At 63.0% G+C, this 224,868-nt stretch carries 179 protein-coding genes, 1 rRNA gene, 1 other RNA gene and 2 pseudogenes; 132 read left to right on the forward strand and 51 right to left on the reverse strand.

Annotation, left to right across the window (positions count from 1 at the left end; translation table 11 throughout):
• Positions 1-24: 24 nt before the first annotated feature.
• On the reverse strand, positions 25-636 hold the full coding sequence (locus Tam10B_RS10890; RefSeq protein ID WP_093961266.1) for a restriction endonuclease subunit S: 612 nt from the start codon (positions 634-636) through the stop codon (positions 25-27).
• A 2-nt stretch (positions 637-638) separates the two neighbouring features.
• Here Tam10B_RS10890 and Tam10B_RS10895 point away from each other — a divergent pair, with 2 nt between their 5' ends.
• From Tam10B_RS10895 to Tam10B_RS10940, 10 genes are all read left to right on the forward strand, one after another.
• Positions 639-3,200 (forward strand): type I restriction-modification system subunit M, encoded by a 2,562-nt coding sequence (locus Tam10B_RS10895; RefSeq protein ID WP_093961267.1) that lies wholly within the window; start codon positions 639-641, stop codon positions 3,198-3,200.
• A complete protein-coding gene (locus Tam10B_RS10900; RefSeq protein WP_093961268.1) occupies positions 3,200-4,435 on the forward strand; it encodes a restriction endonuclease subunit S in 1,236 nt (411 codons plus the stop codon). Before Tam10B_RS10895 ends, Tam10B_RS10900 begins: the two co-directional genes overlap by 1 nt.
• Before the next feature lie 14 nt (positions 4,436-4,449).
• Entirely contained in the window at positions 4,450-4,638 is a 189-nt protein-coding gene (locus Tam10B_RS10905; protein ID WP_093961269.1) for an antitoxin VbhA family protein, read from the forward strand.
• A complete protein-coding gene (locus tag Tam10B_RS10910; protein WP_093961270.1) occupies positions 4,631-5,293 on the forward strand; it encodes a Fic/DOC family protein in 663 nt (220 codons plus the stop codon). The genes Tam10B_RS10905 and Tam10B_RS10910 overlap by 8 nt, the downstream gene beginning before the upstream one ends.
• A 23-nt stretch (positions 5,294-5,316) precedes the next feature.
• Positions 5,317-8,526 carry a type I restriction endonuclease subunit R gene (locus tag Tam10B_RS10915; RefSeq protein ID WP_093961271.1) on the forward strand — a complete coding sequence of 1,070 codons (3,210 nt, stop codon included), beginning with the start codon at positions 5,317-5,319 and terminating at the stop codon, positions 8,524-8,526.
• 118 nt (positions 8,527-8,644) lie between these two features.
• Positions 8,645-10,123, forward strand: a complete 1,479-nt coding sequence (gene argH, locus Tam10B_RS10920) for an argininosuccinate lyase (RefSeq protein ID WP_093961272.1) — start codon at positions 8,645-8,647, stop codon at positions 10,121-10,123.
• A gap of 162 nt (positions 10,124-10,285) precedes the next feature.
• Positions 10,286-10,852 (forward strand): alkyl hydroperoxide reductase subunit C, encoded by a 567-nt coding sequence (gene ahpC / locus Tam10B_RS10925; RefSeq protein ID WP_093961273.1) that lies wholly within the window; start codon positions 10,286-10,288, stop codon positions 10,850-10,852.
• Between the two features lie 105 nt (positions 10,853-10,957).
• Positions 10,958-12,718 (forward strand): FAD-dependent oxidoreductase, encoded by a 1,761-nt coding sequence (locus Tam10B_RS10930; protein WP_093961274.1) that lies wholly within the window; start codon positions 10,958-10,960, stop codon positions 12,716-12,718.
• A gap of 170 nt (positions 12,719-12,888) precedes the next feature.
• Positions 12,889-13,437, forward strand: a complete 549-nt coding sequence (locus Tam10B_RS10935) for an HD domain-containing protein (protein ID WP_143248643.1) — start codon at positions 12,889-12,891, stop codon at positions 13,435-13,437.
• Positions 13,434-14,384, forward strand: coding sequence for a putative ABC transporter permease (locus Tam10B_RS10940; protein WP_332881270.1), 951 nt, complete (start codon positions 13,434-13,436; stop codon positions 14,382-14,384). Before Tam10B_RS10935 ends, Tam10B_RS10940 begins: the two co-directional genes overlap by 4 nt.
• Before the next feature lie 274 nt (positions 14,385-14,658).
• Here the strand turns inward: Tam10B_RS10940 and Tam10B_RS10945 are convergent, their stop codons facing one another.
• Positions 14,659-15,525, reverse strand: coding sequence for a thiazole synthase (locus Tam10B_RS10945; RefSeq protein ID WP_126030156.1), 867 nt, complete (start codon positions 15,523-15,525; stop codon positions 14,659-14,661).
• A gap of 79 nt (positions 15,526-15,604) precedes the next feature.
• Positions 15,605-15,799: a sulfur carrier protein ThiS gene (thiS, locus tag Tam10B_RS10950; protein WP_093961276.1), complete on the reverse strand. Its 195-nt coding sequence runs from the start codon at positions 15,797-15,799 to the stop codon at positions 15,605-15,607.
• 414 nt (positions 15,800-16,213) lie between these two features.
• On the opposite strand from thiS, the gene Tam10B_RS10955 reads away from it, so the two are divergent.
• The 13 genes from Tam10B_RS10955 (at position 16,214) to Tam10B_RS11010 (ending at position 30,342) form a co-directional block, all read left to right on the forward strand.
• A complete protein-coding gene (locus Tam10B_RS10955; protein WP_093961277.1) occupies positions 16,214-16,543 on the forward strand; it encodes a putative heavy metal-binding protein in 330 nt (109 codons plus the stop codon).
• A gap of 95 nt (positions 16,544-16,638) precedes the next feature.
• Positions 16,639-17,448 (forward strand): HesA/MoeB/ThiF family protein, encoded by an 810-nt coding sequence (locus Tam10B_RS10960; RefSeq protein ID WP_093961428.1) that lies wholly within the window; start codon positions 16,639-16,641, stop codon positions 17,446-17,448.
• Between the two features lie 80 nt (positions 17,449-17,528).
• Complete coding sequence (locus Tam10B_RS10965; protein ID WP_093961278.1) at positions 17,529-17,858, forward strand: rhodanese-like domain-containing protein; 330 nt, start codon at positions 17,529-17,531, stop codon at positions 17,856-17,858.
• Between the two features lie 90 nt (positions 17,859-17,948).
• Positions 17,949-19,259 (forward strand): tyrosine--tRNA ligase, encoded by a 1,311-nt coding sequence (gene tyrS / locus Tam10B_RS10970; protein ID WP_093961279.1) that lies wholly within the window; start codon positions 17,949-17,951, stop codon positions 19,257-19,259.
• Positions 19,256-21,166 (forward strand): tetratricopeptide repeat protein, encoded by a 1,911-nt coding sequence (locus Tam10B_RS10975; RefSeq protein WP_233133705.1) that lies wholly within the window; start codon positions 19,256-19,258, stop codon positions 21,164-21,166. The genes tyrS and Tam10B_RS10975 overlap by 4 nt, the downstream gene beginning before the upstream one ends.
• 35 nt (positions 21,167-21,201) lie before the next feature.
• Positions 21,202-22,278 carry an HAD-IIA family hydrolase gene (locus Tam10B_RS10980; protein WP_093961280.1) on the forward strand — a complete coding sequence of 359 codons (1,077 nt, stop codon included), beginning with the start codon at positions 21,202-21,204 and terminating at the stop codon, positions 22,276-22,278.
• Between the two features lie 44 nt (positions 22,279-22,322).
• Entirely contained in the window at positions 22,323-22,511 is a 189-nt protein-coding gene (locus tag Tam10B_RS13065) for a hypothetical protein (RefSeq protein WP_143248644.1), read from the forward strand.
• Complete coding sequence (locus Tam10B_RS10985; protein WP_093961281.1) at positions 22,508-23,242, forward strand: TlyA family RNA methyltransferase; 735 nt, start codon at positions 22,508-22,510, stop codon at positions 23,240-23,242. Before Tam10B_RS13065 ends, Tam10B_RS10985 begins: the two co-directional genes overlap by 4 nt.
• Positions 23,243-23,395: 153 nt before the next feature.
• Entirely contained in the window at positions 23,396-24,280 is an 885-nt protein-coding gene (locus Tam10B_RS10990) for a YihY/virulence factor BrkB family protein (RefSeq protein WP_093961429.1), read from the forward strand.
• A 261-nt stretch (positions 24,281-24,541) separates the two neighbouring features.
• Entirely contained in the window at positions 24,542-26,170 is a 1,629-nt protein-coding gene (locus tag Tam10B_RS10995; RefSeq protein ID WP_093961282.1) for an ABC transporter substrate-binding protein, read from the forward strand.
• Between the two features lie 269 nt (positions 26,171-26,439).
• On the forward strand, positions 26,440-27,465 hold the full coding sequence (locus Tam10B_RS11000) for an ABC transporter permease (protein ID WP_233133711.1): 1,026 nt from the start codon (positions 26,440-26,442) through the stop codon (positions 27,463-27,465).
• A 1-nt stretch (position 27,466) separates the two neighbouring features.
• The gene (locus Tam10B_RS11005) at positions 27,467-28,600 is read left to right on the forward strand and encodes an ABC transporter permease (protein ID WP_093961284.1); all 1,134 of its coding nucleotides are present in this window, start codon (positions 27,467-27,469) and stop codon (positions 28,598-28,600) included.
• 2 nt (positions 28,601-28,602) lie between these two features.
• The gene (locus Tam10B_RS11010; protein ID WP_093961430.1) at positions 28,603-30,342 is read left to right on the forward strand and encodes a dipeptide ABC transporter ATP-binding protein; all 1,740 of its coding nucleotides are present in this window, start codon (positions 28,603-28,605) and stop codon (positions 30,340-30,342) included.
• Between the two features lie 117 nt (positions 30,343-30,459).
• Here the strand turns inward: Tam10B_RS11010 and Tam10B_RS11015 are convergent, their stop codons facing one another.
• Positions 30,460-31,710 carry an ROK family transcriptional regulator gene (locus Tam10B_RS11015; protein ID WP_158214209.1) on the reverse strand — a complete coding sequence of 417 codons (1,251 nt, stop codon included), beginning with the start codon at positions 31,708-31,710 and terminating at the stop codon, positions 30,460-30,462.
• Positions 31,711-31,944: 234 nt separating this feature from the next.
• Between Tam10B_RS11015 and Tam10B_RS11020 the strand changes: the two genes are divergently transcribed.
• The 5 genes from Tam10B_RS11020 (at position 31,945) to xylA (ending at position 39,123) form a co-directional block, all read left to right on the forward strand.
• On the forward strand, positions 31,945-32,619 hold the full coding sequence (locus Tam10B_RS11020) for a nucleoside/nucleotide kinase family protein (RefSeq protein ID WP_093961286.1): 675 nt from the start codon (positions 31,945-31,947) through the stop codon (positions 32,617-32,619).
• Between the two features lie 36 nt (positions 32,620-32,655).
• Positions 32,656-33,888, forward strand: a complete 1,233-nt coding sequence (locus tag Tam10B_RS11025) for an MFS transporter (protein WP_093961287.1) — start codon at positions 32,656-32,658, stop codon at positions 33,886-33,888.
• 187 nt (positions 33,889-34,075) lie between these two features.
• Complete coding sequence (locus tag Tam10B_RS11030; protein ID WP_093961288.1) at positions 34,076-35,707, forward strand: ABC transporter substrate-binding protein; 1,632 nt, start codon at positions 34,076-34,078, stop codon at positions 35,705-35,707.
• 266 nt (positions 35,708-35,973) lie between these two features.
• A complete protein-coding gene (locus Tam10B_RS11035) occupies positions 35,974-37,593 on the forward strand; it encodes an ABC transporter substrate-binding protein (RefSeq protein ID WP_093961289.1) in 1,620 nt (539 codons plus the stop codon).
• A gap of 180 nt (positions 37,594-37,773) precedes the next feature.
• Positions 37,774-39,123 carry a xylose isomerase gene (xylA, locus tag Tam10B_RS11040; RefSeq protein WP_093961290.1) on the forward strand — a complete coding sequence of 450 codons (1,350 nt, stop codon included), beginning with the start codon at positions 37,774-37,776 and terminating at the stop codon, positions 39,121-39,123.
• A gap of 259 nt (positions 39,124-39,382) precedes the next feature.
• Here xylA and Tam10B_RS11045 read toward each other — a convergent pair whose 3' ends face one another.
• Entirely contained in the window at positions 39,383-40,909 is a 1,527-nt protein-coding gene (locus Tam10B_RS11045) for a xylulokinase (RefSeq protein ID WP_093961291.1), read from the reverse strand.
• A gap of 254 nt (positions 40,910-41,163) precedes the next feature.
• Between Tam10B_RS11045 and Tam10B_RS11050 the strand changes: the two genes are divergently transcribed.
• Positions 41,164-42,462, forward strand: a complete 1,299-nt coding sequence (locus tag Tam10B_RS11050; RefSeq protein ID WP_093961292.1) for an ROK family protein — start codon at positions 41,164-41,166, stop codon at positions 42,460-42,462.
• Between the two features lie 104 nt (positions 42,463-42,566).
• Here Tam10B_RS11050 and Tam10B_RS11055 read toward each other — a convergent pair whose 3' ends face one another.
• From Tam10B_RS11055 to Tam10B_RS11065, 3 genes are all read right to left on the reverse strand, one after another.
• The gene (locus tag Tam10B_RS11055; RefSeq protein WP_093961293.1) at positions 42,567-42,848 is read right to left on the reverse strand and encodes a hypothetical protein; all 282 of its coding nucleotides are present in this window, start codon (positions 42,846-42,848) and stop codon (positions 42,567-42,569) included.
• A gap of 270 nt (positions 42,849-43,118) precedes the next feature.
• A complete protein-coding gene (locus Tam10B_RS11060; RefSeq protein WP_093961294.1) occupies positions 43,119-43,619 on the reverse strand; it encodes an NUDIX hydrolase in 501 nt (166 codons plus the stop codon).
• 2 nt (positions 43,620-43,621) lie between these two features.
• The gene (locus tag Tam10B_RS11065; RefSeq protein ID WP_093961295.1) at positions 43,622-45,241 is read right to left on the reverse strand and encodes an aminopeptidase P family protein; all 1,620 of its coding nucleotides are present in this window, start codon (positions 45,239-45,241) and stop codon (positions 43,622-43,624) included.
• 255 nt (positions 45,242-45,496) lie between these two features.
• Here Tam10B_RS11065 and Tam10B_RS11070 point away from each other — a divergent pair, with 255 nt between their 5' ends.
• A complete protein-coding gene (locus tag Tam10B_RS11070; RefSeq protein WP_093961296.1) occupies positions 45,497-46,912 on the forward strand; it encodes a bifunctional folylpolyglutamate synthase/dihydrofolate synthase in 1,416 nt (471 codons plus the stop codon).
• Positions 46,912-50,505, forward strand: coding sequence for a chromosome segregation protein SMC (gene smc, locus Tam10B_RS11075; protein WP_093961297.1), 3,594 nt, complete (start codon positions 46,912-46,914; stop codon positions 50,503-50,505). The genes Tam10B_RS11070 and smc overlap by 1 nt, the downstream gene beginning before the upstream one ends.
• A 102-nt stretch (positions 50,506-50,607) precedes the next feature.
• Here smc and Tam10B_RS11080 read toward each other — a convergent pair whose 3' ends face one another.
• The 5 genes from Tam10B_RS11080 to Tam10B_RS11100 form a co-directional block, all read right to left on the reverse strand.
• Positions 50,608-51,324, reverse strand: coding sequence for an aspartate/glutamate racemase family protein (locus Tam10B_RS11080; protein WP_093961298.1), 717 nt, complete (start codon positions 51,322-51,324; stop codon positions 50,608-50,610).
• A gap of 141 nt (positions 51,325-51,465) precedes the next feature.
• A complete protein-coding gene (locus Tam10B_RS11085) occupies positions 51,466-52,701 on the reverse strand; it encodes a carboxylate--amine ligase (protein ID WP_093961299.1) in 1,236 nt (411 codons plus the stop codon).
• A gap of 36 nt (positions 52,702-52,737) precedes the next feature.
• A complete protein-coding gene (gene murE / locus Tam10B_RS11090; protein ID WP_093961431.1) occupies positions 52,738-54,318 on the reverse strand; it encodes a UDP-N-acetylmuramyl-tripeptide synthetase in 1,581 nt (526 codons plus the stop codon).
• A gap of 92 nt (positions 54,319-54,410) precedes the next feature.
• A complete protein-coding gene (locus Tam10B_RS11095) occupies positions 54,411-55,877 on the reverse strand; it encodes a UDP-N-acetylmuramoyl-L-alanyl-D-glutamate--2,6-diaminopimelate ligase (RefSeq protein WP_093961300.1) in 1,467 nt (488 codons plus the stop codon).
• Positions 55,878-56,078: 201 nt separating this feature from the next.
• Positions 56,079-56,825 carry an exonuclease domain-containing protein gene (locus Tam10B_RS11100; protein ID WP_093961301.1) on the reverse strand — a complete coding sequence of 249 codons (747 nt, stop codon included), beginning with the start codon at positions 56,823-56,825 and terminating at the stop codon, positions 56,079-56,081.
• Positions 56,826-56,938: 113 nt separating this feature from the next.
• Here Tam10B_RS11100 and Tam10B_RS11105 point away from each other — a divergent pair, with 113 nt between their 5' ends.
• Positions 56,939-57,631: a sigma-70 family RNA polymerase sigma factor gene (locus tag Tam10B_RS11105; RefSeq protein ID WP_198947601.1), complete on the forward strand. Its 693-nt coding sequence runs from the start codon at positions 56,939-56,941 to the stop codon at positions 57,629-57,631.
• Positions 57,628-57,927, forward strand: a complete 300-nt coding sequence (locus Tam10B_RS11110) for a hypothetical protein (RefSeq protein WP_093961302.1) — start codon at positions 57,628-57,630, stop codon at positions 57,925-57,927. Before Tam10B_RS11105 ends, Tam10B_RS11110 begins: the two co-directional genes overlap by 4 nt.
• Positions 57,928-58,129: 202 nt before the next feature.
• Here Tam10B_RS11110 and Tam10B_RS13860 read toward each other — a convergent pair whose 3' ends face one another.
• Complete coding sequence (locus Tam10B_RS13860; protein ID WP_369299097.1) at positions 58,130-58,204, reverse strand: 50S ribosomal protein bL37; 75 nt, start codon at positions 58,202-58,204, stop codon at positions 58,130-58,132.
• Between the two features lie 148 nt (positions 58,205-58,352).
• Positions 58,353-59,303: an aldose 1-epimerase family protein gene (locus tag Tam10B_RS11115; RefSeq protein WP_093961433.1), complete on the reverse strand. Its 951-nt coding sequence runs from the start codon at positions 59,301-59,303 to the stop codon at positions 58,353-58,355.
• Between the two features lie 219 nt (positions 59,304-59,522).
• On the opposite strand from Tam10B_RS11115, the gene Tam10B_RS11120 reads away from it, so the two are divergent.
• Together Tam10B_RS11120 and Tam10B_RS11125 are read left to right on the forward strand one after the other, a co-directional pair.
• Positions 59,523-60,512 carry a 4-hydroxy-3-methylbut-2-enyl diphosphate reductase gene (locus Tam10B_RS11120; protein WP_093961303.1) on the forward strand — a complete coding sequence of 330 codons (990 nt, stop codon included), beginning with the start codon at positions 59,523-59,525 and terminating at the stop codon, positions 60,510-60,512.
• A 74-nt stretch (positions 60,513-60,586) separates the two neighbouring features.
• Positions 60,587-61,882 carry a double zinc ribbon domain-containing protein gene (locus Tam10B_RS11125; protein WP_093961304.1) on the forward strand — a complete coding sequence of 432 codons (1,296 nt, stop codon included), beginning with the start codon at positions 60,587-60,589 and terminating at the stop codon, positions 61,880-61,882.
• Between the two features lie 30 nt (positions 61,883-61,912).
• Here the strand turns inward: Tam10B_RS11125 and ybaK are convergent, their stop codons facing one another.
• Positions 61,913-62,422 carry a Cys-tRNA(Pro) deacylase gene (gene ybaK, locus Tam10B_RS11130; RefSeq protein WP_093961305.1) on the reverse strand — a complete coding sequence of 170 codons (510 nt, stop codon included), beginning with the start codon at positions 62,420-62,422 and terminating at the stop codon, positions 61,913-61,915.
• A 181-nt stretch (positions 62,423-62,603) separates the two neighbouring features.
• On the opposite strand from ybaK, the gene Tam10B_RS11135 reads away from it, so the two are divergent.
• The 4 genes from Tam10B_RS11135 to Tam10B_RS11150 all read left to right on the forward strand — a co-directional run bounded on the left by Tam10B_RS11135 (position 62,604) and on the right by Tam10B_RS11150 (position 68,566).
• Positions 62,604-64,094 (forward strand): alpha/beta hydrolase, encoded by a 1,491-nt coding sequence (locus Tam10B_RS11135; RefSeq protein WP_093961306.1) that lies wholly within the window; start codon positions 62,604-62,606, stop codon positions 64,092-64,094.
• On the forward strand, positions 64,091-66,718 hold the full coding sequence (locus Tam10B_RS11140; RefSeq protein ID WP_233133706.1) for a phosphatidylglycerol lysyltransferase domain-containing protein: 2,628 nt from the start codon (positions 64,091-64,093) through the stop codon (positions 66,716-66,718). The genes Tam10B_RS11135 and Tam10B_RS11140 overlap by 4 nt, the downstream gene beginning before the upstream one ends.
• A 225-nt stretch (positions 66,719-66,943) precedes the next feature.
• On the forward strand, positions 66,944-68,002 hold the full coding sequence (gene gap, locus Tam10B_RS11145) for a type I glyceraldehyde-3-phosphate dehydrogenase (RefSeq protein WP_093961308.1): 1,059 nt from the start codon (positions 66,944-66,946) through the stop codon (positions 68,000-68,002).
• A gap of 186 nt (positions 68,003-68,188) precedes the next feature.
• Positions 68,189-68,566 carry an arsenate reductase family protein gene (locus Tam10B_RS11150; RefSeq protein ID WP_093961309.1) on the forward strand — a complete coding sequence of 126 codons (378 nt, stop codon included), beginning with the start codon at positions 68,189-68,191 and terminating at the stop codon, positions 68,564-68,566.
• A gap of 32 nt (positions 68,567-68,598) precedes the next feature.
• On the opposite strand, the gene Tam10B_RS11155 is transcribed toward Tam10B_RS11150, so the two are convergent.
• Both Tam10B_RS11155 and Tam10B_RS11160 read right to left on the reverse strand, forming a co-directional pair.
• Positions 68,599-69,351, reverse strand: a complete 753-nt coding sequence (locus tag Tam10B_RS11155) for a thiamine diphosphokinase (RefSeq protein WP_093961434.1) — start codon at positions 69,349-69,351, stop codon at positions 68,599-68,601.
• Between the two features lie 56 nt (positions 69,352-69,407).
• On the reverse strand, positions 69,408-69,977 hold the full coding sequence (locus Tam10B_RS11160; protein ID WP_093961310.1) for a TetR/AcrR family transcriptional regulator: 570 nt from the start codon (positions 69,975-69,977) through the stop codon (positions 69,408-69,410).
• A 244-nt stretch (positions 69,978-70,221) separates the two neighbouring features.
• Between Tam10B_RS11160 and Tam10B_RS11165 the strand changes: the two genes are divergently transcribed.
• The 3 genes from Tam10B_RS11165 to Tam10B_RS11175 all read left to right on the forward strand — a co-directional run bounded on the left by Tam10B_RS11165 (position 70,222) and on the right by Tam10B_RS11175 (position 74,469).
• Positions 70,222-70,923, forward strand: coding sequence for an ABC transporter ATP-binding protein (locus Tam10B_RS11165; protein WP_093961311.1), 702 nt, complete (start codon positions 70,222-70,224; stop codon positions 70,921-70,923).
• 10 nt (positions 70,924-70,933) lie between these two features.
• Positions 70,934-73,957 (forward strand): FtsX-like permease family protein, encoded by a 3,024-nt coding sequence (locus Tam10B_RS11170; RefSeq protein ID WP_093961312.1) that lies wholly within the window; start codon positions 70,934-70,936, stop codon positions 73,955-73,957.
• Between the two features lie 107 nt (positions 73,958-74,064).
• Positions 74,065-74,469 carry a pyridoxamine 5'-phosphate oxidase family protein gene (locus Tam10B_RS11175; RefSeq protein ID WP_093961313.1) on the forward strand — a complete coding sequence of 135 codons (405 nt, stop codon included), beginning with the start codon at positions 74,065-74,067 and terminating at the stop codon, positions 74,467-74,469.
• 37 nt (positions 74,470-74,506) lie between these two features.
• Here the strand turns inward: Tam10B_RS11175 and Tam10B_RS11180 are convergent, their stop codons facing one another.
• Positions 74,507-76,276, reverse strand: a complete 1,770-nt coding sequence (locus Tam10B_RS11180) for a PH domain-containing protein (RefSeq protein ID WP_093961314.1) — start codon at positions 76,274-76,276, stop codon at positions 74,507-74,509.
• On the reverse strand, positions 76,276-76,776 hold the full coding sequence (locus Tam10B_RS11185; RefSeq protein WP_093961315.1) for a PH domain-containing protein: 501 nt from the start codon (positions 76,774-76,776) through the stop codon (positions 76,276-76,278). The genes Tam10B_RS11180 and Tam10B_RS11185 overlap by 1 nt, the downstream gene beginning before the upstream one ends.
• A gap of 120 nt (positions 76,777-76,896) precedes the next feature.
• Here Tam10B_RS11185 and Tam10B_RS11190 point away from each other — a divergent pair, with 120 nt between their 5' ends.
• Positions 76,897-77,694: a Cof-type HAD-IIB family hydrolase gene (locus Tam10B_RS11190; protein ID WP_093961316.1), complete on the forward strand. Its 798-nt coding sequence runs from the start codon at positions 76,897-76,899 to the stop codon at positions 77,692-77,694.
• A gap of 60 nt (positions 77,695-77,754) precedes the next feature.
• Here the strand turns inward: Tam10B_RS11190 and Tam10B_RS11195 are convergent, their stop codons facing one another.
• Complete coding sequence (locus Tam10B_RS11195) at positions 77,755-78,108, reverse strand: VOC family protein (protein ID WP_093961317.1); 354 nt, start codon at positions 78,106-78,108, stop codon at positions 77,755-77,757.
• A gap of 148 nt (positions 78,109-78,256) precedes the next feature.
• Here Tam10B_RS11195 and Tam10B_RS11200 point away from each other — a divergent pair, with 148 nt between their 5' ends.
• From Tam10B_RS11200 to Tam10B_RS11270, 15 genes are all read left to right on the forward strand, one after another.
• Positions 78,257-79,927: a spermidine synthase gene (locus Tam10B_RS11200; RefSeq protein WP_233133707.1), complete on the forward strand. Its 1,671-nt coding sequence runs from the start codon at positions 78,257-78,259 to the stop codon at positions 79,925-79,927.
• 363 nt (positions 79,928-80,290) lie between these two features.
• The gene (gene infC / locus Tam10B_RS11205; protein ID WP_093961318.1) at positions 80,291-81,034 is read left to right on the forward strand and encodes a translation initiation factor IF-3; all 744 of its coding nucleotides are present in this window, start codon (positions 80,291-80,293) and stop codon (positions 81,032-81,034) included.
• Positions 81,015-81,209, forward strand: coding sequence for a 50S ribosomal protein L35 (gene rpmI, locus Tam10B_RS11210; protein ID WP_093961319.1), 195 nt, complete (start codon positions 81,015-81,017; stop codon positions 81,207-81,209). The genes infC and rpmI overlap by 20 nt, the downstream gene beginning before the upstream one ends.
• Before the next feature lie 48 nt (positions 81,210-81,257).
• Positions 81,258-81,641 (forward strand): 50S ribosomal protein L20, encoded by a 384-nt coding sequence (rplT, locus tag Tam10B_RS11215; protein WP_093961320.1) that lies wholly within the window; start codon positions 81,258-81,260, stop codon positions 81,639-81,641.
• A 114-nt stretch (positions 81,642-81,755) separates the two neighbouring features.
• Positions 81,756-82,337: an IS607 family transposase gene (locus Tam10B_RS11220; RefSeq protein WP_093961321.1), complete on the forward strand. Its 582-nt coding sequence runs from the start codon at positions 81,756-81,758 to the stop codon at positions 82,335-82,337.
• The gene (gene tnpB / locus Tam10B_RS11225) at positions 82,330-83,631 is read left to right on the forward strand and encodes an IS607 family element RNA-guided endonuclease TnpB (protein WP_093961322.1); all 1,302 of its coding nucleotides are present in this window, start codon (positions 82,330-82,332) and stop codon (positions 83,629-83,631) included. The genes Tam10B_RS11220 and tnpB overlap by 8 nt, the downstream gene beginning before the upstream one ends.
• 96 nt (positions 83,632-83,727) lie before the next feature.
• Positions 83,728-84,675: a site-specific tyrosine recombinase XerD gene (gene xerD / locus Tam10B_RS11230; protein ID WP_093961323.1), complete on the forward strand. Its 948-nt coding sequence runs from the start codon at positions 83,728-83,730 to the stop codon at positions 84,673-84,675.
• 121 nt (positions 84,676-84,796) lie between these two features.
• Positions 84,797-85,636 carry a ParA family protein gene (locus Tam10B_RS11235; RefSeq protein ID WP_093961324.1) on the forward strand — a complete coding sequence of 280 codons (840 nt, stop codon included), beginning with the start codon at positions 84,797-84,799 and terminating at the stop codon, positions 85,634-85,636.
• Positions 85,633-86,550, forward strand: coding sequence for a segregation and condensation protein A (locus Tam10B_RS11240; protein WP_093961325.1), 918 nt, complete (start codon positions 85,633-85,635; stop codon positions 86,548-86,550). Before Tam10B_RS11235 ends, Tam10B_RS11240 begins: the two co-directional genes overlap by 4 nt.
• Positions 86,551-87,126 carry an SMC-Scp complex subunit ScpB gene (gene scpB / locus Tam10B_RS11245; protein ID WP_093961326.1) on the forward strand — a complete coding sequence of 192 codons (576 nt, stop codon included), beginning with the start codon at positions 86,551-86,553 and terminating at the stop codon, positions 87,124-87,126.
• Positions 87,127-87,265: 139 nt separating this feature from the next.
• Complete coding sequence (gene bglB / locus Tam10B_RS11250; protein WP_093961327.1) at positions 87,266-88,369, forward strand: beta-galactosidase BglB; 1,104 nt, start codon at positions 87,266-87,268, stop codon at positions 88,367-88,369.
• A 214-nt stretch (positions 88,370-88,583) separates the two neighbouring features.
• Positions 88,584-90,506 carry a translational GTPase TypA gene (typA, locus tag Tam10B_RS11255; protein ID WP_093961328.1) on the forward strand — a complete coding sequence of 641 codons (1,923 nt, stop codon included), beginning with the start codon at positions 88,584-88,586 and terminating at the stop codon, positions 90,504-90,506.
• Positions 90,507-90,683: 177 nt separating this feature from the next.
• Positions 90,684-91,082: a hypothetical protein gene (locus Tam10B_RS11260; protein ID WP_093961329.1), complete on the forward strand. Its 399-nt coding sequence runs from the start codon at positions 90,684-90,686 to the stop codon at positions 91,080-91,082.
• Between the two features lie 2 nt (positions 91,083-91,084).
• On the forward strand, positions 91,085-92,047 hold the full coding sequence (locus Tam10B_RS11265) for a prephenate dehydratase (RefSeq protein WP_093961330.1): 963 nt from the start codon (positions 91,085-91,087) through the stop codon (positions 92,045-92,047).
• Positions 92,038-93,087, forward strand: coding sequence for a prephenate dehydrogenase (locus Tam10B_RS11270; protein WP_093961331.1), 1,050 nt, complete (start codon positions 92,038-92,040; stop codon positions 93,085-93,087). The genes Tam10B_RS11265 and Tam10B_RS11270 overlap by 10 nt, the downstream gene beginning before the upstream one ends.
• Before the next feature lie 131 nt (positions 93,088-93,218).
• Here Tam10B_RS11270 and Tam10B_RS11275 read toward each other — a convergent pair whose 3' ends face one another.
• The 3 genes from Tam10B_RS11275 to Tam10B_RS11285 form a co-directional block, all read right to left on the reverse strand.
• Positions 93,219-93,818, reverse strand: coding sequence for a TetR/AcrR family transcriptional regulator (locus Tam10B_RS11275; protein ID WP_093961332.1), 600 nt, complete (start codon positions 93,816-93,818; stop codon positions 93,219-93,221).
• A gap of 122 nt (positions 93,819-93,940) precedes the next feature.
• The gene (locus tag Tam10B_RS11280; protein WP_093961436.1) at positions 93,941-94,201 is read right to left on the reverse strand and encodes a DUF6725 family protein; all 261 of its coding nucleotides are present in this window, start codon (positions 94,199-94,201) and stop codon (positions 93,941-93,943) included.
• Between the two features lie 263 nt (positions 94,202-94,464).
• Complete coding sequence (locus tag Tam10B_RS11285) at positions 94,465-95,940, reverse strand: DASS family sodium-coupled anion symporter (protein WP_093961333.1); 1,476 nt, start codon at positions 95,938-95,940, stop codon at positions 94,465-94,467.
• A 266-nt stretch (positions 95,941-96,206) separates the two neighbouring features.
• Here Tam10B_RS11285 and Tam10B_RS11290 point away from each other — a divergent pair, with 266 nt between their 5' ends.
• Positions 96,207-97,838, forward strand: a complete 1,632-nt coding sequence (locus Tam10B_RS11290) for an NAD-dependent malic enzyme (protein WP_093961334.1) — start codon at positions 96,207-96,209, stop codon at positions 97,836-97,838.
• A gap of 97 nt (positions 97,839-97,935) precedes the next feature.
• Positions 97,936-98,907: a LysR family transcriptional regulator gene (locus Tam10B_RS11295; RefSeq protein ID WP_093961335.1), complete on the forward strand. Its 972-nt coding sequence runs from the start codon at positions 97,936-97,938 to the stop codon at positions 98,905-98,907.
• Positions 98,908-99,375: 468 nt separating this feature from the next.
• On the opposite strand, the pseudogene Tam10B_RS11300 reads toward Tam10B_RS11295, so the two are convergent.
• Positions 99,376-101,160, reverse strand: a pseudogene (locus tag Tam10B_RS11300) (bifunctional ADP-dependent NAD(P)H-hydrate dehydratase/NAD(P)H-hydrate epimerase); the annotation flags it as partial.
• Between the two features lie 219 nt (positions 101,161-101,379).
• On the opposite strand from Tam10B_RS11300, the gene Tam10B_RS11305 reads away from it, so the two are divergent.
• Positions 101,380-102,033, forward strand: a complete 654-nt coding sequence (locus tag Tam10B_RS11305; protein WP_158214211.1) for a GNAT family N-acetyltransferase — start codon at positions 101,380-101,382, stop codon at positions 102,031-102,033.
• 164 nt (positions 102,034-102,197) lie between these two features.
• Positions 102,198-102,917: an SGNH/GDSL hydrolase family protein gene (locus Tam10B_RS11310; RefSeq protein WP_093961337.1), complete on the forward strand. Its 720-nt coding sequence runs from the start codon at positions 102,198-102,200 to the stop codon at positions 102,915-102,917.
• Here Tam10B_RS11310 and Tam10B_RS11315 read toward each other — a convergent pair whose 3' ends face one another.
• A complete protein-coding gene (locus tag Tam10B_RS11315) occupies positions 102,918-103,988 on the reverse strand; it encodes a glycosyltransferase family 2 protein (protein WP_233133708.1) in 1,071 nt (356 codons plus the stop codon).
• Between the two features lie 101 nt (positions 103,989-104,089).
• On the opposite strand from Tam10B_RS11315, the gene Tam10B_RS11320 reads away from it, so the two are divergent.
• The 8 genes from Tam10B_RS11320 to acnA all read left to right on the forward strand — a co-directional run bounded on the left by Tam10B_RS11320 (position 104,090) and on the right by acnA (position 115,394).
• Positions 104,090-105,115 (forward strand): tyrosine recombinase XerC, encoded by a 1,026-nt coding sequence (locus Tam10B_RS11320; protein ID WP_093961339.1) that lies wholly within the window; start codon positions 104,090-104,092, stop codon positions 105,113-105,115.
• A 58-nt stretch (positions 105,116-105,173) separates the two neighbouring features.
• On the forward strand, positions 105,174-106,034 hold the full coding sequence (locus tag Tam10B_RS11325; RefSeq protein WP_093961340.1) for an exodeoxyribonuclease III: 861 nt from the start codon (positions 105,174-105,176) through the stop codon (positions 106,032-106,034).
• Between the two features lie 58 nt (positions 106,035-106,092).
• Positions 106,093-106,965, forward strand: coding sequence for a DUF3710 domain-containing protein (locus Tam10B_RS11330; RefSeq protein ID WP_093961341.1), 873 nt, complete (start codon positions 106,093-106,095; stop codon positions 106,963-106,965).
• Between the two features lie 96 nt (positions 106,966-107,061).
• Positions 107,062-107,724 carry a DUF3159 domain-containing protein gene (locus Tam10B_RS11335; protein WP_093961438.1) on the forward strand — a complete coding sequence of 221 codons (663 nt, stop codon included), beginning with the start codon at positions 107,062-107,064 and terminating at the stop codon, positions 107,722-107,724.
• A 165-nt stretch (positions 107,725-107,889) separates the two neighbouring features.
• Complete coding sequence (locus Tam10B_RS11340) at positions 107,890-109,149, forward strand: class I SAM-dependent RNA methyltransferase (protein ID WP_093961342.1); 1,260 nt, start codon at positions 107,890-107,892, stop codon at positions 109,147-109,149.
• A 32-nt stretch (positions 109,150-109,181) separates the two neighbouring features.
• Positions 109,182-109,772: a substrate-binding domain-containing protein gene (locus tag Tam10B_RS11345; protein WP_158214212.1), complete on the forward strand. Its 591-nt coding sequence runs from the start codon at positions 109,182-109,184 to the stop codon at positions 109,770-109,772.
• Positions 109,773-110,157: 385 nt separating this feature from the next.
• Entirely contained in the window at positions 110,158-112,653 is a 2,496-nt protein-coding gene (locus tag Tam10B_RS11350) for an HAD-IC family P-type ATPase (RefSeq protein ID WP_093961439.1), read from the forward strand.
• 41 nt (positions 112,654-112,694) lie between these two features.
• Positions 112,695-115,394 carry an aconitate hydratase AcnA gene (gene acnA, locus Tam10B_RS11355; RefSeq protein ID WP_093961344.1) on the forward strand — a complete coding sequence of 900 codons (2,700 nt, stop codon included), beginning with the start codon at positions 112,695-112,697 and terminating at the stop codon, positions 115,392-115,394.
• Positions 115,395-115,528: 134 nt separating this feature from the next.
• On the opposite strand, the gene Tam10B_RS11360 is transcribed toward acnA, so the two are convergent.
• Both Tam10B_RS11360 and Tam10B_RS11365 read right to left on the reverse strand, forming a co-directional pair.
• Complete coding sequence (locus Tam10B_RS11360; protein WP_408606676.1) at positions 115,529-116,212, reverse strand: response regulator transcription factor; 684 nt, start codon at positions 116,210-116,212, stop codon at positions 115,529-115,531.
• Positions 116,213-116,286: 74 nt separating this feature from the next.
• Complete coding sequence (locus Tam10B_RS11365; RefSeq protein ID WP_093961346.1) at positions 116,287-117,750, reverse strand: sensor histidine kinase; 1,464 nt, start codon at positions 117,748-117,750, stop codon at positions 116,287-116,289.
• Positions 117,751-117,946: 196 nt separating this feature from the next.
• On the opposite strand from Tam10B_RS11365, the gene Tam10B_RS11370 reads away from it, so the two are divergent.
• Positions 117,947-118,555 (forward strand): Ltp family lipoprotein, encoded by a 609-nt coding sequence (locus Tam10B_RS11370; protein WP_198947597.1) that lies wholly within the window; start codon positions 117,947-117,949, stop codon positions 118,553-118,555.
• A 336-nt stretch (positions 118,556-118,891) separates the two neighbouring features.
• Here the strand turns inward: Tam10B_RS11370 and Tam10B_RS11375 are convergent, their stop codons facing one another.
• The gene (locus Tam10B_RS11375; RefSeq protein WP_143248646.1) at positions 118,892-119,146 is read right to left on the reverse strand and encodes a hypothetical protein; all 255 of its coding nucleotides are present in this window, start codon (positions 119,144-119,146) and stop codon (positions 118,892-118,894) included.
• A gap of 178 nt (positions 119,147-119,324) precedes the next feature.
• Between Tam10B_RS11375 and Tam10B_RS11380 the strand changes: the two genes are divergently transcribed.
• From Tam10B_RS11380 to Tam10B_RS11390, 3 genes are all read left to right on the forward strand, one after another.
• Positions 119,325-120,044, forward strand: coding sequence for a response regulator transcription factor (locus Tam10B_RS11380; protein ID WP_093961349.1), 720 nt, complete (start codon positions 119,325-119,327; stop codon positions 120,042-120,044).
• A complete protein-coding gene (locus tag Tam10B_RS11385) occupies positions 120,041-121,363 on the forward strand; it encodes a sensor histidine kinase (RefSeq protein WP_093961350.1) in 1,323 nt (440 codons plus the stop codon). Before Tam10B_RS11380 ends, Tam10B_RS11385 begins: the two co-directional genes overlap by 4 nt.
• 102 nt (positions 121,364-121,465) lie before the next feature.
• Positions 121,466-122,080, forward strand: a complete 615-nt coding sequence (locus tag Tam10B_RS11390; protein WP_093961351.1) for an isochorismatase family protein — start codon at positions 121,466-121,468, stop codon at positions 122,078-122,080.
• A gap of 697 nt (positions 122,081-122,777) precedes the next feature.
• On the opposite strand, the gene Tam10B_RS11400 is transcribed toward Tam10B_RS11390, so the two are convergent.
• Together Tam10B_RS11400 and Tam10B_RS11405 are read right to left on the reverse strand one after the other, a co-directional pair.
• Positions 122,778-123,722: a DMT family transporter gene (locus tag Tam10B_RS11400; RefSeq protein ID WP_198947603.1), complete on the reverse strand. Its 945-nt coding sequence runs from the start codon at positions 123,720-123,722 to the stop codon at positions 122,778-122,780.
• A gap of 152 nt (positions 123,723-123,874) precedes the next feature.
• Positions 123,875-124,792, reverse strand: a complete 918-nt coding sequence (locus Tam10B_RS11405; RefSeq protein ID WP_093961354.1) for a Bax inhibitor-1/YccA family protein — start codon at positions 124,790-124,792, stop codon at positions 123,875-123,877.
• Between the two features lie 225 nt (positions 124,793-125,017).
• Here Tam10B_RS11405 and Tam10B_RS11410 point away from each other — a divergent pair, with 225 nt between their 5' ends.
• A complete protein-coding gene (locus Tam10B_RS11410; RefSeq protein ID WP_093961355.1) occupies positions 125,018-125,836 on the forward strand; it encodes an aldo/keto reductase in 819 nt (272 codons plus the stop codon).
• Between the two features lie 156 nt (positions 125,837-125,992).
• Here the strand turns inward: Tam10B_RS11410 and Tam10B_RS11415 are convergent, their stop codons facing one another.
• From Tam10B_RS11415 to deoC, 9 genes are all read right to left on the reverse strand, one after another.
• On the reverse strand, positions 125,993-126,691 hold the full coding sequence (locus tag Tam10B_RS11415; RefSeq protein WP_093961356.1) for a GTP pyrophosphokinase: 699 nt from the start codon (positions 126,689-126,691) through the stop codon (positions 125,993-125,995).
• 161 nt (positions 126,692-126,852) lie between these two features.
• A complete protein-coding gene (locus Tam10B_RS11420) occupies positions 126,853-128,232 on the reverse strand; it encodes an MFS transporter (RefSeq protein ID WP_093961357.1) in 1,380 nt (459 codons plus the stop codon).
• 162 nt (positions 128,233-128,394) lie between these two features.
• Positions 128,395-129,348, reverse strand: a complete 954-nt coding sequence (locus Tam10B_RS11425) for a nucleoside hydrolase (protein WP_093961358.1) — start codon at positions 129,346-129,348, stop codon at positions 128,395-128,397.
• A 60-nt stretch (positions 129,349-129,408) separates the two neighbouring features.
• On the reverse strand, positions 129,409-130,740 hold the full coding sequence (locus tag Tam10B_RS11430) for a NupC/NupG family nucleoside CNT transporter (RefSeq protein ID WP_093961359.1): 1,332 nt from the start codon (positions 130,738-130,740) through the stop codon (positions 129,409-129,411).
• A gap of 169 nt (positions 130,741-130,909) precedes the next feature.
• Complete coding sequence (locus Tam10B_RS11435; protein WP_093961360.1) at positions 130,910-132,208, reverse strand: pyrimidine-nucleoside phosphorylase; 1,299 nt, start codon at positions 132,206-132,208, stop codon at positions 130,910-130,912.
• Between the two features lie 55 nt (positions 132,209-132,263).
• Positions 132,264-133,223: a sugar-binding transcriptional regulator gene (locus Tam10B_RS11440; RefSeq protein ID WP_093961361.1), complete on the reverse strand. Its 960-nt coding sequence runs from the start codon at positions 133,221-133,223 to the stop codon at positions 132,264-132,266.
• Positions 133,224-133,281: 58 nt separating this feature from the next.
• On the reverse strand, positions 133,282-133,995 hold the full coding sequence (gene deoD / locus Tam10B_RS11445) for a purine-nucleoside phosphorylase (protein ID WP_093961362.1): 714 nt from the start codon (positions 133,993-133,995) through the stop codon (positions 133,282-133,284).
• Between the two features lie 57 nt (positions 133,996-134,052).
• Positions 134,053-135,252 carry a phosphopentomutase gene (locus tag Tam10B_RS11450; RefSeq protein ID WP_093961363.1) on the reverse strand — a complete coding sequence of 400 codons (1,200 nt, stop codon included), beginning with the start codon at positions 135,250-135,252 and terminating at the stop codon, positions 134,053-134,055.
• 58 nt (positions 135,253-135,310) lie between these two features.
• Complete coding sequence (gene deoC / locus Tam10B_RS11455; protein WP_093961364.1) at positions 135,311-135,982, reverse strand: deoxyribose-phosphate aldolase; 672 nt, start codon at positions 135,980-135,982, stop codon at positions 135,311-135,313.
• Between the two features lie 214 nt (positions 135,983-136,196).
• Here deoC and miaB point away from each other — a divergent pair, with 214 nt between their 5' ends.
• The 9 genes from miaB to Tam10B_RS11500 all read left to right on the forward strand — a co-directional run bounded on the left by miaB (position 136,197) and on the right by Tam10B_RS11500 (position 146,086).
• Complete coding sequence (miaB, locus tag Tam10B_RS11460) at positions 136,197-137,666, forward strand: tRNA (N6-isopentenyl adenosine(37)-C2)-methylthiotransferase MiaB (protein WP_093961365.1); 1,470 nt, start codon at positions 136,197-136,199, stop codon at positions 137,664-137,666.
• Positions 137,650-138,675, forward strand: coding sequence for a tRNA (adenosine(37)-N6)-dimethylallyltransferase MiaA (gene miaA, locus Tam10B_RS11465; protein WP_093961366.1), 1,026 nt, complete (start codon positions 137,650-137,652; stop codon positions 138,673-138,675). The genes miaB and miaA overlap by 17 nt, the downstream gene beginning before the upstream one ends.
• 103 nt (positions 138,676-138,778) lie before the next feature.
• Positions 138,779-141,613: an FtsK/SpoIIIE family DNA translocase gene (locus Tam10B_RS11470; protein WP_093961367.1), complete on the forward strand. Its 2,835-nt coding sequence runs from the start codon at positions 138,779-138,781 to the stop codon at positions 141,611-141,613.
• Positions 141,614-141,808: 195 nt separating this feature from the next.
• Complete coding sequence (gene pgsA / locus Tam10B_RS11475; RefSeq protein ID WP_093961368.1) at positions 141,809-142,495, forward strand: CDP-diacylglycerol--glycerol-3-phosphate 3-phosphatidyltransferase; 687 nt, start codon at positions 141,809-141,811, stop codon at positions 142,493-142,495.
• Positions 142,492-143,037, forward strand: coding sequence for a CinA family protein (locus Tam10B_RS11480; protein ID WP_093961369.1), 546 nt, complete (start codon positions 142,492-142,494; stop codon positions 143,035-143,037). The genes pgsA and Tam10B_RS11480 overlap by 4 nt, the downstream gene beginning before the upstream one ends.
• A 196-nt stretch (positions 143,038-143,233) precedes the next feature.
• Positions 143,234-143,731: a helix-turn-helix domain-containing protein gene (locus tag Tam10B_RS11485; protein WP_093961440.1), complete on the forward strand. Its 498-nt coding sequence runs from the start codon at positions 143,234-143,236 to the stop codon at positions 143,729-143,731.
• Between the two features lie 11 nt (positions 143,732-143,742).
• Positions 143,743-143,985: a DUF3046 domain-containing protein gene (locus Tam10B_RS11490; RefSeq protein ID WP_093961370.1), complete on the forward strand. Its 243-nt coding sequence runs from the start codon at positions 143,743-143,745 to the stop codon at positions 143,983-143,985.
• Between the two features lie 257 nt (positions 143,986-144,242).
• Positions 144,243-145,397: a recombinase RecA gene (gene recA, locus Tam10B_RS11495; protein WP_093961371.1), complete on the forward strand. Its 1,155-nt coding sequence runs from the start codon at positions 144,243-144,245 to the stop codon at positions 145,395-145,397.
• A 2-nt stretch (positions 145,398-145,399) separates the two neighbouring features.
• Entirely contained in the window at positions 145,400-146,086 is a 687-nt protein-coding gene (locus Tam10B_RS11500) for a regulatory protein RecX (protein WP_198947599.1), read from the forward strand.
• A gap of 1 nt (position 146,087) precedes the next feature.
• Here Tam10B_RS11500 and rnpB read toward each other — a convergent pair.
• Positions 146,088-146,444, reverse strand: an RNA gene (rnpB, locus tag Tam10B_RS11505) — RNase P RNA component class A.
• Between the two features lie 203 nt (positions 146,445-146,647).
• Between rnpB and hpf the strand changes: the two genes are divergently transcribed.
• The 4 genes from hpf (at position 146,648) to Tam10B_RS11525 (ending at position 152,906) form a co-directional block, all read left to right on the forward strand.
• Positions 146,648-147,313, forward strand: coding sequence for a ribosome hibernation-promoting factor, HPF/YfiA family (hpf, locus tag Tam10B_RS11510; protein WP_093961372.1), 666 nt, complete (start codon positions 146,648-146,650; stop codon positions 147,311-147,313).
• Between the two features lie 190 nt (positions 147,314-147,503).
• Entirely contained in the window at positions 147,504-150,416 is a 2,913-nt protein-coding gene (gene secA, locus Tam10B_RS11515; protein ID WP_093961373.1) for a preprotein translocase subunit SecA, read from the forward strand.
• 194 nt (positions 150,417-150,610) lie between these two features.
• The gene (gene trpD, locus Tam10B_RS11520; protein ID WP_093961374.1) at positions 150,611-151,669 is read left to right on the forward strand and encodes an anthranilate phosphoribosyltransferase; all 1,059 of its coding nucleotides are present in this window, start codon (positions 150,611-150,613) and stop codon (positions 151,667-151,669) included.
• 277 nt (positions 151,670-151,946) lie between these two features.
• Positions 151,947-152,906, forward strand: coding sequence for an ROK family glucokinase (locus tag Tam10B_RS11525; protein WP_093961375.1), 960 nt, complete (start codon positions 151,947-151,949; stop codon positions 152,904-152,906).
• Positions 152,907-152,930: 24 nt separating this feature from the next.
• On the opposite strand, the gene Tam10B_RS11530 is transcribed toward Tam10B_RS11525, so the two are convergent.
• Complete coding sequence (locus Tam10B_RS11530; RefSeq protein ID WP_093961376.1) at positions 152,931-153,467, reverse strand: hypothetical protein; 537 nt, start codon at positions 153,465-153,467, stop codon at positions 152,931-152,933.
• Between the two features lie 50 nt (positions 153,468-153,517).
• On the opposite strand from Tam10B_RS11530, the gene Tam10B_RS11535 reads away from it, so the two are divergent.
• On the forward strand, positions 153,518-154,201 hold the full coding sequence (locus tag Tam10B_RS11535; RefSeq protein WP_093961377.1) for a lysophospholipid acyltransferase family protein: 684 nt from the start codon (positions 153,518-153,520) through the stop codon (positions 154,199-154,201).
• 158 nt (positions 154,202-154,359) lie between these two features.
• Here the strand turns inward: Tam10B_RS11535 and Tam10B_RS11540 are convergent, their stop codons facing one another.
• Together Tam10B_RS11540 and Tam10B_RS11545 are read right to left on the reverse strand one after the other, a co-directional pair.
• Complete coding sequence (locus Tam10B_RS11540; RefSeq protein ID WP_093961378.1) at positions 154,360-156,408, reverse strand: protein kinase domain-containing protein; 2,049 nt, start codon at positions 156,406-156,408, stop codon at positions 154,360-154,362.
• Positions 156,409-156,471: 63 nt separating this feature from the next.
• Entirely contained in the window at positions 156,472-157,611 is a 1,140-nt protein-coding gene (locus tag Tam10B_RS11545; protein ID WP_093961379.1) for a polyprenyl synthetase family protein, read from the reverse strand.
• A gap of 181 nt (positions 157,612-157,792) precedes the next feature.
• On the opposite strand from Tam10B_RS11545, the gene Tam10B_RS11550 reads away from it, so the two are divergent.
• The 7 genes from Tam10B_RS11550 (at position 157,793) to Tam10B_RS11580 (ending at position 170,628) form a co-directional block, all read left to right on the forward strand.
• Positions 157,793-158,458, forward strand: a complete 666-nt coding sequence (locus Tam10B_RS11550) for a DUF4192 family protein (RefSeq protein ID WP_093961380.1) — start codon at positions 157,793-157,795, stop codon at positions 158,456-158,458.
• A 115-nt stretch (positions 158,459-158,573) separates the two neighbouring features.
• Positions 158,574-159,887, forward strand: a complete 1,314-nt coding sequence (locus tag Tam10B_RS11555) for an RNA polymerase sigma factor (RefSeq protein ID WP_093961381.1) — start codon at positions 158,574-158,576, stop codon at positions 159,885-159,887.
• Between the two features lie 116 nt (positions 159,888-160,003).
• The gene (locus Tam10B_RS11560; protein WP_093961382.1) at positions 160,004-162,286 is read left to right on the forward strand and encodes a DNA gyrase/topoisomerase IV subunit B; all 2,283 of its coding nucleotides are present in this window, start codon (positions 160,004-160,006) and stop codon (positions 162,284-162,286) included.
• A gap of 187 nt (positions 162,287-162,473) precedes the next feature.
• Complete coding sequence (locus Tam10B_RS11565) at positions 162,474-163,787, forward strand: hypothetical protein (protein ID WP_093961383.1); 1,314 nt, start codon at positions 162,474-162,476, stop codon at positions 163,785-163,787.
• A 114-nt stretch (positions 163,788-163,901) separates the two neighbouring features.
• The gene (locus Tam10B_RS11570; RefSeq protein WP_093961384.1) at positions 163,902-164,891 is read left to right on the forward strand and encodes a ribokinase; all 990 of its coding nucleotides are present in this window, start codon (positions 163,902-163,904) and stop codon (positions 164,889-164,891) included.
• A 3-nt stretch (positions 164,892-164,894) separates the two neighbouring features.
• A complete protein-coding gene (locus tag Tam10B_RS11575) occupies positions 164,895-165,911 on the forward strand; it encodes a LacI family DNA-binding transcriptional regulator (protein WP_093961385.1) in 1,017 nt (338 codons plus the stop codon).
• A gap of 58 nt (positions 165,912-165,969) precedes the next feature.
• Positions 165,970-170,628: an ATP-dependent helicase gene (locus Tam10B_RS11580; RefSeq protein ID WP_093961386.1), complete on the forward strand. Its 4,659-nt coding sequence runs from the start codon at positions 165,970-165,972 to the stop codon at positions 170,626-170,628.
• Positions 170,629-170,662: 34 nt separating this feature from the next.
• Here Tam10B_RS11580 and Tam10B_RS11585 read toward each other — a convergent pair whose 3' ends face one another.
• Complete coding sequence (locus tag Tam10B_RS11585; RefSeq protein WP_233133709.1) at positions 170,663-173,308, reverse strand: DNA gyrase/topoisomerase IV subunit A; 2,646 nt, start codon at positions 173,306-173,308, stop codon at positions 170,663-170,665.
• A gap of 79 nt (positions 173,309-173,387) precedes the next feature.
• On the opposite strand from Tam10B_RS11585, the gene Tam10B_RS11590 reads away from it, so the two are divergent.
• Positions 173,388-174,608 carry an alkaline phosphatase family protein gene (locus tag Tam10B_RS11590; protein WP_093961387.1) on the forward strand — a complete coding sequence of 407 codons (1,221 nt, stop codon included), beginning with the start codon at positions 173,388-173,390 and terminating at the stop codon, positions 174,606-174,608.
• A gap of 29 nt (positions 174,609-174,637) precedes the next feature.
• Here Tam10B_RS11590 and sepH read toward each other — a convergent pair whose 3' ends face one another.
• The gene (gene sepH, locus Tam10B_RS11595; RefSeq protein ID WP_093961388.1) at positions 174,638-175,681 is read right to left on the reverse strand and encodes a septation protein SepH; all 1,044 of its coding nucleotides are present in this window, start codon (positions 175,679-175,681) and stop codon (positions 174,638-174,640) included.
• Between the two features lie 139 nt (positions 175,682-175,820).
• Here sepH and Tam10B_RS11600 point away from each other — a divergent pair, with 139 nt between their 5' ends.
• The 3 genes from Tam10B_RS11600 to Tam10B_RS11610 all read left to right on the forward strand — a co-directional run bounded on the left by Tam10B_RS11600 (position 175,821) and on the right by Tam10B_RS11610 (position 179,022).
• Entirely contained in the window at positions 175,821-176,117 is a 297-nt protein-coding gene (locus Tam10B_RS11600; RefSeq protein WP_093961389.1) for a DUF4193 domain-containing protein, read from the forward strand.
• Position 176,118: 1 nt separating this feature from the next.
• On the forward strand, positions 176,119-176,592 hold the full coding sequence (dut, locus tag Tam10B_RS11605) for a dUTP diphosphatase (protein WP_093961390.1): 474 nt from the start codon (positions 176,119-176,121) through the stop codon (positions 176,590-176,592).
• Positions 176,593-176,691: 99 nt separating this feature from the next.
• Complete coding sequence (locus tag Tam10B_RS11610; protein WP_093961391.1) at positions 176,692-179,022, forward strand: RelA/SpoT family protein; 2,331 nt, start codon at positions 176,692-176,694, stop codon at positions 179,020-179,022.
• A gap of 260 nt (positions 179,023-179,282) precedes the next feature.
• On the opposite strand, the gene Tam10B_RS11615 is transcribed toward Tam10B_RS11610, so the two are convergent.
• Positions 179,283-180,701, reverse strand: coding sequence for a DUF349 domain-containing protein (locus Tam10B_RS11615; protein WP_093961392.1), 1,419 nt, complete (start codon positions 180,699-180,701; stop codon positions 179,283-179,285).
• A gap of 87 nt (positions 180,702-180,788) precedes the next feature.
• Here Tam10B_RS11615 and hisS point away from each other — a divergent pair, with 87 nt between their 5' ends.
• The 21 genes and pseudogenes from hisS to Tam10B_RS11720 all read left to right on the forward strand — a co-directional run bounded on the left by hisS (position 180,789) and on the right by Tam10B_RS11720 (position 208,674).
• Complete coding sequence (gene hisS / locus Tam10B_RS11620; protein WP_093961393.1) at positions 180,789-182,171, forward strand: histidine--tRNA ligase; 1,383 nt, start codon at positions 180,789-180,791, stop codon at positions 182,169-182,171.
• Between the two features lie 68 nt (positions 182,172-182,239).
• Complete coding sequence (gene aspS, locus Tam10B_RS11625) at positions 182,240-184,039, forward strand: aspartate--tRNA ligase (RefSeq protein WP_093961394.1); 1,800 nt, start codon at positions 182,240-182,242, stop codon at positions 184,037-184,039.
• Positions 184,040-184,166: 127 nt separating this feature from the next.
• Positions 184,167-184,727: a YbaK/EbsC family protein gene (locus tag Tam10B_RS11630; RefSeq protein ID WP_198947600.1), complete on the forward strand. Its 561-nt coding sequence runs from the start codon at positions 184,167-184,169 to the stop codon at positions 184,725-184,727.
• A gap of 97 nt (positions 184,728-184,824) precedes the next feature.
• Entirely contained in the window at positions 184,825-185,601 is a 777-nt protein-coding gene (locus Tam10B_RS11635) for an amino acid ABC transporter ATP-binding protein (RefSeq protein ID WP_093961395.1), read from the forward strand.
• Between the two features lie 80 nt (positions 185,602-185,681).
• Positions 185,682-186,512 carry a glutamate ABC transporter substrate-binding protein gene (locus tag Tam10B_RS11640; RefSeq protein WP_093961396.1) on the forward strand — a complete coding sequence of 277 codons (831 nt, stop codon included), beginning with the start codon at positions 185,682-185,684 and terminating at the stop codon, positions 186,510-186,512.
• A gap of 1 nt (position 186,513) precedes the next feature.
• Positions 186,514-187,191 carry an amino acid ABC transporter permease gene (locus tag Tam10B_RS11645; RefSeq protein WP_093961397.1) on the forward strand — a complete coding sequence of 226 codons (678 nt, stop codon included), beginning with the start codon at positions 186,514-186,516 and terminating at the stop codon, positions 187,189-187,191.
• Positions 187,192-187,195: 4 nt separating this feature from the next.
• A complete protein-coding gene (locus Tam10B_RS11650; RefSeq protein WP_093961398.1) occupies positions 187,196-188,407 on the forward strand; it encodes an amino acid ABC transporter permease in 1,212 nt (403 codons plus the stop codon).
• Positions 188,408-188,882: 475 nt separating this feature from the next.
• Positions 188,883-190,559, forward strand: coding sequence for a potassium-transporting ATPase subunit KdpA (gene kdpA, locus Tam10B_RS11655; protein WP_093961399.1), 1,677 nt, complete (start codon positions 188,883-188,885; stop codon positions 190,557-190,559).
• A 3-nt stretch (positions 190,560-190,562) separates the two neighbouring features.
• Positions 190,563-192,731 carry a potassium-transporting ATPase subunit KdpB gene (kdpB, locus tag Tam10B_RS11660; RefSeq protein WP_093961400.1) on the forward strand — a complete coding sequence of 723 codons (2,169 nt, stop codon included), beginning with the start codon at positions 190,563-190,565 and terminating at the stop codon, positions 192,729-192,731.
• 24 nt (positions 192,732-192,755) lie between these two features.
• Positions 192,756-193,382 carry a K(+)-transporting ATPase subunit C gene (gene kdpC, locus Tam10B_RS11665; protein ID WP_093961401.1) on the forward strand — a complete coding sequence of 209 codons (627 nt, stop codon included), beginning with the start codon at positions 192,756-192,758 and terminating at the stop codon, positions 193,380-193,382.
• Between the two features lie 132 nt (positions 193,383-193,514).
• Entirely contained in the window at positions 193,515-196,331 is a 2,817-nt protein-coding gene (locus tag Tam10B_RS11670; RefSeq protein WP_093961402.1) for an ATP-binding protein, read from the forward strand.
• Positions 196,309-197,016 (forward strand): response regulator, encoded by a 708-nt coding sequence (locus Tam10B_RS11675; RefSeq protein WP_093961403.1) that lies wholly within the window; start codon positions 196,309-196,311, stop codon positions 197,014-197,016. The genes Tam10B_RS11670 and Tam10B_RS11675 overlap by 23 nt, the downstream gene beginning before the upstream one ends.
• Positions 197,017-197,063: 47 nt before the next feature.
• Complete coding sequence (locus Tam10B_RS11680; RefSeq protein WP_158214213.1) at positions 197,064-197,792, forward strand: ubiquinone/menaquinone biosynthesis methyltransferase; 729 nt, start codon at positions 197,064-197,066, stop codon at positions 197,790-197,792.
• A gap of 125 nt (positions 197,793-197,917) precedes the next feature.
• Complete coding sequence (locus tag Tam10B_RS11685) at positions 197,918-199,081, forward strand: metallophosphoesterase (RefSeq protein ID WP_143248649.1); 1,164 nt, start codon at positions 197,918-197,920, stop codon at positions 199,079-199,081.
• The gene (locus tag Tam10B_RS11690) at positions 199,057-199,500 is read left to right on the forward strand and encodes a 5'-nucleotidase C-terminal domain-containing protein (RefSeq protein WP_093961406.1); all 444 of its coding nucleotides are present in this window, start codon (positions 199,057-199,059) and stop codon (positions 199,498-199,500) included. Before Tam10B_RS11685 ends, Tam10B_RS11690 begins: the two co-directional genes overlap by 25 nt.
• A gap of 72 nt (positions 199,501-199,572) precedes the next feature.
• Positions 199,573-200,553, forward strand: a complete 981-nt coding sequence (locus tag Tam10B_RS11695; protein ID WP_408606677.1) for a PPK2 family polyphosphate kinase — start codon at positions 199,573-199,575, stop codon at positions 200,551-200,553.
• Positions 200,554-200,640: 87 nt separating this feature from the next.
• Positions 200,641-203,190, forward strand: coding sequence for a DEAD/DEAH box helicase (locus Tam10B_RS11700; protein ID WP_093961408.1), 2,550 nt, complete (start codon positions 200,641-200,643; stop codon positions 203,188-203,190).
• A gap of 114 nt (positions 203,191-203,304) precedes the next feature.
• Positions 203,305-204,699 (forward strand): replication-associated recombination protein A, encoded by a 1,395-nt coding sequence (locus Tam10B_RS11705; protein WP_093961409.1) that lies wholly within the window; start codon positions 203,305-203,307, stop codon positions 204,697-204,699.
• A gap of 213 nt (positions 204,700-204,912) precedes the next feature.
• Positions 204,913-206,132: pseudogene (locus Tam10B_RS11710) on the forward strand (MFS transporter).
• 238 nt (positions 206,133-206,370) lie between these two features.
• Entirely contained in the window at positions 206,371-207,564 is a 1,194-nt protein-coding gene (locus Tam10B_RS11715) for a pyridoxal phosphate-dependent aminotransferase (RefSeq protein WP_093961410.1), read from the forward strand.
• A gap of 126 nt (positions 207,565-207,690) precedes the next feature.
• A complete protein-coding gene (locus Tam10B_RS11720; RefSeq protein WP_093961411.1) occupies positions 207,691-208,674 on the forward strand; it encodes a D-2-hydroxyacid dehydrogenase in 984 nt (327 codons plus the stop codon).
• A gap of 115 nt (positions 208,675-208,789) precedes the next feature.
• Here Tam10B_RS11720 and Tam10B_RS11725 read toward each other — a convergent pair whose 3' ends face one another.
• From Tam10B_RS11725 to Tam10B_RS11740, 4 genes are all read right to left on the reverse strand, one after another.
• Positions 208,790-209,470, reverse strand: coding sequence for a methionine ABC transporter permease (locus Tam10B_RS11725; RefSeq protein WP_093961412.1), 681 nt, complete (start codon positions 209,468-209,470; stop codon positions 208,790-208,792).
• Position 209,471: 1 nt separating this feature from the next.
• Positions 209,472-210,266: a methionine ABC transporter ATP-binding protein gene (locus tag Tam10B_RS11730; RefSeq protein ID WP_093961413.1), complete on the reverse strand. Its 795-nt coding sequence runs from the start codon at positions 210,264-210,266 to the stop codon at positions 209,472-209,474.
• 79 nt (positions 210,267-210,345) lie between these two features.
• Positions 210,346-211,191, reverse strand: a complete 846-nt coding sequence (locus Tam10B_RS11735) for a MetQ/NlpA family ABC transporter substrate-binding protein (protein WP_093961414.1) — start codon at positions 211,189-211,191, stop codon at positions 210,346-210,348.
• A 249-nt stretch (positions 211,192-211,440) separates the two neighbouring features.
• Positions 211,441-211,977, reverse strand: a complete 537-nt coding sequence (locus tag Tam10B_RS11740; protein WP_093961415.1) for a peptidylprolyl isomerase — start codon at positions 211,975-211,977, stop codon at positions 211,441-211,443.
• A gap of 87 nt (positions 211,978-212,064) precedes the next feature.
• Here Tam10B_RS11740 and Tam10B_RS11745 point away from each other — a divergent pair, with 87 nt between their 5' ends.
• From Tam10B_RS11745 to Tam10B_RS11795, 11 genes are all read left to right on the forward strand, one after another.
• Positions 212,065-213,759, forward strand: coding sequence for an NAD+ synthase (locus Tam10B_RS11745; RefSeq protein WP_093961416.1), 1,695 nt, complete (start codon positions 212,065-212,067; stop codon positions 213,757-213,759).
• Between the two features lie 66 nt (positions 213,760-213,825).
• Positions 213,826-214,011, forward strand: a complete 186-nt coding sequence (locus tag Tam10B_RS11750) for a hypothetical protein (protein WP_093961417.1) — start codon at positions 213,826-213,828, stop codon at positions 214,009-214,011.
• 239 nt (positions 214,012-214,250) lie between these two features.
• Positions 214,251-216,626, forward strand: coding sequence for a formate C-acetyltransferase (gene pflB / locus Tam10B_RS11755; protein WP_093961418.1), 2,376 nt, complete (start codon positions 214,251-214,253; stop codon positions 216,624-216,626).
• 95 nt (positions 216,627-216,721) lie between these two features.
• Positions 216,722-217,603: a pyruvate formate-lyase-activating protein gene (gene pflA, locus Tam10B_RS11760; RefSeq protein ID WP_093961419.1), complete on the forward strand. Its 882-nt coding sequence runs from the start codon at positions 216,722-216,724 to the stop codon at positions 217,601-217,603.
• A gap of 298 nt (positions 217,604-217,901) precedes the next feature.
• Positions 217,902-218,462, forward strand: a complete 561-nt coding sequence (locus tag Tam10B_RS11765; RefSeq protein WP_269843605.1) for a DUF3000 family protein — start codon at positions 217,902-217,904, stop codon at positions 218,460-218,462.
• Positions 218,428-219,735 carry an HRDC domain-containing protein gene (locus tag Tam10B_RS11770; RefSeq protein WP_093961421.1) on the forward strand — a complete coding sequence of 436 codons (1,308 nt, stop codon included), beginning with the start codon at positions 218,428-218,430 and terminating at the stop codon, positions 219,733-219,735. The genes Tam10B_RS11765 and Tam10B_RS11770 overlap by 35 nt, the downstream gene beginning before the upstream one ends.
• A 51-nt stretch (positions 219,736-219,786) precedes the next feature.
• The gene (gene tig, locus Tam10B_RS11775; protein ID WP_093961422.1) at positions 219,787-221,172 is read left to right on the forward strand and encodes a trigger factor; all 1,386 of its coding nucleotides are present in this window, start codon (positions 219,787-219,789) and stop codon (positions 221,170-221,172) included.
• Between the two features lie 197 nt (positions 221,173-221,369).
• Positions 221,370-221,990: an ATP-dependent Clp protease proteolytic subunit gene (locus Tam10B_RS11780; protein WP_093961423.1), complete on the forward strand. Its 621-nt coding sequence runs from the start codon at positions 221,370-221,372 to the stop codon at positions 221,988-221,990.
• Between the two features lies 1 nt (position 221,991).
• Positions 221,992-222,645, forward strand: coding sequence for an ATP-dependent Clp protease proteolytic subunit (locus tag Tam10B_RS11785; RefSeq protein ID WP_093961424.1), 654 nt, complete (start codon positions 221,992-221,994; stop codon positions 222,643-222,645).
• 86 nt (positions 222,646-222,731) lie between these two features.
• On the forward strand, positions 222,732-224,036 hold the full coding sequence (gene clpX, locus Tam10B_RS11790) for an ATP-dependent Clp protease ATP-binding subunit ClpX (RefSeq protein WP_093961425.1): 1,305 nt from the start codon (positions 222,732-222,734) through the stop codon (positions 224,034-224,036).
• A 494-nt stretch (positions 224,037-224,530) separates the two neighbouring features.
• Positions 224,531-224,868 (forward strand): 16S ribosomal RNA (locus Tam10B_RS11795); the annotation flags it as partial.

Below are 224,868 nucleotides of genomic sequence, written 5' to 3' on the forward strand. Positions count from 1 at the left end.
GATGCGCGCCCTTTCGACGCTCATCTAACACAATACCAATCGTGATTGCTTACGCTGATGAAGGGTGATGAGGGAATCCAAGCGAGAGAAGAACCGGCCGATATCCTGTTGCTCAGGCAACGATGGACAATCAACGGTCACGCGAATAAATGAATCCCAATAGAGACGTTTGCGAAAATCAGTAACGCCATAAGACAAATCATTCATCTGATTTACTGTGGCAAAACGTCTCAACAGCACGTTAAAGAAGCTTCGATCCTGCTCAACAAGAGGCTTAGCAACAATATAAGCAGGACTGACCATACCTTGTGCCGACGAAGTCCCAACGGCTCCCTGCCATGCTCGCATCATATTGAGTACTGCATCGCCAATTTCTACTCTCTTATAGAGAGATTTATCCTCACTTCTTCTGACATTCTTGCCGAGTTCATCGGAGTTCAGTGAACCGTCGGAAACGCCACCGTAGATCGAGACTGACAAGATTTGCAGATCATCGCTGCCTCGCTCGTCCCTATTCTCATACAGGTCCCCCAACTTACGCTGTTCCCAAGCGGACGTATAATGGCACGAATGTAACGTGGCCGCGTACGTTCCGTCCGGACTGTCATTAGGGGTAACAGCAGCAAAGGAGCACATGAATGAACAAGCAGCAGCTCGCTTCCAAGATCTGGGAGTCCGCGAACCGGATGCGATCGAAGATCGAGGCCAATGAATACAAGGATTACATTCTTGGCTTTATCTTCTACAAGTTCCTCTCGGAGACGCTGGTGAATCGTCTGTATGCAGATGATTGGACCGAAGAAGATCTGCCGTCTCTCATTGAGGAAGATACGGATACCGTGCAGGATGTGCGTGGGCTGTGTGGCTATTTCATCGCCTATGACAACCTGTTCTCTACTTGGATTGCCAAGGGTGCAGATTTTCAAATCGCCGACGTACGCACTGCGCTTTCCGCGTTCGAGCGGAACATCAATCCGGCGCACAAGCGTGTGTTTGCAGGTATTTTCGATACGCTTCAAACCGGTCTGTCCAAGCTGGGCACCGATGAGCGTAGTCGTTCCAAGGCCGCTCGTGATCTGATCTATCTCATCAAGGACATTCCGATGAGCAACCGGCAGGATTATGACACGCTCGGCTTTATCTATGAGTACCTGATTAGCAACTTTGCCTCCAACGCGGGCAAGAAGGCCGGCGAGTTCTATACTCCAGGCGAGGTCTCGCAGCTTATGAGCGAGATCGTGGCGTGGCATCTGCGGGACCGTAAGGAGATCACCATTTACGATCCCACTTCCGGCTCGGGCTCGTTGCTCATACATATTGGTCAGGCGGTGTCTCGTCGCAACGGCAATCCGAATGACATCAAATACTATGCGCAGGAGCTTAAGGAGAACACGTACAATCTCACGCGCATGAATTTGGTGATGCGAGGTATTCTGCCGGATAACATCGTGGCCCGCAACGGCGATACGCTCAAAGATGACTGGCCGTGGTTCGACACCGACGAGAACAAGGATGAGACCTATGATCCGCTGTTCGTGGATTCCGTGGTCTCGAATCCGCCGTATTCGCAGAACTGGGAGCCACCAGAGCAGGGGAGTGATCTGCGCTTCGAGTATGGCATCGCTCCCAAATCCAAGGCCGACTATGCTTTCCTGCTGCATGACCTGTACCATTTGCGCGACGATGGCATCATGACCATTGTTCTGCCTCATGGCGTACTGTTCCGTGGCGGTGAGGAAGGTGCGATCCGTAGAAATCTGGTGGAACATCACCATATTCAGGCCATCATCGGCTTGCCGGCGAACATATTCTTTGGTACCGGCATTCCTACCATCGTGATGGTATTGCGCAAGCATCGCGATGATGATCATGTGCTCATCGTTGATGCCTCCAAGCATTTCATCAAAGACGGTAAGAACAACAAGCTGCGAGCATGCGATATCCGTCGTATCGTCGATGCGGTGACAGGCACTAAGGACGTTGACAAGTTCAGTCGATTGGTGAGTATTGATGAGATTCGTGCCAACGACTACAATCTCAACATTCCACGGTACGTGGATTCGTCCGAGCCGACTGAGAACTGGGATATCTATGCCACTATGTTCGGTGGCGTGCCAGTGCATGAGATCGAGACGTTGCAACGATTCTGGGATGTGTTCCCGAGCCTGAAGACACAGTTGTTCACCATGCAGAATGGTCATAATGCCCGAGTCATCGATGGTTCAGTGAAGGACATCATATTCAATAACGTTGAGGTCCAGAGGTATTTGGCGGATTACCGTCAGTCGTTTGCCGATTATCGGAAACTCCTGAGCACTGAACTGGTAGGGGAGTGTGAGCACATCAATGCCGATACTAAGGCTGAAGAGCTCGCTGATGATCTGTTCCGTCGGTTGCATAACGTGCCTCTGGTGGATGCGTATGCTGCCTATCAGGTGCTTGATGACAGTTGGAAGATCATCTCCGGCGACCTTGAAATCCTTCAGAGTGAGGGAGTCGAGGCTGTGCGCAAGGTGGATGCCAATATAGTGATCAAGAAGAAGGCCGGCAAGGATGTTGAAGTGCAAGATGGCTTGAAAGGCCATATCCTGCCGTTCGACTTGGTCCAGAACCATTTGCTATCCGCCGATCTGGCAGATATCGCTGCTCAGGAGCAGCGTCTAGGGGAGATTGGTCAGGAGCTGACCGAACTGCTCGAAGGCATTGGCGAGGACGATAAGAGTTCCGACGCGATCAACGAGGACGGTGATGCGTTCGTTGCGGCCGAACTCAAGAAGGCGGTGAAGACGATCGGCAAGCATGCTGAAACCGATTTTGACCGTACGCTGGTAACGGCGAATCGTCTGATTGATGAAGAGAAGAAGGTCAAGAAGACCATTAAGGAATTGCGTTCCTCACTTGAAGACAAAACCGCTGCGGTGATTGAAAGTTTGAGCGACGATGAAACCTCTGATTTGCTGGCTGCCAAGTGGATTGACCCGCTGCAGCGCAAACTTGAGGAATTGCCAGCCGCGGTTCTTGATGAGCTAGTAGCCAAAGTCACGGCGTTGGACGAGAAATACGCCACCACGTACGCCGACGTGTGCGGTCAGATCAAGAGCGCGGAAACCGAACTGGGAGCAATGCTCGACCAGCTGGTCGGTGACGAATTCGACATGACTGGCATCGCCGAGCTCAAGACCCTGCTGGGAGGCGAATAATGACCGAACATTCGAACGTTCCTGCGATTCGTTTTGCTGGTTTTACTGACCCTTGGGAACAGCGTAAGTTAGGGAAATACCTGACTTTGAGCCGTATCGTTGGTCATACTGGCGTGGATGCGAACAAACTAACCGTTAAATTGTGGGGCAAAGGAGTTGTTGCCAAAACGGATTCCTATGGCGGGAGTGAAAACACGCAGTACTACATTCGTCGTGCTGGCCAATTCATGTATGGCAAGCTTGATTTTTTGCATGCAGCGTTCGGAATCGTGCCAGAGGAATTAGATAGGTATGAGTCAACGCTTGATTCTCCGGCTTTCGACATGTCTGGCGTTGACGGATCTTTCCTATTGAACAGAGTCACTCAGGAAGATTTTTATCTTGGAAACGGATTGATCGCTAACGGCAGTCGTAAGGCAAAGCGTATTCACGAGGATACGTTTCTTGGCATGTCGTTGGCATTCCCATCCTTTGCTGAGCAGCAGGCCATCGGTCGGTTCTTCTCCCGGCTTGATTCCCTCATCACCCTTCATCAGCGTAAGTATGACAAACTTGTCGTACTGAAGAAGTCAATGCTCGAACAGATGTTCCCCCAAAAAGGTGAGTCGGTTCCGAGGATTCGTTTTGCTGGTTTTACTGACCCTTGGGAACAGCGTAAGTTGGGGGAACTGGTATCTGAAATTATTGCCGGCAGAAGTGTTAATTCAACTGACGATCCTGTAGGTGTTACAGATGTGGCAGTGCTGAAAACGAGCTGCGTGTCTAACGGTTATTTTGAAGCCGATGAATGCAAACGTGTAGTCGAGTCTGAAAAAGATCTTGTGAAATGTCCTGTTGTGGCAGAATCAATCATCGTCAGTCGTATGAATACGCCGGATAAAGTCGGAGCGTGTGGTATTAGTGAGGCCAGTCATGACAATCTTTTCCTGCCGGATAGACTTTGGCGTTTATCTCTTCATGCCGGTTATGACCCGTATTATGTCTATGTAGTCCTCGCGTCTGAAGCAAGCCAAGCAATGATTAGAGGAATGGCTTCAGGTACAAGTGGCTCAATGCATAATGTGCCCAAGCAGTCGTTCTTGGGTATGAATCTGCTGTTGCCCATAAATTTATCCGAGCAACAGGTCATTGGCTCGTTCTTCTCGTGCCTCGATTCCCTTATCACCCTTCATCAGCGTAAGTTGGAATTGCTGCAAAATATCAAGAAATCACTGCTTGAGCAGATGTTCGTCTGAGAATCGGAGGAATCATGGATCGCAAACGCATCATGGAAGAGGCCATTCACTCCGGCGAGATGGAAGGCGCATACGTCTCTGCCGAATTTCGCAGTGACGCCGAACAGTACGTGAAGGGCGACTTTACGATCGAAGAGCTCATGACCAGAACCAAGCGCCGGTGGAAGATTGATAAGCCTGAAGCTAGGGTCGCTCATGCCTGATCGATTCGTTGACCCATATCTTGATCCGGCAAGCGGTGTACTGCGCAACCTCATCGGCGCTACAACCTATGATGAACTGCAGAACGCGGAAGGCGAGTTCGTTGCATTGCGAATGAACGAGTTTTTCACCCGCCCGATCCCTCATATGAGTGGATCGCTGGATGATTTCCGCATGCTGCACCGCACGCTGTTTCAAGATATCTATGCTTGGGCCGGTGAAATCCGTATCGTAGAGATTCGCAAGAACGTTGCCGGAGCTGAGTTCTTCCTACCCTCCACAAACATCGCCATGGGTATCGGCTGGGCGCAGAATGAACTCAAAAAAGACAACATGCTGGTGGGATTTGAGCCGGAACGATTTGCGCAACGACTGGCCTACCATTACGACAACTACAATTTCGTGCACCCATTTCGTGAAGGCAATGGTCGGGTACAACGGCTGTTCTGGACCCTGCTGTGCCATGATGCCGGATACGATCTCGACTGGCGACTCGTCAGCGGCGAGGAAAACGACGAAGCGAGCCGACTCGCAGCGGAGAATCAGGATTATGAAGCGTTGGAGACGATGTTCCAACGCATCGTGTCACCATGCGATCCACAAATGCCCATCAATGGCGAGTCACTGAGCGTTGGTCATCTACGCGCTGATGCGTAAGGAATGAGATACAGGAGGCGATCATGATATTCGATAAGGAATCGGATTTCGAGAAGAGCATTATTTCGGTGCTCCAGCAGCATGGCTGGACGGACGGCGTACTCACATATCCTACCGAGGTGGAGCTCATCGAGAACTGGAAGGGCATTCTCAACCGGCGCAATGCAGGCAAGGACTGCCTCAACGATCAGCCGCTGACCGACGGCGAGATGGCACAGATCATCGAGCAGATCGAAACGCTGCGCACCCCATTGGCGCTAAATTCATTCATCAACGGCAAAACCGTGTCCATCACGCGAGACAACAGAGATGACAAGGCTCACTTCGGTAAAGAAATCAGTCTAAAGATCTATGACCGCAACGAAATCGCCAGCGGTCACAGCGTCTACCAGATCGCCCAGCAGCCGGTCTACCCAGCCAAGAACAAGATGGTCAATTCCCGACGCGGCGACCTGTGCCTGCTCATCAATGGCATGCCACTCATTCATCTTGAACTGAAACGTAGCGGCATACCGGTGAGTCAAGCAACCAACCAAATCGAAAAATACGCACATGAGGGCGTCTTTACCGGGCTGTTCCGTCTCGTGCAGATTTTCGTGGCCATGAATCCGGACGATGCCTTGTACTTTGCCAATCCGGGAGTGGACAAGTTCAACCCGAGCTACTACTTCCACTGGGCGGACTTCAACAACGAGCCCATCTGCGGAGGTAACAAACCGGGTGCCGACGAATGGAAGACTTTCTGTGCAACGCTGCTCTCTATTCCCATGGCACACAAGCTTATTGGCTTTTACACCATTGCCGATTCGGCGGACGGCTGTCTCAAGGTACTTCGTAGCTACCAGTACATCGCCGCAAATGCGATTTCTGATACCGTTAGCACCTGCGATTGGGACTGCAAGCCTGCTTTGCCTGGTCGACCTGGTGGCTACGTGTGGCACACCACTGGTTCTGGCAAAACCATGACTAGTTTCAAGTCCGCGCAGCTCATCGCCGACTCCAAGGACGCAGATAAAGTAGTCTTTCTCATGGACCGTATTGAACTCGGTACCCAGTCCCTGAAGGAGTATCGCAGCTTCGCTGATAATGAAGACGACGTGCAGGGCACCGAAAACACCGGCGTGCTGCGTACCCGACTCGCCAGCACTGATCCCTCAGACACCCTTATCGTCACCTCCATCCAGAAGATGAGCAACATCAAACTCGGCGAAGCCGGCGTCACCCAAGCTGAGCTGGACAGGATGGCGGACCAACGCATCGTCTTTATCGTGGACGAATGCCATCGATCCACCTTTGGCGACATGCTGCAGGATATCCGCCGGTCCTTTCCCAACGCGTTGTTCTTCGGCTTCACCGGTACGCCGATTCTGGATGAGAATCAAAAGAAGAATTCCACCACAGCCATGGTGTTCGGAAAATGTCTGCATCGTTATAGCATCGCCGACGGTATCCGAGATCATAACGTACTTGGTTTCGATCCGACCATGGTCACCACCTACCGAGATGATGATGTGCGATTGCGTGTGGCTCTGGATAAGGCGAAAGCTTCTGATGTGCCTTCGGCGTTAGCTGATCCGACCAAAGCCAAGGTATACGAACACTATATGGACAAGACCACAGTGCCGATGGGCGCGACCGTTTCCGAAACAGGTGAGCGCATAACTGCCATCGAGGATTTTCTCGACCGCGATCAGTACGGTGTCGGCAGTGATCACGAAGACATGGTCATTGCGGATATCCTCAGGCAATTCCCCGTGCTCAGCCATGCGAACAAATTCCATGCCATGCTCGCCACAAGCTCCATTCCGGAGGCAATCAGCTACTACCGCTTGTTTAAGGAACGAGCGCCCGAACTGCGTGTGACCGCATTGTTCGATCCGAACGTGGATAACAGTGACGGCGCTACCGTGAAAGGCGACGCGCTCGCCGAAATCATGCGTGACTACAACGTGGCGTATGGCAAGGATTTCGGCATCGTCGACTGGTCTGCCATGAAGAAGGATATCTCAGCGCGTCTCTCGCACAAGACACCCTACGGTACCATTGATGCGAACCGAGAACAGCGACTCGATTTGCTCATCGTGGTCGACCAGATGCTTACCGGGTTCGACTCGAAATGGGTGAATACACTGTACTTGGACAAGGTGATCGAATACGAGAACATCATCCAAGCGTTCAGCCGTACCAACCGACTATTCGGCCCGGACAAGCCGTTCGGCACCATCCGGTACTACCGGAAACCGCATACCATGCGCAAGAACATCGAGCGTGCCGTGAAATTGTATTCCGGTGACCGGCCGCTCGACCTATTCGTACAGAAGTTACCGCAGAATGTGGAATCGATGGATTCACGGTACAAGGAAATCCTTGACGTGTTTTCGTCATCAGGACAGGGGGATCTACGGCAGCTACCCGAATCAGTGGAGGACAAACGCAAGTTCGCCAAGGAGTTCGTGGAACTCAGCAGATTCCTCGAAGCCGCGAAAGTGCAAGGATTCACTTGGGAGAGTGACTCGTTCGTATTCACGGACGAGAACGGCGAACAAGTGAGCGTACAACCGGAACTTGACGAACGCACGTACCTGATTCTGGCGCAACGATATAAGGAGCTATTTGATGATCAGGAGCAGGGAGACGGTCGGGGAGACGGAGATGACGCGCCGGAAGCTCCTTACGAGCTGGACGGTTATCTGACAGCAATCGATACCGGTCTCATCGACACCGACTATATGAATGCCAACTTTGTCAAGTGGCTTAAGGCATTACGCGAGAATAGTCCTGAGCTGGAAGCCGCAGCCGCTCAGTTGCACCGCTCGTTCGCCACGTTGTCCACTGACGACCAGAGATTGGCGGAACTGTTCCTGCATGATGTGGAACGAGGGGACGTGGCTGTCGAGAATGGTTTAACCCTACGTGACTACATCACTCGATATGCAAAGCGTGAGAAGAACGAGCAGATCGACAAACTTGTGGAATGCTTCGGTGTGAAACGTTCACTGGTGGAGGAGTTCCTTGCCCGTCGTATCACTGAGACGAACATTGACGAATTCGGACGCTTTGGCGATTTGTATGCATCCGTTGACAGGAAGCGTGCGAAGGCCATACTTGAGGAATGGCAGCATACGACCATACCTCAACCCAAGGTGAACCGTAAGGTGCGCAGCCTGCTCCGGCGATTCGTACTCGAAGGTGGATTCGATATTGATGCGGCGCTCAGTCAAGGCGATGACTGAAGTGGCACCCGATGTATCCGCGCGCTGATAGGCTGGCAGACAGTCGAAAACGTACGGAACGTTGATTTCGTTGATTTCCGCAAGCACCCAAGCACCCGCATCATGAAGGAGAACATGCATGGCTGAGCAGTCCGAACACCTCGCCCTGTGGGGCGGCCGATTCACCTCCGGTCCCTCGCCCGAGCTGGCCCGCCTGAGCAAGTCCACCCAGTTCGACTGGCGACTGGCCGACGACGACATCGCCGGCTCCCGTGCGCACGCCCGTGCCCTCGGTCGCGCCGGACTGCTCACCGACGATGAGCTCAAGCGCATGGAGGACGCCCTCGACGAGCTGCAGCGCCGCGTCGACTCCGGTGAATTCACGCCGATCGAGGACGACGAGGACGAGGCTACGGCCCTCGAACGCGGCCTCATCGACATCGCCGGCGACGAGCTCGGCGGCAAGCTGCGCGCCGGCCGCTCCCGCAACGACCAGATCGCCTGCCTGATCCGCATGTGGCTGCGCCGCCACTCCCGCGTGATCGCCGGCGAACTCATCAAGCTCGTCAACGCGCTGATCAAGCAGTCCGAAGCCGCCGGCCACACCGTGATGCCCGGCCGCACCCACATGCAGCATGCCCAGCCCGTGCTGCTTGCCCACCAGCTCATGGCCCACGCCTGGCCGCTGATCCGCGACATCCAGCGCCTCATCGACTGGGACAAGCGCATCGACGCCAGCCCGTACGGCTCCGGCGCGCTCGCCGGCAACACGCTCGGCCTCGACCCGGAGGCCGTGGCCCGCGAGCTCGGCTTCTCCCGCGTGACCGACAACTCCATCGACGGCACCGCCTCGCGCGACCTGGTGGCCGAATTCGCGTTCATCGCCGCCATGACCGGCGTGGACATCTCCCGCCTCTCGGAGGAGATCATCATCTGGAACACCCAGGAGTTCGCCTTTGTCAAGCTCGACGACGCCTACTCCACCGGCTCCTCGATCATGCCGCAGAAGAAGAACCCGGACATCGCCGAGCTCGCCCGCGGCAAGTCCGGCCGTCTGATCGGCGACCTGACCGGTCTGCTCGCTACGCTCAAGGGTCTGCCCACCGCGTACGCGCGCGACCTGCAGGAGGACAAGGAGGCCGTGTTCGACCAGGTCGATACGCTCGAAGTGCTGCTGCCCGCCTTCACCGGCATGGTCGCCACCATGCGCTTCGACGCCGACCGTCTCGAGGCCGAGGCCCCCACCGGCTTCGCGCTGGCTACCGACATCGCCGAATGGCTGGTGAAGAACGGCGTTCCGTTCCGTCACGCGCACGAACTTTCCGGCGCCTGCGTCAAGATCGCCGAAGGCCGCGGCCAGGAACTGTGGGATCTGACCGACGATGACTTCATTGGCGTGTTCGCCGACTTCCTGCCCGCCGACAAGGCCCCGCAGGTGCGCGAGGTGCTTTCCAGCCGCGGCTCCGTCGATTCCCGCAACGGCAAGGGCGGCACCGCCTACGGCCGTGTGCGCGAACAGATCGTGGACGCCAAGGCCACCGTGGAACCGCTCAAGCTGTTCGCCGACTCCACGTCGGACGGCTCCGCCTACAAGTCCCCGCGCGAGGTCCTGCGCTAGTCCGCGCGACATCGCACGGTCGGTTTGCAGCCGACAAATGTGATGTTGCTCATGCTCATTCCGCCGGCCGCGTTTCTTTGACAAATCAGAATCGCGGTCGGATATACTGAGCGAGGAAGCACAATGGTCGTACCGATCGCGACCTTTCGGAAAGGAATGTGCATGGGCAACTACATCAACACCGAACTCGAGGACTTCACCGTCAACGCGTACCACGACGGCGAAATCGAGACCGTCTCCAAGCAGGATCTGCTGGGCCACTGGTCCGTCATCTTCTTCTACCCGGCCGACTTCACTTTCGTGTGCCCCACCGAGCTGGGCGATCTGGCCGACCACTACACCGACTTCAAGGCCGCCGACGCCGAGGTCTACTCCGTGTCCGAGGACACCGAATACGTGCACAAGGCCTGGGCCGAGGCCACCGACACCATCGCCAAGGTGAAGTACCCGATGCTCGCCGACCCGGCCGGCAAGCTCGCCCGCTTCTTCGGCGTGCTCGACGAGGAGTCCGGTCTGGCCTTCCGCGGCGTGTTCATCATCGACCCCGAGGGCAAGATCAAGTCCTACACCATCAACGACAACGGCATCGGCCGCAACGCCGAGGAGATCCTGCGCACGCTCGAGGCCGCCAAGTTCGTCCGCGAGCACGGCGATAAGGTGTGCCCGGCCAACTGGCATCCGGGTGAGGACACCATCGCCCCGAGCCTCGACCTCGTCGGCAAGATCTGATCGTCGCAGTCGTTTCACCGATGACCGATAATCATCGATAGTCACGTTTCCAAGGCGCCCGAATCATATTCGAGCGCCTTTTTCAGCAGTAAGGCAAGAATCATCATGAGCAACGAACACATCTACGACGTCGTCATCGTCGGCAGTGGTCCCGCCGGACTCACCGCCGGCATCTACGCGGGGCGCGCCACCATGGACACCCTGATCATCGAGAAGGATCAGGTCGGCGGCCAGGTCACCACCACATCCGTGGTGGTCAACTATCCGGCCGTCAAGGAGATCGAGGGCACCGCCCTGATGAACCTGATGAAGCAGCAGGCCGAGGACTTCGGCGTGAAGATCGCGCACGACGACGTGACCGCCTACGAACTCGACGGCGACGTGAAGGTGCTGCACGGCAGGAACCGTGACTACCGTGCCCGCGCCGTGATCATCGCATCCGGTGCCCAGCCCCGCCAGCTCGGCATCCCCGGCGAGCAGAAGCTGCGCGGCAGGGGAGTGGCCTACTGCTCCACCTGCGACGGCGAACTGTTCAGCGGCCTGCAGGTGTTCGTGGTCGGCGGTGGATACGCGGCCGCCGAGGAGGCCGACTACCTCACCCGATACGCCCGCAAGGTCACCGTGCTCGTCCGCGGCTCGCAGTTCAGCTGCCCGCCGCTCACCGCCGCCCGCGCACTCGACAACCCCAAGGTCGAAGTGCTTTACAACACCGAGGTCGAATCCCTCGACGGCGATGACTACCTGACCGACGCCACGTTCGTGAACAACAAGACCGGCGAGAAGACCCACTACCACGTGGCCGACGGCGACAACGTGTTCGGCATGTTCATCTACGTGGGCACCAAGCCTGAAACCACCGGACTGGATGCGCTCGCCAAGGACGACCGCGGCTACATCACCGTGGACTCGTGGCAGCGCACCAGCATCCCCGGCGTGTATGCGGCCGGCGACGTGGTCTCCAAGCCGCTGCGCCAGATCGTGACAGCCGCATCCGACGGCGCGATCGCCGCCACCGGCGCCGAGGAGTACGTGACCGCCGAGAAGAAGCGCCTTGGCATCCCCGTGGTGCCCAAGACCGCCAAGTCCAAGACGGCCGACGTCAAGAACGGCAATGACGGCGGCGCCGAAGCCGGTGCCGCCAAGAGCACGCCGAAGAAGCCCGCCACCGTGGGCCAGACCAGCGCGATCTCCGACTCCCCGTCCGTGCCGCAGCACAAGGGCGTGTGGTTCAGCGCCGAAATGAAGCAGCAGCTCGTCGGCATCTTCAACCGTCTGACCGAGGACGTGACCCTGCTGCAGGTGGACGACGGCGGCCAGCCGAGCGTGGAGCTCGCCAGCTTCGCCAAGGAGTTCGCCTCCATGCACGAGCGCTTGCACTACCGCAGCGTGCCCGCCGACTCCGACGAGGGCAAGGCGATGATCGACACCGCCGCCATCGTGCGCTATCCGGTCTTCGTGCTGCTCGACAAGGACGGCACGTACACGGGCGTGAAGTTCAGCGGCATCCCCACCGGTCACGAGGTCAACTCGCTCGTCCTCGGCGTGTACAACATCGCCGGTCCCGGTCAGGCCGTGGAGCCGGAGCTCGCCGAGCGCATCAAGGCACTGCCTGAAACGCACATCGAGATTGGTGTCTCGCTCACCTGCCACTTCTGCCCTGACGTGGTGGCCGCCTGCCAGCACATGGCCGCCATGAACCCGAACGTGACCGCCGAAATGATCGACCTCGGACTCTTCCCCGAGCTGCGCAAGGAACGCCGGATCATGAGCGTGCCCGCCACCACGATCAACGACGGCGACATCCTGTTCGGCAGCCAGACGCTCGAACAGCTCGTCACCGCCTGCGAGAACGCGCCTGCCATCTGAACGGCGAGGACGCTTGTCGCAATACTGCGATGAGGGCTCATGACACGCCGGTGACCGGCATGTGACGGCCTTGTCAAATCATCCATACGGACGAAGTCATGCCCGTTATTGGTCATTTACAATCGGACTGACCAATAACGAGCATGACTTTTCGTCGAAAAGGGGCTATTGTGCTGGCACGCCAGAGAATCCGCGAAATCGTACATGAATACGGCCGGGATGTGCTCGACCATGAGCGGATGCGCATCGAAAAGCACTGCTATCAGCATGGGGCCGTGACCACGTTCGAGCATTCGGTTCGTGTGGCCTGCCTCGCCGTCTACTTCGCCGACCGACTGCATCTGTGGCGGCATGTGGATCTGAGATCGCTGATCCGCGCCGCCCTACTGCACGACTACTTCCTTTACGACTGGCATTACGACGGCGACGGTTCGCACAAGCTGCATGGCTTCACCCATCCGCGCCGTGCGCTGACGAACGCGCTGCACGACTTCGACCTCAATCCGGTGGAGCGTGACTCCATCCTGCGGCACATGTTCCCGCTCACACCGGTGCCGCCCCGCTACATCGAGGGCTATCTCGTCACTATGGCCGACAAGATCAGCGCCACGCGTGAGACGTTCTCCATGGCACGCTTCTCCAAGCCGCAGCTTGCTCCCGTTCCCGACCGTCTTGCCCTGACCGACGGATCCGAGCATCAGGAGGAAACCGCCCGGTGAACCATGACATCGTGTTGAGCGCAGGCGCGGTGACCATGGATGCGGCCGTCACCGTTCTGTATCTGGAGCATCTGTTCTTTTGGGCCGTGTGCTACAGCTTCCTCGGCTGGGTGTATGAGACGATCCTCGTCTCCGTGCAGGAACGCAGGTTCGTGAACCGAGGATTCCTCAACGGCCCGCTCTGCCCGATCTACGGCACAGGCGCGGTGGTGGCCATCGTGGTGCTCACCCCGTTGAAGGACACGCCGATGGCGGTGCTCACCATGTTCCTGCTGGGTGCCGTGGGCGCATCGGTTCTGGAGTATGCGACGTCATGGGTGATGGAAAAGGCGTTTCACGCCCGCTGGTGGGATTATTCGCACTTCAAATTCAATCTGAACGGGCGCATCTGCCTGATCGGAGCGATCGTGTTCGGCGTGTTCGGCGTGCTGATCGTGGATGTGGCGCAGCCGTGGGTGGAACGATGGACCGCACTGATCCCGTTGACGGCGTTCCATATCATCATCGCGGCGCTGGTGGTTTTGATCTTCATCGATTTCCTGATCACCGTGATCGGTCTCAGCGGCTTTGCCAGGCGCCTGTCCGAATTCTCCCAGACGCTCGAACGCAGTCGCGACATCATCCGCGAACGGCTGGGCGACTACGGGCTCGATCCGGTCGAGGCGCTGCAGCGGTATAGCGACGCCGCCGCCGGACGTCTGCAGTCCTACACCGGTGCCGCAGCGGAGCGAATGCGTGATCTGGCCGACAACCTTCCCGAACTGCCGTCCCTGCCTCGCGTGCACGGCGTCGGTCGTCTGTACGATACGCTGACCGACGCGCTCAACGCGCAGCAGAAGCGCATGCTCCGTTCATTCCCGCGTATGACGTCCGTCGACTATGGCGAGACGATCAAGCAGCTGCGTGAGATGCTCAACCGCAACGACCGCAAGCACGACGACAAGTAGCGTCAGCTCATTTTTCCTTCCCTTGGTGGAACGACGAGCATGCCAACCGTCCGGACCCTGTTCCATTTTCCTTCCCCTTGAGGGGAAGGTGGCCGACGCAGTCGGACGGATGAGGTGGCTGAGTTTTGGTGCCTTGCAGGGACGGGACCCCTCCCTCAGTCCGCCTTTGGCGGCCAGCTCCCTCCCAGGGAGGGAGCACAAAAATATGCGGGCTTCCGCCTCGGAATGGGGGAGGAAGCCCGCCTGAGGAAGCCCGCAGCAGGATCGGAGCAGATCAGTGCAGGTAGCCGGTGGTGGGGCTGGACGGCACGGCCTGACCCTCGGTCACCTTGCCCAGACCGGCCAGATAGGCGGCGCGTCCGGCCGCGATCGCATCCTTGAACGCACGGGCCATCAACGGAATGTTGCCGGCGCTCGCCACGGCCGTGTAGGCCATCACCGCGTCGGCGCCCATCTCCATCGCATCGCACGCCTGGCTCGGGCGACCGATGCCCGCGTCGATGATCACCGGCACGTTCGCGTTGTCGATGATGATGCGGATGAAATCGCGCATGCGCAGACCCATGTTCGAGCCGATCAGGGAACCCAGCGGCATCACCGCCGCCGCGCCGGCTTCCTCAAGCTGACGGGCCGCAATCGGATCCGGGAACATGTACGGCATGACCACGAACCCCTCTTTCGCCAGCATCTCGGTGGCGCGGATCGTCTCGGCATTGTCGGGCAGCAGATACTTGGTCTCATGCTCGATCTCCACCTTCACAAAGTCCGTGTGGCACACCTCACGGGCCAGACGCGCGATGCGCACCGCCTCCTCGGCGTTGCGGGCGCCCGACGTGTTCGGCAGCAGCGTGATGCCCTCGGGAATGTAGTCGAGCACGCTGTTCTCCGTGGTTTGCGCACGACGCAGCGCCATCGTGACGATCTGCGTGCCGGCGTGCTCCACCGTGGCCTTGATCAGGTTGAGATCGTAGCGGCCCGAACCCAGAATGAAGCGGGATTCGAACTCATGGCCGCCAAGGTTCAGCGGCTTGTCGACCACCTCGGGAACGGGGGCGGCGGTGCCCACCGGATTCGTGACCGCGGGCTGCGGCGGCAGGGGAGTGGCGGCGACGGACTCTTCAGTGACGGGATTGGGAATCATGATTACTCCTTGCGATTGCATTCAACGTGATTGCATTCAACGGTTGCGATGGACTTGCACCGGTCCTGAGACGTTCCGCTCAGCCTCCCTGAACGAACTGGACGATCTCCATCACGGACTGATCGGTGAGCATGACGTCGGCACGCTTCTCCCGCGGCACGATCGCTCCGTCGAGCTCCACAGCCACGCGTTCGGCACGATAGCCGTGCGCTTCCAGATAGTCGGCGACACTCACCGCCTTATCTAGCGTGACCTGTTCTCCATTGACCTGCATGGGTTCCTCCAAACTCGGCGAATATGAAAAAAGGGTGCACGAAACCAAGCCGTACCCTGCGTGGTGCGCCCGTTCATGAACCCGTCATGCCATATTCGATTGTCGTCGTGGACACGGGATCGCGAAGAAAACAAAGAAGAACCAGCCGTTCACGACGTGTGGGGCGAAGATCATGCACTGCGTTGCGCAATCGAAGACGATTCCTTACGGCGGCATGACCCGCACAAGTTCCACGGTCGAAGCGATGCTTCCTCTCAGCCTTGCGGCTCCCGTTCGTTCACAGTCCACCCTACCCGTCCACCCAGACTCCGGCGTGCCGGCACGCGTCGGGGTGGCGATGAAGGCGCGCCGGCGGAATGACGGTAAGGTGGAAATACGGCCCCGACATCGCGGGGCGCCGATCCGAAGGGAATCATCATGATCGTCACCACCACCCCCAGCGTCGAGGGCTACACCATCACCGGCTACTACGGCATCGTGTTCGGAGAGGTCATCTCCGGCGTGAACATCCTCAAGGATCTCGGAGCCGGACTGCGCAACGTGTTCGGCGGCCGCAGCCAGGGCTACGAGGACGAACTAGTCAAGGCACGCGAGGAGGCGCTCGCCGAGATGCAGCAGCGTGCATCCGCGCTGGGCGCGCACGCCGTGGTGGGAGTGGACATTGACTACGAAGTGCTCGGTCAGGGCGACATGCTCATGGTCACCGCGTCCGGCACCGCCGTGCAGCTCGCCGCAAAGGCCTGACGTCGGTCCAGTCTTGAATTCAAGATGTTGAGCGACCGAACGGCAAGGAGAACGACTTCATGGAACCGCAGCAGACGAACACACCGAAACCGCGCATCTCGCTTTCGGACGACCAGATCGATCGGTACGCCCGCCATCTGATCCTCAAGGGTGTGGGCGTGCGCGGGCAGAAGCGTCTGCTCGCCGCCAAGGTGCTGATCGTCGGCGCGGGCGGACTCGGCTCGCCGGTGGCGCTGTATCTGGCCGCCGCAGGCGTCGGCACGCTCGGCATCGTGGACGATGACGTGGTCGACATGAGCAACCTGCAGCGCCAGATCATCCACGACTCCGGCAAGGTCGGCACGCCCAAGGCCGAATCGGCCAGGGAAAGCATTGCCCGGCTGAATCCGGACGTGACGGTGAACACGTACGTGACGTCGTTCAATGCCGACAACGCCGCCGAACTGATCGCCGACTACGACGTGGTGGTGGACGCCACCGACAACTTTGCCGCGAAGTTCCTCATCAACGACGCCTGCGTGCTGGCCGGCAAGCCGTTCGTACACGGCGGCGTGGTGCAGTTCGCCGGGCAGGTCATGGACTACGTGCCCGGCGAGGGACCCTGTTACCGCTGCATCTTCCGTGAAATGCCGGCCGCCGGCGAGGTGCCTACCTGCAAGGAGGCAGGCGTGCTTGGCGCCGCCGTGGGGGTGATCGGCAGTCTGCAGGCCGTGGAGGTGGTGAAGATGATCACCGGCGCGGGCGACCTGCTCACCGCGCGCATGCTCACCGCCGACCTGCTCACCATGAGAATCCGCACCGTTCCCCTGCCGGAGCATGAGCCGGACTGCCCGGTATGCGGCGAGCATCCGACGATCACCGCGCTTGACCCGGACAACTACATTCAGCCGGTGTGTGCGATCTGAGTGATGAGAACGGTTTGAGTGGCCTGAGCAACGACGGTGGAATCAACATAAGGAAAGAGACAAGGAGCGATAGGGGAGCCATGATCGGTAACGAGTTCGATGAGGTCGAGATCCGTCAGATGTCGCCGGAGGAGTTTGCGGCGCTGGATTATTCCACGGTCACGTTGCTGGATCTGCGTGAGCCGCACGAGGTCGCGGCGCATGGCATCGAGGGAGCCATCAACGCGCCGTTCGACCCGTTGGCCAAGGTGCTGCACACCGTACCCAAGGACAAGCCGGTGATCGTCTTCTGCCGTGAGGGCAGCTGGAGCGAGGAGGTGGCGGAGATCCTCATGGACCGCGGGTACGACGCCGTGAACCTGACCGGCGGATTTCAGGCGTACGAGCGGTATCTCGCACAGCGCGGATAATCATGACGCGCACTGTCGTGATGTCCTGAGAAACTGTAGTGTTGCTGGAACCAGCAATATTCAACACGATTGAGGAGTGACAGGGAACACATGTCTCAGGTCAGAAGCTACAAGGAAGCGGGGTTCGATTCTCTTCTCGAAGAGCTCGAATGGCGCGGTCTGGTCAATCAATCCACTGACAAAGAGCAGCTCGCCGAAGCATTGAACGGCGATCCCATCACCTATTATTGCGGCTTCGACCCCACGGCCGCCTCGTTGCATATCGGCAATCTTGTGCAGCTGATCAACATGCGTCACCTGCAGGAGGCCGGCCATCATCCCATCGCGCTGGTCGGCGGTGCCACCGGTCTGATCGGTGATCCCCGCCAGTCCGGCGAACGTACGCTCAACCCCAAGGAGACCGTGGCCGGATGGGCCGACCGTCTCAAGTCCCAGATCGGTCGATTCCTGAAGACCGAGGGCGACAATCCCGTGCGGTTCGTCAGCAACTACGACTGGACCGCCGAGATGAGCGTGATCGACTTCCTGCGCGACGTGGGCAAGAACTTCCGTCTCGGCACCATGCTCGCCAAGGACACCGTGGCCCGTCGTCTGAACTCCGAGGAGGGCATCTCCTTCACCGAGTTCAGCTACCAGGTGCTGCAGGGCAATGACTTCCTGCACCTGTTCGACGAATACGGCTGCACGCTGGAGCTCGGTGGCTCCGACCAGTGGGGCAACCTCACGTCCGGCCTCGACCTGATCCGCAAGGTGCGCGGCGAGAGCGTGAACGTGTTCACCAGCCCGATCATCACCGACGCGCAGGGCAAGAAGTTCGGCAAGTCCGAGGGCAACGCGGTGTGGCTCGACGCCACCATGCTCAGCCCGTACAAGTTCTACCAGTTCTGGTTCAACCGTCCCGACGTGGAGATGGAAAGCCTGCTCAAGGCGTTCACCTTCCTGCCGAAGGACGAGATTGAACGTCTGGTGGAGGAGAGCCGCACGAATCCGGGCGCCCGCGAGGCGCAGCGCACCCTGGCCTGGGAGGTCACCAGCTTCGTGCATGGCGAGCAGGCCACGCAGGCGGCCATTGACGCGGCAGCGGCACTGTTCGGTCGTGGCGGCGATCTGTCCGCGCTGGACGAGGGAACGCTTGAGGCGGCGCTGGAGGGTCTGAAGGTGGACGGCGAGTTCCCGCAGACCAAGGCCGGAGAGCGCATCATCGACGTGGCCGCGGCGGCGGGACTGTTCAAGTCCGCGTCCGAGGCGCGTCGTGCGATCAAGTCCGGTGGACTGTACCTCAATAACGCACGTGTGGAAGATCAGGAACAGACATTGACCGACGACGATTTCCTGCAGGGACGCTTCGCCTTGCTCCGTCGCGGTAAGAAGGCATTGGCAGCAGTGGAGGAGACTCGATGAGCGAAGAACGCAACCATTCCGCGGGACGCGGTGGACATTCCGGCGGCTATGGCAAGGGTCGCGGCAACGGCGGCGGTTACGGCAAGGGCCGTGGCGGCAAGTCGTTCGGCGGCGGCCGCGGTCGTGACGACCGTCGTGGCGGCTACGGCAACCGTGGCGATAACGGCGGTGGCCGTCGTTTCCAGCGCGACGGCGAGTTCCGTCGCTACAACGACGATCACGGCGATCGTCGTGAGGGCCGTGACGGCGACGAATCCCGCGGCGGTTTCAAGGGCGGCTACAAGAAGAGCTACGGCAACCGTGGAGGCAACGGCGGCTTCCGTCGTGACGGCGAACGTCGCTTCGATCGTCGTGACGATCGTCGTGATGGCGGACGTCGTGACTTCCACCGTGACGACCGTCGTTTCGACCGTCGTGATCGTGACGGCGAGCGCGACGAGCGTCGTTTCGAGGACCGTCGCGACTTCCGTCGTGATGACCGCAGGGATGATCGTCGTGATGGCGAGCGCAGGAACTTCCGTCGTGACGGCGAGCGTCGCTTCGACCGTCGTGATGACCGCAAGGACTTCCACCGCGACGACCGCAAGGTCGGTTTCCGCGGGGATCGCGATCGTCGTGATGGCGATCGTCGTGATTTCCAGCGTGACGATCGTAGGCCGCGTCGTTCGTTCGACGACAAGCCGCGCAATCCCCGTTACGCGAAGGACGGCGACGAGTTCAAGGGCGGCGAGCGTCGCGAGCGCACGAACAACTACAACCGTGACGGCAAGGGTTCGCACGCCTTCTATCAGGGTGGTCGCCGCAACTCCGACGGCACCGTGTCGTATCCGTCGCAGAACCCGTACACGGATCGTCGTCCCGACGAGCCCAAGATGCCGAAGGGCCTGGAATGGTCCATGCTGTCTCCGGACGAGCGCGAGCGTCTGCGCGGTCTGAGCAAGGAGCACGCCGAGAACATCGGTCTGCACATGCTGGCCGCCTACACGCTTGAGGAGAGCGATCCGGAGTGGGCCCTTGAGCATGCCAAGTGGATCGCACGTCAGGCGTCCCGTATCGACATGACCCGTGAGACGCTGGCTCTGGTGGCCTACCGTCAGGGCGACTACAAGCTGGCCCTGCGTGAGTTCCGCACCGCCTACCGCATGAACGGCTACGTGGACTACCTGCCGTTCATGGCCGACTGCGAGCGCGGTCTGGGCAACCCGAAGAAGGCCATCGAACTGGCCATGTCCGACGACGCCAAGCAGCTGCGCGGCGAGTCCAAGGCCGAGATGTTCCTGGTGGTGGCCGGCGCGTACGCCGATCTGGAGAACTGGGACAAGGCCATCGATATGGTGCACACCATCGGTCATGCCAAGGGCATCTCCGGCGGCTACCGCATGCGTGCGGTGCAGGCCGAGCAGTACTTCCTGGAGCAGGCCGGCCGTACCGAGGAGGCTGCGAAGCTCGACGACTTCGTGGGTCGTCTCGAGGACGAGTACGCGGATGTCGAGGACGATGACGACGCGATCATCGACAACGATCTTGAGGACATTGACGACGAGCTGCTCGAGGGTCTGGGCATCGATCCGACGGCGTTTGCCGACGACAATGACGACACCGAAGGCGACGAGGAATCCGACGCCGACGATTCCAAGGACTCCGACGATGACTCCACCGTGTCCGACGAGGATGATGTGACCTCCGATGAGCTCGACGTGACCTCCACTACTGTCAACGAGCTTGACGAGCACGATACGGATGCCGACAATCCGCGCAATGCCGATGACGAGGAGACCCTCCCCGCCGAGGAGACGCAGCAGGGTTCCGACTCCGATACCGATCCCTCCGACCCGGATGCCTTCGACGGTACCGAGGACGAGGCCTCCGAGGCGGAGTCTGAGGACGGCGCCGATCAGGCCGAGTGAACGCCGATAGGCAGCGATACAAGCGGGGGAGCGGCATGACGCAGTACATCAAGGGCACGGACACGACGATCAGCGAGCGGTATCATCTGGCTCTGCTGGATCTGGATGGCGTGGTCTACCGGGGCAAGAACCCCGTGGAACATGCCGCCGACTCCATCCGGCAGGCGCAGTCGGCGGGCATGGTCATGGAATACACGACGAACAACTCGTCGCGTTTCCAGGCCGTGGTCGCCGAGCAGCTGCGCGGATTCGGACTGGACGTCGAACCGTGGCAGGTCATCACCTCGTCGGTGGTGGCCGCCCGCATGGTGGCGCATCACGTACCGGCCGGTGCCAAGGTGCTGGCCGTCGGTGCGCCGCATCTGCGCGAGGAGGTGACCCGTGCCGGGCTCATTCTGGTCGAGCGAGTGGAGGATGGTCCGGATGCGGTGATCCAGGGCTGGTATCCGGAGATCACGTGGAATGAGCTGGCCTCCGCGGCGTATGCCGCCCAGCGGGGTGCCCTGTATTTCGTGACCAACAGGGATCTGACGATCCCCCGCGAGCTGGGTATCGCGCCGGGCTGCGGATCTCTGGTCAATGCGGTGATCGAGGCGGTGGGCCATCAGCCTCTCGGTTCGGCCGGTAAGCCCGAGTCCGCCATGTACGACGAGGCTCGCCAGCTGGTCGCCGATTCCTTGGCCGAAGCGTCGGGCGAACACGTCGAGCCGATCGCCAAGGATCGTTGCCTCGCCATCGGTGATCGTCTGGACACCGACATCGAGGCGGGAAACCGCGGCGGCTACGATTCTCTGGTGGTGCTCACCGGCGTGTCCACGCCGAACGAGATCGTGCTCGCCGAGCCGGTCCTGCGTCCCACGTTCATCGCGAAGGATCTTCGCGGACTGAACGAGCCTCAGCCCGCGGTGCTGCCGCAGTCTGACGGTTCATGGATCTGCCGCGATGCGACCGCCCATGTGGTTGACGGCGTGCTGCAGGTGCGGGAGAACGGCGACGCCGATCGTGCGCTGGGCTCTCTGGACGCCCTGCGCGCCGCCTGCTGCGCCGTGTGGCAGGCCGTCGACGCCGGCACGGACCCCGGTTCCCTGACCATCCCCGAATTCCATATCTGACATATCTGACATATCCGATCAACGACACATCCGAGGACAACGGTATGGCATCAGCAATGCATGACACGGGTACGGTGACCGCCGAAACCGCGGACGGGCCCGTCGACATTTCGTCGGAGTTCCCCCGTCTGGCAGGACTCGACGGCCATTCGTTCGATGAACAGATTGCCGCATACCGTTCCGTGCTCGACCAGCTGAAGGCGGAGCTCGACGGGCTCCGGGTCGAATCATGAGCCGACTGGATCAAGAACTGGTCGAACGCGGTCTGGCGCTGTCCAGATCCAAGGCGCAGCGGCTGATCCGTCAGGGCGCCGTGACCGTGGACGGCTCGACCGTGACCAAACCGGCCGCCACGGTCGATGCCTCGTCGACGATCACGGTCACGCCAGACGACGACTACGTGTCGCGCGGCGCATACAAGCTCGTAGGCGCCTTCGATGCGTTCGGTCCTCAGGGGCTGCCCGCCCCCGAAGGCTTCGACTGTCTTGATATCGGCGCATCGACCGGCGGATTCACCGACGTGCTGCTGCGCGGCGGCGCCTCGCACGTCGTGGCGCTCGACGTGGGCCACGGCCAGCTCGACCCTCGTATCGCCGGCGATCCTCGGGTGATCGAGATGAGTGGTGTCAACATTCGGGATGTGCATTCCGCGGATCTGCCGTTCGTGCCGCGCATGATCGTCTCCGACGTCTCGTTCATTTCACTGACGTATGTGATCCCCGTGATCGCACGCATCGCCGGGCAGCCCGCCGACGTCGTACTGCTCGTCAAACCGCAGTTCGAGGTAGGCCGGGGCAATCTCGGCAAGAACGGCATCGTGGACAGCGAGGACCTGCGTCGGAGCGCGCTGGACAAGGTCACCGCCTGCGCCCGCGAACACGGCCTGCATGTGAAGGCCACGGCCGACTCGCCCATCGAGGGCACGCACGGCAACCACGAATACCTGCTCTGGCTTAGCTCCTAGCGTTCTCGCACATTCACGGCGTCTCGGCCACGAGACGGCACGGGGACACGGGACGATGACCATGGAACGTACGTGGACGCAGCCGACGACGACCACGAGAACCGAAACGGGGGAGCGAACGTGGAAGGGTCCGCAAGGCAACTGATCGACGCCATGCTGCGCTGGTGGAAGCGGTCGCTTCCAGGACGCATCGTCGACCGGTACCTTTCGCATCGCGGTTCGCTCATGGGCAACGGACTGGCCTATGGACTGCTGTTCGCCTTCTTCGGCGGCGTATGGATGGCGCTGTCGCTCGCCGGCGTGATCGTGATCGGCAACGAGCAGCTGCAGCACCTGCTGATCGATGCGGTGAACACGGTGGTTCCCGGCGGCGCCGACACGTTCCTGTCTGCCTCGGTGCTGGCCAAGGCGTCGAACACCTTCACCTGGACCGGTCTGGTCACCGTCGGCATCTTCTGGTGGACGGTCACCGGGTGGATGGATTCGCTGCGCACCGCGGTACAGGCCATGTTCGACGACTACAAGGACGACGTCGATCTGGTCAAGGCGCGTCTGCGCGACACCGCTGCGGCCATGATGGTGACGCTGCTGTTCATACTGTCGACCGTCGCCGGCACGGTGTCCAGCGGTCTGATGCGCGCCCTGCTGACCTGGTTGGGCATTCCCGGCGATTCGTTCGCCGGATCACTGGCCCTGGATCTGGTGGGTCTGTGCTCCGGACTGGTGCTGAACTTCCTGCTGTTCGTCTTGCTGTTCCGCGTGGTTGCACACATCCATGCCGGCAGGTTCATGATCGCTGCGTGCGCGCTGGGCGCGGTGACGCTCACCGTCATGCAGCTGTTCGGTACTAAACTGCTCGGCGGCGCGTCGCGCAATCCGTTGCTTGCGCCGTTCGCCGCCATCATCGGTGTACTCATCTGGTTCAATCTGGTGGCGCAGGTGATCATGATCTGCTCGTCGTTCATCGCCGAATGTCGGCGTGATCCCACGCTGGCGGGAACGATGGGGGAGGGGAGCGGTGCAAGCCCCGACGCATAGCCGATGTTCGCTATGAGCGTAGAGCCAGCCAAAATCGGCTTGGCTGGTCCGATACCGCGGCTGACCGATCGGTCATACTCCGTTCACCCTGCCGTATACCGAGATAAACCCTATGAATATCCTAGGTATTCGCTATAACACTTATTTGTACTTTTGTACCCTGATATGGCCCTGACCCATGCGGAACATGCGGACGGGATGAGGCCTGTGATGTTCAGGCCGCCGGCAACGGCGGAAGGAAACAAACGAAGAGAGGTACTCGTGCAGAGTAAAAAGATTCTCGCGGCGCTCGTGTCCGTCGCCGCGATCGCGTCGCTCGCAGGCTGCGGCGGCGTCAAGGATGACGCGTCCTCCGCGGATTCCAACGCCATCACCATCGGCACCACCGACAAGATCGTCAGCCTCGATCCTGCCGGCCAGTATGACAACGGCTCCTTCGCCGTGATCATCAACGTGTTCCCGTTCCTGTTCTCCCAGAACTACGATGAGTCCGAGATGAGCCCGGACATCGCCGCCGACGACGGCAGCTGGAACGCGGACGGCACCGAGTTCACCGTCAAGATCAAGCCCGGCCTGAAGTTCGCCAACGGCCACGATCTGACCTCCTCCGATGTGAAGTTCTCGTTCGATCGCGTCAAGAAGATCAACGACGAGAACGGCCCCGCCTCGCTGCTGGCCAACATCGAGTCCATCGACACTCCGGACGACACGACCCTCGTGTTCCACTCCGCCGTGAAGAACGACGTGACCCTCAAGCAGGTCCTCGGCTCCCCGGCCGGCCCGATCGTCGACGAGCAGGTGTTCTCCGCCGACAAGCTGACCGACGCCGACACCATCATCAAGGGCAACGCCTTCGCCGGTCCGTACAAGCTGACCTCGTTCAAGCTCAACGAGGCCGTGGCCTACGCCAAGAACGACGCCTACAAGGGTCTGACCCCGGCCAAGAACAACGCCGTGCAGGTGAAGTACTTCGCCGACGCGTCCAACCTGAAGATGGCCATCGAGCAGGGCCAGGTCGACGTGGCGTACCGCACGCTCACCCCGACCGACATCTCCGACCTGAAGAAGAACAACAAGGTCAAGGTCGTCACCGGCCCCGGTGGCGAGGAGCGCTTCATCACCTTCAACATGAAGGTCATGCCCTACGGTGAGTCCCAGCCGAACGCCGACGCCAACAAGGCCAAGGCCGTGCGTCAGGCCGTCGCAAGCCTGATCGACCGCGAAGAGCTCGCCAACACCGTGTACAAGGGCACCTACACCCCGATGTACTCCTACATCCCCGACGGCCTGACCGGCCACGAGGACACCTTCAAGACCACCTACGGCGACGGCAAGGGCGGCCCCAGCGTCGACAACGCCAAGAAGATCCTCTCCGACGCCGGCGTGTCCACCCCGGTCGACCTCAAGCTCCAGTACAACGCCGAGCACTACGGCTCCAGCTCCGCCGACGAGTACGCTGCCATCAAGTCCCAGCTCGAGCAGGGCGGCCTGTTCAAGGTCGATCTGCAGCAGACCGAGTGGACCCAGTACCAGAAGGAACGCGTCGTCACCGATAGCTCCGACGGTGCCTACCCGGCCTACCAGCTCGGCTGGTACCCGGACTACTCCGACCCGGACAACTACCTGTCCCCGTTCTTCCGTGACGGCAACTTCGTGAACAACGGCTACTCCAACAGCCAGATCAACGACCTGATCGTTCAGCAGGCCGGCGAGCAGGACTCCGCCAAGCGCGTTGAGCTCCTGAAGCAGATCCAGCAGCTGGAGACCGAGGACATCTCCACCCTGCCGCTGCTGCAGGGCGCGCAGGTGGCCGTGACCGGCACGAACATCTCGGGCGTCAAGCTCGATGCTTCGTTCCGCTTCCGCTACTCCTCTGTGACCAAGTCCTGAGGCTGACCCACGTAGAGAACGGCGGTCCCGTGACGTTCGCGACGTTTTCGTGAAACATAGCGGGACTACGCTCTACACATAAATTGCAAGGGGGATGCCCGACGCCGCCATCAAGGCGCGTGCCGGACATCCCCCTTTACCCAGTAAAGGCCCCGAAACAATCGGGGCACCAATCCAAGGAGAAACGAGTGGCGTCGAAAGCCCAAGCTCTCAACGAGCAGCCGCAGAAAACAGCGGCTGACACTCCTGAGCAACCCAAGAAAAACAGGATATCCGGCGGGTTCTTCCGATTCGTCATCGTCCGATTCCTGCTCATCATCCCCACCATCTTCATTCTGGTCACCATCGTGTTCTTCGTGATGCGAGCCACCGGTGACCCCATCACCGCGGCCCTCGGCGGACGACTCACTCCGCAGGAGCTGCAGGCCAGAATCCACGCGGCCGGCTATGACCGACCGCTCATCGTGCAGTACATCGACTATCTCGGCGACCTGCTGCACGGCGACCTCGGAACCACGCTCACCGACAACCAGCCGGTGATCTCCGTGCTCAGCCGTTACGGCGCCGCTACCTTCGAGCTGGCCATCATGGCCCTCATCATTGCGCTGATCGTCGGCATCGGTCTGGGCCGTATCGCAGCCCGCCGCCGCGACCGCGCCGTGGACGCTGGCATCCGTACCTTCGCCATCCTCTGCTACGCGACCCCCGTGTTCTTCCTGGGTCTGCTGCTCAAGCTCATCTTCTCCGTGTGGCTGGGCTGGCTGCCGAGCTCGGGCCGTTCCTCGCTGGCCTCCGAAATGCAGTTCAGCCGTCTGGTCTCGCCCACCGGCCTGTACATCATCGACGCGCTGCAGCTGGGCGACATGACCGTGCTGGCCGACGTGCTCCAGCACGCCGTGCTGCCCGCGCTGGCTCTGGGTCTGCTGACCGCCGGCGTGTTCATCCGTCTGGTGCGCACCAACGTGATCAGCACCTACACCTCCGGCTACGTCGAGGCGGCCCGCTCCCGCGGCGTCTCCGAGAAGCGCCTGCTGAGCAAGCACGCCTGGAAGCCGGCCCTGATCCCGATCATCACCGTGATGGGCATGCAGATCGCCCTGATGCTCGCCGGCGCCGTGCTCACCGAGACCACCTTCGAATGGAAGGGCCTCGGCTTCATGCTGTCCACGTATCTGAAGGCGCGTGACTTCACCGCCGTGCAGGGCATCGTGATCCTTATCGCGATCATCGTGTCGGTGGTGAACTTCATCGTCGATGTGATCAGCGCCCTGATCGACCCGAGAGTGAGGTACTGACATGACCGCCGCCAATTCCACGCCCACCGTTCCCGGTGACGATCGTCTCGCCGAGCTCAAGGCCAAGAACCAGCAGTCGTTCTTCTCCAAACTGCCGATCGTCAAGCAGCTGCGCATCGCCGTCGGCTGGCAGAAGGGCATGCTCATCACCGGTCTGGTGCTGTGCGCGTTCTTCCTGCTCGTGGCCATCTTCGCCCCGCTGATCGCACCCTACGGCTACTCGCAGATCAAGGACGCCAGCGGCAAGGCGTTCCCGACGCAGGCGGCGCCGAGCGCCGACCACATCTGGGGCACCACCGTGGGCGGCTTCGACGTGTTCAGCCGCACCGTGTGGGGCACCCGCACTGCCGTCATCGCCATCCTCGTGGCCGTGGTCTGCTCGATCTTCATCGGTGTGATCCTCGGTCTCGTCTCCGGCTACTTCGGCGGCTGGGTCGACCGCGTGCTCGTGGTCATCGCCGACGCCATCTACTCCTTCCCGTCGCTGCTGCTCGCCATCCTCATGGCCATCATGATCTCCGGCGGCCAGTCCGGTCTGTGGGCCGGCATCCTCTCGTCCGGTCTGTCGATCACCGTGGTCTACATCCCGCAGTACTTCCGCACCATCCGTGCCGAGGTCGTGCGCATGAAGGAATCCGCATTCATCGAATCCGCCCGTGTGATCGGCGCCCCGACCTGGCGCATCATGACCAAGCACCTGCTGAAGAACTCCACCCGTACGCTGCCGGTCATCCTCACGCTGAACTCCTCCGAGGCCATCCTGACCCTCGCCGGTCTGGGCTTCCTCGGCTTCGGCATCGAGCCGACCGCCGCCGCCGAATGGGGCTACGACCTCAACCGCTCCGTCTCCGACGTGACCGCCGGCATCTGGTGGACCGCCGTGTTCCCGGGCGTGGCCATCGTGCTCATCGTGCTCGGCATCACGCTGGTGGGCGAGTCCCTCAACGATCTTGCCGATCCGCGACTGCGCGCCCGCAAGTCCGCCGGCGAGGTCATCGGCAGCATCGAGGACACCTCCGTCGACCCGTCCACGCAGAAGGACGCGGCCGAGGTCGTCTTCACCGATCCGAAGGTCGCCGCCGACCCCGCCGCCGGCGAGGCCGAATCCACGTCCACCGCGAGCAAGGGAGAATGATCATGGCTGATTCCGTGAAGAACACTGCCAATGCCGTGAGCGACGGCGATCTCGCAGCGATCAAGGACCTGAGCGTCTCCTTCGTGACCGACGCCGGCCCGATCAAGGCCGTGGACAAGGTGAACCTGACCATCCCGCGCAAGTCCATCGTGGGCATCGTGGGCGAGTCCGGCTCCGGCAAGTCCGTCACCGCGCGCTCCATCCTCAAGCTGCTGCCCGAGACCGCATCCACCGCTGGTGCCATCTATCTCAAGAGCCGTGACGGCTCCAAGGAGATGGACGTGCTCTCGCTGTCCGGCGAGGACCTGCGCAAGATGCGCGGCGAAGAGGCGGCCATGGTGTTCCAGGAGCCCAATTCCGTGCTCAACCCCGTGTACACCATCGGCTGGCAGATCGCCGAGGGCCTGCGTGCCCACGGCATCACCGACAAGCACGAGCAGCGCGCCAAGTCCATCGACATCCTCAAGAAGGTGGGCATCCCCGACGCCGAGACGCGCATCGACTACTACCCGCACCAGTTCTCCGGCGGTCAGAAGCAGCGCATCGTCATCGCCATGGCGCTCGTGCTCAACGCCGGTCTGATCCTGGCCGACGAGCCGACCACCGCACTCGACGTGACCGTGCAGGCCGAGATCCTCGACCTGCTGCGCATGGCCCGCGACGAGTTCGACGCCTCCGTGCTGATCATCACCCACAACATGGGCGTGATCGCCGACGTGGCCGACGACGTGATCGTGATGTACCGCGGCCACGTCGTAGAGCAGGGCAGCGTGGAGCAGATCTTCTACTCCCCGCAGCACGACTACACCAAGCGACTGCTCGCCGCCGTGCCGCGCATCGGCCAGAAGCTCATCGTCAAGGACGAGAACGGCAACGTGATCGACCGCAAGGTGGACTGGCGCACCCAGCCCATCGCCGTCAAGGCCCGCGGTCTCGAGATCACGTACCCCGGTCACCTGATGCAGCCCGACTTCAAGGCCGTCAAGGGCATCGACTTCGACATCCACCGTTCTGAAGTGGTGGGTCTCGTGGGCGAGTCCGGTTCCGGCAAGTCCACCACAGGTCGTGCCATCGCCGGCCTGCAGCGCATCTCCGGCGGTTCGCTCAACGTGCTCGGCATGGAGATGAAGGGCTTCAAGGAGCGTGACTTCAAGCCGAAGCGCGCCGACATCGGCTTTGTGTTCCAGGACCCGGGCAGCTCGTTCAACCCGCTGATGACCATCGCGCAGAACGTGGCCGAACCGCTGCTTGTGCACAAGAAGTACGATTCGCTGGCCTCCGCCCGCAAGTACGTGGAGGAGCTGCTCGAGATGGTGCAGCTGCCCAAGGCGTACATGGACCGCTTCCCGCATGAGCTGTCCGGCGGTCAGCGTCAGAGGGCCTCGCTGGCCCGCGCTCTGGCGCTCAAGCCGCCGCTGCTGATCGCCGACGAGCCTACGTCCGCGCTGGACGTGTCGGTTCAGGCTAAGGTGCTTGAGCTGTTCAAGCGCCTGCAGGTGGAGATCGGCTTCGCATGCCTGTTCATCACCCATGACCTCGCGGTGGTCGACATGCTTGCCGACCGCGTCATGGTGATGCACAAGGGCGAGATCGTGGAGCATGGTGACACGGACGATATTCTGCGCAACCCGCAGAACCCGTACACCAAGAAGCTGCTCGCCTCGCTGCCGATCCCGGACCCGCGCGAACAGGCCAAGCACCGCGAGCATCTGCACGCCCTGCTTGCCGAGGAGAACAAGTAGTCTCTCTGCTGAACGCCGGTGAGGTCGATCGTCAAAGGCCCGCCCATATGAGATTTTCATATGGACGGGCCTTTGTGCTGCTTGTGGTGGGGAGAAACCACGACCGTTTTTGTATCCTCAGCAGGAGGACCGGGCGAACCGACGCAGGAACTCCAATGATGTCAGTCCCTGATCGATGGCCGCGTACGCCAGTCCGATGATGCCGGCGCGTACCTCGTCGTCACAGGATTCGATACGCAGCGATGTGGTCGCCAACGGCTGGGCGCGGGCCCATACGCGTTCGCGAATGCCGCTCATCAGCAGCTCGCCGCAATGTGCAAGTTCACCGCCGACAATGATGGTCGACGGGTTGGTCAGATTGACGCATGCGGAAACCACATCACCGATCAGACGTCCCGCTCGACGAATCAGCTGTATGGTTTCGACGTCGCCGTTTTCGGCGAGGTCTACCACATCCGACAACGTATGCACGTGCTTGCCGGCATCTCGCATGGCCTGCAACACGGCCCATCCTCCGGCGGTGGCCTCCACACAGCCGATGTTGCCGCACCGGCATGGACGATCAGAGCCGTCCTCGCCGAATACGTGGATGTGTCCGATATCGCCGGCCGCGCCGCCCGAGCCATGCATGATGGCTCCAGAGGATATGACACCGGCGCCCAGACCCATGCCAGCATGCACATACAGCAGATCGTCGACCATGCGTTCACCGTTGCCGGCCAGTTCGTACGCCTTGTATAGGGCGCGGACATTGGCGTCGTTTTCGACGAATGCGGGCACATGATAGCGCGCGGAGAAGTGGTCGCGCAGATTGTGGTTCTCCCAATGGCGCATCACTGGGGCCTGGATGATGTTGCCGGTGGTCGTCTCGACTCGTGTGGTCACCGCCACGGATACAGCACACAGTCGTGGCATACGTTCATGGTCGCCTTGTCCAGCACCATCGTCGGTATCGGTTTCGGAGACATCGGCCAGCATTGCATCCGCTGCAGCGTGAATCAGGTCGAGCGTCTCCTCCGGTCCGTTTTCGGCGCCGGATTCAATGGTCCGGGTCAGGAGGGGGTGCCCGGATAGATCGCACAGGGCGAGCGTGGTGATGGTGGTGGCGATATCGACGGTGAGAATGACAGCGCATGAGGCGTCGAAGGCGAATCCCTGCGCGGGACGGCCACCGGTCGGACTGGGCAGGGCCGATGGCCGCACTATGCCGATCGCGACGAGTTCATCGATGCGCTTGTTCACGGTGGGACGTGCCCATCCGGTTGCAGTGCCGATCTCGCTACGCGTCATCGCCCCGTGTGTGCGAAGTCGGGTGAGCAGTTCGAGCGTACCCTCATTGAGGTTTGTGCTTTCCTCCACTTTGGTCATGATTGACAGCATACTCGCCGGCCAATATGACAATATCTTCACATTTATTTGTCTTCTTTTGTATATGTATATACAAAAGAGTGCTATTCTTATGTATTGCAAGGAGGATTACGGATAGCGGTGAAGCTTTCGTTCCAAGAGGTCCTTCGGCGATGACGGCAACGTCGTAAAGTCCGTGCGACGTCATATCGCAATGGCGGCGAATGCCACCGATTTCCATAGGAGGAAACGACAATGACAATCCATATTAAGAATCTCGATGAGGCCAAATCCCGAGTGGAATCCATGCTCGCCTCCCGCGAGCGTGTGATTCTCGGCATCGTGGGCGCTCCTGGCGCCGGCAAGTCCACATTGGCCCGGCTACTGTCCGAGGCATTCTCCGATGGCATCCCCGGTATCGGCGAACCGGTGGATCATTTCGCAGCTTGGGTACCGATGGACGGTTATCATCTGGCCGACGTCGAATTGAGGCGTCTCGGTCGATTGCAGCGCAAGGGCGCCATCGATACGTTTGATGCACGGGGCTACCGCTCCTTGCTCAACCGGATCCACGCCGGCGAGGATGGCGTGATCTATGCTCCGATGTTTGAACGCGATCTCGAACAGCCGCTCGCCGGTGCGATCCCTGTGTTCCCGTGGACGCGTCTTGTGGTCACCGAAGGCAACTACCTGCTGGATGAGACCGATGCATGGAAGGACGTGCGTGCCGCCATGACCGAGGTCTGGTACGTCGATGTTGATGACGAACTGCGTCACGAACGTCTGGTCGAACGGCATATCCAATTCGGAAAGAAGCCGGAACAGGCACGCGCATGGGTTATGGAGGTCGACGAGGTCAACGCCCGTCGCATTGCGGCCTGCCGTGATCGTGCCGACGCCACCGTTTCCCTGCCCCCACTGGATCTGTAAACGTTCTGAATCGCGACGTCATGAAGGAATAACGCAATGAGCAACACAATCGTCAAGTCCGGCTTTTCCAAAATCGCACCGGTCATGCTGGCATTCTTCGTCATGGGCTTCGTCGATCTTGTCGGCACGGCCACCAATTATGTCAAAGCCGAATTCACACTGGCCGACGGTACCGCGAATCTGTTCACCACCATGGTGTTCTTCTGGTTCCTCATCTTCTCCGTGCCGACCGGCATTCTAATGAACAGAATAGGCCGTCGCAGAACCGTGCTGTGGTCCATTCTCATCACGCTCGTGGCTATGGCCCTGCCGATCGTCGCATACGTCGTCTACCCTGCAGGGTCGTCTATCCGACTGGCGCTGATCGTTGCCTCCTTCGCGTTTCTCGGCATCGGCAACACCTTGATGCAGGTATCGCTCAACCCACTGCTGACTGTGTTCGTCAAGGGCGACAATCTCGCTTCCACACTGACCACGGGGCAGTTCGTCAAGGCCTTCGCGTCCCTGTTCGCTCCGTATATCGCCGCATGGGGATTCGGTAGGCTGAACATGTGGTGGATCCTGTTCGTGATCTATCTTGCAGTCGGTGTCATCGGCTATGTCTGGCTTGCCTTCGACCGGATTGAGGAGCCTAATCCCGACTCCGGCTCCACCACTATCGCGCGTTGCTTCGGACTGCTGTTCTCCGATCGCGTCGTACTCCTGTGTTTCCTCGGCATCGTCGCCCATGTGGGCATTGATGTGGGCGTCAACGCCCAGGCTCCGCGCATCCTCATGGAGCATACGGACATCGCCCTGACCGTCGCCACCAACGCCACGATGGTGTACTTCATCGCGCGCATGGTCGGATGTCTCGTCGGCGGCGTGGCACTGAAGAAAGTGAGCAATGCATTCGGTTTGCGTGTATGTGGTGTGATCGTGACGCTGGCCATGGTCTGCTTTGCGATCTTCGCCCTGATTCCATCCAATCCACCGCATTGGCTGTTCTGGCTGGCCATCGCGCTCATCGGTTTCGGCAACTCTAACGTGTTCTCGCTATTCCTTTCCCACGCGCTCATGTACCGTCCGGAACGCCAGAACGAGATTTCCGGTCTCATGCTCATGGGACTGATCGGCGGTGCGGTCTTCCCGCCGCTCATGGGCGTCGCAGCTGACGTGGCCGGACAGTTCGGAGGTATTCTCGTGATGGCCGTGGGCTGCGTCTACATCCTTGTCGTTTCCCTCGCCCACAAGGTCCTCGAGGGGGATCGGTTCGCTTTGGTTTCGTGACGGGTTCCGTCGTCGGTCCGTCGGTGTTTGTGATCGAACCGTATCCGGGAAATGCTCGCCGAGGAAACAAAAGACATCTGTTTGGTTGTTTCAACTAACGAAGGGGAAACCGAAGCGCAACATGACAGACGGATAGTCAGGGCAATCCCGCACATCGAGCGGGAGCGTCAGGAGGAAGACGAATCCCATGAATATCAAGAAGATCGGAGCGGCCATGGTATCCGTGGCCGCTGTGGCGTCGCTGGCAGCATGCGGCGTCAAGGATGGCGGATCGTCATCATCATCGTCCGGAGACACGCTGACCATCGGCACCACCGACAAGATCGTGAGCCTCGACCCGGCCGCGTCCTACGACAACGGTTCGTACGCCGTGCAGATCCAAGTGTTCCCGTTCCTGTTCGCTCAGGACTACGGGCAGTCCGACATGAGCCCGGATATCGCCGCCGATGATGGCAGTTGGAGTGCGGATGGCACCGAGTTCACCGTGAAGCTCAAGTCTGGTCTGAAGTTCGCCAACGGCCACAAGCTCACCTCCTCCGACGTGAAGTTCTCGCTCGACCGTATCAAGAAGATCAACGACGAGAACGGCCCCTCCTCGCTGCTTGCCAACGTGGAATCGGTGGAGGCGCCCGACGACACTACCGTGGTGATCAAGGATTCCGTGAAGAACGACGTCACGTTGAAGCAGGTGCTGGGTTCGCCGGCCGGTCCGATCGTGGATGAGCAGGTGTTCAGCGCCGACAAGGTAACCGACGCCGACACCATCGTCAAAGGCGATGCGTTCGCCGGTCCGTACAAGCTGACCTCGTTCAAGCTCAACGAGGCGCTGGCCTATGAGAAGAACGATTCGTACAAGGGTCTGACCCCGGCCAAGAACAACGCCGTGCAGGTGAAGTACTTCGCCGATGCGTCCAACCTCAAGCTCGCCATCCAGCAGGGGCAGGTGGACGTCGCCTACCGTCAGCTCACCCCGACCGACATCGCCGACCTCAAGAAGGACAGCAAGGTCAAGGTCGTCAATGGTCCCGGTGGCGAGGAGCGCTTCATCACCTTCAACATGAAGATCATGCCGTATGGCGAATCCCAGCCGGACGCTGACGCCAGCAAGGCCAAGGCCGTACGCCAGGCGGCGGCCAATCTGATCGATCGCGAGGCACTGTCCACGAACGTGTACAAGGGCACCTACACCCCGCTGTATTCCTTCATTCCCGACGGTCTGTCCGGTCATGACGACACGTTGAAGAGCGCGTACGGCGACGGCAATGGCAAGCCGAGCGTGGAGAAGGCGAAGAAGGTGCTCGAGGACGCCGGCGTCTCCACTCCGGTAGAGCTGAGCCTGCAGTACAACGCCGAGCACTACGGCGCGAGCTCCGCCGACGAGTATGCGGCCATCAAGTCGCAGCTGGAGAACGGCGGCCTGTTCAAGGTGAATCTGCAGCAGACCGAGTGGACCCAGTATCAGAAGGAGCGTGTGGTGACCGAAGACTCCGATGGCTCCTATCCGGCCTACCAGCTGGGGTGGTTCCCGGACTATTCGGATCCGGACAACTACCTGTCCCCGTTCTTCCGTGACGGCAACTTCGTGAACAACGGCTATTCCAACAGTCAGGTCAACGATCTGATCGTTCAGCAGGCCGGTGAGCAGGACAAGTCCAAGCGCGAGGATCTGCTCAAGCAGATCCAGCAGCTGGAGACCGAGGACATCTCCACCCTGCCGCTGCTGCAGGGCGCGCAGGTGGCCGTGACCGGCACGAACATCTCGGGTGTCAAGCTTGATGCTTCGTTCCGCTTCCGCTATGCCTCGGTGACCAAGGGCTGAGCGGCTGACCGACGTTCAAACGGCCGTATCCGGGAAACGGGTGCGGAGTGATTCCATGACGGTGCCCATGGAACGCTTCGCACCCGTTTTTTCATGTTCTCGATGATTTGCCGCCGTCGTCATGCATCATGCCATAATGAAACGCGGTCATTGGACGAATCTCATCGGATGGGGAACATAGCAGGGGGATATTGGCGTTGACGTATCTGTCATCGAAGCATCATGGCACGCATCATGACATGTCGGAATCGAAACGGCCGGGACGGATGGGGACTCTGCTCGGCGCATTGCTGATGACCGTGTCGTTGCTGCTGCTGTCGGGCTGCGGGGGAGTGAGGCCCGATTCGACGATCTCCGGCGACGTCATATCCATCGGCACCACCGACAAGGTGAACATGCTCGACCCGGCAGGCACCTACGAGACCGGTTCGTACGCGGTGTTCATCCAGATCTATCCGTTTTTGTTCTCGCCGGACTATGGGCGGTCCGATATGAGTCCGGACATTGCCACCGATGATGGCAGTTGGAGTGCGGATGGCACCGAGTTCACCGTGAAGCTCAAGCCTGGCCTGAAGTTCGCCAACGGTCATGCGCTGACGTCCTCCGACGTGAAGTTCTCGCTCGACCGCATCAGGAGGATCAACAGCGCCAACGGACCGCTGCCGCTGATGGCCAACATCGAATCCGTGGAGGCTCCGGACGACACTACCGTGGTGATCAGGGACTCCGTGAGGAACGACGTCACGTTGAAGCAGGTGCTGGGTTCGCCGGCCGGTCCGATCGTGGATGAGCAGGTGTTCAGCGCTGGCAGGCTGACCGACGATTCCGTCATCGTCGCATCCAACGCGTTCGCCGGGCCGTATATGCTGACCGATTTCAAGCTCAATGAATCCGCGATCTACCGGCGCAACACCGCGTATCGAGGGCTTACCCCGGCGCGGAACGGCGCCGTGCAAGTGCGGTACTTCGCCGATGCCGCCAATCTCAAGCTCGCCATTCAGCAGAGGCAGGTGGGCGTGGCGTACCGGACGCTCACCCCCACCGATATCGCCGACCTGCGGCGTGACTCCAACGTGCGGATCGTCACCGGTCCTGGCGGCGAGGAACGGTATCTCGTCTTCAACATGAGGATCATGCCGTACGGCGAGGCCCGTCCAAACGCCGACCAGAGCAAGGCGCTGGCCGTGCGCGAGGCGGTCGCGGAGCTGGTGGACCGGACGGCGTTGGCGAAGGGCGTGTACAAGGGGACGTATACGCCGCTGTATTCCTTCATTCCCGACGGTCTGTCCGGTCATGACGACACGTTGAAGAGTGCCTATGGCGACGGGAATGGCAGGCCGAACGTGGGAAAGGCGAGGAAGACTTTGGCGGATGCCGGTGTGTCCACCCCGGTCGAACTCGATCTGCAGTACAACACCGACCATTACGGGGCCACGTCGACCGACGAGTATGCGGCCGTGAAGACCCAGTTGGAGAACGGCGGCCTGTTCCGGGTGAACCTGCAGCAGACCGAGTGGACCCAGTACACCAAAGACCGCGTGGTGACCGACAAGTCCGACGGCTCGTATCCGATCTACCAGCTGGGGTGGTTCCCGGACTATTCGGATCCGGACAACTACCTGTCCCCGTTCTTCCGCAGCGACAACTATCCGAGCAACGGCTACCGGAACGCGCGCATGGACGAGCTGCTGGCGGCCCAGGCCGGCGAGCAGGACGCCGCCAGGCGCGAGGATCTGCTCAGACAGATCCAGCAGCTGGAGACCGGGGACTTGTCCACCGTCCCTCTGCTGCAGGGCTCACAGGTGGCCGTGACCGGCAGGGACGTTTCAGGGGTGAGGCTCGATGCCTCCTTCCGCTTCCGCTACGCCTCGGTGACGAAGAACTAAGCGATTTCCGCGACACGTCAGGCCAATAATAAGTTTTTTGATTTGACAAACATTATTTAATGGTTTTACTATATAGGTGTTCGCGGCGGACGGACGAGGTTCCCGACAGGTCGCGAGATGGTGCATCATCGCGATGCAAGGCAAAAAATGGCTTTGCCAGACAAGAGCAAAGGAGTTCTCATGGCACTGTGGGATATCGACAAGATTCCGTTCGTCGGCAAGGAAAAGGGTCTGCAGCAGGGCCTCGGCTTCCACTACTACGATGCCGACCGCGTGGTCGCCGGCAAGAAGATGAAGGACTGGCTGCGTTTCGGCGTCGCCTGGTGGCACACCTTCGACGCCGAGCTCGTCGATCCGTTCGGCGTGGGCACCGCGCATCGTCCGTGGCAGGGCAAGTACTCCGATCCGATGGACGAGGCCCTCGCCAAGGTGGACTACGCCTTCGAGTTCTTCACCAAGCTCGGTGTGGAGTACTTCTGCTTCCACGACCGCGACATCGCCCCCGAGGGCGACACTCTGCGCGAAACCAACGCCAACCTCGACAAGGTCGTTGACAAGATCGAGGAGAACATGAAGTCCACCGGTGTCAAGCTGCTGTGGAACACGTCCTCCCTGTTCACCAATCCGCGCTTCGTGGCCGGCGCATCTACCTCCCCGTACGCCGACATCTACGCCTACTCCGCCGGACAGCTCAAGCATTCTCTGGAGATCGCCAAGCGTCTCGGCGCCGAGAACTACGTGTTCTGGGGAGGACGTGAAGGCTACGAGAACCTGTGGAACACGCAGATGAAGCGCGAGCAGGAGCACATGGCCAGGTTCTTCCACATGTGCCACGACTACGCCAAGGAGATCGGTCTGGACGCCCAGTTCCTGATCGAACCGAAGGCCAAGGAGCCCACCACCCACCAGTACGACTTCGATGCTGCCACCGCCATCGCGTTCCTGCGTGGCTACGATCTGATGGACATCATGAAGCTGAACCTGGAAGGCAACCACGCCAACCTGGCCGGCCACACCTACCAGCATGAGATCCGCACCGCCCGCGACGCCGGCGTGCTCGGCTCCCTCGATGCCAACCAGGGCGACAAGCTGCTCGGCTGGGATCTCGACGAGTTCCCGACCGACCTCATGGAGACCGTCTCCGTGATGTGGGAGGTGCTCGACGAAGGTCAGATCGGCCCCCACGGCGGCCTGAACTTCGACGCCAAGCCCCGTCGCTCCTCCTTCTACGCCGAGGATCTGTTCCGCTCGCACATCGCCGGCATGGACACCTACGCCGCCGGCCTGCTCGTGGCCGCCAAGCTGCACGAGGACAAGGTCATCGAGAACCTGACCGCCGACCGCTACAGCTCCTACGATTCCGGCATCGGCGCCACCATCGAGAACGGCACCGCCACGCTGGCCTCCCTGGAGGAGTACGCGCTCGACAAGCCGCAGTCCGAACTGATCGCCGCCACCAAGTCCGACCACCTCGAGTGCGTCAAGGCGACCCTCAATAATTACATGATCCAGGCGCTCGCCGAAGCGTGATATTCGGCCTTCTGAAACCGGCCTCGTAAGAGAAAGCCCGGTGTGTCCCAGTGTGTGGGGATGCGCCGGGCTTTTCTGATGCTTCTTTGTCGCACGCGTGCGTCGAATACGCCGCGCGGGAGGGTCTTTAAGTCCTTTTTGACGCATGCGTGCGACAAAGAAACACCGTACCGCCCTCTCCGGTGCTCAACCGACGCGAACGTGCGTCAAAGAAGCACCGAAGAGGGCGGTACGGTGGGAGCTCGATATGTGGCCCTGCTCAGCCGCGACGCCGGGCGTAGGTCTCGTAGACCTCGGGTGCCGGCTCGGCGGACTCGACACCATCGATTGTGATCCGCCACGCCGGGGGTTCGGGGGCCGTTTCCGAAGCGGTCTGGGCCGCGGCCAGCACCCAGGCCGCCTGGCGTGCCGCACCGATGGCCACATATTCGTCGGTTGCGGGCAGTGTCACATTCATGCCGAACACGGCGGGCGCGAGCGCGCGCACGGCCGGAGACTTGGCGCCGCCGCCGATCAGCAGAATGCGGTCGATGCGGGCGCCGAGCGCGCGCACCAGTTCGATGCAGTCACGCTGCGAGCACAGCAGCCCTTCCACGAACGCCCTGGCCAGATTCTCGCGCGTGGTGTTCGTCAGTGTCATTCCCTCCAGACGGGCCGTGTCGTTCGGACGGTTCGGCGTGCGCTCACCGTCGAAATAGGGGATCAGTGTGATGCCGCCGGCGCCGGGCGTCGAGGCGAACGCCAGATCGGCCAGCTCGTCGTAATCCACGCCGAGCGCGTGACGGCCGGCGTCAAGGATGCGCGAACCGTTGATTGTGCAGGCGAGCGGTAGGAAATGCCCGGTGCAGTCGGCGAACCCGCTGATCGCACCCGTGAGGTCGTATGTGGGATGTTCGGCGATGGCCGCGGCCACGCCGGACGTGCCCAGTGACACCGATATGTCGCCGACTCCCATCGACAGACCGAATGACGCCATGGCGTTGTCTCCGCCGCCGGGGCCGATCAGGCATCCTCCTTCGACGTCGCTGCCGGCGATCTCGGGCGAGGCCTTGACGGGTGCCATCTCGGCCGGACCCAGTACACGAGGCAGTATGACGTCGTGACGGCCGAGCGCCATATCGAGCAGATCGAGACGATATTCGTTGGCCGCGGCGTCGAAGTAGCTGGTGCCGGAGGCGTCGGAGCGATCGGTGAACAGCGCGTCGAGATGTGCGTCCTCGCCGTCGGCGACCGGGCCGTAGCCGGCGATGCGCCAGCTCAGCCAGTCATGCGGCAGGCAGATCGCGGCGATGCGCGCCGCGTTGTCCGGCTCGTTCTCGGCGACCCATGCCACCTTGGTCAGCGTATAGGATGCGACAGGGGAGGATCCCACCGCCTTCACCCAACGCTGTACGCCGCGCGCGTGAATCGAGTCTTCGCCGTCTCCGTCCGGTTCGTCGTCCTCCGCCGGAGCGGCGCCGAGTGCGCGGATCAGTGCCTCGGCTTGCGGCGCCGACCGGGTGTCGTTCCACAGCAGCGCGTCGCGGATCACGGCGCCGTGCTCGTCGAGCAGGACCATGCCATGCTGCTGTCCGCCGACGGCGAGCGCGGACACGTCATCGAGGCCGCCGGCCTTCCGGGACGCTTCGAGAAAGGCGTTCCACCATGCCTCGGGGTTCACGCTGGTGCCGTCGGGGTGCTTCGCCGAGCCGAATCGTACGAGTTCCCCCGTCTCCGCGTCGGTGACGCGCACCTTGCACGACTGCGTGGAGGTGTCGATGCCGGCCACCAGAATCCGCTCTGTCATAACCGCTCCCGTCTGTTCGTTTCTGCCGAATTCCGTCTTCCAGTATATCAGTTAATTAGACGAAAAAACTAAATGGTGGGAAGTGGTGCTGGTTTTGTTGGGCAGCTGTGGATCGCAACGTATTGAACATGTCTGTTGTAAGGTAGGAAAAGCACTTAGTTCAACGACGTTCCAAAACCGACATATATGCGGCGACAAAGCATGGCCGGTACGGCGCCGTATGACATGGATCATAGGATCAAAAGGACACAGTCATGCCGAGATCACGAAGCATCAATCAGGACGATCTGCGCAACCATAATCTGTCGGTGGTGCTGACCACACTGCTGCAGTCGGATTCGCCGATGAGCCGCGCGCAGCTGGCCAAATCCACCGGTCTGACCAAGGCGACCCTGTCGCTGCTGTCCGACATTCTGCTGACCAACGAAGTGGTGGAGGAGCTGGACCCGCTGCAGAAGTCGGGGAACGGCCGTCCCAGTACCCCGCTGGCGTTCCGCCCGGGCTGCTGGGTGGGCATCGGCATGCAGATCAACACCGACGGCTATGGATATACCGTCACCGATATCGCCGGCGAGACCGTGATGGGGGAGTGGGAGGATCGGTCGATGACCGGTGTGACCCCCGACGAGGCATTCGCCGCGCTCGACGAGCTGCTGCTGCCCGCGGAGGCCACCCTCAAGCGTCGCAATTACCGTATCGTAGGCGCCGGTCTTGCCCTGCCTGGCCTGATCGCCGATCTCGGTGCCGGTGAGCAGCGTCTGCTCATGGCCCCGAATCTGGGCTGGACGGACATCGATCTGCATCAATACGATGTGGTGCGCCGACTGGAAGCGCTGGCCGATAACGAGGCGAATCTCGCCGCCATTGCACAGATTCCCGGATACGCGTCGTGCCGGCCGACCGCGCAGGTCGAGGATGTGGCACGGGAGACGGAGCGCGAGCGTGCCGAGGAGAGCGGGCGGCTCGAAGAGGCGCTGTCGCCCAACGACTCCTTCCTGTACATCTCCACCGATGTCGGCGTGGGCGGTGCGTTCGTGCGTTCGGGCTCGCTAGTGCGCGGTGATCACGGGTTTGCCGGTGAGCTCGGCCATGTGTCCGTGGATATGAATGGTCCGCAGTGCCGGTGCGGCAGGCGGGGATGCCTGGAGATGTACGCCGGTCGACGCGAACTGGTGCGTGCCGCCGGGATTGCCGACGGCGACGAGGCCGTACAGGGCCGATACGTGCAGGAGCTTCATGACCGGTGGCGTGACGGAGACGACAGGGCGGTGAATGCCATCGATCAGGCGTTGAACGCCATGGCCTCCGCGGCGGCGACGGTCATCAATGTGCTGGACGTCGACACCATCGTGCTTGGGGGATTCTGGTCCGTGTTCGGCGAGGATCTGGCCGCTCGGTTGCGTGAACGCGTCACTCCGCAGCTCCTTGCCGGAGGATCGATCGATCTGCGGGTGCTGTCCTGCGCATCGGATGAGCATCCGGCGCTGCATGGTGCGGCCGCCTATGGCCTGCGCCGTTTCATCGAACGACCGATGGACTACATGGACCTCTGACGGAAGATCCGGTGAACGCATGATGGGGGGCGGTCCGACTGGGAATACAGCCGACCCGCCCCCATCATGCGTTTCGATCACTGATCCAAAACGACCGGTCATCGTCAGCGGAAGTCGAAGATGTCCCAGTGCGAGGCGAGGAAATCGTTGATCGGGCGCAGATGGCCGATCACGTATCCGACGATGGCGGTGATCAGAATCACCCAGGATTCGGCGTCCGAGCCGATGAAGTACATGCAGATCAGCATGCCGATCAGCGCGATCACGAGCACGAGCGACAAGCCCATCTGGGCGCCGTCCATCATGCGCGCGCTGGTCGGCAGCGACGCGAACAGCACACCGATCACGAACGCGAGGATGCCGAAGATGATGGTGAGAACAGACATGGATTCCTTTCGATAGAGAGTGGGTGGATGATGCGGGGAGGGGCTTCGTTGGCGATGGTCCCGCATCTGATGGGAGGCCGGAGGGCATGGAAGGATTCCCTCCCTGTCACGGCATACGCAGGTGTCGGGCCCTCCCTCAGTCCGGCTGCGCCGGCCAGCTCCCTCCCTCGGAGGGAGCACATGCTCTTTCTCTTCGTTCTCCCTCCTGGGGAGGGAGATGCCGTGGCGCAGCCATGGCAGAGGGAGGGCCCAACACCCAGTCCTCAGCGTCTACTCCAGCGAGAACAGGGCCTTTCCGTTGCCGGCGGCCTTCCACTGGCGCACGTATCCCATGCGCTCCACGGTGGTCGCCGCCAGCGGCGAGGGCAGGTCGTCCACGTCGAACCAGCCCACGTTCAGGCTCTCGTCGTCGCCTACGAACGGGTCGGCGTTGCCGCCTTCGGCCAGCCTGCAGACGAACAGGTGATCCATGTACATGGCCTGATCGCCGTTGCCGTACGTGAGCATGCGCGTGGACGACTTGACGGACACCAGGTCGGTGGGCACGCAGTCCACGCCGGTCTCCTCCTTCACCTCGCGCACCACGGTCACGGCAGGCTCCTCGCCGGGCTCGTTGATGCCGTACACCATGGCCCATTCGCCGGTGTCGCTGCGACGGCCCAGCAGCACACGGCCGTCGGCATCCTCCACGTAGGCGGACACGCCGATCAGCCACAGCGGGTCATGGCCGATCTTCTTGCGCAGTTCGAGAATGAATTCCGGGGTCGCCATGCTCAGCGCTCCTCGGCGCCGGAGCCGGCGGCACCGGCCGCGGCGCGTTCGGCCATCCACGCCTCCACGTCGTCGGGCTGCTTCGGAATGTCGTGGCTGATCCACTCGGGGCCGTTCTCCGTCATGAGCACGTCATCCTCAATGCGGATGCCGATGCCGCGGTATTCCGGCGGCACGAGCAGGTCGTTCTCCTTGAAGTAGAGTCCCGGCTCGATGGTGAACGTGATGCCCGGCGTGATCGGACGCTCCTGATACGACTCGAAACGGGCCTGCGCGCAATCGTGCACGTCAAGACCCAGATGGTGCGCCACGCCACAGGCGAGCCAACGGCGATGCTGCTGGCCTTCGGGGGAGAGGGACTCCTCCACGCTCACCGGCAGGATGCCGAACTCGTGCAGCGACTCGGCGATCGAACGCATCACCGCATCATGGATGTGATGGTAGGTGACGCCGGGCTTGGCGGCGTCGAATCCGGCCTGCTGCGCCTTGAGCACGGCCTCGTACAGGCGGCGCTGGAACGGCGTGAACTTTCCGTTGGTGGGGAAGGTGCGGGTGATGTCGGCGGTGTACAGGCTGTTGACCTCCACGCCGGCGTCGATGAGCAGCAGATCACCGGAGTCGATGCTGCCGGTGTTGCGCACCCAGTGCAGCGTCGCGGCATGGGCGCCGGAGGCCACGATCGTCTCATAGCCCTCGTCGTTGCCCTCTTCGCGGGCGTTGGCGTTGAACGCGCCCTCGAGGATGCGTTCGCTGCGCGGCTTGTCGAGCGCGCCGGGCAGCGCGGTGAGCATACGGTCGAAGCCTCGCTTGGTGGCGGCCACGGCCTTGCGGATCTCGCCCACCTCGTACGAGTCCTTGACCATGCGGGCCTCGGCCGCGTACTCGTGCAGACGGTCGTCGGCGGCACGGTTGCGGTCGGGGTCGGCCCAGCCGTTCTGCTCGCGGATGAGCTCCACCTCGCCGGTGATCTGCGGGTCGGCCTCGCGCACCACGCGCAGCTGCACGGCGCCCTCCTCCGGGCCCACGTCCTTGGACAGCGCGTCGGACAGCTGCGAGATGTCACGGGTGTTCAGTCCGGTCATCGTGGTGAATTCCTTGAGACCCGGGCGGGCGCCCACCCAGTATTCGCCGTAGCCGGAACGGTAGTAGTCCTCGGTCGTCTGATCGGCGCGCGGCTTGAGAAACAGCGTGGCGGTGTGCGTGCGTCCGGCCTTGGCGTCTTCACCGTCCGGGTCCACCGGGTCGAGCACCAGCACGGCGCCCGCCTCATAATCCTCGCCCAGTCCCGTGTAGTAGGCAAACGTCGTATCCGGGCGGAACGCGTAGTCGCAGTCGTTGTTGCGGGTCTTGGGCTGACCGGCCGGAATGACGATGCGGCTGCCGGGGAACCGCTTGCCGAGCGCCTCAAGACGTGCGGGAATGTACTTGCTGGACTCCAGCGGCGTGACGCCGGGATCCACCTCGCCCCAGCCCTCGGTCATGAACTTCCTGAACGATTCCGAACGCGGGGAGAGCGTGCGGTTCGCCACGCGCTCGCCCACGGCCTGTGCGCTCAGCTCCTCCTCATCCTGCTGATACCTTTTCTCCGCCTGTGCGCTTCGCGTCTCGTCGCTTGCCGACATCGCGCCGCTCCTTTCGATCATGCCCGTGCAGCGTCCGCATGACGTCTGCATCGCTATCGCTCATCTTAGGAGATGCTTCACGCGAATGGCGTTCATCATGCCACCGGCGTCGTCACGATGTACGCCCGTCGCGTATGGGCACCCATGGTCACAGCGATTGCCTAGAATACATCGAGCATCGATGTGCATCGACCATTGCCGTGCGCATCGGATACTTCAGACGTGACGCGCGGAAAGGGCATGAAGGCAAGAGGTATGTCTTTCGAACATCCGAACACTGCAGGAACAAGCCTCAACGAGGTGTATCGCACGATCATGAAGCGGGCTCCCGAGCACGATTTCGATCCCACGCTCGACCGCATGCAGATGATGATGGATCTGCTGGGGCATCCTGAGCAGTCGTTCCGTGTGGTGCACATCACCGGCACGAACGGCAAGGGCTCCACCGCCCGTATGGTCGAATCGATCTGCCGTCACTACGGACTGCGTACCGGACTGTACACGTCGCCGCACGTGGAGTCGATCACCGAGCGCATCTGCATCGACGGACAGCGCCTGTCCGACGACGAGTTCGTCGACATCTGGGATCAGATCAAGGACTTCGTGGACCTGGTCGACGCCAAGTCCGTCGAGCAGGGCGGTCCGAAGATGAGCTTCTTCGAGGTGCTCACTGCCATGGCCATCTGGGCGTTCGCCGACGCGCCGGTCGATGTGGCCGTGATCGAGGTTGGCATGGGCGGCCGGTGGGACGCCACCAACGTGCTCAATGGCGACGCGTCGATCATCGGTCCGGTGGACATGGACCACATGCAGTGGCTGGGCGACACCGTGGAGCAGATCGCCACCGAGAAGGCCGGCATCGTCAAGCCCAACTCCACCGTGATCGTCGGCCCGCAGACCCACGAGACCGTGCTGCCGATCATCGAGGACGCCGTACGCGAGCAGGGCGCACAGGGACTGGCGCGTGACGGCCAGGAGATGGAGGTCGTCTCCCGTCAGCTCGCCGTCGGTGGTCAGATGGTTACGCTGCGCACGCCGAACGGCGTGTACGAGCAGGTTCCCGTCGCCATGTTCGGCGAACATCAGGCGCACAACGCCCTGTCCGCGCTCGCCGCGGCCGAAGTGGTGATCCCGGTCAACGGCCCGCTCGACGGCGACGTGGTCGCCGAGGCCCTGGGCAGCGTGAAGGTGCCCGGCCGCATCGAGGTGGTTCGCAACTCGCCCACGATCATCGTGGACGGCGGCCACAACATCCAGGCGGTCACCGCACTGCGCGAGGCCATCGAGGAGAACTTCTCCTTCCAGCACCTCATCGGCGTGGTCTCCATGATGGCCGACAAGGAGGTCGAGTCCGTGCTCGGCATCCTCGAGCCGATCCTCGACACCATCGTCGTCACCCAGAACTCGTGGACGAGCCGCGTCATGCCCGCCGAGGATCTCGAGAAGATCGCCATCGACGTGTTCGGCCCCGACCGCGTGATTCGTAAGGACTTCCTGCCCGACGCCATTCAGGCCGCCGTCGATCTCGCCGACGAATCCGACGAGACGGGCATCGGCTACGGTCAGGGCGTCCTCGTCTGCGGCAGCTTCGTCACTGCCGGTGACGCCCGTCATCTGCTGAAGGAACAGCCGAACGCCGACCTCGCCAAACCGAAGTCGGAGCGCGCCTAGTGTATCTCAAGGAACTCACGCTCAAGGGCTTCAAATCCTTCGCCTCCGCCACCACGCTCCGCTTCGAGCCCGGCATCACGGCAGTGGTGGGGCCCAACGGCTCCGGCAAGTCGAACATCGTCGACGCTCTCACTTGGGTGATGGGCGAACAGGGTGCGAAGAACCTGCGCGGCACCTCCATGGAGGACGTCATCTTCGCGGGCACCACCTCGCGCCCTGCACTTGGCCGTGCACAGGTGTCGCTGACCATCGACAACTCCGACCGCGTGCTCGACATCGACTACACGGAAGTGACGATCAGCCGCACCATGTTTCGCGGAGGCGGATCCGAATACGAGATCAACGGCACGCCGTGCCGTCTACTCGACATTCAGGAGCTGCTCAGCGACACCGGTCTCGGCTCGCACATGCACGTGATCGTCGGCCAGGGGAGGCTCGACCAGATCCTGCACGCCGACCCGACCGGCCACCGCGCGTTCATCGAGGAGGCCGCCGGCATCCTCAAGCATCGCAAGCGCAAGGAGCGTGCACTGCGCAAGCTCACCGCCACCGAAGCGAATCTGGCGCGTCTCGACGATCTGCTCGGCGAGATCAGACGACAGATGGGCCCGCTGGGACGTCAGGCTCGCATCTCGCGCAAGGCCGACGCCATCCAGGTGTCCGTGCGTGACGCGCAAAGCCGCATCATGGCCGACGACGCCGCGCAACTGATCGAACGGAGAGACGCCAACCGCGAGGAACTCACCCGCGTACGCGGCGAGCTCGCCGGTGAACAGCGCACACTGGCCGAAGTCAAGATCCGTATCGAACAGGTGGAAGCCGCGTCGCGCGAATCCTCGCCCGCCATCGCCGCTCTCACCGCCACCTGGCACGAAATGAGCCAGATCCACGAACGGCTCGAGTCATTGGCTTCCTTGGCCGACGAACGTCGCAGCTCACTGCTCGGCCAGATCACTGAAAACCTCGGCGAAGACCCGGAACTGCTCATACACCGTGCCGACGAGCTCACCGCGCAGGCCGACGACCAGCACGCCAAAGCCGCCGAAACACAGCAGACGCTGAAGCAGGCGCAGGAGCACCGCGCCGAGCTTGAACGTCAGCTCGCATCCCTGCGACAGACCATGGCCGAGCTGCGCAAGAGCACCCGCGAACGGGAAAGCCGCATCGCGCAGCTTCGCGAGCTCATCGCCCGTGAGGAGGCGCTCCTGCAATCCGCCACGGCACAGCGCGACGACATCAACGGCCAGCGGGACGCACTGCACTCCCAACTGGAAACCGCCGTCGCCGAACAGGGTGAGCTTGAACATCGAATCCCCGAGAACGACGAACCCGACGACACCGCCCTTGTCGAAGCCCGCACGGCACTCGAACAGACACAGGCGCAGGTACGCGAACTCGAGGATCATCGCCGCGCTGTGGAAACCCGCATGGTCTCGCTCAACGCCAAGGCCGATGCGCTCGCCGACACCCTCGACGGACGCAACGCGGCAGGAGCGCTGGAACAGGACCCGCAGACAGGCGCGCTGGGCCATCTCACCGACTTCATCCAAGTGGAGGACGGCTGGGAGGAGGCCGTCTCCCACGCGCTCGACGTGTTCGCCGGCGCGATCGTGGTGGCCGACGACACAAACGTCGACCATGCGCTGACCCGCGCCAAATCGGACAGACTGGGCAAGGCGGTCCTGCTCAGGACCCTCTCCGCGGAGGAGATCGCGGACGCCGATCCGACCCATCCAATGGGTCAGCTGGGTCAGCGAGAAACGGATACCGCCGACCGTGCCGATATTCCCGGCATCGCCGACCTCATCCGCATCAACCCGAACGCCGAGAACGCCGATGCTGCGCAGGGCACGGTCCGTGCCGTACGCCATCTCGTCGCCGATGTAGCGGCCGCCCGCTCGCGCGACGAGGCGATGCACGCCGTACGTCACGGCTGGCAGGCCGCGGTCACCATGGACGGGGAACTGTTCCGTGGCGGCGTGGCCGCGGTCGGCGGCTCGGCGCTGGCCCAAAGCGATTTGAGCCTAGCGGCACGACGCAACCGTGCACTGGCCGACGTGGCGAAACTGAGCGACGAGCTCACCGCGCTGGACGCCGATCTGGCCGAAGCCAAGGAGCGGTCGGAACAGGCGTCCGAGCTCGTGCAGAACGAGCAGACCCTGCTCGCCGAACGTCGTCTGCAGATCCAGCAGTCCCGGCAGATGCTGAAGACGGCGGGGGAGAGGACGGCGTCGCTGCGTGCCAGGCTGGAGACTCTGGAACGCAAGGCGTCCGCTATCGACGAGGCACAACAGGAGCACACGCTCAAGCTCAACGATCTCAATCGGGCCATGACCTCCATGAACGACGCCCACGATGCGCATGCGGACATCGACGATCTGGACGTACGCGAACACGAGCTGGACACCATGCTGGCCACGGCCCGCAATGACGAGCTCGCCGCCACCATGGCTTGGAACGAGGCAACGCGTCAGGCACAGTCGCTCGTCCGCCAAGCCGGATTGCTTCGCGACAACGCCCATCAGGCGGAACAGCGCCGCATCAGGATTGAGTCGTTGAACGCTAGGCGTCGCAAGCAGGCCGATCAGGCAGCCCGCATTGCCGAACGCGCCAAGGCGGTGGCCGCCGACCTCGCGAAGCGCATCGGCCAGGTGGAGGAACGGCGCGCCATGGAACAGCGGTCCGCCGCCAGAAACGACGACGAGCTCGCCGACCTGCGTGCGCGCCGCGACCGTCTGGAACCGCGCGTGGTCGACCTGCGCGGCCGGGAGCACGGGCTCGACATGAATCGGGAACGCATGGCGGCCGACTACGAGCAGCTCGCCACCCGCATCTCCGAGACGCTGGGTATGACCGTGGATGAGGCCGTGCGCGACTACGGTCCCGACCAGCCCGTGCCGGTGCTCGACGAGACCGGCAACCCGAACGGACAGACCGTCTACGTGCGCGACGAACAGGTGCAGCGACTGGAACGAGCCAAACGCGATCTCATCAGACTCGGCAAGGTGAACCCGCTCGCCACCGAGGAGTATGACGCGCTCAAGGCCCGCAACCAGTATCTCAACGACCAGCGCAACGACGTGGCCCGCTCCCGCGACGACCTGATGGCGTTGATCAAACAGCTCGACTCCACCATGGTCGACGTATTCCGCAAGGCGTTCGACGACACCGCCGAGGCGTTCACCACCATGTTCGGCGTGCTGTTCCCCGGCGGTCACGGCACGCTGAAGCTCGACAATCCGAACGATCCGCTCAATTCCGGCGTGATCGTGCAGGCCCGACCGGCCGGCAAGCGAGTAAAGCGCCTGAGTCTGCTGTCCGGCGGCGAGCGTTCGCTGACCGCACTGGCGTTCCTGTTCGCGATCTTCACCGCGCGTCCCAGCCCGTTCTACGTGATGGACGAGGTGGAGGCCGCGCTCGACGACGTGAACCTGACCCGTCTGCTCGACGCGTTCGAGAAGCTGCGCGAGCACGCTCAGCTGATCGTCATCACGCATCAGCAGCGCACGATGGGCATTGCCGACGCATTGTACGGCGTGACGATGCGTGCTGACGGCGTCACCGCCGTGGTGAGTCAGAAGCTGGAACGGTAGTCACAGCCCATAGCAGAAAGCGGCGTTGTTGCAAGCGCGATATTGATATCGCTTGCAACAACGCCGCTTTCTGATGAGTAAGATGATTCCGCGTCTACATGATCATCCGCGCAACGCCTTAGCGCGGGCGACGGTGTCGTCCACAAGAATGGCCTGCGCGTCGATGATCGGCATGTCCGGCATGGGGAACGCCTCGTTGAGCACGGACAGTTCGGTGCAGCCGAGAATCACCGTGTCGCAGCGGTAGTAGTTGAGCATGGTGTCGATGGCGGCCTCGTATCGTTCGCGATTGAGCTCGCCGGTGCCCTTCACGTCGTGGTAGATCAGATAGTCCACGCGATGCTGCATGCTCTCGTCCGGTTCGACGAACTCGTATCCCGCCTCCTCCACAGCCTTGCGGTACACGCCCGACGCGCGGGATCCCTCGGTGCCCATGAACCCGACGCGACGGTACTCGCCGGCGGGGTACAGGCGGCTCATGCGCCGTACCGCGCCACGCGGCATGTGCAGGATCGGCACGTCGGTGAGCGCCTGGAAACGGTCGTAGAAGTAATGGGCCGTGTTGCAGGTGAGCACGATGAAGCTCGCCCCCATGGCCGTGGCCTTCTCGATATCGTCGGCGATCACGGGGAAGGGGTCCTCCTGACTGCGGCCGAGAATGAACTCGGTACGGTCAGGCACGCTGGCGTCGTTGAACACCACATAGTCGAGGAATTCCTGATCGCGGTGCGCGTGCGTGGCCTGATTGACCAGACGCACGTAGCTTTCGGTGGCCAGGGATCCCATGCCGCCCAGAACAGCGAAAAACGGTCGTTTCATGTATGCTCCACTTGCCTTGTCCGCATGCCGTCGCGTCGGGATGATCGGGGGAGGATCCCGACGCGACGGCCACGTTCACGGTGATTGTCGGATGTATTGTCGAATTTGCCTGAGAAGCAATGATAGCAGCGCGGAATCCGTCTACTTCTTGACGAAGTACTTGGCGTAGCTCTTCTTGTAGATGGAGAACATGTGGCGGATCATGAGCCAGCGCAGCGGGTTCATATCCTTGGAGTACTCGAGCGTAGTGCCCCAGTTGCCCGCCTTGAGCATGGACTCTCCGCGGCGCTTGTCGTCGCCCTCGGCCACGTAGTCGGTGAAGATGGAGCGCGGGATCTCCAGCCACAGCTTGGATCCGCGTCCGAACACGGTGTTGCCGTCGAACGGCGTGTCCTCCACCAGATCCTCCACGAAGTACTTGGCCAGATTGAAGCCGTTGAGCGTGACGAAGTAGCTGGAGCGTCCCTGACGCAGGTTGATCTCGAACAGCTTGTACTTGCCGTCGCGTTCGTCGTACTTCATGTCGAAGTTGGCCACGCCCTCGTACTTGATGTCCTCGAGGAACGTCTTGATCGTGCGGAACACCTCCTCGTTGTAGTCGGGGATGATGGCCGCGTAGTTGCCGGCCGCCACGGGGGAGGGGTCCTCGAGCAGCGGGTGGCCGAGGAACATCATGCGCACCCGGTGATGCTTGTCCACGTAGGCGTTGAGCACGCGCATGCGGCTGTCGTCGCCGGGGATGAAGTCCTGGATCACCATCTCGGACGTGTATCCGGCGTCGTAGGCGCGCTTGATGATCGTCTCGAGCTCGGCCGGATCCTGGAAGATGTACGCCTTGCGACGGCCCTCGAAGTCGATGTTCAGCCATTCTACGCTGTTCGCCGGCTTCATGGCCACCGGGTAGTCGAACGGCAGATTGCGGTATTCGCCGGCGCGCACCTCGTCGACGGTCAGGGAGCGGGTCTTCGGATGCGGCAGATCGTACTGCTCGCAGATCTCATAGAACGTGGTCTTGTAGGCGAGGCGGCGTGACAGACGAATGTCGAGCGTGTTGTACACGAAGTACTTGCGCAGATCGTCGCCGCACTGGCTGAGCAGGTTTGCATACACGTCGCCGCAGGGGATGAGCAGCAGCGTACGATCCGGGTCCTCGGCCTTCATACGCTTGCCCAGATCGAGCATGAAGTCACGGAACTTCACGAAGTTGTTGAAATCGTCCACGATGTGCACGTTGACGATCTTGCTGAACTTGGTGGGGCTCAGCTGGAAGTACGCGTACGCATCCGACACGATGCCGTACTCCTCATGGAACGCGCGGGCCATACCGTACACGTTGATGTCGCTGCCCAGCAGAATCGGCTGGAATTTCTTCGCCATGATGTGTTGTTGTCCTCTCCTTGGGAACGGTGTGTTTCAGTCCAGTCCGAGCTCACGGCGCACGATCGTAGCGTCGCCGGGCCAGTATACGGCCTTGCCGTCGATGATGTTGCGCGTCTCGTGGCCCTTGCCGATCACGAGCACGATGTTGAACCGTCCGTCACGGTCGACGGATTCGCGCGCCTCGCGGATCGCGGTGACGATCGCCTGTTCGCGGTCCACGATGATCTGCACCCTGGCCGATTCGTCGCTGACGAACGACGCCATCTCCTCGCAGATCTTGCGCGGATCCTCGAAGTTCGGATCGTCCAGCGTGAAGACGAACGACTCGGCACGCCCCAGCGCACCCTTGACGATGCCCTCGCGCCGGTCGATCGCCTTGCCGCCCGTCGTGCCGGCTACCAGCGTGATGCGCGGATCGCGCTCGCCGTACACGCGCAGCATCTCATCGACCAGAGCCTTGGTCGACAGATAGTTGTGCGCGAAGTCCACGTATACGTGCAGTCCGTTGTCTCCCACGAACCGTTCCATGCGGCCGGGAACCTGCACACGTTCGATCGCGTGCATCGCCGGATCGTCGAACGGCACGCCGACGCGCAGCGCAAGCGCCACGGCCGAAGCGGCATTGAGGAAGTTGAATTCGCCGAGCATGTCCAGCTCGAACGACTGCGTACCGCCCTGATAGACAAGATCGAATCCGGTCTTACGACTCGGATCGGGTGTCATGATCACGTCGACGTTGGTCTGCGATTCATGGCCGCCGTCCGCGGCATCGATGCCAAACGTCGTCACCGCCACGTCATGGCGTTCGGCATCCTGCAGCAGCAGGCCGAGATGATCGCTGTCCGCGCCGATCACCATGGCGCGGCTGTTGGCGATGATCTGGCGCTTGCAGTGGAAGTAGTCCTCGAAGGTGGGGTGCTCGATGGGGCTGATGTGGTCGGGGCTGATGTTGAGGAAGGCGCCGACGTCGAAGGTGAGCCCGTGGACGCGGTGGACCTTGTAGGCCTGGGAGCTGACCTCCATGACGAGGTATTTCATGCCGTTGTCGACCGCCGTGCGCATCATGCGGAACGCATCCAACGACTCCGGCGTGGTCAGATGCGACGGCTCCCACGTGCGGCCGTCAAGACAGACGGCGATGGAGCTCATCATCGCCGCATGACCGTCGGAATACGCGTTGAGGATCGCATGCGCGAAGTAGTTGGTGGTGGTCTTGCCCTTGGTGCCGGTGATGCCCACCACGGTCAGGGAGTCCTGCGGGCGGCCGAAGAACTCCGCCGACAGCAGGCTCATCGCCTTGTGCACGTCGTTCACGATCAGGCCAGGGGCCGCGGTACGGTCCTCGTAGTCGGTTTCCGCCACATAGCAGGAGAGTCCCTTGTCGTCGATGCCGTCCAGGAATTCGGGCTCGAAGCGACCCTTGACGAACAGCAGACTCCCGGGCCGTACCTCACGGGTGTCATAGGTAATGCCGGTGAATGGCGTCTCACTATGCGGCAGGTCATGCGCGTTAAGTGTCCATGCGTCTCCGACGATGATCTCGCGCAGCAGTCCATGCCGGGCGAGCAGGTCCACGGCCGAAGCCAGACACAATCCGGAACGATTCGATTCCATGGGCATACGGTCCTCTTCCTAGATATCCGTCGTGCACGTCACAACCACATCGACACGCACGACGGATATTCTACAGCGACCGTATGGCGCCGTCACTCCTGTGCGTCGAACAGGCGGGCGATCAGACGGTCGTCGCCCTCGTAGGCCACATGGCGGTTGTGGTCCTTGATCCAACGTTCGTCGCCCTTGCCGATCAGCAGCAGAACATTCAGCCGATCCTGGCGCTCGCGTGCGCGGTCCACCGCCCAGGTTACGGCCTCGGTGCGATCCACGATGATCGTGGACGCCACGTTCGGGTCGGTGATGTACCCCTGCATCTGATTGCAGATGTCGAGATACGGTTCGGTGTCGCTGTCCTCGGTGGTGAACACGAACTGGTCGATGCGCGACTGCGCCGCGTTGACGATGCCGTCGCGACGGTCGTATGCCTTGTTGCCGGCCGAACCGGTGACCAGCGTGACATGCGGGTGACGCTCGCCGAAGCGCTTGTCCACGAAGTCGAGCAGCGCGTTCACGCTGGCGTAGTTGTGCGCGTAGTCGACGATCGCCACCGTGTCGCTGTGCGTGTCGTGGAACTGCTCCATACGGCCGGCGATGCGCACGGTGTCCATGGCGTGCAGGGCAGGATCGTCGTCCGGCACACCAATCACATGGGCGATCGCCAGCGCGGCGGACGCGTTCGCATAGTTGAAGTCGCCGTCGATGGCCAGATCATGGGATGCCATCACCTGTTCGCGTGGCGCGGTCTCGGTCACGTCGATGCCGGCGCGGGCCGCGTCCTGACGGATCAGATCGGCGTGTGCGCAGCCTTCACCAAGTACGAGAGCGCGGCTGTTGGCGATGATCTGGCGCTTGCAGTGGAAGTAGTCCTCGAAGGTGGGGTGCTCGATGGGGCTGATGTGGTCGGGGCTGATGTTGAGGAAGGCGCCGACGTCGAAGGTGAGCCCGTGGACGCGGTGGACCTTGTAGGCCTGGGAGCTGACCTCCATGACGAGGTATTTCATGCCGTTGTCGACCGCCGTGCGCATCATGCGGAACGCATCCAACGACTCCGGCGTGGTCAGTTCGGATTCCTCGTAGTGCTTGCCGTCGAGGCAGTTGTCCACCGACGAGAAGAGGGCGGCCTTGCCACCGGACCAGGCGTTGAGCACGGCCTGAGTGAAGTACGCGGTGGTGGTCTTGCCCTTGGTGCCGGTGATGCCTACCACGGTCAGGGAGTCCTGGGGGCGGCCGAAGAACTCCGCCGACAGCAGGCTCATCGCCTTGCGGGCGTCGTCGACGATCAGGCCGGTGGCGTCGGTGTGCTCGGAGAAGTCGGTTTCCGCCACATAGCAGGCGAGTCCGGCCTTGTTGGCGGCCGTCAGATACTCGGCCTTGAAGCGGCCCTTGCAGAACAGCAGCGTGGTGGCGTCCACGGCCCGGGAGTCATAGGTGACCGCGGTGAATTCGATGTTATCGAAATCCTGCGGATCGAGCGACCAGCGATCGTTCTGGATGATTTCTCGAAGCAGACCATGCTGGTCGAGCAGACGGGCGGCGGATGCGAGTGAGAGCGTCATGGTTTCCATTGTTCCTGACTGGAGTTACGGATGATCGGTGAATCCGTCCGGCGGTGGTTCGGGTTATGCCCGTGCCGCCGGAACCGGTGACAGTGTATCTCCGCGCACGTTCAAGAACGCTGGGAACATCGTGGTAATTCTGTGATGATCCCTTCTGCTCTCTGGACTTTTCGATGAATGTCCGGCCGAGGGTCGATCGCTTTACTCGAACCAGCCGCCGATGATCGGGGTGCGTCCCTTGGAGGTGAGCCACTGGTTGAACGAGTCCCTCCAGCGACGGTAGGCGTCGCGCTGCCAGTCCATGAGCTCGCCGAGCGTCAGCCGTCCGGTCTGAGGATAGAGACGGGTGATCGGTGCGATCAGGTCCACCGCGGCCGTGGTGTCGGCAGTGGCGTTGTGGAAGTCACCACGCGGTTCCACGCCGTAGTAGAACGTGGTGTCGGTCAGCGTGCGCTTGCCCTTGCGGTGCGAGATCTCGCGGTCGATCACCAGCGGATCCACCACGACGGGTTCACAGTCCAAACGGTCACGCAGCGATTGCAGTCCCCAACGGGCAAGATCACCCTCGAGCATGTCCACGTCGAACGGGGCGTTGTAGGCGAGCAGCGGAATGCCATGACGCTGCGCCTCGGCGATGATCCCGGCAATCGTCTCCAGCACCTCCGTGGGTTCGCCGCCATGCTCCTGCAGGAACTCGTCGGTGAATCCGTTCACACGGCTTGCGGCGGGGGAGACCGGACGATGCGGATTGATCAGCCATTCGCCGATCACGTCGCCCGCATAGCCTTTGGCCGGGTCGCGTAGCACCAGGGACGCCGAGCAGATGGCGTCGCGACCTGCGGTCACGCCCGTGGTTTCGGTGTCGAACCCCAGCAGCCATGAGTCGGCCAGTGTCTGATCTGCGGTCTGATTCGGTGCGGCTTCGATCGCCGTAAGCAATTCGGTCATGCCTTGTATTGTCTGCGGTCTCAACGACAAAGAACGGCCGATGACCGGGGTTTCGCGGTTCTCAGGCATGCCCGTGGCACAATGGAATGGTGGTTGACAACAAGACTCCAGACATGACGGACGGGGACAGGCGCGCCGAATTCGAGGCGCTGGCCATGCCCGTGGTGGACGGCCTCTACCGTCAGGCGATGAAGCTGACCAACAATCCCGAGGACGCACAGGATCTGGTGCAGGACACCTTCGAACGAGGATTCAAGAACTTCGACTCGTTCACGACGGGCACCAACTTCGCGGCATGGATGACCACCATCGAACGCAACCTGTACTTCAACCAGTATCAGAAGGCGAAACGGCGCCCCCAACGTGCCAACGACTCGACCGGCGAATACGACGACTGGGACATCTACTCCGCATCCGAGCACAGCGGCGAGGGACTCAAATCCGCCGAGCAGACTTATTGGGACGCCTTTGCTCCCGAGGAGATCATGGCCGCGCTGAACAAACTCAGTCCGGAACGCCGTCAGGTGTTCATCGATGCCGCCATCGACGGCAAGTCGTACCAGCAGGTGGCAGACGAGCAGGGCGTAAAGATCGGCACGGTGATGAGTCGTCTCAACAGGGCCCGCACCCAGCTCAAGCACGAGCTGGAAAGCTATGCCCGGGAACGCGGGTACGGCAAGACCGCCGTTTCACCGAACGCGAACTCCAAAGGCGACGATTCGGGCGATAATGGACGTAGGAAGCGATCGCATGCCGGTCGACGGAAAACGATCGCCGGCCATGCCGTAGGGAAGGAGCGCTCATGAACGGTCAGATCGAACGCCATACCAGCGTCAGCATCACGAGCGACCCCAACGGTGCGCTCCGCCACGCGACGATCACCCAGACCGTGGTCAACGTCACGCCCGCCCCGGCGGTTCCGGTACCAGCCGCGCCCGAGGGATTTGCGTCATCGGACGGTGGATGCTTCGACATCAACACCTGTTGCGACGATCGGGAGAAGGCCATGATCGAGATGCTGCGGGCCTATCTGCGTCCCGCCGGCGCCCCCGAATGCTTGATCGAACGTCTTCACCAGTGCCTGCGCAACGACGCCGACTGACCGTGTAGCGTTGTGTGCTCCGCGTGCTTCCTCCTCCGCGGGGTCTGACTTTTTTATTGTTGTGCTCCCTCCATGGGAGGGAGCTGGCCGACGAAGTCGGACTGAGGGAGGGCTGAAACCTCCGCCTACGAATTACAAAAAAGAACCCCGGACGCATATCGCGTTCCGGGGTTCTTTCGCTTGGAAAAGCCTGCCTTGAAGATCAGGCATTCGGCCTCTTGCCGTGGTTTGCAGCCTTCTTACGGCGGTCACGACGCAGACGTCCGCGCTTGCCCATGATGGACTCCTTTACTGATGATGAAATAAGCCTGATGGATTATCCCATATTTGCGCGACAAACACAACTCAGGGTCAACCCATGGTTCATTCTCCGGTCATTCGGCAACGGGCTCGACGGATGCGGTGCACGCCGGCCGCCCGTGATGTCACAGGCTTGCGCTGATGAACAGCTTGCTCGTGAACGTCTCGCCGGGCTTGATGCTCACCAGATCAATGCCGGTGTTGAAGGTGTTCGCGTACGCGGTCTGCGGCTCCACCGCGGTGCCGGCCGGGTGCATGAACGCGGGGAAGCCGGTGCCGGTGCACACCTGGAACGAGGTGATGGTCTCGTCGCCGCCCACCTTGACGGTCAGGCCGTCGGGGCGCGTGAACGTGGCGGTCACGGTGCCGTCGGCGTCATGATGCAGATCGGTCCAGGCGTCGTCGAACGGCTGGTCCACCAGCAGCGGACCCTGGCGCAGATCGTACTTGGTGCCGTCCACGGATTCGGTACCGGTGGGGATCAGGTTCTCGTCCACGGTCACGTGCGTGTCGCCGGGCACGGTCAGATGGCACTGCGCGTTGGCGCCGTCGATCTCATCGCCGTAGCCGTTGAAGCCGTTGTCGAGCCACGGGTGGATGGCCATCGCCCACGGGGCGTTGATGTCGCCGTTGTTGTAGGCGCTCACGGTGACGTGCATGCCGTCCTCGTCCAGCTCATGCGTGCAGGTGACCAGCAGGTCGAACGGGTAGCCGTTCATGTTCGGCACGCGCCACGTCTGCGTGACGGAGGACTCGGTGAGCGTCTCGAGGTTCCAGAAGGAACGGTAGCCGTAGCCGTGAATGGCGTTGTTGCGGTCATGCTCGTCGATGGGCAGCTCGTAGGTCTTGCCCTCGAACGTGTACTTGCCGTCCTTGATGCGGTTGGGGAACGGGATGAGCAGCTGACCCTGGCAGCAGGTGATCGGATCGTCGGGGCCGAGCGGCACGATCACGTTCTTGCCCTTGTAGGTAATCTTGCGCATCGTGGAGCCAAGTTCGGTGATCACGGCCTCGTAGTCGCCGTATGAGATCGAGTACTGCTGACCGGTGCGCGGCGGCAGGTTCTTGATTGCCATATCCATCACTCCCATAGTGAACGTCCATGCGAACGCATGTCGATTGGTCGTTGCGATAACCGAAATGTTACCGCTCTCATAAGTGTACCCCTTCGGTCCGGAACCATGCCGGACCTGATGTTCCAACGGTGAATCACACATCACGCCGCTCTTCCTCTTCGCCGCGATGCCTTACCATGGGTTGCAGTTCGCACGGCAACGATAGGAAAGGCTGTATTCATGGGCAAGGGCATTGTACTGGCGGATCCGCGCGGCTTCTGCGCCGGAGTCGACCGCGCCATCCAGACCGTCGAGACGATTCTCAAGGCGGCCAAAAGCGATGCCACCGAACGCCCGCAGGGTCTTCCCCCCGTATACGTGCGACGTCAGATCGTGCACAATCGCCACGTGGTGGGAGACCTCGCCGCCCAGGGCGCGGTGTTCGTGGAGGAGCTCGACGAGATCCCCGACGAGGCCGTGGCCGCCGGCATCCCCGTCGTGTTCTCCGCTCACGGCGTATCCCCGGCCATCCAGCACGAGGCCTCTCGGCGTGGCATGCACGTGGTGGACGCCACATGCCCGCTGGTCAGCAAAGTGCATCGCGAGGTGCTGCGCTACGTCAAAGACGGCTACGAGATCGTCTACATCGGGCATCGCGGCCACGACGAGGCCGTGGGCGTGGTGGGGGAGTCCCCGGAACATGTCCATTTGATCGAGCATGCCGACGACGTGAACGGGCTCGACTTTCCGCCCGACTCGAAGCTCATCTACCTGTCCCAGACCACGCTGTCGATCGACGAAACCCGTGCGGTGATCGAAGCGCTCAAGGCGCGATTCCCCTGGATCATCGAGCCGCCGAGCTCCGACATCTGCTACGCCACACAGAACAGGCAGACCGCCGTCAAATCCGTGGCCGAGAAGTCCGACTGCGTGGTCGTGGTTGGTTCGGCGAATTCGTCGAACTCGGTGCGGCTCATGGAGGTGGCGGAACAGGCGCTCGCGGGCCGTGGACGCGCCTGGCGTGTGGATGATGCGAGCGAGCTCGACCCGGCATGGTTCGAACACGCCTCCTCGGTGGGCGTGACCTCCGGTGCGTCCGTGCCTGAGGCGCTGGTCTCCGGTGTGGTGACGGCGCTGAAATCCATGGGGTACGAGGACGTGTCGTACGTGACCACCACCAAGGAGAAGATGCACTTCGTGCTGCCGGCCGAACTGCGTCGCGCTCATTGAACGGACATCCGTCCATGTCGTTCGCCTTTCGTTCTACAATGTCCAGCGATTGTCGTTGAGGGATTGGAGAGGCGATGAAGTGCGATCAATGTGGAGTTGCCTGCGAAGACAATGACGTGTTCTGTCCCAACTGCGGTGCCCCGATAGAGGCGCCGAAGAAGAACGAGCCGGAACCCGTATCTAATCCGGCTCCCAAGGCTTCCTCGGACTCGGCTCAGGGCGCCACCCCGGTCATGAATCCGGTGAATTCCGTGGAAGGTGGGGTCGGAACAGGAGCCGCCGCCGGCATGTCGAGTACCTGTCCGGTCTGCGGTCGTGCCCTCGACCCCGATGAGGTGTTCTGCAGTGGATGTGGTGCCCGAATTCCCGGCGCCGCGGCTCCGGCGGTGACGGTGGCCCAGCCCGGTGCGGTAGGCGGACAGCCGGGCATGGTTGCCGGCACTGCGGCGAAGAACAAGATGCCTGCGCTGACGATCGCTCTGATCGCCGCTCTGATCGTGGTGGTGATCTTCGCCGCCGTGGCCCTGTTCGGCGGCAAGGGCAATTCAACTAACGGCACGGCTGGTTCGACCGCATCCGAACAACAGGGATCGTCTTCGTCGTCCGCCTCTTCAGCTGGAGGATCGTCGACCTGCAGCACTGCCCCCAAGGCGACCGTCGCCACGATCGACACGATGAACGACTACTTGGTTGCCGCCGTGCACTTCTCCTCGTCCTGCTCGGGGTCATCCAAGGACGTCTTCGGCGCGAATAACACCGAGATCAAGCTCTCCGACTCCGACGGGCTGGTGGCATCCGCCGTGTTCGATTTCTCATCCGACCCCGTGGACATCTCCTCGTCGGCGGCGCAGGCCCGTCTCGCCTTCGCCTCGAACCAGTACTGGCGAGTGCCCGAGCAGATCGACGCCACCGACCTGACCGTGACCGTGAGCACGGCCACCGCGGCCGACGGCTCGCCGTCCTCGCCCGCTAGCGGCGTGATGGCCGGTGCCAATGCCATGAATAACGACGACCGTGAATCCGCGGCGCAACAGGCTCTGGAAAACCAGATCGACCACGACAAGTCCGCGGCGTCCGGCTTCTACTACACGTACACCACGCAGCTGTCGAGCAAGCGGCTCAACCTCGATGCGGAAGGCAAGGTCTGGTCGTATCAGAACATCTGGGCGGAATATCTCGGATTCAAGAGCCGTTACCCGAACGCCCTGCTGATCTGGTCGAACGACTATCCCACGTACACCAAGAAGGGGCCGAGCGAATACTACGTCACCCTGTCCGGCGAATCATTCTCCTCAACGGACGACGCCGCCAGCTGGTGCTCGGCCAACGGCTACGATTCCGACCACTGCATCCCCGTCGACCTGTCCTGAGACCGAGTCTCGTCACGTGACGATCGAATCTCACCACGTGGCGATCGGCGCGGTGACGGCGCCCAGCACGGCGATCAGATCCTTCGGAGCCACACCGATGCTCAGTCCACGCTTGCCTCCGGAGACCAGCATCTCGTCGAAGGCAAGCGCTCCCTCGTCGATCACCGTGCGATGATGCGTTTTCTGACCGAGCGGTGAAATGCCACCCACCACGTAACCGGTCTGCCGCATGGCCTTCTTCGGATCGGCCATCTGTGCCTTCTTCGCGCCCACAGCCGCGGCCAGCGCCTTCATGTCCAGATGGCCGCTCACCGGCACCACGGCGGTCACCAGCTCGTCGCCGGTGTCGGCCAGCAGCGTCTTGTACACCTGATGCTGGTCGTAGCCGAGCTTCGTGGCGGCCTCCACGCCATAGCCGTCGTCCATATGATCGTTGGAATGTTCGTACTCGTGCAGGGTGAACGCCACTCCCGCGTTCTCCAGCTGCAGCGTGGCGGGTGTGGATCCCTTGCCTTTGGCGTTCTTTGCTTTCTTTGACATGCCTTCAGTAATACCCGCAACGGTCAACTGCGCCATGTCGTACGCCATGCCGGCGTTGCGTCGGTCAAATCAATCCTGAGGATGATGACTATGATGCCGTGCCGGGCCTATCGTTTCTGGGTTGGAAAATCCATATCGACGATATAGGGCATGCGCGTGACGAAACGGGAGGTGATCCGGCGTGCGTTCGAGGTGGGTTCGTGAGCTGTTGCGCATCCGCATCGACTCGGGATGGCTGCCGGTCGGACTATTCGTACTGGTATGCATCGGCATGATCGTATTGCTCGTGCTGTCGTTCGGCGCCACAGCCGGCAACGACGCATCGGGCGACGATGACGAATCGAAACAGAACGGGGAGGCGAGACGACGGTCGTTCGCGATCGGTGGTCCGTTCGCGCTCGCCGGCCATCGGGCATGGTGGATGCCGGCGGGTGTGGTGCTTGGATTCGTCGGCGGCTTCGGCATCGCGTTCCTGTTGGATCGTCTGCTGGTGTTCGGAGTGGAGCTTGGCATCAAGGTCGATCTCGTCATCGGCCTCGGATGCGCGATCGTCGGCGCTCTCGTCGCGGCCGTCATGCTGTTTCGCGGCCGCCGTCGTGTGCTGGCCGCCACGCTCATACCATTCGCCGTGCTGTCCTGCGTCATGAACGTCAACGGCGTGTACGGGGAGTATCCCACAGTGGGCAGCGTGCTCGGCATTTCGACGTTCCGTGAATTCGACCCCGCGACGATCCACCGCGCCACGACCACGGTCGAACAGTGGAACGCGGCCGCGGAACGGGGGAGCGCGCCCCAGGCGCCAAAACACGGCATGGTGGCCTCGGTGTTCATTCCGGCCACCGAGTCGGGATTCCGCGCCCGTGCCGCCGTCGTGTACCTGCCGCCCGCCGCATTGGTCGACAACCCGCCGGAACTGCCGGTGTTCATCATGATGGCCGGACAGCCCGGCAGCCCCGACAGGGCATTCCTCGCCGGACACCTCAAGGAGATCTTCGACGACTATGCGGCGGCCCATCATGGGCTCGCCCCCATCGTCGTCTCTCCGGACCAGCTCGGCAATGCCTTCCATAACACGCTGTGTGTGGACTCGAGCAAGTACGGCAATGCGGAGACCTATCTCACCCGTGACGTCACCAACTGGATTACGAGCACCCTGCCCGTCGAGACCGACGCCGACCACTGGGCCATCGGCGGATTCTCACAGGGCGGCACCTGCACGATCCAACTCGGACCGTCGCATCCCGACCTGTACGGCCACATGTTCACCGTGGGCGCCGAACTCGGTCCGCACAACGGCAGTGAGCAGTCGATGATCCGCACGTTCTTCAACGGCGACGAGCAGGCCTACCGCCGGCACGTACCGATCGACATCATGCGTGCCCGCGGGCATTCGAGCCAGACGCTGATCATGTCAGCCGGCGAGCTGGACGACGAATCCGTGTCGAACATCACCCAGGTGGCCGGCGTGGCCCAGGGCATCGGCATGGACGTGACCACGTTCGTGGTGACCGGCACCGGACACGACTGGCATACCGTGCAGTCCGCGTTGCGGGCGAGCGTCGATCGCCTCGGCGCGCAACTGGGCCTTGGCGGCGAGGCCCGACCATTGCAGGACTTCAACAACATACGGCCGCTTGATGTGGCGACGATCTCACGGGAGGAGGAACGATGAGCGATACCGCGGCAGTCAATTCCAGAACGGACGAACCGACCAGACCCAACGAGCCGAAACGGACGGAAGGACCGGGAAAGCGGGGGAATCCGAAAACGGGCGGAACGGATCGGAGCCTGTCCCGCTCGCTCGGCCCGGTGATGCGGGACGTGACCGGATGGGTGCGGTCCCATCCGCTCACCGTGTCGTTCGCCGCCGGTGTTCTGGCACTCAATCTGGCCTTCGTCGTATGGGCGGCGGTCACGAACGGCGTGTTCCCACCGCAGCTGGCGCGTATCAGCTACGACAAGCTCGGCCAGGGCCTGCTGGTCGTGGTGCCGTTCGCCCTGCTGCTCGTCATGCACCCGCTGCGACTGCTGCTTGACATTCCCGCCCTGCTGGCGGCCGGATCGGTGGCCGAATCCCGGTTCGGGGCTGCAAAGACCGCGTGGATCGCGCTGATCTGCTCGATCGGCGGCATCGCGGCGGGCATGGGCGTATCCGTCGCGGTGAACGGGCATAGCGCGGCATGGCAGTCCATGGCGCAGCTGGGCACTGTGCTCGGCCCGCTCGCCGTGGCCGTAGGCCCCCTTATGGCGGCGAGCGCATTCACCTCGCTGCTGTGGCGTCACCGCATCCGCGTGGTCGGCTATGCGATCGTGGCCGCGCTCGTGCTCTACCGCGGCGAGCCCGGAGACTACTGCATTCTCGCGGCCGCGCTGTTCGGCCACCTGCTCGGCTATCTCATGGCGCAACGCGACGAGGAGCACATGCAGTGGAACCACGGCACCGTGTTCGAGACGCGCCGCATGCTGGGCATCGTCTCCGCGGTGTTCGCGCTTGGACCCTTGGTGGCCATGTCGTCGCCGATCCACCACGGTCCGCTCTCCACGCTCGGCCTGCTGCTCGGGCCGAACTCGCTCGACAACACCCGCCTGCAGCAGTGTCTCAATGGAGCCAACTCCATGGACTGCTTCGTGCAGTATCGTCTGCAGCGGCTTTCCATGCCGGGCGGCATCATCGTCTCCCTGCTGCCGTGCGCGTTCATGCTGGTCGTCTCCTGGGGCCTGTTCAAGGGGCGCCGACTCGCCGCGTGGACCAGCATCATTGCCAACATCGGCACCGCGGCGCTGGCCATGATCTACTATCTCGTATTCCCGCTCGCGCAGTCGCCGGACGGCATGCGCGCCCTGATCACTCACGGCGCATGGCGCTCTGCGCTGTTCACTGCCCTGCTGCCGATCGTATTCGTCGTTGCCGTGGGCATGTCCATGCGATGCTTCCGTCTGCGCACCAGCGCGCGGCGGCTGACGATGGCCCTGGGCGGCTCGATCGGCGTCCTCCTCGCGCTCTGCGCGGCATATATGATCGTCGGACTGACCCGGCCGAACGAGTTCACCATCCGTCCGGGCGTGGGACTGCTGGTCGAGGAGCTTCCCCGCCGGTTCCTGCCCATCGGATTCCTCAACGAGGTCACGCCGGACTTCCTGCCTCGGACGCACACCATCGCATCCGTGGTTTATCAGGGCGTCGGGCCGGTGTTCTGGATCGTGGCTGTTCTCGCCGCGCTCTGGTGCTTCACCGACTCCGCTCTGGAGGGTCACGAGGCGCAGGCCAGGGCCTCGAAGCTCGTGGAGATCGATGGCGAATCCATGTCGTTCATGGGAACCTGGGACGGCAACCGCTACTGGTTCTCGCCGTCCGGCCGGTCGGTGATCGCCTATCGCGTGGAGCATGGCATCGCCCTGACCGTCACCGGACCGTTCGGCGACCGCGCCGAATGGGAGCAGGACTTCAGGGACTTCATCGCCTACTGTGCCGAACAGTCGTGGACGCCGGTGTTCTACAGCGTGCACGCCGAACAGCGGGATCTGCTCGCCTCGCTCGGATGGCAGTCTCTGGACGTCGGCACCGAGATGGTGGTGTTGCCCGCGCAGTGGCAGACCCGTGGCAAGAAGTGGCAGGACGTGCGCACCGCCATCAACAAGGCGAAGCGCGACGGCGTCACCGACGTGCTCACCACGTTCGAGCAGGCCCCGCTGAGCGTGCAGTCCCAGATCATGGACATCTCCGAACAGTGGGCCGAGGAGAAGTCGCTGCCCGAGATGAAGTTCACCCTCGGCGGCGTGGAGGAGCTGCTCGACCCGCGCGTGCGACTGCTGTGCGCCGTGGACGCCGACGGAACCGTGCAGGCAGTGACCAGCTGGCTGCCCACCTGGCGCGATGGCCGGATCGTCGGATGGACGCTCGACTTCATGCGGCACCGCCCCGACAGCGCCAACGGCGTGATGGAGTTCCTCATCGCCCGCATGGCCGAACGGCTCAAGGAGGAGGGCGCCGAGTTCATGAGCCTGTCCGCCGCCCCACTCGCCGGCATCAGCGTGATGGAGCTCGAGAATCAGAGCGCCGGCGTCGAGTTCCTGCAGCATGTGCTCATGGCCGTGGCCGACATCATCGAGCCCGTGTACGGATTCCATTCGCTGTTCCGCTTCAAGAAGAAGTTCCAGCCGCAGGAGCAGGGCGTGTACATCTGCTACCCCGATTCCGCCAAGCTCGTGCAGATCGCGCTCGCCGTGGTGCAGAGCTATCTGCCGGGCATGAAACCCGCCGATGTGATGCGCTTCGTGAAGGCGCTGCGCGACTGAGTGCGCGATAGGGAACATGACGTCGATCGTTTGCCGTTCCGTCCGTCGGTCTGGACGACAGACGACACGTCGACGACAAATGGACAAACTTTCAGCTGAAACCCCCAAAAAGTACAGATAACCAAGTAGTATGGGGGACGTTGGCAACAGCAGGCAGAGGTGTGCGAACGCTCACAAGGGCGTTCGCCTCATGCGCCCCCGCCACTTCCATTCAGGAGATAATAAATGACAGTAAAGATTGGTATCAACGGCTTTGGCCGCATCGGTCGTCTTGCTTTCCGCCGCATCTTCGAGCTTCAGGCTCGCGGTGGCCAGGCCAGCGATATTGAAGTCGCCGCCATCAACGATCTGACCACTCCCGCCACCCTGGCCTACCTGCTGAAGTATGACAGCACCCACGGCACCTTCCGTCACGACGACGGCACGCCGGTCGAGGTCACCTCCACCGACACCTCCATCGTGGTGGACGGCAAGGAGTACACCGTGTACGCCGAGAAGGATGCTAACAACATCCCGTGGGTCAAGAACGACGGTGTCGAGTACGTGCTCGAGTGCACTGGCTTCTACACCTCCGCTGAGAAGTCCCAGGCCCACATCAACGCCGGTGCCAAGAAGGTCCTCATCTCCGCTCCGGCCAAGGACGACACCACTCCGACCGTCGTCTTCGGTGTGAACCACGAGATCCTCAAGCCCACCGACGTGATCGTGTCCGCCGGTTCCTGCACCACCAACTCCATGGCCGCCATGGTGAAGCTGCTGCAGGAGAAGTGGGGCATCAAGGCCGGCTTCATGACCACCATCCACGCCTACACCGGCACCCAGATGATCCTCGACGGCCCGCGCGGCGCCAAGACCGGCCGCAACCTGCGCGCCGCCGGCATCAACACCATCGCCCACTCCACCGGTGCCGCCAAGGCCATCGGCAAGGTCGTGCCCGAGGTCAACGGCAAGCTGCAGGGCCACGCCCAGCGCATCCAGGTCCCGGACGGCTCCGTCACCGAGCTGACCTCCGTGCTCGAGAAGCCGGCCACCGCCGACGAGATCAACGCCGCCTTCAAGGAAGCCTTCTCCAACACCGAGTACTTCGGCTACAACGGTGACGGCATCGTGTCCTCCGACATCATCGGCGACACCCACGGTGGCGTGTTCGACCCGACCCAGACCGACGTCAACACCGTTGACGGCGTGACCCTGGCTCGTACGGTCACCTTCTACGACAACGAGTACGGCTTCACCTCCAACATGATCCGTACCCTGCTGTACTTCGCCGAGATCTCCGAGTGAGTATAGCGAGACGCTGATCGTTACTGATTAGTCAACAGAGGCCTCTTCCTCCGGGCGACCGGGGAAGAGGCCTTTTTCATCGGTCCCGTTCCTTTGACAAAGCCGCGCCGTGCCGGCCGTGCCGCGACGGGACGGAGCCGGCCACACCCATTCACCAACCCGACAACGACAGACAAGGATCCCATCATGACCCAACCGCTGTTTCTCTGCCATCCCCGTTGTTCCACCTGCGCCAAGGCGCGCACATGGATGACCGAGCATGGCATCGCCTACACGGAGCGAGACATCCGCACCGACAACCCCACCGTCGCCGAACTCACGCAATGGCACGCCGTCAGCGGCCTGCCCATCCGCCGCTTCTTCAACACCTCCGGACAGCTCTACCGCTCCATGGGCCTCAAGGACAGGCTCTCCGCCATGAGCGACGAGGACGCCATCGCCCTGCTCGCCACCGACGGCATGCTCGTCAAGCGCCCCCTGCTCATCATCGCCGACGACAGCGGCGCTCCCGGCACCGTTCTCGTCGGCTTCCGGCAGAACGAATGGGAGACCGCATTGCTGTAGAAGCGGAACGGTCCGCGGCATCGCCCCCGCTTCTATCGACGGGCCAGCAGTGCCGAGATCTCGGTGTCGAGCTCGCCCAGGGCGTCGGGACCCTCCGGTTCGCGCGTGGTGCGCCATACGGGTGCCGGAGCCGCGGAGTCGAAGGTAATGCTCAGCGTGCCGTCGCCGACTGAGATCGTTGCCGGACGGTCCGGCAGAAACTCGTTGCTCACGCCGAGCGCCCGCGTGTTGCGCAGCTCCACATCGCTCACCTCGTACTTGAGCCCTTGGATGCTTACGTGCCGGGCGCGGTCGGAGTGCGCGAACACCGAGACCATGCGGCGCTCCGGCGCGTCCCAGCCGGGAAAGCTTAGCGTGGCGTCGGCGATCGACGTGGCGACGAACCCATTGCCGTGCAGGAACCCGATACCGCTGTGATAGGCCATGCGGGCGAGCATCTGCATGTTCGCGATCGTGTGATCGAGACGCCCGCCGAGGCCTCCGTAGATATGGAATCGGCGTGCTCCCTGAGCCCAGCCGATCTTCACCGCCGAAAGCATGTCGGTCTCGTCCTTCTCACTAGGCAGGCGGGTGATGTTCCTCAGCCCGATGTACGCGGAGAAATCGTCGGCCACCGAATCGAAGTCACCGATGATGGCGTCGGTGTCGATGCCGTAGGCGCGCGTATGGTCGAGCCCACCGTCGGCGGCCACCACGTACGCCCCATGGGGGACGTACGGAATCTCGTCGTAGTATTCGCCGGCGCCGAAGATTACGCAGTCGGTGACGTCGCGCTCATGCGTCATGCCCATTTTTCGCACTCCTTGCTGTCGTCCTTGTCGTCATTGCTCCCGGTTCCCGGTCATGCCCGGGGAAGATTGGTGAATACACTGCCGAGGATGAAGGCGATGAACCTGTCGATCGGCATCCTGTTGCTCATCGACAGCCATGTGGTCACGGAGGCCACCAATCCGGACAGGTAGAACTCCTTGAGCAGACGGCGCTCGTCGTCGCTCATGTCGGGCGACTTCGTGATGCCGAGATACCGATCCACAAGCGGCCAGATGATCTCCTTGAACCGGGTGACGAACGTGGGATCACCCCTGTCGCCGAGCAGCACCGACATGTAGGCGGAATGCGACTTCGCCGCCTTGAGGATCACCCCCATGTTCGACTCGATGTCGATGCGATCGTCGTCCACGAGCATGTCGGCCACCAGATCGTCGATCATGTCCAGCAGACTCTCCTCGATCTGCGAGAACATGTCGCGCACATCACGGTAATACAGATAGAACGTACCGCGGTTGTAGCCTGCCTTCTCCGTGATCTCACGTACCGTGATCTTCTCGATCGGCCTGGTGCGGTACATCGACCAGAACGCCTTGCACAGCATAGCCTTGGTCCGTTCGGTCACCTGTGGCTGTTTGTTCATGATCGCCGCCTCCTGTTCGCTATCCGATACGCGTCGTCGGCATCGATGAACCGGCCATACGCCCACGACGTCGGGAGCGTGTCGCGTGTTGTGCATCGACGCCGATCGGTTCAGCCCCAACCGTTTGCCGGACCATCACTCAACATCATGTGCCTGACGTGTTGAGCGATGGCCGTCAACGTTGCCGATACAGTGATTGTATAACACAACATGATGTTCAGTGACGAGCCTCGGGAGGTGTGTGATGGCGTACATCGAATTCAGCGACGTGACCAAGCAATACGGTGCCGGCGACACGGCGATCCTCGCGCTCGACAAGGCGTCGTTCGTCGTGGAGAAGGGAGAGCTGGCCGTGGTGCTCGGCGCATCCGGCGCCGGCAAGACCACGGCACTGAACATCCTCGGCGGCATGGATCGCGCCACGTCCGGCACAGTGACCGTGGACGGACGCGACATCACCACATGCACCGAGAACGAACTCGTGGACTACCGACGCTTCGACGTCGGATTCGTGTTCCAGTTCTACAACCTCGTCCCCAACCTCACCGCGCTCGAAAACGTGGAGCTCGCCTCCCAGATCTGCGAGCGCGCCTTCGACCCCGCGCAGACGCTCGCCAAGGTCGGACTCGAACATCGCATGATGAACTTCCCCGCGCAACTGTCCGGCGGAGAACAGCAGCGCGTATCCATCGCCCGCGCGCTCGCCAAGAACCCCAAACTGCTGCTGTGCGACGAGCCGACCGGCGCGCTCGACTACGCCACCGGCAAGCAGATCCTTCAGCTCCTGCAGGACACCTGCCGCAGGGACGGCATCACCGTGGTGCTCATCACGCACAACTCCGCGCTCGCCCCCATGGCCGACCGGCTGATCCGATTTCGTTCGGGCACGGTGACCGACATGACCTTCAATCCGCATCCCACGCCCATCGCCGACATCGAATGGTGAGGTGAGCACAATGACCCAGCAGGCACAATCCGGAATCCGGCGGAGGCCGGTGCGTCGCCGCCCCGCGCATTCGGCCAAGGGACGGCGTCCGCCACGATTCAACACCGCGTTCGGCAAGGACATCCGTCGTACGATCGCGCACAACGGCAAACGATTCGTCTCGATCCTCAGCATCACGGCGCTCGGCGTGACCATGGCCACCGGCCTGCACGCAGCCTGCGACGATCTGCTCCGATCCGCCGACTCGTTCTTCGACCGGCAGAACCTGTACGACGTCTCCGTCGTCTCCACCATGGGTCTCACCGAAGACGACATCAACGCGCTCGCCAAGGTCAAGGGCGTGGACGACGTGCGCGGGGGACATTCCGAAGAGGTCGGCGTCACCGTTGACGGAGGCAAGACCACGGCCACGCTCAGCCAGATCGTCACCGGCTTCAACACGCCGTACGTGCTCGATGGGCGTCTGCCGAACAATGGCGACGAGGTCGCGACCACCTCCGCCTATCTCAACGACAGTGGCGCGAAGATCGGCGACAAGGTGAGCTTCGGAACCGCGGCGACGGAAAAGGATGATGATACGGCGTCCGGCTCCACTGAGATCTTCGCCCGCCGCGACTACACGATCGTCGGCACGGTGATCGACCCGACCAACACCAACAACAGCGAAGGCGCCACCGCGTTCCGCGACACCTCCACGACCCCCGACTACACGTTCTTCACCACGGCGGCAGCGGTGAACGATTCGGCGAAGGACGTCTATACGGCAGCCTACGTGCACGTCGACGGATCCACGACCGAACGTGCCTACTCCGACGGATACACGAACCTGGTGGACGGCGCCAAGACCGCGATCGAAGCCATCCAATCCGACCGGGAGACGGCACGGACGCAGGCGCTCAAGGCCGACGCCCACGCCACCGTGGACGAGGAGGAAAGCAAGGCCAACGACGAACTCGGCAACGCGCAGACGCAGATCGACAACGCCCGCGCCGAACTCACCGACCAGCAGAACCGGATCGACGAACAGGAACGGCAGCTGGACGCGCAGGAGGAACAGCTGAAGGCCGCGCAGAGCGCCGAACAGGCGAACGGGCAGACGGAGCGGAACTCCCGAACCTCCGCGCAGAGCGCCCAGACACAGGCCCAGCTGCAGGCGGCCCAGGCCCAAGCCGAAGCAGCGGCCCAGCAGATCGCCGAAGGCCGCGCGCAGATCGAATCCGCAAAACAGCAGATCGCCGAAGCGCAAAGCCAGCTCGACGCCCGGCAGACGGAACTCGACCAGAAGAAGGCCGAGGCCCAGCAGAAGATCACGGACGCGCGCGCCGACGTGGAGAACATCGCCGACGCACGCTGGTACGTGCGCGATCGCATGGCCCTCGGCGGCTATGCCAGCATCGACAGCGACACCAAATCCATCAACGCCATCGGCACCGTCTTCCCCGTCATGTTCCTGCTGGTCGCCGTGCTCATCAGCCTCACCGCCATCACCCGCATGGTGGAGGAGGACCGCGGTCTGATCGGCACCTACAAGGCGCTCGGCTACCGTCGAAGCGAGATCCTGCGCAAATACGTGGTCTACGCGCTGCTCGCCTGCCTCGCCGGTGGGATCCTCGGCGATCTGCTCGGGTTCATCGCCATGCCCAAAATCATCTTCTCGATCTTCGAAACCATGTACCTGCTGCCGGCGTTCACTCTGCACTTCGACTGGGTGTACGGCCTGACGAGCGTCGCCCTGTTCGTCGTCGCCATCGTGGGCAGTGCCATCTGGTCGTGCCGCAGCGAACTGCGCCTCAGCCCGGCCGCACTCATGCGCCCCAAGGCGCCGCGGGCCGGCAAACGCATCCTGCTCGAACGCATCGGATTCCTCTGGAAGCGCATGTCGTTCCTCAACAAGGTGACCGCGCGCAACCTGTTCCGCTACAAGTCCCGGGCATTCATGACCATCGCCGGCATCATGGGTTGCACCATGCTGCTCATGTGCGGATTCGCCATCAAGGACTCCGTCGTCGAACTCTCGCCCAGCCAGTACGGAGGCGTCTACGACTACGATCTCATGGCCGTCACCGGCGAGAACGACCACGATTCCGCACTTGACGAGCTGCGGCAGAACAAGCAAGTCAAGGACGTGCAGTCCGTGCGCATCGACTCCGGCACGCTCAACGCCATCGGCGGCAACCGCGAGGAAAGCGTGCAGATCATGGTCGTGCCCAAGGGCGGCGATATCAGCGGATACATCCATCTGCGCGAGGCGCAGAGCGACTACAGCGCGGCGATCGGCGGGGGAGCGCCGGTGACGCTGTCCGACACCGGCGTGGCCGTCACCAAGAACGCGCAGCAGATGCTGGGCCTCGCCGAAGGAGGCCAGGCGCATCTCAAGGACTCCTCGCTCAACGGCGTGAACGTGACCGTCGACTCGGTGGTCGAAAACTACCTCGGCAACACCGTGTACATGACGCAGCCGCTGTACGAGAAGCTCTTCGGCGAATACAAGGCCAACGGCATGCTCGCCCACCTCAACGGCGACCCGGCCGGGCAGATCGACTTCTCCGACACGCTCCGGCACGACGACCGCTACCTGTCCGTCACGAGCACCGCCGAACTCGTGCGCGACTTCCGGAAGAACTTCACGCTCATCAACACCGTGGTCTACGTGCTGCTCGTGCTCGCCGGCGCCCTCGCCTTCGTGGTGCTGTTCACCCTGGGCACCACGAACATCTCCGAACGGCAGCGCGAACTCGCCACCATCAAGGTGCTCGGCTTCCGCAAGGGCGAGGTGCGGCACTACGTGAACAAGGAGATGATCATCCTCACCCTGATCGGCGTGGCTCTCGGACTGCCGTTCGGCCGACTCGTGGCCGAAGGCTTCACCGTGGCACTGCGCATGCCGAGCATGTACTTCGCCGTGCACGCGCACTGGATCAGCTACGTATACTCCGCGGCGCTCGCGCTCGGCTTCGCGCTGATCGTCACCCTGGTGACCAACCGCATGCTCGACCGCATCGACATGGTCTCCGCGCTGAAGAGCCCGGAATAGACCCGATCGGCGCGGAGTGATGTTTCTCACAGGCTGAAATCCTGCGCGCCATCGACGTTGCAGAGTAGGGTAGACAGCGGACAGAAACGAACGTTGAAAGGACGCATATGGCAACGCTCACCGCTGAGATGAAGACCTTCATCGAGAACAACCTGGGCTGGATCGCCACCCAGAACGAGGACGGCACGCTGGATCTCGGTCCGAAGATGTCGCTGTTCGTGCTCGACGACAACCACATCGCCTACCACGAGCGCACCGCCGGCCAGGCCTACAAGAACCTGCAGGCCAATGGCAAGCTCGTCATCGCCTTCGCCAACCTGGCGGAGAAGAAGGGCTACCGCTTCCGTGGCAACGTGGTGCTGCACACCGACGACGCCATCTACGAGGAGCAGGTGAAGGTGGCCGAGGAGAAGGGCACCAAGAAGCCCGCCGCCATCCCGGTGCTCGAGATCACCGAGATCGAGGACCTCGCCTCCGGCCCGACCGCCGGCAAGACCATCGCCAAGGACTGACGGCAAAGGACTGATCCCGTTCCCCGCCGATCGTCGATCATCCTTCGACCGATTCCAGGGTCTCCCACAGGGGAGACCCTTTTTCATGCTCTGTCGTCGTCCCCGAGTGCTCCCTCCGTGTGGGGCCGCCGGCCGTCTTTTCGACATCCGCCGCCCAGTCGTGTAGCCGCTGTGCCTCGCCGGACCTGATCACGCTGAACCGCAGCCACGAATACCCGTTCATCACGAACAACGGCAGATCCAGCGACTCCACTCCTGCGGCAAGTCTCCACGGCAGCACACGGCGCAACACACATTGAATACGCGACCGGTGTGTGAACATCGTGACGAACCCGGCTCCGCGGGCGCCCGTGACGACGATCCGCTCGCTGTCGAGCAGCTCATATCCTTCCGAACGCAGCTTCAGCCAGCGGCACAGGCACAGACGTCCGCCGAACAACACCGGTATCAGGGCCAGCCACAGCAGCCAGACGATTCGGAACGAACCCATGAGCGAATCCGGATCCGTTCCGCCCGACAACGTCACCATGCTCATTGACATCCCGCTGTGTGAGGCACGGAAGGAGGCGAACGCCATTACGCCGGTCACGATCGCAGCCACGGCGATGACCGTGCCCAATAGGGGAGCGAGCAGCAGATACCGGCCCAGTCCACGCGCCGTGCGGCGTATGTGCGGGCATGCGAGATCCCATTCCGGCAGCATGCTCCGCAATGTCCCATACAGTCTCCGATCGGCGATGACCGGGAGAATGCCGCCGTGCATACGCTTGTCCTCGTCGTCATGGGGTGCGCCCGTCGTGGCCAGCCCCACCTGGACCGAACTCAGATGCAGCAGTCTGCGCAGCACCGACTGTTGTACGGTGATGGTCTGAATGCGGCGGACCGGAATCGTCACCGACCTGCGGGTGAATAGCCCCCTCACGATGATTAGTTCACCGCCACGCCGCCACACCTCGAACCGGTAGTATCGCATCAGCGATCTGACGATGCTGACGGCCAGCATCGACGCCAGGACCAGCATGATCGTCAATACGATGCTCAACGTGCTGTGCGTAGACAGACGGATGACGGAATCCTGCGCGGAATCGTAGACGCTTCCCGGAATCACGTCGTGCAGGTTCTGCACGAACCCGTAGAGGACCGCCAACGCGGCGAGGAATCCAAGATCGGTTACGGCGAACAGCAGCGTGTCGCGGGTCGATGCGCGGAACACCAGGGTCCGTTTGATGGCGATGTTGCCATCATCATCGACCGCCAAACGGGGGCGTTGGCCGGCAACGGTATCTGTAGTCGGCATGGCGCAGTCCGCCGTCGCATTCCGGCGTAGTTGTTCCAGACGATCCGGCAGCTTCTCCGGGACTGCGAACAGGGTGATCGACGAACCATCCGACGAACCGCCCGAATCCACGGTCACCGTCACCAGACCGAACGGTCGGAGCATTATCGGTGACGAAACGTTGACGGCATGCATGTGATCGTAGGGAATGGTCGTGCGCGTTGTGGTGAACAGACCGGATCTGACCGTGAGCGCATCGTCACCCAGCCGGTACCGTCTTGCCGACCACGAGGCAACACGGCAGATGACGCCGACGATCAGCGTCGCCGCAGTGATCGCGCATATGAGCCGGAACGACAGATGGAATCTGGAGAACACCACCAGCATGGAGACGACGAATCCGATGATCCTCTTTCCCCATCCGTAGATGTCGAGAATCAGCGACAGGGGGTGCGTTCGATGCCATAGCTGCTCCGATACGTCACAAGTCGTGGAATCGGGCGCCGGCATGGTGATCCGGAACAGGCCCATCACACGTCATCCCTCGACGCCAGCACGCGGGCGCTGATCTGTTCGACGATCGCGGCCGCCTGCGTATTCTCCAACGCGGGGATCTCATGCTCGCTCACGGCGGTATGAATCTCCACCGCCGTCAGACCGAACCGGCGCAGCAACGGCCCCTGCCGGGTTTCCACATGCTGCACCCGGTTATAGGGGATCGTCGTGGTCGTGCGAAACAGCCATCCCCGATGCAGCATCACGTCATGCCCGCCGATCGAATACCGGTTGAATCGGTACGCGTATCGCGTGCGCAACGGTTGGGTGGCCAGTTCCAGCGCCGCCAGCACGACGATGGACGTCAAAGCCAGCGCATGGCACCATGACCACCATCGGATGACGTGGAAGACAACAGCCGCCAGCCCGCAGACCGCCATGACGCACAGATCCATGATCAGCGACCGCAGCATCCACACCCGTCTGACGGCATCGGGTAGCCGTCGCCATGGCCGTGCTGTGTCTGATTGCGTCATGAAACCCCCTCGAACGACGTTGCACTACAGAATAGTGGACGTGGTCGATAGGCGGATATGGGTGGGAAGCTTGATAAGCTGAGGCCGGAAGCACAATGAAGGCAACCGAGGAGATCACTCATGGCACAGCAGATCAAGGCCGCGTTCTTCGACATCGACGGCACACTCACCAGCTTCAAGACCCATGAGGTTCCGCAGTCCACCAAGGACGCCATCGACGCGCTCAAGGCCAAGGACATCAAGGTGTTCATCGCCACCGGACGCTCGCCTACGCAGATGGGCGTCGTCACCGAACATCTCGGCATCACCTTCGACGGTTACATGACCATGACCGGCCAGTACTGCTTCGACTCCAACGGGTTCCTCTTCAAACACGACATCGACAAGCAGGACCTTCGCATCTTCCTCGACTACCTCGCTGCCCATCCCGAGGTCGGCGCGAACTTCGCCGAAGAGGACTACGTGTACTTCAACCAGATCAACGAGACGATCCGCATCCAGTATGCGGGACTCGGATCCACCGCCCCCTCGCTGGTGATCGACGACGTGAACCGCGTGTTCGACCACCCCACCTACCAGTTCAGCGCGTTCGTCGGCGAAGACGAGGAACGGCGCATCGTCGACATGCTGCCTAACTGCCGTTCGGTGCGCTGGCACCCCATGTTCTGCGACTTCATCCCCGCCGACGGAGGCAAGCCCGCCGGCATCAGGGCATTCCTGAAGCTCTACGGATTCACACGTGAGGAATGCATCGCGTTCGGCGACGGCGGCAACGACGCCGACATGCTCGCCTACGCCGGCATCGGCGTGGCCATGGGCAACGGCGGCGAGTCGGCAAAGGCCACCGCCGACTACATCACCGCCGACGTGGATGACGACGGCATTCTCAAGGCGCTGCAGCACTTCCACGTTCTGTGAGTATATGATCGCGTCCGGGCCGCTCGCGCTGCAACGGCCCGGACGCCCCGGATGATTCGGCTAGTGAGAGCAGGCCTCGATGTTGTTGCCCTCGGGATCGTGCACGAACGCCGCATAGTACGTCGGTCCGTAGTTCGGGCGCGGACCGGGCGCGCCGTTGTCGGTGCCGCCGGCCGCCAGACCGGCCTCATGGAACGCCTTGATCGCATCCTCGTCGCCGACGAACGCCACATGCACGGGGACCACATCGCCATCCGTGCCGCTCACCCACACGCTGCTGCCGTCCGAAGACGCGAACTGCACCGCTCCAGGAAACTCCACGCCCTTCGCATAGCCGAGCGGAGCGAGCGCCGCCTCATAGAACGCGGCCTCCTTCTCGAAATCCCTCACCTTGATCGTCAGATGGTCGATCATCGCGTCCTCCTTCATCGTTGATGGAACATGACACCCACAATTCTAGACTTCTCTCCATAATTGGGTGGGACAACCATGTGGGATGGCACAGTCATACAGCCATGTGGAACGCCATCACCAACGCAACGCAAGGCGGGGAACACGGAACATGAGGAAGAACGAAACGAACAACCGACCGATCCTGAAATCGAAGACCTTCCTCTACGTCACCGAATTCTTCTCCGGCATGGCGGTCATGGCCGCCGAACTCGGCGCATCGCGACTGCTCGCCCCATACTTCTCCAGTTCGCAGATCGTATGGACCATCATCATCGGCACCATCATGATCGCCCTCGCCCTGGGCGCCGTGGTCGGCGGACGCTGGGCAGACCGCAACCCTGACCCCGACCTGCTCTACCGTCGCATCGCCATCGCCGCCGTGTGGATCGCGCTGATCCCGCTCGTCGGCAAATACCTGATCCTGCTCATCTCAGGACTGCTGATCGTCACCGTCTCCACGAACTTCCTCGTCATCGCCGCGTTCATCAGCTGCATGATCATCTTCGTGCCGCCGCTCTTCCTGCTCGGCACCGTCACCCCCGGACTGGTCAAGTTCACCACCGACTCGCTCGACGACAACGCCACCATCGTCGGCCGTCTCTCCGCATGCAACACGGCCGGCTCCATCCTCGGCACGTTCCTGCCCACGTTCGTCACCATTCCCGCGGTAGGCACGTTCGTCACCTTCCTCATCTTCTCCGGCCTGTTGCTCGCCATAGCCTTGGCCTACTTCATCGCCTCGCGCATCAAGCCGATCACCGGAGCCGTATGCACCGTGCTGTTCATTGGCTCGGCCGTCTGCTCGCCCATGAGCGGGTTCGCGTTCTGGGAGAACAACCTCGCCTACGAGGGCGAATCCATCTACAACTATCTGCAGGTCAAGAACCTCGCCGACCGCACCATCCTGTCTACCAACGTGCTGTTCGGCGTGCAATCCGTCACCATGAAATCCGAAGGCCTCACAGGCATGTACTACGACACCGCCCTGGCTGCACCCGCGCTCGCCGACCACGCCGACTCCGCGTTGATCCTCGGCATGGGAACCGGTACGTACGCCCGGCAGCTGCGCCGGTACTATCCCGACATGAAGGTGCAGGGCGTGGAGATCGACGGGAAGATCACGCGACTGGCGGGGGAGTACTTCGACGAGCCGAGCGACATTCCGGTGAGCACGTACGACGGTCGCGCATGGCTGGCCGCCAGCGACGACACGTACGACGTGATCATGGTCGACGCGTATCAGGACATCACGATCCCGTTCCAGATGAGTAGTGTCGAGTTCTTTCGCATGGTGCAGCGTCATCTCAACCCGGGCGGTGTGATGGTGGTGAACATGAACATGATCTCCGATGGCGAGGGATCTATCAACGAATCCCTGCAGGCCACCATCGCCTCCGTGTTCGGCAGCGGCAACGTGATCACCGCCGACGTGCCCGGTACCACCAACCGCGAGCTGTTCGCCAAGACTCAGGGAGAGGACAAGTCGTTCAGGGGTGTGAGCGATCTGGCCAAGGATTCCAAGGCGATACCGCTGCGTGCCATCACCTACATTCGCACGCACGATTCCGAGCTGCGCGACTACATGTCCGACGTGGCGCATCGGTTTGTGAAGGTGGAGGAGCCGGACTCCGACAGTCCGCTCATCCTCACCGACGACAAGGCCCCCGTGGAACTGCTCGGCATGCGCGCCATCGACCAGCTCATCGCCGAGGAGGCCGGCCCCTACCGGAAGATCCTGAAGGAGCAGGGCATCCAGGGACTGCTCGACGCGGTACGCTGACGTTCCTCCGACCGGTGCCGCGGCTGGTCGGGAACGTCGGGGACACGACACGCGCCACGCCGGTTGCATAACAGAAAAACCGTGGTATTATCTTCAAGGCTTGAGAAATCAAGAAAGTGGAGAAATCCCACCTGGAAGCCTCTTATGGCCTCGGGTCCAAGGCCTACAGCCTTCCGAACCGTCGATCAAGGGCAATGCCTGATTGTTGGATTCGGCCGGCAACGTCGGAATGCACGACGTGCCGAGGAATCGTGCATCGTTCATCGATGTGCTCAGGATTCCGCACACGTATGGTCGCCGCGAAGCATGCCTTCGTGAATGGTGATCGGTTGGACGTGTGAACGCTGTATGTTTCGGACGCAGATGGAATTTCGCCGGGCAGTAGGGAATGGAGTCATCATTAGCGCCGAACCACGTATCAACGAAGAGATTCGCGTACCGCAAGTACGCCTGATCGGCCCGAAGGGCGAGCAGGTGGGCGTCATCGCGACCTCTGTCGCGCTGAATCTTGCGCGTGAGGCCAACCTCGATCTCGTCGAGGTGGCGCCGAATGCGAAGCCTCCGGTGGCCAAGCTCATTGACTACGGCAAGTACAAGTACAACGAGAAGATCAAGGCTCGTGAGGCTCGCCGTAACCAGAGCACCGCGGAGATCAAGGAGATTCGTTTCCGCCTGAAGATCGACGACCATGACTTCGACGTCAAGAAGGGTCATGTCGAGCGGTTCCTTTCCGGCGGCGACAAGGTCAAGGTCACCATTATGCTGCGTGGCCGCGAGCAGTCCCGTCCGATCGGCGGTGTGGAGCTGCTGCGTCGTCTTGCCGACGAGGTGGCCGAGCTGGGTACGATCGAATCCCAGCCGCGTCAGGAAGGCCGCAACATCATCATGGTGCTGGCCCCCAAGGGCAAGAAGGTGCACACCCAGTCCGAACAGCGCCGTCGTGGCGCCTCCGCCCGCGCGGAACGCCAGGCCCGTCAGGCCGCGCGACTGGCCGCGAAGAAGGAAGCCCAGGCCGAGGCCGCAGCCGAGGCCCATGCCGAACTGAACAAGACTTCCGTGAAGGAACATACTCAAAAGGAGGGCAGCAATGCCGAAGATGAAAAGTAACTCCGCTGCATCCAAGCGCGTCCGCGTCACCGGTACGGGCAAGCTGATGCACGCTGGTAGCTCCATGCGCCACAACCTTGAGCACAAGTCGGCTCGTATGCGCCGCGCTCTGAAGGCCGACAAGGTGCTGGCCAAGACCCAGACCGCCAACCTGAAGAACATGCTCAACCACTGATCCGTGGTCTGCACAGAAGACGACTTAGGAAAGCTGAGGAATTAAGATATGGCACGTGTCAAGCGCGCAGTCAACGCCAAGAAGAAGCGTCGCGTCGTTCTCGAGAGGGCTTCGGGCTACCGTGGCCAGCGCTCCCGCCTGTACCGCAAGGCCAAGGAACAGCTGCTGCACTCCTTTAACTACAACTTCCGCGACCGCAAGGCTCGCAAGGGTGACTTCCGCAAGCTGTGGATCCAGCGTATCAACGCTGCCGTCCGCGCCGAAGGCATCACCTACAACCGCTTCATCCAGGGTCTGCGTCTGGCCGACATCGATCTCGACCGTCGCGCTCTGGCCGAGCTGGCCGTCTCCGATCCGGAGACCTTCAAGACCATCGTCGAGGCCGCCAAGGCCGCTCTGCCCGAGGACGTGAACGCCCCGGTCAACGCCTGATTCGTTTTCAGGTTCGATGATTGAAAACCCCGCCACGCTGTTTCGCGCGGCGGGGTTTTGAATTGTTGTGTTATTGGCTTGTTTTTCTTTGTTCGCCAGTGTTATGATTTGTTCATGCGTGTCAGGGAATGGGCGGCCCGTGAGGGTTTGAACGAGCAGACGGTGTGGAAGTGGTGTCGTGAGAATCGTATGCCCGTGCCGTTCGAGCGTTCGAACGGAGTGTGGCTCATCCACGACCCGAAATACGAGAGGTCTGATGCGCCCGTCGCGGGCTCGCGCACCGTATGTTATGCGCGCGTATCCTCCGCGGATCAGAAAGCGGATCTGCGACGTCAGGCGGATCGATTGAAAGCGTTCGCCATCGCCATGGATGTCGAGAACCCGGAGACGGTCATGGAGACCGGTTCGGGCGTGAACGACAGGCGTCGCAAGCTCAACCGGATTCTCTCCGACCCGAGCGTAGGTACCATCATCGTGGAACACAGGGATCGTCTCGCCCGCATGAACGCCGGACTCGTCGAGTCCGCGCTGAAAGCCTCCGGCCGTCGTCTCGTCGTCGTGGATGATACGGAACTTGACGATGATCTGGTACGTGACATGACCGAGGTGTTGACCTCGTTCTGCGCGCGCCTGTACGGGCGTCGCGCGGCGAGGAGCAAGGTGAAGGCCGCGATGGAGGCGGCGGAGAATGCTTGAGGCCGTCAAGGTGGCGCTGGATCCCACTCCCGCGCAGGAGCGCGGGCTCATGTCGCATGCGGGCGCGGCCCGGTTCGCGTTCAACGCGGGGTTGGCGCACGTCAGGGAGACCATTGAGGCCAAGGGGAAGCCGGAGTGGTCGCTGTATGCGCTGCGTCGCTGGTGGAACGCGAACAAGGACGCGCTGGCCGTGGATGTGGACGGCATGCCATGGTGGCGGGAGAACAGCAAGGAATCCTACAACAGCGGGCTGGAAGCGCTGTCGGATGCGTTGTCGAACTGGTCGAAAAGCCGCCGTGGGTTGCGCAAGGGGCGTAGGGTCGGGTTCCCGAGATTCAGGTCCAAGGACAGGACGCCGCCGCGCTTCGCGTACACGACCGGGTCGTTCGGCCTCGTCGGGGATGACCCGAAGGCGTTGAAGCTGCCGCGCATCGGGCGTGTCCACTGCATGGAGAACGTTGCGAAACGGGTCGGAGGCGCGAGGGTGCTGCGCATGACCGTCAGCCGGCATGCGGGCCGCTGGTACGCGTCCCTGACCGTGGAACGACCGGACGTGAGACCCATCCGCCCGCCAAGGGGCGAGGCGGTCGGCATCGACCTGGGCGTCAGGACCCTGGCGACGCTCTCGGACGGCACCGTCATCCCGAATCCGCATGCGCTCAGGGCCGGCGAACGTCGATTGAAGCGCGCGCAGAAGTCGTTGAGCCGCAAAACGAAGGGATCACATCGGAGGCACGACGCGCGCGAGCGGGTCGCCCGGCTGCACGCCCGCGTCGCCGACCGGCGCCGTGACCTGTTGCACAGGCTCACCACGATGCTCGCATCCACGTACTCGGACATCTCGATCGAGGATCTGAACGTGGCCGGCATGGTCAAAAACCATCGGCTCGCCAAGGCCGTCATGGACGTGTCGTTCGCCGAGCTGCGCCGCCAATTGGAGTACAAGACCGTCCGCACGGGCGCGAGACTGCACGTCATCGACCGTTGGTATCCCAGTTCGAAACGCTGCTCGAACTGCGGGAGGGTGAAAGCCAAGCTCTCCCTGGGCGAGCGCATCTACCACTGCGAAGCCTGCGGACTGACCATCGACCGTGACCTGAACGCGGCCGTCAACATCCAGGTCGCCGGGAGTGCCCCGGAGACCCTAAACGCGCATGGAGGGACCGGAAGACGGAACGACGCCTCGCGTCGCGCAACGCAGGACCCGGTGAAGTGCGAACCAAGCAACGGCGACAGCCGTGTGAGACTTGGAGCGGACGCCCGCAAGGGCGTCCTACAAGCTAGAACAAACTAACTTGCAACGGTTTTCTGATATCGGGCGCGATGTCCGACGGCGCCGAACGATGCCGATTGACATGGATGAGTGGATGATACGGATACGGAGGACCATATGGACGAACCTGGCTGGCACGCGAAATCCGGCACGGACACGCTGGACGATCTGATCGATCGCTTTCTGGCGTACATCGACGTGGAACGGGGATTGGCGAAGGCCACGGTCGCCGCCTACCGCTCCGACCTGTCCAGATACGCGCAGTGGCTGCGTGGCAGAGGCATCGGTTCGCTCGTCGAGGTCTCGCGTCATGACGTGGAGGATTTCATGGCGTCGCTTGCCGTGGAAAGCGCGAGGAGCCGGGCCCGTCGCCTCGCCGCGGTGCACGAGCTGCACCGGTTCGCCGTCGCCGAGGGCAAGATTCCGTCCGACGTCTCCGAAGGAGTGAAGCCGCCCAAGGGGCCGTCCACGCTTCCTGATGTGCTCAGCGTGGACGAGGTGTCCAAGCTGCTCGACGCGGCGGCACCCAAGGGGGCGACCGATCCCGTATCGCTGCGCGACCGTGCGCTGCTCGAATTCATGTACGCCACCGGATGCCGCGTCTCGGAGGCGGTGGGGGCGGACCTTGCCGACATCGACCTCGACCAGCGCGTGGCGAGACTGACCGGCAAGGGATCCAAGCAGCGTCTGGTTCCCGTCGGCTCCTACGCCTGCGCCGCCATGCACGCGTACCTGAACGACGGGCGCGAGCCGCTCATGCGCAAGGCCAAGAGCAATCCCGAGCTGCGCGCGATCTTCCTCAACAAGCGCGGACGCCGTCTTTCCAGACAATCCGTGTGGGAGATCGTTCGGATCGCAGGGGAGCGGGCCCACATCGACAAACCGCTGCATCCGCACACGCTTCGCCACTCTTTCGCCACCCATCTCATCCAGGGCGGCGCCGATGTGCGCACCGTGCAGGAGCTGCTCGGCCATGCCAGCGTCACCACCACGCAGATCTACACGCACGTCAGCCCCCAGGTGCTGATGGAGACGTACCTCACCTCCCATCCGCGTGCCCGATGACATCGCCGCCCCGCCCGCAGGCGGTCCCGTCGTCATGCCGTCGGGCATGCGGATGACACGTCGGCAAAATCCGCGATTCGGGTGACGAAAACTAGGCACGGTTGTTGTTAGCATGGAGATTATGCCTACTGATCTGTTAGGGCGCGAATACGAGACCTTCCCCGCGCCGCAAGCTTTGGACCATCACGGACCCGCACGAATCATCGCCATGTGCAACCAGAAGGGCGGCGTAGGCAAGACCACCTCATCGATCAACATCGCCGGTGCGCTGACGAACTTCGGGCGCAAGGTACTCATCGTCGACTCCGACCCGCAGGGCGCATCCTCGGTCGGTCTCGGCATCAACGCGAACTCCGTGGACAACACCATCTACACGGCCATGTTCAACCCGTCGATGGACCCGCACGAGGTCGTGCATCACACGCGGTTCGAGGGATTGGACATCATTCCCGCGAACATCGACCTGTCCGCCGCGGAGGTACAGCTGGTCACCGAGGTGGGACGCGAACAGGTGCTCGCCAGCGTGCTGCGTCCGCTGCGCGACGAATACGATCTGATCATCATCGACTGCCAGCCGTCGCTGGGTTTGCTCACCGTGAACGCGCTGACCGCGGCCGACGGCGTGATCATCCCCGTGGCCGCCGAGTTCTTCGCCCTGCGAGGCGTGGCGCTGCTCATGCAGTCCATCGAGAAGGTGAAGAGCCGCATCAATCCCGGTCTTGAGGTCTACGGTGTGCTCGTGACCATGTACACACGCACGCTGCACTCCGAGGAGGTGCTCGACCGCATCTACGAGGCGTTCCAGGAGAAGGTGTTCCACACCGTGATCACACGGTCGATCAAACTGCCCGACGCCACGATCGCCGCGGCGCCGATCACCATGTACGCCCCGGAGCACAAGACCGCCAAGGAATACCGCGAGGTGGCGCGTGAGTTGGTGGCACGCGGAGTGGTGGCGTGACGGCGGCGGAACGTTCCGCGGATCTTTCGAACTCGCAGCCCGGCGGTGAGGCCATCGAATCCGATGCCACCGCCGGTTTTCATGTCGAGCTCGACTCCTACCAGGGGCCGTTCGACGTGCTGCTGGGACTGCTGGCCAACAAGCGTCTGGAATTGACCGAGGTGTCGCTGGCCACGGTCACTGAGGAGTTCATCGCCTACATCGATGCCATGGACCTGACCGCGAACATGGACGAGGCGAGCGAGTTCATCGACGTCGCCTCGGTGCTGGTGGAGGCGAAGAGCGCCGCGCTGCTGCCGTCCTTCGATGACGGTGACCGCGACGAGCACAGCATGGACGCGCTGCGTGAACGAGACCTGCTGTTCGCCAGACTTCTGCAGTACAAGGCGTTCAAGCAGGCGGGCGTGGATTTCCGCTCGCGTATGGCCGCCAACGCCGGTCGAGTGGACCATCCGGGATACGTGGACGATGCGATCGCCGCCATGATGCCGGATCTGCGACTGACGATCGACGCGGAGGCGCTGGCCAGGATGGCCGCCCGTGCGATCGCCGGCGCGCCGCCGGAGGAGGTGACGGTCAGCCAGCTGCATGTGCCGTTGGTGGACCTTCGCGAGCAGGCGTCCATGGTTCGCGACCGCCTGCGCCGGCTTCCTGAGGGGGACTCCATGACGTTCGACCAGCTGACCGCCGACACGGACACCCGCATCGAGGTGGTGGCACGGTTCCTGGCGGTGCTGGCGTTCTTCAAGCAGGGCGAGCTGCAGTTCAAGCAGGAGGGACCGTACGCCGACCTGCACCTGCGGTGGGCGGCTGGCATGCGTGCCGTGACCGGGCGTATGGGCGATGGCGAGGATGGCTCGGCGACCACGAACGATGATGATGACGTGACAATCAGCGAAAAGGATTTTGCATAGATGGTGAATGTGGACGAATTCCCCGGTGGTCTGGCCGCCTGTCTGGAATCGGTGCTGATGGTGAGTGACCGTCCGCTGACGGAGGATGCGCTGGCGGGGGCGTTGGGCGTGGACGTCGATCGCGTGGTCCAGGTTCTGGAATCGTTGCGCGACGACTACGATGGCGCGGATGGCACGCAACGTCGTGGATTCGAACTGCTTCATACGGTTCGCGGATGGCGCCTGGCCAGCCGTCGGGAGATGCTGCCCGCGGTGGAGGCCTTCGTCAACGACGGAAAGACGGCGAGGCTGTCGCAGGCCGCGATGGAGACCCTGGCGATCATCGCATACAAGCAGCCGATCACACGTGCGCAGATATCGGCCATTCGCGGGGTGAGCTCCGACGGCGTGATCCGTTCGCTGACGCTGCACAGACTGGTGGAGGAACGCGGCGCGGACCCCGATTCACATGCGGCGCTTCTGGTGACCACCGACGTATTTCTGGAAAAAATGGGACTTGACGGACTTGATCATCTGCCGTCTCTTGCCCCGTTCCTGCCCGAATCGGCGCGAGCCGTCGAATCAGTGGAAGAATAGCACAAGAAAAGGCAATATTTGCGATATATATTTCCAAAAACTGGAATAATTTTTTGCAAAATTTGCGAAAAATTGCGTTACGATGAGAATGTCAACAAAGTCAACGATGTCATTGTTCTTCTCACGAAACGAGGCTCCAATGGAAACGACCGCGATGCCGATCACCCGCGAACATCTTCAGAAGCTCATGGACGCCATGATCTCCAATCTGGTGTCCATCTCCAGCAAGGACGGTGACGGCCTGTGGACGCAGGGCGGCGTCGTGGTCGACGACAAGAGCTGGGACGTATGGAACTGGCCTCAGGGCGTGGGCCTGTACGGACTGTTCCGCAACTACGACGTCACCGGCAACGAGGCCGCCTGGCAGGCCGTGACCTCCTGGTTCGACCGTGCCCTGGCCAAGGGCACGCCGTCCAAGAACGTCAACACCATGGCGCCGCTGCTGGCCATGGCGTTCCTGTACGAGCGCACCGGCGAATCCCGGCTGCTGCCGTATCTCAAGCGCTGGACCGACTGGGCTATGAACGCCATGCCGCGCACCGAGGAACTCGGCATGCAGCACATCACGTTCGGCGAGCCGCACCACAACCAGCTGTGGGCCGACACCCTGGTCATGACCGTGCTGCCGCTGGCCAAGATCGGCATGCTGCTCGGCCGCAAGGACTACGTGGAGGAGGCCAAATACCAGTTCCAGATCCACGTCAAGTACCTCATGGACCCGTCCACCGGCCTGTGGTTCCACGGCTGGACCTTCGACGGACGCAACAACTTCGCCGGCGCCCACTGGGGCCGCGGCAACTGCTGGGCCACGATGGCCATCCCCGAAATCATCGACATTCTGGAACTCGAGCCCGGCGACTCCCTGCGCACCTGGCTGGTCGAGGTGCTCAAGACCCAGGTGGACGCGCTGGCGAAGCACCAGGACGAGTCCGGCCTGTGGCACACGCTGGTCGATCACGACGACACGTACGTCGAGTCCTCCGCCACCGCCGGCTTCGCCTATGGCATCCTGCGCGCCGTGCACGGCGGGCTGCTCAACGAGTCGTACGCGGCGATCGCCTACCGCGCAATTGCGGGACTGACCGAGCAGGTCGGCGAGGACGGCGCGGTGGCCAACGTGTCGGTGGGCACCGGCATGGGCTCCGACCTCGACTACTACCGCACCATCGAGCGCACCCCGATGCCGTACGGCCAGTCGCTGACCATCCTCGCCTTCACGGAGATGCTCGTCTCCTACTGCTGATCCGACGCCGGACCGCCGTCGTGGCGCCGAAGCCGTTTCGACGCCACGAACGCCGCCGGCATGCCATGATGCCGATTGGTCACTGTCAAGGAATACGGCTACTATTGGTGCGGTTTGTGTATAGGGAAACGGCAACGAACCAGTCCGAATACTCCAAAAGCGACGCAAATACTTCATTGCGACACAAATAGACAGTCAATTAAGAGAGGTTTTCATGGCGGTACGCGGTGATATCCGTAATGTGGCGATTGTGGCTCACGTCGACCACGGCAAGACCACGCTGGTGAACGCGATGCTCCAGCAGTCCCACGTGTTCAACGAGCGTGAGGAAGTGCCGGATCGCGTGATGGACTCCAACGATCTGGAGCGCGAGAAGGGCATCACCATCCTGGCCAAGAACACGGCCGTCGAGTACACCGGCCCGCTGGCCGCCAAGTACGGTCACCCCGAGGGCATCACCCTCAACATCATCGACACCCCCGGCCACGCCGACTTCGGCGGCGAGGTCGAGCGCGGCATCTCCATGGTCGACGGCGTGGTGCTGCTGGTGGACGCCTCCGAAGGCCCCCTGCCGCAGACCCGCTTCGTGCTGCGCAAGGCCCTCGAGGCCAAGCTGCCGGTGATCCTGTGCGTGAACAAGGTGGATCGCCCCGACGCCCGCATCGAAGAGGTCGTGGGCGAGACCTCCGACCTGCTGCTCGGTCTGGCCGACGACGTGCAGCACGAGGGCATCGACCTCGATCTCGACCAGCTGCTCGACATGCCGGTGATCTACTGCGCCGCCAAGGCCGGCTACGCCTCCACCGACCAGCCCGCCGACGGCGGTCTGCCCGACAACGACAACCTCGAGCCGCTGTTCGAGGCCATCATCAAGAACATCCCCGCCCCCGAATACGACGAGGACGCCCCGCTGCAGGCCCACGTGGCCAACATCGACTCCTCCGACTTCCTCGGTCGACTCGGTCTGGTCCGCATCTACAACGGCACGCTGAAGAAGGGCGCCACCTACGGCCTGTCCCGTGTGGACGGCTCCATCGAGAACTTCCGCGTCTCCGAGCTGCTGCGCACCCAGGGCCTCGACCGTCAGCCCGTCGAGGAGGCCGGCCCCGGAGACATCGTGGCCGTCGCCGGCGTCAACGACATCATGATCGGCGAGACCATCGTCGACCCCAACGATCCCAAGCCGCTGCCGCTCATCCACGTCGACGATCCGGCCATCTCCATGACCTTCGGCGTCAACGACTCCCCGCTGGCCGGCACCGAGGGCAAGGACCACAAGCTCACCGCCCGCATGATCAAGGACCGTCTGGACCGCGAGCTCATCGGCAACGTGTCGATCAAGGTGCTGCCCACCGAGCGTCCGGACGCCTGGGAGGTCCAGGGCCGTGGCGAGCTGGCGCTGGCCGTGCTGGCCGAGCAGATGCGCCGCGAAGGCTACGAGCTGACCGTCGGCCGTCCGCAGGTGGTCACCAAGACCATCGACGGCGTGATCAACGAGCCGATGGAGAACACCACCATCGACGTGCCCGAGGAGTACATGGGCGCGGTCACCCAGCTCATGGCCGACCGCAAGGGCCGTATGGACAACATGACGAACCACGGCTCCGGCTGGGTGCGTCTGCAGTTCACCGTGCCGTCCCGCGGCCTGATCGGCTTCCGCACCGCGCTGCTGTCCGCCACCCGCGGCACCGGCATCGCCTCCTCCATCTCCGCCGGATACGCCCCGTGGGCCGGTGAGATCACCATTCGCCAGAACGGCTCCATGGTCTCCGACCGTCAGGGCGTGGCCACCCCGTACGCCATGCAGCGTCTGCAGGCCCGTGGCAACTTCTTCGTCGACCCGCAGTCCCCGGTGTACGAGGGCCAGGTCGTGGGCATCAACAACAAGCCCGACGAGCTCGACGTGAACATCACGCTGGCCAAGCACATGACCAACATGCGTTCCGCCACCGCCGACGTGCTCGAGACGCTCACCCCGCCGATCAAGATGAGCCTCGAGGAGTCCCTCGACTTCGCGAACGAGGACGAGTGCGTGGAGGTGACCCCCGAGTCCATCCGCGTGCGCAAGATCATCCTCAAGCGTGACGATTGGTACAAGTGGCGCGCCAAGCAGCGTCGCCAGAACAAGAACGCCTGATAGTAAGCGTTCGTTTCCCGAACGTTTACCGGGTGTCGGCCGTCGGTCTCGGCAGGTGGAATTGTGAAGCACTTGTAGAGGCCGACGGTCATACTAAACCATATGACTACACGAATGGAGATGACTCCACGGCGAGGCCGGGCGGATCGAAACGCCCTCAAGCCGTGGAGTTTTCGTTTGCCCCTGTGGGGCCGCATCCTCGTCAGCGCGGCCTCGGGCGCGATCGTCGGCTTCGTCGGCGCCGCTGCCCATCGCATGGGCGTCCAGTGGAGCATCCCCTACGGACTGGTGCTGTCGTTCCTCCTGCTCGGCATATCCACATGGTCGGCGCGGGCTCGATCCGGCAGCACGGGAGTGGGATTTCATCTCATCGCATCCGGTGCGGTGACCATGCTGATCCTGCAGATGTCCACCCAGTCCCGAGCGATGCTGATTTTCGGGTACACCTCGGACTCCTACACCTTCTTCATGCAGAAGACCGGCATCATCTGGATGCTGGGCATGGTGGCGCTTCAGGTGCTCATGCTGATGCTGCCGAAACGGTGGTTCGACGTGCCCGATAGAAGGATTCGCTGATTATGACCGTGTCATTGCATTATCTTGGGCCGCAGGGCTCGTTCACCCATCAGGCCGCTTCGGCCGCCGCGCAGCTCATCCCCGACGGGGGCGAATGCGTCGCCGCGCCGAACGTGCCGGCCATCTTCGACGCCGTGGCCAACGGCAACGGCTGGGGCGTGGTCGCCTGGGAGAACAATGTGGAGGGCTACGTGGTGCCGAACCTCGACGCCCTGATCGATGCCGAGGACGTGGCCGGATTCGCCCGCGTGAGCGTGGACGTCACCTTCGATGCGCTGGTCCGTCCGGGCCATGGCGACCTGACCGTGGTGCGCGCCCACCCGCACGGGCTGGCGCAATGCTCCAAGTTCATCGCCGAGCATGCGCTCACCGCCGAGCCGTCGTCGTCCAACGCCGCGGCATGCCGTGACATCGCCGCCGACGAGGTGGCGCTCGGCCCCTCGATCTGCGCCGGCCTGTACGGACTGAACGTGCTGTGCAAGGGCGTGCAGGACTTCGATGGCGCCTCCACCGACTTTCTGGTGCTCGCCCCTCGCGAGCAGGTGCGCGAGCAGCTGGTTCAGGCCGAGACGCAGGGCGTCACTGAGTTCGAGTCCATCGTTGCGTTTATTCCATTGAGCACCGGCCCCGGTGTGCTGGCCGATCTGCTTGACGTGATCCGCGACGCCGGCCTGAATATGACCAGCTTCATCTCCCGCCCCATCAAGGGGCACGCGGGCACCTACAGCTTCATCGCCACGCTCGATGCGGCACCGTGGCAGCCGCAGTTCAAGGCGGTGCTCAACACCGTGGTGGCGCACGGAGATTGGGTGAAGACCCTGGCCGTCTATCCGCGACGTGAACGGCCGAATCCTCCGGTGAGCGCATGGATGCTGCCCGACGGCGGTGTGCGACTGACCCCCGAGGATACCGCGGCCGGCATGCAGTTCGAGCCGGACGATGACAAGGAGCTGCTATGGGCGTGAATGCGGAAGTGAATGCGAAGCCCGAGGCACGCGTGATCGCCGTTGCCGGACTGGGCCTGATCGGCGGATCGCTGGCCCGTCGTCTGGCGGACCGGGGCCGTCGCGTGATCGCATGGAACCACCGCCCGGCGCCCTATGATCTGGCGCGTGCCGCCGGCATCGAATGCGTGGACGACGTGACGGATCTGGCGCGTGCCGTTCCTGATGTACTCGTGCTGTGCACGCCGCTCAAGGCCATGCCCGACGTGCTGGCGAAACTGGCCCCCGTTCTGGACCGACGCACCGTGCTCACCGATGTGGGCAGCGTCAAGGGGCAGGTGCGTGACGAGGTGAAGGCCGCCGGCCTGAACGACCTCTACGTGGGGGCGCATCCGATGGCCGGCAACGAATTCTCCGGCTATGCGGCCTCCGATCCGTCACTGTACGACGACGCCCTCTGGGCGATCACCTTCGATGAACGTACTGCCTTCGACCGTCTGCTCGTCGTGGCCGACATGATCTGCGAGGGCGTGGGCGACCGTTTCATCGCGATCGACGACGATACCCACGATCATGCTGCCGCGCTGATCAGCCATATGCCGCACGTGGTGTCCACCGCATTGGCCAACGAGCTGACCGAGACCCCGGGGCGCAACATCGCCCAGGCGCTTGCCGCCGGCTGTTGGCGGGACATGACCCGTGTGGCCCTCACCGACCCCGATCGCACCCGTGCGATGGTGGAGGAGGACGCCGCCAACGTGGCCATGCTGCTGCACCATATGAGTGAGCGTCTGGACTCCATGGCGACGCTGCTGGAATCGGGTGACGAGACGGCTATGGCACGGATTCGTGAGTTCTTCGCCGTGGCCCGCCCGTACCGTGAGTACAAGGCCCGCGAGCGCGGGGGAGCGGCTCATGAGACCGTGACCGTGCGCATCGACGGCGGTGATGAGACCGTATGGCGCGGTCAGCTGTTGGAATCCGCCAAGCGTGGCGAGCACGTCACGCACATGACCGATCGCGGCCATGCCGTTGCCGAGGTCCGCACCGCCCTTGTCTAGGTAGTCTTCTTGCCCCGTGTGCTCCCTCCCCATGGGGCATAGCACGTCTGAGGCTTTTTCTCTGTGCTCCCTCCAAGGGAGGGAGCTGTCACGCAGTGACTGAGGGAGGGATGCACTGTCAAAAGCTCTCCCTAGCTCAGCAGGTCCGCCGGCGCCAGCGTACGCCCGCGATCGATGATCGTGGCGATGGTTTCGGGCGACTCCTCGCATCCGCGCTTGAGCCACAGCCAGATGACGGCGGTGAGCGACGCCGCAAGCATCTCCCTCGCATAGACCGAGGGGATGTCGTCGCGGCCGGGTTTCTTGCCCACCTTCTCCGCCTCGATGAGCAGCAGTTCGGTGGTGATGTCCTTGGTGCGGTTGTACAGCTGCATGTCGTTGCCGCTGTGGGAGATGGCGTCGAAGAACGCGAAGTCGTTCTTGATGTAGCGCAGGCCTCCAAGCAGGGCCATGTACGGGATGAGCTGGCCTTCGGGGCCGGACGTCTGCTGGTGGAGGGGCGCGGAGCCCGGACTGAGCATGATCTGCGTCAGATCGCTCATGGCGTTGGCGAGCAGCTGCTGGCGCAGATCGAACTTGTCGGTGTAGTGCGTGTAGAACGTGCCGCGGTTGATGTGCGCCTCGCGGGCGAGATCGCTGACGGTCATGGCGTCGAATCCCTTGGCGTTCGTCAGCGTGATGAACGCCTCCTTGATGGCGCCTTCGGTGCGTGTGTTCCTGCGTTGTACCATGGGCTCTCCTTGCGGTCGACTGCGGACAGACCGGTCCGTCCGCAGTCCTTCGTGCATGTGTTTCGGACCAGCCTATCACTGACCATAATCAACACGTTGTTCGTATAACGTGTGTGAGGAGGTCATGCGCGTCGGACGGGGAACTGCGGGCGTTCGGGAACCGGCTTGAGCCGTACGATGCTGGCCGCGTCGACGGACACGATCTCGGCCTTTCGTCGTCCGTTCGCCGATTCGTCGCGCAGCATCGTCAACGTTCGTCCGTCCCATCCGGTGACGTGCCCCACGTAGTCGCGATACTTTTCCCGCCCGTCGTGCTCGTCCACGCCGATGAGGGTGCGCACCACGATGCGTGCGCCGGTCGGAATATGCTTCGGTAGGATCATGGTTTCGAGTGTAATCGTCGGTTCGATGTCGTCGAATGCAGATCGGCGATCAATGTCAACGATGTGATTTGCGTCACATCGATCGGTTGCCATCGGTTTCCTCGAGGTGCCGTAACCCGGGCAGGAGTAACGTGAATACCGATTGGTGGGAAGCCCTGCTCCGGACCAGAATCCCGGATGCCAACGGGGATGAGAAAACCTCTTCGCGAACAATGATGTGCGAAGAGGTTTTTCTTTGTGTAGGTCCGATTGCTCCGGATCCGTCACCACAGGCCGATGATCTTCCACCAGCCCATGCCCACGGTCAGCCAGATCGCCACCGTCACGATGCCGCACAGGAAGCCGATCTTCAGGAACTCCGGCGTCTTGAGGTAGCCGGCGCCGTAGATCAGTGCCGCCGGACCGGACGCGTAGTGCGTCATGGCGCCGATCAGGCCGGTGGCGCAGCCCAGCATCAGCGCGGAGGCGACCGGGGGAGCGCCGGCGGCCACGGCCACGCCGAGGAACAGCGTGTACAGGGCCACCGCCTGGGCCAGTTCGGCGGCGAACATGTAGTGCATCAGGAAGTAGCAGACGGTGAGCAGAGCGAGCACCGCCATCCACGGCATGCCCGAGGTGGCGTCGGCGATCATCTCGCCGGCCCATTCGGTCACGCCCAGCTCGTTGAGCGGCGTGGCCATGCCCACCAGCACGCCGAAGAAGATCAGCGTGGACCATGCCGACTTGTTGGCCGCCATGTCCTGCCAGCTGATGATGCCGGTGGCCAGCAGTACGGCCACGCCCAGGAACGCCACGGTGGTCGCATTGATGCCGGTCATGGAGCCGGTGGCCCACAGCACGAGCATCACCACGAACGTCGCCGCCATGATCCACTCCCGCATGCTCAGACGTCCCAGCTGCTTCAGTTCGTCACGGGCGTCGGACTGGGCGGACGGCACATGCTTGATCGTGGGCGGGTACACCTTGTACACCAGCGCGGGGATGATCAGCAGACTCAGCACGCCGGGCACGATGCCGGCCAGCGCCCACGTGCCCCAGCCGATCGTCACATTGCTGTCGGCGGCGAGCTGCACCACCACCGGGCCCGCGGCCATGGACGTGACGAACATGGCGGAGGTGATGGCGTTCACGTTGTTCGCCGTCACGGCCAGGTACGCGCCGATGCGGCGACGGGATTCGTCGCTCTCCGGCGTGGACTTCTGCACGTCGCTGATCGACGTGATGATCGGGAACAGGATGCCGCCCAGTCGTGCGGTGTTCGACGGCGTGGCCGGCGCCAGCAGCAGGTCGGCCGCCGACAGGCCATAGGAGATGCCGAGCGTGGATTTGCCGAGCAGACTGATGAACACCAATGCCACACGACGGCCCAGTCCGGTCTTCACGAATCCCTGGGCGATGAAGAAGGCCGCCACGATCAGCCAGATTGAGGCGCTGCCCAGACCGGAGAACGCCGCCGTCTTCGGATCCATCGTTCCGGTGAGCATCGCCGCCGTCAGCCCGATGATCGCCACCGCGGCCGTGGGCAGCGGCTGCAGGATCAGGCCGAGGATCGTGCCAAGGAAGATCGCCAGCATATGCATGGCCTGTGGTTCGAGTCCGTCCGGTGCGGGAACGACGTAGATCGCAACGGTGACGGCCACGCAGATCGCCGCCTTGATCAGACGCGCCGGTTCGAAGGCCGTCCTCGACGTGTCTTTGGCGGTCCGTGCGGCGGTGTTGATGCTCGCTGCTGCTGCCATGATGTGCTCCTTTACACGAAAGATTGGTGGCCCGCCGCGGCATCCTTGTGGCGACGGGCTATGCACCCGAGCATAGAAATCTGTGAACTGCCTCACAAATAACGAATGACAATATGGGTGCGACTCACCGTGCCATATGTCGGGATCGTTGCGATGTCAGGCGTGTCGTGCATATAAACAGGACTTATTTGTAGAGCGGTCGGCGGCTTCCTAATTTGGGAGACATCAACCGGGCAAGGACGCCCACGCCGTTCCAAGAAAAGAGGATGATCGACATGACCGGATTCGCCACTCTGAAGGACTCCTTTGTCAACAAGGGCATCGCCTACACTGCCGATGAACGCGTGGCCGCGGACGTCGACGGCCTGCTGCCCGCCGCGGTGCAGTCGCTCGACCTGCAGGAACAGGCCATGTACGCACGATTCCACAGCCTTGACAAGGACATTGAGAAGCGCCTGTACCTGATGGGCGTGTGCCGTGAGAACCGTCGCCTGTTCTATCACGGCATGGCCAAGCATCTGACCGAATACATGCCGATCGTCTACGCGCCCACCGTGGCCCAGTCGATCCAGCGCTACGACGAGTTCTACTTCGGATCCGACGTGGCCTACGTGTCGATCGAGCATCCCGAACGCATCAAGGACGCGCTGCGCCAGTACGCTCAGGGTCGCGACATCGACCTGATCGTCGCCACCGACGGCGAGGGCATCCTCGGCATCGGCGACTGGGGCGCCCAGGGCGCGGAGATCCTCACCGGCAAGCTCGCCGTGTACACCGCCGCCGCAGGCATCGACCCCGCCCGCGTGCTGCCCGTCATGATTGACGTGGGCACCGACCGTCAGGAGCTGCTCGACAACCCGCACTACGTGGGCAACCGCTTCCCGCGCGTCCGCGGACAGCGCTACGACGACTTCATCGAAGCGTTCGTACGCGACAGTCTGGAACTCTACCCGGACGCGCTGCTGCACTGGGAGGACTTCGGCCGCCCGTGCGCCGCGCCGATCCTGGAACGCTACCGTCACGATGTGCTCACGCTCAATGACGACATTCAGGGCACCGGCGTGACCGTGCTCGCCGCCCTCGTGGCCGCCCGCCGCATCGCCGGCACGAGCTACGACGACACGCGCATCCTCGTGTTCGGTGCAGGCACCGCCGGCGTGGGCATCGCCGACCAGCTCGTCGACGACATGGTGCTCGAGGGAGGCATGGACCGCGCCGACGCCATGAGCCGCGTGGCGCTTGTGGACCGTTACGGTCTGATCCTCGCCGGTCAGGAAGGACTGACCGAAGGCCAGGCCAAGTACGCGCACGATCCGGCCGAATTCGCCGGTCTTGACGACATCACCGATCTGGCCGCCGTGGTCGACGCGTTCAAGCCGTCCGTGCTCATCGGCACCTCCACCCGTCCCGGCGCATTCAACGAGCAGGTGGTCCGCGCCATGGCCTCCCACGTGGAACGCCCGCTGATCTGCCCGATCTCCAACCCCACCGAACTGTCCGAGGCCAAGGCCGCCGATGTGATCCGCTGGACCGAAGGCCGCGCGTTCGTGATCACCGGCACCCCGTCCGCCCCCGTGGAGTACAACGGCGTGACCTACCACATCGGCCAGGGCAACAACGCGCTCATGTATCCCGGCATCTGCTTCGGCGCGATCGTCGGCAAGGCCCGACTCATCAGCGACCGCATGCTGCTCGCCGCCGCACACGCCATCTCCGGCATGATCGACGTGAACGAGCCCGGCGCCGCCGTTCTGCCGCCCGTCTCGTCGCTCACCGAGATCTCCCGCCGCGTGGCCATCGCCGTGGCCGAGCAGGCCATCGCCGAAGGACTCAACCGCGAGCCGGTGCCGGACGTGCCCGCCGCGGTGGAGGCCAACACCTGGCATCCCGAAGCATAGGCCTTTCCTCGGTCTGATTCAAGCCTCCCCGCATCCTTCCGCGTCCTCCACGTACAATGGCTGGAGAACAACGGCGGAAAGCGGGGAGGCTTTGCCTATGGCGTCGATCGACAACGTGCGCGACATGGAACTGTTCCAGCTCGTCGCGGAACTCGGCAGCTTCACCGACGCGGCGGCCGCAGCCCACGTCTCCCAGCCCACGGTGTCACTGGCGGTCAAGCGACTGGAACAGCGACTCGGCGCCACCCTGGTGGAACGCCATCGATTCGGGGCCAAGGGCGGCATCTCCCTGACCGAGGCCGGACTCGTGGTCATGCGGCACACGGCGTCGATCCTCGGCGAACTCGACCAACTGTCCGAGGAACTGCAGGCGGCACGGCAGACGAGCCGATACAACGTGGGACTGCCTCCCATCATCTCCGCCTACCTGCTCGGCGCCGACTCGCTCGACACGCTCGCCCACCGTCTCGGCGGACAGGTGGACGTGCAGTCCGTGGGATCGCGGCGACTCATGCGGCAGATCGAACGGCACGCCGTAGACTTCGGCGCCGTGGCCAGCGTGGATCAAGCGCCCAGCGTCGGCGGCATCCAGACGTTCCGCATCGCATCGTTCCCGTTCGTGCTCGCCTACGCACCGGGCAATCCGCCGCAAGGACTGGCCGCAGTAGGGGAGCGGACGGTCTTCGACTTCTCCGATGCCACGCTGGTCGACACCCTGCGGTTCGTCACGCTCGGCGACGACTTCGTCCACTCCAAGGCCGCCACCGCGTTCCTGCGCTCGCACGTGGACACCACACGGCTCATCGAAGTGTCCGACGTGAACACCATGAAGGCGATCATCACATCAGGCCTGGCCGTGGGCCTCATGGCCTCGGTGGCCGTCGACCACGACGACCGACTGGCGTCGATGCCGGTCGTCGGAGTGAACCTGCCCGACTTCGACGTCTACGTGTTCAACGACGAGACCCGCGAGGCCGCAAATCAGGAGCGCGGGCTGGACGAACACGCCCCGGAGCCCCCATCGCAGACCTTCCTCGACATCATCGGCGAGCATCTGTCCCGGAAATAGACGGCCTGGGGCGTGACAAAGAAGAGCGGGTGCTCCCTCCAAGGGAGGGAGCTGTCACGCACAGCGTGACTGAGGGAGGGATGCAAGTCACCCCTCCCTCAGTCACCGGAGAACATCCTGACCTTCAGCGACCGAAGGGTCCGATCACTCCTCACGATCCGCATACCGGGACAGCAGCGCGTCGGCAAGCGCGTCAAGCTCCTCGTCCGTGTAGTCGCGGTCCGCGTCGAGCACGATCTCGTCGTCCGGCCCACCGTTAAAATTCACGCCGGCAAGATCGGCGACATCATGCACGCCATCATCGCCGACGGTCAGCGGCGTGCCATCGGATGAGTACACGCGCACATCGTCCGAATCGTCCACGTCCGAATCGTCCACGGTGCTCGGAGCGACAGGATCGTCCGCGCCCCCGTCATCGTCGGAGTCCGCGTCATCGCCATGATCGTCGTCCGGCTCGTCGTCGTACAACCGCACCAGATCGCCGAACGCCAACGGCAGATGCGCCGCCACGTCGCCGGCGCGAATCGGCAGCCCCAACGTTCCCGTGACCGCATCGTCCGACACCGACTCCGGCTCCATGGCATGCAGGAACGCAATCGGATTCCCGCCGTCATAGATCACCGGCTCACACAGACCCGACTGCGTCGAAGCGGAGGCCATGGCCGCCGCCAGACCATGAATGTAGGCGCCCACCGCAGCATAGATGGCCGTCTGATCGGGCAGCTTCTCCAGCGTCGCCGCATTCTGCGCCATCAGCGCACCCAGCGTACCGGCCAGCACGTCACCCGCGCCGGCGCTCGCCAGCCAGGCCGGAGCCGAACCGGACACGAACGTCTGCACATGGCCCTCGCCGTCATCGCCCACCACCACGGTCACCGCACCCTTGAGCAGCACGGTCGCACCGGTAAGCTCCCACGCGCGAGTCGCCCAGACAAGCGGCTCCGCCATCACCTCGTCGGCGGTCACATCCTCATCACGCTCGGAGATGAGCCGGGCCAATTCGCTGGCATGCGGGGTGATCAGCACCTGCGGCACGCACGACTCGGGCAACAGATCAAGCGCACCGGCATCCACCACGATCGGCGGCATCTCGTCGCTGCCCTCCTCATCCACGGCATAATGGGCGAGCAGCGCGGCGATGCGCTTGCGCTGCGGATCCATATCGCCATCATCCGGTCCGGCAGGCACGCCCGAACCCACCACCCAGGACTGCACATGACCCTTGCCCATCACGGCCTCCGGCACGCTGCGCAACACCATGTCCTGCGCACGCACCGGACCCACATAGCGGATCATGCCCACATTCGCGCTCGCCGCCGCCTCGCTCGACAGTACGGCCGCACCCGGGTATTCGTCCGAACCGGTGACCAGACCCACCACGCCGCGCGAATACTTGGCGTCGTTGACATGCGGCAGACGAATCGCCTGCGCGGCGGTACGACGGGTGACCGCCTCCACGGCCGGGGCGAACGGCTCGGTGTCGAATCCGAAGTCCACCAGTACCTGACGGCCGCACACGTACGTGGCCGGCGGCAGCAGATCACACGGCTTCAACGCGCCGAACGTGATCGTCACATCGGCGGGAATATAGGGGCCGGGCAGCGTGCCGTCGTTGATACCCACGCCGGACGGCGTATCCACGGCCAGCACGAGCGGGAACTCGTCGCCGCCGCGACCGTGCGGCAGGGCGATCGTGTCGGGCAGTTCGCCGTTCTCTCCGACCTCGGCGGCGATATGCGCGGGAATGCCCCGCAACGCGCCGTTCAGCCCGATGCCGGTCATCGCGTCAATCACCAGATGCGAGGTCTCGATCACGCCGATCGCGTCATCGAACAGGTCGGCGGCCTCCTGCTCGTCCTCCGGACCCGCGAATCCGGGAATGTCGGCGTCGGGGTCCAGCACGATCACCTCGCCGCCCTCGGCGCGCAGCGCGGCGAAACCCTCCTCGTGCAGACTGCGTCCCACAGCCACCACGGTCACCTCAACGCCGTCGCGCGCCAGCTCGGCCGCGGCGAACAGACCGTCACCGCCATTGTCTCCGCCTCCGGCCAGCAGCACAATGCGCGCGGTGTCGGGGGAGACGTGGGCACGGGCCATCATCACACGCGCGGTCATGGCGGTCGCGGACGCGGCCATGCGCATCAGCGGCACGCCGTCATCAAGCAGAGGCCTCTCCATCGCACGCACATCATCCGAAGTGAATGCTGCGGACTTGAACTCGTCCTCCAGCTCGGCGTCGTCATCGAACAACATCGACATCATCGTACCCAGCCTTCCCGCCGGAACCATGGTGTCCTTCACCATTGCCGGCCTGCCCCACCATTGTCCCTCATTACGCGGAAAAACACGGATGATTCGCTGAACGACGCGTGAATGTTCCCGGCGGGTTCCCCGAACGTCGGCTCCGACGATTGGCATTCCGCGCGTGCATCGGATAAGGTGAAGGACCGATCGAATGGAGGTTATGCATCAATGACGTCGCAAGCCGTACTAAGAGCCATGCGTGCCGAGGACATGCCGAGGATCGAGCGGATCGTCCGTCGCACCTGGAGCTACGACGACCAGGTATCGGAGCGTACCGCCGAACTGCTGGGCAGGATCGACACCTGCAACTGCCTGTCCCGCCGCACCTACATGCGTGTGGCCGACATCGACGGCGACGTGGCCGGATTCATCGTCGTCAACGATCTGCGCAATCCCCGTCGCGATATGCGGCTGCGAGCCATTCAGGCCGTGTCCATGCTTCGCCTGCTGGCCAGCCGTGACGGCCGCGAGGGACTGACGATGTTCCGCCGGTACATGGCCACCGACCGCCGGCTGGACAATGACGCCCGGGAACAGGGCAAGCATTATGACGGCGAGATCGTCCTGTTCATCGTCAACGACGAATACCGTGGCTACGGGCTTGGCCGTCTCCTGTTCGACGACGCGCTGCGTCATTTCCGCGAGATCGGCGTCGAGGACTTCTTCCTGTACACGGACACCGACTGCGACTTCGGTTTCTACGAGCATCGCGGCATGAGCCGACGAGCGGCCCGGTCGGTGAACATCACGCTTGGCGGGCGGGCTGATTCCACGGAGATGTACATCTACGACGACGTCGTCTCGCGCCAACTCGGGAACTGAACGTCCGCGGCCGTGATCTCGAACGCTCCCGATCGAAACCACGACCTTGCCTCTACAATGTGTCAATGTGCCGCTGACAGTGCATGGGCGTGCATGACGCGGCGCCATTACGGGGCTTGCAGAACTTGCACTGCGATCGAGGACGGAAGGACAGGGGATCGACGATGAATCTTGCGCAACGAACCAGAGTGCTGGCCGAGGCATGGTGGGCCAAGCACCATGTGCATCTCGCCGCGGAGCCGGCAGGGGAGCGTTCCGGCGTGGTCGGGCCTCTGGCCTCCGAGCGCAGTCCACTGAACCTGGTGGCGGTGGGCGACTCCATGGTGGCCGGCTGCGGCGTCGACGACCAGAAGGACGGTCTCATCCCGGACATCGCCCGAGGTATCGCCGGTGCTCTGGGCCGTCAGGTGCAGTGGCGAACGTACGGCAAACTGGGCGCCACCATGCGCCGCGTACGCTACCGTCTGCTGCCCGAAGTGGACGATTCCCCGGACCTGCTGATCGTGTGCGCCGGGTCGAACGACATCATGGCGCAGCGCAGCGTCGAGGAATGGAAAGCCGATCTGGCGGCCGTGCTCGACGAGGCATTGCCCCTGACCGACAACATCGTGGTGTTCAGCTCCGGCCAGCTCTACAACAGCCCCTCGCTCGGATCCGCGCTGCGACAGTTCCTCGAGGGGCGGATCGATGCACAGACCAAGGCCAGCCGTCAGATCTGCGAGGAACGTGGCGTGTTCTTCCTCGACATGACCCACGAGAACGTGCGTGCCGACACGGACGAGTTCTATGCGTCCGACCATTTCCATCCGGGCGCGTTCGGCTACCGATACATGGCCGACCGCACCGTGGAACTGCTCGACGATTATCTGAAACGCTTTCGCTGACTAGTTCACGCCGAACACGTTGTGCGCGATGCCGTAGCCGACATGCACGAGCATGCGTCCGAGCGGCCCGGGCACGTTGAGCAGACGCCCGATCATCGTGCGACGCACCGCCTCGTTCGCCTCCGGTGCGTGCTCGGCCAGATACGCCCACAGTTCGTCCTTGCGACGGTAGTTCTCCTTGTCCTTGGACAGCACCATGAACACCGAATCGACGGCCATGTTGATGGTCAGATAATGGATCATGTAACGGTAGAGTCCGGCCGGCACCGCGTCCGGCGACGGCGTGGCGTCGATCATCGTCTGCACCACGCGGATCAGCTGGTCGATGCGGCGGATCATCGTGTCCTTCTCCACCGACTGGCCCTCGCGGCCGATGAAGTAGCGGTAAAGATCCTCATCCATGTACATGAGCGTGCGCACCTGCGGCAGCGGCGCATACGCGTAGATGTTGTCCACGTAGAACGTGTGCTCCGGCAGGGCCAGACGGGCCTTCTCACGCAGCACCTTGGTACGGTAGATCAGCGAATGCATGAGCAGGTTCTGATCGGGACGGAACCGTTTGACGTCGTTCCAGCCGAGAATGCGATTGACGGGCAGCACGCCGCGATAGCGGATCGTCTGCTTGATGCGCTTGCCCTGCTTCTCGTACGTGTAGTTGGTGATGAGCAGATCCACCGGCGCCTCGGCCCTGGCCTGAGTGCGCAGTTCGGCGAGCACGTTGCGCAGCGCCACCATGTCGAGCCAGTCGTCCGCATCGACGACCTTCACGTACATGCCGCGCGCATTGGCCACGCCCGTGTTCACCGCACCGCCATGGCCCTTGTTCTCCTGATCGATCACACGGATCACGTTCGGATAGCGCTTCTCATATTCGCGGGCGAGCGCCGCGGTACCGTCCTTGGATCCATCGTTGACGATAAGGATCTCGGTGTCGCTCAGATCCTGCTCGATGAGCAGCGAAGACAGGCAGCGGCCCAGATAATCCTCCACGTTGTAGGAGGGGACCACGAAGGTGAGTACGATGTCGCCGGCCGTTGCGGTCGGATTGCTGGCGTTGTCGGTAGTGTTCACCCCTCTGTTAAACCATAGATTCGCCCGGAGGCCAAACGCCACGCCCGAAATGCCCATTTCCGGTTCACGATATCCATCCCCTCGCAATCGTGAACTGTACGATGGCACATGAATGCCGTGGAAAGGGGTTTGAGGTGGAGTATGACCGTCAATTGGACGCGTTTCTGGAATACCTGGACCGCAATCGCGGCCTGAGCGCGAACACCGTGCGCTCCTACGGCGCCGATCTGGCCGAATGCCTGCACATCCTGCACCTGTATGGCGTGGCGTCGCTCAACGCGGTGACGGTAGATGAGCTGCGCTCCTGGCTCGCCCATGAATCGCGCTCGCACGCGCGATCCTCCATGGCACGCAAGGTGGTGTCGGTCCGTTCGTTCTTCGCGTTCCTGCAGGACCGTGGCATGATCGCCTCCGATCCGGCCGCCGGGCTCAAGACTCCGAAGATCCCGTCGACGCTGCCCGCGGTATTGAGCGAGTCACAGGCGGAGACCCTGATGGACAGCGTGGACGACATCGCATCCTCTGCTCCGGGCGCCGATTCCGCCTCGTCTGCCATGACTGGCGAGCACGGCGAGTCGAAGGATGCGTCGCAGGCCGCGGCCTCTCCGCGCCAGCATGCCATCGCACTGCGTGACGCCGCCATCATGGAGCTGCTGTACGCCACCGGCATTCGAGTCTCCGAGCTCGCCGGGCTGGACCTCAACGACATCGATTTCTCCGCCCGCACCATCCGCGTGACCGGCAAGGGCAACAAGCAGCGCGTGGTGCCGTTCGGAGCGCCCGCGGCCAAGGCACTGTCGCAGTGGCTGGACAAGGGACGGCCGTGGATCCTCGAATATGCCGGGCGTTCGGAGACGGCTGTGTTCCTCGGCGCCCGTGGCGCCCGCATCGACCCGCGGCAGGCTCGCACGGTGGTGCACCGGAGCGCGGCCGAGGCCGGTGTGCCGGACATCAGCCCCCACGCGCTGCGCCACTCCGCCGCAACGCACATGCTCGACGGCGGCGCCGATCTGCGCGAGGTGCAGGAGATGCTCGGCCACTCCTCGCTGCAGACCACCCAGCGATACACGCACGTGTCCATCGAACAGCTCACCCGTCGCTACAATCAGGCCTTTCCCCGCGCGTGATGCGAATGGTCCGGCCCGTCCGCACCTCACCGACTGCACCGACTACACTAGGGAAACCATGACGATCACGATCACCACTTCGAACATGAACGGCATCCGCGCCGCCCGCCGCAAGAACGTCGGCAAATGGGTCAACGACCACACCCCCGACGTCTGGTGCATGCAGGAGGTGCGCGCCCCGCAGGACGAGATCGATCCGATCTTCAACGACTTCGCCTGTCGGTACGCCGAACACGGCGCCGTGACCGATCCCGCCGACCTGCACCGCATGAACGAGGTGTGCCGCGTCAAGGGTAGGGCCGGCGTCGGCATGCTGACCACGCTGTCCGTGGCCGCCACCCGATACGGACTGCCGGGCCTCGACGAGGACGTGGACTCCGGCCGTTGGATCGAAGCCGATGTCGTCACGCCGGAAGGCTACACGATCACCGTCGCATGCGTATACGTGCACGCCGGCAGCGCCGAGGACGAGACGAAGATGGCGCAGAAGTACCGGTTCCTCGACCACATGCTCGTCCGGCTCGGTGAACTGCGCGACGAGGCGGCCCGAGGCGGCAGGCAGGCCGTGCTGTGCGGCGACTTCAACATCGCGCACACGCCACTCGACATCAAGAACGCCAAAGGCAACGTCAAGCACGCCGGATTCCTGCCCGAGGAACGCGCCTACGTGGACCGCTGGCTCGACGAATACGAGTTCGTCGACGTGATGCGCGACCTCGCCGGCGACATCCAGGGACCGTACACATGGTGGAGCCAGCGCGGCCGGGCGTTCGACAACAACGTGGGCTGGCGCCTCGACTACCAGTTCGCCACACCGGAACTGGCCGAGACCGCCTGCGGATTCGTGATCGACAAGGCCCCCACCTATGAGACCCGCTGGTCGGACCACGCTCCGCTGAGCATCATGTACAACGTGTAACCTATGTAGCGGAAACAACGGGAACCCACCGTTCGTACGCGTTAAGAAACGAGGCACCATGGGACTGTTCGGATTCGGCAGGAAAAAGCACGCCGAGGAGGAAGCCAAGGAGAACGAGACGGACAAGGCCGTCGACGCCGCCGAAGACGTCGAGGCCACCTCCGACGACTCCGACGAGAACGAGGACGAGACCGCCGCGAAGCGCGACGACCGCCAGCCCACCGCCGACGGCGAGCGCGGCGAGAATCAGGGCCCGTGGGACGTGGACGACGAGAACATCCCCGACTACGACGACTACCTCGACATCGGATCGCTCTACCTGCCGTTCCTGCAGGGCATCGAACTGCGTCTGAAGGGCAACCGCCAGACCAACCAGATCCTGGGCGCCACCATCACCTGGGGCGACTCCAGCCTGGAGCTCGAGGCGTTCGCCGCACCCAAGTCCTTCGGCCTGTGGGACGACGTACGCAGCGATCTCATGGACGCCAACCGCGGCGCCGAAGAGCAGGAGGGTACGTTCGGCACCGAACTGATCCTGCCCGTCAAGGTGGGCAAGAAGATCCTCAAGACCCGCATCGTGGGCGTGGACGGTCCGCGCTGGATGCTGCGCGGCGTGTTCTCCGGCCCCGCCGCCACCGATGAAGGCAGCGAGGAGAAGAAGACGCTCGACAAGTACTTCTCCGACGTGGTGGTCGAACGCGGCGAGGAGCCGCTCGCTCCGCGCGATCTGATCCCCATGCACCCGCCGATCGGTCCGGCCGAACGCGCCAAGCAGGCCGCCGCCGAAGGCAAGATCGAAGACGACGAGGACTCCGGCGAGTCCAAGGCCGCCGAGATCCCCGGCAAGCCGAAGGGCCCGCTGAGCAAGACGCTCGAAACCGAAACGCAGACCACGCTGCGCCGCGGTCCGCTGTTCTCCGAAGTGCGCTGATCCGGCATGGGCCTGTTCGATCATAAGACCGGCGTCGCGAACGACGGCGGTGACACGGGTGCGGATGGCACCGGCACTCACGGCAAACGCAGCGGCATGGCGTCCCTGGCGAACGAGGACTTCTCCGTCATCGACGCCATCGGCGGTCCGCGCGGCGTGCTCGAATCCGTGCTGCCCGGCGTGGTGTTCGTGGTGCTGTTCGTCGCCACCCGCGACCTGCACCTGACGGTCATGGTCGCCGCCGCGCTCGCCGTGATCCAGGTGATCGTGCGCCTGCTGCAGCGGCAGTCGGCCATGGGTGCGCTCGCCGGCGTGTTCGCCGTGGCGATCTGCCTGGTGTGGGCGTGGTTCAGTCATGATGCGAGGAACTATTATCTGCCGGGCTTTCTGGTCAATTCGTTCTGGATCGTGGTGCTGGCGATCTCGCTGATTGTGCGGATCCCGGGCATCGGCGCGCTGGTGGAGTTCGTGCGCAATCCGGTGACCGAGCGTCCGCGCGCATGGCTGGCCGCATGGCGTGACGACAAGCCGCTGCTGCGCGCGTACATGATCGTCACCGGACTGTGGATCGCGGTGTTCGCCGCCCGACTCGGCGTGCAGATTCCGATGTATCTGACCAACCATGTGGGCTGGCTGGGCACGGCGCGGCTCATCATGGGCGTGCCGATGTTCGCCGCTGCCATCTGGGTGACCTGGCTCATCATCGCCACCCCACTGCACCGTCACCGCCTCGCCGAGGCCGCCGCCAAACAGGAGTAGATATCACGTACTGTGCTCCCTCCCGGGGAGGGAGCTGGCCGGCGAGAGCCGGTCTGAGGGAGGGATTGCAGGCGCATGCTGATCCCTCCCTCTGTCACGACACAATCGTGACATCTCCCTCCCACGGAGGGAGAACAATGCGAAATGGAAAGGAACCATACCCATATGAACACTCAGGTCCGTATCGAACGCTATGCCGATCAGGGCCGGTGCGTGGCGCATATCGACGGACGTGTGGTGTTCGTCCGCTTCGCGCTGCCCGGCGAACTCGTGGCCATTCGTCTCGACGAACCGCACGATCGCGACGACCGGTTCTGGACGGGCGAGGTCACCGAGGTGATCGAGCCGAGCGAAGACCGCGTGGATCCCGTCTGGCCGCTGGCCGGACCGCTCGCATGGGGCGGGGGAGTGGGCGGCGCCGACATGGTGCATGTCTCCATTCTCGGCCAGCTCAAGTGGAAGTCCTCCACGATCAGCGAGCAGATGCGACGCCTCGGACACATGGATGTCGACGTGCCCGTGACCGGCGTGCCGGATGATGTGGAACGCCATGGTCTCGGTTGGCGTACGCGCATCGAGATGATCGCGGACGATGACGGCCGGCCATCCATGCGCCGTCGCGAATCGCACACCCGTGTGCCGCTCGACGCCATGCCGCTCGCCACCGACGCGCTCAACGCCGTGGCCGACGAGCTCCACGTTTGGGACGGCGGCTTCACCCCCGGCTCCCAGATTCGCCTCGCCGTCCCCGAACCCCGCACCGTTTCCCCGGTTGCATCCAACCACGCCCTCCTCATCGACGGCAAGCTCAAGGCCGGCTCCCAGACCCTCACCGAAACCGTGCGTCTCAACGACGGCCACGAATTCGCCTACACCGTGGACGCTGGCGGCTTTTGGCAGGTGCATCGTCAGGCCCCGATCGCTCTGGCGAACGAGGTGATCGATCTGGTCCGCCAGCAGCTCGACGGCGCCACTTCCGCCGTGCTGTGGGACCTGTACTCTGGCTCAGGCCTGTTCACCCTACCGCTGGCCAGCGCGACCGCCGAACGCACGCAGGTGCTCAGCATCGAGGGCGCCAAGACCGCCGTGAAGAGCGCACAGCGCAACCTGCGTGCCGCTGGGCTTGACAACGTGGACTCCCGTGCCGGCGACGTGTCGAAGACCCTGCGCAGCATTCCGAAGAACCTCGCCCTGCCGGACGTGGTGGTGCTCGATCCACCGCGCGCCGGTGCGAAGAGGCGCGTGTGCGAGCAGATCGCCGACTCCGGCGCTCGCAGCGTGATCTACGTGGCCTGCGATCCGACAAGTCTCGCCCGCGACACCGCCACGCTCACCGACCTCGGCTACGATCTGGCGCACATCCAGGGCTTCGACATCTACCCCAACACCCACCACGTCGAAACCGTAGCCCTCTTCGCCAAGTAGCCGCGCCAGCCGGCCAACGTACAATGACGGTGATGAACAGTCGAATGGTGAAATGGGGCAGACGCGCCGTGGCTGCGGCAATGCTGACGTGCATGATGGTGCCGTTGGCTGGGTGCATGCCGCAGGACAAGGCGGTGGGGGATACGCAGGAGACCGCGGCGGCGATCGCGCATGACGGCGTGGACCGCGCCGACGCCACAGTCGGTGTGGTCGGCAGCACCGATGCAGCCAAGACGAGTCTGGACTCGCAGGTGGTGGAGGCGATCGGCAACGATCGCATGCCCGCGCTCTACGCCGCCGGCAACACGGACGCCGACAGCCAGCAGAAGGCGGTGCGCGACTTCCTCGACCGCAACGTGAAGGCCATCATCCTGCACGCCGACCAGTCCACCGGCTGGGAGGAGACGCTCACCGCGGCCCGCAAGGCCGGCATCCCCGTGATCCTGCTCGCCAGCGCGATCGAACCTGACGACCAGACCTTGTACGCGGCCCGGTTCGTGGTGGTGCCGCGTGACACGCAGACCGGCGGCGTGAACTACGGCATCGGCGACGCCCTGATGCGCGTGATCGACGACAAGCCCCACGCCAAGACCATGAACGTACTGCTGACAGGAGTGGAGTAGCAGAGTCTGGTAATGGCGCTGCCGTGACGATACGCGTGACTGTACACGGAATCGGCCTGTGTCGGACTGATTCAACGTGTTGCTATGCGTGTACATGGAATCGGCCTTTGGCCGATACGATGTGCTGTTTTCCGCTATTGCGGAAAATGTTCCACCTCATCCGTCCGGCTATGCCGGACACCTTCCCCTCAAGGGGAAGGCGGCACAATACCATGCAAGCTCATCGGCAACGCCGATTCCAAAAATAAAACAGCCACCCTCCTCATCCCTACGATTGATTTTCCTCCGATTCCCCCGTTCACTACCTAGTGAAACCCACCGTCACTGACATAATGAATACGGTACGCGTGGGAAAGGCGGCGAATCGGTGGCACAGCAGATCACGATGCCCGATGTACGGATGACGGGACTCACCGGCGAACAGGTGAGCAAACGCGTCATGCAGGGCGACATCAACATCGCCAAGGACAAATCCTCCAGGTCGATCGGACAGATCATCCGATCCAACGTGTTCACGCTGTTCAACGCGATCATCGCCGTGGCCATGGTCATGGTATTGCTTACCGGTCAGTGGCGCGACTCCGTGTTCGGCTTCGTGATCATCCTCAACACGGGCATCGGCATCATCACCGAACTCAAGGCCAAGCGCACGCTCGACAAGCTGTCGATTCTTGTGGCGTCTACGTATCTGGTGCGCCGCGACGGCATCGACCAGGAGATCGCCCACGACCGCATCGTCAAGGACGATCTGCTGTGGGTGCGCGCCGGCGACCAGGTGCCCGCCGACCTGGAGATCCTGAAGACCTGGGGCCTGGAACTCGACGAATCCATGCTCACCGGCGAATCGCGCACCGTGCGCAAAAACGTCGGCGACACCGCGTACTCGGGAGCCACCGCCGTATCCGGTCTCGCGCTGGGACGCGTCACCGCGGTGGGGGAGCGCAGCTACGCGGCCACGCTCACCGCACAGGCCAAGGTGTACAAGAAGACGCACTCCGATCTCAACGCAGGCATCAACACCATCCTCAAGTTCATGACGTTCCTCGTGGTGCCGCTGTGCATCCTGCTCATCTGGACGCAGCTCAACACCGTGGGCGGCTGGCATGCGGCGCTCGCCACCGGCGCCTGGCGGCAGGCCGTGGTCTCCGCCGTGGCCGGCGTGGTCGGCATGATCCCCGAAGGGCTCGTGCTGCTCACCTCGCTGAATTTCGCCGTGGCGGCCATGCGACTCGCACGAAAGAACACGCTCGTGCAGGAGCTCGAATCCGTGGAGACGCTGGCCCGCGTGGACGCGCTCAACCTCGACAAGACCGGCACGATCACCGACGGTGGCATCGCCTTCGACCGCCTGATCATGCTCGACGAGCCTGACAGTGATGCCGTTGATTCAACGAACGAACAAAACAAGAAGAAGCATGACGCCGCCCGTCATGCCGCCGAACAGGCGCTGTACGATCTCGCCAACGAGGAGCAGCCCAACGGCACCGGTCGCGCCATTCTCGCCGGACTGCGCGAGAAGGGCGTCAGCGCAAGCAGGATCGCCGAACGCGTGCCGTTCTCGTCGGCACGCAAATGGAGCGCCATCACAACGAACGATGGCGTGACATGGTACATGGGAGCGCCGGAGGTCGTGATCGCCGCGCTCAACGACACGTACTCCGACGTACTGAAGCAGGCGAACGCATGCGCGGCGCAGGGGAGTCGCGTGGTGCTGCTGGCACGGACGGCGGCGGAGATCCCCTCCGAGGATGGCAATGAACCGACCCTGAATCCGAACGCGGTCCCCGTCGCACTGGTGGTGTGCACGGAACGCATCCGCCCCGATGCGGAGAAGACCCTCGCATGGTTCCGCGAGCAGGGGGTACGCTGCCGCATCATCTCCGGCGACAATCCACGCACCGTGGCTGCCATCGCCGGCAAGGTGCGGCTGACCGGCGACCAGGCCCCACGATACATGGACGCGCGCGAACTGCCCGACGTGAACGACCTCGACGCGCTCGCCGACGCCCTTGAGAATGTGGACGTACTCGGCCGCGTGCTGCCCGACCAGAAGAAGGCCATCGTCCAGGCGCTGCACAAACGCGACCACGTGGTCGCCATGACCGGCGACGGCGTCAACGACACGCTCGCCCTCAAGGAGGCCGACCTCGGCATCGCCATGGGCAACGCCGCCCCCGCCACCAAGGCCGTAGCCCAGGTGGTGCTCGTCGACTCCAAATTCTCCCACCTGCCCGACGTGGTCGCCCGCGGACGCCAGGTCATGGCTAACATGGAACGCGTGGCCAGCCTGTTCCTCGTCAAGACCGTCTACTCGGCCATCATCTCCCTCGGCGTGGTGCTCACCGCCATGCCCTACCCGTACCTGCCGCGCCACATCACCTACGTGGGCGCGCTCACCATCGGCGCACCCGCGTTCATCCTCGCGCTCGCGCCCAACACGCGCCGGTACATCCCCGGATTCCTCAAACGCGTCGTCGCGTTCGCGCTGCCCGGCGGCATCGCCACCGGACTGTCCGTGCTGCTCAGCGCATGGATCGTGCCGCGCGTGATGGGCTGGAACCTCGCCAGCCCCAAGGATCTCGAATCCCTGCGTGCCACCAGCGCGATCATCCTGTTCCTCATGGGCGTGTTCGTGCTCTCCCGCGTGGCGCGACCGCTCAATTCATGGCGTGGCGGGCTCGTCGCGTTCTTCGCCGCATGCGGCGTGATCGGCATGTTCATCCCGTTCGTCGCGAACTTCTTCGCCCTCATCATCCCCACCGGCGCCACGTTGATCGCCACGGGTGCCGCGCTCGTCATCGCCGCGCTCATCTTCGTGGTCTGCATCTGGGGCGTCCCAAAGATCGGGCGCATTATTACACACGAAACAAAAACACGCTAGAACTGACGTGTTAATGATTTCATAAAAATCACGGAGGCCGTATGTCCATCCATGACGATCAGCTTGCCACGCTCAGCGCGGCGGGCAAGGATTATGACTACTATGCCATCGCCGACCTGCCCGGCATCGACCACCTGCCCTACTCCCTGAAGGTGCTGGTGGAGAATCTCGTACGCAACATCGACGGCGCCAACATCACCGACGAGCACGTCAAGGCGCTGCTCGACTGGGACCCGAACGCCGAGCCCAGCCACGAGATCCAGTTCACGCCCTCCCGCGTGGTCATGCAGGACTTCACCGGCGTTCCGTGCATCGTCGACCTCGCCACCATGCGCGACGCCGTCAAGGAGCTCGGCGGCGACCCCGAGGTCATCAACCCGCAGGTCCAGTCCGACATGGTCATCGACCACTCCGTGCAGATCGACAAGTACGCCCTGCCCGACGCCGTCGAGCAGAACATGGACATCGAATACCAGCGCAACGGCGAACGCTACCAGTTCCTGCGCTGGGGACAGCAGGCCTTCCGCAACTTCCGAGTCGTGCCGCCGGGAACCGGCATCATCCACCAGGTCAACATCGAATACCTGGCCAAGGTGGTCATGACCAAGGCCGAGCAGAACGGTAACACGCTCGCCTACCTCGACTCCTGCGTGGGCACCGACTCGCACACCACTACCGAAAACGGCCTCGGCGTGCTCGGCTGGGGTGTCGGCGGCATCGAGGCCGAGGCCGCCATGCTCGGCCAGCCGATCTCCATGCTCGTGCCGCGCGTCGTCGGCTTCAAGCTCACCGGCTCCATCCCCGAAGGCGTGACCGCCACCGACGTGGTGCTCACCATCACCGACATGCTCCGCAAGCACGGCGTGGTCGGCAAGTTCGTCGAATTCTACGGCGAGGGCATCGCCTCCGTACCGCTCGCCAACCGCGCCACCATCGGCAACATGAGCCCCGAATTCGGCTCCACCTGCGGCATCTTCCCGATCGACGACGTCACCCTCGACTACCTGCGCCTCACCGGCCGCAGCGAGGAGCAGGTCGCCCTCGTCGAGGCCTACGCCAAGGCCAACAAGCTCTGGGGCGACGCCAAGGACCCCGACTACGTGGAACCGCAGTACTCCGAATACATGGAGCTCGACCTCGGTACCGTGGTCCCGTCCATCGCCGGCCCGAAGCGCCCGCAGGACCGCATCAAGCTCACCGAATCCAAGCGGACGTTCGAGGAGACCCTGCCCGCCTATGAGACCGAGAAGACCGTCAAGGAACCCGTGGCCGTGTCCACCGACTTCCGCGGCGACTTCGACCTCGAGAACGGCGCCGTGGCCATCGCCTCCATCACCAGCTGCACCAACACCTCCAACCCGAGCGTGATGGTCGCCGCCGGTCTGATCGCCCGCAACGCGCACGCCAAGGGACTCGTCCCCAAGCCGTGGGTCAAGACCTCGCTCGCCCCCGGCTCCCAGGTCGTGGCCGACTACCTCAAGGCCGCCGGACTCCAGGATGACCTCGACGCCCTCGGCTACGAGCTCGTCGGCTTCGGCTGCGCCACCTGCATCGGCAACTCCGGCCCGCTGCTGCCCGAGATCAGCGAGGCCATCAACGCCAACGATATGACCGTCACCGCCGTGCTCTCCGGCAACCGCAACTTCGAAGGCCGCATCAGCCCCGACGTCAAGATGAACTACCTGGCCTCCCCGCCGCTCGTCATCGCCTACGCGCTCGCCGGCACCATGGACTTCGACTTCGAAACCCAGCCGCTCGGCAAGGACAAGAACGGCGAGGACGTGTACCTCAAGGACATCTGGCCCACCAATGCCGAGGTGGAGGCCGTGGTCAACGGCACCGTGAGCCGCGAGATGTTCCTCAAGGACTACGCTTCCGTGTTCGACGGCGACCACCGTTGGAAGGGCCTTGACGTGCCCGAAGGCGAACTGTTCGCCTGGGATCCGAAGTCCACGTACGTGCGCAAGCAGACGTTCTTCGACGGCATGAAGGCCACGCCCGACCCGGTCCAGGACATCCACGGCGCCCGCGTGCTCGCCCTGCTCGGCGACTCCGTGACCACCGACCACATCTCCCCGGCCGGCGCGTTCAAGGCGTCCAGCCCCGCCGGCAAGTACCTGACCGAGCGCGGCGTGGAACCGAAGAACTTCAACTCCTACGGCTCCCGTCGAGGCAACCACGAGGTCATGGTACGCGGCACGTTCGGCAACATCCGCCTGCGCAACCAGCTGCTCGCATCCACGGGCAACGAGGTGACGCCCGGCGGCTTCACCTACGACTTCACCACCGGCAAGCCGTCCACCATCTTCGACGCCTCGCTCAACTACAAGGCCGCCGGCACTCCGCTGGTCGTGCTCGCCGGTAAGGAGTACGGCACCGGCTCGTCCCGCGACTGGGCCGCCAAGGGCACGCTCATGCTGGGCGTGAAGGCTGTGATCACCGAGAGCTTCGAGCGCATCCACCGCTCCAACCTCATCGGCATGGGCGTGCTGCCGCTGCAGTTCCCGGCCGGCGAATCCTACACGTCGCTCGGCCTCGACGGCACCGAGACCTACGACATCGACGGCATCGAGGAGCTCAACAACGGTGTGACGCCGAGCACGGTGAAGGTCACCGCCACTAGGGCCGACGGCTCCACCGTGAGCTTCGACGCCGTGGTGCGCATCGACACCCCCGGCGAGGCCGACTACTTCCGTAACGGCGGCATCCTCCAGTACGTGCTGCGCAACCTCATGAAGTAGCGCATCCGCCGAAACGAAGCACAGCGGCCGTCTCTCCTCAGTCCGGGGGAGACGGCCGCTGTGCTATCTCGTGCTTCCTTCCAGGGAGGGATTCATCTTCTCCGGGAAGACGTTCCAAGCTTTGCCGTCACGCATCATCCTGCCTCCGGCAGATCCGCCCGCTCCACCAGTCGCGCCAGCTGGATCCGACTCATCGCGAGTTTGTCCGACGCGCTCGACAGATGCGCCTTGGCGGTGCGCTCGCTGATGAACATCCGCCCGGCGATCTCCTGATTCGTCAGTCCATCCGCGGCCAGCACCACCGTCTCGCGCTCCCGCTCGCTGAGCGTGCCCAGCAGCCGACGCGCCTCATCTCTGCGAGCCAATGGTCTGCGCCGATTGAGATCCTGCAGCAGCTGCCGCTGGCTGGCCGGATTGAACTGCGGTGCGCCCGTGCAGGCGCCGAGAATCCGCCGGATGATCTCCTCCGGCGCGTCCGTCTTCGACACGAACCCCTCCGCGCCCGCTTCGGCGGCGCGTTCCACCGTGTTCGACGGCGACAGCGACGTCAGAATCAGCACGTGCGGGGGAGAGGGCAGAGCCCTCATACGTGCGGTTGCCTCGATGCCGTCGCCATCTGGCATGGCGATGTCCATGAGCACTACATCAGGTCGCTCGACGCGCGCACGTTCCACGGCCTCGACACCATTGGTCGACGTGGACACCACCGTGATCCTTCCATCCGAATAATCGTTGAGGATCAGCGACATCGCCTGACAGATCATCGGATCATCGTCGACGATGCTCACCGTGATCGGCCTGACCGGTGACGAATGCACGGCATCGGATTCGTCGGGGGACGATGACGATGGCGTGGGGGAGTGGGTGTCGGCGTTGGCTGAGGTCATGCCTCTCATCGTATCCGGTTGAATGGAAGACGGAAGTCAAGATGGAAATCATTGCGTTCGTCATACCCGTACTGGCAGTCTCCGCCGACGGCGAGAACGCGAGCCTTCAGTCCGGGCAGACCATTGCCCCCGCCTTTGTCTGCGTTGTTCCCGTCCTCTGCCATCGTGCCGTCGCCATGATCGATCAGACCGTCTCGCTCCATGCCGACCGGCACGGCGACGCCCGCGGTGTTGAACACGGTCGGATTGGTGAATCGCACGTTCACGCCGGTCCTCGGCTCGGCGGAGATCTCCAATGCGACACGCGCCCCCGGCGCATGCCGTCGCGCATTCGTCAGCCCTTCCTGAATGCCGCGAAACGCGATCTTGCCGATCTCCACGTCCAATAAGCCGAGCTCGCGAATGTCGATCCACGTGTCCAATGTCATCCCCGCATCACGCGCATCGTCGATTACCGCGTACAGCGCCTCACGAGTCAATGCGGTGTCGGAGTCCGGCATCAGCAACACCTGCGCCTGCTGCGGATGCCGTAGCATGTCGATGATGCTGTGCGCCTCGTCCAATGCCCCCGCAGCCTGTCGTCGAATGTCTCCGGCACGTTCGGCCAGCCGGACGAGATCCTGGCCTTCTTCCGCATTGGTATCCGTTCCCGCATACTTCGGATCCCGGCTCAGCTTCAATGCCTCCGCCTGCAGCGCACTCGCGTTCACCGCGATGAGCGACAGGCTGTGCGCCAGCGTATCGTGTGCCTCGGCCGCCACGGCATCCGCGAACCGTTGTGTGTTGAGATCGTTTTCCAATACATTCGCGCGGTTGCGTTCCACATCCATCCGTACGTCGGCGGCATGTGCGTACGCCCGACTGCGTAGGTGCAGGCCCGAGAGTATCGCCGCTGCGAATGTGCAGATCGACCAGACCACCGCCGCCACGACGATCGACGACAGATCCGAGTTCACCACGACCGGCACGCCGTCGACACCCGTACCGGGCTCCGCAAACAGACGATGCCACAGTGAATAATCCGCAGGACGGGCGATGTCCCGAGCGTGCGCCACGACCATTACGATCAGACTTGCGGCGGTACACGCGCCCAACGTCTTCCGGTCACTGCGCCGGGCCCACACCCCGCATAGTCCGAACAGGCTGACCGCGGGACTGAACGGCAGCAGCAGCACCGTCGCCGATGCCGCCAGTGACACCAGTTCGGGACGACGTTCGCGCCATCGCAGCATGATCGGCGTCACGAAGGCCAGCAGCAGTCCCACCGCGGTCCACAGATAGCCGAGCTGCATGCCCATGGCCTCGAAATACGACGACGTGTAGGCGTCCTCGGCAAGATTCATCATGATGGCGCAGACGATCATCACGACCGTCCATCGACGGCGGGCCGGAACCGGGCAGTCGGGGCGGGATTCGGATTCATGCCGGTCTGGATTCGTAGGAACTGCGGGAGGTGTCTGCGTCGTCATAATACCTGAAGCATACGGTCGCGCTCACGACAACGCCATTGTCCTCATCGGCACGATCAGCCTGTCCGAACGGGCAAGCAGAACGGTCCGTTCGGACACTGACGGGACTTTGCCGATTCCCGTACGGTTGTCCTCGTAAACGATCGCTCGTCGACGACCATGACGCTCGCCGACGCATTCGGAAGAGAGGCACATCATGACCCAGCCCACCCAAGGAAGCCCCCAACCGGCACAGCCACAGCAGCCCGTTCCCCAGATGACTCCGCAGCAGATGCCACCGCTCCAGCAGCCGCCGCAGCCGAAGAAGAAGCCGATCTTCAAACGCTGGTGGTTCTGGGTGCTTATCGTGATCGTGCTGATCATCGGCATCAGCAACATGAATGGCGGCAGCTCGTCAAACTCCGATACGAACAGCACATCACAGTCGCAGTCGGCACAGTCCGGTTCCGCATCAAGCGGCGGCGCCGCCGAACAGAAAAAGAGCGAGGAGCCGTCCGTACCCGCCGACTACAAGTCCGCGCTCCGTCAGGCGGAAAGCTATGCGAACACCATGCACATGTCCAAGCAGGGCGTGTACGACCAGCTGACCAGCGAATACGGCGGTCAGTTCTCCGCCGAGGCTGCGCAGTACGCCGTGGACAATGTCAAGGCCGATTGGAATGCGAACGCGCTCGCCAAGGCCAAGGACTATCAGAAGAGCATGGCGATGTCTCCCGAGGCGATCCGCGACCAGCTGACCAGCGAATACGGTGAAAAGTTCACCGCAGACGAAGCCAACTACGCCGTCGAACACCTCAACGATTAATAGGATCGAGGCGAAAGCCCGAGAAATCAAGAGATTCTGCCGGAACACCGTTCAATGGGTTCCGGCAGAATCAGGTGTGTGTTCCCTCCCTCAGTCACGCTTTGCGTGACAGCTCCCTCCCCCGGAGGGAGCACGCTAGTGTTGAGCATGTGCGCGCCCTCCACGAAAGGGAGATGAGGTACGGCCCTTGCTGCGTGGCACGTTCAGACACCCATGTGCTCCCTCCGAGGGAGGGAGCTGGCCGACGCAGTCGGGCTGAGGGAGGGCTCCGCTCCCCGCAGCCCTGTACCTACGGTTATCAAACCATCGGAAAGAAGCTCAGTCCATCCAACCGCATCACCCGCGTTCACCGCCGAACTGACGCCACAGCCCATCAACGACGATGGGCAGCAGCGTAAGCACCGTGGTGATCCAATACATGAGATCGCCAAACGTAACGCCGGCGAACACCACGCGGCTCATCACCGGGTCCGCCGCACAGATATAGATGGCGCCGGTCAGGCACGCCACCGTCCAGCACACCGCATAGCAGATGATGCGCGCCCTCACGCTCTTCGGATACGGCTTCAGCATCGCTCTCACACCCATCATGCACCTCGCTTTCACGACCATGGACCCGCCCATGGTCCAACCGACGGGAACCACGAAAAATCAGCGGTTCCTCCGTCCTCTACGGTCATTGTAGAAAGCGCCGTTCCACGAACCCAACGACGTAGACGTTCGTCCATGGCGTTCGACATCAGATGTCCGTCCGGCATATGGTGAAGGCATGAACGGACGACAGAACACGAAACGACGCATTGCCATAGTCGACAATGACGTCCTCGCCCTCACCGCACTGCGGGCGCTCATCGAACAGCAGCTGCCGCAAAGCACGGTGATCTGGACCACCGACGACGGACAGACGGCGGTGGACCGTTGCCTGAACGAGCCGACCCGACCGGATCTGCTGCTCGTCGACATGTCGATGGAGCGCATGTCCGGAATCACCGTCTGCCGTCGCATCCGCACCGGCACCCCCGACGTGAAGCTGCTCGCGGTCACCTCGTTCACCGTGGACACCTACGCCGCCGCGGCGGCCTCCGCTGGCGCGCAGGGCATCGTGGGCAAGGCGGACGTATCCAAACTGTGCCAGGCCGTCGAAACGGTGCTGGACGGCGGAACCTGTTGCAGCGCCCTCCCCGCAGTCTCATCCGAGGAAACCGGCGTTCCGCCCGTGCCGTTCCAAACCGCGCAACAGGCATACGAACGACTGGATGGGGGAGGCGCCTGCAGTGGAACAGGACGTGACAGCCACGCCCTATCCGCTCAGGAGACAACCATCATGGATCTCTGCTGCAGCGGACTGGACTTCACCGAAATCGCCGAACGACTCACCATATCGCCATCCACGGTACGTACGCACATCGGGCACATCAAAACCAAACTGGGCGCCCGCAACCTCAGCCAGGCGGTTGTACGCTGGATGACGGGAAAGGGGCAGCTATGAACACGCTCGCCAGCCGACTGCATCAGTGGTATCACACCCATCCCTGGCGAATCCTCATCACCGTGGCCGCTTTCGCCGTCACGCTGATCGAATTCGCACTCATGCCTATTCCCCACGGGCCCATCGCCGACGGGCTGGTCCCGTTCCTGCTGATTTGCTACGCGTACGCCGTGGCATCCATGGCATGGCATCCCCGTGTGGGCGGCATTCTCACGTCTGTCCTCTACATCATGATCGCCCAGCTGCGCAACTGGTGCGACGTGGACCTGGGCATTCTCCCGTTCGTCCCCGGCGTCATGCTGGCCCTCGCCCTGATGGTGTACGAATACACGCCTACCCTGCGCAGCCGCGTGCAGGAATGGCGGGACGAAGGCATCCTGCACGTCCTGTTCTGGACGCTTGGCCTGATCTACCCGGTGGCGCTCGCCATCTACGTGCTGGTGTCCACGTTCGGCTACTACATGCACGGATGGATGGACATGTCCGCCGCGGCATGGCTGTCGTCGATCGGCATCGCGGCGCAGATGGCCCTCGCACCGTTGACCGCATACGCGCTGCTCTGCCGAAGCCGGGCGCAGCAGGCCGTCGAGGAGACGTCCCGACTGCGCGACCGTGAACGGGAATTCAAGGCACGCGAACGCGATCTGGCGCTCGCCGGCAGCATTCACGACGCGGTCACCAACGAACTGTCGTCGATCGCGCTGGTCGCCGGTCGCAAGGCGCGTTCGGAGGGACTGCCGGACGAGGAACGCGAGACATATGACGGTCTGTACCGTCAGTCGCTGCACGCACTGGACGAACTGCACAAAGTCATTGACGTGCTTCGTGTACCAGCCGTGAACGGTCCGTCGGACAGCACCGGGCCGGCGTCATCGGCGGCGTCCGAAACCGCGGACGGAGACGCATGCAATACGAACGATGGACCGACCGTGATCCGCGCGGCACTTGACGGGATCGACCGCCAGCTGCATCGGGTCGGATTCGACGGGGCTGGCACGCTGACCGTTGGCGGGAACGCTCCGAAGACTCTCTCCCAAGTCGTCGTGGACGCCACGTGTTCATTGCTGCGCGAGATCTGCACGAACGTCATGCGTCATGCTGATCCGACTCAGCCGTACATGATCGCCGTGCGCATCGACGGTCATGCGATCACGGTCACCGAAACGAACTCGTGCGCGGCCGACGAGTCGTGGCGCGGCCGGGCCGGGGGCGTAGGACTCGCGGCGCAACGGTCACGGATCGAATCCCTGGGCGGAGTCATGCGCACGACACGACAGGACGATTCCTGGATCATCCACGTGGAACTGCCCATCGGATAGCCGATCGGATGATTCTCACGGTATCGGCGTCGATGCCTTTATCGTCCGGCGCCATCATGGCAGAATGGGAGGCGACCCAACCGGCCCATTCAGGAGGCAATCATGACCAGGGCATTGATCATCGTCGACGTGCAACCCACATTCTGCGAAGGCGGCGAGCTCGGTGTGAACGGCGGCAACGCGGTCGCCGAGCGCATCGCCGACTATGTGCGTGCGCATCGCGGCGAATACGCCTATATCGCCACCACACAGGACTGGCATATCGTGCCGGGCGATCATTTCTCCGCCCATCCCGATTTCGTGGACTCCTGGCCGCAGCATGGCGTGGCCGGCACCGCGAACGCGCAGTTGCATCCTGCCATCGCCGCGTTGAACGTCGCCCATCACTTCAAGAAGGGCCAGTATGCCGCCGCATATTCGGGCTTCGAGGGCATCGAGGACAACAGCGATCGGCAGCAGTCCCGCGCCGAGGTGCGCATCGCCACGGAGGAGGGGCATACGCTGGTCAACGCGCTGCGAAAGGCCGAGGTGACCGATGTGGATGTGGTCGGCATCGCCGAGTCGCACTGCGTCAAGGAGACGGCGTTGGATGCCGTGAAGTTCGGATTCCATGTTCGTGTGTTCACCGATCTCACCGTCCCGGTGAGCCCCGAGCTCGGCGAGCAGGCCCGTAGTGAGATGATCGCCGCCGGCGTGACGCTGGAGCCATCCCGCTGACCGTCGATCACGGCCGTTGGCCGTGGGGATGTGGTGAATGTGCCCGGCGGACGATTTGCTGATCGTCCGCCGGGCACATTCGTATGTTCGACAAAACAACATTCTCGATGTGAACGTGAACAAGAGGATCGGCAGGCGGCTGCATGGGGAGAAACGACCGGTGCTCGCAAGATAGGGGGTATCGATGCACTGCCCTCGATGAGACGACACGACACGCCAATGGTGTTCATTACCTCACGTTTTTGGACTCGTAACTGTACCGGAGGGGGCATGTGGTCTATTGTCGAATAGAGAAGGGGCAGTGAACGGCGCATGGCAGCGACATTCAGCGTCTTCGGAGAGAAACGAAACAATGAACAGGTTAACCACAGGAACAAGGGGGTCCTTGATATGACAAGTCAGCAATGCGCCATAATCGGGTGCGATAGACAGGCGGAAGCCAACGGGATGTGCGAAATGCACTTCACCCGCGCACTCGTGTATGGCCAGGTAAGGACCCCGCAGCACAAGGCCGTCCTCGGTTCGACGATGGCGAAGGCACACTGCCCGGCCTGATCGAGAACTCGGATCCGCGACACATCGTAAATCTACGATGCCCGACACAGTGGGGGATGATCGACTATGACGTCGAACATCCCCCACTCGCATATTCGAATACATTCATTATTCATTCATCAAACGATTGTCTGAATCTGTCTTAATTTCGACGGTGCCGTCGCTCAAGCAGTCGCTTGGGCAACGACGCCGGCATCTGCGCCAGCAGCGTGCCGATGAAGATCAGCGCACAACCCCAGTAGGCGCGTCCGGTCATCACCTCGCCGAGGATGATCGCCCCGCCCACCACGGAGAAGAACGATTCCAACGACATGATCAACGACGCCTGCGTGGGCGGCACCCACTGTTGCCCCACCACCTGCAGTGTATAGGCGATGCCCACCGAGCCGATGCCGGCATACAGGATCGGCAGCCAGCCGGAGGCCGCGCCCGCCCAATCGATGGAACCGTCGATCAGGGAACCGACCCAGCTGAATACGGCGGACACGACGAACTGACAGAACGACAGGCGGATCGGATCCACCGCGGCACCCATCGTATCGATCACCAGAATATGGGCGGCGAACAGCACGGCGCAGCCGAACAGAATAAGGTCGGCGCCGCTGATCGATCCGAATCCGCCGGTGATGCACAGCAGATAGAAGCCGATCACGGCGATGATCACGCTGACCACCGTGACGAACGTGATGCGTCGCCGGAGAAACACCCAGGCCAGCAGTGGCACGATCACGATATACAACGCCGTGATGAACCCGGCACGTCCGGCCTCGCGCCCCCACAGCACGCCGTATTGCTGCAAAGTGCTTGCCGTGAACAACACCACGCCGCAGACTCCTCCCACCAGCAGCGTGCGCGTCCACCCGACGGACACGTCGCCATGCGCGTCGCCCGTTTCGGCGCGCACGTCCGGAACGGAGCCTGTTCGATTCCGCGCTCGCGACTGAACCAGCAGGATCGGAACCAACGACAGTGCGCCCAGTGTGAACCTGGTGGCATTGAAGAAGAAGGGGGATACGGAATCCATGCCCTGCACCTGGGCCACGAACGAAAACCCCCAGATCAGGGCCGTCAACAGCAGGCAGACGATGCCGCCCAATTCTTTCCTCTGCACGTGGCATAACCTAACCGTCCCGGGTAACGGAAAACCCGCCCGTCTCGTATGCCGAAACGGGCGGGTTCGCCTATCCGAGTCCGAACCGCCGATCGCCGCTATGGCGAATCGACGTCGGGTTGCCACAGTTACTCGCGCGAGCCGAGCAGCTGCAGTAGGTTGAGGAAGAAGTTGATGAAATCGAGATACAGATTCAGCGCGCACAGGATCGACACGCGCTTGATCATCGTCGCATCCCCGGCATACTGCTGGAACAGCGCACGCGTGAACTGCGCGTCATACGCCGTCAGACCGGCGAAGATCACCAGGGCGATCGCCGAGATCACCATCGTCGCAGTCTGACCGGGCATGACGAACATCATGATCAGCTCAGCCACGATCAGTACGATCAGCGCCACCATGAGAATCGGCCCCGCCTTGAGCAGATCCGCCTTCGTGGTGAGCGCGACCATCGTCAGGCACAGGAAGAATCCGGCAGTCATCGCCAACACCAGCACGATGCTGCCCAAGGAATACACGGCGAAGATCGAACTCAGCGTGAATCCCATCAACGCCGCATACACGTAGAACATCACGCGTGCGGTGGTCGGATTCATCGACATCACCTTCCAGCCGAGCACCACGGCCAGACCCACCTGCACGATGGCCAGACCGATCAGGCCGACCGAACCGAACGCCATCAGGAACGCATACAGCAGACCCGTGGCCTGGGTAAGCAGCGCCACCACCGCGGTGACCAGCAGACCGGCGGTCATCTCGCCATACGCCTTTGCCGTGGATACGCGAGTGGCCTTCAGATAGTTCTCCTGCGTGTACGTGGCCTGCGCGTCCATCACCGGCTGGCCGTAGGCGGCGGTCCCATAGCCGTTCTGCGCATACTGCGGCTGACCATACGGATTGTTCTGCTGGCCATACTGGGGCTGTGAATACTGCGGTTGACCGTACTGCGGCTGCTGATAGTTCTGCTGCGCATACGGCTGCTGCCCATACGGATTCTGCGCGTTGTTGAATTGATTTCGGGGCTGGCCATTATTACCAAATGCCATGATCGCTCCTTCTATGCATCATTGCCGCCAGTCTATGGAAGTCACCTGAAGGCTTGCTGAACACTAGGGGGCAATTACGCTGAGAACGATAACAGTCGGCGTGGTGACTCGACGCAACGGCCGCACCTGCGCGCAAGACAGTAGGATGGAACGCGAATCAGGCCGATTCGGTGCATGCCGTGCGATCCTCGTGCAAGCACCCCGGCACGAAATCAAGGAGGATTCATGGACTTCATCACACTCAACAACGCCGTGACCATCCCGCAGCTGGGACTCGGCGTCTTCCAGACCCCCGAGGGCGAACAGACCGAAAACGCAGTGCGCTGGGCGCTCGCCAACGGCTACCGCCACATCGACACCGCCAAGGTCTACGGCAACGAGGATTCGGTGGGCAAGGCTATCGCCGAATCCGACGTGGACCGCAAGGACATCTTCCTGACCACCAAGCTGTGGAACGAGGACATTCGCCAGCACCGCGCCAAGGAGGCGTTCGAGGAAAGCCTCGCGCGCCTGGGCACCGACTACGTCGACCTCTACCTGATCCATTGGCCCGCCGACGGCTGGCAGGATGCGTGGCAGGCCATGGTCGACCTGTACCATGAAGGCCGCATCCGCGCCATCGGCGTGAGCAACTTCCAGATCCACCATCTCGAAGAGCTCGCCGGCATCAGCGATGTCGTGCCCGCAGCCAACCAGATCGAATCCTCGCCGGACTTCCCGAACGACGACGTCATCGACTACTGCAAGAAGCATGGCATCACAGTCGAGGCGTGGAGCCCGCTCGGCGGCACCGGCGGCGGTCTGCTGAAGAATCCGGCGCTCGCCGAGATCGGCGCCAAGTACGGCAAGTCCGCGGCGCAGGTGGTCATCCGCTGGCATCTGCAGCGCGGCGTGGTGGTGATTCCCAAGTCCGTGCATGAGAATCGCATCCGTCAGAACATCGACGTGTTCGACTTCACACTGACCGATGAGGACATGGCCGCCGTCGAAGCGGCCGGCAGCGGCGTGCGAAACGGCGCCAATCCCGACACCTTCGACTTCTGATCGGTTCCGCCGCATCGACGTCACTGCCGATGTCGGTACGGCGGAATGTGGAATGTGGCGGTGCACGCGTGTGTCATCAAGGCGCGGACGGTGAAGACGTACGGACGGTACGTCGAACCGGCCGCAACGCCGGTGACACTCCGTGCATCACCGCATTCAGCCGAGCTCCTGATGGATCTGCTGCATGCGATCTTCGATGTCCGCAAGCTGACGCGCGCACTCCTTCAACGTTTCGTAGTGCTTCTCGCGCTCGTCGTCCTCGATGCTGTTCTTGTATCGCAGACGGTGCTCCAGGCTGGCCCAGTAGTCCATGGCGCTGGTGCGGAACTGCACCTCGACGGGCGTGGGATGCGGGCCGTCCGACAGGAACACCGGCACCTGGTAGATCACGTGGAGGCTGCGGTAGCCGTTGGGCTTGGGATTGCGGATGTAGTCCTTGATGCGGATCACCTCGATGTCGGACTGCTCCGACAGCGTGTTCGCCACGGCGTACACGTCGGTCACGTAGTTGCAGATCACGCGGATGCCGGCGATATCGTACAGGTTCTGCCGGATCGATTCCACGGTGAGCGGCAGTCCGCGTTTACGCAGCTTGCCGATGGTGGAATCGATGCTTTTGAGTCGGCACTCCATGTGATGGATCGGATTATGACGGTTCTTCAGCTGGAACTCGTCATCGAGGTTCTCCAGCTTCGTGCCGATCTCGCGCATGGCGCCGGAGTAGATCTGTTCGAGCTCCGCGTATGCCACGATCTGCGATCCCTGGAATACGTCAGTGCCGATATCGGTGGAGATCTGCTCCACTTTGGAACGGATCTCGGGGACGTTGAAGCGCTGTTTGCGTTCGAGCATCATGGGAACTGTTCTCCTTGCTAAAACCGAGGGTAGCGTAGCAAAGGTTCCGGGGAATTTGCTGAAAAATCCTCCCCGAATCCGATCGACATGACCTGTTTCGGAGAGGATCAACGGTGGTTTGGCCGACGCCGATGAACCGAGGAACGCCGACGATGACGGAATCAGCGCTTCCCGGCGATCGCCTTGCGGAAGACTAGGAACCAGACGACTCCGAACACCATGATCGCCGCATAGATGAGCAGCAGGTTGGACGCGTTCGCCGCCGCTCCGGTGGCGCCGATCAGGCTGCCCGATGCGAACGGCTGCGTGACGATCGGACCGCCGAACACGGCGATGCCGATGGAGCCGGCTCCCTGCATGGCCAGATCGTTGAGACCCACGCCGCGTCCGGACTGCTCGGGGGTGAGCGTACCAAGCACCGTGTCCACCGTGGGGGAGTACAGCATGGCCATGCCTCCGTAGAACAAGCACATCGTCACGGCCACGGCCACCGGTCCGAGTCCCAGACAGAACGCGCCGCCGAGCATGCCGAGCCCCATGAGCGTGCCGCCGGTGAGGATGGCGTGTTCGCGACCGATCGCCTTGGCGATCCTGCCGGAGCAGGTGCCGGAGATCGTAGCGAGGATCAGTGCGGGCAGCAGCATCAGCGAGATCTGCGAGCTGGTCATGCCGTAGACCTCGGATCCGAATGCGTTGACCAGCGGGGTGATCGAGAAGTTGATGAAGTAGAAGATCACGATCAGCATGATCGACTTGATCCACCGGGCGTTATGGAAGAAGTCCGGCGTGATGAACGGATCCTTCGCCCTGGAGATATAGATGGCGAACAGGATGAAGAACGCCAGCGATGCCACGATCATCCACCACTGCAGCATGGAGAAGAACAGGGTGAGCATCAGCACCGCCACGCCGAAGATTGCGAAGCCGGGTACGTCCACGTTGCCGTGGCCGCCGCGGGAGGAGGGAAGGTCTCGGACCAGCGGCACGAGCACCAGCAGCGACAGCAGCGGGATGAGGAACAGATACGACCAGTCGATGGAGACGAACAGGCCGCCGGACAGCACGCCGATGGCAGTGGCCAGCTGATAGTCGGCGGTGAACAGACCGAAGTAGAGCAGTTTCTCCTCCGGCTTCAGGTATTTCGCCACGATGACCAGATACGCCGAGCCGGCTGCCTGGAAGCCGATGGTCTGGATGATGCGGAAGCCGATCACCAGCGGCAGGCTGCCGTGCAGCAGGAACCCCAGCACGGATCCGGCGCACAGCAGCGCCAGCCCGAACAGGGTGATGCGCTTGAGCGACAGGAAGTCGCCGAGCGAGCCGTAGATGAAGCAGACGATGCCCAGCACCACGCCGGGGATGGCTGTGATCAGCGAGGCCTGGTCGGGGGCGCCCAGATCGGCGCCGATGTGCTGGAACACCAGATTGAACGCCTGCAGGCACACCGTGCCCAGCAGATAGATGACCAGCAGGGGGATGAGGGTGCGACGGGCCTTGGCGGCGACGTCGTTGATGTCATGAGTGGTTCCATGAGTAGTCATGAACGGTCCTTGTCTTGGATTTCTTCGGTGAAATTCGACTCAGGCTTATGCGGGGGAGCCGGAGGGCCGCGTACATATAATGATGCCCCGCGTCTTCGACAGGAGAGCGGGGCATCGGAGATGGATCCGGCGGATCGTGTGCCACGTCCGCCGGAAGCCGGATCACGCCTTGGCGAGACCGGTGATGCGGGTCATGAACTCGTTCAGGAAGCGGGGCACGTCCACGCCCACCGCCACCTGCATGGTCTTGACCGGATCGTTGAGACGGTCGTTGTCACCGATGGTGCGACCGCGGGTCGGGCCATCCACGTCGACCTTCATGTTGATCTTCAGCGTGCTCACCAGGGTCGGGTCAACGGCCACGCCCACGGCGAGCGGGTCGTGCAGGCCGCATCCGCCGAGCTTCGGTGCCGTGGTCTCATAGGCCTTGATGTAGTAGTCGGTCATGTCGGCGAGGAAACGACCGGCCGGGGTTCCCAGCTCGCGCCAGGTGGCGGTCTCCTTGTACGTCAGCAGCGTCTGCAGCGTCACGTCAAGGCCGACCATGGTCACCGGGGCGCCCGAGCGGAACAGCTCGTCCGCGGCGTCGGGATCCTGCGAGATGTTCGCCTCCTGCCACGGATCGACGTTGCCGCACACCGTCAGCGCGCCACCCATGAGCACGATCTTGCCGATCTCGTCCTTGATCTCCGGGGCCTTGGCCAGCGCGGCGGCGATGTTGGTCATCGGGCCGGTGGGCACGTAGACCAGATCCTTGCCGTAGGTCTTGACCGCATCGATGATGAAGTCCACCGCGGAGCCGGACTCGGGGGAGCGGCTCGAATCGGGGATCTCCACGTCACCGATGCCGTTCTGACCGTGGATGAACGCCGAGACGGGAAGCACCTCGAACGAGTCCTTGCGGCTGGCGTGCGGCAGACCGGCATACACCGGCACCTCGGGATGGCCGAACAGATCGGTCACGGCCAGGGCGTTGCGCACGCCCTGCTCTACCAGCACGTTGCCGTAGGTGCCGGTGATGCCGATCAGCTCCACCTCGGGGCTGCCCAGCGCGTAGGCGATGGCGAGCGTGTCGTCGATGCCGGTGTCGAGATCCAGAATCATCTTCTTGCTCATATTGCGCTCCTTACCAGGGCGGCGGCCCGAAGACCGCCGCGAATCATTGGATTGTCGGGATTACCAGACGAACAGGCCGACCATGGCGGCGGACAGCAGGGAGACCAGGATACCGGAGAGCAGCATGCGGCCGACCTGCTTGGAGATGGCGTCGTTCTTCTCCTTGTCCACGATGCCCTTGAAGCAGCCGATGACCATGCCCAGGGTGGAGAAGTTGGCGAAGGAGGTGATGAACACCGTGAGCACGGCCTTGTAGTGGGCCGCGTAGGAGGCGACCTCGCCGGTGATCTGGCCCATGACGACGAACTCGTTGGTCACGAGCTTGAGGCCCATGAGCTGCGAGAAGTCCCAGGCGGTGGCCGGATCCAGACCCATGAGCCATGCCGGGATGTACATGACCACACCGAGGATGGACTCGAGCGACAGCTTGTCCCAGATCATGCCCAGGAAGGCGTCGATCAGACCGGCCAGGGCCACGAAGGCGATCACGTTGGCGGTGATGATGAGGATCAGCTTGCCGGCGCCCAGGATCGAGTCGCCCAGGAAGGAGAAGAACGGCTCCTTCTTCGGAGCGGCCGGATCGTGCTTGTAGATCTTCTTGTACCAGGGCAGGGCGTTGTACTCGGCCACGGCCTTGTCCTGCTCCTTCTGCTCGGCCTCGGTCAGCTCCGGAACGTCACCCTCGGAGGCGGGATCGCCCAGCGTGTAGATGACGTCCTCGTCCTTGGTGACGGCCACCGGGTAGAGCATGTGGCTGACGATCAGGGCGTTGATGCAGTTCAGCGGGATAGCGGTGATCACGAACTCGCCGGGGACCATCTGGATGTAGGAGCCGATGATGGCGGCGGTCACGCAGCTCATCGACATCATGGCCAGCGTCACGTTACGGCCGGCCTTCATGCGCTGCAGCTGGATCTTGGAGACGGCCAGGGCCTCGGTGTTGCCCAGGAACATCATCTCGACTGCGTAGAAGGTCTCGAACTTCGGACGGCGGGTGATGAAGCTCAGACCGCGGCCGATCCACTTGATGATCCACGGCAGGAAGCCGATGTAGGTGAGGATATCGAACAGCGGCACGATGAGCAGGATCGGCAGCAGCGCGCTGACGATGAAGTTCACCGGGGCGGGGTCGGTACCGTTGGCGCCCACCCAGTTGGCCACGGCGAAGTTGATGCCCTTGTACGAGATGTTGACGATCCATGCGAATCCGTCGGCCGCGGCCTTGACGGCGTCACGACCCCACTCGAAGCTGGTCAGCAGCCAGGTGATGGCGAGGTTCAGCACCACCATGCATCCGACGGACTTCCAGTCGATGCCCTTCCGGTTGTGGGAGAACACCCAACCCAGGGCCAGGAAGACCAGCAGGCCCAGAATGTTTACGGCTAAATACATGTTTGTTCCTTCTTTCCTTATGCCGGGAGATGGCCGATCTCACGGTCTTGGTGCGCGGCATGGCATGCCACGGCCGACCTCTCTCTCCGGTACGTGTCCCAGCGTACTCTGCGGGGCGCCGGATTCAGTGGATATCCGGGAGCCCGGTGCCCCGCATACTCGGATGCGCTCAGACGATGACCTGATGGATCAGCGTGATCGGCTCGGCGTGGTCGCCTATGACGATGTTGTCGAGGATCAGCCGCTTCACGTCCTCCACGTCCTCGCGGTTGGCGTGAATGGTCAGCAGACGGTCGCCGGTCTTCACCGTATCGCCCACCTTGCGGTCTAGCGTCAGACCCACCGCGTAGTCGAGCTTGTCGTCCTTGGTGGCGCGGCCGCCGCCGAGCATCATCGAGGCGATGCCCATCTCGTCGGCCTTCATCGAGGCGATGACGCCGTCGGATTCGGCGAGCACCGGAATGTGGTACCTCGCCTGCGGCAGGATCGTCGGATCGTCGATCACCCGGCCGTCGCCGCCCTGCGCCTCGACCATCATGCGGAAGCGTTCCAGCGCCTTGCCGTTGGCGATGTTCTCCTCCAGCATGCCGCGGGCCTCGTCGAGGGTCTGGGCCTTGCCGGCCATCACCGTCATCTGGCTGCCGATGGTGAGCACGATGTCGAGCAGATCATCGGGCCCCTCACCCTTGAGCAGGGCGATGGACTCCTCGATCTCCAGCGCGTTGCCGATCGCCCGGCCGAGCGGCTGGTTCATGTCGGAGATCACGGCCATGGCGTTCATGCCCACGCCCTTGCCGATGTTCACCAGCGCGTGGGCGAGCGCCACAGCGTCCTCCTCGCGCTTCATGAACGCGCCGGAACCGGTCTTGACGTCCATGACCAGTGCGTCGGTGCCGCTGGCGATCTTCTTGCTCATGATCGATCCGGCGATTAGCGGGATCGAGTCGATGGTGTCGGTCACGTCACGCAGCGCGTAGATCTTCTTGTCGGCGGGCGCGATGTTGCCGGTGGCTCCGGAGATGATGCACCCCACGTCGCGCAGCTGCTTCTTGAACGCGTCCTCGCCGATCTCCACGGTGTATCCGGGGATGGCTTCGAGCTTGTCGAGCGTGCCGCCGGTATGGCCCAGTCCGCGTCCCGAGATCATCGGCACGACGATGCCCAGCGAGGCGACCAGCGGGGCGAGCGGGATGCTCACCTTGTCGCCCACGCCGCCGGTGGAGTGCTTGTCCACCTTGACGTCGGGGATGTCGGACAGGTCGAGACGGTCTCCCGAATGCAGCATGTCCATGGTCAGATTGCGCGTCTCCTCGTCGCTCATGCCGTTGAACCAGATGGCCATGAGCAGGGCGCTCGCCTGATAGTCGGGGATGTCGCCGGCGGTGTAGCCGTCGACGAAGAACTTGATCTGCTCGGCGGTCAGTTCGCCGCCGTTGCGCTTGACGTCGATGACGTCGACCATACGCATGATTGTGACTCCTTTGTCGGTTGGTTTGAAAGAACGGATGTGCGGAAACGAGCGGTCAGCGTTCCGCCGACGGCTGATCCAGCAGTTCGGCGGCGCTGACCTGATCGATCACCAGCGTGTTGGCGTAGCCGGCGGCCAGTGCGCCGTGCGTGGCCGGGACCTTGGACGGGGACGCCACCACGAGGATGGAGTGGGGTTTCGCCTTGAGATCGTCGAGGTCGATGCCCACGGTCCTGCGGTTGATGTCCTCGTCCGCGGGGTCACCGTGCACGTCGATGAATCGCGAGATCACGTCGCCCACTGCGGTCTCCTGCAGTCGTCGCTGCTCGTCGTCGGTCAGGTATCCCAGTCGGAACAGCAGAGCCGAATCGCGCACCGTGCCCACGGTGAACACGGCGATGTTCGCCCTGCGCCCCATGTCGATGATGCGGCGGATGTAGGTCTCACGCTCCACGAGCTCCTTGGTCTGGATGTGCTCGAAGATCACGGGCAGGGGCAGGTACTGCGGCAGCGTGTGGAACGCATTGGCGAATGCGTTCGCGCTTTCGAAGCCGTAGTTGTTGCTTTCCGTGTTCGACACGGATCCCTTGATCTGCACCACGCTTACACGGCGCACGTCCTTCGGGGCCAGATGGGTGCCGATGCTGTAGAGCGTGCGTCCCCATCCGATGCCGATGATGTCGTCGTCGCGCACGATGCCTTCGAGATAGAGCGCCGCGGCCTGGGCGACGGTGTCGAGCTGGTCCTTGGGCGCCACCCCCTGGATCGGCACGACGATCACCTTGGCCAGCCCGTACCGTTGCTGGATGGTTTCGGCCATATCGGTGGCGTCGGTCATGGGATCGGCGATCTCGATGCGTACCAGTCCCATGTCCCGCGCGTACTGCAGCAGTCGGGAGACGGTGGGGCGGGAGATGGACATGATCTTGGCGATCTCGTTCTGGCTGTAGTCCTGCTGGTAGTACAGCTTCGCGACCTTGAGGCTATCGGCGTTCTTCCGTGCCTTGGTGTCCATCTCCCGTCCTCCCGTATTTCCGTGATCGGTGGGTGTAGCGGCTCGTTCCGCGTGCGTGCTACTTGTCGGCGATCGCGGTTTCCAGCGCGATCGTGATCATGTCGTTGAACGTCTTCTCACGCTCCTCGCTGGTCGTCTTGCCTTCGCCGAAGATCAGATCGGAGACGGTGAGGATCGACAGCGCGCGGAAGCCGAGCTTGGCGCCGAGCAGGTAGAGTCCGGCGGACTCCATCTCGGTGCCGAGCACGCCGTAGTCGGCCAGCTTCTTCATGTCGAGCTCGTCGTTGTAGAAGCGGTCGGCGGCGAAGATGTCGCCCACCTTCACGTCCACGCCCTGCTCCTTGGCCACGTGGTAGGCGGTGTCGAGCAGCTCGAAGTTCGCCAGCGGCGCGTAGTGCACGCCATGGCCGAACGTGTTGGTCACCACGGCGGAGTCGGTGGTGGATCCGGATGCGAGCAGCACGTCGCGCAGCTTCACGTCGGGGGCCATGCCGCCGCAGGATCCCACGCGGATGATGGTCTTCACGCCGTAGATGGTGGCGAGCTCGTTGGTGTAGATCGACAGCGAGGGGATGCCCATGCCGCTGGCCTGCACGGAGACGCGGTGGCCCTTGTAGGTGCCGGTGAATCCGAGGCAGTTGCGCACGCCGTTGACCTGCACGACGTCCTCGAGGAAGGTCTCGGCGATGTACTTGGCGCGGAGCGGGTCTCCGGGCATGAGCACGACGTCGGCGTAGTCGCCCGGTTCGGCTTCGATGTGGGGTGTTGCCATGATGAATGTCTCCTTATACGTTCTCTGTGTTCCGTTGCGATGTCGATGGATGCCGGTTCAGCTGATCTGCGAGAGGAAGCTGGTACCCTCGCCGTTGCCCTTGACGCCGAAGTTGTCGAGGATGGTGGCGCCCATGTCGGAGGCGGTGTCGCGGATGCCGAGCGAGGTGCCGGGGTTCGGCATGCCGGGGGAGTAGGCCAGGATCGGCACGAATTCGCGGGTGTGGTCGGTGCCCTTGTAGGTGGGGTCGTTGCCGTGGTCCGCGGTGATGAGCAGCAGGTCGGTGTCGTGCATGTTGTCCATCACGTGGCCGAGACGCTCGTCGAACGCCATCAGCGCCTCGCCGTCGCCCTGTGCGTTGCGACGATGGCCATACATGGCGTCGAAGTCGACCAGGTTGGTGAAGCACAGTCCGGTGAAGTCGGAGGCCATGGCCTCGTCCACGTGGTCCATGCCGTCCATGTTGCTCTTGTTGCGCCAGCCCTTGGTGATGCCGTGGCCGGAGAAGATGTCGTTGGTCTTGCCCACGGCGAGCACGTCGTATCCGGCCTCGTTGAGGAAGTCCAGCACGGTGGGCTTGATCGGCTCGAGTCCATAGTCGTGACGGTTCGACGTACGGACGAAGTGGTCCTTGTCCGGGCCGACGTACGGACGGGCGATCACGCGCCCCATCACGATCTCGGGTCCATTGATCAGCGTGCGTGCGTACTCGCAGATGCGGTACAGCTCGTCGATCGGGATCACGTCCTCGTGCGCGGCGATCTGCAGCACGGAGTCGCCCGAGGTGTACAGGATCAGGTCGCCCGTGGCCATCTGCTGCTCGCCGTAGTCGTGGATCACCTCGGTGCCCGAGTACGGCTTGTTGACGATGACCTTGCGGCCGGAGAACTTCTCGAGATCGTCGACGATGTGCTGGGGGAACCCGTCGGGGAACGTGGCCATTTCGAAGCGGACCGGCAGACACATCATCTCCCAGTGGCCGTCGAGCGAATCGTTGCCGTGGGACGTGATGGTCATCTTGCCGAAGCAGCCCTCGGCCGGTTCGGCCGGCGGCACGCCCATGATCGGATCGTCGGCGCGAATGTTGCCCAGGCCGATGCGGGCGAGGTTCGGCAGATGCAGTCCGCCGTCGAAGAACTTGCCGATGTGGCCGAGCGTGTCGGCTCCGACATCGTCGAAGCGCGCCGCGTCGGGCGCCTCGCCGATGCCGATGGAGTCGAGCGCGATCGCCAGCACTCGCTTGTAGGTGTATGACATGTGTTGTCCTTCCTTCGTCGTTGAAGGGTTGTGTGGTGCTATGCGATTGGATGGATGCCTACTGGCGTGCGGCCTCTTCGAGGATGGCCACGGACGCGGAGACACCGAGTCGGGTGGCGCCGGCCTCGATCATGGCGTAGGCGTCGGCCAGGTTGTGGATGCCGCCGGCGGCCTTGACGCCGAAGTCGGGGCCCACGGTCTCGCGCATCAGCTTCACGTCGGGGGCGGTGGCGCCGGCGGTGGAGAAGCCGGTGGAGGTCTTGACGAAGTCGGCGCCGCCCTTCACGGTGAGCTTGCTGGCGCGGATCTTCTCGTCGTCGGTGAGCAGCGCGGTCTCGATGATCACCTTGAGCAGCTTGCCCTTGGCGTGGGTGGCCTCGGCCACGGCGGTGATGTCGGCGAGCACCACGTCGTCATGTCCGGCCTTGAGTTCGCCGATGTTGATGACCATGTCGATCTCGTCGGCGCCCTTGTCGATGGCGTCGTTGGTCTCGAACACCTTGGTCTCGGTGGTGTTAGCTCCCAGGGGGAAGCCGATCACGGTGCAGGTGGCGATGTCGGTGCCGGCGAGCGCCGCGTGCACGCGGGGGATCCAGTAGGGATTGATGCAGACGGATGCGGTGTTGTACTTGATGGCCTCGGCCACGACCTTGTCGATCATCTCCTCGGTGGCGTTGGCCTTGAGCAGCGTGTGGTCCATGTACTTGGCGAGCTGGGACTGGGTGAGCATATCTTGGTGTTCCTTCCCTAATCGATCCTGCCATCATTGGCGGGGTTTACCGTTTTATCATATCATCGTTTTTTACATTCGTCCATCGAAATCGATGCACGTATGTTCATTTTATGATGGTCGACAAATGAACCGACGTCCGTCGACCATCGACGGCACAAGGCCTGCGGCCGCCGATCGGCGCGCTCCAAGTCACTCGGTAGGATGGAGCATTATGAACGAGGACATGATGACGATCGAGGAACGCAACCCCATACCGGCCGCCGCGCTCACGGGAACGAGCAACGGGGCCATCGCCAAGGCCCGCGGCAAGGGCGTGTACTACGTGCATACGCTCGGATGCCAGATGAACGTCCACGATTCCGAACGCATCGCCGGCGTACTGGAATCCGAAGGCTACGTGCAGGCCACCGATGAACAGGTGAAGACCGAGGACGTCGATCTGATCGTGCTTAACACCTGCGCCGTGCGTGAGAACGCCACCGAGCGCATGTACGGCACCATCGGCCGATGGGCCAGGCTCAAGCGCCGTCGCCCCGACATGCAGATCGCCGTGGGCGGATGCATGGCCCAGAAGGACCGCGAGCGCATCACCAGCCGCGCCCCTTGGGTGGACGCGGTGTTCGGAACCAAGAACATCGGCTCCCTGCCCAGACTGCTCGACAACGCCCGCGCCGCCGGCCGCTCACAGGTCGAGATCTCCCAGGACCTCGAATACTTCCCCAGCCAGCTGCCCACGTCACGCGCGTCGAGGATCTCCTCCTGGGTGTCGATCTCCGTGGGCTGCAACAACACCTGCACGTTCTGCATCGTGCCGGCCGTGCGAGGCAAGGAACGCGACCGCCGCCCCGGTGACGTGCTCGAGGAGATCCAGCGCTGCGTGGCCGACGGGGCCAAGGAGGTGACGCTCCTCGGGCAGAACGTCAACTCGTACGGCTACTCGATGGGCGACCGCATGGCCTTCTCCAAGCTGCTGCGCGCCTGCGGCACGATCGACGGGCTTGAACGCGTGCGCTTCACCTCGCCGCACCCGGCGGCATTCACCGACGACGTGATCGCGGCCATGGCCGAGACCCCCAACGTCATGCACCAGCTGCACATGCCGCTGCAGTCCGGCTCCGACCGCATCCTGCGCGCCATGCGCCGCTCCTACCGGTCGGCCAAGTTCATGGACATCCTCAGACGCGTGCGTGCGGCCATGCCCGACGCGCAGATCAGCACCGACATCATCGTCGGATTCCCCGGCGAGACCGACGAGGACTTCGAACAGACCATGCGTGTGGTCGAGGAGGCGCGGTTCTCCTCGGCCTTCACCTTCGAATACTCGCCGCGTCCCGGCACGCCCGCCGCGGTGATGGATCAGGTGCCCCATGAGGTGGTCCGCGAGCGTTACGACCGTCTGCACGTACTGCAGGAGCGGCTCACCGCGGAGAACATGAAGGGGTTCGAAGGCCGTGACGTCGAGGTGATGGTCGCCGCCACCCAGGGCCGACGCGACGGAGACACCCACCGCGTCACCGGACGCGAACGCACCGGCGTGCTCACGCACATCCGCGTTCCCGAAGGAGAGCCCATGCCGCAGGTCGGCGACTTCATCACCGCCACGGTCACCCGTGCGGCCGACCACTACATCATCGCCGATCCCGATCCGAAGGCAGGCCAGACCTATGCCGTCCGTCACTGAACCCCAGCACGAGCCTTCGCGGCCCGACACCATGCGCGTGGTCTCCATCATCGGCCCGACCGCCTCCGGCAAGACCGGGCTCGCCATCGCACTCGCCAAGGCGCTCGCCGAACAGGGACAGCGCGCCGAGATCGTGAATGCCGACGCCTATCAGATGTACCGCGGCATGGACATCGGCACGGCCAAGGCCACGGCCGAGGAACAGGCGCAGGTGCCCCATCACCTGCTCGACATCATCGAGCCGAGCGAGACCATGACGGTGGCGCGTTTCCAGGAGCTGGCGCGCAGCTGCATCCATGATCTGCTGTCCCGCGGGATCCGGCCGATCCTCGTTGGCGGATCCGGTCTGTACGCCAGGGCGGCGATCGACGACATCTCGTTCCCCGGAACCGATCCCGATGTGCGCGCGAAACTGGAACGCCGTGCGGAATCCGAGGGGCCAGGACTGCTGTTCGAGGAGTTGAAGGCCAAGGATCCCGAGGCCGCATCTCGCATGGACGCCCATAACGTGCGCCGCACCATCCGTGCGCTCGAGGTCATCGAGATCACCGGGAGGCCGTTCTCCGCGAGTCTGCCGAAGTACCGTTACGTCATCCCCACCGTGCAGATCGGCCTCGATCTGCCTCGCAAGGAGCTCGACCGTCGGATCGCCGAACGGACGATCGCGATGCGGGATCAGGGGTTCCTGGCCGAGGCCGAGCGCCTTCGCGACCATCTCGGTCCCACCGCCGCCAGGGCCTTGGGATACCAGCAGATGATCGACGTGCTTGATGGCCTGCTCGACGAGGACGAGGCGTTCGCCGACATCGCGCAGAAGACCCGCCGTCTCGCCCGCAAGCAGATGGGATGGTTCGGTCGCGATCCGCGCATTCACTGGCTGCAGGCGCTCAACCCGGCATTACTGAACAACACGTTGGCCATTGTTCGTCACGCCGACGCCGGAGACTACGATGCGATCGACGCACAGGCCGACGACTACGTGCAGCATCATCTCGGCGACATCGACTGACCGGTAACCCCGCGCATCACAGCCTGCCGTGATGCGCAATGGTGTGAATATCGTGGACCCGAACCGAACGTTTCCTGACGGGACGGTAATATCAGGCATTGCTATGGCACAGAAATCATCCCCACGTTCGGCTTCGGGCCGATCCGCGAGTTCCCGCAGAACGTCGTCTTCGAAAGGCGCCGGCACCCAGGGCAGACCTCCCCTGACGCGCGGGCCCGAATCGGCATGGCATCGGACCATGCTGTTCTTCGGCCTGCTGGTGGCGGCCGTGCTGTTCTGCGCCAGCGAATGGTTCCGTGTCAACGGTTCGATCGGCCAGTTCCTCCACGCCATCGCCGCCACGTTGTTTGGCGTGATGAGCGTGCTGCTGCCGGTGATCCTGCTGTATGCGGCCCTGTGCGTCGTCAGTTCCACGCTGCGGTCCCTCAATCGCCCCAGAGTGCTGGCCGGACTGGGCCTGCTTCTGTGGTCGGTCTGTTCGATCATCGACGCCGTGCGCATCGGCAACGTCCATGAATTCAATCTGAAAATGGTACAGGGGTCCGGAGGAATCCTCGGATTCGCCTTCGGCTCTCCGCTCACCTGGGGACTATCCAAGGCGTTCTCCGTCATTCTGTTCGTCATCGTGGCGTTGTTGTCGCTGCTGCTGATCACCGGCATCACGATGACCGACATCTCCTCCTATGGCCACTCCCTGCGTCTGCAGTGGGAGGAGGAGCACGAGAAGGAGACCGAATCCGAGCAGCGCGGCAAGGAATCCCGGACTTCTCCGAGCGAGGTCACGCTCGGCGACGATACTCTGGTGCTCGCTGACGGCGTTCCCGCCCACGACGGTGCCGACGCGTCCGACAAGACGGTCGCCGAGCCCGCATGGAAGTCGTGGTGGCGCCGACTGTTCTCCGGAGGCGACAAGGACAAGTCGGACGACAAACTTGACTCCTATGCGGCGGACACCGCCTTCGACAAGGCGGCGCATTCACACGGGGACAAGGCGGAAACCGCCGTGGAATCCGTCGATGGGCTGCCCGCGCATGCGCCGCGTTCCGTGTCCTCCGCCGGTGGGCCGACTGCTCAGCCGGAACCGGAGACCCGCGCCATGGGCGTCGACCCGTGGGCCACCGCGATCCTCGATCCCGTCGCCGAACCCGTTGCAACGGGGGAGGAGGGGCCATCCGGCACCACCGTACTCAGCCAGGGCACTCCCATCGTCCCCGCGTCTTCGAGCCCTGTGCCGACCGGAACATCCAACGTGGTTCCGGCTTCGTTCGTCTCCTCATCCGATGCGAACGCCGTGGCTCCCTCGCATGCGTCGGAACCGTTCCCGACCGTGCAAGGGACATCGGGCGCGTCGGCGCAGAACGCCTCGGCGCCGTCATCCGTGGCAGCGCCGTCGCCGGCTGCCTCCGACGGGTACGAGTACCATCTTCCCGACCTCGAGTTGCTGGCCCACGGCAAGCCGCACGCCGCTCGTACGCCGGCCAACGACAAGGTGATCGCCGCACTGCGCTCCACCTTCCAGCAGTTCAAGGTGGACGCCCAGGTCGTCGGATTCCTGCGCGGCCCGTCGGTCACGCAGTACGAGGTCGAACTCGGCCCCGGCGTCAAGGTCGAGAAGGTCACCAATCTGCGCCGCAACATCGCCTACGCGGTGGCGAGCTCCGACGTGCGCATCCTGTCGCCCATTCCAGGAAAGTCCGCCATCGGCATCGAGATCCCGAACGTCGACCGCGAGATCGTGCATCTTGGCGACGTACTCCGAAGCGATGAGGCACTCAAGGACCACAACCCCATGCTCGCCGGTGTGGGCAAGGACGTGGAGGGCCGCTTCGTTACCGCCGATCTGACCAAGATGCCGCATCTGCTGGTGGCCGGCGCCACGGGTTCGGGCAAGTCCAGCTTCATCAACTCCATGCTCACATCCATCGTCATGCGCGCCACCCCCGAGCAGGTGCGTCTGATCATGGTCGATCCCAAGCGCGTGGAGCTGTCCGCCTATGCGGGCATCCCACACCTGCTCACCCCCATCATCACCGATCCGAAGAAGGCCGCGCAGGCGCTGGAATGGGTGGTCAAGGAGATGGACTCCCGATACGACGACCTCCAGTACTTCGGATTCCGTCACATCAAGGACTTCAATGAGGCCGTGCGCGCCGGCAAGGTGCACGCTCCGGAGGGCTCCAACCGCAAGATCGCCCCGTACCCGTACATTCTCGTGGTCGTCGACGAGATGGCCGACCTCATGATGGTGGCGAAGAACGACGTGGAAAGCTCCATCCAGCGCATCACGCAGCTGGCGCGAGCCGCCGGCGTGCATCTGGTGCTCGCCACGCAGCGTCCGTCCGTCGACGTCGTCACCGGTCTGATCAAGGCCAATATCCCCTCCCGTCTGGCGTTCGCCACGTCGTCGGCCACCGATTCGAGGGTCATCCTCGACACCACGGGCGCCGAAAGCCTCATCGGCCAGGGCGACGCGCTGTTCCTGCCCATGGGCGAGGCCAAGCCCAAGCGCGTGCAGGGCTCGTGGGTCTCCGAGTCCGAGATCCGCGCCGCCGTCGACTTCGTGCGTACCCAGCGCAAGCCGCGCTACCGCGAGGACATCGAACAGATGGCCAAGGACGCCGAGAAGAGCGCCCTCGAACCGGATGAGGAGATCGGAGACGACATGGAGGTGCTGCTGCAAGCGGCGGAACTGGTGGTCACCACCCAGTTCGGTTCCACCTCCATGCTGCAGCGCAAGCTACGCGTCGGATTCGCCAAGGCCGGTCGCCTCATGGACCTGCTGGAGTCCCGCGGCGTGGTTGGCCCCTCGGAGGGGTCGAAGGCGCGCCAGGTGCTCGTCCAGCCTCAGGACCTGCCCCAGGTGCTGGCGTTCATCCGTGGCGAGACCTCATCGATCACGCCCTCGCAGCCCGCGGCCGGCGATCAGTCGGGCGAATGACGGAACGTCGGATCGGCGGCGCCTGGAGGCGCCGCCTGTGATCCCATGACCGTGCTGTCGTTCCCATCGACGCCGTGGAGCGGCGGTACGATACCATGCGCTACCCTAGGGAATCGCAAACAAGGTTTCATGTTGATGGTCCGGCAACGGATGCCTCGTAACGGGGCTTTTCGCGAACGGGCCAAGGAGTGATCGATGTCAGACAAGAACAATGCGTCGCAGAAGGCCAAGAATCCTCTGCTTGTGGGATGGAACACGCCGGCGAATCTCGTCACCTACGCCCGCATCGTGCTCGTCCTCGTCTACATCGTGCTGACCGTGATGGCCGGCCCTGAGGGGCGGAACGATCTGACCCTGCGCTGGGTGGCGGCCGTGCTGTTCATCGTGGCGGCGAGCACCGACAAGATCGACGGCTATCTCGCCAGATCCCGCAACGAGGTCACCGAGCTGGGCAAGCTCATGGACCCCATCGCCGACAAGCTGCTCATGTGCTCCGCGCTGATCGTGCTGTCCGCGTTCTCGGAGTTCCCGCTGGCCTGGGTGATCACCGTGCTGTTCCTCGTGCGTGAGATCGGCATCACCGTGATGCGCTTCTTCGTGATCGACACCGGCGGCAAGGTGATCGCGGCGGCATGGCCCGGCAAGCTCAAGACCGTGTTCCAGTCCATCGCCCTGTCGTTCTACATGGTGCCCATGTGGTCGCTGGCCGGTGCGAACGCCGGCGCGAACGGCGTCTACACGGGATGGGTGCGCTGGTACTACCTGCTGGCCTATGCGCTGTTGGTCGTCGCGCTGGTGCTGTGCCTGTACTCAGGATACGAATATCTCAAGGGCGTGTTCGCCAGGCCGACGGCGTCCGCCGATTCCAAGGACGCCCGATGACCGCGTTCGATGACGCCGAGGCCCGGGCGCGAAGGGACGATCTTGCCGCCCGGGCTCTTCGCATCTGCGAAGAGCGTTGCTGGCGTATCGCCGCCGCGGAGTCGCTGACAGGCGGGCTGCTGGCCGACGCGTTCGTGCGCATCCCCGGCGCATCCAAGGTCTTTCTGGGATCCGCGGTCACCTACGACATCCATGCCAAGGCAGGCATTCTCGGCGTCGACGGGAATCTGCTCGATCGCGAAGGTGCGGTGCATCCGCAGGTGGCCATGCAGATGGCGCGTTCCACGGCACGACTGTATTCCACCATGCCCGAATATCGGGGTCGTGTGGTCGGACTGTCGACCACCGGTGTCGCCGGGCCCGGTCCCGACGGAGACAAGCCCGCCGGTCTGGTTTACATCGGCATCAGTCTTCCTTATGACGACAGGCGGAACGATGACGTCGTCGAAGCCCGGGAGCTGCATCTGTCGGGCACTCGCGAACAGGTGCGGCTGGGTACTGTCGAAGCGGTGCTGAAGCATCTGAACCTGCTGCTTGGCTGACTGACATCCACGTCCACAAAGTGGAGACCTGTCGACCATCCATGTGAATTGAGTCACATTTATTGACATTTTCTACCAAAAATGGAATATCTCGTCCCATGGCCGGTTGCTTTAGGTAGAGAATTTCGAGAAACGGGTTGGACTTTAAGGAGTGGATATGACGACTACGGCAACACGATACGAAAACGACGTCAAGATGCGTTCCGCGGAACGTTCCGCCGTCGCCGTTCCCGACGGCAAGGCCATGGCGAAGAACCTCACTCCGGCGCAACGGCGTGCGGTGGCCTTCGCCCAGCAGCAGATCCTGCGCGCCCGTGCGGCCAAAAAGGCCAAGGATGACCGCCAGGCCGCCCTGAGCAGGATGTGGGCCAATGCCGACCGTGAGGACGGGTTCGCCGACAAGACGAACGACGCCGAGCGCACCCGCGTGGTGGCGAGCGAGGACGGACAGATCTCGCTGCGCAAGGTCATCGGCGAGGTGCTGCGTTCGCTGCGCACCAAGGACCACAAGACGTTGCGTGAGGTGAGCGGCAAGGCCGGCGTTTCCCTCGGCTATCTTTCCGAGGTGGAGCGTGGCCAGAAGGAGGCCAGCTCCGAACTGCTGGTGTCGATCACCCAGGCGCTCGGCGTGCGACTGAGCGACATGCTGATGATGGTCGCTGATCGCGTGCGCGAGGTGGAGGCCCGCAACTAGATTCGTCCGGTATGAGGGAACGTGAATTCTGGCAGTTGGTGGACGAGGTCTTCGGCCGGTCGTATGGCCGAAGCCTGTCCCGCGATCAAAGTCTGACCGCACTTGATTCGATGACCTCGGTTGAGGCGCTGGCCGCCGGCATCCAGCCGCGCGTGGTGTGGAACGTGCTGTGCGATCAGATGGACATCCCCGATTCCCGTAGATGGGGGAGGGATCATAATGCGCCGCCGATGCCGGCGGATGGTCGCTTCTGAAGACGTATGGGCGACGATCGCCTATCGATTCCGAAATTTTTGGAGTGTCGCACGATTTTCGAACAAATGTTCGCTATACTCATGAGAGTGGCTGCCGAGCAGCAGTGCGCCCTACATGTCGGTCAGGAATGGAATCTGATCGTCTGAATGCATCATGAGGGGGTTCTGTTTGTTCACATCATCGGCATGACTGGCGTTGTCGTCTTTTCCATGCGTACGGTGACGGGGCAGTAGGAAAACGTTGCAAGGAGACATTGATGGCACAGCAGACCAAGAAGGATTCGGCCGACCAGCTGGCAGCGCGGCGGCAGGCGGCTCTTGATACGGCGTTGGCGCAGGTGGAAAAGAGCTTCGGCAAGGGCTCTGCCATGCGCCTGGGCGACAAGCCCATCCAGAATGTGGAAGTCATTCCCACCGGCTCCCTGGCATTGGATCTGGCGCTGGGCATCGGCGGTCTGCCGAAAGGCAGGATCGTCGAGGTCTATGGTCCTGAATCGTCGGGCAAGACCACGCTGGCGCTGCACGTGGTGGCCAATGCACAGAAGAACGGCGGTGTGGCGGCGTTCATCGATGCGGAGCACGCCCTTGACCCTGAATATGCCCGCAAACTCGGCGTGGACACCGATTCGCTGATCGTGTCGCAGCCGGACAACGGCGAACAGGCGCTGGAGATCGCCGACATGCTGATCCGCTCCGGTGCGCTGGACGTCATCGTCATCGACTCGGTGGCCGCACTGGTGCCCAAGGCGGAGATCGAGGGCGACATGGGCGACAGTCATGTGGGCCTGCAGGCAAGGCTGATGAGTCAGGCTCTGCGCAAGATGACCGGTGCGCTGGCCCAGGCCGGTACCACCGCGATCTTCATCAATCAGCTTCGTGAGAAGATCGGCGTCTTCTTCGGTTCGCCGGAGACCACCACCGGCGGCAAGGCGCTGAAGTTCTATGCCTCCGTGCGACTGGATATCAGGCGCATTCAGACCATCAAGTCGGGCGAGGATGCGGTGGGCAACCGCACCAAGGTCAAGGTGGTCAAGAACAAGATGGCCCCGCCCTTCAAGTCCGCGGAATTCGACGTCCTGTACGGTGAGGGCATCTCCAGGGAGGGATCCGTCCTGGACATGGCCCTGCAGAGCGGCATCGTCAAGAAGTCCGGCTCCTGGTTCACCTACGATGAGGACCAGCTCGGACAGGGCAGGGAGAAGGTCCGTCAGTTCCTCAAGGACAATCCCGGCCTCACCGACGAGATCGAGCACAAGGTCAAGGTCGCCTTCGGGGTGGAGCAGCCCGATGAGCGCGATGCCCAGCCGACGGATGCGGATGCGCAGTCGCCCGCCGACGGTTCCCAGGAGCCTGCCGGCAAGCCCGTCGACGCCAAGTCGGCGGCAGGCGCCAAGGCCCCGGCGAAGGCCTGACGGTGATTTCCGCGGAGGAATTCCTTCAGGCGAATCCCGTACGACTGCAAAACACCGAGCCTGATGACGCCACCGAGGGATTCGGCGGCGTTCGATCTCGCCACGGGGAACGGGATGAGAGGTCCGTTCGCGCCGATCGTCGCGAACGGACCATGCCGCGTCGGGGAGGATTTGGATCTCGTGGGTCGTTCGGTGAGGGGCCGGACGACCCACGAGACGTCGATTCGTGCCGTGAGGCGGCACTGAATCTGCTTGATGCGGCGCCGCGCTCGTCGGGCGCCCTGTCCGATCGTCTCAGGCGCAAGGGATACGAGGAGCAGACGGTCGTCGAGGTGATTGACGGCCTGAGCCGTGTCGGTCTTGTCGACGATGAGCAGTATGCGCGTTCCATGGTCCGGTACTGCCTGTCCAGGCATCTCGGCGAGATGGGGACGGTGCGTGAGATGACACGAAAGGGCGTGGATCGTGTACTGGCCGTTCGCGTGGCAGCGGAAGCCGCGCAGAACGGGGATTTTGTGGAGTCCGCCTATGAGCTCGGGCGTGTCGTGGCGCGTCGCACCGCCGGCATGGACCGGGACCGGCGTCTACGTCGTTTCTGGGCGGCCGGAGGAAGGAAGGGGCACGCTCCGGACCTGATCCGTCAGGTCGCCTCCGACATCTTCCGCAACGACGGCGATATCGATGAATGAGGGGATGAGACCTCCTATACCCCGGGTTCTGTCACGTGAACCAGTCACGTGGATGGCCATCCATCTCGACTTGACGTCACCGCCAAGCTCTAGCAGCCTACCCGAAGACACGAGCGAGCAGCCCTTAACGTCTTCTGCTTGGCCTTGCTCCCGATGAGGCTTGCCATGCGGCCCCTGTTACCAGCGGCCCGGTGGTCTCTTACACCGCCGTTTCACCCTTACCGGCCGAGGCCGGCGGTCTGTTCTCTGTTGCGCTATCTCTCAGGTCACCCTGGGCGGACGTTATCCGCCATCGTGCTCTGCGGAGCCCGGAAGTTCCTCAACGGCGAAATGCCGTCGCGGCCATCAGGAGGTCTCGGCGGACAAGCATACCATGTCCTGCGACAACCGTCGTCGCCATAGCAGACGTGCCCGGGAAGACACGGGAAAAGAAACGATGATTTTCGTTACGCGGATTTCCCACAAATACATGAATCGTCGGTTAAGATAAAAGCAACCTTTCGCGAAGATGCTGTTAGGTGTCCACAGCGGCTCTGATGCCGCTCGATAAAGGAGGTCCACATGGAAATCGTCGTTACCGGACGTCACACGCAGATCAAGCAGCGCTTCCGTGATGTCGTAGAGAGCAAGATGAATCGTGTGACCGCAATCGCCCCCGACGCGCAGCGCGCCCAGGTGGTCGTCACCCACGAGGGCAACCCTCGTCAGGCTGACACCGCCAAGAAGGTGGAGATCACCGTGATCGCCGGACGCACCGTGGTGCGTGCCGAGGCCTCGAGCGCCGACGAGTTCAGCGCTCTGGATCTGGCGCTGGACAAGCTCACCCTGCGTCTGCGCCGCTCCCGTGACCGCCGCAAGGACCACCGCCGCGGCTACACCAACCCGCAGCCCGTCGATCTCGGCGTGGTCGAACCGCCCCAGGCGGAGGAGCCGGTCGCCGAAGAGCCGAGCAACAGCCCGGCCGACGCCGTCGCCGGAGATCTTGGTCCCGGTGAATCCGTCGAGGTGCAGGTCGGCGACACGCCGATCGTCATCCGTCGCAAGCTGCACATCGCCGAGCCGATGAGCATCGACGAGGCCCTGTACGAGATGGAACTGATCGGACACGACTTCTTCCTGTTCGTGAACAAGGAGACCGGTCGTCCGTCCGTCGTCTACCACCGCCACGGCTGGAGCTACGGCGTCTTCGAGATCGACACCCCGGAGAACGTCGATAAGGCCAAGTAAGCCTTCTCAACCCCCGTCATACGCCCCCGGAGCCATTCCGGGGGCGTTTTTTGATGCCGCAGGCCATGATGTTCGGACGGATTAACCGTGAAAATCGGAATGATCGCGTAGTATGGTTGCAGTTTGTGCCCGAACGGAAGAATAATCGGGCCTGACCGCCAACTTACCGTCAAACTTGAGGAGACGACTCGTGGTAGCAGTTCTGGACAAGATCCTGCGTATAGGCGAAGGACGACAGCTTCGCAAACTCCAGTCAGTGGCGGAAGCGACCAACGCCTTGGAGGAAAAGATCTCCTCGCTGTCCGACGACGAACTCAAGGCGCAGACCGCCAAATTCAAGCAGCGCATCGAGAACGGCGAGGATCTCGACAAGATCATGCCGGAGGCGTTCGCCACGGTCCGTGAGGCGTCCAAGCGCACGCTCGGCATGCGTCACTTTGATGTCCAGCTCATGGGCGGCGCGGCCCTGCACTGGGGCAACATCGCCGAGATGAAGACCGGTGAAGGCAAGACCCTCGTGGCCACCCTGCCGAGCTATCTCAACGCCCTAGAGGGCAAGGGCGTGCATGTGGTCACCGTCAACGACTACCTTGCCAGCTACCAGAGCGAGCTGATGGGTCGCGTGTTCCGTTTCCTGGGCATGACCACCGGCTGCATCATCACGGATCAGAAGCCGCCGGAGCGCCGCAAGCAGTACGCGGCTGACGTGACGTACGGCACGAACAACGAGTTCGGCTTCGACTACCTGCGTGACAACATGGCGTGGGACAAGGCCGATCTGGTGCAGCGCGAGCATCATTTCGCCATCGTCGACGAGGTCGACTCCATCCTGATCGACGAGGCCCGTACCCCGTTAATCATCTCCGGTCCCGCCGAGGGCGACGTGACGCGCTGGTACCGTCAGTTCGCCAAGCTGGTCCCGAAGCTGAACCGCGACGAGGACTACGAGGTCGACGAGAAGAAGAAGGTCGTCGGCATCCTCGATCCGGGCATCACCAAGGTGGAGGACTATCTCGGCATCGACAACCTGTACGAGCCGAGCAACACCGCGCTGATCGGCTACCTGAACAACGCGATCAAGGCCAAGGAGCTGTTCCTGCGCGACAAGGACTACGTGGTGCAGGGCGGCGAGGTGCTCATCGTCGACGAGCACACGGGCCGCATGCTGCCGGGCCGCCGCTACAACGAGGGCCTGCACCAGGCCATCGAGGCCAAGGAGGGCGTGGAGATCAAGGCCGAGAATCAGACCTTCGCCACGATCACCCTGCAGAACTACTTCCGCATGTACGACAAGCTCGCGGGCATGACCGGTACGGCCGAGACCGAGGCCGCCGAGTTCATGAACACGTACAAGCTGGGCGTGCTGCCGATCCCGACGAACCGTCCGATGATCCGTCAGGACAAGGACGATCTGATCTACCGCACCAAGAAGGAGAAGCTGGCCGCCATCGTCAAGGACGTGGCCAAGAGGCACGCCAAGGGCCAGCCGGTGCTGCTGGGCACCGCGTCCGTGGAATCCTCCGAGGTGGTCTCCTCGCTGCTCGACGTGGCCGGCATCCCGCATCAGGTGCTTAACGCCAAGCAGCATGCGCGCGAGGCCGCGGTCGTGGCCGTGGCCGGCCGCAAGGGCGCCGTGACCGTGGCCACCAACATGGCCGGTCGAGGCACCGACATCATGCTCGGCGGTAACGTCGAGTTCCTCGCCGATCAGGAGCTCAAGAAGCAGGGCTACTCCCCGGAGGACACCCCCGAGGACTACGAGCGCCTGTGGCCCGAGACCCTGGCTGCCGTCAAGGCGCAGGTCAAGGACGAGCACGAGGAGGTCAAGAAGCTCGGCGGCCTGTACGTGCTGGGCACCGAACGTCACGAGTCCCGTCGTATCGACAACCAGCTGCGCGGTCGTTCCGGCCGTCAGGGAGACCCGGGCGAGTCCCGCTTCTACCTGTCGCTCGAGGACAACCTCATGCGTCTGTTCAACACGCAGCTCGTGGCCCGCGTGATGGCCAAGGGCATGCCCACCGGCGAGCCGATCGAGGCCAAGAGCGTGTCGAAGGGCGTGCGCAACGCGCAGAAGGCCGTCGAGTCGCGCAACTTCGAGATCCGCAAGAACGTGCTCAAGTACGACGACGTGATGAACAAGCAGCGCACCGTCGTCTACGCCGAACGCCAGGCGGTGCTCAAGGGCGAGGACATCAGCGAGGACATCAAGCGCTTCCTGTCCGACACGGTCTCCTCGTACATCAAGGGCGCCGCACAGGGCAGCGACAAGCCCGCCGACTGGGATCTCAAGGGACTGTGGAAGGCCCTGGGCCAGATCTACCCGATCGGCCTGGACGTCGAGGACGGCGAGAAGGCCATCGAGGGTCTCAAGTCCGAGAAGGCCGTCGAGAAGCTGCACGAGCTGATCGTCGAGGACGCCACGTCCAAGTACGCCGAGCTCGAGAAGATCGCCGGAGCGGACGGCATGCGCCAGCTCGAGCGTCGCGTGGTGCTCGCCGTGCTCGACCGCAAGTGGCGCGAGCACCTGTACGAGATGGACTACCTCAAGGACGGCATCGGCCTGCGCGGCATGGGCCAGCGCGACCCGCTGACCGAATACCAGCGCGAGGGCTACCAGATGTACAACTCCATGGTCGAGGGCATCAAGGAGGAGTCCATCCGCCTGCTGTTCCACCTGGACATCCAGCAGTACGCGCGCACCGAGGATCCGAACAGCAACGCCGACGAGGACCAGGCCGTCGCCGAGGCCACCAAGCAGGCCGACGGAGACACCGAGACCGTGACCGCGGACGAGGTCGAGACCAGCGCCCCCGCCGAACCGGAAACGGTCGACGAGGACGCCGAGGAGGCCGAGGTCGCCGAAGCCGAGGAGTCCGCTCCCGCGGCCGAGGAGCCGGTGAAGACCGAGATGGGCAGCGTGACCGGCCCCAAGCCGATCAGCCACGCCGACGCCAAGGTCCCTGTTTCCAAGCGCCCCAAGAGCGATGAGGCGCATGCCCCGGAATCCGACGGCCGTACTTGGCCCGGAACGCCTCGCAACGCGCCCTGCCCCTGCGGTTCCGGCAAGAAGTACAAGCTTTGCCATGGCAAGAACGAGAAGTGACCATGACATTGCGTCCGCGCCCAGACCGATGATTCGGCGCGGGCGATGACCAAGAAGAGGTCCTCCACATCATGTGGAGGACCTCTTTTCGCATAATGGACTCCTTCGCGGCGGTGCTAGTACCCGCAACATGCACCCGTTAGAATGACAACGGAATTTGTACAAGGCGCGATATGTGCCAAGGAGGAATAGTCATGTCCGAACCATTCACATGGAAAGCGATCCTGACCAAGCTCGTTGGGGGCGAGCATCTGAGCGCCGAGGAAAGTGAGTGGTACGTCGATGATCTTATGCAGGGCAAGGCCAATCCGGCAGCCGTCGGCGCGGTTCTGGCCACCCAGCAGCAGCTCGGCCTCACCAGCGAGGAGGTGGCGGGCGCAGCCAAGGCCATGGTCTCCCACGCCGTTCCCCTGCAGGTGCAGGGCGAGACGACCGACATCGTCGGCACCGGTGGTGACGGTGCGTCCACGGTGAATCTGTCGACCATGGGATCCGTGGTGGCCGCCGCCGCGGGAGTGAAGATCGTCAAGCACGGCAATCGCGCCGCCTCGAGCAAGTGCGGTGCCGCCGACTGCCTCGAGCAGCTCGGTCTTCCGCTGGATCTCGCCCCGGAGGCCGTCGGCCAGGTCGCCGATGAGGTCGGTATCACCTTCGCCTTCGCCAAGACGTTCCATCCGGCCATGCGCTTTGTCGGACCGATCCGCGCCGCGCTGGGCGTTCCCTGCGTGTTCAATGTGCTTGGACCCCTGACCAATCCGGCCAACCCCAAGCATGTCGCCATCGGTTGCGCCAAGCGTGCGATGAGCCCGATCATGGCCCAGGTGTACGCGAGCCGTGGGCAGGACGGAATGGTCTACACCTCGTCCGAAGGATTGGACGAAATGGCTCCCACCGGTCCCGTGAGCATCTGGGAGATCCGTGACGGCAAGGTGACGGAGACCGAATTCGATCCCACCGTCGAGCTTGGTCTGGCACGCATCGCCGTGGCTGATCTTCGTGGCGGCGAGCCTGAATACAATGCGCAGGCCATGAAGGACTTCCTGGACGGCAAGGATCTTCCGTTCCGCACCACCGCGCTGCTGAACGCGGCCTCCGCCATCGTGGCCGATCACAGCCTGCTGCCGAACCCGGATGGCACGCTCGCCGAGCGGTTCAAGGCGGCCTATGATATTGCCGCCGAAACGGTGGATTCCGGCAAGGCCGCCGAGCTGCTTGATCGCTGGATTGCCGCAGCCAAGGCCAAGGCCGAGTGAGATCGACGCGAGGACGCCGGGATCTCGATCCCGAACGTCTTCTCGATGCATAGGCAGAACGCCCCGTTCCGTATGCGAATGCGGAACGGGGCGTTCCGTTTTGGCGGCAGATGTCAACGACGAATACAATAAACCAACCGATTGGTAGGTTTTTGGGCGTGTCGTGGAAATCATTGCTATTATTGCAGTGTTGTTGAACGTTCTAATCCCTTGCCGATCATGGAAGACGCATCAGCGATGAGTGTTCTCCCGGCATGGCCGAATGATGGAGGTTTTCATGTACACGCTTGGCATTGATATCGGCGGAACGAAGATTGCCGGTGCGGTCTGCGACGAGAACGACAAGATTCTCAGCCAGTGGCGCGTCCCCACGCCGACCGATCCCGATGACATCAACGACTGCATCATCGAAATCTACAACGAGGCTCTCAAGCTGCACGACGAGATCCCCACGATGGGCATCTCCGCCGCCGGCAACGTCAAGGCCGACCGCCGTACGATGAGCTTCTCCGCCAACATCGCCAAGTGGATCGACTATCCGCTGGCCGACCGCATCGAGGAACTGACCGATCACAAGTGCAAGGTCGTCGTGGAGAATGACGCCAACTGCGCAGGCTGGGGCGAGTACATTCTCGGTGCCGGACGCGGCAGCCGCAATATGGTCATGCTCACCGTGGGCACCGGTCTGGGCGGCGCCATCGTCATCAACGGCGAGCTGTACCGCGGCTCCTTCGGCATGGCCGCCGAGCTCGGTCACCTGCCCATGGTGTCCGACGGCGACTTCTGCGGCTGTGGTCTGCGCGGCTGCGCCGAGCGCTATACGTCCGGCAACGCTCTGGAGCGTTTCGCCCGTGCTGGCATCCGCCGTATGCCGCAGAAGGCCGACCGTCTGCTCGAGCTGTGCGGGGGAGACGTGCACGCGCTGGAAGGCAAGATGGTCTCCCAGGCCGCGCAGGAAGGCGATGAACTGGCTCTGTACGCCTTCGGCAAGATCGGCGAGTGGCTGGGCCGCACCATGGCCGCCATCGCCGCGGTGATCGATCCCGACGTCTTCGTGATCGGCGGCGGCGTGGTGTCCGTCGGCGACATCCTGCTCGAGCCCGCGCGCTACAACTACATCCGCTTCCTGCAGGCCGCGGCATATCGTGAACATGCGCAGATTCTGCCGGCCACCGCCGGTGGAGACGCAGGCATGATCGGCGCCGCCGACCTCGCTCTGCGTTCCGTCACCGCCTGATCGCAGATACCGGAATACCGATTGCTATACTCGCGCACCGTCGTCAAAGACGTCGGTGCGCGTTTCCGTATGACCCTTGTGCTGGAAGAACATGCCGGCGGCACCGATAAGCGTCATCACGCCGCCCACCGTGCCCAACCATGCGGACAACGCCGGAATAAGGATGGAAACCGTAAGCGCGCCTACGCCGATCACCAGCAGGACGACGAACAGCATCGTGGACTTGCGGACGTTTCCGATCGAAGGGTTTGGGGGAGTGAACGTCGATTCGCCGTCCATGACGTCGTCGGTATCCAGCCAGCTGCGCCCCTGAAAGTCACGCGGACCCGGCTGACGGGTGAACGCCTCCGGTTTGAGGTCGTCCACACTCAACTGGGCCTGTTTCTCTGCCTTGCGCGCGGCCTTGTCGAACTTGCGGGCGGTACGCGACTGTTCCAGATCGCTCAGTTCGTCCTGATGCGACGACATGAATTCGGCCCATGCGCCGTCGGCGTCCTCGGCGTTGTCCGGACCATCGCTTGAGGGTGATCGGTTCTCGTTGCTATTCTTGTTGCCAGTCATATGTATAACTGTAGCCGTGAAGCCGACGTTTTCACGGTACGGAGGTCGTTGTGCTGTATTGGTTTTTCGTCAAAGGATTCGGACCCATCGCCCGTCGTCGCCTTGGACCGAGCGCCAAGGGCGTGAACAACATTCCCCGCAAGGGCGGCGGCATCATCGCCGCGAACCATCTCGCCGTCATCGATGATGCGCTGATTCCGCTCACCTGCCCGCGCATGGTGCATTTCATGGGCAAGGCCGAGTACTTCGAAGGCAAGGGCATCAAGGGCAAGTTCAAGAAGTGGTGGTTCACCTCGGTCGGTGTGTTCCCGGTGGACCGTTCCGGCGGCTCGAAGTCCCTCGGCGCGCTGGAGCATGCCAGGGAGATTCTGGAGGCCGGCCACCTGTTCGGCATCCACATCGAAGGCACCCGCAGCCCCGACGGCCGCCTGTACAAGGGACACACCGGCGTGGCACGACTCGCGTTCGAAACCGGCTGCCCCATCATCCCCACCGCGATCATCGGGTCGAGGGAACTGCAGAAGCCCGGTACGGTGATCCCGGCCAAGGGCACCACGCAGGTGATTTACGGACGTCCGATTCCGGTCACGCGCAATCCCAACGCCACCCACGACGATCTGCGCGAGCTCACCGACCGCGTGACCCGCGAGATCCAGGCCATGAGCGGCCAAGAGTATGTGGACGAGTACGCGCAGAAGGTCAAGGAGCGCATCGCCGCACAACAGCAGCAATAGTGCCTGTCCGGTAGTCTGCGCGACGCATAGCGTGCAGTGCTGCCGGTGTCAGGTCCGGTGAAAGTCAAATGCGGGAGATCCCACGGTTTGGGTCTCCCGCATTTTTCGTTCGGGCAATCAATGCGGCGACGATATGTCCCGCGCCCACACGAAACGAGTCACACCACGGTGAGCGTCACCGTGGTGGCATTGCCCTTCGTGTCGCGCAGACGCACCTGCTGGCCCGGTGCGGGATCCTGCAGCCGCACGGTCTGCGTCAGATCGCCGAGCGGTGCGGTGATCTCCACCTTCAGGCCCAGGGCCTCCAGCGTCTGTTTGGCCTCGCTCTCGCTCTTGCCGCGTACGTCGGGGATCGTAACCATTTCGGGGCCCTTGGACACCACGACGTTCACCGGGTCTCCCCAGTGCATCTGCGTGCCGGACTTCACCGATGCGGAGATGACCTTGCCGGCCTCCACGGTGTCCGAATACATTTCGGACGTGGTCACCTTGAGTTTCGCCTCGTTCAGCGAGGAAAGCGCATCTTCCTTCGTTTCCCCGACGATGTTCGGCATGCTCACCGGCATCGGCCCCTTGGACAGGGTCACGGTGATGGGCTCATTGTGCTTAAGCGTGGTGCCGGGCTGGGGGTCGATGCTGAGCAGTGCGCCTTCGGGCACGTCCAGCGAATACTGGTCCTGTGATTCATCATGGGTCACGTTGTCGAATCCGAGATTCTTCAAGGTCTTCAACGGCTGTTTGCCATTGTCGCTCGATGCGTCGGTGATGTCGTCGGGTATGGTGGCCTTGCGCACGCCTTCGGACACGATCAGCGTCATCGTGGCGCCGTTGCGTTTGCTCACCCGGTCGCCGACGTTCGTCGGATCCGAGGAGACGATATCTCCCCGTGCCACATCGTCGCTGTACTGTCGGGTGACCGTGTACGGGATGCCGGCGACTTTCAGCGCGCGTTCATAATCGGTGAAGTCGGCGCCCTTGAGCGTGCACGACTGCCCCTCCTTGCAGGTTACGTCCGTGGCGGACGGCACCGTCCAGTAGCTGCCGGGGCCAAGGAAGTACCACCATGCGCAGCCGCCGCCGATCACCGCGGCCAATGCCAGAACCGCGCCGACGATGATGGCTGTCCTTTTTGTTCGGTTCGCCCGCTTGTCGTTCGGCGCGTCGCCGGCCTGTCCGGATGGGTCAATGATCTCGGTGGCGGTTCCATCGGAGGAGGCGGTGCCGTCCCCGGCGGTGGCTTCGGAGCGTGAGTCCGGTCCCGACTGCGACGGGGGAGCGGGAACCGCTTCCGACGGCAGGACACTGGTGGGCTGAATGCCGTCCGTGCCCATGGTCCTGTATGACAGTTCGTCCGGTGTCAGCGTCGGCGTCAGTGCGTGCAGCTCCCGCAGCGCGGCCGCCGCGTCGGCGGGACGATCCTCCACATGACGGGCCGTCAGATGCGCGATGAAACCAGATACACGCTTCGGCATGCCGGGATGGCTGATGGTCAGTTCCGGCACGTCCTCATGCACATGCTTGAACACCATGGTTACGGGATTGTCGGAGGCGAACGGCACCTCGCCCGTCAGCATCTCCCCCGCCATGATGCCCACCGAATACAGATCTCCCTGGGGAAGAGCCTGATTGTCCTCGATCATCTCGGGAGCCAGATAGGCGGCCGTGCCCAGCAGCATGCCCGTGGTGGCGAGCGTCGCCTGAGACGCGGCCTTCGCCAGGCCGAAATCCGTGATCTGCACCCTGCCCCGATCGTTGAGCAGAATGTTCTCCGGCTTGATGTCGCGATGCACCACGCCCGCGGCATGGGCCGATGCCAAGCCATCAAGCACCTCGCCGACGATGCGCAGGGTCTCGCGGACGGAAAGCACCCGTTGACGGTTCATCTCATACCGCAGATTCACGCCATGCACGTACTCCATGACCAGATAGTCGAGCCCTTCGAACTCCCCGGTGTCATAGATCTGCACGATATGCGGATTGGCGATGGCTGCCGCGGAACGGGCCTCCCTCTGGAACCGTTGCACGAACTGCTCGCGATGCGGTCCCTGCGCCAGCTGGACGTGCATAACCTTGATCGCCACCGTGCGCCCCAGCTTCACGTCGGTCGCCTCGTACACGGTGGCCATGCCGCCTTCGGCAATCCTGCGCGTCACCTGATACCGGCCATCGATCATGCGGCCCACAGGGCTTTCCGTCACTTCGTTCATGCTTTCAATCCTAGAATCGTCGTTGGCGTCGGCCTGATCCGGCGTTCCGCGCAATCGGAGCCGTCAATCGCGGATATCCGCGGGGATGAACCGTGAGCACACGTCGTGCAGTGCGGCCAGATCGGCATCGTCCAGATCGAGGGTCGACCGTGCGTCGTCCAACGCGTTCTGCGTCTGACGCCACAGTGAAGCGATACGTTCCTTGGAGCGGGACACCGCGCCGGTGCCGGAGAACAGGGCGATGACACGATCCACGGTTGCGGCGTCGCGTGCAGGGGCGGTGAAAGCCCGCTTAAGATAGTCGGCCTGCTCATGGTCCGCATCGGATAGCGCGTCCGCCAGCAGCACCGTGCGCTTGCCTTCACGGATGTCTCCGCCCACGGGTTTGCCAGTCACCTCCGGATTCGAGATCACATCAAGCAGATCGTCGGCCAGCTGGAACGCCAGACCCAACGGCACGCCGATCGCCTCCGCTGTATCGGATGCGTTCCGTTCATCGACGCCGGCGGCGAGCAGTGCCAGACGAATCGGCGCGATGGTGGTGTAGCTGGCGGTCTTCCAACGAAACACGGCCAGGGAGTTCTTCGCCAGCTCGTCGGGATCGTCCAGAGACAGGTGCTCCGCGGCAAGATCGAGCACCTGACCGATCTCCACCTCGCGGTGCATGGTCAGGAATCCCGACATGATGCGTTCATAGTTCGGCAGAATGGAGGTCGCCTCATTGACGATGTCCACGCTGGCGGTAGCCAGCAGATCACCGAGCATGATGCCCAGTCCGGATCCCAGCGCGGCCGCGGACCTCTCAGTGGAGCCTGCGTAGCGTGCGGCCGCCAGAGACGCCAGCGCCTTATGCGCGGAGGGCTTGCCGCGGCGCACATCAGCCTCATCGATGATGTCGTCGTGCACCAGCGCCGCGGTCTGGAACACTTCGATGGCGCAGGCGAGGTCCAGAGCCCCTCCTCGTGCCACGTCGTCGGGATTCCGCGCGGTCAGCACATCATAGAACGCGAGGAGCAGCCGTGCCCGCAGACGCTTGCCGCCCTCACTGGACACGCACGCCTGACGCACGACCTCGTCATACAGCAGCTCGCAGTCAAGACCGGAAAGGGACCGGTCGGTGGGGGAGCAATGCCGTGTGATCAGTTCGCCGATACGGGATTCGATGTCGTTGCCGATGGTATGCGAGAAAGCCTGAGCAGTCATAATGACCAGCCTATCGAAACGGTGTTGACAAACGGTGAAAATCCGGGCGGGGTCCCCATTCGACCACATTGACGTTCGCCCCTAGGCATGCGCGGTGAGCGGTCGTCATAGTGGGAACAGGGTGAAGGACGGCAAAAAAGATGGGCTCGAATCAGGGCCACGAACGCAAGGAGGCGGTCAAATGACAATCGAGGTGGGGCTCAGGCCCCTGGAAGGAGCGTACGCCACCGCGGAGGGGCGCGATGCGATGCGCATGGATGACAAAACGATGGCCGGACTGCGGAAACGATTCCGCGCCAATCGCAGAAGTCAGGGAATACGGCAGGCGGACGCCGACTGGTTCCGCGAGCCGTTCGACGAATGGCACCGGTGGATTTCCGAAGGACAGGACGACGTCTCCCCGGATTCCCTGATGAGACTGTGCGTCGGCATGAACGAAACCCTGGCCATGCGCGATGCGATCATCCTCGCGCCGATGGAGGGCGTGACAAGGGACGATCTGCTTTCGCTGGTGACGAATCCCCATTCGGAATCCAGCTCGACGCTGGTGTGCAACACGCTGACCCGTGGATTCGAAGACGCCTCCCTCGTCCCCGATCCCCGACGCTGCCAGCGCAGCATCGATGCGCTCGCGCATATGATCACGATCGCTCCGGAAGACTACGGCGCGCAGCCCCTGTCGGCGCTCGCCTACCTGCTGTGGTGGGTCGGGCGCGACGAACAATCGCTGGCCTGCTCGCTGCGGGCGCTGTACGTGGACGACTCGTGCATGATGGCGTCGATCCTGCTCGGCGTCGTGCAGCGCGACATCCATCCGGCATGGATCCAAGCCGATATCCGGGAATGATCGGGAATAATCGTCCTTGGAACGTGGTTCACTCTATTAGTTGACAATTTGCTCTTGCCATAAGTGTGTCTTCATGCTATAGGAGACGCCGACAGGACGAACCAGGAGGACAAGTTTGGCCACCGAGAAGGCAACACGGAAGACGACCCGTACCAGGAAGACGTCAGGTGCCGCAAAGACGGCGAGGACTCGCAAGAGCGCCGCCAAGAAGGCCGAGCAGGAGCCGATCAAGCAGAACGACGATCTGCTGGAGGGCGACGACCTGCTGGACGACGTCGAGGACATCGACGACGAGGACTTCGACGAGAACGACGTCGAGGACGTCGACGGCGAGGACGACGTCGAGGAGACGGACGACGACGAGGAGAACTCGGGCGACGACTCCGAAGAGGAGGAAGAGAAGCCCAAGCCCCCGGAACAGCCCAAGGAGAAGGGCGCGTTCGTCGTCACCGATCTGGACGACGACGACAACTACACCCCTTCGGGCAATCCGAAGCGTCGCGTGATCGCCACGGGAGCCACTGCGGACCCGGTCAAGGACTACCTCAAGCAGATCGGCCGTGTCAGCCTGCTGAACGCCGAGCAGGAGGTCGATCTGTCCGAACGCATCGAGGCCGGCCTGTACGCGCAGCATCTGCTTGACACCGAGGACGATCTCGACTTCAAGCGCAAGCGTGAGCTCAAGTGGGCCGCGAACGACGGCCGCAAGGCCAAGGACCACCTGCTGGAGGCCAACCTGCGACTTGTGGTCTCCTTGGCCAAGCGCTACACCGGACGAGGCATGCTGTTCCTGGATCTGATCCAGGAGGGCAACCTCGGTCTGATCCGCGCCGTGGAGAAGTTCGACTGGAAGAAGGGCTTCAAGTTCTCGACCTACGCCACCTGGTGGATCCGCCAGGCCATCACCCGAGCGATGGCCGATCAGGCCCGCACCATCCGCGTGCCCGTGCACATGGTGGAGGTCATCAACAAGCTCTCCCGCGTGCAGCGTCAGATGCTGCAGGATCTCGGCCGTGAGCCCACGCCCGACGAGCTGGCGCGCGAGCTCGACATGCCGGTCGAGAAGGTGCAGGAGGTCCAAAAGTACGGCCGCGAGCCCATCTCGCTGCACACCCCGCTGGGCGAGGACGGCGATTCTGAGTTCGGCGACCTGATCGAGGACACCGACGCCATCGCCCCGTCCGATGCGGTCGCGTTCTCCCTCCTGCAGGAACAGTTCAAGCAGGTGCTGGAAACCCTGTCCCCGCGTGAGGCTGGCGTGATCAAGATGCGCTACGGTCTGGAGGATGGACAGCCCAAGACCCTGGACGACATCGGCCGCGTGTACGGCGTCACCCGCGAGCGCATCCGCCAGATCGAATCCAAGACGATGTCGAAGCTGCGCCACCCGTCCCGTTCCCAGACCCTGAGGGACTTCCTCGATCAGTGATCGACGACTGTTCCCGACCATTCGCTCCCTCGCCCGCGCGGGGGAGCGTTTCCATGCCGGTGCACGGTAGCGTGGCCGGCGTCACAATACAGAAATTGCGTTAGCGAAGGAGGGCCATGGCGGCGCAGAAGGAAGAATACGGCGCGAAGGATCTGGCGGTTCTCGAAGGACTGGACGCGGTTCGCAAGCGTCCCGGCATGTACATCGGAACCACCGATTCCCAGGGCCTTATGCACTGCCTGTGGGAGATCATCGACAACGCGGTGGATGAGGCGCTCGCCGGCTTCTGCACCAGGATCGTCGTGACGCTGCACGCCGACGGTTCGATCACGGTGGCGGACAACGGCCGAGGCATTCCCGTCGACAAGGAGCCCAAGACCGGTCTGAGTGGCGTGGAGGTGGTGCTTACCAAGTTGCACGCCGGCGCGAAGTTCGGTAACTCCTCATACAATGCGGTCGGCGGCCTGCACGGCGTGGGATCCTCCGTGGTCAACGCGCTGAGCTCCAGGCTCGACGTGGAGGTGGACCGCAACGGCAAGACCTACCGCATGGAGTTCCGTCAGGGCCATCCCGGCGTGTACACCGACGCGGATCCCGCGCATCCCTCCCCGGACTCCCCGTTCAAGAAGACCCGTAAGCGTTCCCCCACGGAATTGCGTGAGGTCGGCACGGTGGAGGCGAACGTCACCGGTACCCGCATCCGTTACTGGGCGGATCCTGAGATCTTCAACAGCACGGCCAAGTTCAGCTACGATCAGCTGATCGACCGTGTGCGACAGACCAGTTTCCTGGTGCCGGGCCTGTCGATCACCGTGGTCGACGAGAACGTGCCCGAAACGGGCGACGAATCCATCGACGATCTTCGTGAAACGGACGAGATGATGCTTCCGGACCGGGAGCAGAGCACGGAGGCTGCCGTCGCCGAGCAGTCAGAGGCCGATCAGCCCGCAGACGAGGCGTCTTCCGAGGACGGCATTCCCGCCGCGGCGACTGTTGCGGAACGCGCCGGACATGCCCGTGTGGAGGAGTTCTGCCACACCGGCGGCGTGGTGGATTACGTTGACTTCCTGTCCAAGGGCGAGCCGGTGTGCGGCATCTGGCACATCTCCGGCGAAGGCACCTACGAGGAGGAGACCCAGGTGGTGGGTCCCGGCGGTGACCTGCACGCCCAGATGGTGGAACGCACCTGCGGCGTGGACATCGCCCTGCGTTGGACCAACAACTACGACACCACGATCCGCAGCTTCGTCAACGTGGTGGAGACGCCCGGCGGCGGCATGCACGTGGACGGCTTCCTCAACGCGGTAACCCGCCAGGTTCGCAAGACTGTGGAGGCCAACGCACGCCGTCTCAAGGTGAACCTCAAGGATTCCGGCACCAAGATCGAGCGCGACGACGTGACCACCGGACTCGTGGCCGTGGTCACCGTGCGCATCGCCGAACCACAGTTCCAGGGACAGACCAAGGATGTGCTCGGCACGGCACAGGTCAAGCCGATCGTCACCCGTCTCACCGACAAGCAGTTCGGCGAGATGATCACCGGCTCCAAGCGGGGATACAAGGAGCCATCCTCCCGTGTGCTGGAGAAGATCGTCGGCGAAATGCACGCCCGTATCCAGGCACGCAAGACCAAGGAGGTCACGCGGCGCAAGAACGCCCTCGAATCCGCATCCATGCCGTCCAAGCTGTCCGACTGCCAGCCCGGCAACGACGACATCGCCGAACTGTTCATCGTGGAGGGTGACTCCGCGCTCGGCACCGCCAAGGCCGCCCGCAATTCCGGTTTTCAGGCGCTGCTGCCCATCCGCGGCAAGATCCTCAACGTGCAGAAGGCGTCGGTGTCCCAGATGCTGGCCAACAAGGAATGCGGTGCGATCATTCAGGTGGTCGGCGCCGGTTCGGGCGCCACGTTCGACATCTCCCAAGCTCGGTACAACAAGGTCATCATGATGACCGATGCCGATGTGGACGGCGCGCATATCCGCATCCTGCTGCTCACCCTGTTCTACCGGTACATGCGTCCGCTCATCGAGGCCGGTCACGTGTACGCCGCCGTGCCGCCGCTGCATCGCATCGCGTTGACAGGCAAGCGCAAGGGCGAATACATCTACACGTATTCCGACGACGAACTGGCCTCCAGAGTAGCGCAGCTCAGGCGGGATCGCATCGGCTTCGACGAGGACATCCAGCGTTACAAGGGTCTGGGCGAGATGGACGCCGACCAGCTGGCCGACACCACCATGGACCCGCGCACGCGCATGCTGCGTCGCATCCGCATGGAGGACGCCGCCCAGGCCGCGGACATCTTCGATCTGCTCATGGGCGGCGAGGTGCCTCCGCGCAAGAAGTTCATCGTGGACAACGCCGACGACTTCGACAGGTCCAACATCGACGCCTGACGATTCGCGGCCATGTCTTCGCCGGCCGATGCGCCATGCAAAAATGTGGATAACTTTCGAGTTGCTCCACTTATCCACATTTTCGCATCGGCCGGTGGCGGACGATTCGCCCGCGTGCCATAGTGTGCCTTGCACAGGCCTTCCGGAAGGTCCGGCAGGGGACAATGGTGCGCAAAGAAGGGTGATCATGTCCACGAATTTCAACATGGATACCACGGGCTTTCTGCAGACGATCAACAAGCTCGAGCGACGGTTCGACGAACTGACCTCGCGCGAATCGCAGCGCAGGGTATATGAGAACGACGGCGTCAACCCCGAACCGCTCGACCACCGCCTGTACGTGCTGGCGCACGAGGTATTCACCAATACGGGATGGTCCATGGACCTGTTCTCGGCGGCCGCATGCTTCGACGTGACGCTGATGGATGAATGCCGCCGGTTCCTGCAGGGATCCGCATCGGTGGTGCGTCGGTACGGACTGCCGGTATGGCTGTACGATCTGATGAACGCGTCCACGCTCGCGGCCTACACGGGGGAACCGTCCGATCGCATGCCGAAATGCATCCGCATCCTTACACCGCGTGAGCTCGCCATCCGAGGCATGGCAAAAGGCCGAAAGCGCTATGGCTCCAAGAAACAGCGCAAAGAGGACGTCTGGCAGTTCGTCCGCGAGACCCATCGGCTCGGCGCGTTCACCATGCTCAAATGGGGTGAGCGCGAACCGAGGAGCCTGTCCATCGCCCGTATGATGCTCACCGATCCCGGCATCGGCATGAGCATGCTGCGTGACGACGCCGGCGTGGACGGCATGGGCGCGGTTCCCGACTACCGGTACCGTCGCGTGGTCGCCTACGAGGAGGATCTGATGGACCAGGTCGGGCGTTGGGATGACGATCACCGGAATGGCGCGGAGACGGTGGACGGGAACGATGATCACGGATTCACCGCTGTCGGTGCGCGATATCTGCGTGACGGCGAACGGTTGGTCGAAGCATACGAACATCTGTGGAACAAGGAGACCCCGCGCTCGCGGGACGTGCTGCTGTCTGCCGGCAACCGCGACGACAATCGCCGGGACATGCCGCTGTGGCAGAATCCGGTGATGCTGCGCAACCTTGCCATTTCGCTGCTGGGATCCGCATTGGCTTCCGACCTGATCGTGGGATTCGAGGATCGTGATCGCAGGATGTTCGACCGCGGTGTGGAGCAGCTGCGTGAGGCGATGACGATCGTGAAGGAAGACGGCTTTGCCATGATGCCGAAACTGCTGATCGACCGCTATGACCCTGGTGTGGAGTCGCTGCTGTACTGCAGCGAGGAGGAGTCCGAATCGAGGCAGCGTCTGTTCCGTGATCTGTGCGAGGGACTGGCCTGCGTGGTCCTGCACCGGGTGTCCGACGATGCTCGGTCCCGGCGGATGGCGATCGCGCTGATCGAATGCGAGACGGGAGCGTACGAGGAACTGGTGAGTGATTGCGATGAAGCCGCTTGTCAAAAGTAGTTTAACGTTTTACCATATGAGAGGACAGTCTTTTTGCGAAGACGGTCAACCGACGTTGCAATGAAGACGAATGCGCCGAGAGCATGACCTCGGCCTCAACGAAGGAGTTGTCATATGACTGGAACGATCGATCGGGCCGAAGTGTTCTCTCTGCTCGAATCCTTTGCCTCGGCGGATGCGGGCATCGCCGTGGTGGGCTCGATGAACGCCGACTACACCGTGACCACCGAGCGTCTTCCCCAGCCGGGCGAGACGGTGAACGCCGGACCGCTGCGGGTGCTGCCCGGCGGCAAATCAGGCAATCAGGCCGCGTCCGCGGCGAAGATCGGCGCCAAGGTGCGACTGCTCGGCGCCGTTGGACAGGACTCCAATGCCGAGTTCCTGCTCGGCGAGCTGAGGAAGGCCGGCGTTGACGTGTCCGACGTGCTGCATGTTCCCGGTCCCAGTGGCACCACCGTCATCACCGTGGACTCGCACGGCGAGAACACGATCGTCTACTCGCCGGGATCCAACGCGCAGGTGGACGTCGACTACATCCGCGACCACGCCTCCGTCATCACCAATGCCGCTGTGCTGGGATTGTGCCTGGAAAGCCCCCTGCCGGCGGTGATCGAAAGCGCGAAGATCGCTCACGAGGCCGGTGTCAAGGTGCTGGTCAACGACTCCCCGTTCATCCCGAAGCTGCCTGCCGAGCTGATCGCCAACTCCGACATCCTGCTGGTCAACGAGCATGAGATGAGCCAGCTGCTGGGTCTGAGCGAGCCGGAGGACGGGGACTGGGACGGCGTCGATTGGACCGCGATCGCCTCGACGCTGCACGATTTCGGATACGAACAGGCCGTGATCACGCTCGGCGGTGACGGCAGCGTGGTCGTCGACGGCGATCAGGTGGAACGCATCAGCCCGGTACGCGTGGACGCCGTTGACACCACGGGCTGTGGCGATTCGTTCATGGGCACCATTCTGGCCGGTCTGGCCGCGGGCCTGACCTTGGGACGTGCGGCGCAGGTCGCGTCCTATGTGTCTGCCTATGCGGCCACCGGCGCCGGCGCACAGGCCTCCTACGGCGACGTGCGTCAGATTCGCGAGCTGTTCGGCGCCTGACCGATGAGCAAACGAACGACGATCCGAGACGTCGCGGCTGCGGCGGGGGTGTCGGTCACGGCGGTATCGCTGGTGCTCAACAACCGCCCGTCGCGCGTCTCCGAGGAACGCCGCAGAATCATCCTTGACGCGGCCGAGCGCCTACACTACGTGCCCAATCAGGTGGCGCGCACTCTGGTCACCCAACGGTCCATGCTGCTGGCCCTCATCATGCCGGATGTTCAGAATCTGTTCTTCGCCGCGCTGGCGAAACGGATCGAAGACGAATGCCGGCAGGCCGGATACTCGCTGATCATCGCCAACACATCCGATTCCCGAATGGCGGAATCGGAGATTATCCGGCGGCTCTCCGCGCGAGGCGTCGACGGCATGTTCCTCATCGCGGCCGGGGAGTCCTGCGCGAACGTCGACGCCCTGCGATCGGACGTATCCGAATGCCGATGCCCGGTATTGTTCGTGGATCGCCTGATCGATCTCGACTGGTGCGATGGCGTGGGCATCGACAACCGGGCCGGGGGGCGAATGGCCGCACAGTTCCTGTTGGAATGCGGTCATCGACGTATCGCCTGCGTGTCCGGCGACACTCGCATCGGCAATGCCTACGAGCGCCGTGACGGCTTCCTGGAGGCGTTGCGCAACGCCATAGCAGAGGATCCCGTGGCCGTGGTGGAGGGCGACTACCGATTCGAGGGCGGCTATGACGCCGCTGACGCCGTGCTGGAATCAGGCGCCACTGCGGTGTTCTGCTGCAACGATCTGATGGCCATGGGACTGATGCAGCGCATGCACGAGCGTGGCCTTGCCGTTCCCGCCGATCTTTCGGTGATCGGTTACGACGGCATCGCCGAACGGTTCGGATTCGGCAATCCGCTGACCACGATCGGACAGAAGATCGGATGGCTCGCCCATGAATCGGCGATGATCATGCTCGATCGCATCGATCATTCCGGTTCGGACGATTTCCGTCACGTCACGCTGCCGCCGGAACTGATCCGTCGCGGAACCGTACGGATCATCTGAGTGCACGCCGTCCGTTGCCCGCCGGCGCATGTCGGCGCGGAAGGCAAAAATCGGAGGCATGAACGACCCCACATGTCCGGACTGGCTCACCCCTGAGACACGGGACTGGTTCACTCATGCCTTTGGCTCGCCGACCGTCGTGCAGCAACAGGCATGGAATGCCATCCACTCCGGTGACAACGTGCTGGTCACCGCGCCGACGGGATCGGGAAAGACCCTTGCCGCGTTTCTCTCCGCCATCGACACGTTGATTCGGCAGGAGAGCGAACCGGGAAACGCCGCGGTCGGTGCCTCATCGTCGGCCGCGTCACGCCGCGGCGTACGCATCCTCTACATCTCACCACTCAAGGCACTGGGCGCCGACGTGGCCAAGAACCTCCGCCGTCCATTGGACGGTATTGCCGAACGTTTCGAACAGGCGCATGGTCGCGCGCCGCGGATCACCGTGGGCATGCGCAGCGGCGACTCCACCCCCAAGGAACGGCGAGCCATCGCATCCCATCCGCCTGACATCCTCGTCACCACGCCGGAATCCCTGTACCTGCTGCTCACCTCGAAGGCCAGACGCATCCTCACCACCGTGGACACGGTGATCGTCGACGAGATCCACGCGCTGGCGGGCACCAAGCGCGGCGTCCACCTGACGCTCAGTCTGGAACGGCTCGTCCTGCTGGCGGGAGAATTCCAGCGCATCGGACTGAGCGCTACGGTACGACCGCTCGACACGGCGGCTGAATTCCTCGCCGGCGCACGCGACGTGTCCGTCATCGCCCCGCGGGATAGCCCGTCATTCGCATTGCGGATCATCAATCCCGCCGACGAGATGCGCGACATCACGGTTCCGTCAATGTCGGGCGACGATGATGATCACGGATCGATATGGCCTAGGGTCGAACGGTCCATTCTCAACGACATCCTTGCCCACCGCACCACGCTCGTATTCGTCAACTCAAGAGGACTGTGCGAAAAGCTCACGGCCAGACTTAACGACCTGTACGCCGAACGAATCCACGGCCTCCAACCGCTGCGCTATCGCAACCGCGACCATTACGATGCCGTGGCGGGATCCAGTACCATGCTGGTGCATGGCCATGCGCCGGACGACATCATCGCCATGGCCCACCACGGATCCGTCTCCAAGGAACGACGACACCAGGTGGAGGCCGATCTCAAGGCCGGACTCCTCAAATGCGTGGTGGCCACCAGCAGCCTCGAGCTCGGCATCGACATGGGAACGGTCGACCTGGTCATCCAAATATCCCCGCCGTTCTCCGTATCCAGCGCACTCCAGCGTGCGGGACGCGCCGACCACCGGGTCAACGGCATCTCGCACGCATGGTTCTACCCGCTCACCCGAGAGCAGATCCTCATCACCGCAGCCACCGCCGAGGCCATGCGGGACGGACACATCGAATCGCTGACCATACCCGCCAATCCGTTGGACGTCCTCGCGCAGCAGACCGTGGCTGCGGCCGCCATGGGACAGCTCGACCACGACGACTGGTACCGGGTCGTCCGTCGGGCCGCCCCATACCGTCATTTGGACGAGAACGCCTACGACGCGACAATCGGCATGATGTCGGGCCAGTACAGCGGCGAGGAATTCTCCGTCTTCCGCCCCGCACTCGTCTGGGACCGGCGCACCGGCGCCATCAGCGCCAGACCGGGGGCGCAACGCCTCGCCGTCACATGCGGCGGCACCATCCCCGACAGGGGAACCTACAGCGTGGTCCTCGCCGACGAATCCGCCGGCAGAGGGGCCAAACGCGTCGGCGAACTCGACGAGGAAATGGTCTACGAATCCCGCATCGGCGACGTGATCACCCTAGGCACCTCCACCTGGCGCATCCGGGAAATCACTCACGACCGTGTCATCGTCACCCCCGCCCCTGGGCAGACCGCACGACTGCCGTTCTGGCACGGAGACGGGCCGGGGCGAGACGCCGACAGCGGCGAAACCATAGGACGCGTCACCCGTGAACTGACCGCCGGGCTCGACCATGACAGCCGATTCGTCGGCCCCATACTCCGTCGACTCCGCAACGATGGACTCGACGAACAGGGAATCGACGAACTCTCCCATCTGCTCGCCGAACAGCAGGCCGCCACCGGACGCATCCCCGACGACCGCACACTCGTCATCGAGCGATGCCAGGACGAGGACGGCGACTGGCGGGTGATCATCCATTCGCCATACGGGCGGAGAATCCACGAACCATGGGCCATGGGCATCGATATGCGGCTCAGGGAGCAATACGGATACGAAGGCCAGACCATGGCCGCCGACGACGGCATCGTGCTGCGCGTGCCGGACACCAGCGAGGCATTGCCATGGAAAAGCCTGATCGTCTTCGAACCGGACGAGCTTGAGCAAAACGTTCGACGGCACATCGCCGAAACGGCCCTGTTCGCCGCACGATTCCGGGAAAACGCCGCACGATCGCTGTTCATGCCGCGCATGAACCCCACGCGACGCGTGCCCCTATGGCAGCAGCGGCTGCGAGCCGCACAGCTGCAGACCGCGGCCTCGGCCATACCCGGGTTCCCCCTCATCCTCGAAACCGCGCGCGAATGTCTGCAGGACGTCTACGACATGGCCGCGCTCCGTCGCATGATGACCGCGCTCGCGAACGGTCGCATCGCCGTGGCAAGCGCGCAGACCATTACCCCGTCGCCGTTCGCCCGGTCGCTGCTGTTCGGCTACACCGGCGCCTACATGTACCAGTACGACGTGCCGCAAGCCGAACGTGCCGCCGCCACGCTTGCCTTGGATCCCGAGCTACTCGCGGGACTGCTGGGCGATGACGGTGCGGAGACGAGTCTGCCGCTTGACGCACAGGTGATCGAACGGACCGAGGCCGAGCTGCAGTGTCTGGCCGATGACCGGCGCAAACACGGCATGGAAGGAGTCGCCGATCTGCTGCGTCTTCTGGGCCCGCTTTCCGTGAACGACATCGCCGCGAGACTGCGGGACGGACAGTCGGCGGGGGAGTATGTCGAACGGCTCAGCCAGGAATGCAGGGCCGTTGCTTTGCCCATACGCGGGATCACCTACTGGGCCGCCCCCGACGACGCGCGTCGGTTGGACGAGAACCCCGACGATCTGATCCTGCGCTACGCCGGTACGCACGGCCCGTTCACCGTCGAAGCCATCGCCGAACGATTCGGGCTGCATGAAGGGCAGACCCGGGCCGAGCTCAACTACCTCGCCCGCGAAGGACGTCTGCTGCGCGGCGGTTTCGGGACGGATACGACAACGCGCTGGCTCCATCCGAAGGTGTTCCGCATCCTTCGCCGCCGGTCCCTTGACAAGGCGCGGGCGGCTGTGCGGCCGGTATCGGCCTTCGCATATCAGGCGTTTCTGGTGGATCGTCTGGGGCCGCAGTCGGTCGGCGGACAGCGATATGAGGGGGTTGACGGCCTGTTCGACGTCATCGGAATGCTGGAAGGCGTGGCGCTTCCGGCGGCCATGTGGGAGACGACGGTATTCCCGTCCCGTGTGCACGATTACCATGCCGGCATGCTCGACGACCTGCTGGCATCCGGCGACGTGTTCTGGGTGGGTTCCGCCGTCGGCGGTGCAGGAAGAGGCTCCGGCAGGACCATCGCCTGGTATGTTTCGGACTCGCCATTATCACAAGACAACGTGTTGAGCGGTAATGTTTCGGACGTACCCGAGGCTATGCGGTCCGGCGGCTCCTGGTATGCCCGCCAACTGAAGCCCGACGATGTTCCGGATTCGGTGTTCCTGACACGTATGAGAGCGCTGATGTGGAACGGCGGGATCACCTGCAGTTCGTTCACGCCGGTTCGTCTGGCTCTCGGGGGGAAGAGGTCGCCGAACCGGAGAACGTCTCGCGGTCGGCGGTCCGTGGGAGCCGTCAGACGCGGTCTTTCGGAACGGTCACGACCGACCGTGCTGGATACCGAACTCGCCGGATTATGGTCGCTGACGTTTCCGTTGTCGAAGGATCACGGGGGCTTGCCCAGCGAATCGGATTCCGACGGCGACGCGATCGCCACGCGCCGGGTCGTGGACGTGACGGAGAGCCTGCTGGACCGGTACGGCGTGGTCAGTGCGCCACTGGTCGAAATGATCGGACTCGCCGGAGGATTTTCCGGAATCTATCCGGTGCTGCGCCGCATGGAGGACCGCGGCGACGTGATCCGAGGCATGTTCGTGGAAGGTTTCGGCGCCGCGCAGTTCGCTCGACGGGATGCCGTGGATGCCTTGCGCTCCGCGGCGGCTGACGCCGATGGATGCGGACGCGGGGCTGGTAATGAGTCTGTGTCCGTCATCGCGATGGATGCGCTTGATCCGGCCTGCCTGTTCGGCGCTGCGATCCCATGGCCCGATCCGGCTCCCATGCCCGACAACATGTCGATCGACGTCGAATCGCATACGATACTGCGTCCGACGCGTCGTGAAGGGGCCGTGGTCGTGACATCGGCCGGCCGGGCAGTGCTGTATGCCACGCCGCGAAGCCATCATCTGGTCGTATTCTCGGCAACCGGAACGACGGACACGGCGTATGACGACGATCTGCTGCGCCGCGCGTTCGGCGAACTGGCCTATGCGTTGCGTGATCGTTCCCGTTCGACGACGTTGTTCTGCGACGTCAACGGCATGCCTCTGACGCGGGGAAATCCGTTCTGGCAGATCATGCATGCCGCGGGATTCGCTCCCTCGCCGCAGGGGCTGAAGATCTATCCATGACTTCCGCCCCTGCGAATTATGGTCCCCGACGGAGTCAGGCGACGATGGCGATGGGGGAGTCCAGGTCCACTCCGGATCCGTCGCGGCGCATATCCGGCGACGGCAGCGCGACCGGAGCCCCGGATGCGGCCGAGGCGAACAGCGGCCACGCGCCCACTCGCGCGAGCAGCAGCGTATCCTGCCCCTTGAGGAAACGCTGGGATCTCACGCCGCCGGTGCCGCGTCCCTTGGTCGGGTACAGTTCCAAAGGCGTGATCTTCGCGCTGCCGTTCTCCGTACCCTCCAGCGCCTCGGAGTCGCCGGCGACCGTAAGCACCACGGCGCCCGAATACAGGACTTCGCCGCTTTCGGTTTCAGACTCCGTCCACGCAAGACGCCCGGCGGGAACGACCGCAAACGCGGCCACCTGGCAGCCCTCGGCGAGCCTGATACCAGCCATGCCGGCGGAATTGCGCCCCTGGGCGCGCACATTGCCCGCGTCGAAGGTCAGCAGAGAGGAATCCGTGGACACGAATACCAGACGATCCTCATCGGCTGCCGGAGCCGCGGCGAGTGCGACGTCGCCATCCTTGAGGTCGATGACGCTCCACGAATCCATTGTGGTGGGGGACTCCCGATTCCACCGCTTGATCACGCCGCCGCGCGTGCCGATCGCCAACGGACGGTCGTCATCCAGCGCCACGGCGGCGATCACGTGCTCACCCGCGATCGGCTCGGTGCTTTCCGTCATCGTCAGCAGTTCGTCGGCGGCCACGCCTCCCGAAACGTTCGGCTCGGCGGTCGCGGGCAATGCCGGCAGATCCGACACATGCGCCAGCACGAAACGACCGGCCGAGGTCACCAGACCATAACGGGACGTGGTGGTGGTGCGGAACTCCGAAACGATCTCGTCGTTCGCGCCGCGGGCCGTATGCGGGCCACGTGCCGCCAGCGCGTCGAGCGCGCTTTCGCCGCTGCGGGCGATCAGCCCGGATGCGGAAAGCAGCACGGAGCAGGGCTCCTCGCTGATCGTCAGCGAAGCGACGCCGTGCTGGGCTGCCTGGGCAGCCTGTTGCGCCGCCTGAGTCGCGCGTGCCATACCCTTGGCTCCGTTGATGGCGGCCTCGGTATCGGCGGCATGCCCGGCGGAGAGCGTTGCGGCCTCGCTGTGCACGGGGGAGAGTTCGCCACTGGGTGCGGCATCCAGCAGCACCGTGCGTCGGGGAGTACCCCACTTGGCTACGGCCTGGTCCATCTCATCGGTCACCACACGATCCAGTCGCTCATCGGAGCCGAGGATCTCGTCAAGTTCTTCGATGCGGCGGCGGAGGTCATCACGTTCCGCCTCCAGTTCGATACGGCTCATGCGGGTCAGTCGGCGCAGACGCAGATCAAGGATGTACTGCGCCTGAATGTCGTCGAGCTCGAACACCGCCATCAGACGGGTCTTGGCGGCATCGGCGTCCTCGGATCCTCGGATCACCTGAATGACCTCGTCGATGTCGATCAGGGCCAGCAGCAGGCCCTCCACCAGATGCAGGCGCTCCTCGGCCTTGCGCTTGCGATAGGCGCTGCGGCGGCGGACCACGGAACGTCGATGGTCGATCCACACCTGCAGCAGCTCCCTGAGCCCCATGGTGTGCGGTCGGCCGTCGACAAGCGCCACATTGTTGATCGTGAACGAATCCTGCAGCGGAGTGTGCTTGAACAGCTGGGCGAGCACGGCCTCCGGATTGAAGCCGGTCTTCACCTCGATCACCAGACGCGTGCCGTTGTGCCGGTCGGTCAGATCGATGGCACCGGTGATGCCCTCGAGCTTCTTGCTCTTCACCCCTTCGGAGATGCGTTCCAGCACCTTCTCCGGCCCCACCATGAACGGCAGCTCGGTCACCACAATGCCCTTCTTGCGCGCCGTGATGTTCTCCACATGCGTCACCGAGCGCGTGACGAACGATCCTCGACCGTTCTCATACGCCTCGCGAATGCCGTCACGGCCGATGATGATGCCTCCGCCCGGCAGATCCGGGCCGGGAACATACCGCATCAGATCGTCCACCGACGCGTCGGGATGCGCCATCAGATATTTGGCCGCGGCCACCACCTCGCCAAGGTTGTGGGTAACCATGTTCGTGGCCATGCCCACCGCGATGCCGGACGATCCGTTGACCAACAGGTTCGGAATGGCCGCCGGCAGCACCTCGGGCTCCTGCAGCTTGTTGTCGTAGTTCGGGCGGAATCCCACCGTATCCTCGTCGATGTCGGCGTTCATGCCCAACGCCGCGGGAGCCAGACGGGCCTCGGTGTATCGGGAGGCGGCCGGCCCGTCGTCGAGCGAACCGAAATTGCCGTGGCCGTCGACCAGAGGCAGTCGCATGGCGAACGGCTGGGCCAGACGGACCATGGCCTCGTAGATCGCGGAGTCGCCATGCGGATGGAGCTTGCCCATCACCTCGCCCACCACACGGGCCGACTTCATATACGAACGGTCCGGAGTCAGGTTCATCTCGCCCATCTGATAGATGATGCGCCGCTGCACAGGCTTGAGACCATCACGCGCGTCCGGCAGCGCACGGGCGTAGATCACCGAATACGCGTATTCGAGGAACGAACGGCTCATCTCCTCGTTAAGTGGCGTATCGACGATGTTCTCCCGCACCGTGCGAGGATCGAACGACGGCTTGGTCTTGTGCTTCGTGGCCAACGCTTGAACTCCTTTGCGAACGTGAATCAACCATCCATATTACGACGACTTGACGGGAAGCAGTGGTTCAATGGAAGGCATGAGTGTGGAAGTGCCCGACCCGAATGAGCTGCTGAGGCTGCAGCCGACCGTACGATACGATGACCGAAACGATCAGGGTCGTGGAGGAATCCGACATCTGAGCACGGTGCTGCCGGCGATCAGTGCAGCCATCGGCTGCCCCATGCCGACACCGATTCATGCCGATCCGGGACTCGCCCGCGAACAACTCGGATTGCCCGAGGCCTCCAGCGCGGTCATCGTGCTGGTCGACGGTCTTGGCTTCTGGAATCTGGCCATGCGCCGCGGCCACGCCCCGTATTTGCGCTCGCTGCTCGACGACTCCGCCTGCTCGAGGCCGATCTCCACCTGCTATCCCAGTACCACGGTGGCCGCCATGAGCACGTTCGGCACGGGCACCTGTCCCGGCCTGACCGCCATGACCGGCTACACCCAGTTGAATGTGCAGACCGACGCTATCTGCCAGCTCATCCAGTTCAAGGACGCTCCCGAACCGCAGGAGTTGCAACGCCAGCCGACGATCTTCGAGCGACTGACGGCAGGGGGAGTGCGGGTCACCTCGTCCGGTCTGCCCAAGTTCGCCTCGTCGCCGCTCACCCAAGCGGCGTTCCGCGGCGCGGACTACATCTCCAACGTTCTTCCCCGTGATCGTGTGCTTGCCGCGGCCAAGGCGGCGCGAACCCCCGGTCTGACCTATCTGTACATTCGCGACGCCGACAAGACCGGACACAACTACGGGTGGGACTCCGACCGTTGGATCGGCGCGTTCGAACGCATCGATGCCCAGCTGGGACTGCTCAGCCGCAGTGTGCCCAAGGGGACGCTGATCGTCATCACGGCCGATCACGGCATGATCTCCACGGATCCCGCTCAGCGCATCGACATCGCGCAGGAACCCGTGCTGGCCCGTGGCGTACGCACAGTGGGCGGGGAGCCCCGTGCGCTCATGCTGTATCTCGAACCGGGCCAGTCGGCGGACGAGGTGGCATCCCGCTGGCGTGAACGGCTCGGGGACTCCGCCTTGGTCCGTACTCGTGAGGAGGCCGTGGCCGACGGCGTCTACGGACAGGTGGAGCCGCGCGTGCTGCCGATGATCGGCGACGTGCTGGTCAGCGCGGCGGGACGGACGACCATCGTCGACTCGCGCATCCAGACCGACAAGGCGACCAGGCTGCCGTCCGTGCATGGTTCCCAGACGTCAGCGGAAATGGACATTCCTCTGTTGATCGACGTGGCCTGACTCCTCTGCCGGAGGAGTCTTCCGCGCCGTTATTCACCGAACAGGATCTCATCCCAACTAGGCACCGCGGAACGTCGGCTCTTGCGACGCGGTTTGGCCGGTGCCGCTTCGTCTCCGGAGTGGCCATCGCCCTGCGCGTTGGACACCAGAGGGGAGACCTTGTCGCCGTCGCCGTTCTTGTCGGTGTCGGTCTGCGCCGATTCCTCAGTCCGGGCGTTTCGTCCGTCCTTGCCGGTCTTGTCTCCGTACAGCCAGTCGCCGGTGGTCTTCGTGCCGTCGGCTTTTCGATCTCCCGCGCCGTCGTCATGACCGTCCGGTGTCGTGATCGTCGAGGATGACGGTACGGGGGAGTCCGGCGACTCGCCTGCCGGCAGGGGAGAATCGCCGTGGCTGTCCGAAATGTGGACATCGTTTACTGAATTCTTGTCATTCTGGGAACGGTCGAAAACGGAATGGGAGTCGTCCGGTTCTCCGCCGTTCGGCTCGAAGCGCTTCGCCTTCAGCAGCATGCCCGCCGTCGTATTCATGGGCGTGACCGAATTGTCACGCATGTCCCACGCCCACTCTGCCTTGATCAGACGCCCCGCGGTCTCGAACGACGCATGGATACGCCATGGTTCACGGGTGTGGCGGGTGGCCGACCAGCGAACCGTGTCCATGGGAATATGGGCCGCGCGCAGCGATGCCTCCACCACGTCAAGCACGCTGCGACTACGTGACGTGGTGGAGGCGGGAGCGGAGAAGAACTGGTTGATGGCGTACTTCTTCTCCGTCTCCACCGGCTGGGCGAAACGCCGCACCAGCACTTCGCTTACGGAATAGTTCTTCGCCACCTCGCTGGGGCTGGCGCCGGCGCGGATCATCGACTGGATCATGGAGATGGGGATCGTGGCGCTGGATTGCGGATCCGGCGCATCGCCACGCTCCACCCGGATCTGCTTGCTGGCGAGAATGCCTTGTTCGAGACGGTCGTCGATACGCACGAGGAAGGAATGACCGTCCATGGAAAAGACCAGATCGCCGTTTTTATCGACACGTTCGAAATGCGCCACCTTGAGCGTTTCATTCGACATACAGGCACCCGACTTCCTACAAAGATCACTGATATATCTATTGTGCCCCACGTGTCGGAATTTTGCGGGTATTTGAAATCGTGTATCCTATGGCGCAGAACATGACGCCAATGTCTTTTGAATAGAAAGGAGTCCCATCATGGCACAGGATTACGATACCCCCAGAAGCAAGGACGAGGACGAGGAGTCCATCGAGGCTCTGGGCAAGAGCTCGAGGCAGAATCAGGCCGGCGACATCGACGACGATGAGAACGCCATCGCCGAGGACTACGAGCTGCCCGGCGCCGATCTGAGCAACGAGGACTCGTCCGTGACCGTCATCCCGATGCAGGGTGACGAGTTCGTCTGCTCCGAATGCTTCCTGGTCAAGCACCGCAGCCAGCTGGCCTACACCACCGACGATGGCGATCCCGTCTGCGAGGAGTGCGCCGGCTGACATGACATACGACGAGACATACAACGGTCCCGAAAACGTGGAGGTGCTCGTCAAGTCACTGACCGGCGCCCCCGTCGATCTGCACTATGCTCACGGCGGTGACGCCGGCGCCGACCTGCGGACCACGCAGCGGGTAGAACTCAAGCCGTTCGAACGCGCCTTGGTGCCCACAGGTGTGGCCATGGCACTGCCCGCAGGATATGTGGGGCTCGTGCATCCCCGTTCCGGACTGGCGGTCAAGCAGGGCGTCACCGTGCTGAACGCGCCCGGAACGATCGACGCCGGATACCGTGGCGAGATCAAGGTCCCGCTGATCAACCTCGACCCCGAACACACCGTGGTCTTCGAGCCGGGGGACAGGATCGCCCAGCTGGTCATCCAGCGCTATGTCGAGGCGCGTTTCATCGAGGCCGAGCGACTTCCCGGATCCGATCGCGCCGGACGTGGATTCGGTTCCACGGGAATCAATTCCTGACGAATGCCGCGCCCCGCAAAACGGGGCGCGAATGCGACGGTTAGCGGGGAAACTCATTACAATGGGCACCACCACAGCCGCGTAGGAGAGGAGAGCATTATGGCCGAACAAGGCAATGACAAGCCCAAGGATATCTCCGCGCACGAGTTGGGCTGCGAGATCAGCGCCGACCCGCTCAACCCGCTGCTGCCCATCCGGCAGATGTGCGAGTTGCACCATCCCGACGACGATCTGTCGATCCTGCAGCGTGCCTATGACCGGGCGGTGATCCAGCATGCGCCCCAGCGCCGCAAGTCGGGCGAACCGTACATCATCCACCCTCTGGCCGTGGCACAGATCCTCGCCGATCTGGGCATGGGGCCGCTGGTCGTGGCCGCTGGTCTGCTGCATGACACCGTTGAGGACACCGACTACACGCTCGATCAGTGCCGTCGTGAGTTTGGCGACACCGTGGCGGGTCTCGTCGACGGCGTCACCAAGCTGAGCAAGATGGACTACGGCGACTCCGCACAGGCGGAGACCATCCGCAAGATGGTGGTGGCCATGAGCCGTGACGTCCGCGTACTCGTGGTCAAGCTGGCCGACCGCGTGCATAACGCCCGTACCTGGCGCTACGTCAAGACGCCCAGCGCCCAGCGCAAGGCGCGTGAGACCCTCGACGTATATGCGCCGCTGGCGAACCGTCTGGGCATGAACGCCATCAAGACCGAGCTCGAGGAGCTGAGCTTCAAGGTACTCCATCCGAAGATCTACAACGAGATCGTCGTATTGGTCGCCCGACGCGCCGGCCAGCGCGAAGTGTATCTCAAGCAGATCCTCGAAGAGGTCAATGCCGATCTGAAGAAGCAGAACGTCAAGGCGTACGTGACGGGTCGGCCAAAGGACTACTTCAGCATCTACCAGAAGATGATCGTGCGCGGTCATGATTTCGAGAACATCTACGATCTGGTGGGTGTGCGCATCATCGTCGACTCGATCCGCGACTGCTATGCTGCGCTTGGCGCCGTGCATGCGCGATGGAACCCTGTTCCCGGAAGGTTCAAGGACTACATCGCCATGCCGAAGCTCAACATGTACCAGAGTCTGCACACCACCGTGGTGGGGCCTGGCGGCAAGCCGGTGGAGATCCAGATCCGTACGTGGGACATGCACCGTCGTGCGGAGTTCGGCATCGCCGCCCATTGGAAGTACAAGGAGAACGGTCAGGCCGGCCGTGCGCTGTCGTCCCCCGACAAGTCCGACCGCAAGCGCGAAAGCACCGACGAATACAAGGAGCTGTCCGAGGCCGACAATCTCAAGTGGATCCAGCAGCTTGCCGATTGGACCAGCGAGACCCCCGACTCCGACGAATTCCTCGGCTCTCTCAAGCAGGACCTTGGCTCCGCGGAGGTCTACGTCTTCACGCCGAAGGGCAAGATCGTCTCCCTGCCCGCCGATGCGACACCGGTGGACTTCGCCTATGCGGTGCATACCGAGGTCGGCCATCGCACCATGGGCGCGCGTGTCAACGGACGCCTGGTTCCGCTGGACACCAAGCTCGATAACGGCGACACGGTGGAGATCCTCACTTCCAAGTCGGATACCGCAGGACCTTCGCGCGACTGGCTGAGCTTCGTCAAGAGTCCCAAGGCCCGAAACAAGATTCGCCAGTGGTTCAGCAAGGAACGCCGCAGCGAGGCCATCGAGGAGGGACGTGACGAGCTGACGCGCGCCATGCGCAAGCGCAACATGCCCATCTCGGCGCTGCTGACCCCCGAGGCGCTCATCGGCGTGGCGGAGGAACTCAACTACCCCGATCCCAACGCGGTGTTCGCCGCCATCGGCGAGGGACAGGTCTCCACTCAGAACGTCATTTCGCGTCTGGTCAAGGACGTCGGTCCGGCCGAGGTGGATGACGAGGTGGAGCAGGAGGCCCTGCCGTTGCAGCGCGTCCGCAACGTCGACAGCACGCCGGGCATCTCCGTCAAGGGCGTCAACGACGTGTGGGTCAAGCTCGCCAAATGCTGCATGCCGGTCCCGGGCGACGCCATCGTCGGCTTCATCACCAAGGCCCAGGGTGTGTCCGTGCATCGTGCGGACTGCCAGAATCTCATCGATTTGAAGAAGCATCAGGGCGATCGCATCGTCGAGGTGGCGTGGAACAGCACGAACGGCACGTTCCTGGTGAAGATCCAGGTCGAGGCGCTCGACCGTCCGCACCTGCTCAGCGACGTGACCCGTATGCTGTCCGATCACGGCGTGAACATCATCTCGGGCACGATCTCCACCGGCGACGATCGCGTGGCCACCAGCCAGTTCGTCTTCGAGATGGCCGACCCCCAGCATCTCAACACGCTACTGTCGGCCGTGCGCAAGATCGACGGTGTGTTCGACTGCTACCGCATCACCGGAGCCAAGGACAGCGCGGAGCCGCGGCTGCGTCATATGTAAGCATATGTAAGTCGAATAAACGAACGGGTGGGGAGAATGCATGGCGCATTCTCCCCACCCGTTTTCGTATGAGCAGTGCCGAATCCCATCCGTCTGGTGGACCGCGGCAGGAGGACTCATTAACGTCATGTGGGCATAGACGTCATGTGGGCACGCGTTACACCCATATGGGTATGAGAAGGGGTCTTCCCCAACGATTCCGACCGGAATATATGGGAAAGACCCCTGACGTCTTTTCGCGTCTATGAAGACGAAGAAGACTACTTCACCGCGTTGAGCCACTGCTCCTTGGTGGCCTTCTCGGCCTCAAGTGCGGCCTTCTTCTTCGGATCGGACTCGTTGGCGATCTTCTCGCTCAGCTCCGCGAGCTGGGCGGTCAGCTGCTCCTCGAAGCTGGACTTGCGGGCATCGGTCTCCGGATCGGACTGCGTCCATTCGGCATCCTCGACGGCCTTGATCTGCTTCTCCACGGCGTCGAGACGGCTTTCGATGCGGTGAACGTCGCCACGCGGCACATAGCCGATCTGATCCCACTCGTCCTGGATCTTGCTCAGGGCCTGACGGGCCTCCTTGGCGGCCTTCACGTCCTTCACGGGAAGCAGGGCCTCGGCGCGGACCAGCAGAGCCTCCTTGGCGGCGAGATTCTCCTTCTCGCTGGAGTCGATCTGGTCGCGATCGGCCTGGCGAGCGTTGAAGAAGGTGTCCGCGGCCTCGCGGAAACGGGCCCACAGTGCGTCGTCGTCGTTGCGTCCGGCGCGGCCGGCCTTCTTCCAACGATCCATCAGCTCGTTGAACTTGCGGGAGGTCTCGCCCCAATCGGTGGAATCCTTGATGCCGTCGGCCTCTTCAATGATGGATTCCTTGATGCTCTTGGCGCGGGCGCGCTCGGCGTCACGGTTCTGCGCCCACTTGCGGCGGGACTGGTTGAACACGGTGCGGGCGGAGGAGAAGCGCTTCCACAGCACGTCGGCCTGGGCCTTGTCGATGCGCACGCTGGTGCGCTGGTGCGCCTGCCACTCGTCGAACAGGGCGCGGAACTTGTCCGCGGTGGAGCGCCAGTTCGTGTTGTCGCCAAGAGAGGCGGCCAGTGCCTCGGCCTTCTCCACGATGGCGGTGCGCTCTTCGATAGCCTTGGCCACGGCGGCCTTGCGCGCGGCGGCCAGCTCCTCCTTCTTGGCGGCGCCGGCGGCGGCCAGCTCCTCGAACTGGGCGTTCAGCGCGGCGAGATCGCCCACCACCGGCGGGTTCGTGATCTCCTGCTTGAGCAGCTTGAGGGAATCGTCGATGTCATGCGGCTTGACGCTCTGCGACTTCAGACGGGTGGCCAGGAAGTCGAGCTTCGCCTTGAGGTCAAGGTAGCGGGTGGCGTACAGGCGCAGCGCCGCATCCGTGCCGTTGCCGGAATCGGTGAACTGGCCGACCTCGCGTTCGCCGTCACCGTCCTTCACATACACGGTGCCATCGTCGGCGACACGCCCGAACGCCTCGGCCTTGGCAAGCTCCTCGTCGGAGTACGAGCTCTTGACCGGAGCCACCTTCGGGGTCTTCTTCGCGAAGGCCGCGGGGGAGGGGGCGTGCGGTTTGGGGGCCGCCGGCTTCGGCGCCGCCTTCGAAGACGCGGAGGCCTTCGGGGCGTTGGCGGATACGTTCTCGGGTGTGGTTGCAGTCTCGTCCGACATGACCAGCTCCTTGTGTTCTTGCGTGAGAGAGATTGGGAAGAACCGAATACCACGATTTTTCCACAACTAGACCTATTATATGGACTCGTGGCAAAAGGCGCATCATTATCAGGTTTCCCGGAGTGGCTTCCCGAAGAACGGGTCGTCGAGCAGCAGGCTATCGACACGCTCCGCAGGATTTTCGAACTCAATGGATTCCTCGGCATCGAGACACGAGCCGTGGAACAGGGCTCCAGCCTCCTGAAGAAAGGCGAGACCAGCAAGGAGATCTACCTGCTGAGCCGACTTCAGGAAGTGGGACAGGAAAACGACACGCCGGTTGAGGACCGACTCGGCCTGCACTTCGACCTCACCGTGCCGCTGAGCCGGTATGTGGTCGAGCATTCCGGCGATGTGGCGTTCCCGTTCAAGCGCTGGCAGATCCAGAAGGTCTGGCGCGGCGAGCGTCCCCAGGAGGGCCGTTTCCGCGAATTCATCCAGGCCGACATCGACGTGGTGGGCAACGGGGACCTCCCCTCCCACTACGAGGTGGAGCTTCCGCTCGTCATGGTGTCCGCACTCGAGGCGCTGCGCGCGTTCGGCCTGCCCAAGGCCACCGTGCACGCCAACAACCGCAAGCTCTCCGAGGGCTTCTACCGCGGTCTCGGACTCGACGACATCGAGGGCGTGCTTCGCGAGATCGACAAGCTCGACAAGATCGGCGCCGATGAGGTGTCCAAGCTGCTGATCTCCGAGTGCGGCGCTACCGAGGCCCAGGCGAAGGCATGCCTCGAGCTGGCCGAGCTGAGCGCGTCCACCGGCGAGGAGCTGGAACGCGAATTCCGCGCGCTGTGCGCCAAGCACGGCATCGAGGAATCCTCCGACGCATACGCCCTGGCCGCGGAGGGACTCTCCACGCTCGCCATGATCGTGGATGAGGCCGCCCGCATCCGCCCGGGCTCCGTGGTGGCCGATCTGAAGATCGCCCGCGGACTCGACTACTACACCGGATCCGTGTACGAGACCTTCCTCGACGGCGCCGCGTCCCTCGGTTCGATCTGCTCCGGTGGACGGTACGACAACCTCGCCACCCAGGGCAAGAAGAAGTACCCCGGCGTGGGCCTGTCCATCGGCCTGTCCCGACTGGTCTCCTACATGCTGCACACCGCCGGCGCCCACGCGAACCGACAGTCGCCGGCCGCCGTGCTCGTGGCCGTGTGGAACGAGGACGAGCGTGGCGAGGCCAACCGCATCGCGGAGGCCCTGCGCTCCCGTGGCATCGCCACCGACGTGGCCCCCACCGCGGCCAAGCTCGGCAAGCAGATCAAGTACGCCGACAAGCTGGGCATCCCGTACGTGTGGTTCCCCGGTCAGGAAGGCGCCGGCGACGAGGTGAAGAACATCGTCACCGGAGACCAGGAGGCGGCCGACCGCACGTCGTGGCAGCCGGATACTGTGTACTCCCGGCAGACCGTCGAATACGGGGACTGATCCGCATTTGATCCGAACAATTTCCGCGTGACTGTTCATCACGGGGAACCGACAACAAAGGACGGAAGATGAGCCAGACGGCTTACAGAACACATCATGCGACCGAAGTGACCGAAGCCCTGGTGGGCCAGAAGGTCACCCTCGCGGGCTGGGTCGATCGTCGCCGCGACCACGGTGGCGTCGCCTTCATCGACCTGCGAGACAACACCGGCCTGGTGCAGGTCGTGATCTACGACGAGGAGGTGGCCCGCCCGCTGCGCAGCGAGTTCGTCGTGCAGATCACCGGCGAGGTGCGCCTGCGTCCGGAAGGCAACGAGAACGATCATCTCGCCACCGGCAAGATCGAGGTCGTCGTCGAGGACCTCAAGGTGCTCGCCAAGTCCGATGCACTGCCTTTCCAGGTGTCCACGGCGCTCGAGAACGAGTCCGAGAACAAGCTGCCCGGTGAGGACGTGCGTCTCAAGTACCGTTATCTCGATCTGCGTCGTCCCTCCATGCAGCACAACCTCAAGCTGCGCTCCGACATGGCCAAGGCCGCGCGCCACGCGCTCGAGGAGATGGACTTCACCGAGGTCGAGACCCCGACGTTCATCAAGTCCACCCCGGAAGGCGCTCGCGACTTCGTCGTGCCGGCCCGTCTGGTGCCCGGCTCCTGGTACGCGCTGCCGCAGTCTCCGCAGCTGCTCAAGCAGCTGCTCATGGTCTCCGGCGTGGAGCGCTACTACCAGCTCGCCCGCTGCTATCGCGACGAGGACTTCCGCGCCGACCGCCAGCCCGAGTTCACCCAGCTCGACATGGAGATGGCCTTCGTCGATCAGGAAGACGTCATGGCCATGGCCGAGAAGGTCATCGCCGCCATCTGGAAGTCCGCCGGATACGACATCCAGCTGCCGATCGCCCGCATCTCCTGGCAGGACGCCATGGACAAGTACGGCTCCGACAAGCCCGATCTGCGTTTCGGCAACCAGATCGTCGAACTGACCGACTACTTCAAGAACACGCCGTTCCGCGTGTTCCAGGCCCCCTACGTGGGCGCCGTCGTCTACCAGGGCGCCGCCGATCTGCCGCGCCGCAAGTTCGACGCCTGGCAGGACTGGGCACGCCAGCGCGGTGCCAAGGGCCTCGCCTACGTGCAGTTCACCGCCGACGGCACCCTCAAGGGCCCCGTCGCCAAGAACCTCTCCGACGCTGAGCGCGAAGGCCTGCGCGAGGCCGTCGGCGCCCAGCCCGGTGACGCCGTGTTCTTCGCCGCCGGCTCCCGCGAGTCCTCCCAGCTGCTGCTCGGCGCCGTGCGCGTCGAGATCGCCCGTCGTCAGGGTCTGCTCGATCCGAAGAAGTTCGCCTTCACCTGGGTCGTCGACTTCCCGCTGTTCAAGCCCACCGACGATCCCGACGACGACGATGTGGCGGTCGGCCACTCCAAGTGGACCTCCATGCACCACCCCTTCACCATGCCGTCCACTGACTGGATCGACAAGTTCGATCAGGATCCCGAGCACGCCATGTCCGACTCCTATGACATCGTCTGCAACGGCGAGGAGATGGGCGGCGGTTCCGTGCGTATCCACCGCGACGACATCCAGGACCGCGTCCTCAACGTCCTCGGCATCGAGCCCGAGGAGGCCAAGGAGAAGTTCGGCTTCCTGCTCGACGCCTTCAAGTTCGGTGCCCCGCCGCACGCCGGCATCGCCCTCGGTTGGGATCGCACCGTGTCGATCCTCGCCGGCGCCGACTCCATCCGCGACGTCATCGCCTTCCCGAAGGCCGGTGGCGGCCGTGATCCGCTGACCGGCGCCCCGGCTCCGATCTCGGACGAGCAGCGCGCCGAAACCGGTGTCGATTACGATCCCGAGGAAGACGAGGACTGATCGCAGTCGATAACGGTTCCGATAACCGTTCATAGAGAATGCGAATAGCGCCATCGGCATGTGCCGGTGGCGCTTTCGTTATATTCGGTGCCAGTAGCGAATTGGAAAGCCGGGAATGGGGGAACGCATGGCTTTGGAGATACTGGACTGGCGTGATGGACGTCTGCTGGCGAAGCCGGTGTTCGATGCGTTGAATACCCTGATCGCCTCGGGTGTGGACGAGAGCCTGGTCATCGGCGTCACCGAGAACACCGACGAGGAGTCCGACACCGACCTGTGGTGCCCGAAATACGGGATCCCCTTCGAGACCACCGGCAATGTCGTGGTGGTTCACACGCACAAGACCCGCAAGGCGCCGCCGCAGTTCGCCGCCGCATTCGTCACGGCCGACACCCGCGCCGATCTCAACGGACTGGTCAAGCACACGCTCGAGGTCAGCAAGGTGTCGTTCGCTCCCATCGCCGCCGCCGTGGAGGCCACCGGCATGGAATCCGGCGGCATGTCACCGATCGGGCTGCCGTCCGACTGGCCGCTGCTCGTGGACCGTCGCGTCCTCGACATTCCCGAGCTCTATCTCGGATCCGGCATCCGTCCTTCCAAACTCGTGGTGAACGGCGCGATCTTCGAGTCCGTTCCCGGCGCGCGCATCGTGGACGGACTCGGTAAGCCCCGCCCCCGGCAGGCATAGCGCCATGCATTGCGGAAGGCCGGCAGAGCCGGTCTTCCGATTCCACCCATCGAGCCGGGTCAATCGATTGAAAAGGGCATAGGCTATACTGCCCCGTATGTCTGAAGAGAAGATTCTGAACAACACCAAGGGTGCCGAGCGCCCGCTTGTGGAACTCACCCACGTCGAAAAGCACTTCGGCGATCTCCATGTCCTCAAGGACATCAATCTGAAAGTCACCAAGGGCGAGGTACTGGTCGTCGTCGGCCCCTCCGGCTCCGGCAAATCGACCATGTGCCGTACCATCAACCGACTGGAGACCATCGATTCGGGCGACATCCGCATCGACGGCAAGCCGCTGCCGCAGGAAGGCAAGGAGCTGGCCAACCTGCGTGCCGAAGTGGGCATGGTGTTCCAGTCGTTCAACCTGTTCGCCAACAAGACCATCCTCGAAAACGTGACCCTGGCCCCCATGCGCGTTCGTCACATGGACAAGAAGGAGGCCGAGGATCTGGCCATGGACCTGCTGGCCCGCGTCGGCGTGGACTCACAGGCCAACAAGATGCCCTCCCAGCTGTCCGGCGGCCAGCAGCAGCGCGTCGCCATCGCCCGCGCCCTGGCCATGCAGCCCAAGGTCATGCTGTTCGACGAGCCGACCTCCGCCCTCGACCCGGAGATGGTCAACGAGGTGCTCGACGTGATGATCGAACTGGCCCATGAGGGCATGACGATGATCTGCATCACCCACGAGATGGGCTTCGCCCGCCGCGCCGCCGACCGCATCGTGTTCATGGCCGACGGCGAGATCCTCGAAGAGGCGTCGCCGGACGAGTTCTTCGACCATCCGAAGACCGACCGCGCCAAGGACTTCCTGTCGAAGATCCTCACGCACTGAGATCCACGCACCGTATCGATGACAGACCGCCGTGCGTGACCATGGCGGAGGAAACGAGTGAAGAGAAAACCATGAATGCAATGACTTTCAGCCTGCGACGGCTGGGACGAAAGGCGCTGGCGTGCCTGTGCGCGCTGGCGTGCCTGGTGTCCCTCGCCGCCTGCGGGTCGGACGCCGAGGCGGGCAAGATCCGCATCGGCATCAAGTTCGACCAGCCCGGACTCGGCTTCAAGAAGTCCGGCACCTATGTGGGATTCGACGTTGACGTAGCCAAGTACGTGGCCCGTCAGCTTGGATACTCCGAAGACGAGATCGTGTGGAAGGAAGCCCCGTCCAAGCAGCGTGAAGCCATGCTGCAGAACGGCGACGTGGACATGATCCTCGCCACGTATTCGATCACGGACGCGCGCAAGAACGCCGTCTCGTTCGCCGGCCCGTACTTCGTCGCCGGACAGGATCTGCTCGTCCGCAAGGACGACACCTCCATCAAGGGTCCCGAGGACCTCAACGGCAAGCGCCTGTGCTCGGTGACCGGTTCGACGTCCGCCACCACCGTCAAGGAGAAGTTCGCCAACGAGGTGCAGCTCATGGAGCAGCCCGGCTACGCCGAATGCGCCACCGCACTGTTCTCCGGCATCGTGGACGCGGTGACCACCGACGACATCATCCTCGCCGGCCTCGCCTCGGCATCCCGCGGCAAGCTCAGGGTGGTCGGCAAGCCGTTCACCCAGGAATACTACGGCGTGGGCATCAAGAAGGGCGACAAGGCGTTCGCCAAGAAGATCAACGCCGCGATCGAATCCATGATCGAGGACGGCTCCTGGCAGCGTGCCGTCGCGGAAAACACCAAGGGCACCGGATACAAGCCGAACGCCGAATACAACCCGCCGAAGCCCACGGAGGGGGAGTGACATGCAAAGCTTCATCAGCCTGTTCAGCGAATACAACATTCCCGCCGCGTTCCTCGTCAACATCGAGCTGACGCTCTGGTCCGCGCTCTTCTCGCTCATCCTCGGCGTGATCCTCGTCATGATGCGCATCTCGCCGATCGGCTCCATGCGCGCCGTCGCAGGCGGCTACGTCGAGTTCTTCAAGAACATGCCATTGACCATCATCATGGTGTTCATGGTGCTCGGCGCCTACGCGCAGCTCAAGCTCACCTTCTCCGACACGTTCGCCACGAACTTCTTCTGGCTCGCCGTGACCGGACTGAGCCTGTACACGGCGGCGTTCGTATGCGAATCCCTGCGTTCGGGCATCAACACCGTGCCGATCGGCCAGGCCGAGGCGGCGCGAGCGCTGGGACTGAGCTTCATGCAGTCCGCCACGCAGATCATCCTGCCGCAGGCGTTCCGCGGATCGGTCGCCCCACTTGGCAACACGTTCATCGCACTGCTGAAGAACTCCACCGTTGCGGCCGCCGCCTCCGTGGCCACCGAAACCTCCTCGCTGATGAGCGAGATGATCGAATACCATCCCGACGTGATCGTCTCGATCTTCCTGATCTTCGCGTTCGGCTACGTGATTCTGATCATCCCGATCGGCATGCTCACCACGTTCCTGTCCAACAAGCTCGCAGTGAGAAGGTGACCACATGAACAACACCTCATCATCCGTACTGTTCGACCAGCCCGGTCCCAAGGGCCGTCGCCGCATCACGATCATCAACTGGGCGGCAGGTCTGTGCTTCGCCGTGATCCTCCTGCTGATCCTCATGCGTCTGCACAATCCGCCGGACGGCGAGAACCAGCTCAGCTGGGAGCTGTGGAAGCCCGCGCTCGAAAAGGAGGCGTGGACCGACTTCTACCTGCCCGGCCTGTGGATGACCATCAAGGCGTCCGTGCTCGCCGTCGTCGGATCCGTGGCCTTCGGCCTGCTGTTCGGCATCGGCCGACTGCTGCCGAACGTGATCATCCGACTGGTCTCCTCCGTGGTGGTCGAGTTCTGCCGCGCCGTGCCCGTGCTGCTGCTCATGATCTTCTTCTGGCGCTGGTTCGCCTTCGCAGGCATGGCCGCCCCCTCCTACTGGGCGGTCGTGCTGGCCTTGGTGCTCTACAACGGATCCGTCGTGGCCGAGCTCGTCCGATCCGGCGTAGGCAACCTGCCCGGCGGACAGCGTGAGGCGGCGCTCGCACTGGGTCTGACCCGCACCGAATCGCTCATGCAGATCGAGGTGCCGCAGGCCGTGACCGCCATGCTGCCCGCAGCCGTCACCCAGCTGGTCGTCGTGCTCAAGGACACGGCCCTCGGCTCGATCATCATGTACACCGACCTGCTGCAGGAATCGCGCCGACTCGGATCCATGTACTTCAACATCCTGCAGACGCTGGTCGTGGCCGGCATCGTCTACTTCTTCGCCTGCTGGCTGCTGTCCCGTCTGGCCGAATGGCTGCCCGAGCACATGCAGAAGCGCACCGCCGCCCCGGTGGACACCGAACCGGTCGCGCCCATCGCCGTGATGGACCCGTCCAACGTCAACCAGATCGCCGTGGCCAAGGAAGTGAAGGAGCTGCCGCTCGGCGGCACCCCGCGCAAGTATCACGTCCACCATCGTGGCACGAACGCGTCGATCCACAACTGGCGTCGCACCCGTTACGAACAGGGCTACGATGAGACCCATCCGGAGAGCCAGGCCGATCCGGCCGCCGGTGAAAAGACCGGAAAGACTCCGAAGAAGACCGAGGGACACCCCGAGTCCAAGAAGAGCTTCTCCGGCGACCACCACCGGTTCGGCGCCGCATCGTTCAAGCACGGCAACGACATCGGCAAGGGACACACCGACATCGGCGGCAAGCCTAGGATCTGACACGCCGATCTGACAAGCCACGGTTTCCTTTTGGGGTCCGCACCGGTTTCTCGGTGCGGACCCCTTTGCGCGTTAAGGGCGTGTTAGCGGATTGTCGCGATTCCCGGGCAAAGCCGTATGTAAACCGTTAGGATGCGATTCCGTCCTCGTCATGCTCCCTAGCATGGAATGCGTAATGGCCGGTCGGCGCGATGAAGCACGGGAAACATGTGCTGCGCCGACCGGTTTTCGTTTGATTGAAGGAGAGGACATGCCTTGGTGGGTTGATGTCGCCTACGTCGCCGGCGCGATCGTCATATTCGTCGTGCTTGACCTGTGCGGAAAGTGGGTGGACAAGCTATGATGGCCATTTTCACCACGGTGGGTGTGATTCTGGGAATCGTCGGTGTCGTCTACATGACGTACTCCCTGTGCCGTCCCGAGAAGTTCTGATACGGGTTCGGGGTCCTAAAACGTCAAGGATCAAGGTTTCGATATGGTTTATCTGTATGCTGTTCTGGCATTCGCGCTGATTGCCAGCATTCTGGCGGTGATGTACAAACCGCTGGGCGACTACATGTACGGGGTCTTCACTTCGAAGGATGATCTGTTCTTCGAGCGCTGGATCTACCGGATCATCGGCGTCGCCTCCGACAAGGAGCAGACCTGGAAGGCCTACCTGCGCGGCGTGCTCGGCTTCTCCCTGATGAGCGTGCTGGTGCTTTACCTGCTGCAGAGGGTGCAGCATTGGCTGCCGTTCTCCCTGGGCTTCCCGAACGTCGAGGGCCCTCTGGCGTTCAACACGGCCGCATCGTTCGTGACGAATACGAACTGGCAGTCGTACTCGCCGGACGTGACGCTCGGCTACACGGTCCAGTTCGCGGGGCTCGCCGTGCAGAACTTCGTCTCGGCGGCCGTGGGCATCGCCGTGGCCATCGCCCTGGTTCGAGGCTTCGCGCGTCGTCGGTCCGACACCATCGGCAATTTCTGGGTCGACCTGACCCGCTGCACGATGCGCATCCTCCTGCCGATCTCCATCGTCATGGCCATCATTCTCATGGCCCTTGGCGTGGCGCAGAACTTCGCGGGCTTCGTCGACGTGCATACTGTCGCCGGCGGAAGCCAGACGATCATGCAGGGCCCGGTCGCCTCGCAGGAGGTCATCAAGGAGCTCGGCACCAACGGAGGCGGCTTCTTCAACGCCAACTCCTCCCATCCCTATGAGAATCCGAACATGTGGACGAATCTCATCGAGATCCTGCTGATGCTGTGCATCCCGGTGGCGCTGACCCGCACCTTCGGACGCATGGTCGGCAATGTGCGTCAGGGGTATGCCCTGCTTGGCGCCATGACCACGCTGTTCGCCGTCGGCTTCCTGGCCGTGGTGACCGCCGAATCGTTCTCCAACGATCCGATCACCGGTCTGACCGGAGGCTCGATGGAAGGCAAGGAGGATCGTTTCGGCATCGTCTGGTCCGGTCTGTTCGGCACGACGTCCACGGGCACGTCCACGGGAGCGGTCAACTCCATGCATGACTCCTACACGGCGCTTGGCGGCATGGTGTACATGGTCAACATGATGCTCGGCGAGGTGAGCCCGGGAGGCGTGGGCTCCGGCCTGTACAGCATTCTGGTCATGGCGGTCGTCGCCGTGTTCATCGCGGGGCTCATGGTGGGCCGCACGCCGGAGTACCTGGGCAAGAAGATCGGCCCGCGTGAGATGAAGATGGCGTCGCTGTACTTCCTCGTCATGCCGGTCACCGTCGTCGTGGGCGTGGCGTTGAGCTTCGCCCTGCCGTTCGCCCGCCAGTCCGTGTTCGACACGTCGTTGGCCAACAGCGGCAACCATGGGTTCTCGGAGGTCGTCTACGCATTCGTTTCGGCGGCCAACAACAATGGTTCCGCGTTCGCCGGCCTCACCGCCGACACCCCGTGGCTCGACACCGCGCTGGGCGTGGCCGTGCTGCTCGGCAGGTTCGTGCCGATCGTGCTGGTCGTCGCATTGGCCGGCTCCCTCGCCAAGCAGGATGTCGTCCCGCAGACATCGGGAACGATGAGGACCGACAACCGTCTGTTCGTGTTCCTGCTGGTGTTCGTTATCTTCATTATCTCCGCGCTGACGTTCTTCCCGACTCTTGCTCTGGGACCGTTGGCTGAAGGATTGGTGGCGTAAGCAATGTCTACCGCAACTGCGAATGACGTCGCGAACGATATCGCGTCTGACGTCAGGAATTCCAACAACAAGTCCATGGGGGTCATGCTCGTGAAGAGCCTGCCCGACGCGCTGCGCAAGTTCGACCCGCGCAACATGTGGCACAACCCCGTCATGTTCATCGTATGGGTCGGCGCGGCGTTCCTTACGCTGCTGGCCGTCGCGCAGCTGTTCTCCCCGGACGATCTCTCGCATGGCCAGCCGGTGTACTTCACCTGGATCATCGCCATCGTGCTGTGGTTCACCGTACTGTTCGCGAATCTCGCCGAGGCGGTGGCCGAGGGGCGTGGCAAGGCGCAGGCCGACGCGCTGCGCAAGACCCGCACCACCACGCCGGCCCATCGTGTGGTGTGCTATGACGCGGAGAACGATCCCGATGTACGCGGTCCGGAGAAGGGGCATGGACCTTCGTCGATCGTGGAGGTGCCCAGCTCCGATCTCAAGCTCGGTGACGTGGTCGTCGTGGAGGCCGGTGATCTGATCCCCGGCGACGGCGATATCATCTCGGGCATCGCGTCCGTGGACGAGTCGGCAATCACGGGCGAGTCCGCCCCCGTGATCCGTGAGTCCGGCGGCGACCGTTCCGCGGTCACCGGCGGTACGCGTGTGCTGTCCGATCGCATCATCGTGCGCATCACGCAGAAGCCGGGTGAGAGCTTCGTCGACAAGATGATCGCCCTGGTGGAGGGTGCCAACCGTCAGAAGACACCGAACGAGATCGCCCTGGACGTGCTTCTGAGCTCGCTGACCATCATCTTCCTCATCGTGGTTCTGTGCATCAACCCGCAGGCGTCCGCTGTGGGCGCCTCGGTGAGTCTGACCGTGCTGATCGCCCTGCTGGTATGCCTGATCCCGACCACGATCGGCGCCCTGCTGTCCGCCATCGGCATCGCGGGCATGGATCGTCTGGTGCAGCGCAATGTGCTGGCCACGTCGGGCCGTGCCATCGAGGCGGCCGGCGACGTCACCACGCTGCTGCTGGACAAGACCGGCACCATCACGTACGGCAACCGTCAGGCGTCCAACTTCCACACCCTGCCCGGCGTGGACCACGACGAGATCGTGCGCGCCGCGGCGCTGAGCTCCCTTACCGACTCCACCCCGGAAGGCCAGTCCATCGTGGATCTGGCCCGCAAGGAGGGCATGGAGCTGGACGACATCGAGGGGGCCAAGGCCGTGCCGTTCACCGCCGAGACCCGTATGTCCGGCCTTGATCTTCCCACCGGGGAGCGGATTCGCAAGGGTGCCACCTCGGCCATCGAGCACTGGGTCTCCGAGGAGGGGGCCGGCATCGGCCAGGAGGTGCTCGACGCGATGCATGATCGTGTCGAGAGCGTCTCGAACGCAGGTGGCACGCCTCTGGTGGTGGCCGAGCAGGGTGCGAACGGTGTCGTCAGGATCCTCGGCGTCGTCCAGCTCAAGGACGTCGTGAAGAAGGGTCTGCGCGAACGGTTCGCCGACATGCGCGCCATGGGCATCCGCACGGTGATGGTCACGGGCGACAATCCGCTGACCGCCGCCGCGATCGCCAAGGAGGCCGGCGTCGACGATTTCATCGCCGAGGCCAAGCCCGAGGACAAGCTCGCCTACATCAAGAGGGAGCAGTCCAAGGGGCAGCTCGTCGCCATGACCGGTGATGGCACCAACGACGCCCCCGCCCTGGCGCAGTCCGATGTGGGCGTGGCCATGAACTCCGGCACCTCCGCGGCCAAGGAGGCGGGCAACATGGTCGATCTCGACTCCGATCCGACCAAGCTCATCGACATCGTGCAGATCGGCAAGCAGCTGCTCATCACCCGCGGCGCGCTGACCACGTTCTCGATCGCCAACGACATCGCGAAGTACTTCGCGATCATTCCGGCCATGTTCATGGAGCAGTTCCCCGGACTGGGCGTGCTCAACGTCATGGGCCTGCACAGCTCGCTGTCCGCCGTTCTGTCCGCGATCATCTTCAACGCGATCATCATCGTGCTGCTGATCCCCCTGGCGCTCAAGGGCGTGAAGTATCGCGCCAAATCGTCCGAGAAGATCCTGGGACGCAATCTGTCGATCTACGGCCTGGGCGGCATCGTCGTGCCGTTCGTCGGCATCTGGATCATCGACCTGTTCGTCCGTCTGATTCCCGGATTCTGATCCGGGGCTCGAAAGAAGGCATCTATGAAGAACGCAATGGCGCTCAACATGCGCAGCTATTGGGCCGGCCTCAAGACGGTCCTCGTGTTCACGGTCGTCGTGATCGTCTACACGTTCGCCATGTTCGGCATCGGCCAGCTTGGCATGCCGGACAAGGCCAACGGTTCGCTGATCACCGACCGGTCGGGGCAGGTGGTGGGTTCGTCCCTGATCGGCCAGTCGTTCACCGACTCCAAGGGCGAGGCGCTGCCCCGGTACTTCCAGGCCCGTCCCTCGGCGGCCGGCGTCGGAGACGACAATCCGTCCGGATATGACGCGTCCGCGTCGTCGGGAACGAACCTCGGCCATCGTGACGAGGGCCTCATCAAGGATGTCAGGACGCGTCGCGCCGATATCGCCAAGCGTGAGGGAGTGGACGTCAAGGACGTTCCCGCCGACGCCGTGACCGCGTCCTCCTCCGGACTGGATCCGGACATCAGCCCCGAATACGCGGCCATTCAGGTGCGTCGCGTGGCCAGGGAGCGTGGCCTCAGCCAGGAGAAGGTCGAACAGCTGGTCAAGGACAACACCACGGGCCGTGGGCTTGGATTCATCGGCGAGCCCGTCGTCAATGTGGTGACGCTCAACAAGGCCCTTGACGACCTGTCCTGATCCATTCCGCCCCTGGAGGGGCGGGGCGGGCCCGTTCCTGCGTCTCGTTCGCGGGAGCGGGCTTTCGTCCGTTCGGGTCGCTCTGCATCTACAGTGGAGTCCGAAAATCATCGCGGAAAGGAGCGCATCGCAATGGCAAGGGCGCGAGGATCATTCCGGGTTCTGCTCGGCGCAGCCCCCGGCGTGGGCAAGACCGTGGCCATGCTCAAGGAGGGGCATCGGCTCCGGGCCGAGGGACGGGATGTGGTCATCGCCCTGTTGGAGACCCATGGTCGCAAGGCCACGGAGGTGTCCGCGGAGGGACTGGAGATGGTCCCCAGACGGCATGTGCGCTACCGGGGCATGCTGCTGGACGACATGGACCTGTTCGGGGTGATCGAACGGCATCCGCAGGTGGCGCTGGTCGATGAGCTTGCCCATACGAACGTTCCCGGATCCGTGCATGAGAAACGCTGGCAGGATGTCGAGGATCTGCTGGACGCGGGCATCGACGTGATCACCACCATCAACGTGCAGCATATCGAGTCGCTGAACGACGTGGTGCGTGAGATCACCGGAAGCACGCAGAAGGAGACCGTGCCGGACAAGGTGCTGCGATCGGCCACGCAGGTCGAGCTGGTCGATCTTCCTCCGGAGACTCTGCGCGAACGTCTGTCCGCGGGATTGGTGTACAAGCCCGATCGTGTGGACGCCGCGTTGAGCAACTACTTCCGCGTGGGCAATCTCACCGCGCTGCGCGAGCTGGCGCTGCTCTGGCTTGCGGGCCGTGTGGACGAGGCGTTGAAGGAGTATCGCAGCGAGCATCACATCAGCGCCAAGTGGGAGACGCGCGAGCGCGTGGTGGTGGCGTTGTCCGGCGGACCGGAGGGAGACCAGCTGCTGCGGCGAGGCGCACGCGTTGCCCGTGCCTCGGGCGGCGGCGATCTGATCGCCGTTCATGTCACTTCGGAGGACGGTCTGACGGGCGCGGACCCGGGGCTGCTGACCAGACAGCGCAGTCTCGTGGAGAAGCTCGGCGGCACGTATCATCAGATCGTCGGCGAGGATATTCCCGACGCCCTGCTGGATTTCGCCCGGGCGAACAACGCCACCCAGGTCATCGTCGGCGTGTCGAGGCGCAGTCTGCTGTCACGGTGGCTGGGCCGTCCTTCGGCGACGAGCGGCATCATCGCGAAATCCGGTGACATCGACGTGCACATCGTCACCCATTCGTTCGTCCATCGCGGGCTGCGGATACTGCCCCAGCATCGTCAGTCCCTGGGACTGGGCAGAAGGATCGTGGGCCTGATGTTCTCGCTGGTGTCGGTCCTCGGCGTCAGCTGGCTGTTGTCCATGTTCTCCTCCATACAGTCCGCCCAGCGTGATGCGCTGATCCTGCAGTTGCTGGTCGTGCTTTCCGCCGTGATCGGCGGTCTGGTGCCGGCGACGGTGGCCGCGGTGCTCAGTGGTCTGGCGCTTGATTTCCTCTATACCGTGCCGGTGGGCACGCTGCATGTGCTGCGTGTATCGGATGTGGTGACGATCATCCTGTATGTGGTCGTCGGGCTGATCGTCGCGATCGTGGTCGACAACGCCAGCGCTCGCGCCCGGCAGGCGCAACGGGCCAGGGCGGAATCGGAGATGCTGGCGAGCGTGGCGGGCGCCGTGCTGCGCAGCGACGATCCGTTACGCGCGATCGTGCATCGGACCCGTGAGGCGTTCGGATTCGATTGCGTGCGCATCCTCGATAGGGGACGGGTGATCGTCTCTGATGGCGAACCGCTGATGTCGTCGTCCATCGCGGACGACGGGGGAGACCACGATACGATCTCGCTGAGCAAGGACGGCCCGTCGCTTGAACTGTACGGCCATACGGTCGAGGCCGGTGACCAGCGCATGCTCATGGCCATCCTGTCGCAGATCCAGACGGTGATCGAGCACAATGACTTGGAACGGAAGGCCAGCGAGGTGGAGCCGCTCGCCGCGGCGGAGAAGATCCGTACCGCACTGCTCAACGCCGTCAGCCATGATCTTCGCCGACCCCTCGCCTCCGCCACCACCGCGGTATCCGGACTGCAGCGCATGGGCGACAAGGTAAGCGAGCAGGATCGTCAGGAGCTGCTCGGCGTCGCGTCCAACGGACTCAAGCAGCTTACCGATCTGGTGACCGATCTGCTGGACGTGTCCCGTCTTCGCGAGGGGGCTCTGCCATTGTCCCTGGTCGCAACCGACGTGGTGGAGTCCATCATGCCGCTGTTCGACGAACTGGACATAGGGCCGTGGAAGGTGGATCTCGACATCGCGCCCAATCTGCCCGCCGTCGTGGCCGACCCGTCGCTGCTGCGGCGCGCGCTGTCCAACGTGCTCGTCAACGCGCTGCGATTCACGCCCGGCGACAAACGGGTGCGGATCGCGGCGTCTACCTTCAACGGCGTCGTGGAAATCCGCATCGTCGATCAGGGGCCCGGCGTCCCGGACGACCGCAAGCAGGACATCTTCGTGCCGTTCCACCGGCTGGGGGACACCGACAACACCACGGGCCTCGGCCTGGGCATGGCCCTGTCGAAGGGATTCGTCGAATCGATGGGAGGCACGATCGAACCCGAGGACACCCCGGGCGGCGGACTGACCATGGTCATCTCCCTGCGCGTCGCGGACCCCGGACTGCGGGTCGGACAGCCGATCCCACGCGAGGAGCGGCCCGATCCCTCGCAGATGCTGGGGGAGACCACGCTCAACCTGTCCGGGGCGATCTCCGACGTCATCCTGCCGCTGCCCGGGGAGGGCCCCTCCGAGGAGCGCGGCCTCGACAGGTTCATCAACTATGGCATCACACGCGCCCCGGGCGATGCACGGAACGACGGCCGGGGAACCGATGCCGCCGACGTCTCGTCGACGCCGACGGCGGTCGCGCAACGGACCGGGAACAACGGGAAGGACGAACACAATGAAGATACTGATCGCGGATGACGACCCCCAGTTCCTCAAGGCGCTGAAGATCACCCTGCACTCCCAGGGGTACGAGATCGTCACGGCGCGCGACGGCGTGGAATGCATCACCGTGGCGGTGCGCGAACACCCCGACCTGTTCATGATCGATCTCGGCATGCCGAAGATGGACGGCATGGGCGTGATCCAGGGCGTGCGAGGATGGACCGAAGCCCCCATCCTCGTCGTGTCCGGACGGACCAACGAACGGGAGAAGGTCGCCGTGCTCGACGCCGGAGCCGACGACTACGTGACCAAACCGGTACCGATCGACGAGCTTCTGGCCAGGATCCGAGCCCTGCTGCGCCGCACACGCAAGGAGGATAACGACGCGGCGTCCTCCACCATAACCCTCGGAGACGTGACGGTCGATCTGACCGCCCACGCGGTATTCCGCGGCCGTGGAGGACGGCAGGTCCGCGTGCGACTCACCCCCACCGAATGGAAGGTGCTCGAAGCACTCGCCCGCAACGCCGGCCGTCTCGTGACCAGACAGGATCTGCTCACCGAAATCTGGGGGGCCCAGCACGTACGCGACACCGGATACCTGCGCCTGTACATCTCACAGCTGCGCAAGAAGATCGAGGACGATCCCTCGCATCCACGCTACCTGAAGACCGAACCCGGCATGGGATACCGTCTCGACATCGACGAACCACAGCACTGATCGACCGCAAGGCACGTCGCATGCGGGTCACGCGGTATCGTGACGGCATGAACACTCACGAACCACAGGCCAAGAATCCGGAACGACAAGCGGCCATGTTTTCACGGATCGCACGCCATTATGACCTGATCAACGACCTAGCCTCCCTAGGAAGGGACCGGACGTGGCGTCGCACGGTGACCGACGAACTCGAACGGGCCTGTCACGGACTCGACGGCAGGGAAATCCTCGACGTGGCATGCGGGACCGGCGCATCCTCGCGCGCTCTCGCCAACCGCGGGGCCGCGGTCACGGGCTGCGATATCAGTCCCGGCATGCTCGACATCGCTCGACGGGAGGAGTCCGAAGACCGGCGCGGTGCGCGAACTCCCATCCGATACGAATGCCACGACGCGCAACGACTGCCATTCGCCGACCGACGATTCGACGCGGTCACCATATCGTATGGACTGCGCAACATGCCCGACCCCCGAGCCACACTCGCCGACATGCGTCGCGTGTGCCGGGCGGGAGGGCCCATCATCGTACTCGACTTCGACACTCCGAACAATCCGGTTTGGCGTGCGATATACGAACGGTATCGTGCGATCGTACTGCCGGCGTTGGGCGATCTGTTCGGAGGCAACGGCGACGCCTACCGATATCTTGATGTCTCGATCGACGCATGGGCGGGCAGGAACGGCGTGGCCGCGATGCTGCGCGAGACCGGATGGCATGACGTGGCGTACCGGACGCTGTCCGGCTCAATCGCGTCGATATGCCGAGCACGCGCCTGACTCGTAGACAACATCGACGAGCATTACGGCAACGCGAACGTACGTCGATGGAAGTTCACGCCGTCGTCGCCAACAAGTCCAATCGCCGACCACTGACGGCCACCTTGCCTTGATACCGTGATCATGTGGTTTTCGAGAGTAAGCGGAGCGAAGGCCTGCATGCCGGGCGTACGCATCTGGCGGGAATCGCGATGATCCTCACGGTGACGGTGCTGCTTACCGGCACGATCGTGTCCCGGCCGGTCTCGGCGGTCGAGGATGAGCGCATGGTCACCATCGCGGACATCACCGATTTCCACGGGCACATCGAGCACGGGGAATGGGTCGAGTCGCAGCTGGAACGGGCCCGACGACACAATCCCGGCAATACGGTGGCCGTGTCGGCAGGGGATCTCGTGGGCGGATCGCCATACCCGTCGGCGGTTCAGCAGGACCGGCCTACGCTCGACATGGCCGGCGTATGGGGGCTGACCGTCAGCGCCATGGGCAATCACGAACTGGACCGCGGCGTCGACGACTTCAACGATCGGATCGCCGCGCCCGACAACGGCATAGCCTGGCTTGCCGCCAACGTGACGCATACGAAACAGTTCTCCAACCTTCACGATTACTCCATGCGCACCATCAACGGCACGCGCGTCGCCTTTGTCGGAGCGGTCACCGATCGTCTTTCCTCGGTGCTGTCCGCAAGCGTCATGAAGGACGTGCAGCTGAACGACACCGCCGTGCGCAGCATCAATCGCGTGGCCGACCGGCTTTCCGATGGAGACGAGTCCAATGGAGAGGCCGACGTTGTAGTCGCACTCATCCATGATGATGCGGACGCCATCGCCAAGGACCGGACCGGGTTGGACGGCAATATCGATCTCGTCTATGCCGGGCACACGCACGCGAACAAGACCGGACGGCACACCCGCTCCGGCGCGCCCATCATCGAAGCCGGCAGCTACGGCAATGCCGTCGCAGTGCAGGATCTGCTCGTCTCCGGGAGTGGCAGGGATTCCCACGTGACCGTTCGGGATGCGTTCGGCGTCCCATTGGAGAGGCGTGCCGACACCACCGTACGTACGGCGTCGGCGGGATCCTCTCCGGCGGTTGATCAGCGGGCGGGAGACATCGTGCGAGCCGCCAACGCATTCGCCCATGCCGACGGCGACGTTCCCGTCTCGAAGGTGAGCCAGCCGTATGACAAGACCGGCGAACGCGGGCGCGACGCGTTCGGGGAGACGCCGACGTTCGGGTCGGATTCTCCAATCCCGGCAGTCTGCGCACACGGGCCCTCGATCTGAACGGCGACGGCACGGTCACGGTCCGCGAGGCTCGGGACATGATGGCGCTCCAGTTCGACAACGCGACGGTCACGCTTGACGGCGCCCACGTCAAGCGACTGGTTGCCAGGCAGTGGAAACGTGGCCGGGATGGCGCCTGGCATCGCGGCGCGCTGGGCGTATCCTCCAACGTGTCCGCCGACATGTCGTTCTCCGACCGCACGGCGACGGTCAGGGAGCTGCGGATCGACGGCATCCCCGTCACCGACGACCAGACGGTCCTCGTGGCGGGCAACAGCTTCCTGCTCACGGGAGGGGACGGCTTCTCGGACTTCCTCTCCGGCAGGGACTATCGGGACACGGGCGTCCCCTACGCCCAGACCCTTATCGATTTCCTCCGTTCCGGCGGCGCGTTCCGATCCGGTACCGGGAACACGTGACGGGATATGCCGTCGCAACGGGAGCAAAGCGACTACAGTGGTCTGCACGAACTCAACGTGGAGGAGGCTGTCATGGGAGACACCCGGTATATCAACAGCACGCTGAAAAGCGCGTCCGATTCCAGCCGAGGACTCGACAAGGCCATCAAACGGCAGAAGTCATTGCAGGAGCGACTGGAACTCGCCAGTCAGACGTCGGCGCTGCTGAGCTCGGTGTGGAGCAAGCATCCATCGACCCGCCTGAGGTTCGGCCAGGGGGTGACCGACCTGTCGGACGTCAAGGGATCGTCCACGCCGGGATTCCATGCCACCAGTGCCGAGGGGGAGCGGTTCATCGCGCTGAGCTCCACCGAGATCGCCCGATACCAGAGTCTGCTGTATGCCAATGGCTCGGCGGGCGGACACCGTCGTCTGCTGATCGTGCTGCAGGGCATGGACGCCTCGGGCAAGGGCGGCATCGTGCGTCACGTGTTCCGTCAGGTCAATCCGATGGGCATCCACTACCACGGGTTCGGCAAACCCACGGATGAGGAAAAGGAGCATGATTTCCTCTGGCGCGTGCGCAGGGAGCTGCCGGCGGACGGATGGATCTCCATCTTCGACCGGTCCCACTACGAGGACGTGGTGATGCCCCACGTCTACCACACCATGGAGGATGACGTGTGGCGCCCCCGCTACGAGACGATTCGCCGGTTCGAGAAGGATCTGGTCGCCGACGGGTGCGCGATCATCAAGATCTTCCTCGTCGTCTCCCGCGAGGCACAGCGCAAGCAGTTCCTCGAGCGGCTCGACGATCCGACCAAGTACTGGAAGTTCGACGAATCCGATCTGGACGCGCGCGACCGGTGGGACGACTACATGGCCGCGTGGCAGGAGGTATTCGAACAGACCGGCACCGGCTACGCACCCTGGTACATCGTGCCGGCCGACAACCGATGGTATTCCCGCGCCGTGGTCTCCGAACTGCTGCGCGTGACCCTCAAGAGCATGGACCTGTCTTGGCCCGCAGCGGACTTCGACATCGATGCGGCCAGACAGCGGCTGCGTAAATGACCGATGCGCACACGATTCGTCACACACCGTTGACGGGCGCCGTCCGTCCGAAACCCACGGCCGACGCCACCCGCTAGACTTGGTCGGGTGGAACAAGGGACTTTACAGGAATTGATACCGGGGTACGGCGATGACGACCGCAACCTCGACGCCGACGCCATCTACGACCGTTTCTTCTCATGGGTGGAATCACGGGGCATCACCCCATGGCCGCATCAGGAGGAGGCCATCATGTCGCTGCTCGCCGGCGACCACGTGATCCTGTCCACCCCCACCGGGTCCGGCAAATCACTGGTGGCGCTGGGCCTGCACTTCGCGGCGCTGTGCACGGGCCGCCGCTCATACTACACCGCGCCCATCAAGGCGCTCGTGTCGGAGAAGTTCTTCGATCTTGTGGCCACGCTCGGCCGCGACAATGTCGGCATGATCACCGGCGACACGCATATCAACGCCGATGCGCCCGTCATCTGCTGCACCGCCGAGATCCTCGCCAACCAGGCGCTGCGCGAGGGCGAGCGCGCCGACATCGGCTGCGTGGCCATGGACGAATTCCACTACTACGGCGATCCCGAACGCGGATGGGCATGGCAGGTGCCGCTGCTCACCCTGCCCCACACGCAGTTCCTGCTCATGAGCGCCACGCTCGGCGACGTGACCGGCATCGCCGACACGTTGGAGCGGCATACGCGCGCCGACGTAGCCATCGTAGACGACGCGAAACGTCCCATCCCGCTCAGCTACGAATACGTCGACACACTGCTCGCCTCCACCGTGGAGCTGACCATGCGCCGCGGCGAATCCCCCGTGTACGTCGTCCACTTCTCGCAGGACGCCGCATTGGAGACGGCGCAGGCACTCTCCAGCGCCGGCGTCACCACCAAGGAGCAGCGTGCGCGCATCGCCGAGGCCGTCAAGGGCACCAGGTTCACCACCGCGTTCGGCAAGATCCTGCAACGGCTGCTGCGCACCGGCATCGGCGTGCACCACGCCGGCATGCTGCCCCGATACCGTCGTCTCGTCGAACAGCTCGCCCAGCAGGGGCTCCTACCCATCATCTGCGGCACCGACACGCTCGGCGTGGGCATCAACGTGCCCATCCACACGGTGATCCTCACCCAGCTGACCAAGTTCGACGGCTCCCGCATGCGTCGACTGCGAGCCCGAGAATTCCATCAGATCGCGGGACGCGCCGGACGATCCGGATTCGACACCGAAGGCCTCGTCATCGCCGAGGCGCCCGAATACGAGATCGAGAACGCGCGTGCCCTCGCCAAGGCCGGCAACGATCCCAAGAAGCTCAAGAAGGTCAAGCGCAAAAAGGCACCCGAAGGCTTCGTCACCTGGAACAACGCCACCTTCGACAAGCTCATCGACCAGCCGCCGGAGACGCTCACCCCGCACATGCGCATCACCCATTCCATGGTCCTCGCCGAGGTCGAACAGGGCGGCGACGCGCGCGCACGGGTCAACGATCTCATCGACGACTCCGCACAGACCCCGCAGCAGAAGGAAAAGCTCCACGCCCGTGCCGACGAGATCTTCCAGACCCTCATCGACACGCAGGTCATCGAAAGCGAAACCAATCCCGACGGCACCGTCGACTACTACACCACCGTCGACCTGCCCGAGGACTTCGCCCTCGACCAGCCGCTCTCGCCCTTCCTGCTCGCCGCGCTCGAACTGCTCGACCCGGAAAGCGACACCTACGCCCTCGACGTGATCTCCATGGTCGAGGCCACGCTGGAAGACCCACGGCAGGTTCTTCGCGCGCAGGAACGCCAGGCGCGTGACAAGGCGCTCGCCGACATGAAGGCCGACGGGCTCGACTACGACGAACGCATGGACAGGCTTCAGGAGATCACCTATCCGAAGCCGCTCGAGGACATGCTCGACGCGGCGTTCACCCAGTACCGCAAGGACGTGCCCTGGGCCAACGACTACTGGCTCAGCCCCAAATCGGTACTGCGCGACATGATCGAAACCGCATCCGACTTCACCGGATACATCGCCCGATACGGCATCGCCCGTTCCGAGGGAACATTGCTGCGATACCTGTCCGACGCCTACCGTGCGCTCGAACGCACCGTGCCTCCGGAGAAATGCGACGACCAGCTCGACGACATCATCGCCTGGCTGCGCGTCATCGTGCGCGGCATCGACTCCAGCCTCGTCGACGAATGGGAGAACACAGGCAAGACCATGGACGACGCCGCCACGACCGCCGCACCGCCCACGCGCGACAGCGTGGTCCAGGACCGCCGCGGCCTGACCGTCCTCGTACGCAACGCCCTCTTCCACCGCGTCGAACTCATCGACAAGGAGGACACCCGCACCCTCGCCGCGCTCGACGAGAACTGGGGCATGGGACTGCGAGACTGGGAGGACACGCTCGACGACCTCTACGACGAACACGAATACATCAACGTCGACGCACAGGCCCGGTCGAAGGACTACTTCATTCTCGACACCCGGCACGAAAACGACGAACACACCTGGCATGTCCGTCAGATCCTCGATGACTCCGACGGCGACCACGACTGGGCCATCGACGGCATCATCGACCTCGACGCCACCCAGGACAGCGCCGAGGTCGTCTTCGTCGACTACAAGGTCGGCCCCATCGAGGACCTGCAATAGCCGGCATTCGCGCTCGCCGCACCACACCCGTGATGCAGGACGATCCCGAAGCATCCAAGCCCACGGCGTAGAACAGTAGAACACTCGTTCGAGCCGTGGGCTACACTGGGCCCCATGCCGGAAGATCTCTTCAGCGCCGCCGACGCCACCCAGGAACCCACCCGTCCCCTCGCCGTACGCATGCGCCCCACCAGTCTCGACGATGTCGTCGGACAGCATCGCATCCTCGCCGACGGCTCGCCGCTCAGACGCCTCGCATCCCCATCAAGTCGCCGCTCCCTCACCGCCCCCAGCTCGATCATCCTCTTCGGACCTCCCGGCGTCGGCAAAACCACCCTCGCCTACATCGTCGCCCGGCAATCCGACCGCGCCTTCGAAGAGCTTTCCGCCGTCACGAGCGGAGTCAAGGACATTCGGGCCGTGCTCGCACGCGCCCACGAACGACTCGTCTCCAGCGGCAGGGAAACCGTACTGTTCATCGATGAGGTCCATCGATTCTCGAAAACCCAGCAGGACGCGCTCCTGCCCAGCGTGGAGAACCGCGACATCACCTTCATCGCGGCCACCACCGAGAACCCCAGCTTCTCCATCATCTCCCCGCTGCTCTCGCGCTCCGTCGTCGTTAAGCTCGATCCGCTTGACCGTGACGACCTCGCGGCGCTCGTCCACCGGGCCGTCTCCAGCCCGCAGGGCCTCAACGACCGCGTGACCGTTACCGATCAGGCCATCGACGACGTCATCCGCATGGCCGGGGGAGACGCCCGCAAAACCCTCACCATCCTCGAAGCCGCCGCAGGAGCCGTCACCCAGCAACAGGAGCCAGCGAACGGCGACGCCAAGCCGACCATCACCCCGGACGTCGTCGCCAACGTCATGGACCGGGCCGCCATCCGCTACGACAAGGACGGAGACGACCACTACGACGTCGCCAGCGCCTTCATCAAATCCATGCGCGGATCCGACGTGGATGCGGCGCTCCACTACCTCGCCCGCATGCTCCGTGCCGGCGAGGACCCACGATTCATCGCCCGACGCATCATCATCGCCTCGGCCGAGGAGGTCGGCATGGCCGCACCGCAGATTCTGCAGACCACCGTCGCGGCCGCGCAGGCCGTGGCGCTCGTCGGCATGCCCGAAGCCCGCATCATCCTCTCCGAAGCCGTCATCGCCGTCGCCACCGCACCCAAGTCCAACGCCAGCTACAACGCCATCAACGCCGCGCTCGCCGACGTGGATGCCGGACTGTCCGGGCCGGTTCCGCTGCATCTGCGCAACGCGCCCACCAAGCTCATGAAGCAGTGGGGCAACCACGAGGGCTACCAGTACGCGCATGACGCCCCCGGGGCGATCGCACCCCAGCAGTACATGCCGGACGAACTCGTGGGACGTGAATACTACCATCCGAACGATCGTGGATACGAGAGGGAGATCGGTCCCCGCCTGCAGCGTATCCGCGACATCCTCGACGGCGGACGGCATAACGGCGGTAAGAGTGATGCGCCGTGCTGACCGCATTGTGGCGCAGGCCACATTTTGGGAATGTTCGTCCAGTATTCGGAATAATCGGCACGGGCGTCGTTATTGCGACGACAATATGAAGCGATTCCCTGAGAAGGGGGAAATGATCAACCTTCGCGCCGTTGCCCAGCGTTGACTTGGCACGGCCGCAAGGCTGTACCGGTCACGTGTGCGGACGGCGCAGAACATGAGAGGAAAGCGCTTATGTCCACCACAACGGCATCGCTGAGCGGCGCAAAGACGGTAAAGAAAGACTCCGTCGCCGAGATCATCGCCGCATCCATGGTTGGCACGGCCATCGAGTTCTACGACAACTACTGCTATTCCATCGCCGCCGCAAGCTATTTCGGCACCATCTTCTTCACCACGGTCGCCAAGTCCAACCCCGCACTGGCCACCCTGATGTCATTCGTCACCTTCGCGGTCTCCTTCCTCGCCCGTCCGTTCGGCTCCATGCTCTTCGGCCACTTCGGAGACAAGATGGGCCGCAAGAAGACCCTTGCCTGTGCCGTGCGTGCCAGGGCGTCGGTCTTGCCGGCGAGTGGTCCGGCGCCGCCCTTGTGGCCACCGAAAACGCTCCTGACGACAAGCGCGCACTCTACGGCTCCTTCCCGAACCTTGGTGCGCCGATCGGCTTCTTCTGCGCCTACGGCATCAACCTGCTGCTCACCACGCACCTGAGCAAGGCCCAGATGGTCGCCTACGGCTGGCGCATCCCGTTCCTGCTCTCCGCGGTCCTCGTCATCGTCGGTCTCTACGTGCGCGCCCGCATGAGCGAAACCCCCGTGTTCCGCAAGGCCGCCGAGGAGAAGCGCATCGTGCGTCACCCGCTGCGCTCCCTCGTCCCGTACTGGAAGCAGGTCGTGCTCGGCACCCTCGCCATGGGCATCACCTACACGCTGTTCTACACGCTGGGCACCTGGTCCCTGAGCTACGGCGTCTCCGGCCTCGGCTTCAAGCAGTCCGAATACCTCGCCATGCAGATGGTCTCCGTGTTCTTCTTCGCCGCCTTCATCATCGTCGGATGCCTGTGGGCAGACAAGGCCGGCCGCAAGAAGGTGCTGATCGCCACCACGGCCGTCACCGTCGTGTTCAGCTTCTTCGCCCCCGCGCTGCTGCAGCACAACGTCGCCTCCATCATGGTGTTCCTCTGCCTCGGCTTCGTGCTCATGGGCGGCCTGTTCGGCCCCTCCGGCGCCTACCTGCCCGAGCTGTTCCCGACCAACGTGCGCTACTCCGGCGCCGGCCTGTCCTACAACCTCGCCGCGATCTTCGGTGGCGCCTTCGCCCCGTCCCTGGCCACGTGGCTGGTTGAGAAGTACGGCATCATGTCCGTCGGCTGGTATCTCGCCGTCATGGCCGTGATCGCCCTGATCGCGCTCTTCCTCATCAAGGAAAGCAAGGACATGGACTACACCCGCTGATCTGCGGTAAGTCCATCGGCAAGATCGTCCGCTAAACGAACAGGCGAAGCCCGACGAACCATTACGGTTCGCCGGGCTTCGTCGTATATGCATGTGTATGGGCGCCGATCGAACCGTGGGGCTGACGCTTGGAACGCCGTCAATTCCGAACTGGAGACTACGATGGCTGACGTCCGTCCACCAGGCAGCGCGACACCGTCGCACAGGCCGATACAACACAGCAAAAAGGAGATAGGACATGGTCGCTCGCTCGCCGAAGATGTCGACACGTGCCAAGGAATCGGAGCCTTTCAGGGCCATGGCCTTCGGGGCCCGCGCCGACGAACTGATCGCCCAAGGGCACGACGTCATCAAACTCGGCCTCGGCGAACCCGACTTCGGCGCTCCGGCCGTGGTGCGTCGGGCCATGATCGAGCAAATGGACGGCCGCCCCCTGCCCTACACCTCATCATTCGGCATTACGCCGCTACGCGAGGCGATCAGCCGGTTCTACAAACAGCGCCACAGCCTCGACGTCGACCCCAACCGAATCGTCGTCACCTGCGGCGGATCCGAAGCGCTCATGCTCGCCATCGCCGCCACCGTCGACCCCGGAGACGAAGTCCTCGCCGCCGACCCCTCATACCCGTGCAACCGCGAACTCGTCAAGATGTTCGGCGGCACCATCGTCAACGTCCCGACCAACGCCAACAGCCGTTATCATCTCAGTCCCGAAACCGTCGCCAACGCGTGGAGCGAACGAACCAAGGCGGTCATGATCACCTCCCCGTCGAACCCGACGGGAACCTGCATCCCATACCCCGCGCTCGCCGCCATCTGCGACTACGCCAGGCAGCGCGGCGCCTGGCGCATCATCGACGAAACCTACCTCGACCTCGCCGACATCGAACCGGACGGCTCCACCATACGATCAGTGCTCAGCTGCGACCCCGACGCCATCACCATCAACAGCTTCTCCAAATACTTCGGCATGACCGGATGGCGACTCGGCTGGATGGTCCTGCCTGAACAGCTGCTCGACGCCGTGGACAACCTCGCCATGAACACGCTGCTCTGCGCCCCCACCCCCGTGCAATGGGCCGCGCTCGCATGCTTCACCCCCGAGGCCTATGCGGAATGCGATCGCCGCCGTGACGAATTCCTCGCGCGGCGCTCGCTGGTCGTCGACGGGCTGCGCAGGATCGGACTGCCGTTGGAGGTCGAGCCCAACGGAGCCTTTTACGCCTACTTCAGCATCGCGTCCACGGGTCTGGACGCGTGGACGTTCTGCAGCAGACTGCTCGAGGAGCGGTACGTGGCGCTTACTCCCGGCCGCGACTTCGCCGTCGCCACGGCGGACACCCATGTCAGGCTTTCCTATGCTGCATCGCGGTCCGCGCTGCGTGAGGGGCTGGAACGTGTGGGGGAGTTCGTCGATTCGTTGCGCCGCTGAGGCATCGGGCTTATGATGGATGCCGTGTGGTGTATCGGTACACCAATGACGCGCGTTTCGCGCCGATGGTAAATGTGCTGGTGCGCCGAAACAACGTCAAATGCATCGGCAAGGAAAGGAACGAATATGACCATCGCAACGACGCGGGACGACGTCATCGTCAATTGTCTTCCGCTGAGCGACGACGAACGACGGGCATTCGTCGAGGCGGCGAACGGCGTGGAGCAGGTGTTCGTCGGAGATCCGGCGGAACGTGACGCCATGTCGTGGTCGATACGGGTCCCCGACGAGCTTCGTGAACGTGCCACCGTCATCATCGGCAACGTGCCGGCGGCGCAGATGGCGCAGTATCCGAATCTGAAATGGCTGCAGACGTGGAGCGCCGGTGTCGATGCCTATCTGGCGCCGGGCGTTCTCGATCCATCCGTCGTGGTGACCAATGCGAGCGGCGCCTATGGTCAGAGCGTGTCCGAGCATCTGTTCGCCATGATGTGGGCGTTGATGAAGAACCTGCCCCAATACCGCGATAGTCAGCAGCGCAACGAATGGCGCGACGCCGGGGCGGTCATTTCGCCGTCGGATGCCACGGTGCTTGTCATCGGCACGGGTGACATCGGCTCCCACTTCGCCACGATGTGCCGCGGCGTTGGTGCCCGCACCATGGGAGCGCGTCGCAATCCGAACAAGACGGCGAAGGGAATCGACTCCATGCATGGGTTCGACGAGCTCGACGAACTGCTGCCTCAGGCGGATGTCGTCGCACTCATCGTTCCTTCGACGCCCGACACCCATCATCTGCTGGACGGACGACGCCTGGCGCTGCTCAAGCCGGGCGCGATCGTGCTGAACGCCGGCAGGGGAGACGCCATCGATCCCGACGCCCTGCTTGCCAACCTCGATCGGCTTCGCGGAGCCGGACTGGACGTCACCGAACCGGAACCACTGCCGTCCGACAGTCCCCTCTGGTCCCACCCGCGCTGCCTGATCACGCCGCATGTCGCCGGAGGCAACCATCTGAGCGCTACTGTCGATCGCATCATCGCCATCGCTCGTGACAATGTCGCCAACTACACGACCGGGGTGCCGTTGCGCAACATGGTCAGGCGCTGACGTCCGGCGGCCGCAGACGCCGTGAATACAAAAATTCCTCGTGCCATCGTCCTAACGACGGCACGAGGAATTTTTTGAGTTGCCGAATATCGAATATGCGGATTATCGATCCCTGTCAGCGACTGTGATGATCGATCCTGCGGGCGATCACATTGCCGAGCGACTGGAAGATCTGCACCAGAATCACGCACAGCACCACGGAGACGATCATCACGTCATCCTGATACCGCTGGTAGCCGTAGCGGATGGCGATATCGCCCAGACCGCCCGCACCCACGGTTCCGGCCATGGCCGAATAACCGAACAGGTTGATGAAGGTGATCGTGGCGCCGCGCACCAGCGACGGCAGGCTCTCGAACAGCAGCACCTTGGTGACGATCTGCCAGGTGCCGGCGCCGAAGCTTTGCGCCGCCTCGATCAGGCCATCGTCCACTTCGGCCAGCGACTGCTCGACCATACGGCCGACGAACGGCGCCGCAGAGACGATCAGCGGAGGGATTGCGCCGGCGACTCCCAGCGACGTGCCCACCAGCAGACGAGTGAGCGGAATCATCGCCACCAGCAGAATGATGAAGGGGATGGAACGGCCGATGTTGACGATCCATCCCAGAATCGTGTGCAGTGCGCGATTCGGCCTGAGCGCACCAGGGCCGCTGATGGTCAGCAGTACGCCGACCGGCACGCCGATCACATAGGCGACCAGTGTGGAGACGCTCGTCATCACGATGGTGTCCCACGTTCCCTGCACCAGCAGCTCGCCGTACTCCGCAATGAACTCCTGCACGATCTGACCCATATCACTTCACCTCTTCCGTCGTGGAGGCCGGAGCCTCGTTCGTGTCGCGGCGATTCTGCGCGCCGTCGCTGGCGATCAGCGCCTTGAGAATGTCGCTGTGAGGATCGGCGAACAGTTCTTCGGTCGGCCCCATCTCCACGATGTTGCCACCGTCGATCATGGCCACGCGGTCGCAGATGTTGCGGGCCACGGCCAGCGAGTGGGTGATCACCACCATGGTCACTTCGAGTTCCCGGTTGATGCGTCGAAGCAGATCGAGGATCTGCACGGTGGTCGTCGTGTCCAGGGCGCTGGTGGCCTCGTCGCACAGCATGATCCGGGGATTGTTGGCCAGTGCGCGGGCGATGGCCACGCGCTGCTGCTGACCGCCGGACAGCTGGCTGGGGTAGCGGTCGGCGTATTCCTCAAGACCGACCAGCGTCAGCAGACGACGCGCCCGTTCCTCGCGCTGAGCCTTGGGGGTGCGGTTGAGCTCCAGCGGGAACGTGACGTTGCGCAGCACCGTGCGCTGCTGGAACAGGCTGAAGTTCTGGAAGATCATGCCGATCGAGGAACGCAACGCGGAAAGCTCCTTGCCGTTCGCGTCGGTGACGTCCGTGCCGTCGATGATCACCTTGCCCTTGGTGGGACGTTCCAGAAGGTTGATGCATCGCACCAGCGTGGACTTTCCGGCACCCGAGGACCCCAGGATGCCGAACACCTCGCCGGGGTGGATGCTGAGATTGATGTCATGCAGGACCTCGTGGGATTCGGTCCCCTCGCCATAGCTTTTGTATAGATGCTCGAGCTGAATCATATCGTCCAATCAAAGCGTGAAGGTCCGACCTTCCGCAGGGGAGGGCCGGACCGGAATGATATGGGACAGGTGCGCGGGATCAGAAGACCGGCAGCACCGCGCCCTTGTAGTTCTTGTTGATGTAGTCGCGCACCTCGTCGGAGTTCAGGGCCTTCTTGAGCTCCTTGGTCTTCGCGGTGTTCTCGTTGCCTTCCTTGACCACCAGGATGTTGGCGTAGGTCTTGGCGGCCAGACCGTCGGCCTTCTCACTGGCCAGCGCGTCCTTGCTCGGGTCGAACTTCGCCTGGATGGCGTAGTTGCCGTTCAGGGCCGCGATGTCAACATCGTTGATCACCGTCGGCACCACGGCGGCCTCGAGCTCCTTGAACTGCAGGTTCTTCGGGTTCTCGGTGATGTCCTTCGGGGTGGCCGCGATGTCGTTGGCGTCCTTGAGCTTGATCAGACCGGCGTCCTGCAGCAGCAGGAGGGCGCGGGCCTCGTTGGTGGCATCGTTCGGCACGGCCACGGTGGCGCCGTCCTGCAGGGCGTCAAGGCTCTTGGTCTTGCCCGGGTACAGGCCGAAGGGCTCGAAGTGCACGGCCTCGACCGACACCAGATGCGTGCCCTTCTCCTTGTTGAAGTCGTCGAGGTACGGCTTGTGCTGGAAGTAGTTGGCGTCGACCTCGCCCTCCTCGGTGGCGGTGTTCGGCTGCACGTAGTCGGTGAACTCCTTGACCTCGAGCTTGTAGCCGTCCTTCTCAAGAATCGGCTTGACCGCATTGTTGAGGATCTCGGCGTGCGGGGTGGGGCTGGCCGCCACGGTGATGGTCTTGTCGTCGGAAGACGATGACGAACCGCTCGACGAGCTGCCGCAGCCGCTCAGTGCAAGTGCGGCGATGGTGGTGACGGCGAGCGCGGCGCTGACGATGGCATTCCTCTTGACCATGATGTGCTCTTCCTTCCTCTCATGGTATATTTGCAACGGAACCCTACTATAGGGGAGTCCGGGGAGGGGCACAGCGACTTTCCGATCGGAATTATTTATATGGTGTTCAATGCGACGCGTATGGGTCGCGTCGGCGTAGTGCCCGGCACGGGATGCGTCAAGGTATGAAAAAGGCCCGACGCGCAGGGCGTCGGGCCTGAATGACAATTGATCGTCATAGCGGCGAGGATGGCCGTTACGGCCGTATTGCTACTGGATCTCGATCGTCTCGATCAGCACCGGTTCGAGGGGACGGTCTCCCGCATCGGTGGGCACGGCCTCGAGCTTGTCGACCACCGCTCGGGACTCCTCATCGGCGACCTCGCCGAAAATGGTGTGATGGCCGTCCAGCCACGGGGTAGGCACCGTGGTGATGAAGAACTGGGAGCCGTTCGTGCCGTGGATGCGTCCGTCGGCGCCGCGGCGCAGACCGGCGTTGGCCATGGCCAGCAGATACGGCTTGTCGAACTTCAGGTCGGGGACGATCTCGTCATCGAACATGTAGCCGGGGCCGCCGGTGCCGGTGCCGAGCGGGCATCCGCCCTGGATCATGAAGTCCTTGATGATGCGATGGAAGGTCAGGCCGTTGTAGAACGGATCATGGCTCGGGGCGCCGGTCAGCGGATCGAGCCACTCCTTGTCGCCGGAGGCCAGGCCGACGAAGTTCTTCACGGTTTCGGGGGCGAGATCGTCGAACAGGTCGATGCGGATGTCGCCTTCGGAGGTATGCATGATTGCTGTAGTCATGTCCCTAAGTCTGACACGCATGTGGGACGCCCCTCCGGGCCGCGTCGCGAGCGGTGCGGGGAACACGATGAGGCTAGGATATGGATTATGAGTGAGATTCGTTTTGCATTGGCCCAGATCGACACCTGCGTGGGAGACCTCGACGGCAACGCCGCGAAGGTGCTCGAGTATTCGCGCAAGGCCGCGGCCGAACACGCCGATGTGGTGGTGTTCCCCGAAATGACGCTGACCGGATACCCCATCGAGGACCTCGCCTTCCGCGCCACCTTCCGCAAGGCGGCATGGGACCGTGCCGACCGACTCGCCGAACAGCTCGCCGAGGAGAACATGGGAGATCTGTACGTCGTGGTCGGCACCGTAGGCACCGAACGCAGCGCATCGCTGCCGCAGAACCGCTTGGTGGTACTGCACAAGGGCGTGGTGTGGGCCGGATACGACAAGCACTTCCTGCCGAACTATGGCGTGTTCGACGAATTCCGCATCTTCACCCCCGGCACCCATTCCCTGGTATTCGAAGTGAACGGCCGGCGCATCGGCGTGGCCATCTGCGAGGACATCTGGCAGGACGGCGGCCCCGTCTCCGAACTGGCCGGAGAGAACATCGACGTCCTGCTCACGATCAACGGCTCCCCCTACGAGGAAGGCAAGGGCCACCTCCGAGTGGACATCGCGCAGCGCAGGGCGCACGAGGTCGGCGCACCTCTGATCTACCTCAACCAGGTGGGCGGCCAGGATGATCTCGTGTTCGACGGCGCCAGCTTCGTCATCGACCGTGACGGCACGCTGCTGGAACGCTCCCCGCAGTTCGTCGAGGACCTGAGCTTCTGGACGCTGCCCGAGGCCGACGACCACGACGGTCTGGTGTCCACCATCGCCGACGTGCTCGATCCGGACGAGGAGGTATACACCGCCTGCGTACTGGGACTGAAGGACTATATGGTCAAGAACGGATTCCACGGCGTGGTGCTCGGACTGTCCGGCGGCATCGACTCGGCTCTGGTGGCCGCCATGGCCGCCGACGCCTGCGGCGGCGAAAATGTCTGGGGAGTGTCCATGCCGAGCATGTACTCATCCGACGGCTCCAAGGACGACGCCGCCGACTTGGCCCGCAACCTTGGCGCCCACTACGACATCCAACCCATCGAGCCGCTCTTCAACGCCTACCAGAACCAGCTCTCGCTCGACGGCGTCGCCGCCGAGAACCTGCAGGCGCGCATCCGTGGCGTCATCGTCATGGCGTATTCGAACGAAAAGGGACTGCTCGCGCTCGCCACCGGCAACAAGAGCGAGCTCGCCTGCGGCTACTCCACCATCTATGGCGACGCCGTCGGCGGCTATGCCCCCATCAAGGATCTGCTGAAGACCCGTGTCTGGCAGCTGGCTCGCTGGCGCAACAAGGCCGCTTCCCAGGGCGTAGGCATCGGCGGCTTGCGACTGGTCGGCAATGAGCAGGGTGATCCCGGCGTTCAGAGGGACGAGATCATCCCCGTCAACTCCATCATCAAGCCTCCGAGCGCCGAGCTGCGTCCCGGTCAGAAGGATTCGGATTCCCTGCCCGAGTACGAGCTGCTCGACAAGGTGCTCGCCGCGTACATCGAACACGCGCACGGCCGCGCCGATCTGCTGGAGGACGGATTCGACGAGCAGACCGTGGACACGGTCATGCGTCTGGTGGATCGTGCCGAGTGGAAGCGTCGTCAGTATCCGCTTGGCCCGAAGGTGACGTCGCTGGCCTTCGGGCGCGATCGTCGTCTGCCGATCACCAGTCGTTTCCGCGAGTAGGACGTGAATGACGTGGATCATGAATGATCGTGAATAAGAACGTGCATAGCAAGGGAAAGGAAAGCCATGGCATCCAAGGATGACAAGAAGTGGTATTTCAACACGCGTACGGAGAAGGCCGAGCTCGGACCCAAGTCTCCGATTTCGGAACGCATGGGCCCGTACGACAGTGAGGAGGACGCCCTCAACGCGTGGAAGATCGTCGAGGAGCGCAACCGGAAGTGGGAGGAGCAGGACCGTGGCTGGCACTGACATGCCCGTCTGAGCGCCGCTGAACCTCTTGGAACCCCAATCGTGTGAGCCGTCTTACAGGATGCTGTGAGACGGCTCACACGCGTTTTGTGAGCTGCTTCATAAAGCCGCCGAAAAGCCTTCTGAAATGTGAGGAACGTCACGCGAAAACGGCCATTTTCCGGCTTGCGGGCCGCATAGAATAGTCAATGACAACGGAGTGATGACGCGACGTTGCAAATCCTCAACAAGGAGCGAATATGACAGCAGTAGATGCCACCAAGGTTTCTGCCGAAGATCTCCAGGCCAAGGCTTGGGACGGCTTCAACGGCGGTAACTGGCAGAACGAAATCGATGTCCGTGACTTCATCCAGAAGAACTTCACCCCCTACGAGGGCGACGAGTCCTTCTTGGCCGACGCCACCGACAAGACCAAGCATCTGTGGAAGTACCTCGACGACAACTACCTCGCCGTGGAGCGTAAGCAGCGCGTCTACGACGTGGACACCCACACTCCTGCCGGCATCGACGCTTTCCCGGCTGGCTACATCGACAGCCCCGAGGTCGACAACGTGATCGTCGGCCTGCAGACCGACGTCCCCTGCAAGCGCGCCATGATGCCGAACGGCGGTTGGCGTATGGTCGAGCAGGCCATCAAGGAAGCCGGCAAGGAGCCTGATCCGGAGATCAAGAAGATCTTCACCAAGTACCGCAAGACCCACAACGACGGCGTCTTCGGCGTGTACACCAAGCAGATCAAGGTCGCTCGCCACAACAAGATCCTCACCGGCCTGCCGGACGCCTACGGCCGTGGCCGCATCATCGGCGACTACCGTCGTGTCGCCCTGTACGGCGTGAACTACCTGATCGAGCAGAAGAAGAAGGATAAGGACTCCATTCCTTACCGCAACGACTTCACCGAGACCGAGATCGAGCACTGGATCCGCTTCCGCGAGGAGCACGACGAGCAGATCAAGGCCCTCAAGCAGCTGATCAACCTTGGCAACGAGTACGGTCTGGACCTGTCCCGCCCGGCTCAGAACGCTCACGAGGCCGTGCAGTGGACCTACATGGGCTACCTCGCCTCCATCAAGAGCCAGGACGGCGCCGCCATGTCCTTCGGTCGTAACTCCGCCTTCTTCGATTGCTACTTCGAGCGCGATCTGAAGGCCGGCCTCATCACCGAGACCGATGCTCAGGAGATCATCGACAACATCGTGATGAAGCTGCGCATCGTCCGCTTCCTGCGCACCAAGGACTACGACAACATCTTCTCCGGTGATCCTTACTGGGCCACCTGGTCCGACGCCGGCTTCGCCGACGACGGCCGCGCCATGGTCACCAAGACCTCCTTCCGTCTGCTCGCCACCCTGACCCTCGAGCACCTCGGACCTGGCCCGGAGCCGAACATCACCATCTTCTGGGATCCGAAGCTGCCGGAAGGCTACAAGCGCTTCTGCGCCAAGATCTCCATCGACACCTCCGCCATCCAGTACGAGTCCGATAAGGAGATTCGTGGTCACTGGGGCGACGACGCCGCCATCGCCTGCTGCGTGTCCCCGATGCGCGTCGGCAAGCAGATGCAGTTCTTCGCCGCTCGTGTGAACTCCGCCAAGGCCCTGCTGTACGCGATCAACGGCGGCCGTGACGAGATGACCGGCATGCAGGTCATCGACAAGGGCGTCATCGATCCGATCACCCCCGAGGCCGACGGCACCCTGGATTACACCAAGGTCAAGAACAACTACGAGAAGGCTCTCGAGTGGCTGTCCGAGACCTACGTGCAGGCTCTGAACATCATTCACTACATGCACGATAAGTACGCCTACGAGTCCATCGAGATGGCTCTGCACGACAAGGAAGTGTACCGTACCCTTGGTTGCGGTATGTCCGGTCTGTCCATCGCCGCCGACTCCCTGGCTGCCATCAAGTACGCCAAGGTGTACCCGATCTACAACAAGGACGCCAAGAACCTCGAAGGCCACGAGTACGAGTACGTCGAGGGCGCTGACGACGATCTGGTGGTCGGCTACCGCACCGAGGGCGAGTTCCCGATCTACGGTAACGACGACGATCGCGCCGACGACATCGCCAAGTGGGTTGTGTCCACCGTCATGGGCCAGGTCAAGCGCCTGCCCGTGTACCGTGGCGCCGTCCCGACCCAGTCCATCCTGACGATCACCTCCAACGTGGAGTACGGCAAGAACACCGGTTCCTTCCCGTCCGGCCACAAGAAGGGCACCCCGTACGCTCCGGGCGCCAACCCGGAGAACGGCATGGACTCCCACGGCATGCTGCCGTCCATGTTCTCTGTCGGCAAGATCGACTACAACGATGCTCTCGACGGCATCTCGCTGACCAACACCATCACCCCTGACGGTCTTGGTCGCGATGAGGAAGAGCGCATCAACAACCTGGTCGGCATCCTGGACGCCGGCAACGGCCACGGCCTCTACCACGCGAACATCAACGTTCTGCGCAAGGAGACCATGGAGGACGCCGTTGAGCACCCCGAAAAGTACCCGCACCTGACCGTGCGCGTCTCCGGCTACGCTGTGAACTTCGTGAAGCTCACCAAGGAGCAGCAGCTCGACGTCATCTCCCGTACCTTCCACCAGGGAGCCGTCACCGACTGATCGCTAACCCGATCGGCACCGTGTGAACGGTGATATACCGGGGGCGGGGCACTGAATGTCCCGCCCCCATTTTGTGTCGTAGAAAGAGGACGCCGATGTCTGAGAACGTGCAGTTCAAAACCACCAATCCGCATATGCTCAAGTCAAACAAGGACTATGCCAGCCAGACGTTGATGGGTGGTCTTTCCGGATTCGAGTCGCCGATCGGTCTTGATCGACGCGATCGCATTCAAGCATTGAAATCCGGTGATATCGGTTTTGTCCATTCCTGGGACATCAACACGTCCGTCGACGGTCCGGGCACTCGTATGACCGTCTTCATGAGCGGATGCCCGTTGCGCTGCCAGTACTGCCAGAACCCGGACACCTGGAAGATGCGTGACGGCAAGCCCGTTTACTTCGACGCCATGGTCAAGAAGATTAGTCGTTATGCCGACCTGTTCAAGGCCACCGGCGGCGGCATCACGTTCTCCGGCGGTGAGTCCATGATGCAGCCGGCGTTCGTGTCTCGTGTGTTCCGCGCGGCAAAGGAGATGGGCGTGCACACCTGTCTCGACACCTCGGGCTTCCTCGGCGCCAGCTACACCGACGAGCAGCTTGACGATATCGACCTGTGCCTGCTGGACGTCAAGTCCGGCGACGAGGCGACCTACAAGAAGGTCACCGGCGGCATTCTTCAGCCGACCATCGACTTCGGGCACCGTCTTGCCGAGCGTGGAGTCAAAATGTGGGTGCGTTTCGTGCTGGTCCCCGGATTGACCGATTCCGAGGAGAACGTCGAGAACGTGGCCAAGATCTGCGCGTCGTTCGGCGATGCGCTCGAGCACGTCGATGTGCTCGGCTTCCACCAGCTGGGACGACCCAAGTGGCACGAGCTGCGCATCCCCTACCCGCTTGAAGACGCCAAGGGACCGTCAGCCAAGCTGCGTGCCCGTGTGGTCGATCAGTTCAAGAGCCACGGACTGACCGTGTACTGATCGTGCGTGCCGTTCCCGGCGCACACATTGCAAGCTTTGAACGTGAATCCTCGCCTGCTTTCGCAGGCGGGGATTTTCGCGTTCCGGCCATGGCGTGCGATCTCCCATGATTTAGGAAGTCGGAACAAAATAAGGCGCACTTAGAGGCACTTAGAGTGCAACGGAATTTCAATGCCAAGAAACAGTAGGCTTAGGGGCTAAAGTTAGATATATGGCTGAGATATTCACGTTTCCCATCGGCCGGTCATCGCAGACCTCCGATGCTCCGCGTGCAGCCTCCGTCGAGGACGATCGCGGGATGCCAACGGTGCCGCAAAGCGTGTGGCGTGCCGTCGAATCCGTGCGCGTCATGAAGCAGCGTCCCGATATTCATTACTGCGAGATACCCGTGCCATCCACTCTGGCGGATTACGGCATTGGAGTTCAGCTTGAGCTCGATACCGAATCGGCCGTTTTCTCCCGCGGATGGATCATGATCCTGTATTCCGAACGTCGCCGAATCGAATGGGAATCGCAGTGGCGTTGCGTGGCCTATGCGTCGATGCGCATGGCCGGTTCCGACCACAACAGCCTCACCCCCTCGCTCATGTGGGACTGGCTGGAACGCATCGTCACCGAAGCGCGTGAGGAAACCCTTGGTGGTACGGTAAGTCTGAATCGGAACACGTCCTTTGGCATATTGTCCGGTTCCGCGGAGGAACCGCCTCGATCCGATTGCGAGATCCGAGTCTCCTGGACTCCCATCGAGGAAGAAGGGGGATGGCTGGACGCCGGCAATCAGGTGGATATATGGGCCAGGTTCCTGAAATCCATGACGACGAACGATGAATTGGAAGAACCGATCAGTGACAGAGAGTAAAGAACCTCACCTGCTGAGGGAACCCCGCGGGGGAGTGCCCGACGTGATCGATACGTTGGAGGGCTTCGACGCGGCCGTTGAACGTTTCGCCAATGCCGAAGGCCCGGTGGCCGCCGACGCGGAGCGTGCGTCAGGTTTTCGGTATGGGCATGACGATTGGCTGGTGCAGTTCAAGCGAGAAGGCGCGGGCATCGCACTGTTCGACTGCATGGCGCTCAAGGAAGCTGGTGCGGACTGGGGCTCCTTCAACGACGCCGTACGCGGCGAGGACTGGATCATTCATGACTCGTTGCAGGACCTTCCGGGGTTCTTCGATCTGGGCATGAGGCCGGATGCGGTCTTCGACACCGAGGTGGCGGCACGCCTGCTTGGCGATACCCGATTCGGCCTGGCGGCTGTCACCGCCAAATATCTTGGCCTTGTGCTGGCCAAGGAGCATTCCGCGGCGGATTGGTCGTACCGTCCGCTTCCGCGCGATTGGCGCAACTATGCGGCACTGGACGTCGAGGTGCTGATCGAGCTTCGAACCCGTCTTCTGGCCGGGCTGAAGGCCCAGGGCAAGGATGAATGGGCGCGCGAGGAGTTCGACTATCTCCGTCAGGAGGGGCTGCAGCCGCGCAAACCTCATCTGGAACCGTGGAGACGCGTGTCGCGCATCACTTCGTTGAGCCATGATCCTCGCGCTCTCGCCGTGGTGCGCAGCCTGTGGACGGCACGCGACGACTGGGCCAGACGGCTGGATATAGCGCCGTCCCTGCTGCTGTCCGATGCCGCCATGATCGAGGCCGGACAGCGTAAGCCGAGAAACCTTCGCTCGTTCAATGCCATCCGTTCGCTGAATCAGCGGGTACGCATGCATACCGGCGGGGAACAGGACAAGATGTTCGAGCGATACGCTCCTCTGCAGCGTCAGGTCAGGCCATCCGTATGGCGCGAGGCCATCCTTGAGGCGCTGTCCCTTCCCCAGTCGGAGTTGCCGGTCACCACGCCCCGTCCCGCCCATGAGGAGGGCAATGCCCCCCGTTCCATGAAGTACTGGCGCGAGCATCATCCCGAGCGTTTTGCCCGGCTGCAGGCGGCAAAGGCCGTGATCGTGCAGATCGGGGAGGACACCAGAACACCCGTGGAAGTGATCCTCAAGCCGCAGATTCTGCGTAATCTGTGCTGGACGGACCCCGTTCCCGACGACGTCTCCGAGTTCCTTATATCTCAGGGCGCCAGAAATTGGCAGGTTTCGCTCATTGCAGAGTCCGTGAGTAGGGTTATGATGTAACGGTTGCCTTGAATGGCTTAACGGAATTTTTTCAACGAATTGGAGCGCAGAGTGAAAATCAGCGTGAGGAATCTCGAACCCACCAAGGTTCGTCTGACCGTGACCGTAGACCCCGAAGAGTTCGAGCCGTATCTCGACGCGGCCCGCAAGGAGATCGCCAAGCAGGTGAACATCCCCGGATTCCGCAAGGGTCATGTCCCCGGCAAGATCATCGATCAGCGTATCGGTTTCGCCTCCGTCGCCGGCGAGGCGATCAACAACGGCATCGGTGAGCTGTACTCCAAGGCCGCCGAGCAGAAGGAATTGCGTCCGATGGACCAGCCCAAGCTGGACGTCAAGGAAGTTCCCTCCTCCGCCAAGGACGACACCCGTCTGAAGTTCACCGCCGAGGTCGAGGTCCGTCCGAAGTTCGATCTGCCCGAGCTCGATGGCATGCGCATCGAGGTTGCCAAGCCGGCCGTGTCCGACGAGGATGTGAACGCCCGTCTTGAGAACCTGCGTCAGCGCTTCGGCACCCTGGTCGGCGTTGATCGCCCCGCCACCAAGGGCGACTTCGCCAACATCGACCTCGCTGCCGAGATCGACGGCGAATCCGTCGACTCCCAGGAAGGCGTGAGCTACGAGCTGGGCTCCGGCACCATGCTCGATGGCCTCGACGAGGCTCTTGACGGCCTGTCCGCCGGCGAGGAGACCACCTTCGAAAGCACCCTCGAGGGTGGCGACCACGCTGGCCAGAAGGCCCAGGTCAAGGTCAAGGTCAACTCCGTCAAGGCCGAGGAACTGCCCGAGCTCAACGACGACTTCGCCCAGGAAGCCTCCGAGTTCGACACGCTCGACGAGCTGAAGGCCGACGTGCGCAAGCAGTGCGAGCGCGACGCCGAAGGCCAGCAGGCCACCGCCGCCCGCGACGCCTTCATCGCCAAGCTGCAGGAATCCGTCGAGATCCCGGTGCCGAAGGGCATCAAGCAGAACCTCGTCGCCGAGCACCTGAAGTCCATGACCCCGGATCCGGAATCCGCCACCGATGAGCAGAAGAAGGAAGCCGAGGAGTCCGCCGAGAAGGAACTGCGCGATCAGATCACCCTCGACGCCCTTGCCGAGAAGCTGGACGTGCAGGTCTCCCAGTCCGACGTCATGAACTTCCTCGCCTCCATCGCCCAGCAGTACGGCATGGAGCCGAACCGCTTCATCAGCGCCATCATCCAGAACGGCCAGATCGGTTCCGCCGTGCAGGAAGTCGGCCGCTCTAAGGGCATGCTCGCCGGCATGCGCGCCGTCACGTTCGTGGATCCGGAAGGCAACGAGCTTGATCTGAGCCAGTTCCTTGGTGAGGACGAGGCCGAAGCCGAAGCCCAGGAAAGCGTGGAGGCCGCCTCCGCCGCTGCCGCCGTGGCCGACGAAATCGCCTCCGAGGACAAGGCTGAGAACGCCGAGTGACACGACTGACGGTCTCGTGATCGATACCGTATAGAGAAGGGTCGGAACCGAAGCTTCATTCTGGTTCCGACCCTTTTGCATAGGATTTCCCCGGGGGATCTCCCGAAGATACTCCTACGCAGTGAGCCGAAATCAAGTCGTCCGTCGAATTCAGGCGGTAGTCTGAAAAACATCAGAATCGCAACAAAGGAGACAAGGTGAGCAACACGTTTGCGCCTCTGCCCGTCATGGCCGGAGAGGACATGCCTGCGGGGCCCGTCGATCCGATTTTCAACAGGCTTCTCAAGGACCGCATCATTTGGATGGGTGAGGAAGTCAAGGATGATATGGCCAATCGCATCTGCGCACAGATGCTGATGCTCGCGGCCGAGGATCCGAAGAAGGACATCTGGCTGTACATCAATTCTCCTGGCGGCTCCATCACCGCCGGTATGGCCATCTACGACACCATGCAGCTCATCGAGCCGGATGTCGCCACCGTGGCGGTCGGCATGGCCGCGTCCATGGGACAGTTCCTGCTGTCCAGTGGTACGCCGGGCAAGCGTTTCATTACGTCCCACGCCCGTGTGCTGATGCATCAGCCGTCCGGCGGCGTCGGCGGCACTTCCACCGACGTGCGTATCAGCGCCGAACTCATCATGGACATGAAGAAGACGCTGTCCGAACTCACCGCCCAGCAGACCGGCCACACGGTGGAGGAGATCTACCGTGACAACGAGTACGATCACTGGTTCACCGCACAGCAGGCACTGGAATACGGTTTCGTCGACAAGATCGTGACCACGCCGGGCACCATGAGCACACAGAAGGGTGAATGATATGGCATCCGAAGAAGCACAGTACATCGCACGAGCCCAGCGTCTTGCCGGCGGCATGCCGCAGGCCCGCTACATTCTTCCCCAGTTCGAGGAGAAGACGCCGTACGGGTTCAAGCGTCAGGATCCCTACACCAAGCTGTTCGAGGATCGCATCATCTTCATGGGCGTGCAGGTCGACGACACCTCTGCCGACGACATCATGGCGCAGCTTCTGGTTCTGGAAAGCCAGGATCCGAACCGTGACGTGATGATGTACATCAATTCCCCCGGTGGTTCCATGACGGCCATGACCGCCATCTACGACACCATGCAGTACATCAAGCCGGACGTTCAGACCGTCTGCCTCGGACAGGCGGCCTCCGCCGCCGCCATCCTGCTCGCTGCAGGTACTCACGGCAAGCGTCTGATGCTGCCGAACGCCCGCGTGCTGATCCACCAGCCCGCCATGGGACAGGATTTCGGTAAGGCAACCGAGATCGAGATTCAGGCACGTGAGATGCTGCGTCTGCGCACCTGGCTCGAGGAGACCCTGGCCAAGCACACCGGTCAGGACATCGAGAAGATCCGCAAGGACATCGAGGTCGACACGATCCTCACCGCTCCGCAGGCAAAGGAATACGGCATCGTGGACGAGGTGCTCGAAACCCGCCAGTAAGGCGAATACAACAGAGGCCGAGACGTCTTTCATGGACGTCCCGGCCTCTTTGCGAATCAAATACGTCGACGTCAAGGAAAGATTCCATGGGACGAGTAGTCAGCTACAGCGAAGACACTCCACGATGCACGTTCTGCGGCAAAAGCGAGCATCAGGTGCATAAACTGGTCACCGGCCCGGGAGCCGCCATCTGCGATGAATGCATAGAACTGTGCGTCGACATCATTTCCGATGAACGGCGAGACGACGCCGAGACGAATGCGTTGCGTCTGCCATACCCCAGACAGATATTCGAATACCTTGATCGTTACGTCGTCGGGCAGAAGGAGACCAAACGCACGTTGTCGGTGGCCGTCTACAACCACTACAAACGCGTGAACATGAGCCTTCGGGAAAAAGCCGAGGCGTTGTCCGCACGACGGAACCATGCACGGAATCCCTTCGCGGACGTTGAAGTGGCCAAATCGAACATTCTGTTGCTTGGCCCCACCGGTGTGGGCAAGACCTATCTGGCGCAGACGCTGGCACGGGTCATGAACGTGCCGTTCATCATCGCCGACGCCACTACGCTGACCGAAGCCGGATACGTCGGCGACGATGTTGAGACCATATTGCAGCGTCTCATCCAGGCCGCCGACGGCGACGTGGAACGGGCCAGCAAGGGCATCATATACATCGACGAGATCGATAAGATCGCCCGGAAATCAGGGGAGAACACCTCCATCACCCGTGATGTCTCGGGGGAAGGCGTGCAACAGGCGCTACTCAAGATCATCGAGGGAACCGTCGCCAACGTGCCCATGGAAGGCACCCGCAAACACAAGGATCTGGAAACGGTTCGCATCGATACCAATGACATCCTGTTCATCTGCGGCGGCGCATTCGTGGGGCTCAAGGACATCATCGAGCAGCGTCTCGGAAAATACGAGAGCGGATTCAATTCGGCATGGCGGCAGACTCCGGTCCCGGATTCGGAGATCCTGCATCAGGTCAGCGCCGACGATCTGACCGAATTCGGACTGCTTCCGGAGTTCATAGGCCGCCTGCCCGTCGTCAGCGTGCTGGACGACCTGACGGAACAGGATCTGGAACAGATACTGCAATATCCGGCCAACGCGTTGGTCAAGCAATATCAGAAGCTGTTCTCCATCGATGGGGTACGGCTTTCGTTCACGGACAAGGCCCTGTCCGCCATTGCGCACACGTCGGTATTGCGCGGCACCGGAGCAAGGGGACTGCGATCGATCATCGAGAAGACGTTGGAGGACATCATGTTCCAGCTGCCCGAACTGCACGACGTAGACGAAGTGATCGTGGACGAACGGTCCGTGCTGGAGCATGCCATGCCTCGTATCGTCACTCGAGACAATACGATTCGCCGTCAGGCCTGACTGTTTCCCATCCGTTCTTGTGGCGGATTCTTCGTAGAGGATTTGCGGTGGACGGGTTGATGGACGGTTTCCGGTGTGACCCGTATAGCGTTTTCGTGTGGTGGGGCTTGGTTTTGTGTGTTTGCGACACGCCGGTGGATGCTTGTGTTTTCAGGGGTTTTGGGGTTGTGGTGGTGGTTGGGTTTGCGTTGTTGGGGTTTGGCGTGTAAGTTATTCACTCGTTGCCCGGCACGGCGGTGCTTCTCCTTCGGGGTTGTGCTTCTTGCCTGTGTGGTGGTGGTTTGAGAACTCAAGAGCGTGTTTTGTACTACTAAGTTTTGATTGCCAGTCCGGCCATGGCTCCCGTTTGTGGAGTGCTTTGATAAGCTTGATTGTGGTCGGGTTTTTTGGAAGGATTGTGCGAGCATTGGCCGGGGTTTCCTGGTTGGTGTTTTGTCTGTCTTTTTCTTTTCTTTTTTTTCGANTCATGTTTTTTGGCTCTTCATGAAGGTTTTTTTGTGGAGGGTTTGATTCTGGCTCAGGACGAACGCTGGCGGCGTGCTTAACACATGCAAGTCGAACGGGATCCTGTCAGCTTGCTGGCGGGTGAGAGTGGCGAACGGGTGAGTAATGCGTGACCAACCTGCCCCGTACTCCGGAATAGCTCCTGGAAACGGGTGGTAATGCCGGATGCTCCGCGCCTCTGCATGGGGGTGTGGGAAAGGGTTTTACTGGTATGGGATGGGGTCGCGTCCTATCAGCTTGTCGGTGGGGTAATGGCCCACCGAGGCTTCGACGGGTAGCCGGCCTGAGAGGGCGACCGGCCACATTGGGACTGAGATACGGCCCAGAC

The sequence above is a fragment of the Bifidobacterium vansinderenii genome, assembly GCF_002234915.1.
GTDB classification, from domain to species: domain Bacteria; phylum Actinomycetota; class Actinomycetes; order Actinomycetales; family Bifidobacteriaceae; genus Galliscardovia; species Galliscardovia vansinderenii.

Excerpts from the sequence above, each read along its gene's own strand:
- Tam10B_RS10890 (WP_093961266.1), bottom strand. The coding sequence starts at position 636 with ATGTGCTCCTTTGCTGCTGTTACCCCTAATGACAGTCCGGACGGAACG.
- Tam10B_RS10895 (WP_093961267.1), top strand. The coding sequence starts at position 639 with ATGAACAAGCAGCAGCTCGCTTCCAAGATCTGGGAGTCCGCGAACCGG.
- Tam10B_RS10900 (WP_093961268.1), top strand. The coding sequence starts at position 3,200 with ATGACCGAACATTCGAACGTTCCTGCGATTCGTTTTGCTGGTTTTACT.
- Tam10B_RS10905 (WP_093961269.1), top strand. The coding sequence starts at position 4,450 with ATGGATCGCAAACGCATCATGGAAGAGGCCATTCACTCCGGCGAGATG.
- Tam10B_RS10910 (WP_093961270.1), top strand. The coding sequence starts at position 4,631 with ATGCCTGATCGATTCGTTGACCCATATCTTGATCCGGCAAGCGGTGTA.
- Tam10B_RS10915 (WP_093961271.1), top strand. The coding sequence starts at position 5,317 with ATGATATTCGATAAGGAATCGGATTTCGAGAAGAGCATTATTTCGGTG.
- argH (WP_093961272.1), top strand. The coding sequence starts at position 8,645 with ATGGCTGAGCAGTCCGAACACCTCGCCCTGTGGGGCGGCCGATTCACC.
- ahpC (WP_093961273.1), top strand. The coding sequence starts at position 10,286 with ATGGGCAACTACATCAACACCGAACTCGAGGACTTCACCGTCAACGCG.
- Tam10B_RS10930 (WP_093961274.1), top strand. The coding sequence starts at position 10,958 with ATGAGCAACGAACACATCTACGACGTCGTCATCGTCGGCAGTGGTCCC.
- Tam10B_RS10945 (WP_126030156.1), bottom strand. The coding sequence starts at position 15,525 with ATGATTCCCAATCCCGTCACTGAAGAGTCCGTCGCCGCCACTCCCCTG.
- thiS (WP_093961276.1), bottom strand. The coding sequence starts at position 15,799 with ATGCAGGTCAATGGAGAACAGGTCACGCTAGATAAGGCGGTGAGTGTC.
- Tam10B_RS10965 (WP_093961278.1), top strand. The coding sequence starts at position 17,529 with ATGATCGGTAACGAGTTCGATGAGGTCGAGATCCGTCAGATGTCGCCG.
- tyrS (WP_093961279.1), top strand. The coding sequence starts at position 17,949 with ATGTCTCAGGTCAGAAGCTACAAGGAAGCGGGGTTCGATTCTCTTCTC.
- Tam10B_RS10975 (WP_233133705.1), top strand. The coding sequence starts at position 19,256 with ATGAGCGAAGAACGCAACCATTCCGCGGGACGCGGTGGACATTCCGGC.
- Tam10B_RS10980 (WP_093961280.1), top strand. The coding sequence starts at position 21,202 with ATGACGCAGTACATCAAGGGCACGGACACGACGATCAGCGAGCGGTAT.
- Tam10B_RS13065 (WP_143248644.1), top strand. The coding sequence starts at position 22,323 with ATGGCATCAGCAATGCATGACACGGGTACGGTGACCGCCGAAACCGCG.
- Tam10B_RS10985 (WP_093961281.1), top strand. The coding sequence starts at position 22,508 with ATGAGCCGACTGGATCAAGAACTGGTCGAACGCGGTCTGGCGCTGTCC.
- Tam10B_RS10990 (WP_093961429.1), top strand. The coding sequence starts at position 23,396 with ATGCTGCGCTGGTGGAAGCGGTCGCTTCCAGGACGCATCGTCGACCGG.
- Tam10B_RS11005 (WP_093961284.1), top strand. The coding sequence starts at position 27,467 with ATGACCGCCGCCAATTCCACGCCCACCGTTCCCGGTGACGATCGTCTC.
- Tam10B_RS11010 (WP_093961430.1), top strand. The coding sequence starts at position 28,603 with ATGGCTGATTCCGTGAAGAACACTGCCAATGCCGTGAGCGACGGCGAT.
- Tam10B_RS11015 (WP_158214209.1), bottom strand. The coding sequence starts at position 31,710 with ATGACCAAAGTGGAGGAAAGCACAAACCTCAATGAGGGTACGCTCGAA.
- Tam10B_RS11020 (WP_093961286.1), top strand. The coding sequence starts at position 31,945 with ATGACAATCCATATTAAGAATCTCGATGAGGCCAAATCCCGAGTGGAA.
- Tam10B_RS11025 (WP_093961287.1), top strand. The coding sequence starts at position 32,656 with ATGAGCAACACAATCGTCAAGTCCGGCTTTTCCAAAATCGCACCGGTC.
- Tam10B_RS11030 (WP_093961288.1), top strand. The coding sequence starts at position 34,076 with ATGAATATCAAGAAGATCGGAGCGGCCATGGTATCCGTGGCCGCTGTG.
- Tam10B_RS11035 (WP_093961289.1), top strand. The coding sequence starts at position 35,974 with ATGGGGACTCTGCTCGGCGCATTGCTGATGACCGTGTCGTTGCTGCTG.
- xylA (WP_093961290.1), top strand. The coding sequence starts at position 37,774 with ATGGCACTGTGGGATATCGACAAGATTCCGTTCGTCGGCAAGGAAAAG.
- Tam10B_RS11045 (WP_093961291.1), bottom strand. The coding sequence starts at position 40,909 with ATGACAGAGCGGATTCTGGTGGCCGGCATCGACACCTCCACGCAGTCG.
- Tam10B_RS11050 (WP_093961292.1), top strand. The coding sequence starts at position 41,164 with ATGCCGAGATCACGAAGCATCAATCAGGACGATCTGCGCAACCATAAT.
- Tam10B_RS11055 (WP_093961293.1), bottom strand. The coding sequence starts at position 42,848 with ATGTCTGTTCTCACCATCATCTTCGGCATCCTCGCGTTCGTGATCGGT.
- Tam10B_RS11060 (WP_093961294.1), bottom strand. The coding sequence starts at position 43,619 with ATGGCGACCCCGGAATTCATTCTCGAACTGCGCAAGAAGATCGGCCAT.
- Tam10B_RS11065 (WP_093961295.1), bottom strand. The coding sequence starts at position 45,241 with ATGTCGGCAAGCGACGAGACGCGAAGCGCACAGGCGGAGAAAAGGTAT.
- Tam10B_RS11070 (WP_093961296.1), top strand. The coding sequence starts at position 45,497 with ATGTCTTTCGAACATCCGAACACTGCAGGAACAAGCCTCAACGAGGTG.
- Tam10B_RS11080 (WP_093961298.1), bottom strand. The coding sequence starts at position 51,324 with ATGAAACGACCGTTTTTCGCTGTTCTGGGCGGCATGGGATCCCTGGCC.
- Tam10B_RS11085 (WP_093961299.1), bottom strand. The coding sequence starts at position 52,701 with ATGGCGAAGAAATTCCAGCCGATTCTGCTGGGCAGCGACATCAACGTG.
- murE (WP_093961431.1), bottom strand. The coding sequence starts at position 54,318 with ATGGAATCGAATCGTTCCGGATTGTGTCTGGCTTCGGCCGTGGACCTG.
- Tam10B_RS11095 (WP_093961300.1), bottom strand. The coding sequence starts at position 55,877 with ATGACGCTCTCACTCGCATCCGCCGCCCGTCTGCTCGACCAGCATGGT.
- Tam10B_RS11100 (WP_093961301.1), bottom strand. The coding sequence starts at position 56,825 with ATGACCGAATTGCTTACGGCGATCGAAGCCGCACCGAATCAGACCGCA.
- Tam10B_RS11105 (WP_198947601.1), top strand. The coding sequence starts at position 56,939 with ATGACGGACGGGGACAGGCGCGCCGAATTCGAGGCGCTGGCCATGCCC.
- Tam10B_RS11110 (WP_093961302.1), top strand. The coding sequence starts at position 57,628 with ATGAACGGTCAGATCGAACGCCATACCAGCGTCAGCATCACGAGCGAC.
- Tam10B_RS11115 (WP_093961433.1), bottom strand. The coding sequence starts at position 59,303 with ATGGCAATCAAGAACCTGCCGCCGCGCACCGGTCAGCAGTACTCGATC.
- Tam10B_RS11120 (WP_093961303.1), top strand. The coding sequence starts at position 59,523 with ATGGGCAAGGGCATTGTACTGGCGGATCCGCGCGGCTTCTGCGCCGGA.
- Tam10B_RS11125 (WP_093961304.1), top strand. The coding sequence starts at position 60,587 with ATGAAGTGCGATCAATGTGGAGTTGCCTGCGAAGACAATGACGTGTTC.
- ybaK (WP_093961305.1), bottom strand. The coding sequence starts at position 62,422 with ATGTCAAAGAAAGCAAAGAACGCCAAAGGCAAGGGATCCACACCCGCC.
- Tam10B_RS11140 (WP_233133706.1), top strand. The coding sequence starts at position 64,091 with ATGAGCGATACCGCGGCAGTCAATTCCAGAACGGACGAACCGACCAGA.
- gap (WP_093961308.1), top strand. The coding sequence starts at position 66,944 with ATGACAGTAAAGATTGGTATCAACGGCTTTGGCCGCATCGGTCGTCTT.
- Tam10B_RS11150 (WP_093961309.1), top strand. The coding sequence starts at position 68,189 with ATGACCCAACCGCTGTTTCTCTGCCATCCCCGTTGTTCCACCTGCGCC.
- Tam10B_RS11155 (WP_093961434.1), bottom strand. The coding sequence starts at position 69,351 with ATGACGCATGAGCGCGACGTCACCGACTGCGTAATCTTCGGCGCCGGC.
- Tam10B_RS11160 (WP_093961310.1), bottom strand. The coding sequence starts at position 69,977 with ATGAACAAACAGCCACAGGTGACCGAACGGACCAAGGCTATGCTGTGC.
- Tam10B_RS11165 (WP_093961311.1), top strand. The coding sequence starts at position 70,222 with ATGGCGTACATCGAATTCAGCGACGTGACCAAGCAATACGGTGCCGGC.
- Tam10B_RS11170 (WP_093961312.1), top strand. The coding sequence starts at position 70,934 with ATGACCCAGCAGGCACAATCCGGAATCCGGCGGAGGCCGGTGCGTCGC.
- Tam10B_RS11175 (WP_093961313.1), top strand. The coding sequence starts at position 74,065 with ATGGCAACGCTCACCGCTGAGATGAAGACCTTCATCGAGAACAACCTG.
- Tam10B_RS11180 (WP_093961314.1), bottom strand. The coding sequence starts at position 76,276 with ATGGGCCTGTTCCGGATCACCATGCCGGCGCCCGATTCCACGACTTGT.
- Tam10B_RS11185 (WP_093961315.1), bottom strand. The coding sequence starts at position 76,776 with ATGACGCAATCAGACACAGCACGGCCATGGCGACGGCTACCCGATGCC.
- Tam10B_RS11190 (WP_093961316.1), top strand. The coding sequence starts at position 76,897 with ATGGCACAGCAGATCAAGGCCGCGTTCTTCGACATCGACGGCACACTC.
- Tam10B_RS11195 (WP_093961317.1), bottom strand. The coding sequence starts at position 78,108 with ATGATCGACCATCTGACGATCAAGGTGAGGGATTTCGAGAAGGAGGCC.
- Tam10B_RS11200 (WP_233133707.1), top strand. The coding sequence starts at position 78,257 with ATGAGGAAGAACGAAACGAACAACCGACCGATCCTGAAATCGAAGACC.
- infC (WP_093961318.1), top strand. The coding sequence starts at position 80,291 with ATGGAATTTCGCCGGGCAGTAGGGAATGGAGTCATCATTAGCGCCGAA.
- rpmI (WP_093961319.1), top strand. The coding sequence starts at position 81,015 with ATGCCGAAGATGAAAAGTAACTCCGCTGCATCCAAGCGCGTCCGCGTC.
- rplT (WP_093961320.1), top strand. The coding sequence starts at position 81,258 with ATGGCACGTGTCAAGCGCGCAGTCAACGCCAAGAAGAAGCGTCGCGTC.
- Tam10B_RS11220 (WP_093961321.1), top strand. The coding sequence starts at position 81,756 with ATGCGTGTCAGGGAATGGGCGGCCCGTGAGGGTTTGAACGAGCAGACG.
- tnpB (WP_093961322.1), top strand. The coding sequence starts at position 82,330 with ATGCTTGAGGCCGTCAAGGTGGCGCTGGATCCCACTCCCGCGCAGGAG.
- xerD (WP_093961323.1), top strand. The coding sequence starts at position 83,728 with ATGGACGAACCTGGCTGGCACGCGAAATCCGGCACGGACACGCTGGAC.
- Tam10B_RS11235 (WP_093961324.1), top strand. The coding sequence starts at position 84,797 with ATGCCTACTGATCTGTTAGGGCGCGAATACGAGACCTTCCCCGCGCCG.
- scpB (WP_093961326.1), top strand. The coding sequence starts at position 86,551 with ATGGTGAATGTGGACGAATTCCCCGGTGGTCTGGCCGCCTGTCTGGAA.
- bglB (WP_093961327.1), top strand. The coding sequence starts at position 87,266 with ATGGAAACGACCGCGATGCCGATCACCCGCGAACATCTTCAGAAGCTC.
- typA (WP_093961328.1), top strand. The coding sequence starts at position 88,584 with ATGGCGGTACGCGGTGATATCCGTAATGTGGCGATTGTGGCTCACGTC.
- Tam10B_RS11265 (WP_093961330.1), top strand. The coding sequence starts at position 91,085 with ATGACCGTGTCATTGCATTATCTTGGGCCGCAGGGCTCGTTCACCCAT.
- Tam10B_RS11270 (WP_093961331.1), top strand. The coding sequence starts at position 92,038 with ATGGGCGTGAATGCGGAAGTGAATGCGAAGCCCGAGGCACGCGTGATC.
- Tam10B_RS11275 (WP_093961332.1), bottom strand. The coding sequence starts at position 93,818 with ATGGTACAACGCAGGAACACACGCACCGAAGGCGCCATCAAGGAGGCG.
- Tam10B_RS11280 (WP_093961436.1), bottom strand. The coding sequence starts at position 94,201 with ATGATCCTACCGAAGCATATTCCGACCGGCGCACGCATCGTGGTGCGC.
- Tam10B_RS11285 (WP_093961333.1), bottom strand. The coding sequence starts at position 95,940 with ATGGCAGCAGCAGCGAGCATCAACACCGCCGCACGGACCGCCAAAGAC.
- Tam10B_RS11290 (WP_093961334.1), top strand. The coding sequence starts at position 96,207 with ATGATCGACATGACCGGATTCGCCACTCTGAAGGACTCCTTTGTCAAC.
- Tam10B_RS11295 (WP_093961335.1), top strand. The coding sequence starts at position 97,936 with ATGGCGTCGATCGACAACGTGCGCGACATGGAACTGTTCCAGCTCGTC.
- Tam10B_RS11305 (WP_158214211.1), top strand. The coding sequence starts at position 101,380 with ATGACGTCGCAAGCCGTACTAAGAGCCATGCGTGCCGAGGACATGCCG.
- Tam10B_RS11310 (WP_093961337.1), top strand. The coding sequence starts at position 102,198 with ATGAATCTTGCGCAACGAACCAGAGTGCTGGCCGAGGCATGGTGGGCC.
- Tam10B_RS11320 (WP_093961339.1), top strand. The coding sequence starts at position 104,090 with ATGGCACATGAATGCCGTGGAAAGGGGTTTGAGGTGGAGTATGACCGT.
- Tam10B_RS11325 (WP_093961340.1), top strand. The coding sequence starts at position 105,174 with ATGACGATCACGATCACCACTTCGAACATGAACGGCATCCGCGCCGCC.
- Tam10B_RS11330 (WP_093961341.1), top strand. The coding sequence starts at position 106,093 with ATGGGACTGTTCGGATTCGGCAGGAAAAAGCACGCCGAGGAGGAAGCC.
- Tam10B_RS11335 (WP_093961438.1), top strand. The coding sequence starts at position 107,062 with ATGGCGTCCCTGGCGAACGAGGACTTCTCCGTCATCGACGCCATCGGC.
- Tam10B_RS11340 (WP_093961342.1), top strand. The coding sequence starts at position 107,890 with ATGAACACTCAGGTCCGTATCGAACGCTATGCCGATCAGGGCCGGTGC.
- Tam10B_RS11345 (WP_158214212.1), top strand. The coding sequence starts at position 109,182 with ATGAACAGTCGAATGGTGAAATGGGGCAGACGCGCCGTGGCTGCGGCA.
- Tam10B_RS11350 (WP_093961439.1), top strand. The coding sequence starts at position 110,158 with ATGCCCGATGTACGGATGACGGGACTCACCGGCGAACAGGTGAGCAAA.
- acnA (WP_093961344.1), top strand. The coding sequence starts at position 112,695 with ATGTCCATCCATGACGATCAGCTTGCCACGCTCAGCGCGGCGGGCAAG.
- Tam10B_RS11365 (WP_093961346.1), bottom strand. The coding sequence starts at position 117,750 with ATGACGACGCAGACACCTCCCGCAGTTCCTACGAATCCAGACCGGCAT.
- Tam10B_RS11370 (WP_198947597.1), top strand. The coding sequence starts at position 117,947 with ATGACCCAGCCCACCCAAGGAAGCCCCCAACCGGCACAGCCACAGCAG.
- Tam10B_RS11375 (WP_143248646.1), bottom strand. The coding sequence starts at position 119,146 with ATGATGGGTGTGAGAGCGATGCTGAAGCCGTATCCGAAGAGCGTGAGG.
- Tam10B_RS11380 (WP_093961349.1), top strand. The coding sequence starts at position 119,325 with ATGAACGGACGACAGAACACGAAACGACGCATTGCCATAGTCGACAAT.
- Tam10B_RS11385 (WP_093961350.1), top strand. The coding sequence starts at position 120,041 with ATGAACACGCTCGCCAGCCGACTGCATCAGTGGTATCACACCCATCCC.
- Tam10B_RS11390 (WP_093961351.1), top strand. The coding sequence starts at position 121,466 with ATGACCAGGGCATTGATCATCGTCGACGTGCAACCCACATTCTGCGAA.
- Tam10B_RS11405 (WP_093961354.1), bottom strand. The coding sequence starts at position 124,792 with ATGGCATTTGGTAATAATGGCCAGCCCCGAAATCAATTCAACAACGCG.
- Tam10B_RS11410 (WP_093961355.1), top strand. The coding sequence starts at position 125,018 with ATGGACTTCATCACACTCAACAACGCCGTGACCATCCCGCAGCTGGGA.
- Tam10B_RS11415 (WP_093961356.1), bottom strand. The coding sequence starts at position 126,691 with ATGATGCTCGAACGCAAACAGCGCTTCAACGTCCCCGAGATCCGTTCC.
- Tam10B_RS11420 (WP_093961357.1), bottom strand. The coding sequence starts at position 128,232 with ATGACTACTCATGGAACCACTCATGACATCAACGACGTCGCCGCCAAG.
- Tam10B_RS11425 (WP_093961358.1), bottom strand. The coding sequence starts at position 129,348 with ATGAGCAAGAAGATGATTCTGGATCTCGACACCGGCATCGACGACACG.
- Tam10B_RS11430 (WP_093961359.1), bottom strand. The coding sequence starts at position 130,740 with ATGTATTTAGCCGTAAACATTCTGGGCCTGCTGGTCTTCCTGGCCCTG.
- Tam10B_RS11435 (WP_093961360.1), bottom strand. The coding sequence starts at position 132,208 with ATGCGTATGGTCGACGTCATCGACGTCAAGCGCAACGGCGGCGAACTG.
- Tam10B_RS11440 (WP_093961361.1), bottom strand. The coding sequence starts at position 133,223 with ATGGACACCAAGGCACGGAAGAACGCCGATAGCCTCAAGGTCGCGAAG.
- deoD (WP_093961362.1), bottom strand. The coding sequence starts at position 133,995 with ATGGCAACACCCCACATCGAAGCCGAACCGGGCGACTACGCCGACGTC.
- Tam10B_RS11450 (WP_093961363.1), bottom strand. The coding sequence starts at position 135,252 with ATGTCATACACCTACAAGCGAGTGCTGGCGATCGCGCTCGACTCCATC.
- deoC (WP_093961364.1), bottom strand. The coding sequence starts at position 135,982 with ATGCTCACCCAGTCCCAGCTCGCCAAGTACATGGACCACACGCTGCTC.
- miaB (WP_093961365.1), top strand. The coding sequence starts at position 136,197 with ATGAACGAGGACATGATGACGATCGAGGAACGCAACCCCATACCGGCC.
- miaA (WP_093961366.1), top strand. The coding sequence starts at position 137,650 with ATGCCGTCCGTCACTGAACCCCAGCACGAGCCTTCGCGGCCCGACACC.
- Tam10B_RS11470 (WP_093961367.1), top strand. The coding sequence starts at position 138,779 with ATGGCACAGAAATCATCCCCACGTTCGGCTTCGGGCCGATCCGCGAGT.
- pgsA (WP_093961368.1), top strand. The coding sequence starts at position 141,809 with ATGTCAGACAAGAACAATGCGTCGCAGAAGGCCAAGAATCCTCTGCTT.
- Tam10B_RS11480 (WP_093961369.1), top strand. The coding sequence starts at position 142,492 with ATGACCGCGTTCGATGACGCCGAGGCCCGGGCGCGAAGGGACGATCTT.
- Tam10B_RS11485 (WP_093961440.1), top strand. The coding sequence starts at position 143,234 with ATGCGTTCCGCGGAACGTTCCGCCGTCGCCGTTCCCGACGGCAAGGCC.
- Tam10B_RS11490 (WP_093961370.1), top strand. The coding sequence starts at position 143,743 with ATGAGGGAACGTGAATTCTGGCAGTTGGTGGACGAGGTCTTCGGCCGG.
- recA (WP_093961371.1), top strand. The coding sequence starts at position 144,243 with ATGGCACAGCAGACCAAGAAGGATTCGGCCGACCAGCTGGCAGCGCGG.
- hpf (WP_093961372.1), top strand. The coding sequence starts at position 146,648 with ATGGAAATCGTCGTTACCGGACGTCACACGCAGATCAAGCAGCGCTTC.
- trpD (WP_093961374.1), top strand. The coding sequence starts at position 150,611 with ATGTCCGAACCATTCACATGGAAAGCGATCCTGACCAAGCTCGTTGGG.
- Tam10B_RS11525 (WP_093961375.1), top strand. The coding sequence starts at position 151,947 with ATGTACACGCTTGGCATTGATATCGGCGGAACGAAGATTGCCGGTGCG.
- Tam10B_RS11530 (WP_093961376.1), bottom strand. The coding sequence starts at position 153,467 with ATGACTGGCAACAAGAATAGCAACGAGAACCGATCACCCTCAAGCGAT.
- Tam10B_RS11540 (WP_093961378.1), bottom strand. The coding sequence starts at position 156,408 with ATGAACGAAGTGACGGAAAGCCCTGTGGGCCGCATGATCGATGGCCGG.
- Tam10B_RS11545 (WP_093961379.1), bottom strand. The coding sequence starts at position 157,611 with ATGACTGCTCAGGCTTTCTCGCATACCATCGGCAACGACATCGAATCC.
- Tam10B_RS11550 (WP_093961380.1), top strand. The coding sequence starts at position 157,793 with ATGACAATCGAGGTGGGGCTCAGGCCCCTGGAAGGAGCGTACGCCACC.
- Tam10B_RS11560 (WP_093961382.1), top strand. The coding sequence starts at position 160,004 with ATGGCGGCGCAGAAGGAAGAATACGGCGCGAAGGATCTGGCGGTTCTC.
- Tam10B_RS11565 (WP_093961383.1), top strand. The coding sequence starts at position 162,474 with ATGTCCACGAATTTCAACATGGATACCACGGGCTTTCTGCAGACGATC.
- Tam10B_RS11570 (WP_093961384.1), top strand. The coding sequence starts at position 163,902 with ATGACTGGAACGATCGATCGGGCCGAAGTGTTCTCTCTGCTCGAATCC.
- Tam10B_RS11575 (WP_093961385.1), top strand. The coding sequence starts at position 164,895 with ATGAGCAAACGAACGACGATCCGAGACGTCGCGGCTGCGGCGGGGGTG.
- Tam10B_RS11580 (WP_093961386.1), top strand. The coding sequence starts at position 165,970 with ATGAACGACCCCACATGTCCGGACTGGCTCACCCCTGAGACACGGGAC.
- Tam10B_RS11590 (WP_093961387.1), top strand. The coding sequence starts at position 173,388 with ATGAGTGTGGAAGTGCCCGACCCGAATGAGCTGCTGAGGCTGCAGCCG.
- sepH (WP_093961388.1), bottom strand. The coding sequence starts at position 175,681 with ATGTCGAATGAAACGCTCAAGGTGGCGCATTTCGAACGTGTCGATAAA.
- Tam10B_RS11600 (WP_093961389.1), top strand. The coding sequence starts at position 175,821 with ATGGCACAGGATTACGATACCCCCAGAAGCAAGGACGAGGACGAGGAG.
- dut (WP_093961390.1), top strand. The coding sequence starts at position 176,119 with ATGACATACGACGAGACATACAACGGTCCCGAAAACGTGGAGGTGCTC.
- Tam10B_RS11610 (WP_093961391.1), top strand. The coding sequence starts at position 176,692 with ATGGCCGAACAAGGCAATGACAAGCCCAAGGATATCTCCGCGCACGAG.
- Tam10B_RS11615 (WP_093961392.1), bottom strand. The coding sequence starts at position 180,701 with ATGTCGGACGAGACTGCAACCACACCCGAGAACGTATCCGCCAACGCC.
- aspS (WP_093961394.1), top strand. The coding sequence starts at position 182,240 with ATGAGCCAGACGGCTTACAGAACACATCATGCGACCGAAGTGACCGAA.
- Tam10B_RS11630 (WP_198947600.1), top strand. The coding sequence starts at position 184,167 with ATGGCTTTGGAGATACTGGACTGGCGTGATGGACGTCTGCTGGCGAAG.
- Tam10B_RS11635 (WP_093961395.1), top strand. The coding sequence starts at position 184,825 with ATGTCTGAAGAGAAGATTCTGAACAACACCAAGGGTGCCGAGCGCCCG.
- Tam10B_RS11640 (WP_093961396.1), top strand. The coding sequence starts at position 185,682 with ATGACTTTCAGCCTGCGACGGCTGGGACGAAAGGCGCTGGCGTGCCTG.
- Tam10B_RS11645 (WP_093961397.1), top strand. The coding sequence starts at position 186,514 with ATGCAAAGCTTCATCAGCCTGTTCAGCGAATACAACATTCCCGCCGCG.
- Tam10B_RS11650 (WP_093961398.1), top strand. The coding sequence starts at position 187,196 with ATGAACAACACCTCATCATCCGTACTGTTCGACCAGCCCGGTCCCAAG.
- kdpA (WP_093961399.1), top strand. The coding sequence starts at position 188,883 with ATGGTTTATCTGTATGCTGTTCTGGCATTCGCGCTGATTGCCAGCATT.
- kdpB (WP_093961400.1), top strand. The coding sequence starts at position 190,563 with ATGTCTACCGCAACTGCGAATGACGTCGCGAACGATATCGCGTCTGAC.
- kdpC (WP_093961401.1), top strand. The coding sequence starts at position 192,756 with ATGAAGAACGCAATGGCGCTCAACATGCGCAGCTATTGGGCCGGCCTC.
- Tam10B_RS11670 (WP_093961402.1), top strand. The coding sequence starts at position 193,515 with ATGGCAAGGGCGCGAGGATCATTCCGGGTTCTGCTCGGCGCAGCCCCC.
- Tam10B_RS11675 (WP_093961403.1), top strand. The coding sequence starts at position 196,309 with ATGAAGATACTGATCGCGGATGACGACCCCCAGTTCCTCAAGGCGCTG.
- Tam10B_RS11680 (WP_158214213.1), top strand. The coding sequence starts at position 197,064 with ATGAACACTCACGAACCACAGGCCAAGAATCCGGAACGACAAGCGGCC.
- Tam10B_RS11695 (WP_408606677.1), top strand. The coding sequence starts at position 199,573 with ATGGGAGACACCCGGTATATCAACAGCACGCTGAAAAGCGCGTCCGAT.
- Tam10B_RS11705 (WP_093961409.1), top strand. The coding sequence starts at position 203,305 with ATGCCGGAAGATCTCTTCAGCGCCGCCGACGCCACCCAGGAACCCACC.
- Tam10B_RS11715 (WP_093961410.1), top strand. The coding sequence starts at position 206,371 with ATGGTCGCTCGCTCGCCGAAGATGTCGACACGTGCCAAGGAATCGGAG.
- Tam10B_RS11720 (WP_093961411.1), top strand. The coding sequence starts at position 207,691 with ATGACCATCGCAACGACGCGGGACGACGTCATCGTCAATTGTCTTCCG.
- Tam10B_RS11725 (WP_093961412.1), bottom strand. The coding sequence starts at position 209,470 with ATGGGTCAGATCGTGCAGGAGTTCATTGCGGAGTACGGCGAGCTGCTG.
- Tam10B_RS11730 (WP_093961413.1), bottom strand. The coding sequence starts at position 210,266 with ATGATTCAGCTCGAGCATCTATACAAAAGCTATGGCGAGGGGACCGAA.
- Tam10B_RS11735 (WP_093961414.1), bottom strand. The coding sequence starts at position 211,191 with ATGGTCAAGAGGAATGCCATCGTCAGCGCCGCGCTCGCCGTCACCACC.
- Tam10B_RS11740 (WP_093961415.1), bottom strand. The coding sequence starts at position 211,977 with ATGACTACAGCAATCATGCATACCTCCGAAGGCGACATCCGCATCGAC.
- Tam10B_RS11745 (WP_093961416.1), top strand. The coding sequence starts at position 212,065 with ATGAGTGAGATTCGTTTTGCATTGGCCCAGATCGACACCTGCGTGGGA.
- Tam10B_RS11750 (WP_093961417.1), top strand. The coding sequence starts at position 213,826 with ATGGCATCCAAGGATGACAAGAAGTGGTATTTCAACACGCGTACGGAG.
- pflB (WP_093961418.1), top strand. The coding sequence starts at position 214,251 with ATGACAGCAGTAGATGCCACCAAGGTTTCTGCCGAAGATCTCCAGGCC.
- pflA (WP_093961419.1), top strand. The coding sequence starts at position 216,722 with ATGTCTGAGAACGTGCAGTTCAAAACCACCAATCCGCATATGCTCAAG.
- Tam10B_RS11765 (WP_269843605.1), top strand. The coding sequence starts at position 217,902 with ATGCCAACGGTGCCGCAAAGCGTGTGGCGTGCCGTCGAATCCGTGCGC.
- Tam10B_RS11770 (WP_093961421.1), top strand. The coding sequence starts at position 218,428 with ATGAATTGGAAGAACCGATCAGTGACAGAGAGTAAAGAACCTCACCTG.
- Tam10B_RS11785 (WP_093961424.1), top strand. The coding sequence starts at position 221,992 with ATGGCATCCGAAGAAGCACAGTACATCGCACGAGCCCAGCGTCTTGCC.
- clpX (WP_093961425.1), top strand. The coding sequence starts at position 222,732 with ATGGGACGAGTAGTCAGCTACAGCGAAGACACTCCACGATGCACGTTC.